Origin of the sequence: Nonomuraea sp. LP-02 (assembly GCF_036289125.1) — a bacterium.
Lineage (GTDB): Bacteria > Actinomycetota > Actinomycetes > Streptosporangiales > Streptosporangiaceae > Nonomuraea > Nonomuraea bangladeshensis.
In genome coordinates, this window is sequence record NZ_JAXCLK010000002.1 from 111,800 (window position 1) to 339,342 (window position 227,543).

Below are 227,543 nucleotides of genomic sequence, written 5' to 3' on the forward strand. Positions count from 1 at the left end.
TCATGACCAGCAGCGTGCGATCGTCGAGGAGCAGCTGCGGGTAGTACGCGCGGCCATCGGGCAGCCTGGCCGGGATCTTGTGTACGGCCTGCGGCCACACCTTCTCGACGGGCGGCGGAATCTTGTCCGGCGGCGGCTCGGCCTCGCCGGTCGCGCTGACCGCCGGCTGCGGCTCGGCCGACGCGCCCAAGCCGCTCACCGCCGTGCCCACCCCGCCTGCCACCAGGACCACGGCCACGGCCGCGCGTACGGCGGCAGTACGGGCCCGCCGCCGGCGATGGCGCGTCTTGACCGTCGCGAGCAGCCCGACCGGCGCCTGCGGCGCACGATGCGCCGCCCCGGAAAGGACATGGCTCAGCTTGTCTTCCAGATCGGTCATCGCATGCTCCTGTCGATCGCCGGTGAGGAGGAGAGGGAGGAACGCAGCTTGTCGAGGCCACGGAAGGCCTGGCTGCGCACGGTTCCTGAAGAGATGCCGAGCACCTTGGCGATCTCGGCGTCGCTGAGCTGTTCGTAGTAGCGCAGCACCAGCACGGCACGCTGTCTGCGGGGCAGCGCGGCCACCTCTTCCCAGAGCCCCTGGTCCTCCTCGGGAGGGAAGACCTCGTGGTGAACCCGGTCCGGCGGCTCTCCGGCGAGGTGTTCACGCCTGCGCCGCCGCCAGACGCTGATGTGTAACCGCGCCATCGTGGTTCGGACGTAGCTGTGCGGGCTGTCCTTGCGTCTCACCCGCGACCAGGCGCCGCACAGCCGTACCAGAGCTTCCTGGACCAGGTCGGCGGCGTCATGAGGGTTTCCCGTCAGGACGTATCCGTAGCGGAGCAGCGCGTCTGTCTGCTCTGCCACGAAGTTGTCGAAGCCGGCTTCGTCATCCACTTGTCGTTGTCCCTTCGGCAGTCACGTCCCAGACGGCCGAAGGGACGAAGATGTTGCATCGCTCGGCGAACGGAACCGAACCAGGTGCCGAGCCGGCCTGTCCGGCCTTGCCGTGAACCCTGACGAAAGTAGGGGCACGGGCCGGTCTTTCGAGCATGTCGGGCAGGGCGGCGTCATTCCTACAGTGCTGCGCATGATCAGAACTCGACGTACCCCCGCAGCCCTTCTCCTCGCTCTGGCGCTGGCCCTACCGGCGTCGCCCGCCGTCGCCTCCACCTCTTCCACGGGCCCCTCCGACGTGCGCTTCGCGATCCCACGCCCCACAGGCCAGTACGTGGTCGGGCGCGACACCCTGCACCTCGTCGACACCGGCCGCCGCGACCCTTGGGTGCCCACGGCCGCGCGTGAGCTGATGGTGTCGATGTACTATCCGGCTCGCGCCGGTGGGAGCGCCGCACCGTACATGACCGTCGACGAAGCTCGTGCCCTCCTCGAAGGACAGAGGCTCGACACCGTCTTCAAGGCCGAGCAACTCGCCGGTGTCAGCACGAACGCCCGCCTCGGCGCCCGCCCCGCCGGCGGCAGGCACCCCCTGGTGGTGCTCTCCCCGGGATTCACCCTGAACCGCGCCACCCTGACCACGCTCGCGGAAGAACTCGCCTCCAAGGGGTACGTCGTCGCCCTCGTGGACCACGCCTACGAGTCGTTCGGCACCACGTTCCCCGGCGGCCGGACCCTGACGTGCGTCGCCTGCGAGACGGTGGAGAGCGCCCCTTCCGACGAGGCGGAGAAGGAGCTGCTGGCCAAGGCCGCGCTGAACCGGGCTGCCGATCTGTCCTTCGTCATCGACCGGCTGACGCGCTCCGCGCGGTCCGTACCCGTCTGGAAGCACTCGCAGCTGATCGACCCGGGCCGCGTCGGCGCCGCCGGCCACTCGCTCGGCGGCAACGCCGCGGCGCGCGTCATGGCCACCGACCGTCGTGTCCGCGCCGGGGTGAACCTGGACGGCTCGTTCTTCGCCCCGGTCCCGGCCGCCGGCCTCGGCGGACGGCCGTTCCTCATGCTCGGCACCGAGGCCCAGCACGTGCCCGGCTCCGCCGACGCCACCTGGTCGCGGGACTGGCGGCGCCTCGACGGCTGGAAGCGCTGGCTGACCGTGGCCGGCTCCGGCCACTTCACCTTCATCGACCTGCCCATCCTGGGCGGGCAGGCCGGGATCACCGACCCTGCCGCGCCGCTGTCGGGCAAGCGGTCGGGCGAGATCACCACGGCGTACGTGGGCGCCTTCTTCGACCAGCACCTCCACGGCGAGCAGCAGCCCCTCCTGGACGGCCCGTCCGCCGCCAACCCGGAAGTGACCTTCCAGAACCCGTGAGGCCCCAGCGCGTCCGGGGGCCGTACGGCCGTGGCGGGCGGCGTGCAGCTCCGCCGGGCTTCAGGAAGGCTGAGTCAGGCGGCTCGGGGCCGGGTTGCTGACCTGCTGGAAGATCACTGATGAGCGGAAGCCGGTGACCTCGCGGCGTTTGCTCAGCCGGTCGAGGAGGAAGGCGTGCAGGGCGTCGAGGTCGGGCACGCCGACGTGCAGCAGGAAGTCGTCGCCGCCGGACAGGACGAAGACGCTGAGCACCTCGGGCATCTTCGCCGCCGACGCCTTGAACGTGTCGATGACGGCCCGGCTCAGCGGCCGGACCTGCACGGCGACCATCGCCTGCACACCGCGGTTCAGAGCGACGGGGTCGATCTCGGCGTGGTAGCCCTTGATCACGCCGCGGCGGGCGAGTGACCGCACCCGTTCCAGGCAGGTCGAGGGGGCGATGCCGAGCTGCCGGGCGAGTTCGCGGTTGGAGAGCCGGGCATCTGACTGCAGCAGGCGGATGATTCCCGCATCAAGTTCGTCCACGGGCCCATGATGGCACCGCATTTCGACCGTTCGTTCGGCCGGCCGACCACAGTGCCGAACGTTTGCCTAGCCTCCAGCCATGACAGAACACCGGCTGGGAGTCTGGCAAGGAACCGCGACCGTGCTCGGCGGCGTGCTGGGACCGGGCATGCTCGTGCTCCCGCACCTGGCCGCGGAGGCGGCCGGACCCGGATCGGTGCTCGCCTGGGCGGCGCTGATCATCGTCAGCGTCCCCATCGCCTTCACCTTCGCGCTGCTCGGCCTGCGCCACCCCAGCGGCGGCGGCGTCGCCCACTTCGCCGGGACGGCGATCGGGCGCTGGGCGTACGCGGTGGTCGGGTGGTGGTTCGTCGCCGCCGTGCCGATCGGCACGCTCGCCGGGGCGCTCGCGGGCGGCATCTACACGGCGGACGCGTTCGGCTGGGACAGCCGGACCGCCGCGGTGATCGCCTTCGCGCTGCTGGCGGTCGCGTTCGCCGCCAACGCGGCCGGGCTGCGTACCAGCGGCCGCATGCAGGTGGTCATGGTCGGACTGCTGCTCGCGGTCCTCACCACCGCGATCGTGGCGAGCCTGCCGGCGGTCAGCGCTGAGCGTTTCGAGCCGTTCCTGCCGCAGGGCCTCGGCGGGGTTGGCGGCGCGGTCGGTGTGCTGGTCTTCGCCTTCGTCGGCTGGGAGGCCGCCAGCCACCTGTCCGCCGACTTCGCGGGCCGGCGCCTGCTCACCGCGACCGGCCTCACGCTGGCGGCGATCACGGTCGTCTACCTGAGCGTGGCGGTGACGGTCGTCGGCTCCGGCGCGGCGTCCTCGCCGGTGCCGCTGACCGCGATGATGCGGACGAGCCTCGGCGCGGCCGCCGAGCCCGTCACCGGGATCGCGGCCCTCGTGCTCACCTTCGGCGCGATCAACACCTACCTCGCCGGAGCCTCTCGCCTCGGCGTCGCCCTCGCGCAGCAGCGGCTGCTGCCCCACCGGATGGCATCCCCGCACCGCAGCCTCGCCGTGCTCGCAGCGGCGATCGCGGTCGTCGGCGCTGTCGCGCTCCTGCGCCCGATCGGCCTGGACCCGCTGCTGCGGGCGACCTCCGCCTGTCTCGCCGCGGTCATGTTCATCGGCGCCCTGGCGGCGATCCGGCTGCTGCCCGCCGGCCGGATGCGCGCGACCGCCGTCGCCGCGAGCGCTCTGACGGCGCTGACACTTGTGCTCAGCGGCGGCTACCTCGCCGTGCCCGCCGCCGTCGCGGTCGTCGGGTTCGCCGCCAGGGCCGTCCACTCCCGCCGTACGGGCCGTACGCCGCCGGTCGAAGATCGGACCTTGACCATGACGTAGCGTCAACGTTTCTAATGGCCGCATGAGGATCAGCGAGCTCGCGACCATGGTCGGGGTCTCCACCCGGACCGTACGCCACTACCACCATCTGGGACTTCTCCCCGAGCCCGAACGGCTGGCCAACGGCTACCGCGAGTACCGGTTGCGCGACGCGGTGGCCCTCGCCCGCGTACGGCGGCTGGCCGAGCTGGGTCTGTCTCTCGACGAGGTCCGCGACGTCCTGGCCGACGACCAGGGCCGGGAACTGCGGGAGCTGCTTCTGGAGCTGGACGCCGACCTGGCCAGGCAGCAGGCGGCGATCGCCGCCAGAAGGGCCCGGCTGGCGGCTCTGCTGGCGGAGGCGGACCTGCATCCCGACTCGACGGTGTCGCCCGACATGGCGGAGGTGCTGCGCGGCCTTCCCACCGGGAGTTCGGCGTTCGCCGAGCTCGACCGCGAACTGCTGGCCCTGGTCGCCACCGTGGGCGACCCGGCGGGCCGGGCCGAGTTCGCCGATCTGCTGCGGCCCCTCACCGAGCCCGAGGCGTACGCGCGCGGGCACGCCCTCATCGCCCGGCTGGATGAGCTGGCCGACGCCGACCCCGCTGATCCGCTCGTCGCCGTGGTCGCGCGTGACCTCGCGGACCACCTGCCCGACGAGATGGTCTCGGTGATGCTCGCGAGCCTCGACGACGCCGGCAACGGCCAGTGGCTGGAGGAGCTGCTGCGGGAACTGCCCGCCGCCCAGGGCGAGGTCTTCCGGCTGCTCGTCGCACAACTGAAGGAGCGAGGGTGATGTTGAGGTTTTCGCGTGCCGCGTTGTACGCCGTGGTCCCCGCGGAGCTGGTGTTCGCGGTCCTGCTCGTGTCCGGGGTGTCGCTGCCGCTCCCCGTGGTCGCGGTGGCCGAGGTGGCCGTCGCCGCGGTGCTCGTCCTGGAGGCGGTGACCGCGTACCGGCTGTTCAGCGCGGCGCGCCGGGGCGGCGCGGACCGCCGGGCGGCGTTCCGCGCCGCCTATGAGCAGCTGGTTCCCGAGCAGGTGCGGCGGATCATGGGGTTCGACCTGAAGGGCATGATCAGCCTCGCCCTGTGGGTCGCCCGTCGCCGCCACGGCGTGCCCGACGGCGCCACCGCCGTCTCCTACTCCGGCGCGCAGACCCTCACGATGACGATCTTCCTGGGCGCGATGGTCGTGGAGCTGGTGGTCGCGGAAGTTCTGCTGCGGGCGTTCGACGCGCCGGTCGGCCTGCGCGCCGTGGTCCTGGTCGCCGACGCCTACACGGTCCTGATCGTGCTCGCGGTCATCGCGGCCTGCGTCACCCGTCCGCACGTCGTCTCGGACGACGAGATACGCATCCGCTACGGCGCGTTCTTCGACCTGCGTGTCCCGAGGGAGCGCATCGCCGCAGTGCGGCACGTCCGCAACTTCAACGAGAGCGCCACGGTCAAGGTGGACGGCGATCGGCTGGCCGTGGCGGTGGCGTCCCAGACCAACCTGGTCCTGGAGCTGACCGAGCCGGTCACGGCCGTCCGGCCGCTCGGCAGGCGCGCGGAGGTCCATACGATCCGCTTGTTCGCCGACGATCCCACAGCCGCCCTCGCCGCGCTGCGGCCCCGCGGGCAGCACGCGCCTGGCGCCGGCAGCCGGCCCGTTTCCTGAACGCCATCCGGCAGTGCTGATCACGGCGTCGGCAGGGGTGAGGCGGTCCGGCCGGCGACGGCTGCCAGGGCCGCACCTGCCACGGCTGCGGCTGCGGCGGCGGCGAAGGCTGCGCCGCCGGTGTCGCCGAGGCCGGTCAGCCGGCCGGCGACGGCGGTGCCCAGGCCGTAGCCGGCCCACATGAAGGTGTTGAGCCAGGCGAAGACCTCGGTGCGGTAGCGGGCGGGGGCGTGGTCGGCGAGCAGGGCCGGCACGACGGCGTCGCGCGGCCCGGTCACCAGCCCGGCAAGACCGATCAGTACGGCGAGGGTCACGAAGCCGGGCGCCCAGCCCCCGCCGAGCAGGACGGCCGCCTCGGCGAGCGAGAGCAGGACGAGCAGCCGCCCGCCGGTGGTGGGCCAGGTCCGCGCGCCGTACCCGAGGGTGCCGAGGAGGGCGCCGACCGAGAGCAGGCCCATCAGCACGCCGGCGGAGGCGGCGGAGCCGAAGGCGGTGGCCGAGGCGACCGTGGCGATGCGCAGGCAGCCGAAGGTGAAGGTGCCGAGGGCGGCGATGGTCAGCAGCAGGAGGGTACGCCGGTCGGTGAGCGGCCCGGCCAGGTGGAGCCTGCCGGGTGGGGTGGGTGCTGCTTGCCGTACCGCGGGGGAGGCCAGGAGGAGCGCGGTGCCGAGCAGGACGGCGGCGCCGGCGGCGGTCACCACGCCGTGGGCCGGAACGGCCAAGGTCAGGACCGGCACGAGCAGGGGGCCGGCGATGAACGTCAGCTCGTTGACGGCGTTGTCGATCGCGTAGGCGGCGGGCAGGGAGTCGGCGGGGACGAGGCGTGGCCAGGCGCTTCTGATGACCGATCCGGCAGGCGGCGTCGTGACGCCGAGCAGCACCGCGGCGCCGATCATCAGGCCGGGCGGGGCGAGGAGCAGGAGAGCGTAGGCGAGGGCGTGGGCGGCGAGGTAGCCGGTCAGGACGGGGCGCGGGCCGTACCGGTCGGCGAGGCGCCCGCCGAGCGGCGCGCACAGGGCCAGGGCCAGGGCGTGTCCGGTGAGTACGAGGCCGGCGGTGGCGTAGGAGCCGAGCCGGTCGACGGCGTCCAGCAGCAGGGCGAGGCTGAGCACGGGCGTGCCCAGCTTGACGATGAGCCCGCTGACGAGCAGGCGGGGGACTCCTGGTTGGGCGAGCAGGCGGCGATAGGACGCGAACATGGCGACTCCGTTACCATCTAACTGGATTACGCCTATGACACACAGAAAGGTGTTACCAGTCAAGTGGAAATAGCCTGTAACGTAACCCGGCAGGCTCCGCTGATCGCCGAGCTGGTCAACCTGGCCACGGCGCACTGGCGGGGCGGCGCCTCGGTGCAGCCACTGGCAGGCGAGGAACTGGCGGCGACGTTCGCCGCCCAGCTCGGCGACCGCACGGCAGCGGCCCTGCGCGCGGTCCCGGACGCGGGGCGGCACCTGGCCGAGCTGGCCACCGAGCTGCGGCAGGCCCTGCTGGCAGAGCGGCCGGCGGACCAGGCCGCCCGCGTCAACGCCATGATCCGCAGGTACGGGGCGCAGCCCTACCTGACCGAGGACGTCGGCCAGCCGTTCCACCTGCACTTCCATGGGTCCGGCGGCACCGAGGTGGAGGCCCTGGGCGGCGAGTTCGCCACGGCGCTGGCGCTCATCGTGGACGGCTACGGCCCCGACCGCTTCGGACAGTGCGCGGCACACCAGTGCGAGGCGGTCTACATCGACCTGACCCGCAACGCCTCACGCCTTTACTGCAGCGCGGCATGCACGGCTCGCGCCAAGACCGCTGCCTATCGCAGCCGCCGCCAGACCTGATCAAGCCTGGCCGGCCGGCACGGTCTCCCCGGTGGCGCAGAGCTGGGCGCGGAGGGTCTCGCCGACCCACCGCTCCCAGCGCTCGCGCGGCCAGCCCCGCTCCTTCGCGAACAGGAGGTAGAGCTCCGGGCTGAGCAGGCCGTACAGCAGGTCGGCGGCCTCCTCCACCGACACCTCGGCGCGCGCCCCGGGTTTGCCGACAAGCGCCTTGGCGGCCCCCCGATGGACGACATATCGGGGATCGACGTCCTGCGGCCACAGCGCGGCCACCTCGGGGTCGCTCGCGACCGCCGCCTCCAGAACCTTGCCGATCGGTGCGACGCGTTCCAGGACCGAGGTCGAGCCGGCGACGTAGGCGCGCAGCATGTCCTGGGCGGTTGCGGAGGCCAGCGCCCCTGTGTACCACGGCCGGTCCATCGTGGCCACCGGCTCGTCGTCGCCCGCGATCGTGACGTCGACCAGCTCCTTGAGCAGAGCGCGTTTGTTGCCGAAGACGAAGTAGATCGTCTGCACCGCGACGCCGGCCTTGTCGGCGACGTCCTGGAGATTCGTCGCCCCGTAGCCGTCCTGCGTGAACAGCTCCAGCGCCGCCGCGAGGATGCGCCGGCGCGTCTCCTTGGCCTTCTGGGCTCTTTTGTTCGTCCTCTTGACGTCGCTCATGGCTAGAGTCTATCTCTAGATTTGTTCACTAGAAGTCAACTCTAGAGAGTGGGTTGAGCCATGACGGTCATCAGCATCACCCGATTCCAAGCCGATCCCGCTGACGCCGAGCAGGTCCAGGTCCGGCACGCCGCTCTGGTCACCGCGGTCAGAGCTACGCAGCCCGGCCTCACCGAGGCGCGCCTCGGCCGGCTCGACGACGAGACATGGATCGGCGTCTGGCGTTGGGACTCGGCCGCCAGCCTGCAGGCGGCCCGCGAGGCCGCGCCCGGCACGCCCGCCGCAACCGCGGCGTTCGCCGTGGCCCGCGACGTCACGGCGCAGGACATCGAGGTCCTGGCCGAGCTCTGACTGCCCCGGCCCCGGCCCCGGCCCCGGACCGGGCGCCGGGGCTCCCCCCACGCGAGGAGATGACATGATCGAAATCGACGCGTTGACCAAGGTCTACGGATCGGCGCAGGTCCGGGCGGTCGACGAGGTGTCGCTGCACGTCCCCGCCGGATCGGTCTTCGGCTTCCTGGGACCCAACGGCGCCGGCAAGACCACCACCATCAAGATGCTGGCCGGCCTGCTGACCCCCACCTCCGGCCGGGTCCGGCTGGGCGGTTTCGACGTGACCCGGCAGCGCTCAGCGGCGATGGCGCAGTTCGGCGCCGTGCTGGAAGGCTCGCGCAACGTCTATTGGAGCCTGTCGGCCTGGCAGAACCTGATGTACTTCGGCCGGCTCAAGGGCATGCGCAAGGCCCAGGTCGCCGAGCGCGCCGAGGATCTGCTGACCGATCTGGGGTTGTGGGAGCGCCGCGACGAGAGGGTCGGCGGCTTCTCGCGTGGCATGCAGCAGAAGGTCGCGATCGCCGCCGCTCTCATCGCCGGCCCGCCGATCGTGCTGCTGGACGAGCCGACACTCGGCCTGGACGTGGAGGCCACCCGTACCGTCAAACACTGGATCACCGAGCAGGCCCGTGAGCTGGGCACCACCATCCTGCTCACCACGCACCAACTGGACGTGGCCCAGGAGCTGTGCGACCGGGTGGCCGTCATGCGCAAGGGGCGGCTGGTGGCCGACCTGCCCACGCGAGAGCTGCTGGCGAGTTTCCGCGAACGGGACAGGTACGAGATCCGCGTCGAAGGAACGGCGCCGCCCGGGTTCGACGCCGTCACCCGCGACGGCGTCGCCACGATCAGCGTGCGGGTGAGCCACCCGGGCGAGGTGTACGACGTGGTCGAGCGCCTGCGCTCCCAGGGAGCCGTCCTGGAGTCGCTGACCCAGGTGCGGCCCGGCCTGGAGGACGTGTTCCTCGCACTGGTGAACGAGGCGTCCCATGCTGCTTGACGTGCTGGGCGCGGAGATCGGCAAGGGCCTGCGCGTACAGCTGGCCCACCCGATCGGCCACGTCATCACGCTGCTGATCAGCACCACCATGTACCTCGGCCTGCAGTTCGTGCTCGGCCAGGGCGAGCTGCGCCACGATCTGCTGCCGCAGACACTGGTCGCGATCGGCGGCTACTGGTTCCTGCAGTACGCCGCACTGGTCATGGTGGCCGACCTCATCGAGGAGAAACGCGCCGGCACCTTCGCCCAGTCGCAGATGACCCCGGCGCCGCCGTGGCTGCCGATGCTCGGCCGGCTCATCACCGCCTCGATCTTCGGCCTGACGGTGGCCGCCGTCGCCGCGCTCGTCCCGATGCTGGTGGCCCAGATCGCGATCCCGCTGCGCTGGGCGGCGCTGCTGCCCGCCGTGTTGCTCGGGGCCAACGTGCTGGCCTTCACCTTCCTGCTGGCGGCCCTCGCGCTGGTCTCCCCGATGATCGGCGCCCTGCAGTCGCTGTTCACCGCACTGGTGCTGCTGCTCAACGGCTCCTTCCTGCCGCTCGCCTTCTATCCCGACTGGCTGGCCACGGTGGCCAGAGTCCTGCCCACCACGCTGGGCACCGAGGCGCTCACTCAGACCTTGTTCCAGGGCCGGACCCTGGCCGAGGTCTGGAACGGGGGCACCCTGCCCTGGCTGCTCGTCCACACCATCGCGCTCACCGCGGCCGGCGGCCTGCTGTTCATCCGCAACCATCGCCGAGCCCTGCAGGGAACCTCATGATCTTCGTACGCGGATTCACCGCGGAAGTCCGCAAGGGCCTGCTCGATCTCGCCGCCGGATGGCGTCAGGTCCTCATACAGGTGATCACTTTCCCGCTGTTCTACCTGCTCATCGTGCTGTTCATGGGACGCGGGCAGTTGCGCGCGGAACTCCTGCTGCCGGTGCTGCTCGGCATGGTGGCGCTGACTTTCATCCACGAACAGGTCAACCGCGTGTTCTGGAGCTACCTGGGCGACATCCAGGCCGGCGTGCTGGAACAGACCTACCTGACCCCGCTGCCCTCGGCCGCGCTCATCCTCGGCCGCCAGGTCGCCGCCGTGCTCTCCGCCCTGCCCACCGCGCTGGCCGTCCTGGCCACCGGCGCGGTCACCATCAGTCTCCAGGGCGGGCAGCTGCCCCTCGACGTGCAGGTGATCGTACCGCTGGCCGCCATCGCGCTGGGCACCTGCGGCCTGGCTCTCATCCTGTGCGGGCTGACCCTGGTGTTCAAACGCATCGAGATCATCACCCAGCTCTCCGTCGCCATCTACGCCATCGCCGGCGGCACCCTGGTCCCCCTGGCCGCCCTGCCCGATCCGATCGCCTTCCTCAGCCGGCTCATGGTCCCGATCGCGCCCGGCATCGAGGCGATGCGCGACATCCTGATCGGCGGGCATTCCCTGGCCGCCCTCCCGACCGGCTGGGGTCTCGGCTGGCTGCTGGCGCAGCCGCTGCTCATCACCGTCACCGGGGTGGCCCTGTTCAACCGGCTCGAACACCTTGCCCGACGCCGCGGCACCCTCGGCCGCTACTAGGCACTTCACCGATGTGCGAGGGCGTCCGAGCATCCGGGAAGCGTTCGGGCGAAAGATATGCAGAAAGAGGGACGCCGGGGCGGCCCGGCCCCGGCCATCCTTCCAGAGTGAACATCGCTGCCTCGCTCCTCCTCGGCGCTGTCGTCGCCGTCGCGCCGGTCACACCGCTGTCGTGGCAGGACTGCGGCGACGGCCTGCAGTGCGCGCAGCTCCAGGTGCCGGCCGACTGGACCCGCCGCTCGGGGCCGGAGGTCGCGATCGGCCTCGCCAAGCTGCCCGCCAGGGACCAGGCCCGCAAGAAGGGCGTGCTGCTGGTCAACACCGGTGGGCCCGGCGAGCAGATCGTGATTCTCCGGCAGGCGAAGCAGGCCTTCGCCGACCTGACCGAGTGGTTCGACGTGGTGATCTTCGACCCGCGGGGGTTCGGCAGATCGACGGCGATCAACTGCCCGATCCCCGCGCCCTTCGCCACCGAGTGGGTGTTTCCCACCAAGGCGGCCTATGACGCGTACGCCGCGAAGAACCGCACCTTCGGCGAAGCCTGCGCCGAGGAGGCCGGCGTCCTGTCGGGCAATCTCAACTCCTGGCAGATCGCGCACGACATGGAGGCGATCAGGAAGTCCCTCGGCCAGGCCCGGCTCACCTACTTCGGCAACTCGCACGGCACCGTGCTCGGGCAGGCCTACGCCGAGCTGTTCCCCCGCAAGGTCGGCCGCATGTACCTCGACAGCGTCTTCGACCACACCACCCCCGATCTGCGTGCCTGGCTCCAGCCGCGCGCCGAGGCCCTGGAGGGCAACTTCGTCCGTTTCGCCGACTGGTGCCGGAGCACCGTGACCTGCGCCCTGCACGGCAGGGATCCGGTGGCGGTCTGGGACGAGGTGATGGCCAGGGCCCGCCGCGAGCCCATCCCGGCCCCCGAGGCCGGTCCCGGGGCGCGGGTCAGCGACACCCAGATCGCCTCCCGCGCCACCTTCTCCTTCGCGGACACCTGGGAGCGCCTGGCCGCCGGGCTCGCCCGCGCGCGGGCCGGTGACGCCTCGTTCTTCGCCAAGGTGGAGGGGGCTCCGGACCCGGACCTGTCGCGCGTCGTCCTCTGCGCGGACCTGCCCTACCCCGGCTACGACCAGGTCAAGAAGCTGGAGACCGCCCTGCGCCGTGACACGCCCCACATCGGCTGGCGCGCGGTCTGGCCGATGGCCAACCACTGCGCGGGCCTGCCGGCGACCCGGACCTACCCGCCCCATCCTGTCGCGGCGCCGGGCCTGCCTCCCGTGCTCATCGCCAACGGCGAGCACGACGACACCACCCCGCCCGCCGACGGCCGCCGCCTGGCCGGCCAGTTGCCCGGCGCCCGCTACCTGAAGGCCGCCGGAGGACATGCCCTCTACCTGTCCGGCGACCCGTGCGTACGCGAGCACGTACACCGGTATCTGGCCGGCGGCCGGCTGCCACCTGCCGGGACGACCTGCGAGTGATCAGGGAAGCTTGGACTGACCGGAACGGGAGGAAAAATGGCGACATGGGCGCGGCGCAGGAGGTGGACGCTCCTGCTGGGCGGATTGTCCGCGCTGGTCGTGGCGGCGGTGGCCGGGGTCGTGCTGGCCTATCCCTCCGTGGCGGCCACCACCTGCCCCGGCTGTTACGGACTGGAACGGCTCCACCCCGGCGTGTACGCCGAACCGGGCCTGTCGGAGGCCCAGCGGCGGCACGTGATCGACGTCGTCGACCAGGCGCGGCAGCGCGTCGGAGCCTTCTACGGCGGCCGCGAGAGCTCACCGAGCGTCCTGGTGTGCCTGACGGACGCCTGCTACCGGCGGATCGGCGGCGGCGGGGAGCGGGGGATCGCGGTGCTGAACCGCGCGGTGATGCTGTCGCCGCGTGGGGCCGACCCGGTGATCGCGTCGCACGAGCTGTCGCATGTGGAGCTGCACGTCCGGCTCGGGGGCAGGGAGGAGGAGGTGCCGCAGTGGTTCGACGAAGGGTTGGCGGTGCTCGTCTCCGGTGATCCCCGCTATCTCGCGCCGGAGACGGCCGGCGACCGGTGCCTGGTCGACTCGCGCGGCGCGCTTCCTGAGTCCCTGAAGGACTGGCTCGGGACGGCCGGCAGGGACCCTCAGGCGTACGCCAAGGCCGCCTGCCAGGTGAGCCGCTGGGTCCAGGCGAACGGTGGACGTGACGCGGTGCTGAACCTGATCGAACGGCTCGCGGCCGGGGACGACTTCGCACAGCTCGTGACGGCGGCACCCTCGGGAGACGACGCTGCAGACGCTTCGTGACCGGGCACGCGCCGGAGGTCGGCGGCTGATCAGCAGGCTGCCGAAGGGAACCCGGCTGGACGTCCTGGTGGTCGTCATCGCCTCTCTGGTCCTCATCGCGGTCACCCTGCTGGAGAAGCGGTTTCCGGCTCCGGGGCTGCCGGTGGTGGCCGGGTTGAGCGTGGCCGGCTGCCTGCCGGTGCTGATCTGGCGCAGGCTGCCCCTCACCGCCGCCGTCCTGTCGGCCGGGGTGGCCCTGATCGGCATGGCCGTACCCGGCTGGCCGGGGCGGCTGGTCGCCACCTGCCTGTTCTGCGCGGCCGCCACCCATCGGACCCGGCGGCCGTGGCTGGTGCTGGCCGCCTCGGTCGTATGGGTGGTCATCTACGGGACGCTGCTCCCTCAGTCGATCGGGGCCGCCACGCTGACCGACCTGATCGTCCTGGGCGTCGCCCCTGTGGCGGTCGGCCGCATGCTGAGGCTGCACGCCGAGCGGGCCGCACAGGCGGCGCGGCTCGACCACGCCGAGGCCAGGCGCGCGCTGGCCGAGGAACGCGCCGGGCTCGCCCGGGACGTGCACGACAGCGTCGGCCACCACCTCACCGCGATCCGCGTCCAGGCCACGGCCACCCGCCGGGCCCTGCGCGGCCGGACGCCGGCCGCCGACAAGGCATTGGGCACCATCGCCGACCTGTCGTCCTCGGCGCTGGAAGAGGTACGCGCCCTCCTCGACACCCTGCGCGAGACGTCCGCCGAACCGGACCAGGACGACCTCGAAGAGCTGGCCGGCCGGCTCTCCACTCCGCATCTGCGGATCACGGTCCACCGGGCGGGCCTGAGCTCCCCGCTGCCGCCCGGCGTGGGCCGTACGGTCTACCGCATCGTGCAGGAGGCGCTCACCAACGCCGCCCGCCACTCGGGAGCCACCGAGGTGGACGTGCGGGTCCGGCGCAGCCGTACCGCGGTGGCGGTGTCGATCTCCGACAACGGCCACGCCCGCGCCGGAGCGGAGGGGCGCGGCATCAGAGGCATGCGCGAACGTGCGCGGCGGCACGGCGGCACGCTCACGGCGGGCCCGGGTCCGCGGCACGGCTGGCTGGTCGAGGCCACCGTCCCGATCGAGGCATCATCGCAGCTGTGAAGGAGGAAGTGGCGTGACCATTCGGGTGTTGATCGCCGACGACCAGCCGGCCGTACGCGAAGCCCTGCACCTGACGCTGGACGGCGAGCCCGACATCGAGGTGGTCGGTGAAGCGGCCGACGGGGCCGAGGCCGTGCACCTGGCGCTGTGGCGGCGGCCCGACGTGGTCGTGATGGACCTGCGCATGCCCTACGTCGACGGGATCGCCGCGATCCGGCAGCTCGCCGAGGTGGAGGCGCCGCCGAGGGTGCTGGCGCTGACGACGTTCGACACCGACGAGTACCTGTTCGGGGCGCTCCAGTCGGGGGCCTCGGGGTTCCTGCTCAAGGACAGCGACCCCGAGTTGCTGCTGGAGGCCGTACGGGCGCTGCACGGCGGGCACGGACTGGTGGACCCGAAGGTCACCACGCGGCTCATCCACCGCTTCGCGCGGCTGTCGCCCGCGTCCGCCGCCGACGCGCGGCAGCGGCTGACCGCCCGTGAGCTGGAGGTGCTCCGCCAACTGGCACGGGGACTCAGCAATGCGGAGATCGCCCGTGCCCTCATCATCGAGGAGGGCACGGTCAAGACCCACGTCGCCAGCATTCTGCGCAAACTCGGGCTGCCCTCCCGGGTGCGCGCCGTCATCTACGCCTACGAGCACGGCCTGGCCTCGCGCGACTAGACGCAGCGTTTCCGCTTCACGGACGTGGACCAGGCCGGGAGTACGTCGGTGAGCTGCGGACGGGTGAGGGACCAGACTTCGCGCCCGTGCCCCGGCACGAGTTCCTGGCCGCCCAGGAGGACGTAGGAGGTCTTGTCGAAGATGAGGGATTCGCGGGAGACGGCACCCCCGGGGCCCAGGTTGTCCACCCGGGTCACCGCGATGCCCGATCTGCCGGTGGCGTCCTTGAGCTCTTCCGTCTCGATGCCGGGCAGGGTCGCGGCGATCTTGAAGATGGCCGCCTGCTGCTCGGGCGGGACCGGGCTGCCGAGGATGTCGATGACGGCGTTCCAGGTCCGGGTCGCGGCGTCCTTGCCGGGGGTCATCCGGTATTCGGCCAGCTTGTGCCGGAGCTGCTCCTGGTCGGTCGGCCACTTCCGGAGGTCGGCGTAGGCGGGCCGCCCGGCGCCGCGTTCGGGGCAGCGGGTCAGGATTTCCTGGTACTCGGGGCTCTGCGGCCTGGATTTCGACGGTTTGTGCCAGAGGAGTCCCGGGCGGGAGCCGTCGGCGGACTCCCAGACCTCGCCCGTGATGTGGCGCGGGCCGACATTGGGGACCCCCTTCTCGCTGCGCGTCTCGGCGATGCGCTCGTAGTGGAGGTACTGGTCGTCGCGGGGCTCCGGCCACGGGGTGGCGGTCGCGGCCTCGGCCGCCAGTCGCAGGACCTCGGCGGCGCTCGCGGGCGCGGCGGAGCCGAACGTCTGCACGGCGACCACTCCCGCGGCCATCGCCGCGACCAGTCCGCCCGCCGGCGACACCCGCCGCAGCCGGACCGGCCGCCGCTTCGTACGGGCTTCGGCCAGCAGGGCGGTACGGGCGGGGGCGAGGCGCTCCGCCGTGGGGTGCGGCTGGCCGGCGAACAGGTCGCGCAGTTCGGCCAGGTCGGTCCGTTCGTTCATGAGGTGTGCTCCGTCGTGGGGTCGGTGCTGCCGAGGACGTCGCGGACGATGGCCCGCGCGCGGTTGAGGCGGGAACGCACTGTCCCGATGGGGATGGACAGGGCGTCGGCGACCTCCTCGTAAGTGAGGTCGGCCCAGGCCACGAGTAAGAGGACGTCGCGGTCGCGGCTCTTGAGCGAGGCGAGCGCCTGGGCGAGCGGGCGGCGTACGGCGTGCGCGCTCGCCCGCTCAAGGGCTTGTTCGGCGGCGTCGCCGGCGTCGGGGAGCGCGCCCACCTTCGCGTACGCCTTGTAGCGGTGTGTCTCGGCGCGCCGATGGCGGCGGATGAAGTTGGTCGCGAAGCCGTACAGCCAGGGAAGGGCCTCCGGCCGGGCGGTGTCGTAGTCGCGGCGCTGCCGGAACGCGGCGAGGAACGTCTCGGAGACGACGTCGTCGGCCGCGTCGTCGCCGAGCCGGCGGGCCACGTATCGGTGGATGTGTCCCGCGTGTCTGTCGAACAGCAAGGCGAAATCCTCGGGATCTCGCCATGACCGTTCGATCAGGTCGGCGTCGGACAGGGTCGTGCTGAGCGACATGTGGTCGGGCCTTTGCAAGGAAGTAGTGTCGCCCGTCTTTCACCTGAGCCGGGAATCGAGTTCACGCCGATGCTTTCCTGCTGTGGGTGACCATCGCCGCCGCGAGGGCGAAGGCGGCAAATCCGCACGTCACGGTCAAACCCGCCCACGGCGGGAGCGGGTAGTAGCCTTCGAGCAGTGACGGGCCGACATCCACGTGCGCGAACGTGGGGACGCTCTGCGTGATCGCGAACCCGGCGGCAGGGGTGACCACCAGCAGCCACGGCGCCAGGCCCGCGGTCGCCAGCACGTACGGCACCACGACCAGCGCGACGGACAGCCCGGCGGCGACGACCCCCCGCCTGACCAGCGCGGCCAGGCCCAGAGCCAGCACGGCGGCGGCCGCGGTCAGCGCCGCGTAGCCGGCGACCACCCGGAGCCCGGTGCCCAGAGTGATCGGCTGGATCGGGTTCTGATGGGCGCGCAACAGCGCCAGACCGGCGGGGACCACGACCCCCGAGGTCACCAGCCCCGCCACGAACGCGACCGCGCCGAGCACCGCGGCCTGGGCCACCAGTTGCCGCGCCGAGTGCGGCCCGGCAGGCAGGCCGCTCGGGCTCCGCCCGCGCCGGTGCGTGCAGAACGTCACCGCCGCCGCGAGCACCGGGATCAGCCCCACGGCCCCGCCGATCAGCAAGAGGTCGGCGCGGATGCCGCCCTCCACCGTGGCGGGCCCGATGTCGCCGCCGCCGGTCACGATGAGCTGGTCGCCGGACTCGGCGACCCCGCCCGGGTGATGCGGGGTCCTGCCGTCGGACTCCAGGCCGACGCCGACGTCGTCGTGCCGCCACGAACCGTTCGCGCCCCGCAGCGTGATCCGGTCGAAGGTGGCGGTGGCCTGGGCGAAGGCTTTCGCCATGCCCCACAGCGCGCCCGGTGAGGTGGCGAACAGCCCGATCTCGACCGTCTCCGGCAGCCCGGCCAGCTTGACCGTGCCGATCTCGGTCCACGTCCTGCCGTCGTCCGACTCGTAGCCGCTGACGGTGTCGCCCGACCTGGTCAGCCGCAGCCACTGCGGGCCGTTGTGAGGACCGCCGGGAATGTCGTGGATGTAGTTGTGCTGCATCCGCACGCCGTGATCTCCGGTGAGCATGACGGCGGCGTACGGTGTGCCCTGCTTGAGGCTCTGCCTGACGAGGAGCCCGGCCTTGGCCCAGGGCACCACTCCTTCCGTGACGTTGCGCACCCCGGGCACGGCGTCCGGCAGCCGCATCTGCCCGGTCAGGCCCGCCACGCGGGCGGTGATGGCGCCGTTCCCCTTGAGCGGCTGGTGCACGAAGTAGTACTTGTCCTTCACCGCCGTGCCGTCGGGTCCCAGCAGCGGCGCGGGGCAGGGGCCTTCGCCCTTCCCGGTCACGCAGGTGCTGCGGACGCCCCCGGCGATCAGCAGTCCGAGCGACACGGTGACCAGCACGGAGGCCGCCATGGCGAGCAGCAGGCCGCGCGAGGAGCGGAACCTGGCCCACTCCGCGCGCAGCGCCTGGGAGAAGCCGTCCTGTCCGGCCGTGGATGATCTCATGGCGACGGTTGTACGCGGCGTCCGGTTCCGGCCGGGTCGCAGCGGCTGCGACCCGGCCGGAACCCGGCATCTGGCATCGTTGGCGCATGGCTCCTCCACCCACCGGACGGTCCGCCCGCACGAGGTTCGGCGGCGGGCGGTGAGGGTCCTCGTCGTGGAGGACTTCGAGGTCCTCGCCCGCTCCATCGGCACCGGGCTGCGCCGCGAGGGCATGGCCGTGGACGTCGTCCTGGACGGGAGCGCCGCCCTCGACCGGCTGGCCGTCACCCGCTACGACGTGGTGATCCTCGACCGCGACCTGCCCGGCGTCCACGGGGACGAGATCTGCCGGCGGCTCGCCCACGGTCGTTGCGAGAGCCGCGTGCTGATGCTCACCGCCTCCGGCACGATCGAGGACCGCGTCGCCGGGCTCGGCCTCGGCGCCGACGACTACCTGCCCAAGCCGTTCGCGTTCGCCGAGCTGGTCGCCCGCGTCCGCGCGCTGGCCCGCCGCGCCACCCCGCCGCTGCCGCCCACCCTGGCGTACGGGGACATCACTCTCGATCCGGCCCGCCGTACCGCGTTCCGGGACGGCCGGCGTCTTGAGCTGAGCCCCCGGGAGTTCGGCCTGCTCGCCTGCCTGCTGGCCGTGCCCGGCCTGGTCATCTCGGCCGAGGAACTGCTGGAGCGCGTCTGGGACGAGGCCGCCGACCCCTTCAGCAGCGCCGTCAAGCACACCGTGCACCGGCTGCGGGCCAAGCTCGGCGACCCGCCCGTGATCGAGACCGTCCGCGAGGGCGGCTACCGCATCGGGCCGTCATGACCCGGCTCGCCAGAAGGTCCCTGCGGAAGCGGCTCGCCCTCGCCTACGCGGCGGGCGTCTACGCCGCCGGAGTCCTCGTGCTCGTCGTCGTCGACCTCCCGCTCGCCACCGTCCAGGCGACCAGACCCGCGGGCCACTCCTCGGCGAGCGCGGCCGCCGCGACCGGGCCCGGCATCAGCCTTCCCCAGCTCCTCGTGGGGTCCGCCGTCGCCCTGGTCCTCCTGATCCCGGTCGCGCTGGCCCTCGGCTGGTACGTCGCCGGCCGGTTCCTGCAGCCGCTGCGCGCCATCACCGCCACCGCCGAAGTCATCTCCGCCGGAAACCTCCACCGGCGCCTGGACCTCGGCGAGCCTGTGGACGAGCTGACCGCGCTCGGCCGCACCCTCGACGACCTGTTCGCCCGCCTGGAGGCGTCCTTCGACGCCCAGCGTCACTTCGTCGCCAACGCCTCCCACGAGCTGCGCACGCCACTCGCCGGTCTGCGTACCCTCCTCGAAGTCGCCCTCGCCGACCCCGACGCCGACGCCGCCGACCTGCGCGCGGCCTGCCAGGAGGCCCTGGCTCTCGGCGGGCACCAGGAGCGGCTGGTCGAAGCGCTGCTCGCCCTGGCCGTCAGCGAGCGCGGCGTCACCCGCCGGGACACCCTCGACCTCGCCCACGTCGTCGAAGGAGCGCTCGCCACCCGCCGCGACCATGCCACCGAGAAGGGCATCGACCTCGCCGAACACCTGACGCCCGCCGTGACCGCAGGAGACCCGGGACTGGTCGAAAGCCTCGTCGCCAACCTCATCGACAACGCCGTCCGTCACAACCACGCGGGCGGGCACGTGCAGGTCACCACGCGGACCGTCGGCACGCAGGTGGCCCTCACGGTCGCCAACAGCGGGCCGGTCATCCCCGAGGACCAGATCCAGCGCCTCTTCCACCCCTTCCAGAGGCTGTCGCCCGATCGGCACGGCCACCGCGACGGCTACGGCCTCGGCCTCGCCATCGTCAACGCCGTCGCGCGGGCTCACCGCGCCACCCTCGTCACCGAGGCACGCCCCGAGGGCGGCCTGTCCATCACCGTACGATTCCTCCGCGCCGCTCCCTGAAACCGACGACCGTCCGGCCGACGCCCTGCTGATCCGCCCGGACGCCCACGTCGCCTGGGTCGCGCCCGTCGACGAACCCGCCGGAGCGGCCACGTCCGCGCGGCGAGAAGCGCTCTCCACCTGGTTCGGCCCAGCCTGACCGTTCCCAACTAGTAGTATTTATTCCAAGAGTCATAGTACTGTGCAGCTTGTGCGACGACTCGACATCCCGAGCCAGATCCCCCCGCCGCTCCAAGGCCACCTGCGGCTGGGCGATCTCCTCGACCGACCCGACGCGATCACCGTGAACTCCCGGCACTTGAGCCGGAGCGGCAGACCGTGGTTCCCGATCATGGGAGAGTTCCACTACGGCCGCTACCCGGCGGCCGAATGGCGGGAAGAGCTGCTGAAGGTACGGGCGGGCGGGGTGACGGTCGTCGCCACGTACGTCTTCTGGAACCTGCACGAGGAGCGGCGCGGCGTCTTCGACTGGAGCGGCGACCGCGACCTGCGCCGTTTCGTGACCACCTGTGCCGAGCTGGGGCTCGACGTGGTGGTGCGGATCGGACCGTGGGGGCACGGGGAGTCGCGCAACGGCGGCTTTCCCGACTGGGTCCTGGAGGCCGACTGTGTGCCGCGCACCGACGACCCCCGTTACCTGGAGCTGGTCCGGCCGCTGTACGAGCAGATCGGCGCCCAGCTCGCCGGCCTGACCCGCGAGCACGGCGGCCCGGTGGTGGCGGTGCAGGTGGAGAACGAGCTGTACGACCAGCCGGACCATCTCGTCACGCTCAAGCGCACCGCGAAGGCGGCGGGCATCGACGCGCCGCTGTGGACGGCGACCGGCTGGGGGCACGCGCAGCTGCCGCCGGACGAATTGATCCCGCTGTTCGGCGGCTACTCGGAGGCCGCATGGGACACCGCCCATGACGGCTGGCCGCAGCAGAGCCGGGCCCACTACTTCTTCGGGCCCGGCCGGGACGACGACTCCATCGGCTCGGACCTGCGCACCACCGAGGTGACCGGCTCGGACGAGAGCCACCTGGCGCGCTACCCGTTCGCCACCTGCGAGCTGGGCGGCGGGATGTACACCTCCTACCACCGCCGGCCGATCGTCGAGGCCCCCGACATCGCCGCGCTGGGGCTGGTGAAGCTGGGCAGCGGGTCGGTGTGGCAGGGCTACTACATGTACCACGGGGCATCCCAGAAGATCGGCGCGCTGTCCACGCTGCAGGAGTCGCACGCCACCGGCTACCCCAACGACTGCCCGGTCATCAGCTACGACTTCCAGGCGCCGCTCGGCGAGTACGGCCAGTTCCGCGACTCCTTCCACCACTTGCGGCTGCAGCATCTGTGGCTGGCCGCCGACGGCCCGGACCTCGCCACCATGACGCTGGTGATGCCGCCGGACGCCCCCGACGACACCGCCGACCGGGAGACGCTGCGCTGGTGCGTACGCTCCGACGGCCGTTCGGGATTCCTGTTCGTCAACAATCACCAGCCGGTCGAGACCCTGCCCGCCCACGAGGAGGTGCGGTTCGCGGTCGAGCTGGACGGCCGCGAACTCGTCGTGCCGCGTGAGCCGGTGACGGTGCCGTCCGGGGCGTACTTCGTCTGGCCGCTCGCGCGTCCGGTCGGCGGCAGCCTGCTGCTGACCGGCACCGCGCAGCCCATGGGGGTGCTGGACGCCGACGAGCCCGTCCACGTCTTCTGTCAGACCGCCGGCATCCCGGTGGAACTCGTCTTCGACGCCGCCACGGTCGCCGAGGTCGAGGGTCCCGCGACGGTGCGGCACGAGGCCGACCGCCTCGTGGTCGCCGATCTCGTGCCGGGCACCGGCTGCCTGGTGCGGGTGCGCGACGCGTCCGGCGCCCGCGCGGCCGTCCTCGTCCTGGACGCCGCCACGGCCCTGACCGCGGCCCGGGGGCCGCTCTGGGGGGCCGACCGGCTGGTGCTGAGCGAGCGGCCGGTGGTGATCGAGGATGGCCGCCTGGTGGTGTACGGCCAGGGCTCCTCCGACGTGCGAATCTTCCCCGCTCCGGACTTCGCGACGCGGACCGACGGCGCGTTCGGCCTGCTGCCGGTGCCCGCCGCCGCCGGCCAGGTGCCCGAGGCGAAGGTGGAGGAGGTCAGGCAGGCGGGCCCGGCACGGCGACCGGTGATCGACGCCGCCTCCGGACGGGCCTCCGCGCCCACCGACGCGGACTTCGAGCAGGCCGCGGTGTACCGGATCACCGTCCCCGTGGAGGCTTTCACGGGCGAGGACGAGGTGCTGCTGCGGCTGGACTGGGTCGGTGACGTGGGCCGGGCCTACGTCGGCGGCCGGCTGGTGGCCGACCAGTTCTGGTACGGCCCCGCCTGGGAGATCGGGCTGCGCCGCTTCCGCGAGGAGATCCTGGAGCACGGGATCGAGGTGCGGCTGCTGCCGCTGAGCGAGGACGCCCCCGTGTTCATCTCGCCCAAGGCGCGGCCCACCGCTTACCCCGGCGGCTCCGTCCTGGAGCTGCGCTCGGTCACCCTCACCCCGGTGCCCCGCACCGTGATCACCTAGGACGGGCGATGACGACGCTGGACGAGGCGCTGGCCGCTCTGCCCGTCATCGCCATCATCAGAGCCGCCGCCTCCCGCCACCTCAACGCCGTGCTGGAGACCCTCGCCGGCGCCGGCGTCCGCGCCATGGAGGTCACCATGACGACTCCCGGCGCGGCCGAGGCCATCCGATGGGCGGCCGGGGGCGGGCTTCCTGGAGTGGCGATCGGGGCGGGCACCGTGCTCGACGCGGACTCGGCACGCCAGGCCGTGGACGCCGGCGCCGGTTACCTGATCACCCCGGCCGTGCTGCCCGAGGTGATCGGGGAAGGCCGGCGGCTCGGCGTCCCCGTCCTGCCGGGGGCGTTCACGCCGACGGAGATCGTACAGGCGTGGTCCCAAGGGGCGACCATGGTCAAGGTCTTCCCCGCGGGCGCGGCGGGCGGCCCCGGCTACATCAAGGACGTACGGGCCCCGTTGCCGCACATCCCGCTGGTGCCGACGGGAGGCATCGGCATCGGGGAAGTGCCGGCCTACCTGCGGGCCGGGGCGCGGGCCGTGGGGATGGGCTCGCCGCTGGTGGGCGACGCGTGCACGGACGGCGACACGGCGGCGCTGGCCGCCCGCGCCGGGCGACTGGTCGAGGTCGTCAGGGGCTCGGATGGGTGAGCTGGTCACCCTGGGCGAGGCGATGGCGGTGACGCGGGTGTCCGGCATCGGCCCGCCGTCACCCGGCGCCGCGGCCACGCTGTCGTACGCCGGCGCGGAGGCGACCGTCGCGATCGGGGTGGCCAGGCTGGGACATCGCGCCACCTGGCTGGGGCGGCTCGGCCAGGACGCGGCGGCGGACATGATCCTCACCTCGCTGCGGGGCGAGGGCGTCGACGTCTCCCGTACGGTGCGCGACGACGACCGGCCCACCGGGCAGATGACGCGCTACCGGCGGACCGCCGACCGGGTGGTGGTCTCCTACCACCGCAAGGACGGTGCCGGGGTGCGGCTCTCGCCCGGCGACATCTCCGCCGAGGCGATCAGTTCGGCGGACGTGCTGCACCTGACGGGCATCACGCCGGCGCTCGGCCCCGGACCCGCGGCCGCCGTGGAGCGGGCCCTGGCGGTCGCCGAACAGGTGGGCGTGCCGGTCAGCTTCGACGTCAACTACCGCGCCCTGCTGTGGCCGCCCGAACGGGCCGGTGAGGTGCTGCGGCGGCTCGTCGGCCGGGCGGAGGTGGTGTTCGCCGGCCTGGAGGAGGCGCGGCTCGTCGCGAACGGGCCACCGGCGGGGGACGACCCGGCCGTGCCGGCCCGGCTGCTGCTGGAGCTGGGGCCGCGCGAGGTCGTCATCAAGCTGGGGCGCGAGGGCGCGTACGTCACCGATGGGAACGAGGCACTGCGGGTGCCCGCCCGCCAGGTCAGCGAGGTGGACCCGGTCGGGGCGGGCGACGCTTTCGTCGCGGGCTACCTGTCCGGGCGGCTGGACGGGCTCGGCCTGGCCGGCCGCGCGGAGCTCGGCGTGACGTGCGGCGCGTTCGCCGTGGCGACGTGGGGCGACTGGGAGGGGCTGCCGCGGCGGCGCGAGCTGGACCTGCTGGCGGCGGGTGACGGTGTGGCCCGCTGACGGGCCCGGGGCCGGGCGATCAAGGTCCGGCCTGTGCTCCGTGCACCTTCTTGGCCAGCTCGACGTCCGCGATCGAGCGCTCGATGAGCGCCCGCATCGCGGCCTCGGCCGCCTTCGGCCGCTGCTTGCGCACGGCGAGCAGCACCTCGGCGTGCTTGTCGGCGGATTCGCTGGTGAGCGTCGCGTGCACGAACTGGTCACGCAGCCGCAGCCCCGCCTCGATCGCGGTGGCCATCTGCGCCATCAGTTCGTTGTGCGCGGCGCGCAGCAGGGCGTGGTGGAAGACCAGATCGGCCTCCACGTGATCGACGGCCGGTCTGCCCGCCGCGGTCCGCATGGCGGCCAGCGCGTCTTCGAGGTCGGCCAGGTCGCGGTCGGTGCGGCGCTGCGCCGCCATGCGCGCGACGGCGGGCTCGACGGTCAGGCGTACCTCGCCCAGTTCGTCGAGGAACGTCTCGTCCACCCGGTCGGCGAAGCGCCAGCGCAGCACGTCGGCGTCCAGGAGCGCCCAGTGCTCACGCGGCGCCACGAAGGTGCCTCGCCTGGGCCGGGCTCCGACCAGGCCCTTGGCGGCCAGCACGCGCAGCGCCTCGCGCACGGCGGTCCTGCTCACGGAGAAGCGCTCCTGCAGGGCCGCCATGTCGAGGTCGTCGTCAGGGGAGATGTCGCCGTTGACGATGGCCGCGCCCAGGCTGTTGACCACCCGGTCGTGCGCGCCGGCTCTCCCGATCTCCGTCATGGCGGAATCATGCCACGCCCGCACGCCCTGCCGCCGTTCCCATAGATCACTTACATCACCTCTGAGCATACTAGTGTAAAAAGTAATCGTATTTATTGTTGACTTCGGCGAGGTGGAACGGCATTCTGCTCGTCAAGTCCCGTATCCGGGCACATCACACCCCCAACGAAGGAGTCGACGATGAGCGACGTGACGCGGCGGGCCTTCCTGCGTCGGACCGGTCTGATCGGCGGTGGTCTGCTCGCCGCGCCGATGCTCGGCGCCTGCGGCGGCGGGAGCGGCGGTGGCCAGGCGGTCACGTCGGGGGCCGTGACGATCGGCTTCTGGACGCACGACCCCGGCTACGTGAAGACCTTCACGGCCTCGGCCAAGCGGCTCAGCGACGCGCCGGGCGGCGCCTTCGACTACACGCTGAAGACCACCCAGGCCGACAGCGAGGCCCTGGTCACCAAGATGGTCTCCCAGGGCGCGGCCGGCACCGGGACCCCTGACATGATCGGCATCGTCATCATCGTCTTCCCGCGGGTCATGACCGGCGGCATCGGCAAGCAGCTCCTGCTCGACCTGGACAGCCTCGTCGCCCCCGTCAAGGACGACCTGCTGCGCACCGCCCCGTACACCATCGACGGCAAGCTGTACGCGCTGGAGTCCGACACCTGTCTCAGCGTCCTGTACTACCGCGAGGACGAGTTCAGGAAGAACGGCATCCCGGAGGACGTTGGCACCTGGGAGGAGCTGGCGGAGATCGGCGCCCGGCTGCACCATAAGACCGGACAGTCGCTGGGCATGATCGGCACAGGCGACAACACCTCCATCACGGACATGTTCCTGCAGTTGCTGCTGCAGCGTGGCGGCGGCTACTTCGACCAGGGCGGCAACCTCGTCCTGGACTCCCCGGAGGCCGTCGAGGTGCTCGACTTCATGGCCAAGGGCGTCGCCAGCGGCTTCCTGCTGACCCTGCCCGACCCGTACGGCGCGCCGAACACCGCCGCGCTCAAGAACGACAAGCTCATCGCCACCGTGATGCCGAACTGGTACAACGTCTACGGCCTGCAGACCAACGTGCCCGAGCAGAAGGGCAAGTGGCGCATGCGCACCCTGCCCAAGTTCGCGGGTGGCGGCCACATCTCCTCCGCGCTCGGCGGCACCGGCTTCGCCGTGCTCAAGGACAAGCCCAACACCGCGGCCGCCACCGAGCTGCTCAAGCAGACCTACCTGACCAGGGAAGGGCAGCTGCTGCGCTTCCAGCAGGGCGGCTTCCTGCCCACGCTCAAGTCGCTGTACCAGGACAAGGACTTCCTCGGCTTCGAGGACGAATACCTGGGCGGGCAGCGCCTGTTCGACGTCTACATCCCCGCCTCCCAGGACAGCCCGGTCTTCTACCAGAACGCCCAGCTGAACGTGCTCATCGAAGCGCTCGGCGGCCCCATGCTGGAGACGCTGCAGGGCAAGAAGAAGCCCGCCGAGGCGATCAAGGAGGCGACGGCCGCCTACACCAGCAAGAAGGGCAACTGAGGTGCCGTCCGTCGCTTCCCGGCGAGCGCTCGCGCCCTACGCGTTCATCTCCCCGTTCTACCTGCTGTACGCGCTGTTCCTGGTCGTCCCGATCGGCATCGGCGGCTACCTGAGCCTGACCGAGTGGGCCGGGCTCGGCACTCCGCTGTGGGTGGGGCTGGACAACTACACCCGGCTGTTCGGCGACGGCAGCTTCCTGACCGCGGTCGTCAACACGGTGCTGTACGTGTTCTTCTCGGTGTGCGTCGTGGTGCCGGCCGCGCTGCTGATCGCCCAGGCGCTCAACGCGCGCGGCCTGCGCGGCCGTGACTTCTTCCGGCTGACGTTCTTCGTCCCCGTCGTGCTGTCGCCGATCATCATCGCGCTGGTCTTCACGCTGTTCTACGACCGCGAGTACGGCCTGTTCAACGCCGCGCTCCGGGGGTTCTTCGGCTGGGGCGGCATCGACTGGCTGGGCGAGCCCTCCTGGGCGAAGGTCAGCGTGATGCTGCTGGTGCTGTGGCGCTGGACCGGCTACCTGACGATCTTCTTCCTGGCCGGGCTGAAGAACATCCCGCGCGAGCTGTACGAGGCCGCCAGCATCGACGGCGCCGGCCGGGTGCACAGCTTCTTCAACGTCACCCTTCCCATGCTCAAGCCCGTCACCGCGTTCGTCGCCGTCACCGTCATGGTCGGCACCGCGCAGATCCTGGAGGAGCCGATGCTGCTGACCAAGGGCGGGCCGGGCGAGGCGACGCTGTCGGTGGCGATGTTCATCTACCGCGAGGCGTTCACCCGCCAGCAGCTCGGCTACGCGGCCGCGGCCGGCGTCGTGATGTTCGTCATCGTCTTCCTCATCGGGCGCGCCGCCAACGCGGTGCTCGGGGTGGGGAGGGAGAAATGAGCCGCAGCTCGGCGAGCCGCGGGCCCCGGCTGGTGTATGTCCTGCTGATCGCGCTCGTGGTGATGTTCGGGGTGCCGCTGCTGTGGGCGCTCAGCTCGTCGTTCAAGCATCGCGGCGACATCTTCACCTACCCGCCGCAGCCGCTGCCGTCGCCGTTCACGCTGGAGAACTACACCCGCCTGCTGGAGACGCAGCCGTTCTGGGGCTGGTTCGCGACCAGCACCGTCGTGGCCGTGGTCTCCACCGCGGTGTCGGTGTTCGTGTGCGCGCTGGCCGGGTTCGCCTTCGCCAAATACCGCTTCCGCGGCAAGCGGCTGCTGTTCGACGTGATGTTCAGCTCCATGGCCGTGCCGTTCGCGGTGATCGTCGTGCCGCTGTTCGTCATGCTCGTCAAGGCCGGCGTCACCAACGTCTACTTCAGCCTGATCGTGCCGTGGGTGGCGCCCGCGTTCGGGATCTTCATGATGCGCCAGTACGCCGAGCAGGCCGTGCCCGACTCGGTCCTGGAGGCGGCCCGCATCGACGGCGCCTCGGAGTTCGGGCTGTTCACCCGCGTGGTGCTGCCGCTGCTGCGTCCCGCGCTGGGCGCGCTGGCGGTGTGGGGCTTCCTCAACAGCTACAACAGCTTCCTCTGGCCGCTCATCGTGGTCTCCGACCCGGCTCAGTACACGCTGCCACTGGGCATCCAGTCGTTGTACGCCGCCGAGGCCCGCCAGGTCGACCTGGTGCTGGCCGGCAGCGTGCTCGCCGCCATCCCCAGCCTGATCATGTTCATCGTGCTGCGCAAGCAGCTGCTCGACGGCCTGACCGCGGGCGCCGTCAAATCCTGAGGGAGTGGACCTCTTGTCCAAGCTGACCATCACGCTCTGGGACTTCACCTGGTACACCAGGACCGGCCCCGGAGAGCCGTTCGAGGACCTGGACCGTGCCTTCACCGAGGCGGTGGCGCGCGGGTACAACACGGTGCGCGTCTGCGCCATGCCGTACCTGCTGTTCGGATCCGGGCTGGACACCTCCGCGCTGACCTTCGCCCCGTTCGGCCGCGGCTACGGCCTCGGCACCCGCTGGTACGACGTCCGCGAGAGCACCACGCTGGACGGCCGCGCCCACCTGCTGGCGCTGTTCCAGGCCGCCCGGCGGCACGGCTGCCAGGTGATCGTCTCCTCCTGGGAGTACCAGCAGAGCTCCAGCTTCCTGGCCGACCCCGCCTGGCACGAGGCGCTGCGCGCGGTGCCGGCCGAGCGGCGCGCGAACGCGCTGGCCGAGGCCCTCGCCGACCTGGTGGACTTCGTGGCCGGGCACGGCCTGGCCGAGCAGATCGCGTTCGTCGAGCTGCACAACGAGATCCAGGCGACCTGGCTCACCGAGGCGCTCGCGCCCGGCGAGTCCCCGGTGCTCGGCCTGCGGCCGTACCTGGAGAAGGCCGTCGACACGTTCAAGACCCGGCACCCGGACACTCCCGTGACGGTGAACTACGCCCGGGTGCCGCACGCCGAGATGCGCGGCATCCCCGCCAACATCGACGTCGCCGTCTTCCACCCCTACGTCCACGGCGTCCTGGACGAGCTCATCGACACCTTCGCGCTGCGCGACACCACCGTGCCGTTCCCGCAGGAGCGCGCCCGGCGGGAGCTGCTCCGCCCGGACGCCCCCGACCTCGCGGACTGGTATCCCGAGCAGCAGTGGCGCAGCGCGGCCACGGTGGTGCCGCCCCGCGAGGTGTACCTCCACGACTGGTGCGATCCGGCCCGGTTCGACCGCTGGCTGTACGACCGGCACGCCGGGTACCGATACGGCATGGCCGAGAGGCTGCGCATCTGGATCGAGGTGGCCGCCGACTGGGCCGCCGCCCGCGACCTGCCCCTGGTGTTCGGCGAGGGCTGGGTCGGCTACACCCCGCTGCACGGCACCTTCGAGGGAGGGCCCGTAGGAGCCGGGATCTGCCTGGACGCCGTCCAGCACGCCCGGGACGTCGGCGCGTGGGGCACCGTGGTCTGCTCGAACGCGGCCCCCCACCACCCGATGTGGGCCGACGTCGACCTGCAGGTCACCGCCAACGCGCTGTTCACGGGGGAGCGGTGAACGGCCGCTTCGAGGCCAGGACAGCCCTGGTCACCGGCGCCGCCTCGGGCATCGGCGCGGCCACCGCCCGCCGCCTGGCCGCCGAGGGGGCGCGGGTGCTGCTGGCCGACATCGCCGACGAGCAGGGCCGCGAGGTCGCCGCCGCGATCGGGGAGCGGGCCGCCTTCGTGCACCTGGACGTCTCCTCCGCCCGCGACTGGGCCGCCTGTTTCGACGAGGTACGTGACCGGTTCGGCCGCCTGGACGTGCTGCACGCCAACGGGCCCGGCCGGGTCGTGCCTGCCCGTCCCGCGCACGAGATGCCGGAGTCGGACTGGGACCTGCAGATCGACGTCTCGCTCAAGGCCGCCTACCTGGCGGCGCGTACGTTCTGCCCGCTTTTGGCCGAGACCTCGGGCGCCCTGGTCATCACCTCCTCGGTGCACGCCCAGACCGGCATCCCGGGCTGCGCGCCGTACGCCGCCGCCAAGGGCGGCCTGCAGTCGCTGACCCGGCAGCTCGCCGTCGAGTACGCCCCCCGCGTGCGCGTCAACGCGGTCGTCCCCGGACCGATCATGAGCCCCGCCTGGGACGGCATCGACGAGCAGGGCCGCGCCGCCACCATCGCGGAAACCCCGGCAGGCCGCTTCGGCACCCCCGACGAGGTGGCCGCGGCCGTCGCCTTCCTGGCCGCGCCGGAGGCCGGCTTCATCACCGGCGCCTGCCTCAACGTCGACGGCGGCTGGAGCATCTCCACCACCTCCTCCTAGAACGGACCCCCCATGAAAATCGTCTCCATGGACACCTTTCTCGTCCCGCCGCGCTGGCTGTTCCTGCGCATCCGCACCGACGAGGGCGTCACCGGCTGGGGCGAGCCGGTCGTCGAGGGCCGGGCCGAGACCGTCCGGGCCGCCGTCGCCGAGCTGGCCGACTACCTGATCGGCGAGGACCCGCTCCGGATCGAGGACCACTGGCAGGTCCTGACCAAGGGCGGCTTCTACCGGGGCGGGCCGGTGCTGTCCAGCGCGGTCGCCGGGATCGACCAGGCGTTGTGGGACATCGCCGGCAAAGCCGCCGGGCTGCCCGTCCACCAGCTGCTCGGCGGCCCGGTGCGGGAGAAGGTCCGCATGTACGCCTGGATCGGCGGCGACCGCCCCGCCGAGGTGGCCGAGCTCGCCGCGACCCAGATCGAGGCCGGGTTCACCGCCGTCAAGATGAACGGCTCCGCCGAGCTGACCGCCATCGACACCCCGGCCCGCACCATGGAGGTCGTCCAGCGCGTCGCCGCCGTGCGCGAGGCCATCGGCGAGCACCACGACCTGGTGGTGGACCTGCACGGACGGGCCTCCACCGCCATGGCCCGGCGGCTGCTGCCGCTGCTGGAGCCGTACCTGCCGTTGTTCGTGGAGGAGGCGGTGCTGCCCGAGCACTCGCGCAACCTGGCGGCGCTCGCCGCGAGCACGTCGATCCCGCTCGCGACCGGTGAGCGGCTGTTCTCGCGGTGGGACTTCCGCGAGGTCATCGGGCACGGCATCGCCGTGGCCCAGCCGGACGTCAGCCATGCCGGCGGAATTTCGGAGGTCCGCCGGATCGCCTCGATGGCCGAGACCTACGACGTGACCATGGCCCCGCACTGCCCGCTCGGTCCCATCTCGCTGGCCGCCAGCCTGCAACTGGCCTTCGCCATCCCCAACTTCCTCATCCAGGAGCAGAGCGTCGGCATCCACTACAACGAGAGCAACGACGTCCTGGACTATCTCGCCGACCCCGCCCCGCTGACCTTCCCCGGCGGGTACGCCACCCGCACCACCCGCCCCGGCCTCGGCATCGAGATCGACGAGGCGGAGGTGGAGCGGATGGCGCGGCAGGGCCACCGCTGGCGCAGCCCGCTGTGGCGGCACGCCGACGGCTCCTTCGCCGAGTGGTGACGGGTCACCGGCTGGGTTGCCCTGATCGGCCCGGGCCTGACCGAGGCGGCGCTTGTCGAGAGCCGCTGTCAGCCAGCCGCAGCGCCGGCAGGAGAGCGGCCGCGTGTATGAGTGACAGCGTGATCTTCGTCCCGGCGAGGGCTCCCCAGCGTCTCCGCCGTAATCACTCGTGAGCGGGCCATTCCTCGGCCAGGAGCGCGTATGAGAGACCGTCGAGCCAACCCTTGGTGCGGTGGAGTGAGTCTCTCACCGTGTGCTGTTCGCGGCGCATCCCGACCCGCTCCATCAGCCGCCACGAGGATTCGTTGTCGTAGAAGCAGTCCGCGTGCAGGCGGCGCAGGCCAAGACTCTTGAAGGAGATGTCGATGAGGGCGCGTACCGCTTCGGTGGCGTAGCCCTTGCCGCCGTAGGCGGGATCAAGCGTCCACCCGAGCTCTCCTTGGACGCTTTTCGCCTGGTCAGCGACCTCTTCCTGGGCCCAACCGTCCTGGACCTTCAGTGTCAGGTCGCCGATCACCCGGCCGTCCAGTTCGACGATGAGCAGGTCTACGAGCCGCTCCTCGCGGAGGAAACGCTCACGGTAGTCGTCGTAGGTCTCTGTGGCGGCCGCGATCCATTCGTGAGTCTCCGGCAGCTGCCGGAAGGCCCAGGTCGCGTCCAGGTCGTCGGGGGCAGCCCGGCGCAACAGCAGCCGCTCGGTGGAAATCGGCCAGTCCAGCGTGTCAAGGGGGTGACGCATGGGCCCTCATACTGACAGCGGGCTGTGATGACACACAAACGGATTAATGCGGACGACGTCTCCGACAACGACGGGGCGATCGCCCTACAGGAACCGACAGGACACCGAAGCGACCAGGGCTTCCGGAACCTGCGTCCTGAAAATCAAGTGGGCCCGGAGGCTGGCGGCGGGGCAGTTCCACCCCACGCGGTCCCGGGTTTGCGCAGCGCCGGGGCCGGCACGTTGAGCACCTTGGCCAGGGACGGCACGAGCCGGGAACCTGGCGGTGTGGTACTGGGCGGCCACCCTGCCCCGGCCGGTGAGAAACATGCCGGACAGATGAGCTCAGCGGCCTGGTGCGGGACGCACACGTGCCTCGCCTGGGCCCATGCCGGCGAAGAGGGCGTCGAGGATCTGGTCGACATACTCATGAGTCAGCGGTTCATGTGTGATGAGGAACTGGAAGTACAGCGGACCGGACAGGATCGCCATCGCGAGGTCCAGATTGAACCCGGGCGCCAGTTGACCCTGGTCCTGGGCTCTCTTCAGCCGGGCGACGGTCTTGTTGGCCTGGGGGGTGATGAAGCGCTCGTTGAGCGCGGCGGCGAGCTGGGGGTCGTACTGGGCCTCGCCGACCAGAGCCTGATACAGGGGGCCGAAGGGGGGCCTGCCCATGAGATCGATGGCCGCGTAGGTCTGCTGGCGCAGATCGGCGATGATGTCGCCGGTGTCGGGGTAGTCCAGGTCGGACTCGTGCAGTGACAGCAGCGAGTCGAGCAGCAGGGCTCCCTTGGACGGCCATCGGCGATAGATGGTGTGCTTGCCGGCCCCGGCGCGGGCCGCCACCGCTTCGATGCTGAGTTTGGCGTAGCCGATCTCCTGGCCCAGCTCCAGTGTGGTTCGCATGATGGCCTCGGTCCGGTCGGCACCGCGGCGGTGGGGCGTGTCAGTCATGCCGACACCTTATCGGTACGACACGTTCCGTGCCGAGTCGGAGGCCAAACTCTGGAGTGAGCACGGGCGGCCGTGCCCACCCTTCCCTCCGAATGGCTGACCAGGGATGATCTCTGCGCACGCGATTGCCCAGGGCCGGAGAACACGACCTGAAGGTCAGCGCGGATGACGGCGGCGCTGGAGGAGGGCAGGCATGTCTCAGCGCTGCCCGAGCCGGCCACCGCCGCCGACACGCCGCACGGACCCGGTGATGCGGGTCCGTTGGGCACGTCCGGCGCCGGGCAGTCGGTCAGGCGCCGGACAGTTGGTCAGGTGTGGGACGGGAGTGGGGACAGGACCAGGCGGATGGCGAAATTGCGGTAGCCGGCGCGTTCGAAGGCGCGGGCCATCGAGACGTTGCCCGCGTCCGTGTCGGCGACGATCCGCTGCACGCCGCGTTCTGCGTGGCTGCGGGTGATCTCGCCGAGCAGGTCGTCGACGTAGCCGCGGCCGCGGTGCTCGGGCACCACGCCGAGGTAGCCGACCACCGGGCCGCCGCTGTTCGCCGACGGCAGCGCGACCCCGGCCAGCTCGCCGTCCCCAAGGTAGGCCAGGCGCCACCAGGAGCGGTCGCCGGGCATGGAGCGGTAGCCGGCGACGTCCTCGCGAGCCTGCGCGACCGGGTCCATGGTGAGCAGGGCTTCGCGGGTGTGGTGGTCGAGCGTGCCGACGGCCACCCGGCGGAACGCCTCGACGAACACCTCGTCGTCGTCCTCGCCGCGGAACTCCAGCCGGCCCGACGGCTTGGGCACCTCGGTTTCTGCGGTCCACTCGTAGCGCAGCCGTTCCAGTTCCTCGGTCAGTCCCGCGCGGCCCGCGGCCGTCCGGCGCCAGGCGATCGCGGCCGCGGTCTTCGGGTCGTCGCGCCAGCCGTTGGAGACGAACACGTGGTAGGCGGGCTTGTCGTCGTAGGCGGCGTGGGCGTGAGCGAGCAGGTCGGCGGCCAGGCCGACGGGGTCGTCGACCGAGGGGTGAACGTAGAGGCAGTCCAGCGCGAGAGGCCTGCCTGCGTCGGGCGAGCCCCACCACACGGCGCGGGCCATGATCTCGCCGTTCTCCTCGGCGACCCAGATCCACGCGTGGCGGTAGTTGCCGGATTCGAGGAAGGACAGCAGCCGCTCAGGATGAGCCCAGCTGATGGACTCATCCACGACGCAGCCGAGCAAGCGGTCGAGTTCGGCCTCGACCGTGGGACGGAAAAGCACAGGTCCTCCGGAAAGTAGAAGTGGGGGCGGTGAGCGCTCTGTTCGGCGCGGTACATGTCAGTCGCCTCGGTCCGGTCGGCACCGCGACGGTGGGGCGTGTCGGACACGCAGCTTAACGGTACGGCACGTGCCGTACTTGACACCAGAGGCCCCTCTTGGACATCATCCTATCGGCACGGGTCGTTCCGTGCCGATGAGAACGGCCAGGTCACCACCATCCGCAAGGACTACAAGCGGGGTGTGCACTCCTCATGGAAGAAGACGATTGCGTGATGCCTGTTCCCCCCGAGCCGACCGTGGTGCATCCGATGCCCGGGCAGCCCCGCGTCGTGCTGCTCAAGCCGCTGGTCACCTCGCCGCTGATCGAAGTCGGCGAGTTCTCCTACTACGACGACCCCGATGATCCGACCGCCTTCGAGACCCGCAACGTGCTCTACCACTACGGGCCCGAGAAGCTAGTCATCGGCAAGTTCTGCGCTTTGGGGGAGGGCGTGCGGTTCATCATGAACGGCGCCAACCACCGCATGGACGGCCCCTCCACGTTCCCTTTCCCGATCATGGGTGGTTCCTGGGCCGAGCACTTCGACCTCATCACCGGCCTGCCCGGACGAGGTGACACCGTGGTGGGCCACGACGTGTGGTTCGGCTACCGGTCCATAGTGATGCCGGGCGTGCGCATCGGCCACGGCGCGATCATCGCCTCGGGCGCGGTGGTCGTGGATGACGTCCCCGACTACGGCATCGTCGGCGGCAACCCGGCCCGGCTCATCCGCCGCCGCCACAGCGACGCCGACATCGACCGCCTCCTCGCGCTGGCGTGGTGGGACTGGCCGCTGGAGCACCTCACCACCCACCTGCGCACGGTCATGTCCGGCAGCGTCGACGACCTGGAGCGAGCGGCCTCCGCGCTCCCGTAACCCTGATCAAGCACAACAGAATCGGTTCATCAGCATGCCTGCTCCGCCCCATTCCGACCAGTTCACCGACTGGCTCCGCGACCACGCCCTCCCGCTCACCCACCTCGACCCCGAGGCGCCGCTCGACGACCTGGGGCCGCTGCGCGAGCTCGTCGGCGACGCGCGGGTCGTGGCGATCGGTGAGAACTCCCACTTCATCACCGAGTTCTCCAACCTGCGCCAGCGCATCCTGCGCTTCCTGGCCGAACGCTGCGGCTTCACCGTCCTGGCCTTCGAGTACGGCTTCAGCGAGGGCTTCGGCCTGGACGCCTGGGCGCAGGGCCAGGGCATCGACGACGACCTGGCGGCCCAGCTCGCCACGGCCATCCCGGTGGGCGTCGAGGAGCCGCTGCGCTGGATGCGCCGGCACAACGCCACCGCCGCGACGCCGCTGCGTTTCGCCGGCATCGACATCCCGGCCGCCGGCGGCTCCCTGCTGCCCGCCCTGGCCCCCGTCGCCGACTACCTGCGCGACATCGACCCCGAGACCCTGCCGGCCATCGAGCAGGCGATGCGGATCGCCGGATCATTCGCGAGCGCCTCCGCCGCCTCGGCGGCGCCGGCCTGGACCCGTCTGCCCGCCGCCGAGCAGGACGCGCTCAGCGCGATCCTGATGCGGCTGCGTGTCCGCTTCCGCGCCGTCGAGGTCCTGTACGTCTCCCGCGGCGACCGGCCCAGCTACGACGTCGCCCTGCGCCGCCTGGAGGCCGCCTGCCACGCCGACTACGGTTTCCGCGCCATGGCCGGCCTGTACGCGGGCACCGGCTGGACCGCCGACACCTCAGCCCGAGACGTCTACATGGCCGAGTCCGTCCTGTGGCACCTGCAACGCTCCGACCCCGGCACCCGCATCGTGCTGCCCGCCCACAACGCCCACATCCAAAAGACGTCCGTCTCCTTCAACGGCCACCTCACCGGGCTCCCCATGGGCCAGCACCTGCACAACTGGCTCGGCGACGACTACCTCGCCCTCGCCCTGACCAGCATCACGGGGCACACCGCCGACATGCGCCCCGACGAGAACGCCCGTTTCGGCTTCGCCGTTGACGACGTCCCGCTGCAGCCGCCCGAGCCGGGCAGCATCGAAGCCGCCTTCGCCGACGCCGGCCTCGGGCTGAGCCTCGCCGACCTCCGCCGGGCGCCTCGCGACACTCCAAGCCCTGACCGCTACCGGATCCAGAGCGCCTACCTGCACACGCCCGTCCTGGACGCGTTCGACGCCGTCCTGACCACTCCGACCTCCACCGTCGCCGACATCACGCACTAGGGACCACGACATGCGGCTTCACCATCCCGGCCCGGCCACACCGAGGCCAGAACCTTTGAACATGTTGCTGACGATCAGATCGCGCCAGGACACGACGAGACCCACGAGGAGAGTGAACCATGCTGGACGCTGACATGATCATTGTGGGAGCCGGCCCGACCGGTCTCATGCTGGCGAATGAGCTGCGCCTGGCCGGGGTACGGCCGCTGGTGCTGGAGCGGCACCCGCACCGCCGTGACACTCCCAAGGCCGGTGGTCTGGGCGGGCAGATCTTGGAACTGCTGCGCTACCGCGGCCTGCTGGAACGTTTCGAAGCCGCCTGCCCTGGCCCGGCCCCGGCGCCCCGGTTCCCCTTCGGCGGCGTGCACCTGGACTTCACCCGAATGGCCGACCCGCCCCTGCACGCCCTGCCGCTGCCGCAGCAGCACCTGGAGCGCCTGCTCGACGAGCGCGCCGCCGAACTTGAGGTGGACGTCCTGCGCGGGCACGAGGTGACCGGCATCAGCCAGGACGACGCCGCGGTGATCGTGGACGTACGCGGCCCGGACGGGCCGTACCGGGTGCGCGCCCGCTACCTGGTGGGCTGCGACGGCGCCCGCAGCCGCGTCCGTGACTGGGCCGGCATCGGCTTCCCCGGCACCGTCTACCCCGAGGTCAACCGGCTGGCCCAGGTCACCCTGCCCGGCACGGTGACCGTACTCGGCAACGGCGATCTCGACGTCCCCGGCTACGGCACCATCCGCGCCGGTTTCACCCGCACCGACCACGGCCTGTTCGGCCTCGGCTCCTCACCCGGCGCCACGAGCGTCTCCCTCTACACGATCGAGGACGAGAGCACCGAGTACGACGACGACGTCCCGATGACGTTGACCGAACTCCAGGACAGCATCCACCGCGTGCTCGGCGCGCGCCTGCCCCTGGCCGGATCGACCCGGCTGTCCCGCTTCACCTTCAAAGCCCGCCAGGCCGAACGCTACCGGGCCGGGCGCATCATGGTGGCCGGGGATGCGGCGCATCTGTTCCCGGCCACCGGCGTGGCCATCAACGCCGGCATGCTGGACGCGGTCAACCTGGCCTGGAAGCTGGCCGCCGACCTGCACGGCTGGGCACCGGCCGGCCTGCTGGACACCTACCACGACGAACGCCACCTCGCCGGCGCCCGCACCATGTTGCACACCCGGGCTCAGGTGGCGTTGCGGCGCGGCCACGATGTGGCCGCCGAGGCGCTGCGGGAGGTATTCACCGAACTGCTCGCCGACGAACAACCGTTGCGCCGGATGGGAGCGCTGGTCGCCGGCACGGACATTCGCCACCCGATGCCCGGCACCGGCCATCACCCGCTGACCGGCACGTTCGCCCCGGATCTCACCCTGCACACCGATCGGGGCATCACCAGCGTCGCCGAACTCCTGCATCCCGCCCGGCCCGTCCTGCTCGACCTCGCCGACCGCGAGGATCTCCACGAGACCGCCCGAGACTGGCGGCGGCGCGTCGACATCCACACCGCCAAGACCGGCGAGCGGCCGGCCGACATGCTGCTGATCCGCCCGGACGCGCACATCGCCTGGGCCGCGACCATCGACGAACCCGCCGACAGCGCCGCGCCCGCGCTGCGCGAAGCGCTCTCCAGATGGTTCGGAACACCCTGACCACCCACTCTGACGATCAAAGGAAGCCATGCATGGATGCCGCTGATCCAGGTCGCAGAGCGGTCACGCGTCCGCGCCGGACCGGATCAGGCGAGCAACCGGTCGACCAGCCCGTCGAGGTAGTCAGGGGTGAGCGGCCCCGCGTTGAACAGGACGCGCATGTAGATCGGCGCCAGGAGATGGTCCAGCACCTCCAGTACGTCAGGCGGGTTCTCGCCGCGGTTGCGGGCGCGGTCGAGCAGGGCCTGCAGCTGGCTGGTGCGGTCGGCCAGAAGCTCGTCGCGCGCCTGCAGGCCCTGCTGGCCCTCGCCTGACAGCGCGAGGGTCAGCCGCACCAGCGCCAGGCCGTCGGGGCCGGTGACCTCGCGGGCCACGTTGGCGGCGTGGGTCCGCAGGTCGCCGGCCAGGCTGCCGGTGTCGGGCATCGGCGACTGCGCGTTGAGCCGGGTCAGCAGCACATCGCCGAGCAGGGCCTGAAGGTTGCCCCACCGGCGGTAGAGGCTGGTGTCGGCCACGCCCGCGCGGGCCGCGATGTCGCCGACCGTGAAATGTCCGTAGCCGCGCTCCCTGACCAGCTCGGTAACGGCTTGATGCACCGCCGCGCGGACCCGGGCGCTGCGCCCGCCGGGCCGCCTGGCCCGCCCCTGCTCATCCATACGTCCACACTAACGCAGTTGGGACTTGCGTTAGAGTCCGCGAGGGTCTACGTTAACGCAGTCACTAACTGCTTTTAGGAGAGATGTACGTGAGAGCGTTGCTCACCCTGACCTGTGCGGGTCAGTTCATGGTGCTGCTCGACAACACGATCGTCGGCGCCGCCCTGCCCGACATGCAGCAGCGGCTCCACACCGGGCTGACCGGCCTGCAGTGGATCGTCGACGCCTACGTGCTGCTGGTGGCCATGCTGCTGCTGCCGGGCGGCGTCTTCGCCGACCGGTTCGGCCGCAGGCGGGTGTTCCTGGCCGGGGTGGTGGTGTTCACGGTCGCGTCGGTGGTGTGTTCGCTCGCGCCCTCGATCGGCTGGCTGATCGCCGGGCGGGTGCTGCAGGGCGTCGGGGCCGCGGCGCTGAGCCCCGCCTCGCTGGCGCTGCTCGTCGCCGCGTATCCCGCACCGAAGGAGCGCGTCAGGGCGATCGGGTTGTGGGCCGGGTTCAGCGGCATCGGCCTGGCCGCCGGGCCGCTGGCGGGCGGGATCCTGGTGGAGTCCTTCGGCTGGCCCGCCATCTTCCTGGTCAACGTGCCCATCGGTGCGGTCCTGCTGGTGGCCGGGCTGCGCGTGCTGCGGGAGTCCCGCAACCCGAGCGCGCCGCCGATCGACGTCCCCGGCACGGTCCTGTCCGTCGCGGGCGTGGGCGCTGTGACCTACGGCCTGATCGAGGGCGGTTCCCGAGGGTGGACCTCGCCGCTGATCCTGGGCAGCTTCGCCGCCGGGCTGGCGCTCCTGGCCGCGTTCGTCGTGGTCGAGGGTCGGGTGCCGACGCCGATGCTGCCGCTGCGGCTGTTCCGTCAGCGGCTGTTCACGGCGTCCAACACGGCGATGGTCGTGGTCGGGTTCGCGCTGATGGGTTCGTCGTTCTTCTTCTCCCAGTTCTTCGTCTATGTCCAGGGCACGTCGATCCTGGTCGCCGGGCTGCGGACCCTGCCCGGCACGCTGGCCATGGTGATCGTCAGCCCGTACGCGGGCCGGTTCGCGGCCAGGTACGGCTTCCGCGTCATCGCCGGCGTCGGCCTGGCGCTGGCCGGGCTGGGGCTGCTGGCGCTGGGCTTCGTCCACGCCGACACCGGCTACGGGAACGTGTGGTGGCGGCTGGCGGTCGTCGGCGTCGGGTTCGCTCTCGCCATGTCGCCGCTGACCGGGGCCGCCATCCAGGCGGTCAGCCCGCAGGAGGGAGGCCTCGCCTCGGGCGTCAGCAGCACCACCCGGCAGATCGGCGCCGTGCTCGGCGTGGCGGTGCTCGGGGCGATCGTCCACACGCGGGAGACCGGCGGCGCCTCCTTCGAATCGGCCCTCAACAGCGCCTTCCTCACGGCGGGTGCCGTGACGCTGGCCTGCGCCCTGTTCACCGGCCTGTGGCTGACCGCGCCCGGACGCCGAGGGGCGTCCGGGCCGAACAGCCAGGAGGCCAGGCAACGGCGACCGGGGCCGCAACGTGGTCGACTGGGAGCTGATCGAACGGCGCTGGCGGGATCTGATGCAGGCGGCGATCTCCATCAGTGAGAACCAGCTGAGCTCGGCCACGCTCATGCGGCGGCTGCGCTACCTCGCCGATCCGGGCTTGCGCTCCCGGGTGACGGCGGCGACCAACAAGGTCGAGACCTACAACGGTTTCTCCCAGTGGCCCGGGTTCGGCAACAACTGCGTGTTCGCCCACAACGCCCTGGAGCTGATGGACGTGGTACGCGCCCTGGTCGCTGAGGTGTGGCCCATCACCGCCGGAGATCGACCAGGAATGCCTGGCCGCCTGATCAGCTGGCCGCGCGGGCTGTTGGTAAGTACTCCCGAAGACATCCCGCAGGGCTGAGCCGTCAAGCAGCAGCGTTGATACGGATGCCGTTGGAAGCACCGAGCCGTCGCAGTTTGCTCGAATGCCGGGCATCCTGGAGAGAGCGCGACTGGCGGCAAAGGGATGGAATCGACCATCGGGGAGCTCGTCGTGGAAGCCGACCGCCTGGGCGACCACTCCCGAGGAGACGCATGTCCAGCGCACGCATGCTGCCCGGCGGCCCGGTCGCCGAGAGCGTACTCAACGACGTGGCCGTCCGTGCCGCCGTACTCACCGAGAAGGGCGTCACTCCGTCGCTGGCCACGATCCTCGTCGGCGACGATGACGCCAGTGCCGGATATATCCGTATCAAGCAGCGTCAGGCCACCGAGCTCGGCTTCGATTCGCCGCACACGCACCTGCCCGCCGGTGCCACTCAGGCCGAGCTGCACGCCGCCATCGCGACCTACAACGATGACCCGGCAGTGCATGGACTGCTGGTGCAGTACCCGGTGCCCGAGCACCTCGACTATGACGCCGCGCTGCAGGCCATGGACCCGGACAAGGACGTCGACGGTATGCACCCGCTCAACATGGGCCGCTTGGCCCTCGGCATGCCCGGCCCGTTGCCGTGCACGCCGGCGGGCATCGAGGCGCTGCTCGCGTACTACGACATCCCTGTGTCCGGGCGGGAGGTCGTCATCCTGGGCCGTGGCGCCACCCTTGGACGGCCGCTTGCCATGTTGCTCAGCCAGAAGCGTCCGACTGCCAACGCCGCCGTCACCGTGGTCCATACCGGTGTGCCCGACTGGGCGTGCCATACCCGAAGGGCCGACATTCTCATAGCCGCGGCGGGCGTGCCCGGCATCATCCGGCCCGAGCACGTCAGGCCCGGCGCGGTCGTGGTCGGCGGCGGGGTCCGTTACGCGGGCCGCCGCCTGCTACCAGATGTCGACGAGTCGGTCGAGAGCGTAGCGGGCGCGATCACACCGCGCGTGGGCGGCGTGGGCCCCACCACGGTCGCGATGCTGTTCCGCAACGCCATCACGGTGGCGGAACGCGTGACGGGTATCTAGACAGATCTGCCGATCCGAGCAGTGACTCCAGGGGGCGACCGGGCCGCTGTTGGCCGGCCGCCACGGCCAGGCCGTAGGGGGAGGGCTCCGGCGGCCCGGCGAAGGCGGTGAGCAGCACGACTGCCTCGGCCACGGTGATGATTGTCTCTGAACGGCCGTGACTACCTCAAGGTGAGCGGGGTCTCGGAGGCGATGCGGGTCAGCTTGCGCGGGTTGCGTACGTAGTAGAGGCCGGTGATGCGGGCGTCCTCGACACGGGCCGCTATGACGCCGTCGATCTCGCCGTCCATGCGGAGGAGGAGTGCCGGGTTGCCGTTCACCACGGTCGGCTCGCTGGTGAGCGTGACCTGGGCCTTGCCGAGGCCGCTGACGATCATGCGGGCCACCTTGCCGGCGCCGATGACCGGCCGCGGCACGGCCTGCTTGACGCCGCCGCCGTCGCTCACCAGGACGACCTCAGGGGCGAGCACGTCGAGCAGGCCCTGCAGGTCCCTGGTTTCGAGCGCGCGCTGGAACGACGCCAGAGCCGCCCGGGCCTGACTGGGGGAGACCGCCTCGCGAGGCCGCCGGGCGTCGACGTGCCGGCGGGCCCGGTGGGCGATCTGGCGTACGGTCGCCGGGGCCTTGCCGACGGCGGCCGCGATCTCGTCGTAGCCGACGTCGAAGACCTCGCGCAGCACGAAGACGGCGCGCTCGGTCGGCGACAACGTCTCCAGGACGAGCATCAGCGCCATCGACACGCTCTCGGCGAGCTCGACGTCCTCGGCCACGTCCGGCGTGGTGAGCAGCGGCTCGGGCAGCCACGAGCCGACGTACTCCTCCTTGCGGCGCTTCATGCTGCGCAGCCGGTCCAGCGCGCGCCGGGTGACGATCCGCACCAGGTAGGCGCGCTGGTCGGACACCTGCTCAAGGTCGACCTTGACCCACCGCAGCCAGGTCTCCTGCAGGGCGTCCTCGGCGTCGGCGGCCGAGCCGAGCATCTCGTAGGCGACGGTGAACAGCAGGTTGCGGTGGGCGAGGAAGCCCTCGGTCGCCGGGTCCGTCCGGCTGTCGTGAGCGATCGGCTCGGTTGTTCCCTTGGGCTCGTTCATGCCTGGCTCCTGCCTGTTCACCGCAAATCCTGCTCCATGCACAAGGCGTCGGAGCGCGCCGCCGTGTGACACCCGTACGCGGTGACACACGTCACATGGCCGGAGCTGTCACAAAACTCGGGGCGCCGACGCCGCATGGTCGTCAGGACGCGTCGCGGAGCGGCCGTCATCCCAGAAAGAACGGAACACCATGATGAGCAAGGTCTGGTTCGTCACCGGTTCGTCCCGCGGCCTGGGCCGCGCCTTCGTCGAGGCCGCACTGTCGCGCGGCGACAAGGTGGCCGCGACCGCGCGGACCGCCGCGAGCCTTGACGACCTGGTCGCCGCCCACGGCGAGGCGGTGCTTCCGCTGGCGATGGACGTCACCGACAAGGCCGCCGTCATCGAGAGCGTGAAGCGGGCCAGGGAGCACTTCGGCCGCCTCGACGTCATCGTGAACAACGCCGGCTACGCCCAGGTCGGCGCGGTCGAGGAGACGACCGAGCAGCAGTTGCGCGACCAGCTGGAGACCAACCTGTTCGGCGCGCTGCGGGTGATCCAGGCCGCGCTGCCCTACCTGCGCGAGCAGGGCTCGGGACACATCATCCAGCTGTCCTCGGCCGCCGGGCTCGTGGCGATGCCGCTCAGCGGCGCGTACAGCGCCTCCAAATGGGCCCTGGAAGCCCTGAACGAATCCCTCGCCCAAGAGGTCGCCGGCTTCGGCATCAAGGTGACCGTGATCGAGCCCGGCGGCTTCGCCACCCGCTCCGGCAAGAACCCCGACCCCCTCAACAACGGTCACATGGCCGAGCCCGACCCGGCCTACGACGGCCTTCGCCGGCGCATCGCCGCGTTCGCGGGGAACCAGCCCGCCGGTGACCCGGCCGCCGCGGCCCAGGCGCTGCTCAAGCTCGTCGACTCCGACAACCCGCCCCTGCGGGTGCTGTTCGGTCTGGGCTTCTACCCCCTGCTCCAGCAGGTCTACGCCGACCGGCTCAAGACCTGGGCCGACTGGCAGGACCTCTCGGCGCAGGCTCACGGCACCCTCGGTCAGGAGAACGCATGAAGCACCGCATCGTCGTCCTCGGCGCCGGCTATGCCGGGGCGTTCACGGCCGGGAACCTGGCCCGCCGGCTGTCACCGGAGGACATCGAGATCACCGTGGTCAACGCCGTGCCGGAGTTCGTCCAGCGCATGCGGCTGCACCAGCTCGCGGCCGGCCGGGACATCGAGGCTCCGCGGCTGGCCGACGTCTTCGCGGGCACGGCGATACGGCTGCGCCTGGCCCGCGTCACCGCCGTCGACCCCGAGCGCCAGGTCGTCGCCGTCACTGACGGTGACGAACTCGGCTACGACACGCTCGTCTACGCGCTCGGCAGTCACGGCGCCGACCACGTCGTCCCCGGCGCGGCCGAGCACGCCTTCGACGTCGCCGCCAGGCCGTCGGCGCTGCGCCTGCGCGAGCGCCTGGACGGTCTGGGCGAAGGCGCGAGGGTGCTGGTCGTCGGTGACGGGTTGACCGGCATCGAGGCCGCCACGGAGATCGCCGAGTCCCGGCCCGGCCTGTCGGTGGCGCTCATCGCCCGCGGCGAGCTGGGCTCCCGGCTCTCCGCCGGAGCCCGCGGCCATCTGCGCCGGGCCTGCGACCGGCTGGGCCTCTCCGTCCTGGAGCACACCAGCGTGGAAGCCGTCGAGGCGACGCGGGTGCGGTGCGCCGACGGCACCGCCCTGGCGTCCGACGCGACCGTGTGGACGGCCGGGTTCGCGGTCAGCCCCATCGCCGCCGCCGGCGGGCTGGAGGTCACCGAGAACGGCCAGATCGTCGTCGATCGCACCATGCGGTCGGTCTCGCACCCGAACGTCTACGCCATCGGTGACAGCGCCCACGCCATCGGCGACAACGGCCGGCCGCTGCCGATGTCCTGCGCGTCGGCCGGCTACACCGGCCGGCAGGCCATCGAGGCGATCGTGGGACGGCTGACCGGGCGCACGATCGCGAACACCAAGCTGGTCTACAGCTACAACCACATCAGCCTCGGACGGAGGGACGCGATCCTGCAGCTGATCGACGACGAAGGGCGGGCGAAGCCGAAGCACCTGGGCGGCCGGCAGCCCGCGCGGATCAAGGCGGGCATTCTCGCGATGTCGCTGTGGGCCACCTCGCACCCCACGTACGGCATGCCCAAGCGCAGGCACCGCCTGGCCGCCGCGCCGGACACGATCGCCGAGAGGATGCTCGCGTAGCCCTGAACGCTCTTGACACGCCATGAAGACTACCTCTTAGCTTGCACATGTGAATAGCTATTCAGATATGCGCGCCAGGAGGATGACATGGCCCTCACCGCGCTGATCGTTTATCTCGTCTGGACGCTGCTGGCCTTCGGGCTGCGCAGCTGGGTCCAGTGGCGCCGCACCGGAGACGCCGGCTTCCGTGGCGCCGGGCTCGCCCGCGGCGGCCTGCAGTGGTGGGCGCGGATCCTGTTCGTCGCGGCCCTGGTCGCCGGCGTGGCCGGTCCGATCGCCGGGCTGGCCGGGGTTCCGGCACTGCCCGGCACCGACCGGCCGCTCGTGCAGGCCGCCGGTACGGTGCTGGCCCTGGCCGGGGTAGCGGCCACGCTGGCCGCGCAGACCTCGATGGGAGCGTCCTGGCGCATCGGGGTGGCGGAGAGCGAGACCACCGCCCTGGTCACCACCGGCGCCTTCGCCCTCGCGCGCAATCCCATCTTCACCGCGATGATCGTCACCGCCGCCGGATTGGCCGCCATGGTCCCCAACGCGATATCCCTGGTCGCGCTGCTGGTGGCCGTGGTGTCGATCGAACTGCAGGTCCGCGCCGTCGAGGAGCCGTACCTCCTGCGGGTTCACGGCCCCGCCTACCGGCAGTACGCCTCCCGTGTGGGGCGCTTCCTGCCCGGCATGGGCCGTCTGCCGTACGACGCTCGCTCATAGGCAGCCCTGCACTTTTGGGCTGACCCCCAAGCCATACTTATGGCATGGACGTGCAGCGGATGCTGATTTTTCGGGAGATCTCCCGTACCGGGTCGATCGCGGGCGCCGCCCGCGCCCTCGGCTGGACGCAGCCGGCCGTCAGCCAGCACCTGCGCCACCTGGAGCGTCAGGCGGGCACGCCCCTGGTGCTGCGGCGGCCGCGCGGCGTCCAGCTCACCGAGGCCGGGCGGGCCCTGCTGCGGCACGCCGACGCCATCGCCACCCGCATCCAGGCCGCGACCGCCGACCTGGAGGCGATGGTCCAGCTCCGCGCCGGAACCGTACGGCTGGCCGCCTTCCCCTCCGCGGGCGCCACCCTCATCCCCGCCGCGATGAGCCTGCTCGCCGAACGCCACCCCGGCCTCGACGTACGCCTGCGCGCGGCCGAGCCCCCGCAGGCCATCGCCCAGCTCGACGCCGGCGAGGTGGACCTGGCCATCACCTTCACCCACGCCGGCCAGACGCCGCCCGGCAGCGGCGAGCTGACCCGGATCCCGGCCGGGCAGGACCCGCTCCGGCTGGTCCTGCCCCTCACCCACCCCAGCGCCGGCCCGCCGGACACGCCGCTGGACCTGCGTGAGCTGGCGGGCGACAGCTGGATCGGCGGCTGCGAACGCTGCACGGCCCACCTGCTCCAGACCTGCGAGCTGGCCGGCTTCACCCCCGACATCCGCCACGGCACCGACGACTACGTCCTGACCCAGGCGCTCATCGCCCGCGGCCTGGCCGTCGGGCTGCTTCCCCAGCTGGCCCTGGACGCCGCCCGCGACCCGCGCGTCGCCGTGCGGCCGGCCCTGAACGTACGGCCCCGAGCCCTGTACGTCCTGCACCACCGCGAGGCCGAGCAGATCCCCGCCGTCCGCAGCGCCCTGCGAGCGATCCTCGACATCGTCGCCACCCACACCACCGGATGAGGGTCGCAGGCAGTCGGCCTACCCGGCCGGCGTGCCGCAGAACACTTCCTTGACCAGCCCGTCCAGCAGCTTCTGGAAGTCCTTCACCGGTCCCCGGGTGGCCGAGTCGACCCAGGTCACCGAGCCGGTCAGGGTCGTCCTGCCATCGGGCGAGCTGTACATCAGCGCGCCGTAGCCATGGGGCGGGCTGCCGTTGTGCTGGTAGACGGTGCCGCAGGCAGCAGCCTGCCACCGTTCAGCGCGGAGAAGAACGTGGTCAGATCCTGGGTGGTGGAGATCAGGTCACCGACGCCGACGAGCAGGGACAGGTTCTGACGGGAGATGTCGACCGTCTCGCCCTGGTAGCTGTAGTAGGCGTAGGCGTACGGCCCGGGCAGCTGCGTCCGGTCGCCCCTTCGTGGCCGTGCCGTCCCGCTCACGGGTGCTGCTCGCCAAGGCGTCCGTGCTGGCCGGGATCGCCGTCGCCGCCTCGCTGCTCATCGCGATCCCCGGCTACCTGTACGGACGCGCGGTGGCCGCCGGCTTCCGCCCCACACTTCCGCCCGCCGGAGCGTGAACGGTGATCGGCGGCGGCACGCTCATGCTCGTGGTGGTGATGGTGCTGGCTCCCTTCGCCGTCCTGGGCGCCTGGGCCGTCGTGCCGCTGCTGATCGCGGCCCTCGCCAACCGGCGGGTGCTCTAGGATCAGGCCGGTTTCGTCACCGGAAGTGGTGGACGTTCTCGCGGACCCAGTCGCGGAGGGTCAGCGGCGGCCTGCCGGTGAGCCTCTCGACGGTGTCGAAGATCTTCCAGTCCCAGGCGGCCGATTGGCGCTTGAGCTCCAGCAGCGCCTCCAGGCGAGGTCCGGACCAGCCGAGCCGGTCGAATTCCGCCCGGGTCTCGGCTCGGCTGCGTTCGATGAGCTTGATCGGCCGGCCGAGGATCTGGCCGACGACGCCGGCCTGGTCCCGGGGCGAGAGGGCTTGGCCGCCGGTGAGGGTGTAGGCCCGGCCGTCGTGGCCGGGGGTGGTGAGGACGTGTGCGGCGACGGCGGCGATGTCGCGGGGGTGGATCATCGCGGAGACGGGGTCGCCTTCGGTGACGTACATGGTGTGTTCGGCGGCGATGGTCGAGGCGTAGCCGTACAGATAGACCATGAAGGTGCCGGGGCGCAGCATCGTCCACGGCAGGCCGGAGCGCATGACGACCTGTTCGCCGAGCCGATGGCCGGTGCTGATGGGGTCGGTGGCGGCGAAGGTGACGCCGCTGGTGGACAGCTTGACCAGGTGAGAGACCCCGGCCCTGGCCGCCGCGGCGGCCAGGTTGCGTTCCTGGACGGGGCCGTCGGGGCCGTAGCCGGGCGGCAGGACGAAGACCTTGTCGACGCCGTCGAGGGCGGCGTCGAGGCTGTCGGGCCGGTCGAAGTCGCCGGTGGCGACCTCGACGCCGGCGGGGAACGCGGCCTTGGCGGGATCGCGGGTCATGGCGCGGACGGGGATGTTCCGGGCGGCGAGCAGGGGGAGGAGTTCGGAACCGACGGTGCCGGTGGCACCGGTGACGAGGATCATGCGAGGCCCTTCAGGAACGGGACAGCTGGGTGTCGGGGAGGAACAGGGACAGCGCCAGCCCGATCAGCGCGATCGGGATGACGGCGAGGAAGACCAGGTGCAGCGCGTCGGCGTAGGCGGCCGGGCCGGGCTGGGCCGGGAGCTCGCTGGTCACGAGGGCGGCGAAGAAGGAGGTGCCCAGCGCGGTGCCCGTCTGCCTGGCCATGGTGGCGGTGCCCTGGACGGCGCCGATGTCGTCACGGCCGGCGGCGTTGCGGGCGGCCAGGGTCAGGGCCTGGGAGTTGAGTCCGCCGGCGATGCCGTACAGCAGCAGGAACATGGTGGCGAGCACCGGGCCGGCGTCGATGACCACGCACAGCAGCCCGGTCAGCGCGAACAGGGCCATGCTCGCGACGGGATGGCGGCGGTAGGAGCCGGTGCGGGCGATCAGCTTGGTGGAGGCGTAGGAGGTGAGCACGACGCCGAGCATCATCGCGGTGAGCAGGTAGCCGGAGGTCCGGACGCCGAGGGACAGGACGGCCTGCAGCCAGAGCACCAGGTAGTTGACGATGCCCAGGCCGAGGAACCCGGCGAGGAAGCCGACCGCCACGACGATGGCGAACGTACGGTCGCGGAACAGCCGCAACGGGATGACCGGGTCCGCCGCGCGGCGCTGGGCGAGCACGAACAGCACCGGCAGCAGCACGCAGGCGGCGGCCAGGCCGAGGGTGACCGGGGAGGTCCAGGCATGAGCGGTGCCGGCCCAGGTGGTGAGCAGGTTCACCGCGACGATCGCGGCGGCCAGGAGGATGACGCCGAGGTGGTCGATCCGGGCGTGTCCGCGCCGGACGGGCAGGTGCAACCGGATCGCGACGGCGGCCACGACGAGCGCGCCGAGGGGCAGGTTGACCAGGAAGATCGAGCGCCAGCCGGCCAGGTCGGTGAGCAGGCCGCCGATGGTCGGGCCGGTCAGGGACGCGGCGCCGAAGGTCAGGGAGAACCAGCCGTAGTAGCGGGCGCCCTGCCGAGGAGTGAACATCTCGCCGAGGACGGACAGGACCGAGATGAACAGGCCGCCGCTGCCGACGCCCTGGACGACGCGGAAGGCGATCAGCTGCGTCATGGTCTGGGCCAGGCCGCAGGCGGCCGAGCCGGCCAGGAAGACCAGGATCGAGATGAGGAGGACGCGCTTGCGGCCGTACAGGTCACCGAGCTTGCCGTGGACGGGCACGGCGACGCTGCCGGCGATGAGGTAACCGGTGGTGACCCAGGCGAACCGGTCCAGTCCGCCGAGGTCGGCGACGATGCGGGGGAGCGCGGTGGCGACGATCTGCGCGTCGAGCAGGGACAGGAAGACCGCTGCCAGCAAGAGGACCACGATGCCGGTGGCACCGGCTGGCGCGGTCACGGGAGAACGGGAGGTCACGAACATCCTTGCGATCAGGGAAGCAAGCTCCGCAGCGGGAGCCTGCGAACGAACGGGAGAAGAACATCGGCCCTGAAGGGCGATGGAGATGGGATTGGTCAGGTGTGAACCTGACGCGAACCGGCCTGATCGGCCCTCTCAACCCTGATCCACCCCGGTTGCGGGGTCATCGATCAAGGTTCTCCGTGGTGTTCGTCTGTTCTCGAGGCTCCCGATGGATCGCTAGGATGCGGACGGTCCGGCGGTGATCAACCGGACGGCGGTGACGCTAACACTCGATGCCGGGGCAATGCAACTCCGGCCCAGCACGAACCGGTAGCGTGGCGCGTCCTTCGCGCAGCCGGCGCACCGCGAGGCCGGCCTGTTCCAGCGGCAGATCAGCCGCCGGAGACCGGCGGCGGGCAGCAGGCCGGTCGGGCAAGGTCGAAGGCCTGGTCGACGAGTTCGGCGCGATCTTTCTTGCCGCCCAGGCGGTGCCACTCCTGCGAGGCGGAGTCAAGGGCGGCGGCCGCGCAGGCCGTGACGAGTTCGGCGGTGAAGGCGTCGAGCCCGAATCTGCGCTGGACGATCTCGGCGAACTGCCGGCGAACGCCGTCGCGCGTCTCATGGAAGCGGGCGCGCAGGGCGGGAGTGGACGCGATCAAACGGTGGCGTTCGTCGGTGATCTCCTGGCTCCAGTCCCGCAGGACGACACGCAGTGCCTCCCACGGCCCTTCGCTCTCGGGCCGTTCCGCCAGTTCCTCGACGATGTCGTCGCCCAGTGCCTGGACGCCCTCGAAGACCACGTCCTCCTTGGTCGGGAAGTAGCGAAAGAAGCTCCGTTTGGAGATGCCCGCCGCCTTGGCGATGTCCTCGACCGTGGTCTCCTCGAACCCGCGCGAGCTGAACAGCTCCATGGCCACGTCGGCGAGCTGCATGGTGACCGCTCGCCTGGTGCGTTCTCTCAATCCCGTCACACGACTGAGTGTATCCATTGGCATTCAATGTATAGTCTGGCACTGAGTGACAGAAATGGATGGAGATGTCATGTACGCAACGACTGCCGTGATCACGGGGAGCACCGGCGGGATCGGCAAGGAGATCGCCCGTGGTCTCGCCGTACGAGGCGCTTCTGCCATGGCCAAGCCGGCCTCCCGGATCGCCGAGCGCACCGATCCGCAGGCGGAGAAGCGCTTCATGGGCTGGACGTTCAGCCAGCCGCGCAACCGCAACGCCGTCTGGAACCTGTGCACCTCGTTGAGGCTGCAGACCCTGGGAGGCAAGGCATGAGGACCGTCGTCATCACCGGAGGCACCGACGGGATCGGCAAGGGCCTCGCCCTGCACTACCTGCGCCAGGGCGCACGCGTCGTGGCCGTCGGCAGCACCCCCGCCAAGGGCGAGTCCTTCCTGGCCGAAGCCGCGAGCGAGAACGCCACCTTCCTGCGCGCCGATCTCACCTCGATCGCGGCGACCAAGGAACTCCTCGCCACCCTCCATCGCACGTGCACTTCGCTGGACACGCTCATCCTCTGCGCCCAGCGCTACCGGCTCTTCGGCCCCCGCACCACCACGGGCGAGGGCTTCGAGCACAGCTTCGCCCTCGCCTACCTCAGCAGGCACATCCTCAGCCACGGCCTGCGGGACCTGATGATGCCCGCGCCCCGGCCCGTCGTCATGAACGTCGGCACGCCGGGCGTCCCCCTGGGCCGCATTCACTGGGACGACCTGCAACTGACCCGTCGCTACAACGGCACCAAGGCCACCTTGCAGTCGTTCCGCGCCAACGACCTTCTCGGCGTGGCCTTCGGCGAGTTGTACGGCGGCGAGATCCGCTACATCGGCTACAACCCCGGCGTCGTCTCGACCGGAATGCCCGCCCACCTGCCGGCGCCGCTGCGTGCTGCGGTGCAGGCGACCTTCCCGCTGGTCGCCACCTCCGTCGCCAAAGCCGTCATTCCCATGACGACCTTGCTGGAAGATCCGCCGGCCGAGGCCTTCAGCGCCTACTTCACCAAGCGCCGTCTCTCCCTCGGCAGCGCCGCGTTCGACCGTGAGAAGGCAATGCGCCTGCATCACCTCACCCAGCACATGGTCGACGCCGGGGCGCCGGTCATGCCCAGCTGACCATCGCGTGGTCGCCGCCGGCCTCGTCCACGGCCGCCTCGACCCCGGGGTGCCGGTAGCCGAGGACGATGGGCCCGGCGCTCCTTACGCTCGTGCGGCGCGGACCTGCGAGTAGATGGCCGTCGCGGCCAGCGCCATGAGGCCGAGCATCCAGTACTGCCATGCCTGCGAGAGGCCGAGGAACACGGTGGTGTTCTGGATGACCTGCAGAAGCACGACTCCGAACAGGACGCCGATGAAGCTGCCCCGGCCGCCGAAGATCGAGGCTCCGCCGAGGACGACGGCGGTGATGCTGGCCATCGTGTAGCTGACGCCGGCGGTGGGGTCGCCCACGCCGATCTGCGCCATCAGCAGCAGCGCGCCGAGCATGGTGAGCAGCGCGCTGGCGACGTAGACGGCAAGGTGGACGCGGGCCACCGGGATTCCCCGGTTCCGTGCGGCATGCTCGGACGAGCCGGTGCCCCGGAGCCGGAGCCCCGTCATCGAACGCCGGGACATCACTTCCAGCGCGATGAGGACGGCCGCGCCGACGATGACCGCGTAGGGGATCGGGCCGATGCGCGCCCCGAGCACTTCGGTGACGGTGCTGGCGATCGATCCTCCGGGCGAGTCGCGCATGACCAGGGAGAGTCCCTGGAGCGCGGTGTAGGTGACCAAGGTGGCGACCACCGGTGTCACCCGGGCGTATCTGACCATCATCCCGTTGCCCAGCCCCACGGCGGCCGCCGCGAGGAACATCAGCACCAGTCCGACGATCCACCACCCGGCTCCGTACCCGTCGAGGACGTAGAACGAGGCGATGACCACGAGGGTCCCGCTCAGGGGGCCGACCGACAGGTCGATTCCTCCGGTGAGCATGACGATGAGCTGCCCGGCGGCGAGGAAGAGCACCGGCGCCGCCAGGCCGAGCATGCTGGCGATGTTGAACTCGGACAGGAAGCGGTCGCTCCTGGTGGCGCTCACCAGGGCCAGGAGCACGATCGCGGCCGCGAGGAACAGGCTGGGCGCCTGCTCGCTGGAGAGCAGGCGGCGGAACCTGCCGAGCGGGCCCGTACGCCGGTCCGGTCCGGCGGCCTCCGGGCTCTGGTCCGAGGTCGCCGCCGTGAGGGACGCCTCGGTGATGGCGTGCTCGGAGATCTCGTCGCCGGTCAGCTCGCGGACGACCCGCCCTCGGGAGAACACGAGCACGCGGTCGCACAGCCCGGCGAGTTCGACGTTGTCGGAGCTGAGCACGACCACCGGCGTCCCCGACTCGGCGGTGGAGCGGAGCCGGTGGTAGATGTCGGACCGTACGCCGACGTCGATCCCCTGGGTGGGTTCGTCGCACAGCAGCACTTTGGGGTCGGACAGCAGGGAGCGGCCGAGCACCACCTTCTGCTGGTTTCCGCCTGACAGGTGCTCCACGGCGGAGTCGGGCGAGGCCACCTTGATGCCGAGTTGCCGGATCTCCTCGGCCACCAGCGCGTTCTCGGCCGATCCCTTGACGACCCCGGCCGAGGCGGTCCGGTTCGTGGCGGCGACGCCGAGGTTCTCCTTGACCGAGAGCACGGTCGCGACGCCTTCGACGTGCCGCTCCTGGGGCATGAGGACCACGCCGGCCCGCCGGGCGCGGCGGGGGCTGCCGAGCTCCACGGGCCGGCCGGCGACGGTGACGCCGCCGCCGGTGACCGGGTCGGCTCCGCCGAGCGCGCGGATGAACTCGCGCTGCCCGTTGCCTTCCACGCCGGCCAGGCCGAGGACCTCGTTGCGGGCGAGGGTGGTGGTGATCCCCCGGAGCCGGTCCGAGCGCAGATCGCGTACTTCCATCACGACGTCGCCGACGGAGGAGGGCCGCGGCGGGAACAGCGCGTCGATCTCCCGGCCCGCGATGCGGGTGATGATCTCCTCCTCGGTCACCTCCGAGGCGAGGAAGGTGCCGCGGATCTGCCCGTCGCGGAGCACGGTGAGGCGGTCGGACAGGGCCATCACGTCGGGGAGCCGGTGGCTGATGTAGACCACGGCCATCCCGCCGGCGGCGGCCTTGCGCACCTGCTCGAACAGCCTGTCGATCTCGGCCACCATGAACGGCTCGGTGGGCTCGTCGAGGATCAGGACGCTGGGTTCGCAGGCGAGGGCCCCGCAGATCTCCAGCGCCTGCTTCTCGGCCAGGGTCAACCGGCCGGCCACGGCGGCCGGGTCGATGTCCATCCCCATGGGGAGCAGTCGTTCCCTGGCCCAGTCCTGGGCGTCGCCGAACGACGGCCGCAGCCGCTTCGGCACGCTCAGCAGGAGGTTCTCGGTGACGGTGAGGTCGGGGAGAAGCGCCGGGTGCTGGAAGGCGATGGCGAGGCCCTGCTCTCGGGCGGCGATCGGGGAGATGTGCCGCATCGGCTCGCCCGCGATCTCGATGGTGCCCGCGTCGGGGGCCAGCGCTCCGGACGCCACCGCCATGAGCGTGGACTTCCCGGCGCCGTTCCCTCCCACCAGGGCGTGTATCTCGCCGGGGCGCACCTCGAAGTCGACCGCGTCGAGCGCGACGACGCCGGGGAAACGTTTGGTCACCCCGCGGAGAACCAGTCCGGCTGTCGAATCGACCATGCGAAGGATCACTCCTCACTCGGCTCATCGCTTCCGCCGGGCGCGTGCCCGGCGGAAGGCGACAAGTGATCAGCTGTAGGCCTGCTTGAGCTGCTCCGGCGTGAGCTCGGAGGACAGGACAGCGCTGGCGGGAAGGTCGGGGTCACACTTCGGGAGCTTCGTCTTGTCGAGCGTGTTCTCGAAGATCGGGATGTTGATGATCTCCGGCTCGTCGTTCTTGATCCCCTGGTGCGCGGCGACGGCCTTGCGCAGCGCGAGACGGATGATCCAGGTACGCGCCGACACGGTCACGGTCTGGAAGGTCGGGTTCTTGTCCGCGTTCTCCTTCCAGGCGCACGCGAACCCGTTGTTGTCGTTGGCGGTCCACTTCGGCAGCGGCCGGCCGGCCTGGAGGAAGGCGCGGATGCCGCCGAGCGACGCGTCGCCCGAGTCGGTGATCACGCCGTCGATGGTCGGGTACTTGGTGAGCAGCCCGGCCACGACCTTCTGCATCTGGGCGGGGTTCCAGTTGGTGTCGATCGGCTTGCCCGGCTCGTTCAGCAGCTTGACGTTCGCGCAGGCGGAGTTCTCCTTGAGCTCCTTCTCGATGCCGACCATCTCGGTGATGCTCTGCGTGTTGCCCGGGGTGCCGCCGAGGAAGACGACGTTGCCGCCCTTGTCGCCGAGCGACTCGCACATCCAGCGGGTCCAGGTCACGCCGTCGTTGACCGTGTTGTGGCCGACGAACGCGGTGTAGTCCACGCCCGGCTTGCCGCCGGGGTTCGCCGTCCACGGCACCACCTGCACGCCGGCCTTGTACGCCTCACGCAGCGTCGGCAGCAGCGCCTCGCCGGCGTCGGGGAAGACCACGAGGGCTTCGACGCCCTGGGCGACCAGGGCCTTGATGTCGCTGATCGCCTTCTGCGGGTTGTTCTGGCCGTCGGCGTACGGCAGCACGGTGATGTTGGGGCACTTGGCGGCCTCGTCCTCGAACTCGGCGCGGGCCGTCTTGCGGAAGGCGTTGTCGCCGGTGCCGTCCGCGAGCGCGACCTTGACCGGCTTGGTGCCGCAGAAGTCGGACATGGGACGGAGCTGGGAAACGTCTCCGATCTTGGCCGCGTTGTCGTAGACGGCCTCGACACCGCCCTCGGTGGCGTTGTTCGCGGCGCCCGGCCCGCCGGCGCAGGCCGTCACGCCGAGGGCGAGGGCGAGGACGGCGGCCGAGCCGCGGGCCCGGAAGCGGGCTCTGGTGGAGGTCATGGGGCTCTCCTGTCTGGGGGACACTTGGGGGCCTGGTCGGCTAGCGCGACGGCAGCGTGGCGGCGGGGTCGGGGGCGCGGGTCGTCAGCCGCGCGCGGACGGCGCTCCACGGCACGCCGCGGGCCACCACGCTCAGCGCGAGTACGGCGGCCTGGACGAGGAGCTGGGTGGCGGTGGACGCGCCGGCGGCGAGGACCACCTGGTCGAGCTGGGTGAGGAAGAGCGCGGCGACGGCGGTGGCGGCCAGGTTGGTGATGCCGCCGGACAGCAGGCTTCCGCCGAGGACGACGGCCGCGATGGTGGGGAGCAGGTAGGTGTTGCCGAGCAGGATGTCCGGAGTCCGCAGGTAGCCGGCGAGCAGGACGCCGGCCAGCGAGTAGCAGATTCCCGCCGCCACGTACGCGCCCATCTCGTAGGAGCCGGTGGGCAGGCCGAGCAGCCGCGCCGCGGGCCGTCCGGCGCCGACGGCGATGAATCGCCGGCCGAGCACCGTGTGGCGGATGATCCAGTGCGCGAGCCCGACCACGACGACCGCGACCAGCAGCAGGTTGGGGATGCCCGCCACCGATCCGACGGCGAACGCGCTCAGCGCGGCGCTGGCCGAGGCGGGGAAGCCGCTGGAGACCTGCAGGACCACGCCGATGAGGATGGAGTTGACCGCCAGGGACGCCACGAACGCCGCGATGGACAACCGGACCACGGCGAAACCGATGATCAGCCCGCCCAGGGCGCCCACGACCAGCGCGAGCCCGACGGCCGCCCAGACCGGGACCCCCGATGCGGCGGGGAGTTTGGTGGCGAGCACGGCGGCCAGCGCCATCCCGCCGGGCACCGACAGGTCGATGCCGCCGTGGGCGACGACGAGGGTCTGCCCGAGCGCGGCGATCGCCATCACCGCCGCGAACGGGAGCATGGACAGCACTGCGGATCCGGACAGGCTGCCGGGTGAGATGAGCGGGCTGGCGGCGAAGAGCAGCAGCGTGATCAGCCAGATGGAGGAGAAGCGACCGGCCCTGAGGCGACGCAGATCGATCAGTCCACCAGGTCCGGCGCGCTTGGCCGGCGGCGAGGTCGTACGCCGAGACATTTACGAGTACCTCTCTGGAAATCTGCGGGGGTGCGCGGGTCCGTGCTCAGATGGCGGTGTAGCCGCCGTCCACGGCCACGTCCGCGCCGGTCATGAAGCCGGCGGCGGAGCTCAGCAGGAAGGTGACCACCTTGGCCACCTCGTGGGGGTCCGCCAGGCGGGCGATCGGGTGGCCGGCGATGAGCCGCTGCCGGGCGGAGTCGGGATCGGGCTGGGATCCGAGGTAGGTGGCCAGCTGTTCGGTGGCGACCGATCCGGGGCTGACCACGTTGCACCGGATCCCGGCGGCGGCGTAGTCGACGGCGATCTGGCGGGACAGCTGCAGCACCGCTCCCTTGGAGGCGCAGTAGGCGGCCTGGCCGGGCAGGCCGACCGTGCCGGAGATCGAGGAGAGGTTGACGATCGACCCGGGCGTCCCCTGGGCGAGCATCGCGGCCACCGCGTGCCTGCACAGCAGGAAGGTGCCGGTCGCGTTGACCGTCATGACCCGGTTCCAGTCGTCGAGGGTGGTGTCGACCAGGGGTTTCGCCACGATCGTGGCGGCGCAGTTGACCAGGCCGTCGAGGTGGCCCCACCGGTCGGTGGCGACCTTGACGGCGGCGGCGACCGCGTCCTCGTCGGTGACGTCCAGCCCGTGTGCCAGGGCGTCGTGTCCGCCGGCGCGGAGTTCGGCGGCGAGCCGTTCCACGTGTTCGACGCGTTGATCCGTCAGGAGAACGGACGTGCCGGCCGCCGCGCACTCGCGTGCTGTCGCGGCGCCGATACCGCCTCCGGCACCGCTGACGATCACTACTTCTGGCACAACTCAGCCTCTCTCCTGCGGAATGTCCGATTAGTCGGGTCACCATTGCATGCAGCGTGCAGCATGTCAACGACTTGACGTGCTGCATGCTGCATGCCACTCTGCCGGTTACTCACTCACCACCGGACCCGAGGGATGGCACGTTGACCGGCTCACCTACCGCAAGCGGCGTCCAGGTCGGGGTCGCTCAGATCAGCGTCGACCGGGCAGACGTGGCCGCCAACGTCGATCGGGTCATCGAGACCCTGCGGGCCGGCGCGGCGAGCGGGCATCAGCTCGTGGTCTTCCCCGAGTGCGTGCTCACCGGCTACCTGTTCGGCTCCCGCGCCGAGACGCGCGCCGCCGCGATCGGCACCGGCGACCCCAGGATCGCCCGCATCGTGCGGGCCTGCGCGGAGAACTCCGTACACGCGGTGGTGGGCCTGCTGGAGGAGGCGGACGGGCAGGTCCACAACTCGGCCCTGGTGCTCGGACCCTCGGGGATCATCGGCCGCTACCGCAAGCAGCACCTGCCCTACCTCGGCGCGGACCGGTTCGTCGACCCGGGCGCCGACGCGGCGCCCCGGGTGGCCGACACCCCCTTCGGCCGGGTCGGCGTGATGATCTGCTTCGACCTGCGCTTCCCCGAATCGGCCCGCGAGCTCGCGCTCCAGGGCGCCGACGTCATCGCGATGCCCACCAACTGGCCGATGGGGTCGGACATGCTCGCCGACCACATGACGCGGGTGCGCGCGCTGGAGAACCTCGTCTATCTCGCGGTCGCCGACCGCGCCGACGCCGAGGCCGGCACCCGCTTCATGGGCAGGAGCCAGATCATCGCCCCCTCAGGAGAGGTGCTGGCCGACGCGGGCCAGGAGGAGGGGCTGTTCGGGGCGTCGATCGACGTCCGGGCCGCCCGCACGAAGCGGCTGATCAAGAAGCCGGGCGAGTTCGAGCTGCCGGTTTTCTCCGGGCGCCGCCCCGAGATGTACGGCGAGCTCACCCGCCTGATGGCCACGGGCCAGTAACCGGATCCAAGAGGAAGGCCGACATCACCATGTGTGGACCAGCGCTCATCAGCGAAGCGACCAGGGACAGGATCGCGGCGTACTGCGCGAAGTTCCGCGAGGTCACCCGGAGCCCGTTCGGTCCCGACGACGAGATCGGCATGCTCAACCTGATCACCCCCGAGGCGTCGCGTGAGGTGCTGCGCCGGGCGGACGGCGGCAGCGTCATCGACCTGTCGGTCGACTACTTCGTCGGCATGCCCTCATGGACGAAGGCCGGCGACCCGAACTTCCAGCAGTGGATGACGCACACCCCCGCCGGCACGGTCCTCGACGACATCACCGGAGTGGGCCGCGAGCAGAACGAACTGGTCTCCTACTCGGGCGACGCGATCTCGATGTACACCCACTGCGGAACGCACATCGACACCCTCAACCACTTCGGGTACAACGGCAAGATCTGGAACGGGTTCTCCGCCGAGGAGCACATCAGCTCCCGGCACTGGACCAAGTGCGGCGCGGACAAGATCCCTCCGATCATCGCCCGCGGGGTGCTGTTCGACATCGCCGCCCTGTACGACACCGACATCCTGCCCGACAACCACGGGATCGGCGCCGACGATCTGCGCGAGGCCATGCGGCGGCAGAACGTCGAGTTCCGGCCGGGTGACGTGGCGCTGGTCCGTACCGGCCGGATGCGCGCCTGGCCCGCGATCGACGCCTACATCGACAACAGCCCCGGGCTGAACCTGGAAGGGGCCGAGTTCCTCGCCCGGATGGGCGCGTCCGTCATCGGCGGAGACACTCTCGCCCTGGAGCAGATGCCCGGCGCGGACGAGGAGAACTGGCAGGTCGTCCACACCTATCTCCTGGGGGAGGCGGGCGTCCCCATCATGGAGGTGGTCGACTGCGAGCAGATCTCGGCCGAACGGCTCTACGAGTTCGCCTTCGTCGCCGCCGCCATGAAGCTGCGCGGCGCGACCGGCGCCCCGATGCGCCCGCTCGCGATGCCACTGCGCTCATGACACTGCGCCCATGACATTGGGCCCATGACACTGCGCCCGTGACACTGCCGGCCTTCTTCTTCCTTACCAGCCATACCCCCGGAGGTCCCCATGCCCGCCCGACCGACTGAGTCGGCCATCGACCGGAGCCGTACGTCCTACGGCGACGACGGTTTCAGCACCTACCTGCGGCGTGCTTTCCTGGCCTCCAGCGGGTACGACGACGAGGCGCTGGACCGGCCGATCGTCGGCATCGCGGTGACCAAGTCCGACTACAACACCTGCCATCGTGACATGCCGGCCCTGCTCGATGCCGTCAGACGCGGCGTCCTGGAGGCCGGCGGCCTGCCCATGGACTTCCCGACCATCTCGCTCGGGGAGATCCTGACCTCCCCGACGACGATGTTGTTCCGCAACCTGCTCGCGATGGACACCGAGGAGATGATCCGCGCCCTGCCGATGGACGCCGCGGTCCTCCTCGGCGGCTGCGACAAGACGGTGCCGGCCCAGCTCATGGCCGCCGCCTCCTCCGACAAGCCGGTCCTGCTCGAAGTGGTCGGGCCGATGATGACCGGCAGCTGGCGGGGCGAGCGCCTCGGAGCCTGCACCGACTGCCGCCGCTTCTGGGGCAGGCACCGCGGCGGCGAGCTCGACGAGTCCGAGATCACCAGCGTCCGTAACGAACTCGTGTCGACCGCGGGCACGTGCGCGGTCATGGGCACCGCGTCCACCATGGCCTGCATCACCGAGACCCTCGGCATGATGCTGCCCGGCGGCGCCACCCCTCCGGCCGCCACCGGCGCCCGCCTGCGGCACGGCGCCGAGACCGGCCGCCGCGCCGTCGAACTGGCCCGATCGGGAGGCCCCGTCCCCCGCGAGATCCTCACCCCGGCCGCGTTCCGCAACGCCATCCGGGTGCTTTCCGCGATGAGCGGATCGACGAACGCGCTGGTCCACCTGATCGCCGTCGCGCGGCGGGCCGGAGTGGACCTCACGCTCAAGGACTTCGACGTGATCGGCGCCGACGTGCCGTTCCTGGTCGACTGCAAGCCCGCCGGATCGGGATATCTGGAGGACTTCCACCGATCGGGCGGTCTGCCGGCCCTGCTGAAGGTCCTCGAACCGCTGCTCGAACGGGAGACCGTCGGCGTCTCCGGGAAGTCACTCGGCTCGCTGATCGACGAGAGCCCCGCGCGCGAGGACTGGCAGACGACGATCCGCCCGCTGGAGGACCCGCTCGGCGCGGCGGGCAGCCTGGCGGTGCTCCAGGGCACGCTCGCTCCGAGGGGAGCGGTCATCAAGTCGGCGGCCGCGAGCCCGCACCTGATGAACCACACCGGACCGGCCCTGGTCATCGAGTCGGCCCAGGACGCCCAGCGGATCCTCGACGACCCGGATCTGGACGTCACCCCGGACCACGTCCTGGTGCTGCGCAACGCGGGGCCGATCGCGGCGGGCATGCCCGAGGCGGGCGCCCTGCCCATCCCCGCCAAGCTGGCCCAGGCCGGGATCAGGGACATGGTGCGGGTCTCCGACGCGCGGATGAGCGGCACCTCGTACGGCACCGTGGTGCTGCACTGCGACCCGGAGAGCGCCGCCGGAGGACCGATCGCGCTCGTCCGCGACGGCGACCTCATCAGGCTGGACGTCGCGGCGCGGCGGCTCGACCTCCTCGTGGACGAGGACGAGCTGGAGCGCCGTCGCGCGGACTTCGTCCCGCCCGAGCTGCCCGCGCGGGGGTGGCGGAGGTTGTACGCGCAGACGGTCCTGCCGGCGAGCGAGGGCGCGGACCTGTCGTTCCTCTGACCGGCGGCCCTCTGACCGGGGGCATTGCATGCCACATGCCACATCTTCGTTCTGAGTGATATCGTCTCGGCCGACCAAGGCGTTCTGGCGCTGCGCGGACCGACTGACCGGGAGCCACGTCCATATGGAGCAGATCTCGACGGACCAGACGTCGCTGGCGGCCCAGACCTTCGAGGCGGTCCGCCGGGCCATCGTCACGGGTGAGCTGGCACCTGGCTCACTGCACTCCGTCGTGGAGATCGCCGCCCAGCTGGGGGTCTCGCGGACGCCCGTCCGTGAGGCCCTGCTGCAGCTCGCCACGCACGGCGTAGTCAGGTTCGAGCGGAGCCGGGGGGTGCGGATCCTCAAGATAGACACGCGCGACATCGAGGAGATCTACACGCTGCGCTACCTGCTCGAGGTCCCCTCGGCGTACCGCGCCGCGACCATGATGACCGAAGCCCAGATGGCGCCTTTCTCCAAGGCGCTAGAGCGGATGCGGCAGGCCTGCGAGAGCGGGGACGAGCGGCTGTTCCAGGAAGAGGACGTGGCCTTCCACGAGATGATCCTGGAGGCCGCGGGCAACACGCGGGTGACCCAGTCCGTCGCGACGATGCGGGCGCAGATGGCCGCGCGCGGCCTGTCCACGACGCAGACGCGGACCCTGTGGGACATCTGGCGGGTGCACGAACGCATTCTCGAGCGCATCCAGGCCCGGGACGACCAGGGCGCGGCCCAGGCCATGCGTGATCACCTCCTGGAGACGACGCGGCTGCTGCTGACCCAGTCGACCGGCGACCCGGAGGCCGGCGCCCGCTTCGCCCCGCCCGTGCTCCCTGTCTTCACCGACGACTGAGCTCGCCGATCGGCCCGCTCCGGATGTCCGGCACTGACGACTACGTCGACCAGGAAGCCGGGACAGGCCTTCGAGGAGTCTGAGTGCCGAAATTGGCGCTAGGGACGTGATCTTCGTTTCGGTTCAGTGACTGCTCTCGTTTGTCCTGGTTGGCGGGCCTACGTTCCAGGGCCATGCCTTTCGGATTCCTCTCCGATGAGCAGGTCGCCCGCTACGGACGCTTCCCCGACACGCGGCCCGGGACGCCCTGGCGAACAAGCGCCGCCCGGCGACGCCGAGCAGCTCGGCCTCGATCCTGCCTGCCTGGCCGACTACGGCCGGCGCCCGGTGGCGGCGCGGGGCGCGGGGCGTGGGGCGTGGGCCTCGGTGGAAGGGCCGAGGGCACTGTTCGACCGGGCACGGGTGCACTTGCTGAAGGAGTGCATCCTGCTGCCGGGCATCAGCGTGCTGGTCGGCGCTCAGCCTAACGTGCAGGAGGCCCGGCATCGGCTCGCGCGGAAGATTGCTTTCGGAAACCGTGGCCAGCTGCGCCAGCGTTACCGCGAGGGCAGGGAAGACCAGCTCGATGCTCTGGGCCTTGCGCTGAACGCGGTGGTGTGGTGGAACAGCCTCTATCTTGACGCCGCCGTCACCCAGCCGCGTGAGCAGGGCTTTCCCGTCACCGACGAGATGTGCGCCCGGCTGTCGTCGATCGCCTACGACCACATCAACTTCCTGGGCCGTTACGCCTTCGCCGGTACAGAGGCTGGAGACGGGCTGCGGCCCTTCGATACCGGCGACCCGAGCTGACCGCCGCGATCCACGCCAGCACACGCAAGGTCTTGTAGATCGGCCGCCGATACGGCCAGGACTCCGTCCCCTGCTGTTCCTTCACGTCGAGCACTTATAGTGATGAGGTTTACACTTAAGGTAACTGTTGGCTACGCCTGGAGAAAGGGGATCGTCCGTGAGCCGTGCACTGATCGTCGTCGATGTGCAGAAGGACTTCTGCGAGGGCGGCAGCGTTCCGGTGAAGGGTGGTGCGGATCGGGCCGCTGCTATCGCTGACCTGCTCCGGCGCGCCGATGGGCAGTATGCCTTCGTCGTGGCCACTCGTGACCACCACATCGATCCGGGCGCCCACTTCTCCGACACTCCCGACTTCCAGGACTCCTTTCCCGTGCACTGCGTCGTCGGCAGCGAGGGAGGGGAGTTCCATCCGGGTTTCGCGCCCGCCGTCGACTCCGGGCACGTCGACGAGGTGTTCTACAAGGGCGCTCACTCCGCCTCAAAGAGCGGTTTCGAGGGCTTCACTCAGGAAGGCGAGAGGCTGTCGGCCTGGCTGAAGGCCCGTGACGTCACTGACCTCGATGTCGTCGGCATCGCGACTGATCACTGTGTGAAGGCCACCGCGCTGGACGGAGCGCGCGCGGGCTTCACCGTTCAGGTCCTGCTCGACTACACCGCCGGCGTCGCCGCCGACACCACGCGCACCGCGCTGGACGAGCTACGTCGGGCCGGTGTCGCACTGATCGGCGAACCCGTCGTCGCCTGAACAGGCCGGTCCCACCCCGCTCGCCGACGTGCGAGCGCACCGACGCTCAGCCTGCTGAAGATGGCGGCGTCGGCGCTCGGGCCGGATGCCTTGGGCCGCCGCGTCCGTCAGCTAGTCACACGATCCGCGTCGAGCGGCGCGGACGACGAAGCCGAAGTCGTCGGCGGCCTGGCCCGGGGCGAGCTCTCGGCTGGCACCGCCGTAGCCGAACCAGTTGTAGAAGCACCAGGAGTCGTCGCTGTAGTTGGCCGCCCGGACGATGGGCGGGATGATGTCGGCTTCGTCGTCATAGAGCACTCTGAGGTTTTCATCCACGTCGTAGGCGCAGATGCCCAGCACGGGCGGGCAGGCGAAGTCGGCTGCGGCATGTGCTGCGGCCGGTTGGGCGATGCTGGCGGCCAGGGCGAAGGTCAGGGCGCCGGCCAGGGGCGCGAAGGTGGCCGCAGTACGGCGGGCGATGTTCATCGCGGATGACCTCCTCGGGTCATGAGGGAAGGCGTTCCCCCCTGCAGGGGGGAACGGCCGGTAGGACCTCGGCTCGCAGGTGCGAGAGACAGCGGCGCGCCGGTAGTGAGACAGGGCGCGGCAGTGGGTGGGTCGGCGGGCCGGCGGTGTGGGCAGCGGCGCGTTCGCGCGCCAGAGATCGGGTGACCTCGGTTCGCGCGATCCAGCGCGTGGCGTCAGGCCGCGTCCCTTGGCCGGATGGCAGGTCACCGCCAAGCGGCGATGGGAGGATCGAGGAAGGGAATGTTCTCACCTGCCGGGATGAACCCGACAGGCTTGTTGGAGCAGCCGGGGTCGAGGTACAGCAGCCGTGAGAAGCGGGTGTTATTGATGGCCGATTCCGCATGAGCCTCGGGCGTGGGAATGCACGGACGCGAGCCGGAGACGGGGAGGACGACCTGCCGCTCGCCTTCGAATTCGGGCTCGGTCCAGAAGCAGACCGCATCGTCGGGGCAGCGCGGGTCAGCAGCGTGAAGGGCGCGGGCCGTGGCGGGCGCGGCGGGGGCGAGGATGGCGCCGGCGGTCAGGACCGCAAGCAGGGCGAGGGAACGCACGGGGGTCTCCTGTCGGTGGTGGGACTCTGCGATCTCTTTACCCTCACTCTATGCGTTCACTAACATACTCAGAGTGACTAACTTGGTGTCGCGACTCGATGGAACAGGAGGAGAGGGCCAGGTCGCTCGCTCTGGCGACACGGACAACGTGTCGATGGTCGTGCCAGGCCGGCCGACCTCCGCACCGACCAACAAGCAAGCTGTCCAACTCGGCCACCAGAGCGGAGGTCAGCAGGTGCGCGACCCGGCCGTGCGTCTCCCGGCCGGATCACCCGCGAGGAGATCAGATGCTCACGCGCCAGCTGGGACAACAAGCTGGGCGAGTCGTGCTCCATCGCCCGGGCCGGCAGGCGGAAGAACTGCTCCAACTCGCTCGGCGTCGGCTCGGCCGCGAACCGGCCGTAGCGGGAGACCTGGTCGTCAGACAGGACATCAACTGGCATGACCCGGAACGCAGGGGCCGCTGAGCAGCGCAGACAGCCCGAGTCACCGAACCGGGACCAACACCGACCCGATGTCGCTACTGGTCGTTCGGATCCTCCTCAGAGGCCGTGCTGGCCTGCGCGGCGGGCCGCCCATCTGGACTACCGGGGCCACACGTCCTGGAGGGAACTGACCGGCTGCGCCATGAAGATCCTCACCCGCCACGGCCTCGGCCGCCCACCCGCTGCCGAAGACCATCGCTTCGTCACCGCCCGGCTGACCGCGAGCCGGCGCGAGGTAGGGGAGGGCAACATCGGCGCCCACACTCTGGCCCTGCTCGCCCTGCACACCGTCGACCCCGTTGACCGGCTCATCGCCGACGGCGTCGACGCCTTGCTGAAGGTGCGCAACCTCGGCGGTTGCCTGCCCTTCATCGCCGACCACACCCTGTTCATGACCGGCGTGGCGGGTCTGGCTCTGGCCCGCTGCGCCTTACCAGGCCATCGTGAGCTGCTGGTGCGCATCGGCGACTACCTGGCCGCACTGGCAGGCGACGACGGCGGTTTCCCACCTACCTACGCGGCGAGCCATCCGAGGCCGGGCATCGCAGCGACAACGGCCGTAAGGCGTGGATGCCGAATGGCTGCTGTGAGAGCAACCCCGTGATCATCGCCACCGCCACTTCCTGCACTCAGACTCCTCGAAGGCCGACAAAGCCGCTCCCGGCGACCCGCCGGGGACCGCCGGGAACGAACGTGCCGCTACGGAGCGGTGATCCGGTAGGCGCGGATCACGGCCTGCTCCACCGTGTTGCCGTGAATGTCGGACAAACTTGCCCGAAGTGACACGAACCCGCTGCGCCCGGGATGGTCCACGACAACCTTGGACCCGGCGGCCTTCGCCCGGCTCCAGGTCACCCCGTCGTCGTAGGACACCTCCACGACCACCTCACGCGCCGGGCCCGCCGCGCTGCCGGCCAGCCGCTGCACGGTGAACGGCACCACGAAGCGCCGCCCGGCCGGAGCGGAGTTCCGCACGTCGAGGTCCGGGGTGAACCGCACCACGGACAGCGGCAGCCGGGTCGGCGAGCTCGTACTCTCCGACCGGAACGTCCACGTCGCCGAGCTGCGCGTGGACAACACCGCGGACTCTCCCCGCTCCGCGCCGGCGACCAGCCGGTACGTTCCCCGGCCCGCCGGTACGGTGAAACTCTCCATCAGCCCGTCGCTCTCGCCGACGAGTTCGCCGTCGCGGTAGAGGGAGACGTGCTCGGCGGCCGGCCAGGAATCCCCGATCGACCCGCGCCCGTCGCCGAACATCGGCAGATTCACCGCGATCACGTCGCCGGTGCGGCTCGCGGGCTCGCGCGGCTGGTCCCCCGACGGGAGCGAGGGGCCGAACACGCCACGGTTCCACAACTCCGTGCTGACGCTGCCCGGCCGCAACCGCACGGGCGCGGACGAGAACGTGGTGAGCTGGTCGTCGGTTCCGTACTCCGCCATGGTGGCGTACCAGCGGATGCCGTCGTCGGTGTTGACGTACTCGTTGAACGTCGACGGCGGGGTGAGTTCGTTCAGGCTGCCATGCGTCAGCATGACGCCCTGGCTCGGCGTGGCCTGACGGCTGATCAGCACGCTCGCGCCCGGCAGCTGCTCCGCGACGTCGACACGTACGCGCGCCAGATCCTTGGGGTCCACCGCCCGGTCATAGCCGGTGATCATGCGGTCCCGCTCGAACCAGGCGAGCCGGTAACTGTCCTGACCCGCCTGGTAGTGCGCGCTCACCCGGGTGATCATGCCCTGTTCCGTCTGCTCGGGGCCGAGCTGCGCGGTGAACGCCCTGGCGAAGCTCCTCGGGTACCAGCCCCTGACGTTCAACCGGCCGGGCGTCCTGAACGAGTACGCGACGCTGCCCTCCTTCAGCTCCGCGCCGGGCGTGGGCGGGCGGATCGACGTGGGCCGGCCCAGCCGGGCGTCCGCCTCGACGGTCCACGCCCTGTCCAGGCGCAGGCGTGGCTGCACCAGCAGCGCCACGCCGTCCTCGCTCAGGACGGTGGAGTCCAGCAGGTACTCGCCCCTGGGGAGGCGGAAGGTCATCGAGCTCTCGGTCGGCCAGAACACCTGGGGCGACGGTTCCGCGGCGTCCAGCCGCCAGATCACCATCTGATAGTCGACCGTCGGCCTGCCCGACCGGTCGGTCTGGTTGACGGTCAGGTCGTAGCTCTCGATCTCCTTCTCCACCGCGGCGGGCGTGCTCACCACGACGCCGCCCGGCCCCTTGGCCTCGACGAAAGCGCCGAGGAAGCCGTCGGGCTCGCCGGTGCGCGTGTCCGCCGTCACCGTCGCCTCCGCCTGTCCGCCCGCGGGCACCGTCAGCGTGGCCGGGCTCACCGAGAAGGTCGTGCCCGAGGTGACGCCGAGGTCGAGGGTGACCGGCGCATCACCGTGGTTGCGGTAGGTGAGCTTCCTGGTGAGCACCTCGTCGTCGGCATGCGGCCAGCGCTGCAGGCCGAACCCCAGGCCGGGCGGGTCCGCGGTCACCGTCTGGGTGGCCGCCCGCTCGGCGTCCACGCGTCCCGCTCCCTGGGCGAACACCCCCGTCTGCGGATGGGGCCTGGCCGAGCCCATGAGCGCGGCCTTCAGCTCCGCCGCCTTCCAGCTCGCGTGCGCGCCCGCCAGCAGCGCGGCCGTTCCCGCGACGTGCGGGGTCGCCATCGAGGTCCCCGACATGGCCACGTACGGCCCGCTGCCCGCGCTGTCCTTGCTCCGCGCGGCGGTGATCTGCACGCCCGGCGCGGTGATCTCCGGCTTCAGCCCGTGGTCGCCCGCGCGCGGGCCCTTGCTGGAGAAGTCCGCCAGCCGGTCCGTCCTGTCCACGGCCCCCACGGCCAGGGCGGCGTCCGCGCTTGCGGGGGAGCTGACCGAACGGTCAGCCCCGACGTTGCCCGCCGCGACCACGAACAGCGTGCCGTGGCTCTCGCTCAATCGCTGAACGGCCTCCTCCAACGGGTCGAGACCGGGCTCGTCCGGGCCGCCCAGGCTCAGGTTGACCACCCGGGCGCCCTGGTCGGCGGCCCACTGCATCCCGGCCAGGACGGCGGAGTAGGTGCAGAAACCCGGTTCGCACACCTTGCCGTCCAGCAGTTGGGCGTCCGGCGCCGCCCCGCGGTATCTGCCGCCGGAGGACGCTCCGGTGCCCGCGATGGTGGACGCCACGTGCGTGCCGTGCCCCTCCACATCGCGCTCGTCGGGCGTCTCGGTGAAGTCCGCCCGCGCGACCACCTTCCCGGCCAGGTCCGGATGGGCACTGTCGATGCCGGTGTCCAGCACCGCCACCTTGACTCCCGCGCCGGTGAGCCCCTTCGCCCAGGCCGCGGGAGCGCCGATCTGCTTGACGCTGGTGTCGAGGGACAGCTTGACGCGCGCGTCGAGCCAGATCTTGCCCCCGACGTTCCGCAGGTCCTGCCAGGACCGGACGGCCTGCGCCCTGTCCTGCCGCACGGCGAAGCCGCCGACGGCGGCCAGCGCCCGCAGCCCCGCCCCGCCGCGCAACGATCTGGGCGCGGGCGCACCGGCTACGACGAGCGCCAGGTGCCGGCTCCGGTCGTCGTAGCCGGACTCGGCCAGCGCGCTCACCTCGAACAGGCGCGGATCCAGGCGCCCCTGCCGCAGGAGCTCGATCGCGTCACCCGGCACGACCCGCAACCGCTCGCCGCTGCCGAAGGTGTGGAAGTCGATGCCTTCCCTTCCCTCGCCCGGCGTGATCAGGGGACTTCCGTCCGGTGCGAGGACCACCCGGTCGCCGGTGATCAGGGTGACACTGCGGGCGTTCCCCGCTGCCCCGGCGCTCGCGTGAGCGGCGGGTAACACGATGATGGATGCGGCGACCAGCAGGAACGCGCCCGCCGCTCTCGTCGTCGTCTTTCGCACTCCGTCTTCTCCCATTCCGAATCCGTCGGCGATGATCACTCGCTATTCCGAGACGATCGGGAGGTCGTCCCAGGTTGCACGGCGCCGATGAAGAGGAGGGTGAGATCACATTCGTGCAGGACTGCCGCCGGCTTCGAAGCGGGCGCTATCCGCCCGGCGTCACGGTCGCGCCGGGAAGCGACTCCTGCCGAGCCTGCCGGGAGCCGACGACGGCGTTGAGCCCGCCGCGAAAGAGCTGCGCCACCGCGTCACCGGAGACGAAGGGCTGCGCCGTCTCCCCGGTGACCCTGATCAGCATCCTGGTGGGGGTGCAGAACAGGCTGACCTTGCTCTCGCTCGACACCCCGGCCGCCGGCTCCATCGGCCCGGAGAACCCGTCGTCCCGGCTCGGGTGCCCGGAGGACTCGGTCAGGTCGACGTACATGCTCCAGTCGGAGCCGGACAGGCCGCACCGGCCCGCGGAGTTGATCCAGGCGAGCAGGTCGACGGAGCCGACCTTGATCTGCGCCAGCGCCCGCTCGCCTCCGTCGGGCAGCTCGTGGTGATCGATGAGCCCTCTCAGCCCGGTCAGCGGCCATCGCGCCGGGTCCTTGAGCAGCGGGTCGTCAGGCGGCGCGGAACACGCGCCCAGGGCTGGCAGGAACAGTAATGCGGCCAGAGCCGCCGCCACACGCCCGATCATCATGGCCCCCGTCGACGTGGCTGCCGTCCCCGTCCGCCGCGTGCTCACGGGGCGTTCTGGGACAGGAAGCGGTTGACGAGGTGATCGTAGCGGGCGCGGTCCACGTTCCAGGCCTCCGTGTGCTCGCCCTGCGCGAACGGCTCGAACTGGATCTCCCACCCCAGGCGCCTGCCCGTGGCGACGAGGTCGTGCGCCTCCTGGATCGGGTGGTCGGTGTCGGGGACGGTGTGGATCAGCAGGAGGGGCGGCCTGACCCGGGGCGGATGGCGGATCAGGCTGAGCCGGTCGGTGTCGATGCCGGTGCGCCACTCGGTGACCTGGCCGGCCAGCCCTGCCACGAAGGCGGGCAGGTGGAGGTTCCTGGCGCCCTGTTCCGCGGTCATCCGTACGTCGATCATGGGTGCGTCCATGACGACCCGGTCGACCAGGCCGGCGAGCGGCGAGCGGCCGAGGAACTGCCCGACGATCTGGCCGCCCATCGAGGTGCCGTACAGGATGAACCGGCGCGCTCCCATGGTCTGTGCCTGGCGCAGGGCGGCCTCCAGGTCGCGCCACTCCGCGTCGCCCAGGTGCAGCAGGCCGTCGGAGGAGGGCGGGGCGCCTTCGTCGTTGCGGTAGGTGATGTCCAGGAAGGGCAGCCCCAGGCGGTGCACGACGGGCAGGATCTTCAGCTCGGCCTTGCGCCGTCCGTTCTGCCCGTGCACGGCGACGACCCACGTGGTGCTGTCGCCCGGCACGTACCAGGCAGGGGCGGGTCCGAGCTCGGTGGGCACCATGATCTCGGTGTAGTCGATTCCCCAGGCGACCTTTGGGTCACCGGGGGGCACGTTGCCGAAGAAGCCGGGGGTGCCCACCGAAGGGGGCGGGCCGCGCAGCACCTTGCGGGTGATCCCGCCGGGCGCGTCGGACACGACGTCTCCGAGCATCGAGTACGTGCCGCTCCACTCCAGCCAGTACGTGCCCGACTTGGCCGATTGCGGCGTCCGCGTCAGCGTCACCGTGTCGCCGTGGACGGCGAGCACCTGGGTGTTGCTCGTGCCGTAATGCACGACCTTGATCGATTGGTCGCTGCCGTACCAGGCTCCGGCTCCCGCCGCCGCGGCCAGGATGACGACGACGGCCAGGCCCGCGTTCCACGCCCGTCGCTTCCCGCGCCGCTCACGTCCGGACGCCATCGAAGATCCTCCGCACCGTACGCCTGCACAGCTCGCGAAAGGCGTCCTCCTCCAGGCCGATGCGGCCGCCGAGGTAGAGCTGCACGAGCCCCTGGACGGACGAGGTCAGCGCCAGGGTCACCTCCAGCGGGTCGTCCTCGCGCATGAGCCCGTCGCGCATGCCTTCCTCGGCCAGCGCGACCAGCTTGTGGAACGGCGACCCGCCGCTCTCGAAGTCGTCGGGGAAGCGCCGGGCCCGCTCGCGCTGATCGGTCATCAGGAACGTGTACAGATGCGGCTGTCCCAGGGCGAAGTCCAGGAAGTCCGTCAGGAGGGCGAGCACCCGCGCCTCCCAAGGGCCGTCAGGAACCCGGATGCCCCAGGCCTCGCTCAGGGTGCGGAACGCCCGTTCGGCCACCTCGTCGAGCAGCGCCTGGCGGTTCGGGTAGTGCTTGTAGGCGGCCATGGGGGACACGCCGACCATGTCGGCCATCCGCCGCATGGTCACGGCCGCGGCGCCCTCGCTCACCAGGACGGCTTGCGCGGCGTCGGCACAGTCAGGACCGGGCCGGCAGGTCGTCCAGCGGCTCGTCACGGTGCAGGCGGCCGATGGCATCGGCCAGCAGTGGAGCCACCGAGCACACGCTGAGGGGCATCGCCGGCGCGGCCGGCTGTGCGAGGGTGTCGGTGACCAGAACCCGCCGGATCGGGGCGCGGCCGAGGCGTTCGGCCGCCGACTCCACGAACAACCCATGGGTCGCGACCACGACGATCTCCGGCGCCGCGCCATGGTCGGCCACGACCTTCGCGGCGGCCTCGATCGTGCCGCCGGTACTGATCATGTCGTCGACGATGACCACCTGACGATTACGGACGTTCCCCACCAGTTCCTCGGCGACCACCCTCGTCCCGCTCAGCCGGGTCTTGCGCACCACCGCCACGGTCCGTGACAGCAAGGCGCCGAAACGCTCGGCCAGCTTGACCGCGCCGAGATCAGGGGCGACCACCACGGCTCCGTCCGGCAGCTGCCCTTCGAGTGCCTGGGCGAGGGATGGCACGGCCGTGAGCATCTCCATCGGAACAGAGCAGATGGCCTCCAGCGCGACCGTGTGGGGATCCACGACGATCAGGCGCTGGGTCCCGGCCGAGGCGAGCGCGCCGGCGACGACGTGGACCCCGATCGCCTGCCCGGCCCGGCCACGACGGTCCTGACGGGCGTACCCGAAGTACGGCACGACCCCGGCACTTACCCCTCGGTTCTCCCCCCTACCAGGCCGACGAGCTCGGCCGCGCGGCGCAGGTCCTTGGGACGGCCGAGGGCGCGGCGCATGCTGATCAGGTCTTCCCTGGAGACGTAGCGCACCTCCAGGCCATCCGGACCGACCGCGGTGACCGCGCGGTCGAGGAACTCCCCGACCTGCAGACCGCCCCAGGGCAACGTCGGCGTGCAGCAGTCACCCGCAGCCCCGGGCGAGACGAACGGCACCTTGGGGCGGAGAAGGAGGTCAGGGCGAGCGGCCACCCGGTCGCCTCTCTCGTCGATCAGCCGGGCGTCGGCCGCGGCGAAGGCCTCCGCCAGGGCAGGGGCGTGCGCCGGTGCGCCGTCCCAGAGCAGGTCCAGATCGCCGGTCAGCTCGGTGGACCCATGCATGATTCCGGCGACCTGCCCGATCACCACGGCTCGGACGCCGTGCCGGTGGAGGGCTTCGAACAGCGGGAACGGATCGAATCCGAGGGCGTCGTCCGTGCCGATCGTGCCGGCCTCGTCGTCGGCGTCCTCTTGGCCGAGGCCGGTCCTCTCCCTGCTCAGAGCCAGCTCACGGGTACGTCGGGCGGCGGCGCGGAGCCGTTCCAGCGGTTCGTCGATCACCTGCAGCATGTAACACCGGCCGCGCCCACCGCGCACCCGAATATCCCGACGCGATGATCACGAGGCGAGCACCTGGGCAGCGTCATACGTCCAGGGTCGCCGTGCAGGTCCACCGGTCCGCGTGGTGTTCGAAGGTCAGCTGGTGCAGGGCGACGGCTTTGGGCACCGCTCCGGTCTGGGACACGGCCGTCACGTCCGCCATGGCCAGGTGGAGGCGCAGACCGTGCCGGCCGTGTTCGGCCTCCGCTCTGATCGGGATCTGTCCCGTGGTGTCCATCAGGTAGATGACCTCGTCGAGGACGGCCACCAACTGATCTTGAGGTTCGCCGGGTTCGACGTCGAGATCCCGCTCACCGATGACGGCGGCACCATCCAGGTCGAGGAAGCTCTCCGCCATGCCGAGCACGGCCTGGGCGATGCATTCCCCGACCGTCGGCGCCCAGGCCTGGATGCGGGTGTCGGCGGTGTGGGGGAGGGGGCGGTGCCCGGCCGCGGCGGTCATCGGCGATTCCTTCCGCTCGTTCAGCCTTTGACGACGCCGAGCGGCACCAGGCGGGCGACCTTCCGGCACAGCCCTGCTCCTTCGCTGGCTGTGACCACGGCGTCGATGTCCTTGTAGGCCGACGGCGTCTCCTCGGCCAGCCCTCGCCAGGTCGCACCGCGGACGACGACGCCCTGAGCCTCCAACTGCTCGTGCAGTCGCCGGCCGGTTGTGGACCGCGCCGCCTGGTGGCGGCTCTGGGTACGGCCGGCGCCGTGGCAGGTGGAGTGGAACGCCTCGCCGCCGGGAACTCCTGTGAGCACGTAGGAGGCGGTGCCCATGGTGCCCGGGATCAGCACGGGCTGGCCCGCCGGCGCCAGATCGGCCGGTAGATCGGGATGGTGCGGCGGCAGCGCCCGGGTGGCCCCTTTGCGATGGACGCACAATCGCACGCCGTCATGTGTCTCGATCTTGGCCAAGTTGTGCGAGACGTCGTACACCAGATCCAGGCCGCCATCGGCGAGGTCCGCGAAGGCCTGCCGTACGGCCTCGCCGAGCAGTTGCCGGTTGGCCCGGCCGTAGTTCGCCGCGGCGGCCATGGCCCCGAGGTACGCGCGGCCCTCAGGAGAATCGACCGGGGCACAGGCGAGCTGCCGGTCGGGCACCGTGATGCCGTGACGCGGCATCGCCTTCTCCATCACGCGTACGTGGTCGGTGCAGATCTGGTGGCCGAGCCCGCGCGATCCGCAGTGGATCATCACGCACACCTGGCCGCGGTGCAGGCCGAACACGGCCGCCACCGCCTCGTCGTACACCTCCTCCACCGACTGGATCTCCAGGAAGTGATTGCCGGAGCCGAGGCTGCCCACCTGGTTCAGCCCTCGCTCCATCGCGTGGGAACCGACCTGGGAGACATCGGCGTCGGCGACGGCGCCGAAGTCCTCGCAGCGTTCCAGGTCCCGCGCCACGCCGTGGCCCTGCTCGACCGCGTACCGGGCGCCGCCGCACAGGACCTGCTCCAGCTGTGTCGGCCCGGCCAGGTGCCAGACGGCGCCTCGCCGGGTGCCCCGCGGGACGACGTGATCGAGGCGATCCAGGAGCCGGTTCATCCGGGGCGCCAGGTGGTCACGGTCGAGGTCGGCCGCGAGCAGCCGTACTCCACAGGAGATGTCGAAGCCGACCCCGCCCGGGGAGACCACGCCCCCGGCCGCGATGTCGGTGGCGGCCACCCCGCCGATCGGGAATCCGTACCCCCAGTGCAGGTCGGGCATGGCGTAGGAGGCTCGGACGATGCCCGGCAGGGTGGCCACGTTGACGACCTGCTGCAGCGCCTGGTCCTCCGGAAGCAGCATGCGGGAGGCCAGGACGACGCCAGGCACGCGCATCGATCCCTGCCGCTCGATGCGGAAGCGGTAGGGCGTCTCCTCGACGAGCTGGATCGCGTGTTCCGTTTTCGCCCCCATCGCGCGGGCCTCTCAGCTCACGCCTGTTGGGAGATGGTCGGTGAACCAGTCGCGTGCCAGGTCGGCGACGGTTTCGAGGGCCCCAGGCTCTTCGAACAGGTGGGTGGCGTCAGGGATGATCTCCAGGTGGTTCTCGCAGCGCAACTGCTGTTGCGCCGTCTCGTTGAGGCCGAGCACCAGCTCGTCCCGGCTGCCCACGATCAACAGGGTCGCCGCTCGTACCGCGGACAGGCGCGGCCCGGCCAGATCCGGGCGCCCGCCGCGGGAGACGACGGCGGCCACCTGGCCGCCCAGGTCCGCGGCCGCCCACAGCGCGGCCGCCGCTCCGGTGCTGGCTCCGAAGTAGCCGACCGGCAGCCCCGCGGCCTGAGGCTGATCGCTCAGCCAGCGCGTCACCTGCGACAGCCTTCCGGCCAGCAGCTCGATGTCGAACACGTTGCCGCGGTCGTATTCCTCCTCGACCGTGAGCAGGTCGAACAGCAAGGTGGCCAGGCCGGCCCGGTTGAGCATCGAGGCCACGTACCGGTTGCGTGGACTGTGCCGGCTGCTGCCGCTGCCGTGCACGAAGACCACCACCCCCGCGGCCTCCTCGGGGACGACGAGTCGCCCCGGCAGGCGGACCTCACCGACATTCACCACCACCTCGTCGGCACGCTCCGGCTGATCGGACGTCACCACGCCGTCCTTCCCGCTGACCGCGCCTCCGGCGGCCCGTCGCAGCAGCTTGACCACCTGCTCGTCGGTGGTCTGCGTGAAATCGGCGTACCAGACGCCGATGGCCCACAGGGCGTCAGGCGTCTCCAGGCAGATCACCTCGTCGGCGTCCTGGCGGAGGCTCGCGACCGTGTCGGGCGCGCCGACCGGGACCGCCAGGATCACTCGTGCGGCGCCCCGCGCACGAACCACCTGGCAGGCGGCGCGAGCCGTGCCACCGGTCGCTATCCCGTCGTCCACGACGATGACCGTACGGCCGGAGAGGTCGACCGGCGCGCTGTCACCGCGGAAGCGCCGCGCCCGGCGCAGCACCTCGGCCCGCTCACCCCTCTCCACCGTTGCCATCTCCGCCGGGGTCACGGCCGCCGTCCGGACGACCTCGGGATTGATCACGCTTATGCCGCCCTCCCCGACCGCACCGAACCCGAGCTCGGGCTGGAACGGCACGCCCAGCTTGCGGACCACGATCACATCCAGCGGCGCGCCCAGGGCCTGGGCCACCTCGAACGCCACAGGCACCCCGCCTCTGGGCAGCCCGAGGACGACCACGTTCTCCTCGGTGACCATCCCGGTCAGACGCTCGGCCAGACGCACACCCGCATCATGACGATCAGCGAACATCGGCGTACCTGCCCCCCTGGCACCTCCCCGTACCTCACCCGCATCCCCACGCCGACGGCGAGGAAACCAAGAAGCCGAGCAGGAGGCAGGGAAGGCTCATTCGCGCGGCGGACGTCGCCGGGCCGATCGCAGGAGCCGGTCGGCGTGCTCTTCGATGAGGTCGCGCAGCGCGTCCGGCCGCTCGACGGCGAACGGCAGGTCCAGCGACGCGAGGACGCCGGGCAGCCAGTCGAGCCGTTCCGCCCGTAGCTCGACGCGGGACCAGCCGCCGGTGTCCGGCTCTCCCACGATCGCCAGGCCGGGCGGCAGCCAGGTGTGGATCTGCTCGGCCGTCCCCTGGACCAGCAGGGTCACCTCGTACCGGTAAGGGGCGGTGGCGAGTCCGGTGAGCACGCGTCCCGCCGGGTCGAGCCCGGCGGGTGGCTCGAACCCACCCGGCAGGGTCGTCACGCCGGTGATGCGATCCAGCCGGAACGTCCGGTCCTCGCCGATCGCGGGATCCGCGCCCGTCACGTACCACCTGCCCGCATGGGCCACGAGCCCGTACGGGTGCAGCGTACGTTCGCTGTGCCTGCCGTCGGCCGCGGCGTACCTGAGCGAGATCGGCCGGTGACGGCTGACCGCGTCGGCGATCGCGAGCAGGACCCCGCTCTCAGGGGCGGCCGGCTCGCCGGGCGGGGTCGTGAAGGCGAGGGAGCCGAGCACGGCGTCGAGTCTGTGGGCCAGCGGCGCCGGCAGCACCCGCCGGAGCTTGGCCGCCGCCGTCTCGCCCGCCGCGCCCATGGCCGTCATCAGGCCGGCCCGCCGGCCCGCGACCAGCCCGAGCAGCACGGCGAGCGCTTCGTCGTCGGTCAGCATGAGCGGCGGCATGCGGTAGCCGGGGGCCAGCCGGTAGCCGCCGTAGCGTCCGCGTACGGACTCGACGGGCACGTCGAGGTCGATGAGGTGGGCAGCGTAGCGCCGCACCGTGCGCTCGTCGACGCCGAGCCGGTCGGCGAGTTCGGCGACGGTCCGGACGCCTCCCGCCTGGAGGAGTTCCAGCAGGGCGAGCACACGGGCAGTGGGCCGGGACATGTTCCTCGATGGTGTGCGAAATACCGGGCGGTTTCTGCCCAGTATTACTCGTAGCGTGAGGTCAGAAGCACCGACCTTCCTGGAGAGGACCTCATGAACTTCGTCTCGATCCGCATCATCACCGCCGACGTGGCCCGGCTCGTCGACTTCTACGAGCGCGCCACCGGGGCGCGGGCGAGCTGGGCCAACGAGGACTTCGCCGAGCTCACGACCGCCTCGGCCACGCTCGCGATCGCCGGCACGCGCACTGTTCCGCTGTTCGCGCCCGGCTCCGCCCGCCCGGCCGACAACCACAGCGTGATCATCGAGTTCCTGGTCGACGACGTGGACGGCGTCCACCGGAACCTGACCGGCTTCGTGGCGGACTTCGTCAACGAGCCCACGACGATGCCCTGGGGCAACCGCTCGCTGCTGTTCCGCGACCCCGACGGGAACCTCGTCAACTTCTTCACCCCCGTCACAGGCAGGGGCTAGGTGGTCGAGCGCAGGCGGGCCTCGGCGGCCCAGTGGGGTGCGTTCCACCGGTCGGCGATGGTGGCGGCACGGGTGAAGTGGGCGGCGGCCTCGGCGCGGCCCAGGAGGAGGGCCAGCTCGCCGAGGGTGTGGGCGACCGGGCGCAGCGCCACCGCCAGGTTCGCGGCGCCCGCCGGGGGGCCGTCGCGGTGCGGGAGCAGCGCCGCGTAGACCTCCTCGGCGGCGTCGCGGTCGTTCAGTGCGACGGCGGCCATCGCGCGCAACGTCATGAGGAAGGTGAAGAAGAAGTCGGGGCGGATCGGGCCGGCCGACGCGCGGACCTCGCGGGCTTCGGCGTCCAGGCCGCCCGCGTGGAGGGCGAGGGCGAGCAGGTCGGAGGTCATGGCGCCGAGCGTGGCGTGCAGGGCGCGCACGTCGTCCAGGTGCGCGCCGAGCGTGCCGTCGTTCAGCCGGATCGTGGCCAGGGCGAGCGGGAGGAAGCCCGTGGCGTGCACCGAGCCGGCGCGCCGCATGCCCTCGTCGGCCTTGACGTAGAGGAGTTCGGCGTCGGTGAACCGGCCTTCGACGAGCGCCAGGGTCGCCAGCGTGATCTCGGCGACGGGGATCGCCCCGCGCATCCGGTAGGCGCGCGCGAGGTCCAGGGCCTCGGTGGCCGCCCGGCGCATCGTCACCGGATCGTTGGCCGCGGCCGCGACGGCGGCGAGGTTGATCAGCCCGGTGACGCGGTAGACGGGCAGGTCGTGCTCGGTGCCGATCGCCACGAGCTCGCGGCAGAGCTCGGCGTCGCCGTGGACCCGGGCCAGGCTCTGGAGTGCCGCGGCCCGCAGCCGGGGTCCGTTGGCGAGGTCGAGCGCCTCCCGCGCCGCGTCCAGAACGGCCGGGTCGTCCTCGCCGGCCAGTTCGTCCACGTACGCGATCAGGAGCCGGCACCGCACCGAAGGGGTCAGGTCGCGCTTCAGCAGGCGGCTCAGGCGGTCGACGACGGGCCGGTCCACCGTGCCGTACATGCGGGCCTGCCAGGGGGTCGGCTCCGTCCACGCGGTGAACGCGGCGATCATCAGGTCGTCGCGGCCCAGGGACTCGGCGTACTCCACCGCTTCACGGCGGGTCTCGCGGGCGGCGGCGACGGCTCCCGCGCGGACCTGCGCGCGCAGCAGCCTGCCGAGCAGTTCGACGCGTTCGTCCGGTCCGGTCGCGTTGGCGACGGCGTCGGTGAGGAGGGCGGCCGCCACGTCGTGGGCGTAGCGGGCCTCGGCGAGCTCGGCGGCCTGGACGCAGTAGCCGACGGCCTTCGGTGAGCCGGCGCGCGCGTAGTGGTGGGCCAGCGCCGCGATGTCGTCGCCGCCTTCGAGCGCGGCGGCGATCCTGGCGTGCATGCGGGCGGTGCGCAGGCGGCTGAGGTCGGCGATGAGCGTGTCCCTGACGAGGGCGTGGACGAAGCGGACGCGTCCGGGGGCGGGCTCGTTCAGCAGCCCGGCGATGACGCCCGCGTCCAGCGCGTCCATCACGCCGTCCTCGTCGGCGTCGGCGGCTTTCACGAGGACGTCCACCGAGCTCTCCCGGCCGGCGACCGCGGCCAGCCGGAGGATGGACACGCCTCCCTCGGGCAGGCGCGCGAACCGGCGGCGCAGGACGTCCCGTACGCCTTCGGGGACCTCGGAGAGCGCGACCAGCGCGCCTTCGCCGTTCAGCAGCCGGGCGCTCTCGCGCACGTAGAACGGGTTGCCGCCGGTGCGTTCTGCGATCCCCGCGATGGTCTGCTCGTCGGCCTCGCATTCGGTCCGTACGAGCTCCGCCACGGCCGCGTCGTCCAGCCCCGGCAGCGCCAGGCGCAGGGGAGTGGCGCGCGCGAGGGAGGCCAGCGTCTCGGTGAGGTGCCCGCTCTCGTCCGCGCGGTACGCGGCGACGACCAGGATCGGGGCCCGCAGGCCGAGGCCGCCGCCGAGCAGCTCCAGCGTGGCGGCGTCCGCCCAGTGCAGGTCGTCCAGCACGACGGCGACCGGGCGCCGCGCGGCGACCGTCGCGAGCCATTTCCACACGGCCTGGCGCAGGCGGAACTGTCCCGCGGTGGCGTCGGCGTCCACCGGCTCGGCGTCGGTGAGCAGCGGCGCGAGGTCGCCGGCGAACTCGCCCGGGGACGTGGCCGCGGCGACGGCGCTCAGCGCCTCGGTCCAGGCCCACGCGGGCGGCGCACCGTCCACTTCGGGGCAGTGGCCGACGGCGACCAGCCATCCGTCACGTTCGAGCCGCCTGCCCAGGTGTTCCAGCAGCGTCGACTTGCCGAGCCCGGCCTCGCCGGTCACCAGGGCGATGCGGGCGCCGTCGGCGGCGGCCTCGGTGGCGGCCGTGACCAGTGCCGACAGTTCCGCCTCGCGTCCGACGAACGGCGCCTCGGTGACCGGAGCCGGCGGTGGCGGTGGCGGGAGCGGTGGCGGGGGCGGGAACGGTGGCGGTGCCGGTGGCGGGGGCACGGTCTCGCGCAGGATGTCCGTGCGCCGGGTGAGGATCGCCTCCTCCAGCGCCGTCAGGTCCGGGCCGGGGTCGAGCCCGAGCTCCTCGGCGAAGATGCCGCGGGCGCGGCGGAGCGTCGCCAGCGCGTCGGCCTGGCGACCGCTGCTCCACAGGGCCAGGGCGTGCAGCCGCCAGCCCTCCTCGCGCAGCGGCTCGTCGCGGGTGAGCCGCTCGGCCTCGGGAACCACCGCGGCGGCGTCGCCCATCCGCAGGCCCGCCGCGACGTGCAGCTCGGTGGCGACCAGGCGCAGCTCGTTCAGCCGGGCCGTCTCGGCGGCGGCCCACGGCTCGTCGGCGACCTCGGCGAACGCCGGTCCTTGCCACAGCCCCAACGCCTCGGCGAACAGGGCCCGGGCGGCACGCGGGTCGGTGACCGCCCGGGCCTGGTCGAGCAGGTCTTCGAACCGCCACGCGTCCACCGACTCCGGCGGCAGCCGCAGCGCGTAGCCGGGCGACGCGCTCACCAGCAGCCGGGCCGACGTGCGCGGCGGGCGTCCGGGCTCCAGCAGCCGGCGCAGGTTGGACACGTACGCCTGCAAGGACATCAGCGCCCGCGCGGGCGGCTCACCGCGCCACAGATCCTCGATCATCCGGTCGACCGGGACGACCTGCCCGCGCGCCGCCACCAGCAACGCCAGCACGCCCCGCTGCCGCGGCCCGCCGAGGTGAACGGCCGCACCGTTCACCTCGCTCGCGAACGAGCCCAGCACCCGGATGAAAACCATGATCCGCACATCGTACGGGGACGGCTCCAAACCGGCTCCAAGTCCCCTCCAAACGCCCGGGAGCAGCCTGAACACCTGACCGCAAAGGAGAAGAACGATGTCACTGAAGAAGATCAACACCGTCCTGACCACCGCCTTCATCCTCTTCATCCTCTGGTTCGGGACGGATTTCATCCTGAGCCCGGAGACGGTGGCGCCGGGGTTCGGCCTGCCGAGCTGGCCGTCCGGCGACGGCGGCGGCTTCCTGATCGTCAAGGGGATCCGCGACGTCGTCCTGGCCCTGGTCCTGGCCGTCCTGCTGGTGACAGGACACCGCCGGGCGCTCGGCTGGGTGCTGCTGGTGGAGTCCCTCGCCGCGTACGGCGACATGACCACCGTGCTGGCCCACCACGGCTCCGTGGCCACCGCGCTCGGCGTCCACGCCCTGACCGCGACGCTGATGGCGGCCACCGGCCTGCTGATGATGATCGAGACCCGTAAGGCCGCGGCCGCCCTGCGGCCCGCCTGACCTCGAAGCCGCCGGATCCGAGTCCCCGGTCCGCACCCGCCGGAAGGGTCATCTCCGGCCGGGGCCGTCCACCACCTTGGCATCCAGCCGGGCCGTCAGCGTGAGGGGCGTGCCCGCCTTGATGACGGACGACGAGGGGTCGTCGTACTCCGTGGTCTGGACGCCGTACGTGCCGAGGAAGTGGAAGTCGACGGGGTCGAGGATGAGGTCGTAGCGGGCCCAGTGACCGGTGTGGCTGAACGCGACCCCCCGCCTGCCGTCGGCGTCCACGACGTCCTCGGTGAAGCTCACGCCGGGGATCGTGGCCAGGCCGCGGAACAGCGCCGCCCGCACCTCCGGCGGCAACGCCTGGGTTCCCATGAGCTGGTAAACGGCCTGGAAGAGCCGCTCGTCCATGCTGGGAGGCGGCTCCGATCCCCCCCAGACCATGTGCATGTCCTCCAGGCTCTGGCGGATCCTCGCGAGCACGCCCTCCGGGGTGATCGGCTGCCGGGCCAGATCGGCGGCGCCGAGCCCCGGGTGGTTGCCCTGCACGAGCAACTTCCCGTTGACCATGGCGGCCACCTGCTTGCCGTCGACGCTGGTCCACTGCTCCCAGACGACGCGCCGGGAGACGTCCACGCCGTAGCCGCCGTCCCCGGACTGCGGCGCCTGGCGCTCCCTGATGTACAGCCACTGGCCGGGGCCCGGCACCTGCCCGTGGTCGTCGTAGGCGGCCTGCGCGGCCCGTTCGCCCAGCTCCCGCACGTTCGCCACCTGGACGACGTGCGGCTGATCGCGTGCCACCACCACGCCGGTGCCGATCGCCACCGCCAGCGCGCCCGCGAGCGCGGCCTGCCGGCCGAGCCGCCTGACCGGTCGCGGTGCGCGGCGGGGCTCGGGACCGCGAGCCGCCGCCAGCAGCCGCGCCCGGGCGGCGTTCTCCGCCTGCGCCGTCATCGGCGGGGTGTCACGCCTGAAGTCCTTGATCGTGCTCATCACAGCTCCTCGTCTCCCAGCGCGGCCCGCGCCTTCTTCTTGGCCCGGTGGAGCCTCGACCGCACGGTCCCCAACGGAATGTCCAGCGCCTGGGCGACCTCTTCGTAGCTGAGGCCCTCCCACGCCACCAGCAGCAGCACGTCACGGTCGCCGCGCGACAGTGCCGCCAGCGCCCCCGCCAGCTCGCGTTCCTTGTCCCGCGCGGCGACCCTGCTGAGCACGATGTCGGCCATCGGCTCCGGCAACGGGTCCACGCCGGTACGGCTCAGCGCCCGCAGCATCCGCTCCTCCTGGCGCCTGTGCCGGGCGATGAGGGTGGTGGCGATGCCGTACAGCCAGGGACGCGCCAGCGGGAACGACAGGTCGTACGATCCACGCCGCCGGAACGCGGCCAGGAACGTCTCGGCCACGATGTCGTCGGCGGCCTGCGTGCCGATCCGCCGCGCGGCGTAGAGGTGGATCTGCCGCGCGTACCGGTCGAACAGCGTGGCGAACTGCTCCGGATCGCTCGCGGAGCGCCTGATCAGCTCGGCGTCGTCGATCTCGGCCGTCTCAACGGTCAACGGCCCTCCTTAAGGTCGGTCGGTCACCCTGCTGTCTCCCGCACCTCCCTGCAGGGTTCTCGATCCCGACGGAAAGTGGCGTACGTCACAGGCTCACCGCGTACGCCATCGTGATCACGGCCGCCGCGAGGATGAGCGAGTGCAGGATCATGTGCTCGAGGTTGGGCCGGGGCCGATCGCCGATCCGGGGCAGCACGATGATCGTCTTGGCGTACGTGCGGGCGTGCAGCTGGGCCCAGGTCTCGCCGGTGCCGGCGGTCGCCCACGGAACGGTGACGCCGGCCAGGTAGGGCAGCCACCACAGGGCCAGTCCGCCGAGAAGGATGAGCATTTCGAGGCCGGCGGCGGCGTACGCGGGGACGGAGGCGTGCAGCGCGGCCGCGACGAGCACGAGGACGGCGGGTAACGTCATGACGGGCGCGTTGACCGAGACCTCGATGGTCTTCTCGCGGCGGGTGGCCGCGGTGACGTTGTTGAGCGGGGCGAGGTCGACCAGCGTCGTCAGCACGAAGTAGCCGACGGCCAGCAGCAGAAGCGTGAGTGCGGCGGCGAACATCGCTGTCTCCTAAGGGGGGTCGATGCCGTCGAGGAAGGTGCCGACGGCGAGGTCGAACCACGCGTCGTAGAACGCGCGGGGGGCGACGGGCTCGTGGGGCACGTCGCCGAACTCGGCCAGTGCCAGCCCGGCGACGAGGACGAAGAGAGACTGGGCCAGCAGCAGCGCCCGGTCCGTCGTGGTGTTCAGGCTGGCGGCCAGGGGCGGTCCGAGGCGGTCGGCGATCTGCTGTGCGACCTCTGGCGAGACGTTCTTCGTGGCGACCACGGCGGCGGCGCCGGGATGCGTACGCAGGACGCCGCGCAGGCGCACGGCCATCGTGGTGAGCAACTCCCGCCATGGGGCGGTCAGGTCGGCGTCGCCGAGCAGCTCATGCGCGACGTGGTCGACGAGTGCCTGGAGCAGGGCGTCCTTGTTGCGTACGTGGTAGTAGAGCGAAGCCGCCTTGACATCGAGGCGGGCCGCGATGGCGCGCATCGACAGCCCGGCACCGCCTTCGTGGTCAAGGATGTCCAGCGCCGTCTCGAGGATCAGCGCAGGGCTCAGGGGTCGTGGGGCCATGTCCACCTTCACCTAACGCTGTTAGGTAACCTAACAGCGTTAGGGGCGAGGTGCAAGTGACGAACAGCTTGACCTTGCCCCAGGGGCAGGGTTCGACGATGCTCTGCATGAACAACAACGCACTGCGCACCGTCGAAGCCCAGATCCGCGAGCAGGCCGCCGCCTACTGCGAGTCCACCAACGTCCCCGGGTTCGTCGCCGGCGTCCACCACGCGGGCGAGCAGATCGTCGTCGCCCACGGCACCGCGAACGTCACCACCGGCGCACCGATGCGTGAAGACACCGGATTCCTCTTCGGCTCCGTCACCAAGGTCCTGACCACCGTGCTGGTCCTGCAGCAGGTCAACCGTGGACTGCTCGACCTCGACACGCCGGTGGTGAAGTACCTCCCCGAATTCGCCCTGACCGTGCCGGGTGCGGCGGACAAGATCCTGGTCCGGCATCTGCTCTCCCACACCAACGGAATCGACGCGGACCTGTTCTTCCCCGACGCCGAGGGCCGCGACGCCCTGAAGACCTACGTCCACGGCCTCGCCGGCAACTGCGGCACCCTGTTCGAACCCGGCGAGCAGCTCAGCTACTCCAACGGCGGCATGATCGTCGCGGGCCGCCTGCTGGAAGTGGTCACCGGCACGCCCTTCCCCGACCTGCTCGAGCGCGACGTCTACGCACCCGTCGGCATGAAGGACTCCAGCACCTCGGCCGAGCAGGCCATCCTGCGCGGCACGGCAGTCGGCCACTTCCTGGACCCCGAGACCATGGCGGCCGAGCCGACAGGCATGTTCAAGCTGCCCGACACCTGGGGGCCGGCCGGCGGCACGCCGATCGGCACCGTCGCCGACCTGCTCACCTTCGGACGCACCCACCTCGCCGGCGGCGTGTCCCCCTCCGGCACCCGCGTCCTGTCGGCCGAGTCGACCGCGCTGATGCAGGAGGTCTCGTACGACATGGCGACCCCGAACGTCCCGCCGATGGCCCTGGGCTGGGTGCGGTACCCGTTCGGCGACACGACCGTCCTGGCCATGTCGGGCGCGTCGCCCGGCGGCGTGTCCATCCTGTGCGTCGTACCCGAACACGACCTGGTCTTCGCCGCCTTCGGCAACACCTCAGGGGCGATCATGCTGCAGGACCAGATCCTCCAGTGGCTCCTGAGCGACCATCTGGGCGTCCAGATCCCCGCTGTGGTCACCGAGGTGGAGCGGGACGTCGACCTCACCCCATACGTGGGCACCTACCGCTCCGACCAGCTCCGCATCGACGTCAGCATCGTCGACGGCCAGCTTGAGGAGCGTACGACCTACGAACCGGCGGACGAGGCGCAGGAGCAGATCTTCACGGCGTTCGCCGGCGGCACGACCTCCGCCCCGCCGCAGCGTTATGTGCCGATCCGGCCCGGCCTGTTCGCGCCCGCCGGATATCCGCTGGAGACGTTCGACGGATACCTGCGCCTGCTGCTCGTCTCCTACCACGACGTCCGCGACGGCCGGGCGCGCTTCCGCAACGGCGGCGGCCGCCTGGCCCGACGGGCCTGACCGCCGCGTGGAAGGATGCCCAACATGATCACGATCGGGCAGCTCGCGGACTACGCCGGAGTGACCATTAAGGCCATCCGCCACTATCACGAGCGCGGTCTGCTCCCCGAGCCGGACCGCGACTCCTCCGGCTACCGGCGCTACACCGCCAAAGACGCCGTCGACCTCGTCAAGATCAGGACCCTCGCCCATGCGGGAGTGCCGCTGGCCCGCATCAAGGACCTCCTTGACGCCGACCCGGACACGCTCACGGCAGCCATCGCCGAGATCGACCACGACCTCCAGGACCGCATCGCGCAGCTGCGGCGAACCCGCGATCAACTCGCCCAGCTGCACGGCGGCGACCGGCTTTTCGTCTCCCCGGAAGTCGCCGACTATCTCGACGAACTGCGCGAACTCGGCGCCAGCGAGCGGCAGATCCACCTGGAACGCGACGGCTGGATTCTCATGCAAACAGCCTCACCCGAAGACGCCTGCCTGTGGATCGCCGAAAAACGCCAGCTCATGACCGATCCCGAGTTCCGGGCCCTCTACCTCGAACATGACACCGCCTACGACTGGTCGCCGGACGATCCCCGCCTCCCCGCCCTCGCGGACCGTACCCGGGACTGGTTCAGCCATCACGACAGCCTGACCGAGGTCCGCCCCGTCCACAACCCGGCCCTCGCGCGACTGGCCGCGCAATCCCAGCCCGGGGCCTCATCCCCGGCCTGGGACCGCCTGGCCCAGCTCATGAACGGCTAGTGTTCGGCGGCTGAGCCGCGCGGTCACTCCCAGCGGAAGAACAGCGCCGCGACCGTCGTGCCGAGCACCACGGCGGCCGACAGGCCGACCAGGGAGGAGGTCTCGACGGGTGCGCCCGTCCAGGCGGCCGAGAGCGCCTGAACCCCGGCGCCGAACGGCAGCCACTCGCCGATGGCGCCGATGAACGACGGCAGCCCGGCGAGCCCGCCGAACATGCCGCCGGTGGCCCCCAGCAGGAAGAACAGGCTCAGGCCGATCGCCACGGAGGAGTTCGGGGTGGGTGACAGCGCGGCGACGATCAGGCCCATGGCGTACATGGCGGCCACCGTCAGCGCCAGCGCGCCGAGCGCGGCGCCGACGTGCACCGGCGGCTGGGCCCCGAACATCAGCATGGCCACGATCCACGCCGCCGCGATGCCCACGGCGATCTGCAGCACCCCGACGGCCGCCTGGGCGATCAGCACCATGATGGGCGAGGCCGGCGTCACGCCGAGCCGGCGCAGGATGCCGCTGCGCCGGTAGTAGGCCAGGAAGCTGGGCATGTTCACGATCCCCGTGGTGGCGGCGACCATGGTGAACACCAGGGGCAGCACGAAGACGTCGAGCGCGGTGCGACCATGGGCGACGACCTCCTGCCCGGCACCCGAGGCGTTCGTCACCAGAATGATCATGGGCAGGCCGATCGGCACGATCAGCCCGGAGGTGTCGCGGGCGACCATCTTGAGCTCGCAGAGCAACATCTCGCCCCAGGCGCGCGGGCCGGGGCGGTGCGGCGGGACGTCCGTCATCGGATCTTCTCCTCCTCGGTGTCGAGCCGGTGCCCGGTCAGGGCCACGAACGCGTCGTCCAGGCCGGCCTGCCGGCCGCGGGTCTCTGTGGCCACGACGCCGGCCCGTACGAGCGCGACGCTGACCGCCGCCAGCAGGTCGCCGTGGCCTTCCACGAGAACCCGGTCGCCGTCGGCCCGCACCCGCTCGACCTCGGGGAGCCCTTCCAGCAGCCCGTCCGGTACGGGCGAGGCCGCGCGGAAGGTGACCTGTTGCGCGAAGCCGGCCCGCTCGACGAGTCCCGACGGCGTGTCGAGGGCGACGACCCGGCCCGCGTCGAGCAGCGCGACCCGGTCGCACAGCCGCTCGACCTCCTCCATGGCGTGGCTGACGAGCAGGATGGTCACGCCGGACTCGCGCAGCCGTTCGACGGTCGCCCACATGTGGCGGCGGGCCTCGGGGTCGAGCCCGGTGGTCAGCTCGTCGAGGATCACCACGCGGGGCCGTCCGACGAGGGCCAGCGCGATCGACAACCGCTGCTGCTGGCCGCCGGACAGGTTCACGAACCGGGTCCTGGCGGAGTCGGTCAGGCCCACCGACTCGATCAGTTCGCCGATCGGCAACGGGTGCGGATAGAAGGTGGCGTACAGGCGGATCAGTTCGGTGACGGTGAGCGAGCCGTGCAGGGTGGCTTCCTGCAGTTGGACGCCGAGGACCTGGCGCAGCCGGGCCCGGTCGTGCCGGACGTCGAGGCCGAGCACGTGGACGGTGCCGCGGTCGGGCCGCCTGAGCCCGGCGATCATCTCGATCGTGGTCGTCTTGCCTGCCCCGTTGCGTCCCAGGATGCCGAAGATCTCCCCGGCGGCGACCGACAGGCTGACGTCCTCGACGGCGACCTTGGCGCGGTAGCGCTTGTGCAGGCGTTCCGCCACGACGGCGGCAGCTGGTGACATGCCTACGACGTTAGGAAGCGGCGGGCGCCCGGCGCCTGTGCCGATGGTCAGCACCGGCATCCGTGACTTTCGGCACCCCGGCGCGGCCACGAAGCGCCGTTACAGTGGGGGCATGCGCCGACTTGGGCCGGACATCTGGGCGGGGCTGGCCATGCTGCTGGTCTGCGTCGCGGTGGGCACGCCGACCCTGCTCGGCGTCACCGGGACGCGGGTGCCCCTGCCCCTGTGGGGTCTGATCTTCGCGGCCCTGCTGACCACGTCGCTGGCCGCCGTCGTCTGGGACGAGCCGCGGCCGAGATGGGCGCGGACCTGCTACGGCGGGTCGGTCGTGCTGGGCTGGCTGACGGTGCTGACCGCGCCGGGGACCGGGTGGCTGGCCATCCTGCTGGTCATCACCTCGACGCTGAGCGCCTACGTCGCGCCGCGCTGGGTGGGTCCGGTGGTGATCGCGCTGAACACGCTCGTCATCGCCGCCGGCGCCGGCCTCTCCGGCGCCGGCTTCACGGGGGCGGGTCTCAACACGTTGCTCTACCTGCTGATCCAGACGGCGGCGCTGCTCAGCTCGCTGGCGATCATCCGCGAGCAGCGGATGCGCCGCGAGCTGGCCGAGGCGCACGTGGAGCTGCGGGCGGCGAGCGTCATCCTGGCCGACACCGCACGCGCGCACGAGCGCCTGCGCATCGCCCGCGAGCTGCACGACCTCATGGGCCACCAGCTCACGGCACTCACGCTGGAGCTGGAGGTGGCCAGGCACCGTGCCGAACCGGGCGCGCGCGAGCACGTCGAACGCGCCGACCAGGTGGCCCGCCACCTGTTGCGTGACGTACGTACGACCGTCGGCCAGCTTCGCGCCGACGCGCCCGACCTGCGCGAGGCCGTGAGCGCCGTGGTGCGTGACATCCCCGGCCTCGACGTCGACCTGTGGATCGGCGAGAACGTCCGCCCGCCGGAGGACGTGACCCTGGCGCTCGTCCGCGCCGTCCAGGAGATCGTCACCAACACCCTCCGCCACGCCGCGGCGGCCTCGCTGCGCATCCGCATCGAGAGCCTCCCTGACGGGTCCGTACGGCTCAGTGCCGCCGACGACGGGCGCGGCAGCGACGAGCTGCGACTGGGCAACGGGCTGAGCGGTCTGAGGGAGCGCGTCGCCGCGATCGGCGGCGACGTCCGGCTGGACGGCAGCGACGGGTTCCGCGTGACCGCCACGGTGCCCGCCCGATGATCCGGGTGATCGTCGTCGACGACCAGACCCTCGTACGGCAGGGCATCCGCAGCCTGCTCGGTCTGGCGGACGACATCGAGGTGGTGGCCGAGGCCGAGGACGGGATGGCGGCGCTGGCGGCGATCGAGGAGCACTCGCCCGACGTCGTCCTGCTCGACCTGCGCATGCCGCGTCACGACGGCATCTGGACGCTCGACGCGTTGCGGGGGCAGGCGGGCGACGCGCCGCCGGTGCTGGTCCTGACCACGTTCGACAACGACACGCTGGTGCTGGACGCGATGCTCGCGGGAGCCTCCGGCTACCTGCTGAAGGACGTGACGCTGGAGCGGCTGACCCGGGCCATCCGTGTCCTGGCCGGCGGCGGGACGCTGATCTCGCCGTCGATCACCGAGCGGCTGCTGCTCGCGGTGCACCGCCGCCGGCCGCCCGACGAGGCCGAGCTGCCGGAGATCCAGCCGCTCACAGGGCGCGAGCTGGAGGTTCTCCGGCTGGTCGCCGAGGGCTACAGCAACCGCGAGATCGCGCGGGCGCTGTTCCTGGCGGAGGGCACGGTCAAGAACCACGTCTCGACCGTGCTGCTCAAGCTCGGCGCCCGCGACCGTACCAACGCGGTGCTGCGCGCCCTGCACGCTCACGTCCTCGACTGACGGGGCTCGTACGTGCTGACGCGAACGCGACGTCTGAAATCCGCCAGCATGTCCGCGGCCGGTCGGGTGAGAATCGCTCGTGATCGCTGCAGCGCAGGGAATCCGCATCCGGCACCGCGGGTGTGAACCGCAGGTCCACCCCACCGCCTACGTCGCCCCGACGGCCACGCTCGTCGGTGATGTCCGCGTGGGGCCGAGAGCGCGGGTGATGTACGGTGCCGTGCTCGATGCCGAGGGGTCTCGGATCGAGGTCGGGGAAGCGGCGGTGATCTGCGAGAACGCGGTGTTGCGCGGATCCGCGGTCGCCGGCGATCAGCCGGTGCTCGTCGGCGACCACGTCTTCGTGGGACCGCAGGCCACGCTGCTGGGCTGCGAGGTCGGCAGGTGCGTCTATGTGGCGACCGCGGCGACGGTCCTGCAGCGCGCACGGTTGGGGGCCGGTTCGGTCGTCGCCGTCGGCGCGCTCGTCCACGCGCGCACCGTCCTGCCGGACGAGTACTTCGTGCCGCCGCACACCGTGGCGCTCGACGCGCCGGTGCGGCTGCTGGCACCTGGCGATCCGGGCCTGGCCGAGGCCGTCAGGGGGGTGGGCTTCGCGCAGGTGGCCTTCGGCGTCGACACGGAGTGGACCGACCGGATCAGCCGGTACGAGCACATCGCGGAGGTCCGCGTCGCCGAGTTCGGCGCGCACGCCGACGATGAGGTTCTGAATCCCGGCTAGGGCGGGGAAGGGGCCTCACGTCGCGCGGAGGATGACCTTGCCGGTGGTGCGGCGGCTGATCAGATCGGTGAGGGCGGTAGCGGCCTGGTCGAGAGGGTATTCGGCGCCTGCCATGGGCTGGATGCGTTCCGAGGCGGCCAGGGCGAGCAGGTCGTGGAGCGGTTCGGCGGCACGGCTGCCGGGGAGGCGGAGGTGGGCGCCCAGCCAGTAGCCGCCGACGGCGATGTTGCGCTCGCCGAGAACCACGGGGTCGAAGGGAGCGGGGTCGATCCCGCCGGAGGTGCCGTAGGTGATCAGGCGGCCGAAGGGGGCAGCGCATGAGGGGCTGCCTCGAAGACCGGGCCGCCGACGGCGTCGAGGATCGCCAGGTGGCCGACGCCTCCGGCTGCGGCATAGACGACGACGGTTTCACCGGGGACGATCCGCGCCGCCGTACGCAGCAGGTGCCAGGCGGTCAAGCCCTGGACCAGCAGGGCGAGCGCGGCGCCCGCGGGCAGGTCTTCGGGGATCTCGACCGGGTCCGTGACCAGCGCCTTGGTGGCGAAGCCACCGCTGGTGAGGGCGAGCACGCCCCGCTTGCCGTTCTTCTCGGCCGGTGCCATGCCCTCGCGGGCCGGCCGAACGGGTCGGCCGTGGCCCCTTCTGATGAGCGGGTCCTGCGTCAAACGGGCTCGCGCTGGAGAGGTCCCTGGCTAACCGAAGGCCCGGTGCGCTATTCCGACACCTCCGTTACCTCGTGACCTGCGATTTCTCAGCCACCAGATGCAATTCCTGAGCCTTCTCGGAAGTACCGGGCTGACGTGTCGATGCATGGCCGAGGAGGGCTTGGACCTGGGCGCCGCCTTCACAGCCTCGGGCTCCCTGCGGGCGTCCTGGCCCGAGCGAGCTCCCGTCGGCCGCCATCACAGCGTCGTGCACCAGTTTCCCGCCATCCTGGAGATGTTGAGCGACCGCGTACCCGCGACCTTCTCCCTTGAGGCGTGGAACTTCGACATCTACCCCGACACGGTGCGCGCCATCGCCGGAGCCGGCCACGGGTGGGAGCCAAAATCGGTCGAGCGAGGTGGGCGATTCCTTGTAGCATCCAGATCATGCGAGATAACTGCCGTTAGGTCCGCCTAGCGGTTGCGCCACGAGCCCCGCCGGGCGTGCCGTGTGCCCCCACGTCACCAACCTCCCCCCGGCCGTGAAGGCGAAGTTGCGCATGCCCGCAGTCATAACGATCCGTGATCTCACCAAGACCTACCGATTCCACCAGCAGGGCGCAGGAGTCCTCGGCGCCTTGAAGAGCGTCGTACGGCGCCGCTACGAAACCCGGCTCGCCGTCGACCGCATCAGCTTCACCGTCGAGCGCGGCGAGTTCCTCGGGCTGCTCGGCCCCAACGGAGCAGGCAAGACCACCACCCTGAAGATGTTGTGCGGGCTGCTCCACCCCACCTCGGGCGAGCTGAACGTGCTGGGCCGCATCCCCGCCAGGCGCGAGCGTGACCATCTGCGCCGGATCTCCATGGTGATGGGGCAGAAGAGCATGCTGTGGTGGGACGTGCCCGCCATGGACAGCCTGCTGCTGCACAAGGACATGTATGGAATGTCCGACAAGGACTTCCGGGACTCGGTGGCCGAACTTGCCGAGCTGCTCGGGGTGACGGACCTGCTGGCCGTACAGGTGCGCAAGACCTCCCTCGGCGAGCGCATGCGGCTGGAGCTGCTGGCCGCGTTGCTGCACCGGCCCCAGCTGTTGTTCCTGGACGAGCCCACGATCGGCCTCGACGTCGAGGCCAAGGCGCGTGTACGCGGCTTCCTGGCCACCCTCAATAAGGAACGCGGCACCACGATCGTGCTCACCAGCCACGACATGGGCGACATTGAGGCGCTCTGCCAGCGGATCGTCGTCATCGAGCAGGGCCGGATCGCCTACGACGGTGCCCAATGAGGGCCACACTGCGCGTGCTGCGCCGCCTGCTCGGGCTCAACCTTGGCCTGGCGATGGCGTACCGCGGCGAGTTCGCCTTCCACGTGCTCGGCGGGCTGGCCGCCCCGGTCGTCTCGCTGCTGATCTGGCGCGCCGCCCTGCGCTCGGGCGCCCGCCTGCCTGTGGACGAGACGTACCTGACCACGTACTTCGTGCTCATGGGCGTAGTGCAGATGCTCACCTCATCCTGGCTCGCCCCGTACCTGGCGGCCTCCATCCGGCGCGGCGAGCTGTCGGTCTGGCTGGTCAGGCCCGTGCCCAGCCCGCTGGACGGCATCGCCAACAACCTCGTGGAGAAGCTGCTCAAGCTCTGCTGGCAGGCTCCGGCTATCGCGCTGCTCTGGTGGTTGCTCGACGTAAGACTGCCCGACGCCCGCTGGGCTCTCGTCGCGGTGAGTGTGGCGCTGGCCGCGATCCTCGTCTACGCCGTCGACCACCTGATCGGCTCGCTCGCGTTCTGGTTCGACGACGTGGGCGGCCTCATCTCGGCCAACGCGCTGTTGGCCCGGGTGCTCTCGGGCGGGGTGGTGCCGCTGGCGCTGATGCCGGAGTGGACGTCGGCGCTGCCGTACCGCTTCATGCTCTCCTTCCCGCTGGAGATCGCCATGGGCGCGCCCGCCCTAGCCGCGGGCCTCGCCCTTCAGGTCGCCTACACCGCGATCGCGGTGCTGGTGGCGCGCGCGGTGTGGCGGGCCGGGCTGCGCGCGTATGCGGCGGTGGGCGCATGAGTGCCCACCTGCGGCTGATGCGCCGTTTCCTCATCCAGGCGCTGGTGCGCGAGACGCACTACCGCGCCCACTTCGTCGCCACGCTGACCGTCGGACTCGCCGAACTGCTCGTCGGGCTGCTGCCCGTCTGGTTCCTGTACGGCCACGCCGACGAGGTCAACGGCTGGACGGGCGCCGAGGTTGTCGCCCTCGTCGGCGCGTACCAGATCACGACGGGCATGCTGGCAACCTTCGTCGCGCCCAACCTCACCCGGATGACCGCCTACATCACCAAGGGCGAACTCGACCTGGTCCTGGTCCGGCCGGTCTCGGCGCAGTTCTACCTGACCTTCCGCTGGATCAGGCCCGCCGAGCTGGGCAAGTCCGCCACCGGCCTGGTCACGCTCTGCTCCGGGCTGGCGGCTGCGGGCGCGCGCCCGGGCCCGATCGAGGTCGTCCAGGCGATCGTGGTCGGCTGCTGCGGGCTGGTCCTGCTGACGTGCGCCTGGTCGGCGCTGGTCTATCTGGCGTTCTGGACGCAGGGCGCCGGGCCGATCACCGCGGTCTTCGACGCCTTCATGGAGGCGGGCCGCTACCCCCTGGCGTACTATCCGGCGGCCGCGCGCGCCTTCCTGACCTTCGCCTTTCCCGTGGGTTTCGCCACCAGCTTCCCCATCGAGGCGCTGACGGACGGGGTCGGCTGGCTGCCTGTACTCGGCGGTGTCGCGATGTGCGTGGCAGCCGTCGCGGCCCTGCACCTCTACTGGCGCCTGGGCGTACGCGGTTACTCCAGCGCAAGCAGCTGACCAAGTGGGCATGCCTGTGATTTAGCCTCGGGCTTGAACAGGTGACGGCCGTCCTGCGTCCGCAGCCGCGCGAACACGATCCCGATCTTGGACTGCCCGTAGTCCCAGCCCGGCTGCGCATATGCCTGAGCGTCCTGCCGGACGGGCGGCGACAGGGCTGCGCCACGGGCCGCGAGGGCGCTCACCAGCGCGCCCAGGTCGAACACCCGGTACTTGACCTCGATCTCCTGCGCTCCACCGGTCACCAGGGCCTCCTGAGGCTGCTGTGACTCCGGGAGCCATCGAGGAAGTTCCGAGGCGAGGGGAGATCACGGAAGGGAGTACGAGGCAAAGCGAGCAAGCGGCTCCCGTTCGGACTCGGTTGCCTCAGGATCGAGGTCATGATGCATGCCACTGCAAGGATGACGGTGGGGAGCGGCCGGAACAGGGAGCGTCCGACGCTGTACTCGGTCGCCAGGTCGGCGAGCGACACCTTGCCTTCGGCGTAGCGGCGGCGGATGGAACGCCGCGCGGGCTCGGGCAGTTTGGGCTGCTTGCCTTTGAGCTTGCCGTTCTTCTTGGCCAGTGCCATGCCCTCGCGGGTGCGCAGGTGGCCGAAATTGGCTTCGAACTCGGCGACCATCGCCAGGATCTGCAGGAACAGCCGGCCGAACGGGTCGTTCCTGTCGTAGATCGGCCCGCCCAGCCCGAACAGCACGCCGCGGTCGGACAGGTCGGTGAGGATCTGGTTGGCCTCGGCCATATTGCGGGTGAACCGGTCGAACTTGGTCACGGTGAACACGCTGGCCGGCCACACCGCCGCGAGGGCCTGGTCCAGGCCGCCGCGGTTGCGGCGGGTGGTCCCGGAGAGGCCTCGGTCGATGTAGATCCGATCGGCCGGGACGCCGAGACCGAGGAGCTGCTCGGTCTGGACGACGACGTCCTGCTCGTCGGTGGAGCAGCGGGCGTAGCCGACCCGGATCGCGGCCGCCGAGGCGTTGACGGCGTCATGCCCTTCAGCGTTCCGGATAGGGCTCCGTCACCGGAACGGTTCGCGGAACACTCTTACGGAACACCTCGACCTGGGCGGCCATCCTGGCCGGCGGGTGTTCCGGTGGGGGATCGCGGTTGGGAGGGCATTCCAGCGCTGTCTGCTCGAGGAGCGGCAGGTCCACGATCTGCAGCCTGTCGTCTCTCCGGGGGCGCGACGACCTCGATGCCAGCGTGGGTATCGACGAGTCCCATTCGTTGATATCGAGCGCCGTAGTGCCGGACAGTACCCGGTTCAGGCGGGATCAGGCTCGACGAAGAACCAGTGCTCGACGAGCCGGCCGTCGACGACTCGGACCATGTCCACGCCGCGGGTCTCGGCACCGCCCGAGCCCGGGGCTCCGCGCAGTCGGTAGAGGTTGGCAACCCACTCGCCGTCCTCCACGGTCCGCTCGGTGACGATCTCCAGGCCGGACGCCAGCAGACCTTCCCATTTCCGCCGCCAGTCCGCGTGGCTGACCACCCGTCCCTGGTCGCGGGACTCCGGAGCGATCAGCCCGATGGCGCCGTCAACGTCACCCTCGGCACGAGCCCTGATTATCGCCTGGACGACGTCGCCCGGTCCCTTCACTGTGTCCAATCGACTCACCTCCGATGAAACGGGGATCGGTCCCCGTTTTGCGTGTGGAACAATACGGGGACTGCCCCCCGGTTGACAAGGAGGCCCGGTATGCAGCCACCGCCGCGTCGCGCCGACGCCGCACGCAACCGCGAGCGGCTGCTCGCGGCCGCTGACATCGTGTTGAACAGCCACGGCGCGGCCGCGTCGCTGGACGAGATCGCCAAGCTCGCGGGGGTCGGCAATGCCACGCTCTACCGGCATTTCCCGACCCGGGGGCGGCTGATTGAGGCCGTGTACGAGCAGCGGATCCAGGACCTGTGTGACAGTGCACGTGGCTCCGCGGCGGCCCCGGACCCCGGTGCGGCGCTAACGGCGTGGCTGCGGTTTGTCGCCGCGCACGTCACCAACAGCCGACTACTCAGGGAGGCGTTCCTGGCCGACCACCCGGGCCCCGCTGACGTCGAGCCGCCGCAAGCGACCGCCTGGCACGATTCGCTCTTCGAGGCCGCCGCGCCGCTCTTGGCCCGCGCCCAGGACGCCGGTGCGGTGCGACCCGACATCGGCATCGCGGAGTTGCTCACGTTCCTGACCGCCGCCACCCGAGCCGCCCCGCTGTGCGCCGACCGCGCCCTCGAACTGCTTATGGAGGGCGTCCTCCCGCGACCCGCGCTCGCCCCAGCACGGCCCGATACCGCGGCGGGTAGCAACTAATCGGAGAAGCTGACCACCAACTCGACTGGCAGGGCTGCCTCGGCTCCGGCAGGCGACAGCGCAGCCGAGCGGTTTCAGGGAGCAGCTACGGCCCCTGGTGACGGCCGGCCGCGCGTGATCGGCCCCGCCGAGCTGGCCACGCTGCGCCGCCTGGTCGACGCTGGTGTCTCGGTCACCGAGGCTGCCCGCACCCTCAAAATCGGCCGCTCCACTGCCTACGCGGTGCTCGCGGGACGCTGACCAGCAGCTATCCCACCCGCATCCCGCTTCTGCCCTTCGTTGGCCCAGCAAGATCGTTCTCGTCGACAACGGCTGCCCACCGGTTCCTCAACTCGTAGGCGATGAACGCTTGGGCAGGCTTGTCGCCGTGCGCGCTCGTAAGGCGTAGGTGACTCCGGTCAGGCGTTCGGACAGTTGCCACAGGTGAGCGGCCGTATCGGTGTCGCGGATGGCGCGTTCGCGGGTGCGGCGAATGGGCTCGCCGCGCAGTTGCAGCGGCCCGTCGGGAACGATGTAGCTGCCGCCGGACAGGTCCGGTACCGTCGCGGCGTACAGCGAGGTCTTCGCCCCTTCCGGCGTCGGGCGGAAGGCTGCGTGCACCAGCAGGCGCGTAAGAGTCGCGTACAGTCGTCCTCTGCCGCTGTTGGCGCCGCCGGTGAGCACGTTGGTGCGGGTGAGCCCGGGGGCGACGGCCACGCTGCGCAGCCGCAGCCCGGCAGCGTCGGCCCGGCGCTGCAACTCCATGGCGAAGTAGAGGTTGGCCCGCTTGGACTGCACGTAGGCGAACGCCGTGCGATATCTGCGCTCGGCGTTGAGGTTGCGCAGGTCGAAGCGGGCGAAGCGCTGGCCTTCGCTGCTGACGGTTATCACCCGCGGGTCGGGCGCGGCGAGCAGGTGCGGCAGCAGCAGGCCGGTCAGGGCGAAGGTGCCCAGGTGGTTGATGCCGAACTGCGACTCAAACCCGTCGGCGGTCCGGGCGTACGGCACCATCGCTATACCGGCGTTATTCACTAGCAGATCGAGCCGGCCCCGGTCCCAGCCAGCGGCGAACTCGCGGACGGAGGCCAGGCTGCCCAGGTCCACCTGGCGAAGTTCCAGGCGGGCGCCAGGCACCTCGCCTTGCATGCGGGTCAGCGCGAGCCAGCCCCGTTCGGGGTCGCGACAGGCCAGGATGACCTGCGCGCCGCGGCGGGCCAGTTCGCGGGCGGTGATGTACCCGATGCCGCTGTTGGCCCCTGTCACCACCACGACACGGCCGCTCTGGTCGGGGATGGCGTCGAAGGTCCAGGCGGGAGGGCTGTGCATAATATGCCACCTCAGAGGAATGGGAACCAACGCATCGCAACTTTGAGTTGCGATAGATTGATCCTGTCATTCGCTCTTGAATATCGCAACTTGGAGTTGCAATGCGATCTGGTCAGCCCCCTGCCAGGCCGGTCGGCCGCGGCGCCAAAGTACGCGCCGCCGTCCACGCCGCCACCCTCGCCGAACTCGTCGACAAGGGCTACGCCGCGCTGACCGTCGAGAACGTCGCCCAGCGCGCCGGGGTCCACAAGACGACGGTGTACCGCCGGTGGAAAGATCGCGAGAGCCTGCTCACCGACGCCCTGGCCGAACACATGGCGACGGACATCCCCGTACCCGACACCGGCGCGATCGAGACTGACCTGCGGGCGCTGGCGCGCTCGATCGTCCAGGCGTTCACCAGCCCGGCCGGGCAGGCCATCCTGGTTGCCATGTTCACGGGGGCGGCCCATCTTCCGGAGATCGCCGCAGCCCGCCGGCAGGTGTTCGACGACCGGCTCGCCAGAGCCGAGCCGGTGCTGAGGCGTGCCATCGAGCGCGGCCAGCTCCCCGGGGACACCGATCCCGCCGAGGTGCTGAAGACCCTGGCCGCGCCGATCTACCTGCGCCTGCTCATCACCGCCGAACCCGTCGACGAGACGACCGCCGACCAGGCGGTGCGCGTCACGCTCGCTGCCGTGCGCGCGGGCGCCCTACGGCCGGGGCGCGACGATGAGCCGGTCGGCGAGTGAGGGCGCTGGGCTGGTGCAGTTGCGGCCATTGCCCGTCGCCCCTCAGCGCCAGCAGACTCCGGCAGCGCTCTTCCGCAAGGTCTTGATGACCTGCCGCCGCCCGTAGCCGAGCTCGGCCTGATCGCCGTCGTAGACCATCAGCGCCCGGCCCTTGCGTACCACGAGGCCCGACAGCAGGGGTCATTCCTTGTTGAGCTTGTCGTACATCGTAGCCGCCGTCGAGAAAACGTCCGCTAACCAGCAACTTCCTCAGCACGCGGCCCGTTTCTGCCGTATTCCGGTGGCACCCGTCGACGATGTAGACCGCCTCCCACACCCCGCACGGGATGAAGTGGGAGAACAGCGCGATGTAGGTGTTGGAGACGTGCCGGTAGGCGATCCGCCTGCAACCGGTCGTGGATCGCCGCCTCCAGCGCCAGCGCCGAGGGCCGCCGCTCGGCGCCCTTGCGGCGGCGCAGCACCGGACGACCGCCCTCCCCGCAACCCCCAGGACCACCGCCAACCCGACGCCGATCACCCTAACGATCAACCATCAGACCGTGATCCCTTTCTGCCCTGGTCCGGCCGTCCCCCGTACGGCGGCGCGGGGTGATGTCATGGGGACGATCCGGGTGGCGGCCTTCAGCAGTGCCGCCTTCCACCTGCTGCCCAGGGTGCTGGTGCGGTTCGGGCAGCGGTATCCGAAGGGACGGTGACCGTACGAATCGTGCCTGACCTGGGGCGGGGGATCGCGGGGGAGGTGGCGGACGGGCGTGCCGACGTGAGGTTGGTCGCGCTGCCGGTGTACGTGGACGGGCTGGTGACGAAGGAGCTGTACGCGGAGCCGGGCGATCATGACCGTCCCGCGCTCCTGGAACACGGCCCTGACGGCCCCTCGCCCGCACGGCGAGGGGCCGTCAGTCCGCGACTCTGCCGAACAGGTGGTTGGCGGGGGCGTCCGGGTCGTTGCCGTAGAAATACTCCGCGAGCGCCTGGTGGAACTCGGCGCGATCCAGCGTGCCCGAGCCGTTCAGGTCCAGGGCGGTGAAAACCTCGGCGCAGTGCTCGAAGGAGATGTTGCCGGCCAGGCCGAAGATCTGCTGGAACTCCTCTTGGTCGATCCTGTCGTCGCCGTCGAGATCGATGAGGTCGAAATAGCAGTCGGCCACCAGCTGGATCTGCTGCGGGTACAGGCCGGGGTCGGTCAGGGCCCGCCGGAACCCTTCGGTCATCTCTCGCAGGTCGATCTTCCCGTCGCCGTCCTGATCCATCGGGGCGATCACTTGAGTCCAGAACGCGTCCAGCTCGTGGGTGAGGCGATGGGCGGTCGGGGACTGTGACGCGGCACGAGCGGTGATGTAGCGCTCGGCCATCAGCAGGACGTCCTGCCGGGTGATGACCCCGTCGCCGTCGACGTCGGCGCCCCTGAACCACTGGCGGTACTTACGATCTTGAAGAGTGGTCATGTCTGCGTGAGCTGCGAATGAGTCAGACATGGTGTGGTTCCTTCCTGCGAGGGCTCGCCTTCGCCGTTCCGCGGGCTCGAATGATCAACACCAAGACGCTAGCCGAAAGTAATTTACTGGATACACATTGTGAAATGGCGTGGTGGTGAGGCATGAGTACCCAGACAGAAGGCCGCCACCTGGAACCGCGCCATCCCCAGCGCGCTCCGACATCTCGCCCCGGGCGCACCGCGCCCCGGCTACGTTCGCCTGGCTGAGGAGACCTCCGTCCGTATCAATGCTCAAGGCTTGGGGGTGAAAAGGCGAGCACCTCGGGAAGGGAGCTGTCGTAGCGCTCGACGTCGACCAGCGCGCTGAGAGCACTCGGTCCTTGGGACAGGCGCGAGCACGGCCGATCCGCGGTGAGAACGTTCGGATTACCGTGGCGGTCCAACGTTCCGTTCAGGCCTGGCTGGACCGGATCCCACCACGCCCCCGTGGACAGTTGCACGACGCCCGGCATGACGTCGTCCGACAGGATCGCGCCCGCGAGACAGCTGCCTCGATCGTTGTAGACGCGCACGATCATGCCGCTCTCGATGCCGCGCGACGCGGCGTCCAACGGATTCATCGTCACGGGCTCACGACCGTCGATCTTCGAACTGAGACTGCGGCCACCGTTGTCGTACTGACTGTGCAAGCGTGAGGCCGGCTGATTCGAGATCAGGTGCAGCGGGAATCGGCCTGACAAATCGGCACGAAGCCACTCCACTGGTTCGAACCACTTCGGATGCCCGGCGCAGTCGTCATAGCCGAACGAGTCGATCTCCTCGGAGAAGATCTCGATCCGGCCCGACGGCGTCGGCAGGGGAAAACGCCGCGGATCTGAGCGGAGGTCCTCGAAACTGCCGGGGAACGGTCCGGTCACCGCCGGCAGCTCAGCGGTGGAGCTGCGCCAGAAGTCGTCGAAGCTCGGCAGGGCGGCATCGCCGCCGAGCTTGGCCCTCGTCTGCTCGTAAAGGTGTCGGACCCACTCGATCTCGGAGCGCGACTCCGTGAACTCCCGCTCGTACCCGAGCCGGGAGGCCAAGGCGGCGAAGATGTGGTGATCGGTACGCGACTCGCCCGCCGGCTCGCGGACCTTCGGCATCGCGACGATGTGGGGGTCCGAGAATCCGGCGGCGAAGTCGTCGCGCTCCAGGCTGGTGGCGACGGGCAGCACGATGTCCGCGAACTTGGCCGTGGTGTTCCACCAGGCTTCGTGCACCACCACCGTGTCAGGGCTCTGCCAGGCGCGCGCCAACCGATGGAGGTCTTGGTGGTGGTGGAACGGGTTCCCTCCACACCAGTAGATCAGGCGAAGCTCAGGCAACGTGAGGCGCCGGCCGTCGTAGTCGATGGTCTTGCCCGGATGCAGCAGGGCATCGGCGATCCTCGCCACTGGGATGAAATCCGGAACAGGGTTGGATGCCTCGGGTATCGTCCCCACGAAGGGGCGATCTGGGGCGACGCCTGTGGCGTCCATCGTCGCGTACCCTGCGCCCCAGCCACAGCCAGGCCGACCCATCGAGCCCGCCATGGCGGCCAGTACGACAGACATCCAGATCGGTTGTTCACCATGGTCTGCCCGTTGCACCGCGTAGTTGACCATGATGAGAGAACGCCGGGTGGTGAGACGGCCGGCGAGGTCGATGATCGCGTCGCGGCTGATGCCCGTGATCTTCGCTGCCCAGGCAGCGTCCTTCGGGATGCCGTCGAGCTCGCCGGCCAGGTAGGCGGCGAAGCGATCGAACCCGACGCAGCATCGGCGAAGGAAGTCCTCATCGTGCCACCCGTTGACCAGCATCGTGTGTGCGATGCCGAGCATCGCGGCGGTGTCGGTGTTGGGGATGACGGGCAACCATTCGGCGTCGAGGAAGCCGGCGGTGTCGCTCCGGATGGGGCTGATGTTCACGAACCGCACCCCGGCCTCACGGCACTGGCGTTGCAGGTTCTGCGTCTGGTGCCTGGCCAGGCCACCGGGGTTGATCTGGCTGTTCTTGAGGGCAAGCCCTCCGAACGCCACCACAAGCTCACAGTTCTCGGCTATCTCACCCCACATCGGCATCCGGTACTGGTAGCTCCACGGATGGCCGCCGATCACGTGAGGGAGGATGACCTCCAACGCCGCGGTGCTGTAGGTGTTGCGAGAGTCGGTGTATCCCCCTCCCAGCGCCAGGAACCGGTGGAGCTGACCCTGCGCGTGGTGAAACCTACCCGCGCTCGCCCAGCCGTAGGACCCGCCGAACACCGCGCTGTCCCCGTGCTGTGAACGGACCCGACGGAGCTCATCGCTCACCAGCGTGATCGCATCGTCCCAGCTCACCTCCACGAAGGCGTCCGTACCTCTGGCCGTGTCACCGGCGCGCCGCTCGCCGTTCAGCCAGCCCTTGCGCACCGCGGGGCGCAACACGCGAGCGCTGTCGTCTGCGGCTGTCACCATTCCGGGGCCGATCGGCGATGGCACGGGGTCGTCGTCCCTCGGCTCGATTCGCACCAGGCGGCCGGAATCGACTACGGCGACATAACTGCCCCAGTGCGTCGCAACCGACATACGTCGTTCCACCATGCATCAACTCCGACTCTGAAGTTTCCGCCTGAGAATGGACAGCAGTTGTCAACGTCATACCCCGGGCACTACAGATCGACCGTTTGCCGGCCATCCCGCAGGCGCCCGATCGTCCGCAGGATCTCGGCCCGGTTCTTGGCGGTCTTGAGCCACGTGGGCAGGCGCTCGACCAGGCTGGCCGGAGCCCCGGCCACGACATCGCCACGTTCGCGCAGCTTCGCGGCCACGTACGACTCCAAGAGGTCGAGATGCCGGACGTTGTAGGCCCACAGCACATGTCCGCAGCAACTCGCCCGCAACCAGAGCGGTCGCCGGAAGAAGGGATCGACAGGGCCGCCGACGACGGCGGAGGCGACCGTCTCGTCCTTGACGTAGCCACATGCCCCGCAGCGCAGGCGCCGGCGGAGATCTGTGATCCCGGCGTCCTCAAGGGCCTCCGGATGTGCCAGGACGACCGCGCACCCGTCGCATCGGGGACAGCGCACCAGCACCTCGTCGACGAAGTCGTACGCGTACTTCCGTTCGCGCCGATCCCGGAACCGTTCGCCGGGATCCGGTGCACTCCCTGTCACCTGATCAGCCTGCCAGAGGACCTAACCGGAGGGCAGGGGGTCCTGGCCGAGAAAGCGGGCGCCGTTGGCGGCGGAGACGCGGACCGCGGCGAACCCGGAGTCGATCATCTCCTGCTCGTAGGAGCGCAGCGCCGGGATGAGCGGGCCCCCGTGGGCGAGTGCCGCGCTGAGCGCCGCCGCGTCGCGCAGGGCGAGGTTGGCCCCGGCCCCGGCCGCCGGGCTCATGGCATGGACGGCGTCGCCGAGCAACGTGACGCGGGTGGTCGGCCAGGGCGGGATCGGGACGCTGGTGCGCAGCTCCAGCGGGAAGACGTCGTGCCACTGAGCGATCATCCGCCGGATGAGGGGGTGCCAGCCGTCCGTCATGTCCAGGACGAGCGACCTGAGCTGGTCCTGCGTCATCGCGTGCAGGCCGGATGGGAGGTCCTCGGCGCGGGCGCCGAAGGAGCAGGTGGCGTAGTCGCGGGTGTACGCGACGCCCACGGTGCGATGGCCCGGACCGGTGATCGCGGTGAACACGTTGTCCATGCTCGCGGCCGGCTCGGCCGGGATCTTGCCGTAGAGCTGGACGAGGCCGGTGCTGACGACGCGGGCGTGCGGCAGGTACTGGCGGCGGACCGCTGAGTTGATGCCGTCGGCGCCGACCAGGACGTCGCCCGTGACGGTGGTGCCGTCGTCGAAGCGCGCCGTCACGTGGCCGACCGCGGCCTGGAAGCCGGCCAGCCGCGTGCCGTACACGATCGTCTCCGCCACGCCGGCCAGCAGGGCGTCGCGGAGCGTCTGCCGGTCGACCGACAGGTGAAGCCCGTCGTGTTCGAGGACGTCCAACTCCTTGAGCGTGGGGTCGAAGCGGACGAAGCGGGGCGCGGGTGTGTGGGCGGTGGCGAGGAGGGCCGCTCGCCGTTCCGGTGCCATCACGCTGGTCAGCGCGTCGATGCCCACGTCGCTGAGGTGCAGGCGGTAGCCCTGGCGGCGGACGAGCGGCGACCGGTCGCGCTCGTGGACGGCCACGTCGATCCCGGCCCCGCGCAGTCCGTTGGCCAGGGCCAGCCCGCCGAGGCCGGCTCCGGCCACGATCACCTTCATCGCTGGTCACCCCCGAAGTCGGCGGCGTGCTCGGCCGCCCACGCCGACAGCGTCGTCAGTGAGCCGAAGACCCCGCGGACGCAGTCCCGCTCGACGGTGGCTTGCCAGCGGGCCACCGGGTTGGGCTGCTCCTCGGGCGCGGCTCCGGGCGGTGCGCCGCCACCGGTCATGAAGACGATGTGGCGGACGCGGCGCTTGAGCGAGGCCAGCCGCTCGGCCATCCTTCTGCCCACGGTGCCGGTCGCGCCGAAAACCAGGTAAGTGCTCATAGGGGAAGAATCGCGTCGCCGCGGCGGCCACGCACTTCACGCGCCACCTTGTGGCGATAAATAGCGTCTACTACTGAAGCATGGCGAGAACTAGCGCATTGGACGCGATGGACCTTGCTCTCGTGCACGCGCTCCAGCTCGACGGCCGGGCCTCCTTCCGTACGATCGCCGACGCGCTCGACGTCTCCGAGCACACCGTCGCCCGTCGCTACCGGAGGCTGCGCGCGCACGGCATCCTCCGCGTGGCCGGCTGGCTCAACGGCGAGCGCTTCGGCCGCACCTCCTGGTCGGTACGCCTGGTGTGCACGCCCGACGCGGCGGGCCGGGTGGCCGAGGCCATCGCCCGGCGCGACGACACCGTCTGGGTCCGCCTGCTGTCCGGCGGCACCGAGATCGCCTGCGGCGTCCAGGCGGGCGACGACCAGGACGGCGACGCCCTGCTGCTGAAGAAGCTGCCGCGGACCCCGCGCATCGTGGCCATGTCCGCGCACGCGACCCTGCACATGTTCGCCGGATGGCGCAGCCGGGTCGCGGTGCTCACCGGCGAGCAGGCCGAGCGGATCCGGCCCGCGCTGCCGTACGAGAAGGAGGTGTCGCTGAGCGCGCAGGACCACGCCCTGGTGCGCGTGCTGGCCCAGGACGGGCGGGCCGGGATCGGCGAGCTGGCGGCGGCCAGCGGATGGTCGCCGACGACGGTGCGACGTCGCCTCGGCGAACTGCGTTCCGGTGACGCGCTCAGGTTCGACGTGGAGATCCCCTCGCAGGTCCTGGGCTACCATGCCGAGGCCTGGTTGTGGATGAAGGTCGAGCCGTCGGCCCTGGTCTCGGTCGGCGAAGCCATGGCCGCCCACCCCGAGGCCGACGTGGTGGCCGCCACGACCGGCCCCACCAACCTGATGGCCGGGGTGACCTGCCGTGACACGCGCGACCTCTACCGCTATCTCACCGAGCGGGTGGCGCCGCTGCACGGGGTGCGCGAGCTGGAGACCGCGCCCGTGATCCGCACGGTCAAGCGGGTGGGCACCGTGCTGTCCTGAACTCGGCTCTTCGCACGGTGGCGTCCAGCTCGGCGACGCGTAGCCCGGAGCGCCGTCGTCATGGCGGTAGCGCCTCACAACCACGTACGCAGGTCGTCGATGTCGACCAGCGGCAGCCCCCAGCGCAGAGCGGACGCCTCCAGATCGGCCGCACCGGCCATGGTGCCGTCGCGTTTCATTACCTCGCAGCACACACCCACCCCTGGCAGGCCCGCGGCCAGGCACAGCGCGACCGTCGATTCGGTATGACCGGCCCGCTCCCGCAGCAGACCGGGCCGGGCCGCGATCGGGATGACGTGGCCGGGCGAGGTGAAGTCGGCGGGCCTGGACTCGGGGCGGGCGAGCTGCCGGACGGTCGCGGCGCGCTCGGCGGCGCTGACCCCGGTGCCCGTGGCAGCGGCCAGATCGACAGGGGTGTGGAAGGCCGTGCCCTGGCGGTCTCCCGCACCCGCCAGGGCCGGGATCTCCAGCCGCTCCAGGATCTCCGGGGCGCACGGGACGCACGGGTAGCCGTACACCTCGGTCAGCAGGAACGTGAAGGCGGCCGGGCGCAGGCCCGCGCCGGCGAAGACGACGTCGCCCTCGGCCTCGCGATCGGGATCCCACACCATGACCGCGCCCCCGGCGGCGAGCTGCCGCACGGCCTTCTCCACCCCGACCCGCCCCGACAGGTGCCCGGCCCAGCCCAGCGCGGCGACCGCGCGCGCGACGTGCGCGCCCGCGGAGGCGGGGCCGGCCGCCGCCAGACGGCTCACCACGTCGGACTCGATGTTGACGCGGTCGCCCACGGACAGCCCGGCCAGGGTCGTGCCGGCGAGCGTGGAGGGGATCAGCGCCACCGAGAACCGGTCTTTGACGATCTCGGCCACGGTCAGGCTCACGCCGTCGACCGCGACGGAACCCTTGGCGGCGATCTTGCCCATGAACCGTTCCTGCGGACGGATCCACAACCGCCGCCCCAGCCCGGGATCGTCGTCGACCCGGACGACCTTGCCGACACCGTCCACGTGGCCCTGCACCAGATGCCCGTCGAGAGGGTCTCCGACGATCAGGGGTGTCTCCAGGTTCACCCGCCGTCCGGGAGCCCCCAGCTGGTCGAACGTCGTCCGGCGCCGGGTCTCGGTGCTGACCGACATGCGGACCAGGCCGTGCTCCACGTGCTCGGCGGTCATGCGGACCCCCGCCACGTTCAGCGAGCCGCCGGGCACCAGCCGTCCCGCGCACTTGGCCGCCCGTATGCTGATGTCGTTCGCGCCCACGGACTCGATCATGCCGATCTCGTGAATTCTGCCGGTGAACATGGCCGTCCCCTTCGTCTTGGCGCCGGCCGCGTCCGCCGCGGCCGGTGGCGTCAGGGACCGTCATCGGGGTCCGAGAAGGGGCGGGGTCTCACCGCATGGCTCCGGGGTCGCACCGGATCGTTCCTCCGCCGGGAGGAACCGGCGGGCTGTCACCGCCGCACCTGGAATCGCACCACCTCTACGATAACTGTCGATCCAAGGCTTCAGCGGCCTCACCGCTCAGAAATCCTCCGCCACGTCGTCAGTTCTGGTAGCCCCTCGCCACCTGCGGAAGGATTGACGACCATGACCGACGCCAGACGGCCCGACGACGACGAGGCCGCGTTCATCGCGGCGGCCCGCTCACATGACGCGGCACGGTTCGCGCTCATCACGGAGCGCTACCGGCGTGAGCTGCAGGTGCACTGCTACCGGATGCTCGCGAACTACGAGGACGCCCAGGACATGACGCAGGAGACGTTCCTGCGGGTGTGGAACAAGCGGGAGTCGTTCAAGGGCAACGCCGCGCTGCGGACCTGGTTGTACCGGATCGCGACGAACGCCTGCCTCGACTTCCTGGAGAAGCGCAACGACCGCACACCCGTGCCCGCCGAGCTGCCGACCGAGGGCTCGGAAGTGGGCTACCTGCAGCCCTACCCGGACCGGATGCTCCCGGAGGACCCGCAGGAATCGGTGGTGGCGCGGGAGACGATCGAGCTGGCGTTCATCGTCGCCGTCCAGCACCTGCCGCCCCGGCAGCGGGCGGTGTTCATCTTGCGCGACGTCCTCGGCTGGCCGGCGTCGAAGGCCGCGGACGCCCTGGAGCTGACCGTCGCATCGGTGACCAGCGCGCTGCAGCGGGCGCGCGTGACGATGCGCGAGCAGCTGCCTGGCCGCCGCCTCGACTGGCGGAGCCCTGCCACGCACGAGCTGTCGGATGACGAGCGCGGCGTGGTGAAGTCGTACATGGACGCCCATGAGCGCAACGACCTCGACGGGCTGACGGCCCTGCTGCGCGACGACCTGCGCTTCGCGATGCTGCCCGATCCGGGCACCTTGATCGTCACGGCCAAGGACGCGGTGGACGGCTGGGTCACCCATGGGCTCTTCCAGCGCGGCTACGACGACTGGCGCTGCATCGCCACGACGGTCAACCGCATGCCGGCCGCCGCGCTGTACCTCCGCGCCCCCGGCGACCCGGAATACCGGCTGTTCAACATCGCGGTCCTGCACATCGTCGACGGGAAGATCGCCGAGCTCACCGGATTCGACGCCACCGACAAACCCTGGCTGGACCTGCCCCCGACACTGTCATCAGCCAAAGACCCCATCGTCGACGAGTAGCTGAACCCCGACGCGGCACCGCGACCACGACCGCCCCGCCGGCGTTGCCGGCGGGGGCCTTACGAGCCGAGCAGGCTGCTGGTCGGCGGTCGGCCAGTGGGGGCTCATCGCCTCCCACAGCTTGCGCCCGTACAGCGCCAGGCCCGTCGCGGCCACCCGGTCGGACCACCACTGGAAAAGCTCGGCGCCCGGCGTCCAGGGTCACGTTCATGCCGAAGGTCAGTTTCCGCATCGTGCCAGCTCTCGTGAGTCGATCTCACACGTACAGACGGGCGCGGCGCGGAACCCTAATCGGTGCGCGACTCGCTCACGTACGTGGGGCAGGACGATCCGGGCCCGGTTCTGAGTCGGTGGGTGGCTGTTCGACCGGGAAGAAGATCGGGCTGAGCAGGTGCTGGGTGCGGTCCGGCGTTGGCTGGTTGGTCAGCAGGGGCAGGATCACGCGGCGGAGTTCGATGATCATCTCTTCCAGCTCACCTCGCGTGAGCCAGACGGCGTGCTGCCGGTAGCCGATGAGGTCCGCCACCGGATCGGCCCCCTCGCGGTCGAGGTAGGCGTTGAATTCTGCGACCAGGACGGCCATCGAGGTGGCGAAGGCGCGCCGGTGGTCGTCGGGGGTCATGGCGGTGAGTGCGTCGGCGTCGAGGACGGCGCGGTCGTGGCGTAGCCGGTAGCGGCGCTCCACCGCGCCGCGCACTCGCCTCTCGCCCGCTACTTCCAGGATCCCGCCGGCCGCGAGCAGGTCGACATGCCTGTACACCATGGCCTTCGAGGTGTCGGGGATCCGTGCGCACAGTTGGCCGGTGGTGAGTTCCCGCTCTCCGCGCATCGCGTGCACGATCCGCAGCCGCACCGGATGCGCCAGTAGCTCCAAAGTGTCCACGATGCAACAGTCTCATGATGTGCTACCGTTCGCAAAACCATAGACAGGATGGTGCCGGAATGACCAGGGAAACGAATCCGGCGGCGATCGCCGCGGCCGTCGTCGAGATGGCACGGAAGGGAAGCTTTGCGGAGATTGCGACATTGTTCGCCCCTCCGCTGCGGGCGGTGGTCTCCGCTGAGACACTGCAGGTCGGCTGGGAGAGTCAGCTTGCCAGGATCGGGGCGATCTCCGCGGTCGGGACGCCGATCAGCGAGCCGGCCCCCGAGAGCTGGGTGACCGCAACGGGCAAGGCGGACCTGGTCAAGGTGAGCGTCCCGGTGACGTACGAGCGCGGCGGGCTGACGGTCGTCATGTCCGTCGACGAGGACGGTTTGCTGCAGGGCTTTCAGCTCGCACCTCCGCTGACCGAGCCGTGGACGCCGCCGTCGTACGCCCGCCGCGAGAGGTTCGACGAGCATGAGGTCACCGTGGGCTCCGGCGCGCTGGCCGTACCCGGCACGTTGAGCCTGCCGCGCGGGCGCGGCCCGTGGCCCGCGGTGGTGCTGCTCAGCGGTGGCGGGCCGTTCGACCGGGACGCCACCAGCGGCCCCAACAAGCCCCTCAAGGACCTGGCCTGGGGGCTGGCCGGCCGCGGCGTGGCGGTGCTGCGCTTCGACAAGGTGACCCACACCCACGCCGCCCAGGTGGCGGCGATCCCGGACTTCACGATGAGCGATGAGTACGTCCCGCACGCCGTCGCGGCCATCCGTCTGCTCCAGCGCCACCCGGCCGTCGACGCCGCGCGGGTACATGTCGCGGGCCACAGCATGGGCGGCAAGGTGGCACCAAGGGTCGCCGCCGCCGAGCCGTCGGTGGCCGGACTGGTGCTCCTGGCCGGTGACACCCAGCCCATGCACCAGGCCGCCGTCCGCGTCGTCCGCCACCTCGCCTCGCTCGATCCCGGCGCGCAGGCCGCAGTCGAGACGATCACGCGGCAGGCCGCACGTGTCGACAGCCCGCAGCTGTCGGCCGAGACGCCCGCCGCGGAGCTGCCGTTCGGCTACTCCGGGGCCTACTGGCTCGACCTGCGCGGCTACGACCCGGTCGCGACCGCGGCCGCGCTGGACAGGCCGATGCTCATCCTCCAGGGCGGCCGCGACTACCAGGTGACCGTCGCCGACGACCTCGCGGCCTGGCAGGCAGGCCTCGCCCACCGTACGGACGTCACTGTCCGCGTCTACGACGCCGACGACCACCTGTTCTTTCCCGGCTCGGGCCCGTCGACGCCCGCGGACTACGACAAACCCCAGCACGTGGATGTCGCCGTGGTCACCGACATCGCCGACTGGCTGTCACAACGGTGACCGCGCCTGACGACCGAGATCGCTGATCAATGCCCTGGTCAGGGCCTGCACGTCTGTTATCGGGCGTCAATCGAACGTTGAACGGGTGCGCGGAGCCTCTAACCTGACGCGCACTGGACCGGCATCCGAAGCCTCGATCTTCACGACGTGCGCGCGCTCCCCGCGGATCCACCATGGAGGATCTCTTGCGCGACGACACCGTCCTGCCCAGCTACGAGCGGCTCTTCGGCGAGCTGGACTTCCGCCGAGAAGACGAGTCACGTTCGGTGAGCTCGCCGGCCGCGTACCTGGCTGACCTGCTCCGCCTCCTCGAGGACAACTTCGAGTCCCCCTCGCTCCTGCGGCGCCGCCCGGACTTGGCGGACGTCGTCCTCGACGCCGAGAACACCTACGCGGAGTCGCCGTACCTCGACATCGTGGTGGAGGTGCTGGAGCGCCTGATGGGCGCGGACCCGTACGAGTCGCTCAGGACGCTGGCCTTCCCCTTCGACAAGCCGTTCTCCCTCCAGGACGAGCGGCTGCGGCGGCTGCTGGCGCAGGCGGGGATCGCGCCCGAGGAGTTCTACCGCCTGTTCGCCGCGACGGTGGACGCCGACACCGTGGCCAGGGAAGTGCTGGGCCTGACCGCCGAGGAGGCTGCCGCCCTGACCACCCCGCTGACGAGCGAGGCCGCGCTGCGGGAGCGCTACGGCCTGGGCGGCGAGGCCCTGACGGTGCTGCGGGACGTCGGCCGCTTCCGCCGGGCGACCATGCTCACCGTGGCCGAGCTGCGCGAGCTGCTGTCCCTCGGGGACGGCGCGGTGGGCGTCGACGCGGAGGAGGACGAGCTCGTCCGGGGCGAGCAGCGAGGGGAGGTGCCGTTCGCGTGGTTCGAGGAGGTCAACCGGTTCCTGCGGCTGGCGCGCGGCACCGGGCTGGCCCTGACGGACCTGCACCGGATCCTGCGGGACTGCGCGGCCGACCGGCTGGACCGCCCGGCGCTGCGGGCCGTGGCCGCCGTCGTCCACCTGCACCGCACGCATGACCTGCCGATCGACGTCATCTGCAGCCTGGTCGCGGACATGGAGACCGGCGGCGCCGAGCCGGCCCAGGATCTGTTCAGCCGCACCTTCGACGACGGGCAGAGCACGGTGATCTGGCCGTGGCCGGGCTCCCCGCCGGACGGGCGGCAGCCGCTGCGCTGCCCGGGCGACATCCTGGCCGCCCACAACCGCGAGTACCGCCGCCGGGTGGCGGTCGCGCTCTCCCTGGCGGAGGACGACCTGGCCGGGATCGTCACGCGGTACCGCGCCAGGTACGCCGCCACGCCGCTGCAGCCGAGCCCGTTCGACCAGGCCGAGATCGGGCTGCCCGCGCTGTCGCTGCTGCACCGCGTGGCCCGGCTCGCCACGGCGCTCGGCATGCCGGTGAGCGAGCTGTTCGACGTGCTGCTGACGCTGGAGAGCGATCCCGCGCCGAACCGGTACGCCGGGTTCCGCATCCCGGTGGACACCCGGGCGGACGCGGATCCGCCCGCGCGGGACTGCTTGCGGATGCTGGAGGCCGGTGACCCCCGGGCGAGCCTGTGGCTGGTGCAGACGCTGTTCGCGGTCGGCGGGTGGCTGGCGGAGAGCGGGCTCAGCGGCCCTGACCTGCTCGGCGTGCTCGGCCCCGGTGGCCCGGAGGACGCCGCGGAGCAGGTGACCGTCATGACGGACCTGTACCGGGAGTTCGAGGCGGTGGAGTTCGGGCCCGGCCTGTTCGCCTCGGGACGGTTCGGCGAGCGCGCCGCGGAGGTCCTGCACAACATGCTGGCGAGGTACGACGAGGGTGTCGTCTCGCCCCGCGACAGCCGGGTGCTGCGGCTGGACCCCGAGGAGGTGGCCGGGGCGGCGCACGACGCGCTGAGCGACCTGTCGGTGCTGGCGCCGGAGGACTTCCTGGGGCTCGGGCTGGACGAGCGGCTGACGAGGAAGATCTTCACGGGGCTGTCGCTCACCGGGCAGCTCGGCCCCGACGGCCTGCTCGACGAGGCCCGCCTGCCGGGGCCGGGAGCGGAGTTGCGGCTGTCGCACGACCTCCGCGCGCATCGCGAGGCGGTCTTCGCGCTGCTCGGCGCGCGGACCACGCTCTACCCCTCCACCTTGGAGGCGCTGCCCGGCCTCGGCGAGAGCGAGCGGGCCGAACTGTACGACAACCTGATCTACCAGGGCTACCTGAGCCAGGACGGCGAGATCCTGCGTGCGCCGGACGAGCTCGACGGCTTCGAGGTCGACGCCGACCTCGGCGACCTGGCCCCCGCCGTGCTGGACCGCCTGCGCGAACGGGTGAGCCGGTTCCGCGGCGAGCCGCTCGCCCTGGACCCCGAGATCTTCGCCGGCCTCCCGCTGGACGCGCCGCGCCGCGCCGCCCTGCTGGACAACCTGCGCTTCACCGGCTGCCTCGACCGCGACGGCCGCTACGCCGATAAGGCGGCACTGACGACGCTGACCCCCGACGCCTTCGGCCTGGCGCCGGAGTTCCGCCCCTACCGGCACGGCGTGCTGGCCGCGATGCGGCGCCAGGTCGAGGAGTTCCGGACGGAGCTGTACACCTTCCTGCCCGAGGACTTCCAGGACATCGCCGACGACGCGGTCGCGCGGCGGGTGCTCGACGAGCTGGGGACCACCCGCTCCGAGGCCGCCGACGCCGGCCTGCTCGGCCCCTGGTTCACCGACGACGAGCGCGCCGTCGTGGCCGGCCGGCTGACCGCTGTGGAGATGGAGGCGCTGCCGTACCGGCTGGATGTGGCCACGCTGGGCGAGCTGGGCTTCCGGGACGGCGAGATCATGCAGCTCGCCGGGCAGCTCGTCGCGGCCGGGCACCTCGATGCGCGGCTGACCGTGCCCGTGGACCGGCTGGCGTTTTTCGCCAACCCGGCCAACGCGCTCGGCTTCGCCCTGCCCGGGCTGGCCGACTACAGCGCCGACCTCTTCTACCTGCTGCACGCGGCGGCGGTGCGGATGTCGGAGGGCGTCGAGGAAGTCGCCGCCGCGCTGGCCGCCCTGGCGGAGCAGCAGTCCCGGACGCTGTACGCGGTCCTCCAGGACGCCTTCGGCGTGCCCGCCGAGACGGCCGAGGCGATCTGCACCGCGATCACCGGCGGCCCGGCCGAGACGATGGACGTCCTGCTGGCGCCGGTGCTCGCGGCCGGCGACGCCGCCGAGCACGACCGGCCCGTCGAGGTGCCCGCCGACCCGCGCTTCCGCCACGCCTACCGGCGGATCCGCCGCTTCGCCCGGCTGGCCGCCAAGCTCGGCCTGGACGCCACCGAGGTCGGCGTGGCCTTCCACGACCAGGACCTGACCGGCAGGTTCGCCGAGCCGCTGGCGCTGCCGCCCGGCGTGGACCGTTTCGACGCCCTGCTGTCCGGCTCCGACGGCAAGCTGTACCTGTTCCGCGGGGAGCACTACTGGGTCTACTCGGCCCTGACGTACGCGCTCGCGGACCCCGCAGCCAAGCCGCTGACGGACCTGTCGCCCCGGCTGGCCGGGCTGAGGGTGGACGCCGCCTTCACCGACGCGCGCGGCGCGGAATGGATCGTCGGCCACGACGCCGGCGGCCGCTCGCGGGCCTTCGTCAAGGAGCCCGGCAGCCTCCGCTGGGCGGCCAGGGAGCAGGTCTGGGGCAAGGTCAGGAACAACTTCGCCGACCCGGCGAGGATCGACGGCGCGTTCGTGGACGACGCGGGCCGCACGTACCTGTTCTGCGGCGACCAGTACGTCCGCTACTCCGGCGCCGGCTACGACGTCGTGGACGAGGGCTACCCGCGCCGGATCGGCGAGTGGTGGGAGGGCGAGGCCGGTGTCCCGCTGCCGCCGGCCTTCCGCAGGACGATCGACGCGGGCTTCCAGGACCGCGACGGGCGCACCCATCTGTTCTCCGGCGACCGTTTCGTGACCGTCGGCGACCCCGCCGGCGACCGGCCGATCGCCGGCACCTGGGGCGTGGTGCGCAACTCCGTGGCGGGCGCCGAGCGGCTCGACGCCGCCTACGCCGACGGGGCGGGCGTCTACCTCTTCCGCGGCGACCAGGTCGTCGCCTACACCGACAACGTCGAGACGGACGGCGTCCACGTCGCCGACGGCTACCCGAGGCGCGTCGCGACGCACTTCCCGGGCGTCCCGGCGGAGTTCGAGGGCTCGCTGGAGGCCGCGTTCGCCGGCCGTCCCGGCGAGATCCACCTGTTCAAGGACGGCAGGACCGTCACGCTCGGCCCGCAGGGGCCGGGGCCCGTGGTGCCCACGGCCGAGCGCTGGGGGCTGCTGGGCGACGTGCTCGGCGGCCGCGTGGACGCCGCGTTCACCGGCATGGACGGCCGGACGTACCTGTTCAGCGGCGAGCGCTACCTGCGGTACTCGAGCGCGGACTACTCCGTGGCCGACGCCGGGTACCCGCGCGCGATCGACGGCGACTGGGGCGGGCTGCGGCGCGTCGACGCCGCGTTCGTCCTGGACGGCGAGACGCACCTGTTCGGCGCCGCCGGGCGGCTGTTCGAGGTGCCGATCGTGCACGCGGCCGACCTGGACGCCGGCCGGCTGGGGCCCGAGCTGCGCCGCCGTTTCCTGGAGCACGGCGTCTCCTTCGGCGCCGGCGTCCGGGTGGAGGCCCGCGACCAGCGCTGGCACGTCACGGCCGAGCAGGACGTCCGCCTCGTCCTCACCCCCAGGCGGGAGCCGGACCGCATCGTCGTGGAGGTCGCCGCGGACGCCCCGGCCACCTTCCACGTCAGGTACGCGACCAGGGACTACACCACGCCCGACGCCGGCCATCCGCGCCCGCTGGCGGGCAACTGGTGGAACCTGCCGGTGGAGGCCGGCTTCACCACCGTCGACGCCATGTTCACCGGCGCCGACGGGCGCACCTACCTGTTCCGCGGCGGCTCCTTCATCGTCTTCGACGCCCGGCACCGCTGGTGGTCGGAGCCCAGGACGCTGGCCGGGCACTGGGACAGCCTGCCCTTCAAGCAGGTCGACGCCGCCTTCGTCGGCCTGGACGGGCGGACGTACCTGTTCTCCGGCGCCGAGTACGCGCGCTACTCGACCGCCGACTACACCCGCCTGGACGACCGGTACCCGGCCCCCGTCGGCTCCCTGTGGGGCAAGGTGGCCAACTCCATCGCCCGTACCGGGCGGGTGGACGCGGCGCTGGTGGCCGGCTTCACCGAGAAGGTGGACGGCACGGAGGTCGTCCGGACGCACACGTACCTGTTCTCCGGCGACCAGTACGTCCGCTACGAGAACCACGACTACACCCGCGTCCAGGACGGCTACCCGCGCCCGCTGTCGGAGCTGGCCGGGGAGCCGCGGCTGCGCAACCTGCCCGTCACCCTCGACGGCGTGGACGCCGCCTACGCCGACCGGCGCACCGTCTACCTGTTCCGGGGCACGAGCTGCCACGCCGTGTCCGACACCCTGTACCGGCGCTACGACGACCTCGGCCTGCCGCCGATCAGCTGCGCGTTCACCGAGGACGGGGCGGTGCTGGCGCAGACCCCGGGCGGATGGGCGCGGCTGAGCGCGCTGGAGGGCCCGCGGGTGAGCACGACCGCCGCCGTGCCGCGGGTGCTGCGGGGCGTGCCGGCCGAGTTCCGCGACGGGCTGGACGCCGTGCTGCGGGGCGCGGACGACAACACCTACCTCTTCAAGGGCGACCGCTGCTTCAACGTCCGGCTGAACCGCGCCTACCCGCTGCTGGAGGAGTGGGGCCGGCCGCGCGACAACGTCTACCACCACAACGCCGTGGACGCCGCGCTCGTGGGCGTGGACGGCCGGACGTACCTGTTCAGCGGCGACCAGTTCGTCACCTACGGCGGCGTCTCCTACGCCGAGGCCGACGGGGAGCCGCGCCGGATCGCCGAGCACTGGGGCGGGCTGGCGAGCGTGGCGCTGGCCTACGTCAGGGAGGGCAGGACGTACGTGTTCGAGCACGCCGGGGCGGACGGCTCGATCCGCTACCTGGTGTACTCGGGCACCGACTACCTCAGCCCCGATCCCGGCTACCCGCGCAGCACCGACGCCGGGTTCTGGGGCGTGCCGGAGGAGTACCGGGCCGAGGGGTTCGGGATGCCGGACGCCGTGCTGTTCGAGGGCGGCAGCATGCTGCTGCTGCGGGGCGAGCTGTGCCTGCCGCGCGACGAGGTGACCGGCCGCTGGTCCTATCCGCGGCCCATCGAGCGGGTGTGGCCCGGCTTCGAGGACGGCCTGGAGGCGGGCGACGCGCTCCGGACGGCCTTCACCGGCCGGGACGGCGGCACGTACTTCTTCTTCACCGAGGAGTACGCGGTCTGCCGCGACGGGGCCTTCTCGGCGCGGGCCCCGGTCGGCGAGGGCTGGGGGCGGTCCAGGACCGGCTTCTCCGGGCTGAGCGCGCGCGGCCGGGTGGACGCCGCCTTCGTGCACCGGGGCAAGACGACGTACCTGTTCTCCGGTGACCGTTACGTCCGCTACACGGGCACCGAGTACCGCTACGCCGACGATGGCTATCCCCGGCCGATCGCCGGGAACCTGCGCCGGGAGGAGCCCTTCGCCAACCTGGCGGAGTCGTTCGAGGACGCGCTGGCCGACCGGGTCGCGGCCGGCTCCGCCCGGCTGATCGACGCGGTCGTGGCCACCGACCGCACGGTGCATCTGCTGGTCGGCGGGGAGGTGCACGCCGTCTCCCAGGAGGCGGCGGCCACGTACGACCTGGGCCTCGTGGGCCGGGTGCGCAACGCCGTCGCCGAGCGCGGCAGGGTGGACGCGGCGCTGGTGGACGGCACGACGGCCTACCTGTTCTCGGGCGACCAGTACGTGCGCTACTCCGGCCGCGACCACCTGTACGTCGACGAGGGCTACCCGCGCACGATCGCCGGCTCGCTGGCCGACGACCTCGGGCTGCGGCAGCCGCTTCCCCCGGAGTTCCACGACGGCATCGACGCGGCCTTCCGCGGGCGGGACGGCGTCCACCTGTTCCGGGGCAGGAGTCACCACCACGCCGGCCGGACCCTGCCGGTCGCCGGGTCCTGGGGGCGGGTGGACAACACGTTCGAGGACGGCCGCGCGCTCGACGCCGCCTTCGCCGCGCCGACCGGCGAGCTGTACGCCTTCAAGGGCGGCCAGTACGTCCGCTACCGGCCGGGCGAGCTGGAATACGCCGAGGAGGGATATCCCCGTACGATCAAGGACGACTGGGGTGACCTGCCGGCGGACTTCGAACCGGGCATCGACGGCGCGTTCGTCTTCGAGGGCCGGACGTACCTGCTCAAAGGCGACCGGTACGTGCGCTACTCCGGCCGCTACGACACCGTGGACCGCACCTTCCCGCAGCCGCTGCGCGACCGGTGGGCCGAGGCCGCCGACTACCGGCTCGACGACGTGCACCTGATCTCCCGCTTCGCCGCGCTGGCCCGCGCCCACCGGCCGGGCGCCGGCGGTCTGGCGGCGTTCCTGGCCGCCGGGCCGGGCGTCGTCGAGGACCCCTACCGGCACCTGTCGGACCTGTTCGGCTGGGACGCCGAGGAGGTCAGGTGGGTCAGGCGCACCGGCGTCCTGGCGCCCCCGGGGGAGGCCGGCGACCGGTTCGAGATCGAGCTGATCCTGCGGCTCGTGGAGCTGTTCGCGGCGGCCGGGAAGCTCGGCGCCGGACCGTCGGCCCTGCACCGGCAGGTGTGGTCGCGTGTGCACGGCCCCGCCGCGGGCGCCGCCCGCGCCGCCGAGCTGGCCAGGGCCGCCGACGTGCTGCACGACCTGGTCGTCGGCCGGCACGATCCGCAGGACCGGCCCGGCGTGGCCCGGCGGTTGCACGACGAGCTCAATGTGCGGAAGCGCGACGCCCTCGTCACGGCGGTGCTCAGCCGGCCCGCCGCCGACGGCGAGCCGGACCTGCGCACCTCCCGAGACCTGTTCGGCCACCTGCTGGTGGACGTGGACATGGGCGCCCAGGGCAGCACCTCCCGGGTCCGCGAGGCCATCGCCGCCACCCAGCTCTACCTGCACCGCTACTTCCTCGACCTGGAACCGGCGGCGCCGCGCCGGGCCGAGCCGGCCGGGGAGCTCCGGCGGCGGTTGAAGGGCCGGTGGGGCTGGATGCGGACGTACCGGGTGTGGGAGGCCAACCGCAAGGTGTTCCTGTACCCGGAGAACTACCTGCGGCCCGAGCTGCGCGACACCAAGACGCCCGCGTTCGCGGAGCTGGAGGACGACCTGCTGCAGGGCGAGATCACCCCCGAGGCGGCGCAGCGCGCCTACAAGCGTTACCTGGACGAGTACACCGAGGTCTCGCGGCTGGCCATCGCGGGTGGCTACGTATACCCGCCCGCAGGGGCCGACACCGGCGCCAGGAACCTGGTGCTGTTCGGCCGGACCAGGACGACGCCGCGCCGGTTCTACTTCCGGCGGGCCGAGTTCGGCGCGGGGGAGCGGCTGTCGGGCTCCTGGGGACCGTGGCTGAAGGTGCAGGTGCAGATCGACGCGGACAAGGTGTATCCGATCCACGCCTTCGGCCGGGTGTTCGTCTTCTGGGTGGTGGCCGAGGCGGTCCCTGAGTCGGAGTCGGAGATCCGCCGCAAGGCCAGGATCTGCTACTCGTTCCAGAACCTCAACCAGGAGTGGACGGCCGCCCAGGTGCTCGGGACGGGCGAGCTCGGGGACGGCGGGGCCGAGGCCGTCGTGCTGTCGGTCAGGTCCGCGCCGCGGCCCGGCGGGCCCGCCGACGCTGAGGACGGCGGCGAGGACGACGTCATCGTGGTGTCGTACGCGCTGCCCGCGGCCGACCCGGCCGCCCCGCCGGTGACCACCGCCTTCGCGCTCACCCCCGAGCTGTACGCCCTCCCCGTGACCGGGGAGCCGCCGCGGGCCGCCGGGCTCGACGGCGTGGCCGGCACGCTGGCCGCCGACGAGGCCGCCACGGTGGAGGCGAGCGGCGTGGTGCACGTCAACCGGCCCGGCGGCTCGCCCGACGGGCAGTGGCTCAGCATCGACCACAAGGGCGGCAGCTTCCTGTCCCGCCCGCTCATCCCCGCGCCCGACCCGGACGCCGGGCCGGTGCCGCTGGACACCGAGGAGGCGGTGCAGATTCCCGCGTGGCCGCGGATCGACGCGGCCTTCGAGCTGCCCAGCACCGGCACCCGGTACTTCTTCGACAACGAGGGCGGGCGCTGGGCCGCCATGCAGCGCAGCATGAGCAGGACGGCCGTCCCCGCGCAGCGGCCCATCCAGCGGTGGGGCCGGCCACGGAACAACCTGACCCAGCGCGGCCTCGTCACCGGGGTGCTGCGGCGCGCGGGACACACCTTCGTCCTGTCCGGCGACCAGTACTTCCGCTTCTCGGGCGAGCCGTTCGGCCCGGTGGACCCCGGCTACCCCAAGGCGATCCTCGGCAACCAGGACGACCTGCCGCAATGGAAGTACGTGGACGCCGCGTTCGCCACCCCGGGCGGCGTGGAGTACTTCTTCTCCGCCGAGCGGAACAGGTTCGTCCGGTCGGGGGCGCTGACGGCCGAGCGCACGCTGCGCGACGGCTGGGCGCTGCCGCGCAGGTCCGGCGGCGACGACTACACCGTGGCCGACCTGCGCGCGGCCTACGTCCGGGGCGGCGACACCTACCTGGTCTTCCGCAATCAATTCCTGCGCTACACCGGCGACCGCTACGACACCCTCGGCGAGGGCAACCCGTTCGACCACGAGGGGGAGACGCGCGACGTACGGGCGGCCCTGGACGTCGGGGAGGACACCTACCTCTTCACCGGCACCGTCCACGTGCGCGTCTCGCCGCAGGGCCGGCAGGAGTCCGGCCTGCTCACGGACCTCGGCACCCACTGGCGCACGATCGACGCGGCCTTCCTGCGCGAGGCCGACGACACGGTGTACCTGTACCTCACCAGCGGCAAGGAGTTCGTCCGCTACACCGTCGGCCGCAGCCGGTCGGTGCCGGAGGTGGTCGACGAGGGCTATCCCAAGCCGATGGAGCGGCCCGTCAAGGCCGTGTTCCAGCGCGGTGGCCGGCAGTACGTGTTCGCCGAGGGCCTGTACACCGTCCTCGACGCCGGCCAGGAGCTGGACGCGGCGACGGGCTACACGCCGACCGCCGGGAACTGGGGCGAGCTGCCCGGTGACTTCACCGGCATGCTCGACACCGGATCCGACCTGTACGTGTTCCGGCCCGGCGCCTTCTACCGGCACCCCCATGACGCCGAGTCGCCCCGGCCCTACACGTACGAGTCGCTTCAGCACGAGATCGTCCGGCTGACCACGAGCACCGCGTACAAGCTGAACCAGCGGCTGCTGACCGGCGGGGTGGCGGCGCTGCTCGACCCGGCCACGCAGGAGACCGACGAGCTGCCCGCCTTCGCCACCGACCGGTCCGACGCCACGACCGTGCGGGTGAACGCGGAGAAGGTGGAGCGCATGCCCACCAGCTCCTACCTGGACTTCCAGAGCGCCAACAGCGTCTACTACTGGGAGATCTTCTGCCACGCGCCGCTGCTCATCGCCCAGGCGCTGAACAACGCCCAGCGCTTCGACGACGCGCGGCAGTGGTACGAGCACGTCTTCGACCCGGGCGACCCGGTGTCGTACTGGCGGTTCCTGCCGTTCCTGGCGGTCGACACGGCGGCGCTGGCCGAGGCGTGCGCGGCGCACGTGGCCGAGCTGGCCGCCCTGGAGATCGACACCGGGGGCCTGACCGCGCCGCTCGGCCCGATCCTGACGCGGCTGACCGGCCTGGCGCCGGCCTTCCGCGCCCGGCGGCTGATCGGCGACGACATCGCCTACCTCAAGGGCCTGGCCGGTTCGGAGCCGGTCGGGCAGATCGGGGCCGCACTGGACGCGATCACCTCCGCCGCGGCCCGGCCGGCGGTCGACGGCCTGCGCGAGCGGCTGCTCATGATCGAGGGGCTCGGGCGGCAGTACGACCTTTCCGGCGACTCCGACGGGCTGCTGCGCGCCTACCTGGACGATCCGTTCGACCCGCACGCCATCGCCCGGCTCCGGCCGGTCGCCTACCGGCGCGCGGTGGTGATGGCGTACGTCGACAACCTGCTGGACTGGGGCGACCTGCTGTTCCGCCAGTACACGGCGGAGAGCGTGGACGAGGCGCGGATGTTGTACATCCTCGCCCACGACCTGCTCGGCGAGCGCGCCGAGAGCCTCGGCATCCTGCCGAGGCCGGCCGGGCACAGTTACGCCGGGCTGGTCTGGCCGGGCGAGGGCGGGGACACGGGCGAGCAGGTACGCGAGATCACCGTCGACGGCGCGCTGCTGACTGGCGCCGGGGTCGTGCACGAGGGCGTGACCGTGCCCTACTTCCACATCCCGGTCAACGAGCTGTTCGCCGGCTACTGGGACCGGGTGGCCGACCGGCTGCGGAAGATCAGGCAGTCCCTGGACATCATGGGCGTCAGCCGGCCGGTGCCGCTGTTCGAGCCGCCGATCGACCCGGCGCTGCTGGTCCAAGGGGTCGCCGCCGGTCTGGAGCCGGGCAGGGTGGCCGCCGAGCGGCCGCTGCCGGTGCCCCATCACCGCTTCGCCGCCGTCCACCGCCGGGCCCAGGAGCTGGCCGAGAAGGTGCGCTCGTTCGGCGCCGCGCTGCTCGACACGCTCGACCGGCGCGACGCCGAGGAGCTCGCCCTGCTGCACGCCACGCACGAGGAGGCCGTCCTCGGCATGACGCGGGCCGTCAGGGAGGCGCAGGTCCGCATCGCCGCCCAGCACCTCAAGGAGGCCGAGGCCGGCCGCGACGCGGTCAACGACCGGATCGACCACTTCCAGCAGCTGATCGCCGACGGGCTCTCACCGTTGCAGGAAGCCCAGATCTCCATGATGTCCCTGGCCTCGGCCACGCACCTGACGGGCGGCGGCCTCAAGGTCGGCGCCGCTATCGCGTACGGCGCGCCCGGGGTGCTGCTCGGCCCGTTCATCACCGGCGTCAAGTACGGCGGCGACCAGGTCGGCGACGCCCTGGACCAGACCGCGGGGGCCGCCGAGGCACTCGGCGAGGGCCTGAGCGTGCTCGGCGAGCTGCTGGGCGTACGCGCCGAGCACGAGCGCGCGCAGGAGGACTGGCAACTGCAGCTCAGGACGGCCCAGAACGACCTGGTCCAGGCCGGGCACCAGCTGGCCGCCGCGGCCGACGAGCTGGCCGTGGCGCAGCGGGAGCTGGAGATCCTCGACAAGGAGAGCGCGCACCAGGAGGCGGTCACCCGGTTCATGAAGGAGAAGTTCGGCGGGGCCGAGCTCTACCGGTGGCTGGCCGGGCGGCTGGCGGGGCTGTACTACCAGGCTTACGACCTGGCGTACGAGACGGCCCGGTCGGCCGAGCGGGCCTTCCAGTTCGAACGCGGCGTGCCCGAGGGCGAGGTCGCCTACATCCGGCCGGTGTACTGGGAGAGCCGGCGCAACGGGCTGCTCGCGGGAGAGAGCCTGGGGCTGGACCTCGACCGGCTGGGCAAGGCGTACCAGGACGGCGACGAGCGCGGGCTGGAGATCACCAAGCGGGTGTCGCTGCGCGAGCTCGACCCGGTCGCGCTGCTCGCGCTCAAGAGCGCCAGGACGTGCGAGTTCGCCCTGACCGAGACGCTGTTCGACCATGACTTCCCCGGCCACTACCGGCGGCAGATCAAGACGGTCAGTGTCGCCTTCGAGGGCCCGGACGGCCGGCTGCCGCTCAACGCGACGCTGCGGCAGACGGGGCACCGGACCGTGCTGGCCGCCGACGCCAAGGCCGTCAAGCACCTGCTCGACCCCAAGGGCCCGGCCCCGGCCTCGCTCCGCCACGACTGGCGGCCGAGCCAGCGCATCGCCCTGTCCCACGTCGAGCAGGGCCAGGACGGCAACGGCCTGTTCGAGCTGCGCTACGACGACGAGCGTTATCTGCCGTTCGAGGGGACCGGCGCGGTCTCCACCTGGCGGCTGGAGCTCACCGGCCGGCGGCGGTCGGAGCACGCGGACGAGCTGCAGGACGTGGTGATCACCGTCAGGTACACGGCACGGGAGGGGGACGAGGTCTTCGCCAACACGGTCAAGGGCCTGCTCAAGCCCTACCCGGCGGCCCGATACTTCGACGTCGCCGCCGAGTTCCCCGAGCAGTGGGCGGCGTTCGCCGGCAACGGGGACAGCCGGCTCGTGCTGCCCTTCACGCCGGACATGTTCCCGGACATGGCCGGGCCCCAGATCAGCGGCGTGACGGCGGCGTACGCACTGGACGGGCGCGGCACGGCACGGGCGACGATCGGCGGGGACGGCCGCCTCGTGCTGAACGACGGCGTGTACCTGGCGACGCCCGGTCTCAGCGCCGACGGCGACTGGACGCTCGTCGTGGACGGAGACAAGGCCGCGCTGAAGAACATCGGCCTGGTGCTGACCTACAAAGCCGGGGTCCGCTGACCGGCACCTCCCCGAGAACAGGAGATCGCGTCGATGGCACGGACCAAGGTCACCTCGAAGGCGAACAACCGCAAGAAGACGGAGAAGCAGCAGGAGAAGAAGCAGGAAACCCCTCCGCAGGACGCAGGGTCCGGCCAGAGCACGGACGGCGCCGGTCCGGGGCGAGAGCCCGGTGAACCGGGCGCGCCGTCCACCTCGCCGGAGAACATGGAGATCATCCCGTTGGTCAGGACGATGGATGATCAGGCGCGGCCCGTCGCCGAGGGGCCGTTCGTCCGCGACGGAGCGTTCCTGCACAGCCTGCCGGTCGATGTGCGGCGGGCGATCCTGCAGTTCCTGTCGTTCGACGAGTTCACGAGCCTGTTCGCCCTGAACAAGGCGACCCCCCAGTGGCTCAACTGGATGGTGAAGACGACCACTGGCGCCAACAGGCAGGGGGTCGTCGACTTCGGCGCGCTGGCATACTTCTGGATCAGGACCAGCAAGCGCATCGTCCCGGGCGCGTCGCCGTTCGAGGTCCTCTCCGCGGCGATCGAGATCGCCCCGAGCAGATTGAACCCCACGGTCTGGAAAGTGCTGGGCTCGGTCCTGCAGAGCGGGTACGACGAGATGCCCGACATCCTCGCCGACCTCGCCCTGGCCCGCGGGGAGTACGGGGATCCCGACCTCGTACGGGAGATCTACTACAGCCTTCCTGACGACGCCTCCCGCAGGGAAGTGATCACCCGCTACGCCGAGTTCGGCGGGAACCTGAACCCGCTGCGGCTGATCGAGTACAGCGGCCAGCAGGACGTCCTGCTGCCGGACGAGGCCTCGGACCTGACGCCGACCGATGAAGCCGAGATCAAGCGGCTGGTCAAGAAGAACCTCGACGCCAAGCAGAAGGGTTTCCGCGCCCAGGTGGGCTCCCAGCCGGGCGCGACGAAGGACTACCGCGCCGCGGAGCTCAAGAAGACGAGCAAGGAGCAGCGGGCCAGAGACAGACTGGCCTGGGTGCTCACGTTTCTCAAGGACGCCCGGGAGTGCGTGGCCGTCGCCGAGTCCGAGGGGATCCTGGCGGCGTGGGCCAACCATCCGGACCCCGAGATGCAACAACACCTGGCCACGCTGCTCCAGGCCGCCCGGCTCGCGACCGGCAAGGCGGCGGGCGACGTCGCCGCCGTCTTCGACCTGCTGTGGCAGCCGCTGAGCGGGTCCAAGCTCGACAAGCGGAAGTCGCTTCCCACCGACCGCGACTACAACGTCGCCAAGCGGCGCCTCGTCAAGACCATCCAGTACCTCGGCGAGCTTCAGGAGCAATGGGAGGCGGTGCGCGCGACCGCCTACACGGCGAGGTACCACGGCAGGAAAGAACCCAAGGTGCATGCCGAGGCCAAGGGGGCCTCGACCCTCACGGACGCCCGGGCCAGGCTGCTCAAGGACATGGAGAGCATCCAGGCCACGCTGGCGGAGGAGGGGGAGGAGGTGACCGAGGTGGCCCAAGGCATCCTCGTCCAGCTGGAGGCCGTCTCCATCGCCCTCGGCATCTCCAAGCTGTGCTGCTTCAAATGCTGGCACCTGATGGACGCGGCGGGGGCGGAGGACGTGGAACTGAACGTCACGGGCACCCACAACACCGTCTACAAGTGGGACATGCCGACCTCCCTCGCCGTCTCCCCCAAGGTGCTCAAAGCGTTCCTGGACATCGACGACACTGACGAGCTCGCCGCGTACATCGACGACGAGAAGAAGCGGGCGGCGGTGGTCAAGGCGATCAACACCTTCTCGAAGGACACCGGATCGATCGCGCGGGGCTACTACTCCAGCGAGGAGGAGCCCGAGGACATGTACGCGACCTACCCGGACATGGCGCCGAAGCCGCTGTCACCCGACCCGGTCAAGCCCAAGCGGAGTGCCGCCGGCACGCAGAAGAAGAAGACCACGACGTCGACGCCCGCGGCGGATCTCGACTACATCTTCGGGGACCTGGACTCCTCCCAGGATTCGAGCGGCGACGAGTTCAAGGAGACCTCCCGCAAACGACGGCACGAGAGCGACGAGGAGGGCGGCCCTCCCAGCAAGGTGCACATCACATTTCCCCGGCGCAACCCCAGACGCAAGAGCACGTCGAAACGCGGCAACAAATGACAACGCCGGGACTGGTCCCGGTCCGTACGGCGTGCCGTCGCGAGAACGCGACCGCACCCGCGACGTTGCCGGGCCCGCCTGGAAGCGAGAGTCTGGAATCGCGTCCCAGCCCGTACCGAGGACGATGTGACCCGGCCGTGGTGCGTGCGCACCACGGCCCCGATGACCGCGGAGATGACGTGAACCTCGATCCCATTCCCCCGGACCAGCTGACGTTCCGCCTGCCGCCCGCGTTCGACGACGTCGAGGCCGAGCGGCGGCACCGCCAGGAGCGGCTGGTCGCCGCGCTACGGCTGTTCGGCAGGTTCGGCTTCGAGGAGGGCGTGGCCGGGCACATCACGGCCCGCGACCCTGAGCACCCCGACCACTTCTGGGTCAACCCGTTCGGCATGAGCTTCAAGCACATCAAGGTCAGCGACCTGATCCTGGTCAACCACGAGGGTCAGGTCGTCCACGGCAGGTACCACGTCAACCAGGCCGCCTTCGCCATCCACTCGATGATCCACCAGGCGCGCCCCGACGCGGTCGCCGCCGCCCACTCCCACTCCGTGTACGGCAAGGCGCTGTCCTCCCTCGGCACCCCGCTGGAGCCACTGACCCAGGACGCCTGCGCCTTCTACGAGGACCACGGCCTGTTCGACGACTACACGGGTGTGGTGCTGGAGACCGAGGAAGGGCGCCGTATCGCCGCCGCGCTGGGCTCCCACAAGGCCGTCATCCTGCGTAACCACGGCCTGCTCACCGTGGGCGACTCCGTCGACGCCGCCGCCTGGTGGTTCATCACGATGGAGCGCTCCTGCCAGGCCCAGCTGCTGGCCAAGGCGGCAGGCCCGACCGTGTCCATCGATCACGACCAGGCCAAGCTCACCCACGGCCAGATCGGCAACGACCTGGTCGGCTGGGTCAACTTCCAGCCGCTGTACGACCAGATCGTCCGCTCCGACACCGACATGTTCGACTGACATCCGCCCCTGGCGGCCGTCGAACGGCGGGCCGATGCGCCGGCGGCGCTGCGGGCGGGCCGAGCCGGTGGACGGCCCGTCCGTCGCCGCGGTCCGCGAACTCGCACTCGCGCGGGGGGTCGCCGCAGGCGTGGGCTTCCTGGAGGCCGGCGACGAGGGCCGGCAGCGGCGATGCCTACACCGTCTTCGACACGCCCCGGGGCGACCTCACCGACGACGAGTGGTCCTTGGCCGAGCTCGAAGCCCGCGATCTGGACGCGACCCGCCGGCGCCCTTAGATGTGGCGAAAAGTCCGCCGGTAGGCGCCGGGTGTGGTGCCGAGATGTGCCCGGAACCGGCGGCGCAGGTTGGCCGCCGAGGCGAGTCCGACCCGGGTGGCGATGGCTTCCACCGGAAGGTCGGTCTGTTCCAGCAGTATCCGTGCCGCATCGAGGCGCCGGCCGAGCAGCCACTGTCCCGGGCTGGTGCCGAGCTGTTCGGTGAACCGCCGGGCGAGGGTTCGGCTGGACAGGCCGGCGCGCTCGGCGAGGTGGTCGAGGGTCAGCCTGGCGTCGAGGTGGGAGGTGGCCCACTCCAGCAGTGGCGCCAGCGACTCGTCCGTCCTGGCCGGTGCGGGCTGTGCGGCGTACTGGAGCTGGCTTCCCTCGCGGTGCGGCGGCAGGACCATGCGCCGGGCGATCTGCGCGGCGTACGCCGCGCCGTGGTCGCAGCGCACCAGATGCAGGCACAGATCGATGCCCGCGCCGGTCCCGGCACTGGTTGCCACGTCGCCGTGGTCCACGAAGAGCACGTCCGGATCCACGTGCACCTCGGGGAAGGCGGCGGCGAGCCGGGCGGCGCTGCGCCAGTGGGTGGTGGCGCGGCGGCCGTCGAGCAGCCCGGCCTGAGCCAGGACGAACGCCCCCGTGCAGATCGCGACGATCCTCGCCCCGCGCCGGTGGGCGCCGCGCAGGGCCTCGATGACGTCCGGCGACACAGGCGCGTCGGGAGGCTGGCGGCCGGGGACGACCACGGTGTCCGCCTCCGCCAGCGCGGACAGCCCCGCCTCGACGAGCATCGCATAGCCGGCGCCGGTCGGCAGAAGTCCAGGGTGCTCGGCGCAGACCCGGAAGCTGTAGCGGGGCGGCGCGTCGGGCGGGGCGGTCCCGAAGACCTCGGAGGCGCAGGCCAGCTCGAAGGGCGACTGCGGCGGGGTGAGCAGGGCCACCACGCGATGAAGCGACATGGCAAGAATGTAGCCAAGGGTGTCATTCCAGACTCTCGGCCGGGAGGCCGGCCTCGGCCACAGTGGGGGCCATGAACGAAATCATCGAATCGACGGTGCTGCGGACCGAGATCCAGGTCGACGGCGAGCCGGCCAGCTACTTGACCGTGGAGCAGGACGGCCCGGCCGTGCTCCTGCTCCACGGGACCTACTGGAGCCGGGTCTGGCTTCCGGTGATGGACCGTCTGGGCGCGGCGGGGCTACGGCCCATCGCGGTCGACCTTCCCGGACTTGGGCGCTCGGGAGGTGAACTCACCCTGGAAACGGGCACGGTCCCGGCCCTCGCGGCCTGGGTGGCGCGCTTCGCCGCCGCGCTGAAGCTCTCCGGGCCGATCGCCGTTGCGGGTCATGACATCGGCGGTGCCGTCGCTCAGCACCTCCTGGTCCAGGATCGGCTTGAGGTGCCGCGGCTGGCATTGGTCAACTCGGTGACCTACGACTCCTGGCCGGTCTCCAGCGTGGCCCGGTTCCGGGACCCGGTGGTCGTCGCTGCGATCACCGCCGACGAGATTCTCGCCGCCCGTCGGAAAGCCGTGACAGAGGCGCTGGCCGGTGCCGCCACGGAGCAGCGGATCAGGGACTATCTGACCCCGTGGACCGATGCCCGGGTCCGCCGCTCCTGGATGGCCATGGTGGGCGCGGCCGACAACCGCTACACCCGGGACATCGTCCCCGCCCTGCGGCAGAACGCCACGCCCAAGCTGCTGATCTGGGGCGAGGACGACGGCTTTCAGAAGGTGGAGTACGCCGAGCGGTTCGCCTCGGAGATCCCGCACACCACACTCGTACGGGTCCCGGACGCAGGACACATCCCCACGGAGAACGCGCCCGGCCAGGTCGCACGCGCACTCGTTGACTTCTTCACGGCATAGAGCCTGAGCGGGCGGTGGACGAACTGCGGGTCAGGCCTGATCCTGGAGCCGGACGACGGCCTTGCCGATCGTGGGCGCTCCGCTGTGCAGCAGACCCAGCAGGGCTTCGGGCACCCGCTCGATGCCGTCCAGCACCGTCTGCCGGTGGACGATCTCGCCCGAGCGCACCCAGGCACCCACCTCGGCGCGGAAGGCGGGCATCTGGTCCTGGTGATCGGTGACCAGGAACCCGCGCGCGGTCGCCCGCTTGGTGACCAGTTCGTACAGGTTCCGCACGCCGTGCGGCTCCCGGCCGTCGTACTGGCTGGCCATTCCGCACAGGGCCAGCCGGGCGCCGACCCGGAGGTGGCCGATCGCGGCCTCCAGCTGGGCGCCGCCGACGTTGTCGAACACCACGTCGATGCCGTCCGGCGCGGCCTGTGCGAGGTGCTCACCGGCCGCGCCGTCGTGATGGTCGAAGGCGGCGTCGAAACCGAGGTCGTCCACCAGATGGCGTACCTTGGCGGACGATCCCGCGCTGCCGATCACCCGTTTGGCGCCCCGCAGCCTGGCGAGCTGGCCGGCGATGCTCCCGACCGCGCCGGCCGCTCCCGTGACGAACACCGTGTCGCCGGGTCGCACCGCCGCCACCTGCATGATGCCCAGCCATGCCGTCAGGCCCGTCACACCGAGCACGCCGAGAAAGATCTCGGCGGGCAGATCGCCGGTGTCGAGCGGGACGATCCCGGACGCGTCGATCACGGCGGCCTCGCGCAGGCCCAGGAAGTGCTCGACCACCTGGCCCGGCTTGACGCCGTCGGCGCGGGACTCGGCGACCACGCCGACCGCTCCGCCCTCCAGCGGAGCGTTGAGCGGGAACGGGGGGATGTAGGACGGGCGGTCGTCCATCCGGCCACGCATGTACGGGTCCACCGACAGGTGTGTGTTGCGAATCAGGACCTGGCCGGGCCGCAATTCGGGAATCGGGGCTTCGACCAGCGCGAAGTCGTCGGTTGACGCCTTCGCCCGCGGCCGTCGTGTCAGGTGCCACTCGCGGGCCCGTCCCTTGCTGGTGACCGTCATCGGGACATCCCTTCCTCAGATACTTGATCCAATCAAGCATGCATCCTGGCACACATACTTGAGTGCATCAAGTTCTTGGTAGAGTGGCTCCATGGCCGTACCGACGGGGCCCGTCACCGCCTCGACCGATGCCGAACGGGCGATGTTCGACTTCGTTGACGCCTACGACCGCGCCTACGAGACCGCCGCCCTGGAGCAGGGCCTGAGCGTGGCGCAGGCCTGCGTGCTGGGGCGGCTCACCCGGGAGATCGGGATGCGGGAACTGGCCGACGAGCTCGGCTGCGACGCCTCCAACATCACCCAGATCATCAGCAGGCTTGAGGCGCGCGATCTCGTCCGCCGCCGCCCGCACCCCAACGACCGCCGCTCCCGGCAGATCGTCCGGACCGACGAGGGAATCGCCCTCTACGCCGCCTTCGAGAAGTCCTTCGCGTTCGCCCGGTCCGCCGTCGCCAACCTGACCGCCCACGAACAGGACCAACTGGTCACCCTGCTCCGCAAGGCCCTCGACGGAACACGAGAACCGAACCGCTGACTCCTGTGCGCTCCTCCTCTTTGATCTCCCTCACCCCGGTCCTGCCCGTCGCGCTGGTGGCTCTCGCCGCCCTGGGGGCGCTGGTGGCCTGGCTGGGCCGCCTCGGCCACGGGCGGGCGGTGCTGACCGCCTGCCTGCGGGCGGTCGTGCAGCTCGGCGCGGTCTCCCTCCTGATCACCTGGGTGATCGCCTCCTTCGCCGCGACGACGGGCTTCATCCTGCTCATGTACGCCGTCGCCGCCTTCACCGCGGGCCGGCGCATCACGCCCGGCAGGGCCGGCTGGTGGGCGGCGGTGCCGATCGCCGCGGGCACCGCGCCGGTCCTCGCCCTGCTGGCCGCCACGGGCGTGATCGACATGGAGTCGATCGTGGTGATCCCCATCGCGGGCATCCTGCTGGGCGGCTGCATGACCGCCACCGCGCTCGCGGGACGGCGGGCCCTGGACGAGCTGGAGCAGCGCAGGGGAGAGGTGGAGGCGGCGCTCGCGCTCGGCCTCCTGCCGAGGGACGCGGCGCTGGAGATCTGCCGGTCGGCGGCGAGCCAGGCCCTGGTGCCCGCCCTGGACCAGACGAGGACCGTGGGCCTGGTCACGCTGCCCGGCTCCTTCGTCGGGATGCTGCTGGGCGGGGCGAGCCCGATCGAGGCGGGGGTCGTACAGCTCGTGGTGCTGGTGGCGCTGCTGGCCGCCGAGGCGCTGGCCGTGCTGGTCACGACCGACCTGGTCGCCCGCGGGTTCATCACGCCCGCCGCCCGCTGACCCGCGCGGCGGGCCGGACCCGCGCAGAGGCCGCTGACCGCTCCTTCCGTGACGGGCAGCGGCTCTCTGGCGGTTTCCCCGGCGGTCCTATTCGAAGCGGATCTCGTCGATGGTGACGGTGGAGGCGCCGCCGTACCAGAAGCCCATGGCGAGCTGGCCGGGGGAGCCGCGGTTGATGCCGTTGGCGGCCATCGGGATCCTGATGGTCTGGTAGGCGGTGGTGATGGCGGGGTGCGCCCCGCCGTCCAGGACGTAGTCGGCGAGGACCTTGGTGGTGCCGCCCAGGCCGAGGTTGAAGTGGGTCTGCTCGCCGCCCGCGGCGCCCTTGACGCGGAGCACCAGGTGGGTCTTCGAGCCGAGGTCGACGCCGACGTCGCTGCCGAACCAGCCGCAGTTGTCGTAGCGCAGGGACAGCGCGCCGCCCGTGACGACGCCGGAGCCGCCGCCGTCGAGGAAGCAGTTGCCGCCCGTCCACTTGCCGAGGTCGTTCTTGGCGCCCGACGGGTAGGGCGGGCTGCCGTCGAAGTCGTCCAGCACCAGGCCGGTGCCGCCGGAGGCCGGCTCCGTGACGACGGTCAGCGGGGCGCTCGACGGCGACAGGTTGCCCGCGGCGTCCCTGGCCTTGACCGTGTAGGTGTAGGTGGTCGCCGGGCTCAGGCCCTCGTCGGTGTGGGCGGTGCCGGTGGGCGAGGCGATCTTCGTTCCACCCCGGTACACCTCGTAGCCGGTGACCCCGACGTTGTCGGTGGCCCCGCTCCACGACAGCGACACCGACGTGGCGGTCTTGCCCGTCGAGGTCAGCGTGGGTGCGGTGGGCGCGGCGCAGTCCCCGGCGCATCCGGTCGTGGTGGCGCTCACGGCGGCCGAGCGGCCTGAGACGTTGCCGGCGTTGTCGACCGCCTCGACGGTGTACTGGTAAGTGCGGCCGGCGGTCAGCCCTGTGTCGGTGAACGCGGTGCCGGTGACCGGGGTCGCGGTGACCTTGGTGCCCGACCGGTAGACGTCGTAGCCGCGCAGGCCGCTGCCGCCGGTGTCGGTCGAGGCGGACCAGGACAGCGAGACGCTGGTGTCGGTGCGCGCGGTGACGGCCAGACCGGACGGGGTGGACGGCGCGGCGCAGTCACCGCCGCAGGTGCCGGTGGTGCTGACCGTGCCCAGGTCCACCCAGCCGTCGGCGCCCTGGTTGGCGTTGGCGAACGACAGCGGATAGGCGGGCCGCCATCTGTCGATGATCCAGTCGGTGAGCCGTACGGACGCCGGGCGGCTGCGCAGTACGTCCTTCGTGATGGTTTCGAGGGGGTTGCGCACCCGCAGCACGAGCTGGTAGCCGCCGGCGGGCACGCCCGCGGCGTTGAGGTTGGCCGAGAAGTTCACCGGGCGGCCGTAGTCGAGGTAGGTGGGGTCGGCGCCGGCGTTCCAGTCGGGGAAGGCGCGGATCTTGAGCGGCTGGACGGTGCGGATGTCCCAGTCGGTGTCCCAGGTCTTGACCACGTTGCCGCCGGAGTCGCGCAGCCCGAGGACGAACTTCCACGGATAGTAGAAGGGCGCCACCCCGTCGTTCTGGACGGTGACGCCGACCTTGAAGGTGCCGCCGGCGGCGGCGTTGAAGTTGGCCTGCGGGATGTGCAGGTTGTAGCCCATCTTGCGGACGCCGGCGGCGACCTTCGGATCGGTGACGCTGTACCCTCCCGCGCCCGTCTGGTTGATCATCCAGCTGATGTGGGTGAGCTCGGTGGCGGCGAGCACGTCGTCGACCTGGCCGCCGCCGGCGGGGTAGTTCGCGTACAGGGTGCCCTGGATCTCCGGCCTGGCCTCGCCGCCGATCGACTGCCTCGTCCAGCGGTTCTCGGTGCCGTTGTCCAGCATGATCTGGGTGAACGCGTCGTCCCAGCCGTTCATGGAGCGGGGCAGGGTCATGCTCTTGAGCTGGCCGCCGCGCGACTCCTTGTAGGGCCAGGAGTCGTCGTGGAAGCCGATGTCGGCCGTCTGCGTGCCGGCCAGGCCCGGGTAGCGGACCTCGAGCTGGATGTTGTCGAACGCGGCGTCGTAGGCCGCGATGAGGGTGCGGATGGTGGCGTCGGTCGGCATCAGGTCGGGGTAGCCGTCGGCGGTGTCCCGGTCGTAGGGCCAGGTGTGCCATTCGCCCCACAGCCCGACCAGTCCGAGGGACATGAACCCGATACGGGGATCGGCCGTGCCCGCCGGCCCCGCCTTGTCGTAGCGGGCGGCGAAGGCGTTGATGAAGGTGACGAAGGCGGCGATGACGTCGGGGTCGTCGTAGTCGGGGCTGACGGTGCCCCAGAAGCCGTTGGTGCGCAGCGCCGTCTTCCCGTTGAGACACGGCGGGATCCCGTTGCCCGGGTGGGAGCCGGAGCCGCCCGGATACTCCACGTAGAACCGGAAGGCGACCTGGCGGCCCCACACGGCGGCCTCGTCCAGCGCCCTCTCGAAGAGGGTCCAGTCGAAGGCGTTGCAGTCCGAGGGGTTCGTCATGATCTCGTTGAGGGCGAAGTAGGTCCACATGACGCCGCCGGGGTACTTGGCGTCGTAGTTGTCGCCCGGGAACAGGTAGGGGGCGAATCCTTTCAGCGGCTGCCCCACCGGCGTGGGGGCGTACGCGTAGGTGTGGGTGGTCAGCGTCGTGTCCGGGGGCGGCCCGGCGGGCGGCCGGGCGGGTGGGCCGGCGGGGGCGGCCGACGCGGGGAGCGCCGTGCCGGACAGCAGGGTCGTGACGGCGAAGAGGGAGGCGAGGAGGGAGGCGAGCCGACGTCTGATCTTCATGAGACCTCGCGAAGGGGGGTTGGTTGCCACAGCGAAACCTGGGCGTAACGAATGAAAGCACGGAGCCTTCGCTTACGCCAGGTCCAACTTTTGCTATCGCAAGCCAGTCGGCGCTTCCGCCAATATGATGAGCCCTTGACAAAATATCGATGGGACGCATCATTATTACCCATACCGGCCGCGCGGAACGCCGGCCAGCGGCAGTCGACAGGGAGCGTCCATGCAAGCGGTGGGGACACGACTCGATGCCGGGACCGACCAGCGGCAAGGGCTGCTCGGCCGGCCTGGCCGCGCGCCGCGCCGACGACGGGACGACCGCCGTGTCGCGTGGTTGTTCCTGCTGCCGGTGCTCGTCGGTTTCGCGGTCTTCTACGCCTACCCGACGGCCCGGGGCGTCTGGTACTCGTTCACGGACTACAGCCTGCTCGCCGATCCGGAGTACGTCGGCGCCGACAACTACCGCCGGCTGGTCAGCGACGGCCAGTTCTGGAACGCCCTCAAGGTCACGGGCTACTACGTCGTCGTGAACATCGCCTCACAGACGCTGCTCGCGCTCGGGCTGGCCGCGCTGATGCACCGGCTGACCCGGTCGGTCGTCCTGCGCGCGACGCTGCTGGTGCCCTGGCTGGTGCCGAACGTGACGATCGGCCTGCTGTGGGCCTGGCTGCTGGACCCCGATCTCGGGTTCGTCAACCATCTCATCGGCCTGACCGGCCTCGACACGACCCTGTCCTTCAACTCGCCGGACTGGGCGATGCCCCTGGTGGCCCTGGTCAACACCTGGACCTTCACGGGCTACACGGCACTGCTGCTCTACGCGGGGATGTTGCAGATCCCGCCGCACCTGTACGAGGGCGCGGCGATGGACGGCGCGGGCGAATGGCGCATGTTCCGCTCGATCACGCTGCCGCTCCTGCGGCCGATCCTGGCCCTGGTGCTGGTGGTGTCGCTGATCGGCTCGTTCCAGATCTTCGACACGGTCGCGGTCGTCTACGGCGGCAAGGCTCCGATCCCGGAGACCCGGGTCATCTACTACTACATCTACCAGCGGGCCTTCACCTACTTCGACATGGGATACGCCTCCGCCCTGGCGATGGTCCTCGTGGTCATCCTCGGCGTGCTGACGACCCTGCAGTTGCGGATGCTGCGCGCGTCGCGTTCGGACCTGGGCTAAGGAGCTTCGGATGTTCTCCGGCATGAAGATCGGCAGGAGGGCCGCCTGGCTCGCCCTCCTCGTCGCGGTCGTGCTCACCGTCTTCCCCTTCTACTGGATGGTCCGCACCGCCCTGACCCCGGCGGGCGACCTCTACACCGACTCGATCGGGCTGTGGCCCGGCAACCCCACCCTGATCAACTTCGCGCGGGTGCTGGGGCTGGTCGACGCCGAGACGGCCAGAGCCGCGGGCGGGTCGGGCGCGCAGCTGAACTTCCTGCTGTACACGATGAACTCGCTCATCTACAGCGGCCTGATCGCCGTCGTGCAGACCTTCTGCTGCGCCATGGCCGGCTACGCCTTCGCGCGGCTGCGCTTCCCCGGCAGGGACCTGGCCTTCGCCGTCATCATCGCCGCGCTGATGGTGCCGCCGATCTTCACGATTCTGCCCAACTTCGTGCTGGTCAAGCAGCTGGACCTGCTCAACACCATCCCGGGGCTGGTCCTGCCCAGCCTGCTGATGACGCCGTTCGCGGTGTTCTTCCTGCGCCAGTTCTTCCTGTCCATTCCCCGGGACGTGGAGGAGGCCGCGACGCTGGAGGGCATCGGCCGGTGGGGGATGTTCTGGAAGATCGTGCTGCCCATGAGCCGCGGCCCGCTGATCACCATCGGGCTCACCACGGTCGTGTGGAGCTGGAAGGACTACCTGTGGCCGCTGCTGGTGGGCAAGGGCGAGGCCACCCGCGTGCTCACCGTCGGGCTGGGCGTGTTCCTCCAGCAGTCGCCGAACCGGGGGCCGGACTGGACCGGCATCATGGCCGGGTCGGTGCTGTCCGTCATCCCGGTGCTCATCCTGCTCGTCTTCCTGGGCAAGCGGCTGGTGCAGTCGATGAACTTCTCCGGCATCAAGTGACGGGGGGTGCGGCCGGAGCCGCGCCCCTCGCGTCAGGAGACCCGGATCCGCCCGAGGGTCAGCCAGCCGGGAACGGTCGTGTCCTGGCCCGCGTTGGCGAAGCGCAGCGGCACGCCGTTCCTCAGCGGGTTGGCGGCCCGCAGGACCAGCGTGTAGTCGCCCTTCGGCAGCCCGAGCGGCAGGGACGCGCTGAGCTCGGCGGGCTCGCCGGGCATGACCCGGGTCAGCTTCCATGAGGTCGTCCAGGTCCGGGCGATCCGCCCGTCCCGGCCGGTCGCGGCCACCTGGACGGGCCAGTCGTAGGGGAACGGGGCGACGCCGTCGTTGCCGATCCGTACGGCGAGGTCGAGGCCGCGGCCCCGCTGCTCGGTCCGCACCGCCGTGACCCTCAGCTCGTAACCCAGCGACTTCGCGCTCTTCAGCGCCTGCTCGTAGGCGGCGCCGGTGTATCCGGGGCTGAAGGCGTGGTGGTTGAGCAGCCAGGTGGCGTGCGTCTGGGCGACGCTCGTCGCGAAGTCCTTGTCCCCGTCGCCGGGGCAGTCCATCGGCGTGTTGAACAGGCAGCCCTGCAGCTCGGGCCGCAGCTCGCCGCCGTTGGGGTTGGTACGCCACTTGTCGGTGGCGCCGGCCTGCCGCATCAGGTCCATGAAGTGCCAGCCGGGGCCCGGCAGGGTGGAGTACGCGAAGGAGTCGTCGTGGTAGCCCAGGTCGTGCGCCTTGTTGTCGGCGCCGGGGTAGCGGACCATGAGCCTGGTCCGGTCGAAGGCGTCGTCGTAGGCGTTCAGCACCCTGAGCTGCCCGGCCTGGGAGGCGAACCAGTTCTCGGTGCCGGGGTCGCCGTTGTGCGGCCAGGTGTGCCATTCGCCCCAGAAGCCCAGCAGGCCGAGCTGGACGAACCCGATCCGCGGGTCGCCGTCGTAGCGGCGGCCGAGCGCGGCGATGAACCGGTCGAGCGCGGCGGCCAGGTTCGGGTCGTCGTAGTCGGGCGACACGCTCTGCCCGTCGTTGCCGAAGTCGTCGTACGGCCGGGTCAGCAGGCCCTGGTCGAGCAGGAACCGCGGGATGCCGCTGGGCTTGCCCGGATAGTCCAGGTAGAAGCGGAACGCCGCCTGGTGGCCCCGGCCGGCGATCGCGTCCAGTTGCTCGTCGAGCGCCCGCCAGTCGAAGCGGTGCGCGCCGGTCATCACCGCGTTGAGCGGCAGGTAGAACCACTCCATCGAGTGCGGGAACGTCGTGTAGGCGCCGGCGTACGGGATGAAGCCCTTCAGCGGGTTGGCGTCCGGGGCCTGCCCTGCCTCCAGGGTGCGCCAGCCCGGTGCGGCGGCCGAGGCCGGGGTCGGGGCGGGCAGCGCCGTGACGGTCGCGGCCAGGAGGGCGACGAGCGCCATCCGGGCGGGCCGGCCGGTGGGGGAGTGGACCATCGAAGCCTCCACAGGACGATCGCCAAGGCATTTATGAGGCGGCCTTGACAAATATTTGATGAGCCACATCATTATTCGAGAGAGCTACCAAGGCAAGAGGCAACTTCTGGGCCCTCGGCCCCACCCCCAGGAAGAGGCACCTCCCATGATCAACAAGAAGCTGGCAGGAGCGGCGCTGTGCGCGCTGCTGGCGGGTACCACGCTCACCGCCTGCGGCGGTTCGGAGACGGGCGAGCAGGCGGGCGGCGACGGGGGCGGCCAGGTCACACTCGACTACTGGCTGTGGGACGACAACCAGCTGGCCTCCTACCAGGCCTGCGCCGACGCCTTCCAGAAGGCGAACCCGAACATCACCATCAAGATCACCCAGACGGCCTGGGCGCAGTACTGGCAGAACCTGACCACGCAGCTGGCCGCCGGCGAGGCCCCCGACGTGTGGACCAACCAGGTGTCGTACTACCCGCAGTTCGTCTCCAGCCGGCAGATCCTCGACATCCAGCCGTACGTCGAGTCCGACAAGATCGACCTGACGCAGTACCAGGACGGCCTCGCCGACCTGTGGACCAAGGACGGGCAGCGCTACGGCCTGCCCAAGGACTGGGACACCGAGGCGATTGTCTACAACGCCGACCTGCTCGCCAAGGCCGGCGTCAAGCCCGAGGAACTGGCCGACCTGACCTGGAACCCCACCGACGGCGGCACCTTCGAGCAGGTCATCGCCAAGCTCACCGTCGACGACAAGGGCCGCAACGGCCTGGACCCGGACTTCGACAAGAACAACGTCGCCGTCCACGGATACCAGCCGGAATGGAACGACGGCTCCCAGGGCCAGAACGGCTGGGGCGAGCTGGCCGCCGCCAACGGCTTCACCTACCTCGACAAGAACCCGTGGGGCACCCAGTACAAGTACGACGACCCCAAGCTGATCGAGACCATCAGCTGGTACAAGGCGATGACCGACAAGGGGTACGCGCCCCGCTTCGACAAGCAGTCGACGCTCGGCATCGACGCCGTGATGAACTCCGGCAAGGCCGCGCTCACGATCGCCGGCTCCTGGACCATCAACACGTACATGGGTGACGGCGCCCAGCACAAGTTCGCGCTCGCGCCGCTGCCCGTCGGCCCGGTCGGGACCCGCAAGAGCGCCATCAACGGGCTCTCGGACGCCATCTGGGCGGGCACCGAGCACAAGGACGCCGCGTGGAAGTGGGTGAAGTACCTCGGCTCGGCCGCCTGCCAGGACGTCGTGGCCGCCAACGCCGTCGTGTTCCCCGCCATCAAGACCTCGGCCGAGAAGGCGCTGGCCGCCCACCAGGCCAAGGGCCGTGACGTGCAGGTGTACGTGGGCTACACCAAGACGCCTGGCGGCACGTTCCTCCTGCCGATCACCGACCACGGCACCGAGATCAGCCAGATCGTCCAGGACGCCCTGCAGGCGGTCATCCTCGGCCAGATCGAGCCCGCCGAGGCGCTGAAGAAGGCCAACCAGCAGGTCAACGCCCTGTTCGCCTGACCGTTCCGCAACCTGCCCCGCCGCTCGAACACCGCTGCTCGAAGGAGAACCATGCCCCTGCTCGTCGACCTGGCCGGTCGTGCATTCGCGATCGAGCTCACCGGTTCCGAGCCCCCGACGCCCGTCGCCGGCGGTCTCGTCCTGCCGTCCGGACGGGTCGCGATCCTGCACGGTCTCGCCGACGCCCTGTTCTACCGGCATGGCCAGAACTCCTGGAGCCCATGCGGGTGGCGCCGGCTCAGCGAACCCCCTTTGCGGATCGCCAACCCGCAGCGGCGCCTGACCGCGGACGACACGATCTGGGACGACCCCGCCCGCCACCACTCCTCGGCCGTGGCCGCGCTGCAGGGCGACGACGGGCAGGTGCTCCTGCTGGGCTCGCTCGGGCTGGGCACCCCCCGCCTGTCCGCCGACCACGACACGCTGGCCGGCTGGTACGAGGACGACGGCGCCCCCTGGTTCCTGGCCTACGGCCCCGAACAGGAGGTCTTCGCCCGCTACACCGACCAGCTCGCGGCCCGCCTCGGCAGCAGCGACCGGCAGGCCGGCAACGTCTGGTGCACCTGGTACGCCTACTACGAGGGCGTCAGCGAGCAGGTGCTGAACAAGGATCTCGCCGCGCTGGCGGGCCTGCCGTACGACGTCGCCCAGATCGACGACGGCTGGGAGGTGGCCGTCGGGGACTGGGAGCCCAACCACAAGTTCCCCTCCGGCATGCGCGCCCTGACCGAGCGCATCGCCGCCGCCGGCATGAGGGCGGGCCTGTGGCTGGCCCCGTTCATCGTGCTGCCCACGTCGCGGACCGCCCGCGAGCACCCCGAGTTCCTGCTGCGTGACGCCGATGGGCAGCCGGTCGTCGCCGGGCACAACTGGGGGACCTCCTACTGGGCCCTGGACCTCACCCATCCCGGCGTCCAGGACCACCTCACCGAGCTGATCCACAAGGTCGTGCACGAGTGGGGCTTCACCTACCTCAAGCTCGACTTCATCAACGCCGGAGCGGTCCCCGGCGTCCGGCACTCCGGCGCGCCCCGCGAGCAGGCCTACCGGGACGCGCTCGCCCTGATCCGGCGCGTCGCGGGTCCGGAGGTCTACCTGCTCGGCAGCGGCGCCCTGCTGCTGCCCTCGCTCGGCCTGGCCGACGGGCTGCGCAGCGGCCCCGACGTCGCCCCGCTGTGGACCAACTACGCCACCGACGACCCGTCGGACGCCATGGCCTACAACGCCGTGGTCAACACCTTGCACCGGCTGTGGCAGTCACGCCTGCTCCAGGTCGACCCGGACATCGTGTACTTCCGCAGCCGGCTCAACCTGCTCACCGAGACGCAGATGGGCTGGCTGCAGGACCTGGCCGCGATCTGCGGCTTCAAGGCGGTCTCCGACCCGCCGTCGTGGCTCAGCGCGGACGAGCTCGCGCACCTGACGGCCTACCTGGCCGAGCAGCCGGAGATCGTCCGGACGGGCCGCTACAGTTTCGTCATCGGCGGCCGTACCGTGGACTTCGCCGCCGCCCTGGGACCGGGGCAGCAGTATCCGATCTCCTGACGGAGCGCTAGAATTACGCTGAATCGAAGCATAATCGGGGGTGCAGGGGTGCCGGAGACGGCCGGAGCGGACGTCAGCAAGCTGCGCGAGATCAACTCGCTCAGCATCCTGCGGGCGATGCGCGGCCAGCCACCCGTCACCGTCACCGAGCTCGCCCACCGCACCGGCCTGTCCCGGCCCGGCACCGACGTCGTGGTCCGCGGACTGGTCACCGACGGATGGGTGCAGGTCGTCGAACCCGACGGCAGCAGCGTCGGCCGCCCCGCCCGCCGCTACCGCTTCAACGCCGGCGCCGGGCACGTGCTCGGCGTCGACGTCGGCGTCCACAAGATCCTCGTCCTGCTCGCCGACCTCGAAGGGCAGGTGCTGCACAGCCACCGGCTCCCGGTCGAGCCGGACGCCGACCCCGCCGCGCGGCTCCAGGCCCTCGACACCGCCATCACCCAGTGCCTGGCGGACGCCGGGATGCCGCCCGGCCAGATCTGGGCGGTGACGGTCGGCGTGACCGGCCCGGTCGACGCCACGGGCCGCACCACGCTGTTCACCCCGCTGCCCGGCTGGGCGAGCGTCTCGCCCGCCGAGCATCTGTCGGCCCGCTTCACCTGCCCGATCCTGGTCGAGAACGACTGCAAGCTCGCCGCCGTCGCCGAACGCTGGAAGGGCGCCGCGCAGGACGCCGACGACATCGTCTACGTGCTGGCGGGCATGCGCACCGGCGCCGGCCTCATCCTCGACGGCACACTGCGGCGCGGCTACGCGGGAGCGGCCGGCGAGATCGGCGCGCTCAAGGCGGTCCGCTGGCTCTCGGCGCCCTCCCACATCGAAAATTGCCCGGGGGTGCCCGAGGGCATCCACCCCAACGACAAGGCCGCCTGGGTCTTCGAACGCGCCCGTGAGGGCGACCGCCACGCCCGCCAGGCGCTGCGCCGCTACGTCAAGGACCTGGCCGTGGGCGCCGCGGCTCTCGTGCTCGCGCTCGACCCGCAGGTCGTCATCCTCGGCGGCGGCTACTCCCGCTCCGCCGACCTGCTCATCGAGCCCTTCGAACGGGAGCTCGGCCGCCTCTGCCTGCGCGTCCCCGAGATCCGGGCCTCCGACCTCGGCGCCGACAGCGTCGCACTCGGCGCGCTGCGCGTCGCCCTGGACCAGGTCGACGCCCGGCTGTTCACCGACGGGATGCCCGCCCTCCCCGCCCTCCCCGCCTGAGCGACTCGGGCGTCATGTCGCCAGCTCGACGCCGACGCCCCGCTCCCGTACGGCGCTGACGAAGCTGGGCGCCGCGCCCGCGTCGCTGACGAGGAGGTTCACCTCCGACAGCGCGCAGATCGGCGCCAGCCCGATCCGGCCCAGCTTCGTGGAGTCGGCCAGCACGACCCGGCGCCGGGAGGCATGGATCATGCGCTGTCTCAGCTCGGCCTCCAGCAGGTTCGCGCCGGTGACACCGGACTCCAGATGGACACCGTGGCACCCGAGGAACACCGTATCGGCGTGGATGCGCTCCAGCATGGCCGCGCCGAGCGGATCGACGAGCGCGTGCGTGGCCGGTCGAAGCGTTCCACCGGTGACGAGGACGGAGAACCGCGGAATGGCGGGCTCCAGCTCCGCCGCGACCCGCAGGCTGTTGGTGAAGATCACGACGTCGGTCAGGTCGCCGCGGGCCACCAGCTCGCGGGCCAGAGACGTGGCCGTGGTGCCGGAATCGATGATGATGTTCTCGCCGTCGGCCACCAGCGCGGCGGCGTGCCGGGCGAGCTGCAGCTTCTCCAGCGCCAGCCGGTCCACCGCCGTGCCGTACGGCGCCTCGCCGGGCGACGGCGCGGCCTTGACGTGCATCGCCCCGCCGCGCACCCGGCGCAGCGCGCCCTGACGGCCGAGCACCTCCAGATCGCCGCGGATCGTCACACTGGACACGCCGAACGTCTCCGCCAGGTCGGTGACCCGGACGAACCCGTGCTCCAGCACCAGCGCCACGATGCGTTCGCGCCGCAACGGCGCCCCGGAGTCGCCGGCGGGAGGCGCCGAGGGCGCCGGGTCCTTCATCGGCCCGCCCCGCCGCGCGTGATCCCGGCGGGCAGATATGCCGCCTGAGCCGCGATGATGTCGTCGCACACCGCCTGGATGTCGGCCGGTGGGAGGGTCGCCGAGGTGTTGGGGTCGAGCATGGCCGCCTGGTACACCGCCGATCGTCGCTCTTCCAGGACCGCTGTCGTGGTCAATTCCACCACATTCAGGAACGACCGGTTGAGCGCCATGAGCTGGACGGGCAGGGCGCCGACCGGCCTGGGATGGATCCCCGCGCCGTCCACCAGGGCGGGCACCTCCACGCAGGCGCCGGCCGGCAGGTTGTCGATCAGCCCGTCGTTGGGCAGAGTGAGCTGCACCTCGCGCGGCGTGCCGGTGAGCATCGAGTGGATCACTTCGGAGGCCATCTCGAAGTGCTTCCACCGGGCCAGCACCGGCTCGCCCGCCGCCAGCGCCGCGCGCAGCCGCTCGTCGGCGTCGTGTTTGCGCAGCCGGCGCCGCAGGCCCTCGTTCAGCGGCGGGTTGAGTCGGCGCACTTCCTTGTCGTGGGGCAGGAACCAGGGCACGTACTCGGCCGCGTGCTCACTGGACTCGGTCGGGAAGTAGCCGAGACGCCGGTACATCTCGGCGCGCACGTGCCCGCGCAGCTCCGCGTCGGCGGCCATCACGAGGTCGAGCTCCTTGTAGAGCGACAGTCCGCCGCTTTCGAAACGGAGCACGAACGCCTGGTGGTTCAGCCCGGCGGTGAGGAAGTCGATGTCGTCGAGCTCGCGGCCGATCAGGTCGGCGAGCAGCGCGTGGGTGTCACGGACCGAATGGCACAGCCCGGCCACCCGGCGCAGCGGCGTGCCCGCGAGCACGGCTCCGCACAACATGGCCAGGGGGTCGGTGTAGGTGAGCAGCCAGGCGTGGGAGCACAGCCGTACCATGTCGCGCGCCAGATCGAGCAGGACGGGGATGGCGCGCAGGCCGCGGAAGATGCCGCCGAGACCGAGCGTGTCGCCGACGGTCTGGCGCACGCCGTACCGGTGGGGGATCTCGAAGTCCGCCCGCGCCGCCTCGTAGCCGCCCACGTCGATCTGGCAGACGACGAAATCGGCGCCGGTCAGCGCCACTTCACGGTCGGCGCCGGCCTCGATCGTCGCGCCCGCGCCCGTCTCGGCGTTCAGGCGGCGGGACAACAGCTCGGCGGTCGCCAGGCGGCCGGGGTCGATGTCGTGCAGCGCCACCCGCAGGCTGCCGGCCAGTTCGGGGCTGGACATCAGGTCGGAGAGGATCTTGCGGGTCAGTTCGACGTTGCCCGCGCCGACCAGGGCCACTTTCGCCATGCGAACCTCCTCGAAGCAGGAGCTTACCTCTCGGAAAGCGTGCGAGCTGGACAGCGTCACCTCGGCTGAGTATCTTCTCCGGGTCCCGCCCGACCTGCCCGGAACCGAAACGGCGTGCCCTTTCGCCACCGAAAGCGGCGCCCCAGGCCAGGTGACCGCCCCCCGCAGCGAAGGAAGCCGCCTCGTGACCGACCTCGTCCCGCTGCGCAAGAACGCGCGCTTCCAACTGCTGTGGGTCGGCAGCGCGGTCTCCGAGCTGGGGTCGGAGCTCACCAGGCTCGCCATGCCGCTGCTGGTGCTGGCGCTCACCGGCTCGCCCGGCCTGGCGGGCGTCGTCGCCGGAGCCCGCACCGTCGCCTCCCTCGCGGTCCAGATCCCGGCCGGCGTCTGGGTGGACCGGTGGGACCGCCGCCGCACGCTCATCACCGCCCAGGGCCTCCAGGCCGTCGTGTCCGCGCTGCTCACGGCGCTCGTCATCACCGGTGACGTACAGGTCTGGCAGTTCGTCACGCTGGCGGTGCTGGACGGGCTGTGCGCCGCGTTCGTCGGTCCCGTCCAGGACACGGCGATCCGCGGCATCGTCCCCCCGGGCCAGCTGCACACCGCCTACGCGCAGGAGGAGGCCCGCACCCACGCGGCCGGCCTCATCGGCCCGCCGCTCGGTGGATTGTTGTACGGCCTGGGGCGGGCGGTGCCGTTCGTCGTCGACACCCTCACCTTCCTCGCCGCCACGCTCTTCTACGCTCTCGCGAAGGTGCCACGCCGCCCGGCGGACGAGCCACGGACCTCGGCACGGGACCACGGCGAGGAGCGGCGGGGCATGCGCCGGGAAGCGGCCGAGGCCGTCGCGTGGCTGTGGCGCCGGCACGGCCTGCGGGAGGCCACCGCAGCGGTGATGGTCCTCAACCTGCTGGGCGGAGCGTTCCTCATCCCGCTGATCGTGCTCGTCGGCGAACGCGGCGGCGACGCGCGCGTCACCGGCACGGTCCTGGCCGGTCTCGGCATCGGCGGCCTGGCCGGCGCGCTGCTGTCGGGCCGTATCAGCAGGCTCCTGCCTCCTGGCAGGCTGCTGATAGCCGTCGTGACGGTCTTCGGCGCCGCACTGGCGGCCACGGCGCTGCCGTGGGGGGCGTGGTGGCCGATGGTTCCGCTGGTGTTCATCACCTTGTCGACGCCCTCGCTGAACGTGGTGCTGAACGTGGTGATCGCACGCATGGTGCCGGAGGCGATGCTCGGCCGGACGGGCGCGGTCCTGAGCATGAGCGGAATGGCGCTCAAGCCCCTCGGGCCGGTCCTCGGCGGGACGATGGCCGCTGCGCTGGGCGGCGCGGCGACGCTCGTCGTCCTGGGCGGCCTGCTCGGCCTGACCGCCGCCGTGGCCGCACTCAGCCCGCACCTGCGCCACTTCACCGGAGAAGCCCCCGCCGCCGGAGTCCCGTAGTGGGGGACTGCGCCGGGGTGCTGAGCCACCTGGGCCCGGAGTGGCAGCACACCCCCTCCTTCCACGCGGCCCGCTGATTAGATGTAACTCTAATTTGACAAGCCTCTAAGTCGTCGGGCATCCTGCCGCTGAAGCTACTTAGACAGCCTTCAAAACAGAGCGGACCGGCGCGGCCCGCGCAACGACGAGGAGAAGCACCATGAGCGGATGCTGCGGCCCCACCGCCGTCGAACTCGAGCCCAGCCGCCAGGCCCCACAGCCTGGCGACCTGCCCATCGTGGTCATCGGCGCCGGCCCGGTCGGCCTGGCCGCGGCGGCCCACCTCACGGAACGAGGTCTCGACTTCGTGGTGCTGGAAGCGGGGGAGCAGGCAGGCGCATCGGTGGCCCAGTGGGGACACGTCCGGGTGTTCAGCCCGTGGAAGTACAACATCGACGCCGCCGCCCGCCGCCTGCTGGAAGCCGACGGCTGGAGCGCGCCGGACGCCGGGTGGCTGCCCACCGGCGCCGAGCTCATCGGCGACTACCTCGCCCCACTGGCCAAACTGTTCGGCGACCGGGTCCGCACCGGCGCGAAGGTGACAGCGATCAGCAGGCTCGGCTACGACCGGGTCCGCACCGCGGGGCGCGAGCAGGCGCCGTTCCTGATCCGGCTGGCCGACGGCAGTGAGCTGCACGCCCGCGCCGTCATCGACGCCTCCGGCACCTACGCCACCCCCAACGTGCTCGGCGCCTCCGGTCTGCCCGCCCACGGCGAGAGCGACGCGGCGGAGCTGGTCGACCACGCGCTGCCCGACGTGCTCGGCGCCGACCGCGACCGCTACGCCGGCAAGCACGTCCTGGTCGTCGGCGCCGGCCACTCGGCCGCCACCACGCTGCTCGCCCTGGCCCAGCTGGAGGACACCCCGATCACCTGGGCGATCCGCGCGGGCAACGCTGCCCGTACGTACGGCGGCGGCGAGGCCGACGCGCTGCCCGCCCGTGGCGCGCTCGGCACCCGCCTGCACGCCCACGTCGAAAGCGGCCGCATCCGCCTGGTGACCGGGTTCTTCACCCACGCCATCGAACGCGACGGCGAGCAGGTACGGGTCATCAGCCGCGACCCGTCCGGCCACGAGCAGAGCGTGACCGTGGACCAGATCGTCAGCGCGACCGGTTACCGCCCCGACCACGCCATCGCCGGCGAGCTGCGCCTCGACCTCGACCCGATCCTCGGCTCCACCCGCGCCCTCGCACCGTTGATCGACCCGAACGCGCACTCCTGCGGCACGGTGCCGCCGCACGGGGCCGAGGAGCTCGCGCACCCCGAGGACGGCTACTACGCCGTCGGGGTCAAGAGTTACGGCCGCGCCCCCACCTTCCTGCTCGCCACGGGCTACGAGCAGGCCCGCTCCGTCGTCGCCGCGCTGGCCGGCGACTGGGAGGCCGCCCGGGACGTGCAGCTGGACCTGCCCGAGACCGGCGTGTGCTCCTCCAGCCTGGCCGAGGCCCAGGAGCAGCGGGTCGGCCTGGCCACCGGGATCAGCGGCGGACTGCTCGGCACCCCGCTGCCGCTGGCCACCGCGGGGGCGCCCCAGGGCGGCGGCTGCTGCGGCTGACCCGCGCAACGCTGAAGGAGAACCTCGTACCCGCCGTCGATCCTCTCGCCGCCTCGACCGGCGGCGAGAGCGGCCCCTTACCCAGCCGGACCGCCCTGTCGGCGACCTTCGCCCTGCGGGCCGTGGCCACCGTCGCGCTGACCTGCCTGATGCCCACCGCCTCGCTGATCGGCTACCACCGCCTATCATTTGGACGAACGTCGAACCACCCGCCAGTTCCGGAGGCTCCCGCATGACGGCCACCGCCCTGCCCCTCGTCCCGAGAAGCAAGGACGCGCAGGACGCGGTGTGCTGCGCGCCGATCGCCCGCCGGCCGCTCAGCGAAGGCGAGGCGGCCGAACTGGCCGTGCTGCTGAAGGCGGTGGCCGACCCGGTCCGGCTGCGGCTGCTGTCCATGATCGGCTCCCACGCCGGTGGCGAGGCGTGCGTGTGCGACCTCACCGAGGCCTTCGAACTGACCGCCCCCACCATCAGCCACCACCTGAAAGTGCTGCGCACCGCCGGTCGCATCGGCAGCGAGCGGCGCGGCACCTGGGTCTACTACTGGATCATCCCCGACCACGTCGCCCGGCTCGGGACGCTGTTCACCCCGTTGGCCGACCCCGCCCACGCCTGAGCCCGCCCATCAGCCGTTCGGCAGCGCGCCTTCCTGCGCGGTAAGGGCAGCAGACGAAGGCTGTCACCGCTCTGGGCCGCCGCCGCAGATCCTGCTGTTTGTCGGCGTCAGGCCGGCAGCAGCTCGGCGATCAGTTCGCCGACGCGCGCCTTGATCTCGTCCCGGATCACCCGCACGGCGCCGATACCCTGCCCGGCAGGGTCGGCGAGCTTCCAGTCCTCGTAGCGTTTGCCGAGAAAGATCGGGCAGGCGTCGCCGCAGCCCATGGTGATGACGGCGTCGGAGACCTCGACCGCGTCGATGGTGAGCAACTTGGGCTGCTCGCCGGTGATGTCGATGCCCACCTCGCGCATGGCCTCGACCGCGACCGGATTGACCTGATCGGCGGGCGCGGACCCGGCGGAGCGGACCTCGATCCGATCGCCGGCCAGATGGGTGAGCCATCCGGCGGCCATCTGGGAGCGTCCGGCGTTGTGCACGCAGACGAACAGGACGGACGGCTTACTGGTGGCGCTCTCAGGCACGGGTGGACTCCTTGGCGGCGAACAGGCGGCGGCCGGCCAGGCTGACGTAGACCAGGGCGACCAGGACGGGGACCTCGATGAGCGGGCCGACCACTCCGGCCAGGGCCTGGCCGGAGGTGACGCCGAAGACGCCGACCGCGACGGCGATCGCGAGTTCGAAGTTGTTGCCGGCGGCGGTGAAGGCGAGCGTGGTCGTCTTGTCGTAGGGCAGGCCGATCGCCTTGCCGACCAGGAAGCCGCCGCCCCACATGAGCGCGAAGTAGGCCAGCAGCGGCAGCGCGATGCGGGCGACCTCGGCCGGCTGGGAGGTGATGGTGCCGCCTTGCAGAGCGAACAGGATGACGATGGTGAACAGCAGCCCGTACAGGGCGATCGGGCCGACGCGCGGCAGGAAGCGCTGCTCGTACCAGGCCCTGTCTTTGGCGCGCTCTCCGAGCCGTCGCGAGGCGTAGCCCGCGAGCAGGGGGATGCCGAGGAAGACGAGCACGTAGAAGGCGATGTCCCAGGCTGACACGGCGAGCGCCGACTGGGGCAGGCCTAGCCAGCCGGGCAGCACCTCCAGGTAGAACCAGCCCAGGGCGCCGAAGGCGATCACCTGGAAGAGGGAGTTGAGCGCGACCAGCACGGCGGCGGCCTCGCGGTCGCCGCAGGCCAGGTCGTTCCAGATGAGCACCATGGCGATGCACCGGGCCAGCCCCACGATGATCAGGCCGGTGCGGTACTCGGGCAGGTCCGGCAGGAAGACCCAGGCCAGGGCGAACATCAGCGCCGGGCCGAGCACCCAGTTGAGCAGCAGTGAGGAGATCAGCAGCCGGCGGTCGCCGGTCACGGTGCCGAGGCGGTCGTAGCGGACCTTGGCCAGCACCGGGTACATCATCAGCAGCAGGCCGAGCGCGATCGGCAGCGAGATCTCGCCGACCTTGACGGCGTCCAGCACGGTGTTCAGGCCGGGCACCAGACGGCCCAGGAGCAGCCCGGCGGCCATGGCCGCAATGATCCACAAGGGCAGGAACCGGTCCAGCCTCGACAGGGCGCCGATCACGCCGACGGACGGCGCGGTGGCCTGTGCCGGTCGCGTGGCCGTCACCGCGCGGCCGCCGGCGCCTGGGTGGCGGGCAGAGTGAGCAGGGCCGACAGCTCGCCCAGCGTCTCGGGCACCAGCCGGTAGTACACCCAGGAGGCCCGCCGCTCCGAGGTCAGGAGGCCGACCTCCTTGAGCACCTTCAGGTGGTGGCTGATGGTCGGCTGGGAGAGCTCGAACGCGCCGGTGATGTCGCACACGCACACCTCACCACCGGCGCGGCTGGCCACGATCGACAGGATGCGCAGCCGCACCGGATCGCCCAACGCCTTGAACACCCGCGCCACCCCGGCCGCCTGCTCGGCGTCCAGCGGCTCGCGCGTCAGCGGCGGGCTGCACTCCAAGATCCCCAAGGGTTCCACACGTGCTCCGTATAGATGATTATCGATATCGGCTCCTGTCTATATTGACACATGTCGAAGTTCTGGGCACAGCCGATGTCCCCGGCGGCGAGTCCGAGAGGCGGCTCAGATGCCGGCCACGGTGCTGCGGCGTTCGATCATCAGCACGTCCCGCCAGACGCCGTGGTGGCACCCGATACGTCGGCGGGTGCCGACCACGCGGAAGCCGAGCGCCTGGTGCAGGGCCAGGCTGGCGACGTTCTCGGGGAAGACGCCGGACTGGATCGTCCAGACTCCGGCGTCCTCGCCGGCCGCGATGAACGCGCTCAGCAGCGCGCGGCCGATGCCGTGCGCCTGGCAGCCGGGATGGACGTAGATGCTGTGCTCCACCACCCCGGCGTAGACGGGCCGGGACGACACCGCCGACGCGGCCACCCAGCCGACCACCTGGCCGGTGCCGGTGTCGGCGGCCACGTAACGCAGGTGCGGCAGCCGGGCGGCGGTGAAACCCTCCCAGCTCGGCGCGACGGTCTCGAAGCTGGCCTGTCCGGTGTCAAGGCCGGCCTGGTAGATGGCCAGCACCTGGTCCGCGTCGGATGCGCGCATCGGCCGGATCTCCAGGCCCTCCCCAGCAGCGGGTTTGACCGCTTGTACGATCGCCGAGCGCACCCCGTCGCCGTGATCGGCGGTCAGCGCGATCCGCACGCCGACGAACCCGGCCGCCGCCAACAGCTCGCGGTAGACGGCCACCGGCAGCGCCCCGGCCACGCAGCCGACGCGCTGCTCGGCAGCCTGACGGCGCTCCGGATCGGGCTCGCCGTCCACCACCACGTCACTGACCCCGAAGCGGCCGCCCGGCCGCAGCACCCGGAACGCCTCGGCCAGCACCGCCGCCTTGTCGTCGGACAGATTGATCACGCAGTTGGAGATGACCACGTCCACCCAGCGATCCGGCAGCGGCACCCGCTCGATCGTGCCGTGCAGGAACTCCACGTTGGCCGCGCCGGCCTGCTCGGCGTTGCGCCGGGCCAGTTCCAGCATGTCGGCGCTGGCGTCCAGCCCGTACACCCTGCCCTGCGGGCCGACCCGGCGGGCCGAGAGCAGCACGTCGAGGCCGCCGCCCGAGCCCAGATCGAGCACCGTCTCCTCGTCGCGCAGCTCGGCCACGGCCACCGGATTGCCGCAGCCCAGGCTGGCCCGTACCGCCGCCACGGGCAGCGTGCCGGTGTCGCCGTAGCCGGTGGCGCCGAAACAGCCCCGTTCGAACTCGGCCGCCGAGCAGTCGGCGACGTCCTGCCCGTCCAGTGCGGCCCGCGCCAGACTCGAATAGCGCGCCACAACCTCGTCCTGCGCCATGGAATGCTCCTTCACTCACAGGTGGGCGCGGCCGGGACCGGCTTGCCCATCACCACGTCGGCGGCCGTCGGGAAGCAGCTCACGCAGTTCTCGTTGATCCGGTACAGGCCAGAGGTCCCCTGCCTTTCGACCAGCACGAACCGCACCTCAGCCAGGATCTTCAAGTGGTGCGACACCGTGGACTGGCCCACCCCGGACGCGGCCACGATCTCTCCCACGCTCATCGGCGCGCCCCTCCGGGCCAGCAGCGACACGATCTGCAGCCGCGTGGCGTCGGCCAGGGCCTTGAACCAGCTCGCGTATTCCTCGGCCTCCGCGCGCGGCAGTGGCCCTCTGTTCTCGTCCATCGTTAATCGACGATACTCGATAGATGCACAGCGTGCGATGCACCCAGCGTGAGATAGGGGTCAGCCCACATACGCCAAACCCACACCATGGGCGTGGAGAGCCTGGTGAAGGCGGTGTCCCGGGCGGCGCAGGTTCTCCGGTGGCCGCTACGCCGACTTCTGGAACACCTCCATGGCTCCCGCTGCGCGGAAATGAGCCGGAGTATCGGGCGATCCGCCAGGCCCGTTTTCCGGCCTTGGGGGACATCGGTACAACCGTTGATGGTGACAGGCCGTCGGTCTTCAACTCTGCGGGAACATTTGTCCAAGATTGATAGCCGACCGCCCGTGCATAGTCTCCGCATGAGTGAGTACGACATTGAGCACTCCCATGGGATGCACGTGGTCCATGACGGCCCGCGGCAGGCGCAGCCGTTGTTGCTCATCCACGGATCGGGGGCCTCGGGCGGCTTCTGGAGCCCGATGGTCCCGGCACTGGCCGCCCACCATCACCTCATCCGGGTCGACCTTCCGGGCTGCGGCCAGTCCCCGCCCGCGCCGTCGTACGACGTGCCTGCGCAGGCGGGCCAGGTGGCGGCGCTGCTGGACGACCTCGGCCTTCGTCACGTCGCCGTGGTCGGGCACTCCAGCGGCGGCTACGTCGCCACCGCGCTCGCCGAACAACGTCCCGACCTCGTGGGTTCGCTTGCACTGATCAGTAGCGGCCCGAGCCCGGATGCGCTCCTTCGGCAGCCGTTCATCCTTCGGCTCCTGTTGGCCCCGCCTTTGGGCCCGCTCCTGTGGCCGAGGCGTTCGGGTGCGATGATCCGCAAGGGGATCAGCGCGATGGCCGCTCGCCCGGTGGACCTCCCGGACGACGTGGTCGCCGACGTACGGAGCATCACCTACCGCGTGATGAGAACGGTGCTGCGCCGGAACACCGCCTACATCGCCGAACGGAGCTTGCCCGAGCGTCTGGCCGCCCTCCAGGTCCCCGTTCAGGTGATCTTCGGCTCTGCCGACCCCCGTTGGGAGCCGTCGTCGGCGCACCAGTACGACGCGGTGCCGAACGCACGGGTCGAGCTGCTGCCCGGCGTCGGGCACCTCCCCATGATGGAAGCGCCCGAGACGACCAGCAAACTGCTGCTGGGCTTCACGGCAACGGGCCCTTGACAGCCCACCCATGGAGGGCAGGCCACTCGTCGTGATCCCGTGACCGGCCGGCCCGCGTACGCCAAGCAGCTGCCGTCAGCGTGCGGCGGTCTCGGGGACCCGTACCGGCGGGGCCTGGTGGTGGCGTTCCAGCTTGGCGCCCTCGACGTCCACGTCGGGCAGGACCCGGTCGAGCCAGCGCGGCAGCCACCACGCCTTGTCGCCCGCCAGATGCATGACCGCCGGAATGATCAGCATGCGCACCACGAAGGCGTCGACGAGCACGCCGAAGGCCAGCGCGAAGCCGACCGGCCGGATCATCGTCATGTGGGAGAACATGAACCCGCCGAAGACCGAGATCATGATGATCGCGGCGGCGGTGACGACGGCCCTGCCCGCCCGTACGCCCTCGGTGACGGCCTGCCGGGCGGGGGAGCCGTGCGCGTACGCCTCGCGCATCCCCGAGGTGAGGAAGAGCTGGTAGTCCATGGCGAGCCCGAACAGGATGCCCACCAGCAGGGTCGGCAGGAAGTTGAGGATCGGCGCGGGGTCGGTGACGCCGAAGAGGCCGCCGAGCCAGCCCCACTGGTAGACGGCCGTGACGCCGCCGAGCGCCGCGAACAGCGACAGGACGAAGCCGCCGGTGGCGATGAGGGGCACCAGGATCGAGCGGAACACGACGATCAGGATCAGCAGCGACAGGCCGACGACGAGGGCGAGGTAGGTCGGCAGGGCGTCGGCGAGCTTCTCGGAGATGTCGAGGTTGGCGCTGGCGCTGCCCGCGACGGACAGGGACACCTCGTCGGAGCCGAGTTCAAGGGTACGGCCGCGCAGGTCGTGGACGAGGTCCTCGGTGGACTCCGACGTCGGCCCGCCCGTCGGTACGACCTGGAAGACCAGCACGGTGCCCCGGTCGTTGGCGCCGATGGGAGCGACCGCGGTCACGCCGCCGACATCCATGAGCTGCTTGCCGAGGCCGGCCTGGGCCGCCGTGAGGTCGTCCCCGGTCACGCCGTGGCCGAGGTCGGCGACGACGACCAGCGGCCCGTTGGCGCCGGCGCCGAACTTCTCGGTGATGGCGGTGTAGGCGCGGTACTGCGTGGAGTCGGCGGCCTCGGAGGCGCCCGTGGGCAGGCCGAGGCGCATCGAGGCGGCGGGCACCGCGATGAGGGCCAGCGCGCCGACGCCGATCACGATCCGCAGGACGGCGCTGCCGATGGTCATCGGCTGCACGTGCCCGGGCTCCGCCATGGGCGCGGCCTGCCCGGTCACCCGCACGGCCGCCTTCCTGTCACGCCGGGGGAGGAGCCGGTGCCCGAGCAGGCCGAGCAGCGCCGGGGTCATGGTCACGGTGAGGAGCACCGCGACGGCGATGGCGACGGCGCCGACGGTTCCCATCAGGGCGAGGAACGGGATGCCCGTGACGTTGAGCGCCAGCAGCGCGATGAGCACGGTGCTGCCCGCGAAGACCACGGCGTTGCCGCTGGTGCCGTTGGCCAGCCCGATGGACTCTTCCACGGTCATGCCCGCCTTCAGCTGGCGGCGGTGACGGTGGAGGATGAACAGCGCGTAGTCGATGCCGACGGCCAGGCCGAGCATGGCGCCCAGGATGGGGGTCACCGACGTCATCTCGATGCTGCCCGACAGGGCCATGGCGCCCGCGACGGCCACCCCCACGCCGAAGAGCGCGTTGAGGATCGGCAGCCCGGCGGCCACGAGGGTGCCCGTCATGATGATGAGCACGATGGCCGCGACGACGAGGCCGACCGCCTCGCCGACGCCGCCCAGCTGGATCTCGCCCTGCGCGATCTCGGCGGAGTAGTCGGCGGTGACGCCGTCGGGGAGCGCGGCGTCGAGGGTCTCGGTGACGGCTTCCTTGGTCTCCGGGGTGATCTCCTGCTGCGGCAGGTCGAAGACGATGGTCGCGGTCGCGGTCGAGCCGTCGGAGGAGACCATGCGGATGTCCTGCGCGATGGCCAGCAGGTCGCGTCCGGTGAGCAGCTGCCGCTCGGACTTCTCCAGGGTCGTACGCTGCTCGTCGAGCTCGGCCTGCTGCTTGCCGAGCTGGGCGAGGGTCGCCTTGAGCTGGGTGAGTGTCGCTTCGAGCCGCGGGTTCGAGCCGGCCTGCCGGAGGGCCGTCTCGGCTTGCTCGATGCCCGCCTCGGTCTGTGAGCGGGCCTGGTCGAGCTGCTTCTGGCCCTTGTCGAGCCGGTCGCGGCCGTCCTCGACCTGCGCCAGACCATCCGTGACCTTCTTCGCCTGCTCCGCGCGCGTGTCGGTGGAGGTGAACGGGTCGGCCACCTGGTCCACGCCGTCGAGGTCGGCGACCTTGCGCAGCGCCGCGCTGACGCCCTCGCGCTGGGCGGCCGTGAGCTCCTCACCGCTGCCGGAGTGGATGACGACCTGCCCGGTGCCCCCGCTGGCCACGGGCAGCTCGGTCTTGAGGCGGTCGGTCACCTGCGCCGTGGGCGTGCCGGGGATGGTCATCGTCGAGCTCATGGTCCCGCCGAAGGCCAGGAAGGCTCCGACGGCCAGGGCGAGCACGACGACCCAGGCGGCGATCACCCACCAGGCCCGCCGGGCGGTGAACCGGCCCAGCCGGTAGAGCAGTTCGGCCATCGAGCACTCACTTTCCGCTTCTCACGTGGGGTTCGAGTAACCGGATAAGACCTATCCGATTCCGCAAGTCTAGTGAGAAGCGGATAGCCCTCATCCGGTTCGTCGGAGATGCGGGCTGTGACGTTGATCCCATCGATCCGCCCGGGGGTACGCTTCGACACGTGAAACCGCGACCCGCTGCCGCCGATGAGCCCACGCGGCGTGGCAGCCTGCGCCGGGACGCGGAACGCAACCGGGACCGCATCGTGCGCGCCGCCCGCGAACTCTTCGCCGAGCGCGGCCTCGCCGTCGGCTTCAACGAGGTCGCTCACCACGCCGGCGTCGGCGTCGGCACCGTCTACCGGCGCTTCGCCGACAAGGAGGAGCTCATTCGCGCGGCCCTGGAGGAGCCGCTGGGCGAGCTGGCGGAGGTCGCGCAGCGCGCGGGTGAGGCCGAGCGGGCCTGGGACGGCCTCGAACTCCTCCTGGGAAGCATCACCGAGCTCCTGGTGGACAACCTCGGACTGCGGGACGTCGCGCTCGGTGGCGGCGGATGGCGGCTCGGCAGGCCCACCGTCGAACGCGTCGCGGAGGTGCTGCAGCACCTGCTCGACCGGGCGCGGGCCGAGGGCGACCTGCGTGACGGCGTCGGCGACGACGACGTGGTGATGATCCTGTGGCTGGTGACCGACCTGGCGCAGCACTCCGTCCAGGTCCGCCCGGGGCTGTACCGGCGCTATCTGCAGGTCATGCTCGACGGGCTGCGCGCCGCACCGGGCAGGTCGCCGCTGGTGGAGAGGCCCACCGAGGAGCAGATGCTGACGATCTGCCGGCGCTGGGCGGGCGCGCCCCTCTGAAGACCGTCCCGATGGATCAGGGCGGTCCGAGCACGTCCGGGGTGATCAGGGCGCGGGCGGTGGCCGCGAAATAGTCCCCGGAGGCGGCGTCGGCGAGGCCGAGGGTGACACCTTGGCTGAGGCCGACCATGAGCGCGCGCAGCGCCGTGGCCAGGCGCTGCGCCTGCCGCGGCGTGACGGCGCTCCCGTCGTGGACCCTGCCGGACAGCAGCGCGGTCAGGCGTTCCTCGTGCGCCCGGACGGAGGCGGCGAGCCTGGGCGCCAGCTCGGGATCGCGCAGGGCCAGGTCCTGCAGGCTGATCTCGAACGACAGGTGGCGCAGCGCGTCGGGGTCGTCGCACAGGCTGCGGTAGTGGCGGGCGAAGACCTCCACCGCCTCCACGAGGCCCATGCCGTCGGGGACGGTCTGCTCGATGCCGCCGTAGTGCGGGGTGAGGTAGTCGGTGACCAGGGCGATCAGCAGTCCGTTCTTGCTGCCGAACAGCGAGTAGACCGCGCCCGTGGTCAGCCCGGCCTGCTCGGCGATCTCCTCCAGCTTGGCCCGGTGGCCGTCGCGGGCGACGATCAGGCGCGCGGCGGCCAGCAGGGCCCGCCGGTTGTGCTCCTTGGCCTCGGTCCTCGTCTTTCTCATAATCCAATTATTACCGTAATCTCGTTATGAACACTGCCGAGTACAGGAGCCGCACCATGGACGTAGCCACCGCGATCGCCGGCGAACGCCGGGAACTGGCGGCGATGCTGGAGAGCCTGACACCCGCCCAGTGGGACGCACCGACCTTGTGCGCGGGATGGCGCGTACGAGAGGTCGCGGCTCACATGTCGTTGGGGTTCCGCTTTCCGCTGCCCAGGATGGTGCTCGAACTCGTCAAGGCGCGGGGTGACATCAACCGGATGGCCGATCGGCGGGCCCGCCAGGACGCGGCCGCACTGTCCACGGCCGAGCTGGTCAGCGCCATCCGCGACAACGCGAGCCACCCCTGGAAGCCGCCGGTGGGTGGCATCACGGCCGCCCTGGGCCACGACGTGATCCACGGCCTGGACATCACCGTCGCCCTCGGCCTCGACCGCCGCGTCCCGGAGGACCGCGTGCGCCTCCTCCTGGAGCAGGTCACTCCCCGTACCCTCAAGTTCTTCGGAGCCGATCTCGACGGCATCGAGCTGCGCGCCGACGACCTCGACTGGTCCTTCGGCAGCGGCGCGGTCCTGACCGGCGCCGCCCAGGACCTCCTCCTGGTCACCTACGGCCGCAAGCTCCCGCCGGGGCGCCTCCACGGCACGGCGCGAGCCGCTCGTCTCTCAGGATTGTGATCGAGGGCCCACGCCGGCGAAGACCGCCTGGAGCACGCGTGGGCTGGTGTGTGATCAGCAGCCGGAAGTACAGCGGTCCCGAGAGGATCTCGAAGGCCAGGTCCAGGTCGAAGTCGGGCGCGACCTGCCCCTGCTCCTTGGCGGCCGTGAGTCGGGCCAGGGTGTCGGCCATCTGGGGCTGGATGAAACGCTCGTTCAGGGCGGCGGCGACCTCGGGGCCGAGGTGTGAGGTGGCAGGTCCAGCGCTGCCCTCTGCCGAGCAGGGCGCTCACCAGCGCATTTGACCTCAACTTAGGTTGAGCTGATGGGCTGTTCGCCGCCCGCCTCCGGACCAGAGAAAGCGAACAGCATGGACACCTCCACACCACCATCCGAACATTCCACCGCGGTGGATCGGCCCTCTCCGTTGACGCTTCCGGTGATCTTGGTCGGCATCCTGCTGGTGGCCATGTCCATCTCGGGCACCGCGGTGGCGCTGCCGAGCATCAGCCGCGACCTCGACGTGTCCGGATCCCTGCTGCACTGGGTCGTCGCGGGATACAACCTGGCCTTCGCGGCCATGACGCTCGTCGCGGGCTCGGCCGCCGACCGGATCGGCCGCCGCCGGGTGTTCATCGCCGCGGCGCTGATCTTCGTGACCGGATTCCTCGCAACCGCGCTGAGCCAGGCGATCATCATCACCGACGTCGCCCGTATCCTCTCCGGCGTCGGCGCAGCCGGGATCATGGCGGCCGGCGGCGCCATCCTCGCCTCGAGCTACGACGGCGCGGCCCGCAACCGCGCCTTCGCCCTGATGGGCACCATGGCCGGCGTCGGCATCGCCGTCGGCCCCACCCTGTCGGGCCTGCTGATCTCGGCCACTGGGTGGCGGGAGAGCTTCGCGGTCTTCGCGGTCATCGGCCTGCTGGTCGCCCTGGGCGCGACCCGCACCCGAGAATCCCGGTCGACCGGCACGGGCCCGATCGACCGCATGGGCAGTGCACTGTTCGTGGCTGCGCTGACCCTGTTGATGTTCGTGTTGCTGGAGGCGCCCACGTTCGGCTGGACCCATCCGCTCATCCTGGTCACCACCGTTGCCGGGCTGGTCGCGCTGGTGTGGTTCGGCCTGTCCCAGCGGCGCAGCGCCGCCCCCGTCCTGGCTCCCTTCCTGATCGCCAACCGCGCCTTTCTGGGCTGGAGCCTCGCGACGCTGACCACCTCGATCGGGTTCCTCGGCGTTCTGGTCTTCCTGCCGACCTACCTGCAGGCGGCCGCGGGACTCTTGCCCGCCGCCGCGGGAGCGGCCATGCTGCTGCTCACTGCTCCCGTGCTGATCACGCCCATGGCCGCCGTCACCCTGGTCAACAAGGGAGTTCCGGCCCGGCTGGTCATGATGATCGCGCTGGCCCTGGTGGTGGCAGGGAACCTGTGGCTGATGGGACTGAACGCCGACAATCCGGTCGCGGCAGCCGCTGCACCGCTGCTGATGATCGGCCTCGGCATGGGAGCATCCTTCGGCATCACCGACGGACAGGCCATGGCCCTGGTCCCGGCCGACGCGAGCGGTATGGCGGCCGGATTCCTCAACACGCTGCGCGGCGCGGCGGAGGCCATGGTGATCGCCGCCTTCAGCGCCTCCCTGACCGGCCTCCTCGCGGCCAGGCTCGGCGACCCGACCCGTGCCGCCGAGGTCGGCGCCGGGCGCCTCACCTCCGGTGCCGAGTCCGCGGAACTGGACGCCTTCACCTGGTCCTGGCAGCTCACCCAGCTCGGCACCGGGCTGCTCTGCCTCGTGCTGTCCATCGTCGTGGCCGTCCTCATCCACAGCCGCGCCAGGTCCCGACACACCGCCTGACACCGCCTCACCGCAAGGAGCCGCCGTGCGTGCCAGCCCAGAGGACCACCTCACGATCGGTGACATCGTCCGCCGGACCGGCGTGCCCGCCTCCGCCCTGCACTTCTACGAACGCAAGGGCCTGATCTTCAGCGAACGCGACGGCGGCAACCAACGCATCTTCTCCCGGCACATGCTCCGCCGGATCTCCCTCATCATCGTGGCCAAGCGCCTGCACATCCCGCTGTCGGACGTCGCAGAGATCCTTGCCACCCTCCCCACCGACCGCGCCCCCACCCACAAGGACTGGCAGCGGGTCTCCCGTACGTGGAAGAAACAACTCGAAGAACGCCGCCGAGCCATCGAGCAGCTCGAACACGAGCTCACGGGCTGCATCGGCTGCGGCTGCCTGTCGATGAAAGCCTGCCTGCTGCTCAATCCCGACGACGCCCTGCGCGACCACGGCCCCGGACCTGTACGGCTCCAGGAGCCGGGGCTCAGAGAGATTTGAAGCGGAATCCGGCGTTAACGGGGTTTCATCAGGCGGCACATCAACGTGCACGGCCGCTGTTCCTTCCAGCGTGCGCAGCTGGGTGGCGGGCGGCGGGCCTTGCGTGATCCTGACGCCGACGCTCCTTGCTTGGTCGGTGATTTCGTCCTAAAGACCTTGTTCAGCAGCGATCGTGGCGGTCAGGCCTTCGCTTTCACGACGCTGTGCGATGAGCGTTTCTATTCTGGCTGCCACCGCCGGCAGTCCGCCGTCGCCGAGCGTTTGGCCGTCCCGCAGCCGGGTGAGGTGGCGGATGACGGTGAGGTGCTCAGCGAGGGTGGCGGGCCCTCCCGGATAGGTGGCCTTCAGCAGTTCGGAGGCCGTGCCAGGCGCTCCGGTGACCACGTGTCCGAGTTGCTTGACTGCGGTGTCGGTGAACTCGGCGACGTCGATGCCTGCCGCCCGCACGGTGTCGAGGGCTCTCAGCAGGCCGAGTTGGGCGTCGTACCAGAGGCCGAAGAGGGTGAGATCCCAGATAGCGGCCGCTTGTGGTGCCTCTCCCACGAACTGCGGCGTGCTCAGCAGGCCCAGGAGCGCGCGGTGTCGCTGAAACGCCGACCGTGAGCCGCCGTACAGGATGGTCGCCGCGTCGGTGCCGATCATCTCCGGCGAGGTCTGGATCCCCGCATCGAGATAGGACGCCCCCAGGGCGGCCACCCGCTGGGCGGCACGTTCCGCGTCGTCAGGGGTTCCGGTGCACATCGCGACGATCGTTCGTCCGGACAGGTCTCCATCCAGTTCGGCGAGGCACTGCTGCACGGCGACGTAGTCGGTGAGGGTGAAAAGGGCCAGCGTGGCAGAGGACAACGCTTCTCTCACCGACCCGGCCGGCCGTGCCCCGGCGGCGGCCAACGGGTCGAGGCGACTCGGTGTACGGTTCCACACCACCACGTCGTGACCATAGGCGAGCAAGCGACGTGCGACCGCACTGCCGATGGCACCCGCGCCGATCACAGCAATCTGATGGTCAGAGGTCTTGCGTTCCGTCATAGCGATGATCTTGCACTATCAACCTTACTTGAGGTCAAGGCAGGATTTGTAATCGTTTGTCCGTCTTGACCAAGACCGATTTCGTTCCTGCAAGATCCAGCAGAAGGGGTTTAGACACCTTCTCAGCTGCGGCAACCCCCGGGTCGGGGTGTTCGTAGAGGTGTTACGAACCCGGGCCCAGCCGCAGGGTTGAGAAACCGGGTGCTGACGACGGTCGGGTGACTCGGCCGGCGGTGCTCACCTACATCCAGGTCGCACTGGCCGCGATCATTGACGCGACCCGGGACACCGACCCGGACCTGTACCGCCATCACCTCAAGCTGTTCATCGACGGCCGGCGAGGGCGAGGTCGTGGGGCAGGTCTCCGTACGCGAGGACTTCCTGCGCCGCTCACCGTCGCTGCGGGTGCCGCTCCGCCACCTTGGCGGAGCGGCGGGCCACCGAGGAGATCGAGTGGAACCGGCTCCGGGCCGCGAAGGCAGGCTTACGGAGTAAGGACCACCTTGTTGCACTCGTCCTGCTTGTTCTTGAACAGCTCGAAGCCGCGCGGCGCCTCGCTGAGCGGCATGCGGTGCGAGATGACGAAGCTCGGGTCGATCTCGCCCGCGCGGATCCGCTGCAGTAGCGGCTCGGTGTAGCGCTGCACGTGGCACTGGCCGGTCCGGATGGTCAGCGACCGGTTCATGACGGTGCCCATCGGGAACTTGTCGACGAACCCGCCGTAGACGCCGATCACCGACACCACGCCGCCGTTGCGGCAGGCCATGATGGCCTCGCGCAGCGCGTACGGGCGCTCGGTCTCCATCCGGGCGGCCTGCTTGGTGCGGTCGTAGGCGTACATGGCCGGAGTCGGGTGGTGCGCCTCCATGCCGACGGCGTCGATGCAGGCGTCGGGGCCGCGCCCGCCGGTCATGTCGCGCAGCGCGTCCAGCACGTTCACCTCCTCGTAGTTGAGCACCTCGGCGCCGGTCCGCTGGACCCGCTTGAGCCGGTACGGGAACCGGTCGATGACGATGACCCGGTCCGCGCCGAGCAGGAACGCGCTGGCCGCGGCGAACTGCCCGACCGGACCCGCGCCCCAGATCGCGATCGTCTGGCCCGGCTTGATCTCGCACATCTCCGCGCCCATGAAGCCGGTGGGGAAGATGTCGGACAGGAACAGCACCTTCTCGTCCGGCAGGTCGTCCTCGATCTTGATGGGGCCGACGTCGGCGAACGGGACGCGCACGTACTCGGCCTGCCCGCCGGGGAAGCCCCCCAGCATGTGCGAGTAGCCGAAGATCCCGGCGGGCGCGTGGCCCATCAGCTTCTCGGCCATGCCCGCGTTGGGGTTGGAGTTCTCGCACACCGAGTACAGCTCGGCCTCGCAGGCGAAGCAGGCCCCGCAGGCGATCGGGAACGGCACCACCACGCGGTCCCCGACGTGCAGATTGCGCACGCCGGGGCCGACCTCGACGACCTCGCCCATGAACTCGTGGCCGAGGATGTCGCCCCTCTTCACGGTCGGGATGTAACCGTCCACCAGATGCAGGTCGGAGCCGCAGATCGCGGTCGAGGACACGCGGACGATCGCGTCACGCGCGTTGAGGATCTGCGGGTCCGGGACGTTCTGGACCTCGACGCTGTTGCGGCCGGTCCACACGTTGGCCTTCATGCGCGTGCTCCGATCGGTTGTGCGGGACGCTGGCGGAGCTGGCGCCGGGCGCTGGGGCCCTCGGGACTGCCCTCCGAGCGGACGACCTCGCCGGTCTCCATGACCTGCTTGAAGCGGCGCAGGTCGTCGCGGACCTGCTGCTCGGGGTGCTCGCCGAACATGCGGGCGACGGCGGCGGCGAGCTTGCGGCCGGGCGCGCCGTACTCCAGGGAGACGTCCACGACCGTGCCGCGGCCCGCGGGCCCGTCGGTGAAGCTGACCAGGCCGGCGGTGGCGATGCCGGTGCCGGGCACCGAGCGCCAGGCGATGAGGTCGCCGACGCGCTCGTCGATGATCTCGGCCTCCCATTCCAGGGCACCGATCGGGCCCTTGGCCTTCCAGCGGGAGCGGCCCCCGCCGAGGGTGCGCACCGAGTCCAGGTGGATCATGAACGTGGGCAGGTTCTCCAGGTCGCGCCAGAAACGGTAGACGTCCTCGCGGGGCTTGTTGATGGTGATGGAGGCGCGCACCTTCAGCGGGCCCTTGGTCTTGGCGGTGCCGCCCCGGGCGCAGGCGGTGTCCAGGGCGGTGAGCCCGGCGACGGCGCCGAGCGCGGCCAGCGCGCGGGTGCGGCGGGCGCCGGTGCGGCCGGCGGCGGCCCTGCCCAGGACGCCGAGGTCCATCGTGTCGCCGGCGACCCTGGTCCACGCCCACTGGGCAGGGTTCTTGGCGCCGAGCAGCAGCGCGGCGTGCAGCAGCTCGCGCCCGCCGACGAGCCTGGCGACGGTCGTGGCCCCTGGCGCGTCGTCGACGCCGCACAGGCGGGTCACGGCCCGGGGTGCCGCCAGTTGCGCCGCGCCCAGCGCGAGGCTGGTCCACCCGAGCACACGGGCGAATTTGTCGGTCATCATGCGTCCTAACGCAGGTTCTGGTGGTATGTGCATACGCCGCGGGCGGCCCTCGGTCTGCTGACGCCCCCGCGTCTTCCGTCCCTTGCCCCTGGCAAAACGGGTGACATCATCGGATTAAGGCATCGGCATCGACCGGCAGGACTACTCCATCTGGTACCGGGCCGGCCTCGCAGCGCGCACGCGGGCGCCCACCCCCGAACGCGGTGCCGGCGCGGACAGCGATCGGTTGCACGTTCGTGAGCGACGAGGTCACGCCCGGCGTTCAGCGGCGGCGGCCTTCGGGGCTTTGGCGAACTCCTGCACGATGCGCTCGCAGAAGGCCGGCAGGTCGTCGGGCGACCGGCTCGTGGTGATGTTGCCGTCGGTGACGACCGGCTCGTCGACCACCTCGGCCCCGGCGTTGCGCAGGTCGGTGCGCACGCTCGGCCACGAGGTCAGCCGGCGGCCCCGCGCGACGTCGGCCTCGACGAAGTTCCACGGGCCGTGGCAGATCGACGCGACCGGCTTGCCCGACTGGACGAAGTCCCGGACGAACCGCACCGCAGCGGGTTCCATCCGCAACTTGTCCGGGTTCACCGTCCCGCCCGGCAGGAGCAGCGCCTCGTAGTCGTCGACCGACACCTCGCCGACCAGCCGGTCCACCGTGAAGGTGCCGGCGTCTTCGAGGTCATGGTCACGCGCCTGGATCTCGCCGCTGGTGATGGAGACCACGACGGTGCGGGCGCCGGCGTCGTCCAGCGCCTGCCGCGGCCGCTCCAGCTCGACTCGCTCCACCCCGTCGGCCGCGAGGATGGCGACCCGGCGTCCGTTCAGCTCGCCGGCCATGTCAGGCACCCGCCATCGCCGGGTGCAGGACGACCTTCGTCCAGCCCTCGTCTCGCTGGTCGAAGTGCTCATACGCCTCAGGCGCGCGGTCGAGGGGCAGATGGTGGCTGACGATGAAGGACGGTTCGGCCTTGCCCGCGACGATCAGGTCGCGCAGCTGCCGGTTGTACTTCTTGACCGGGGCCTGGCCGCTGCCGATGTACTGGCCCTTGAACCAGAACATGCCGTAGTCGAAGGCGAGTTTGCCCTGCTTGGCCAGCTCGTCGCTGGCCCCGGGGTCCTGCGGGATGAAGACGCCGACACAGCCGATCCTCCCGGTGAAGCGCACCGAGGCGACCAACCGGTTCATCGTCAGGTTGGGCTGCTCCCGGCCGTCGGGCTCGTGCGCCTGATAGCCGACGCACTCGCAGCCGTTGTCCGCGCCCAGCCCCTTCGTCTCGTCCAGCACGACCTGTACCGGGTCGACCTTGGAGTCGTCGATGGCGATCGCGCCGATCGATTCGGCCAGCCGCAGCCGGTCGGGGTGCCGGTCGACGACCATCACCTTGCTCGCCCCTCGGATGGTCGCCGAGAGGGCGGCCATCAGCCCGACCGGGCCCGCACCGTAGATGACCGTCTGGTCGCCGGGCTGCACGCCGGCCATCTCGGTGGCGTGGTAGCCGGTCGGGAAGATGTCGGCGAGCATCACGTAGTCGGCCTGGCGCTGCTCGGCGTCCTCGCCCAGCCGCAGGCAGTTGAAGTCGCCCCAGGGCACGCGCAACAGCTCGGCCTGTCCGCCGCCGTACGGGCCCATGTCGGCGAATCCGTAGGCGGCGCCGGCCATGTTCGGCTCGGGCTGAGCGGTCAGGCAGTAGTTCGTCAGCTGACGCTCGCAGTTCTTGCAGTGCCCGCACGCGATGTTGAACGGCACGACGACCCAGTCGCCCACCTGGACCTTGTCCACCCCGTCGCCGACCTCGACCACCTGACCCAGGTTCTCGTGCCCGAACCAGCGGCCGGGCTCGAAGTCGGTCCGGCCCTCGTACATGTGCAGGTCCGAGCCGCAGATGTTCGCCGACGTGATCCGGACCAGGACGTCGGTCGGCCGCTCGATCCGCGCGTCCGGCACGTCCTTCACGCTGATCTGCCGCGGCCCCTCGTACACCACTGCCTTCATGAAGATCCCCCCGTCGCAGGTGCCTCCCTCCCCATGGGCGGCCCCCCAGGCCGATACCCCCAGAAAACCCCCCCGAACCCACAGCCAGCCGCGTTTAGTGTCCAGACGAGCACTAACCGTCACATAAGCGAGAGTTCGGAACGGCGACGAGCCGTCGATCGCCATCAGCGGGCGAATCGCGCTCCTCATACGGGACGCATCGGTCGCGCCACTGCGGGTAGTCCATGCCGGGATTCCGCCCGGCTACCGGCGAGGAGCGCCCATGGCCAACAGTGAGCAGCATCGGCCGGAGATCGTCGTCGGGCTCGTGGCGACCCCGCCGGACTATCCGGCGCAGGTGGTCGCGCGGCTCGCCGTCGAACTGGCCGCCCTGCTCGCCGAGCGGGTGGACCCGGACGTGCGGTGGATCGTCCGGGCAGGCTGGGGTGAAGTGGCTCCGCGCCGCGACGGCGGCGTCGAGGCGCTGCTCGACGATCTCGCCCGCCGGCGCGCCGACGCCGGGTGGGACGTCGCGATCTGCCTGACCGACCTGCCGCTGCACACCGAGCGGGTGCCGCTGGTGGCGCAGACGTCCGTCCGGCGCCGGGTCGCGATGGTGTCCTTGCCCGCGCTGGGGCTGCGTCAGCTGCGAGCGCTCCGCGCCGCCGTCCCGGGTCTCGTGAGCCGGCTGCTCACTGACACGTCCGAGGAGCGGGTGCCGCCGGCCGGCCGGCCGCCGGCCGAGCTGACCGGCCAGGTCGCCGCCATTCACCGAGTGGTCGGCGAGGCCGCTGCCGGGGAACTGGGCTACGTCGCCTCGCGGCTGGCGGGCAGGGTGCGGCTCCTGATCGGAATGGTCCGGGCCAACCGCCCGGGGCGCGCCCTGCTGGGCCTGTCCAAACTGCTGGCCGGCGCCTTCGCCACGGCCGCGTTCGCGCTCACCACCAACACCATCTGGGAGATGGGTGTCGCGCTCGGCGGACTCCGCCTCACCGTGATCATGATTCTCGGACTGACCGCGCTGGTGACCTGGCTGATCATCGCGCACGACCTGTGGGAGAAACCAGACCGGGACACACCGGCCGAGCTGGCCCGGCTGTTCAACCTGGGCACGATCCTCACCCTCACCCTGGCCGCCGTGGCGTCCTATGTGGTGCTGTTCGCCGGAACGACACTCGCCGCGGCGCTGCTGATCGACACCTCCGTGCTGGAGCAGGACCTGCAGCGGCCGGTCGACCTCACCGACTACCTGACCCTGGCCTGGATCATCAGCTCGCTGGCCACCGTCGGCGGCACGATCGGCTCCGGGCTGGAGGACGAGGACACGGTGCGGGCCGCCGCTTACGGCTACCATCCCGAACCCGGCGGCTGGCGGGACGAGAAGGACACGTAGCTTCCACCCCGGCGCCGCCGGTGTGGCGCCGAATCTCGTCATAGCAGCAGGTCGAAGACGCGGATGGTGCGTGCCCACTCCTTGCTCGCCGGGTTCTTGCGATCAGGCTCCATGGCTCTCATCGCCCTGGCGAGCGCCACGGAGAGTCCACCCGCCACGGCCGGCAGCCGGGCCTCGGTTTCTTCGCCGAGCGACAGATCCAGCGGAGGCAGTGCCGCGAGGTCCGCCAGGATCGATGACAGGTCCAGTACCTCGTCCAGGTCCCGGAAGTCGTGCATGCTCTCCTGCAGTCCTTTGGTGATGGGCAGGTCCCAGGGCTGGATGATGTCGCGCCCGTTCGACTTCGCGGCGGCCTCGGCGACGACGAGCATGTCGTGCAGCTTTCGGTTGATGAAGTCGCTGTATTGCTTGAGGTCGGACTTGTCCACGTCCAGTCCCGCAGCGGCGCGGAAGAAGTGCTCGAACCTGGAAACCGCGATCACTGGCATCTGGATCACCGTCCTTGCTGTCGATGCCCTGTCATGGAGAATCTTTCGTGCAACAGGCGTACGGCCATGGCGCCCTCCCCGACCGCGGACGCGACCCGTTTGACCGACCCGCTGCGAACGTCTCCCACGGCGAACACGCCCGGCCGCCCGGTCTCCAGGGGAAGGGCCTCCCCGTGTGACGCGCCGTGATTCGTGATGACGAAGCCCCGGTCGTCCAGCGCGACGGCGCCCGCCAGCCAGCCGGTGTGCGGATCCGCGCCGATGAACACGAACATCGCGTTGGTCTCGATCTCGATGGGCTGCCCCGTCTGGTTGTTCTGGGCGCGGACGGCCCGCAGGGAGCCGTCCCCGACCAGTTCGCGTACCTCGGTGTGGAACATGATCTCGATGCTGGGCGTCCGGCTGATCGCGTCGATGAGGTAGCGGGACATGCTCTCGCTGAGATCTCCGCCGCGGACGAGCATGTGCACCGACGAGGCGTTCCCGGCCAGGTAAAGTGCCGCCTGGCCCGCGGAGTTGCCGCCGCCGACGAGGACCACCGGCGCCTGCCGGCACATGCGCAGCTCGAACGGCGTCGCCGCGTAGTAGACGCCGCAGCCTTCGTACTTCTCCAGGTCGGGAACGTTGAGTTTGCGGTAGCGAGCGCCGGTGGCGATGAGCACGGCGTGGCCCTGCGCAGCGGGCCCGCCCTCGACGAGCACGCTGTAGTGGCCGTTGTCGGACTCCAGCCCGGTCGCCTCGGCCGGTACGGTCAGCCGGGCGCCGAACTTGGCCGCCTGGACGACGGCGCGTTCGGCGAGCTCGGCGCCCGAGATGCCCGACGGGAAGCCCAGATAGTTCTCGATGCGGGAGGAGGTGCTCGCCTGGCCGCCCGCGGCGACCGCGTCGAGCACGACCGTGGTCAGGCCCTCCGAGGCCGCGTACACGCTCGCGGCCAGGCCCGCGGGGCCCGCACCCACGACGATCAGGTCGCTCACGCCGTCGCCGGGCCGTGGTACGGGCAGGCCGATGGTCTTGGCCAGCGTGGCGACGGTCGGGTTGCGCAGCACCTGGTCTCCGCGCCAGATCACGACCGGCGTCTCCTGCGGGGAGATGTTGAGCTGGCGCAGCAGCGCCTCCGCCTCCTTGTCCTTCTCCAGGTCGATCCACCGGTGCGGAAGCCTGTTACGGGCGGCGAACTCGCGCAGCCGGCGGGTGTCGGGCGAGTAGCGGGAGCCGATGATGCGGAACCCGGCGTCCATGCCGATCAGCAGGGTACGGCGGGTCAGGTAGGCGCGCAGGACGAGGTCCCCGAACGCGGGGTCACCGTCCACCAGCGTGCGCACCTGGTCGGCCCGGACGGCCAGGATTTCGCCGGTCTCCCGCACGACCGCGGTCAGGAACCCGACCTGGCGGGTGAGCAGGCCCAGCTCGCCGAGGAAACGCCCGGGGCCGTGAACGGCGATCGTCCGCTCCTCCGCGCTGCCGTATCCCTCGACGGTGGCCACCTTGCCGCGCAGGATCACGATGAACTCGCCGGCAGGCTCGCCCTCCCGGTAGAGGACCTCGCCGGGCGACACGGACCTGCGCTCGCCGTGCCGCGACAGGTCCTCGATGCGCCGCTCATCCAGCCGGGGATAGGCCCCGTACAGGTCCGGCGTCTCGGGCAGGGTGGCCGGCGACCGCGTCATGACGGCGTCCTCAGCGTGTCCTCGACCCATTCGCGCAACTGGGGTGCCGGGGCCGCGCCGACGCGTTGCGCCACGACGCGGCCCTCGTTGAGCATCATGAGCGCCGGGACGCCCGTGATCGTGAAGCGCTGCGAGAGGGCCGGCGAGCGGTCCACGTCGATCTTGACGAGCTTCACACGTCCCGCCATCTCTTGGGCGACTTGTTCGAGCGCGGGCGTGACCATCCGGCACGGCCCGCACCATTCCGCCCAGAAGTCGACGAGTACCGGCAGGTCGGCCCGTTCGACGACCTCCGCGAAGGTGTCGTCGCCGGCCTCGGCGATCCACGGCAGCGGCTGGTGGCAGTTGCCGCAGCGGGGCGTTCCCGAGGCGGCGTCCGGAACCCGGTTCGGCCTTCCGCAGTTGGCGCAGCGCACAGTGTGCATGTCAGCTCTCCGGGGCGTAGAAGGTGACGTTCAGTTCGCCCTTGTCGGCGCCGACCACGATGGTCGCGCCGTCGGGGATGTCTCCGGCGAGCAGGGCCCGGCCGATCCTGGTCTCGACCTCGCGCGCGATGAACCGGCGCAGCGGCCGGGCACCGTAGACCGGGTCGTACCCCTGGTTGGCGATGAGCTTGCGGGCCTCCTCGGTGACCTCCAGGGTGAGCCGCCGGTCGGCCAGCCGCTGCCTGATGTCGGTGAACATCAGCTCGACGATCCGCTCGATCTCCGCCTCGGTCAGCGGCTTGAACAGCACGATGTCGTCGATCCTGTTGAGGAACTCGGGCCGGAAGTGCCGGCGCAGCTCTGCCATCACGCCGTCGTGAGCCTCGGGCTTGATCTCGCCGTCGGAGGTGATCCCGTCGAGGAGGTGCTGGGAGCCGATGTTCGAGGTCATGATGATCACGGTGTTGCGGAAGTCGACCGTGCGGCCCTGCGCGTCGGTCAGCCGGCCGTCGTCCAGGACCTGCAGCAGCGCGTTGAAGACGTCCGCGTGGGCCTTCTCGATCTCGTCGAAGAGCACCACCGAGTACGGCTTGCGCCGCACCGCCTCCGTGAGCTGCCCGCCCTCCTCGTAGCCGACATAGCCGGGAGGTGCGCCGACGAGGCGGCTGACCGTGTGGCGTTCCTGGTACTCGCTCATGTCGATGCGGACCATGTTGTCCTCGGTGTCGAACAGGGCCTCCGCGAGGGACCTGGCCAGCTCGGTCTTGCCGACGCCGGTCGGCCCGAGGAAGAGGAACGACCCGATGGGACGCTTGGGGTCCTTGATGCCCGAGCGGGCGCGGATGATGGCGTCGGCCACCAGCCGCACGGCCTCCTCCTGTCCGACGACGCGCTCGTGCAGGATCTGGTCGAGCTTGAGCAGCTTGTCCCGTTCGGCCTCCTGCAGCCGGGCCACCGGGATGCCGGTCCAGCGGGAGACGATGTCCGCGATCTCCCTTTCGGTCACCACCTCGCGCAGCAGCCGGTGGCCGCTCTGCCGGGTGCCCAGCCGCTCCTCCTCGGCCTGCAGCCGGCGCTCCAGCTCGGGCAACCTGCCGTGGCGCAGTTCGGCGGCGCGGTTGAGGTCGTAGTCGCGTTCGGCCTGCTCAGCCTCCCTGCGCACGGCCTCGATCTCCTGCCGCAGGCTCTGGACCTTGCGCAGGGCGGAGCGCTCGGCCTCCCACTGTGCCCGCATCGCCTCGGCCTCGGCCCGCGTGGCCGCCAGTTCCTCGCGCAGCTCGGCGAGACGCTCCCTGCTGGCCGGGTCGTCCTCCTTGGCCAGCGCGGCCTCCTCGATCTCCAGCCGCATCACCCGCCTGGTGAGGGCGTCCAGCTCGGCCGGCATGGAGTCGATCTCCGTCCGGATCATCGCGCACGCCTCGTCCACCAGGTCGATCGCCTTGTCCGGCAGGAACCGGTCGGAGATGTAGCGGTGGCTCAGCGTCACGGCGGCGACGAGCGCGCTGTCCTGGATCTTCACGCCGTGGAAGACCTCCAGGCGTTCACGCAGGCCGCGCAGGATCGAGATGGCGTCCTCCACCGAGGGCTCGTCGATCAGCACCGGCTGGAACCTGCGCTCCAGGGCGGCGTCCTTCTCGATGTGCTTGCGGTATTCGTCCACCGTGGTCGCGCCGATCATGTGCAGCTCGCCACGTGCCAGCATCGGCTTGAGCATGTTGCCGGCGTCCATCGCGCCCTCGGTCGCCCCGGCTCCGACCACCGTGTGGAGCTCGTCCACGAACAGCAGGATTCGTCCCTCCGCCGCCTGCACCTCGTTCAGTACGGCCTTGAGGCGCTCCTCGAACTCCCCGCGGTACTTGGCACCGGCCACGAGCGAGCCCATGTCCAAGCTGAAGATGGTCTTGTCGCGCAGTCCCTCGGGGACATCGCCGCGGACGATGCGCTGGGCCAGTCCCTCGACGACCGCCGTCTTGCCGACTCCGGGATCGCCGATCAGGACCGGGTTGTTCTTGGTCTTGCGGGAGAGGATCTGGATCACCCGCCGGATCTCCTCGTCGCGGCCGATGACCGGATCGAGCTTGTCCGCCCTGGCGTCGGCGACCAGGTCGCGCCCGTACTTCTCCAACGCCTCGTAGGCCACTTCCGGCATGGCTGAGGTGACGCGCTGATTGCCCCGCACGGCGGTGAGCGCCTCCAGGAATCGATCCCTGCTCAGGCCCTGGCCGTGCATGAGACGTCCGGACGCGGTCGTGGATCCTTCTTCGATGAGGGCCAGCAGCAGGTGCTCGACGGAGACGTACTCGTCCTTGAGCCGGCGTGCCTCCCGGTCGGCGGCGTCGAGCAGCCTCGACAGGCGCTGGGTGACGAACACCTGGCCGGGCGCGGCGCCCGGGCCGCTGACCTTGGGCCGTCGCGACAGCTCGTCCTCCAGGTCGGCCCGCAAGCGCCGTGGATCGGCGCCGGCCTGCTCCAGCAGCCTGGGCGCCAGCCCCTCGGGCTGGTCGAGCAGGGCCAGCAGGAGGTGCTCGCCGTCGACCTCGGTGTGGCCGAAGCGCAAGGCCTTGGTCTGGGCGTCGTGCAGGGCTTCCTGCGACTTCTGCGTCATCCTGTTCGGGTCCACTTCAGTCCCCTTGCGTGGTCGTGGGACGGTCGCGCAGGGCGGCCTCCAGCTCCCCGATCCGGTCGAGGAGGTCGATCACCACGCCGATCGCGGCGTAGTTGATGGACAGTCCTTCGTGCAACCGCTGGATGCGGGCCGCCGCCGCCACCTGGGCGGGCATGAAGCACAGCTCCCCCCTGGCGTTCCTGACCGGCTCCAGCAGGCCGAGCGCCACCAGCCGGCCCACGACCTGCGGGTGCAGGCCCGTGGCCCGCGCGTAGGCGTCGGGGTCGAGCCGGACCTGGCGAACGAGCGCGTAGCTCATGAGCGCCTCCTGGGGTCGAAGTCCGAGACGGCGGCGAGCTGCTCGAACAGGCGCCGCTCCTCGTCGGTGAGCCCAGACGGCACCATGATCCGGGACTCGGCGTAGAAGTCGCCCGCGGCCCCGCGCGGATGGGGCATGCCGCGGCCTTTCAGGCGCAGGCGGCGGCCTGTGGATGTGCCCGGCGGCACTTTCACCTTCGCCTCGCCGCCCGGCGTGTCGACGGCGACCGTGGCGCCGAGGGCCGCCTCCCAAGGAGTCAGCGGCAGCGGGGCGTAGATGTCGCGGCCCTCCACGCGATAGCGGGGATGGCCGGCGATCCGCACGATGAGGTAGAGGTCACCTGGCCGGGCTCCCTCACTGCCCTGCCCGCCCTGGCCGGCGAGCCTGATCCGCTGCCCGTTCGTCACACCGGGCGGGATCGTGACATCCACTCGCCTGCCCCCGGGCAGCGTGATGCTGCGGCGTCCGCCGTGGTACGCCTCCTCCACGGTCAGCGTCAGCTCCGCCTCCTGGTCGGCGCCGGGCACCGGTCCCCACTGCCGCCTGCCCCGGCCACCGAACATGCCGCCCAGCAGGTCCTCCAGGTCGACGCCCTCGTCCGCGCCGAAGCCGAAGCCCTCGGCACCGCGCCACCGGCCACCCCCTGCGCCGGCCCCTGCGCCGGGCCGTGCACCCGCGCCCGCTCGGCTGCGCGCGCGGGCCCACTCCGCGGGATCGACGTCGGGCGGCACCTGGCGGAAATCGGGTCCGAACGCGTCGTAGCGGCGACGCGTCTCGGGGTCGGAGAGCACGCTGTAGGCCTCCGAGATCTCCTTGAACCTGTCCTCGGCGCCGGGATCCTTGTTGACGTCGGGGTGGTGGGCGCGCACGAGCTTGCGGTAGGCCCGCTGGATCTCGTCGGCGTCGGCGTTCCGGTCGACGCCGAGCACCTTGTAGAAGTCCCGGCGTTCGGCCATCACTCCACCTTCTTCGCGACGGCCACGATCGCCGGCCTGAGCTGCCGCTCGCCGTCGCCGTAGCCGGGCCTGAGCACCTCCACCACGGTGCCTGGATCGACGTCTTCGCGTTCGACTGTCGTCACCGCCTCGTGGCGGGCGGGGTCGAAGGGCACACCGGTCTCGTCGTGACGGGGGTAGCCGAGCTTGCCGAGCAGGGTGACCGCCTGGTCCCGTACCGCTCGTACCCCTTCAAGCACGGCGTCCCCGCCACCGTCACCACGGGCTGCGTGGCTCAGCGCGAGCTCCAGGTTGTCCAGGACGGGCAGCCACTCGGCCGCCACCTTGGACCTCTCTTCGGCCCTGATCCGCTCGGCGTCGCGTGCGATGCGCTTGCGCACGTTGTCCAGCTCCGCGACCGACCGCAGCCACCGATCCTCCAGCTCCGCCAGCTTCGCGTCAGTCTCCGCCGGCGCCGCTTCTTCCGCGAGTGCCTGTTCGCTCCGCGTGGTGGGCATGCCGGCCTGGTCCTGGGCGTCGGATCTGTGCTCGTTCATGTCACTTGGGCTCCGAGGTGGTGAATTCGGCGTCGATCACGTCCTCGTCACTGCCGGCGGGAGCGCTCTCCGTCCTGGCCTGCGGCGGCACGCTCGGCCCGCCGCCCGCGGCGGCCCCGAGTCCGTGATAGACCTGCTGCAGCTCTCCGCTGAGCTCGCGCAGCCGTTCCACCGGCACCTCTTCCTTGATGGCCTGCCTGGCCTCCTGAACGAGCTGCTCCGCCCGCGCCTTCTCGTGCACGGGTACGGCATCGCCGAGTTCCTCCAGACGGCGTTCCACCTGGTAGGCGACCGAGTCCAGCTCGTTGCGCGCGTCAACGGCCTCCCGGAGTCTGAGATCCTCCGTACGGTGCTGCTCGGCGTCGGCGACCATCCGCTCGATCTCCTGCTTGTCCAGGTTGGAGCTCTCGCTGATGGTGATCCGCTGCTCGGCACCGGTGTCCTTGTCCCGGGCGGAGACGTTGAGTATGCCGTTGGCGTCGATGTCGAAGGTGACCTCGATCTGCGGCACTCCTCGCGGCGCCGGCCGGATGTTCTCCAGCCGGAAGCGCCCGAGCACCCGGTTGTCGGCCGCGCGCTCCCGCTCCCCTTGCAGGATGACGATGTCGACGGCGGTCTGGTTGTCCTCGGCCGTGCTGAAGACCTCGGTGCGGCGCGCCGGGATCGTCGTGTTGCGCTCGATGACCTTGGTCATCAGGCCGCCGAGGGTCTCCACGCCCAGCGACAGAGGCGTGACGTCGAGCAGGACGACGTCCTGCACCTCACCCTTGATGATCCCGGCCTGGATCGCCGCGCCGATGGCGACCACCTCGTCCGGGTTCACCGTCATGTTGGGGTCCTTGCCGTCGGTCAGCCGGCGCACGAGATTCTGCACAGCGGGTATCCGGGTCGACCCCCCGACGAGAATCACCTCGTCGATGTCCGCGGGCCTGAGCTTGGCGTCCTCCATCGCCTGCTCGACGGGATGGACGCAGCGCTGGACCAGATCGGCGGTGATCTGCTCGAACGTGGAGCGCATGAGCGTGGTGTTGAGGTGCTTCGGCCCCGAGGCGTCCGCCGTGACGAACGGCAGGCTGATCGTGGTCTGGGTGACTTCGGAGAGCTCGACCTTGGCCTTCTCCGCCGCCTCGAACAGGCGCTGCAGGGCCTGCGGGTCGTTGCGCAGGTCGATGCCCTGGTCCCGCTGGAACTCGTCGGCCAGGTGGTCGACGATCCGGCGGTCGAAGTCGTCACCGCCGAGATGTCCGTCCCCGGAGGTGGCGCGGACCTCGACCACGCCTTCGCCGATGTCCAGGATGCTGACGTCGAAGGTGCCACCGCCCAGGTCGAAGACCAGCACGGTCTCGTTGGCCTTCTTGTCCAGCCCGTACGCGAGCGCCGCCGCCGTCGGCTCGTTGATGATCCGCAGGACCTCCAGCCCCGCGATGCGCCCCGCGTCCTTGGTCGCCTGGCGCTGGGCGTCGTTGAAGTACGCCGGGACGGTGATGACCGCCTCGGTCACCTTCTCGCCGAGGTACTTCGCCGCGTCCGCGGCCAGCTTGCGCAGCACCAGCGCGGAGACCTCCTCCGGCGCGTACTGCTTGTCACCGACCTGGAAGCGCACGGCTCCCTGGGGCCCCTCCACAACGTCGAAGGAGACGGCGTGCTGCTCGCTCTGGATCTCGTCGTAGCGGCGGCCGATGAAACGTTTGGCGGAATAGATCGTTCCTTTCGGGTTGAGGATGGCCTGGCGGCGGGCCAGCTGGCCGACCAGCCGTTCGCCCTGATCGGTGAACGCCACCACGGACGGCGTCGTCCGGGAGCCTTCAGCGTTGGGTATCACCGTGGGGTGACCGTCCACCGTGGCGGCGATCACCGAGTTGGTGGTACCGAGATCGATGCCGACTGCCTTCGCCATTTCTCGCTCCCCCTCGTACTCCTTTTCGGGCTCTATCTGGTCATTCCTCGGAGCAGTTCATGGGCTTTGGCCGCCTGCTCCGACTCGACGAGGACCTCGTACTTGTCAGCGACGAGGGTGCTTTCGGAGACGAAGTCCCGCTGACCGCGCAGCATCGCGTGTGAGATCAGGCCGAAGACCGCTCCTGCCACCGCGCCCCACAGCAGCCCCCACAACATCAGGGGCAACCCGGCTGCGACGGTGGTGGAGAAGATCGCCAGGAACAGGCCGATGAGGAACCCGAACCACGCTCCGCCCGCCGCACCCCAGCCGGCTGCCCGCAGATGGGTCATGCGCGCGATGACCCGCTCCAGCGAGTGCAGGCCGGTGCCGACGATGAGCGTGCCGCCTACGGGGAACCCGTGATCGGACAGGTAGTCGACGACCTTTTGCGCCTCCTCGTAGCTGCCGTAACTTCCGATCGGTTCGCGGTGGGTCATGATGGGGCCGGACGGCGCGACGGACACGGCGCTCCTCCTTACCTCCTCAGGCCGGGACCCCCTGAGACCACGATGGGCCGGGCTCGGCGGCCTGGGGCACGGTGATGACGCTCCATTCCTTCCAGGCTTTCGCACGCTCTTCGGGGCCACATCCCCCAGGTGGGTAGTCGTCGCCGCGGCCCCGTACCGGCGCGGTTCAGGCACGCCTCCCGCCGGGCGGTGGGTCGAGGCCATCCCGTGTCTGCTCCGCCGCGAGCCGCGCGAGCTCGACCCGGGACCTGATGCTCAGCTTGCGGAAGACCTGCCTCAGGTGGAACGCGACCGTGTGCACGCTGATGAACATCTGTTCGGCGATCTGCGGGTTGGTGCAGCCCTCCGCCGCGAGCGACGAGACAGCGTGCTCGGTCTCGGTCAGGCTGTCCCAACCGGAGACCGGCCGTTCGGCGTAGCTCCAGTGCCGGTGGCGCACCCCCATGCCGCGCAGCCTCCAGCGGACGCGCGCGGCGTCCCGCACTGAGCCGATGTCGTCGTACGTGCCCAGGGCGCGCTCCAACCTCTCCGTGGCCTCCACGCGCCGGCCTTCGGCGGCGAGCACCTTGCCGAGGTCCTCCTCGGCGGAGGCTCGCGCCCACACGTCCTCGGCCCGCCCGGCGGCCAGGGCGAGGGCGTCGCAATCCCGCTCGAGCAGGCCCCGGGCATGCGCGGCGGCGGCGCCCAACGCCGGAAACTCATGGTTGGCCCCGCCGAGCGCCTCTGCGGCGGCGACCACGAACTCGGCCGCCGCCCGGTCCTCCGCGTCCAGGGCGACCCGGGCCATCCACGGGCCGGCCGCGGGCTCGATGGTGAGCATCAGCGGGCGGGGCAACTCGGCGAGCAGGCTCATCGCACTGCGCGGCCCGTCGCGGGCCTCCGCGACCTGCGCGGCCAGCAGGGCGTGCCGCAAGCGTGCCTCGGGCGTTCCCCCCGGCTGTTCCCCGAGATGATGCGCCGCTCCCTGCAGGTCGCCGCGCCGCAGCGCGACGGCGGCAAGCACCGCGCAGGCCGCCGCGACCGACAGCGGCGTGTCGAGCGCGCCGGCCAGGTCCAGGGCCCGCCTCGCCTCGGTGACCGCGTCGTCGAAACGGCCCGCGAGCAGCTCCAGGCGGGCCTCCAGCGCCGAGGCGTCCGCGGCCCAGGCCAGATGACCGTAGCCGAACATGTCCTTACGCGCCTGGCGCAGCATCGCCCGCGCCTCGTCCAGCCGCTGGACGTCGACGAGCACACCGGCCGCGATCAGGCAGGCCTCGTAGCGGCGTTCCTTCGGAGAACCGGCCCCGGCCGGCCGGCCGGCGCTCTCCGCCATGGCCAGCGCGCTGGAAAGCCTGCCCTCGTGCCGCTCCGCGGTGGCCAGGGCGACCAGCGCGGCGCTCCTGACCGCGGGACCGTAGCGGCCCTTCCCGTCGATGACCTCCTGCGCGTACGCCCGCGCGGTGCCGTCGTCCCGCAGGCGCGCCGTGGCGTACAGCTGGACCAGGGTCGCCCGCTCGCGTAGGTGGCCGGGCAGACCCGGGACCACCAGCACCGTCTCGGCCTCGTGGATCGCTTCGTCTCCCCTGCCCGTCAGGTACATCGTGTCCGCCAGCAGGCAGCGCAGTTCGGCCGAACCGTGCACGGAGCCGTGCTCGGCGAGGCGGCTCCGTACCATCTGCTCGGCCTCGTGCAGCCGCCCGCTGGCGATCGCCGTGTCTATGCCGCCAGAGGCCGGGCCGGTGAGCAGACCCCGCCCTCTCGGAGCCCAGGGAAACACACCGGACTGGTCGAGCAGGGACTGCCGCACCGATGGAGGGATGCCCGCGGCCACGATGCCTGCGACCAGTTCGTGACGGAAGGCCAGACCGTTCTCGGTCACGATCAGGATGCCCGCCGCCGTGGCCTCCTCCGTGACCGCGAGCAGCGCGGCCGGCGTGGTGTCGAGCAGCGACGCGGCGTGCTCCAGCGACAACGAGCGGCCGAGCACCGCGATCGTCTCCACCAGGCTCCTGGCCTTCGCGCTCAGGGTGTCGATCCAGCCCCGCACCACGATCCGCAGCCGACCGGGCGCGCGGGCACGCACCGCGTCCCGCAGCGGTCCCTCATCGCGCAGCCCCACGATCAGCTCGGTGATCAGCAGCGGATTGCCGCCGGCTCCCGCCACCAGCGCCCGCGTCGCGGGGTCGGACGGCCTCCCGAGAATGTCCGCCGTCAGCGCGGCGACCGCGGCCGGCGACAACGGCGCGAGCGTCACCCTCTCGGCCCCCTCCCGCTCCAGGACGTCGAACAGCGACACGGCCTGGCACGCGACCGGCGCGGTCGAGCGGGACATCAGCCAGCTGATGGGCCGGTCGGCCAGCAGGACATGCAGGGTGTGCAACATCCTCAGCGTCGCCGGGTCCGCCCGCTGCAGGTCGTCGAGCACGACCAGCACAGGCCCCGTCGCCAGCCGCTCGAGGCCCACCCGCAACCGCTCCAGGACCAGCGGGCCGGAGCGGGTGGAGCCGTCGCCGCCCTCCGGCTCGGACCGCAGGCCGAGGGCCTTCAGCAACATGCTGAACGGAGCGAGCTCGCCCAGCTCCTCCACCCTGCCCTGCACGACCCCGATCCCGCGTTCGGACGCCTCGGCGACGGCTTCGGCCAGCAGCCGGCTCTTCCCCGACCCCGGCTCGCCGTCCACCAGCAGCGTCCCGCCCCCACCTCTCCGCAACTTCTGCAGCAGGCCATCGACGAGACGCCATTCCCGATCGCGTCCCCGCATGATTCCTCCTACGGAGCGCCTGCCACGACAGGAAACGGAGAATCCCATGCCCGACAAGATCTTTCGCTCCTGAGGCCCGAACTGCGGCATGGCTGCCGAGGTAGGGAAGGGGCGACGCCCACTGCACCGATCCGGCGAGTGAGGAGCAGGTGAGGCTGTTCTATCTGTTCCGAGGCACACACTTCACGCTGCTCGTCTTCGGCCGAAGGCCCGCACCCCGGGTGAGCAAGCTACTGGAACCCAGTGGGTCACCGGGCCGCTGCCACGATGCGGTCGAGTGTGGTGCGCCCCATCGCGCTCATCGGCGGATTGCTGTCGGCGTAGTACCAGACCAGCCCCATGGCCTGGACGAAGCCCCAGGCCATGCCGCGTTCCCACTCCAGGTCGTCGCAGTCCAGGCTCCGCCGCAGCACCTCGCGCGGACGTGGTCGCAGCAGGTGCCAGGCGGCGACCAGGTCCAGCGCGGGATCGGCCGGGCCGAAGCCGCCGCCGTCGAGGACGCCGCTCAGGCGGCCGGCCGAGACCAGCACGTTCCCCGAGATCAGGTCGCCGTGGCTCATCACGTCGTCGCCGTCGCGCGGCAGCTCCCGCAGCCGGCTCCAGAGGCGGCGCAGCCGCGGCACGTCCAGCAGCGCCTCGCTCTCCCGGAAGCACTCCTCCATCCAGGCGTCGTGGCGGGTGAGCTCACCGCCGCGCCCTGAGCCGCTGAAGCGCCGGCCTCTGGTCCCGGCCTTTCGCAGGGCGGCGATGAAGGCCGCCAGATCGCCGACGAAGTCCTCCGACCCGCTCGGGTCGGTGTCCGTGGCGGGCGTTCCCCGTAGCCACGTCTGCACCGACCACGGCATGGGGTAACCGTCGCCCGGCTCTCCCAAGGCCACCGGCTCGGGCGTGGGGAACGGCGAGATCCGCGCCAGCTCGGCGCTCGCGCGGGCTTCCCGCTCCAGAGCCGATCGAACGGCGCCGGCGTCGGCCAGGCGTAAGGGGAAGCGCGCCGCGAGGTCGTCCCCGATTCGGAAGATCGTGTTGACCGTTCCCGTCGATCGCACCGGCCGGATCTCCAGACCCCTCCACTGCGGGAACTGCTCCGCGACCAGACGGGCGACCACCTCGGCCGGCACGTCCACTTGGTCGTCATGCATGGTCACGTCGTACACCCTTCCTGCGGCGGTACGCCACAGCAACGCCCATCGCGCCGGAGGCGCGTCGTGGACAGGCACGTAGGCGATGTCGGGCCGGGAATGGTACCGGATGGCGTGGAAGTGCACGAGCGCGACTGGGCCAGCCGGTGTCCGGCTCGGACGGCGAGGACGACGGGCTCGACGCGGACGACCGGCCCCACGGTGAGGTCGGCCTCCTTGACCGGCAGCCAGGCGATCTGGACGTCGACCTCACCGTCGCTCGAGCCGGACGCCAACGTTGTCTGGGGTGCTCTCAAAGCGTCAGGCATGTGTGGCAGGGGAGCCTCGACCAAACATGCCTGACAAGTTGTCTGGGGTGGTTAGGCAAGTAGGGACGGCATTGGAGGGTGTCGGTCGCCAGAAGGTGCGCCGTCGGAGAGCAGGCGCCGTCAGAGGGGGTCGGCGCGTCTCTCCGAACTGCCACCACATGGCGCGGTGATGGTCATGACGGTGCTGGGGATGTCGAGCTGGATCCGGTGCCACCGTCCGCGCGGGACGATGGCGGCGGTGCCGGCCGTCAGCCTGATCTCTTCCTCACCTTCCCCTTGCCGTCCCGGCGGTTGTGGACGCAGGTAGAGGCGGATCTTGCCGATGATGCAGGACACGATCTCGTCGGCCTCGGTGTTCACGTGCCAGTGGTCGGCGTGGACGTCGGCACCGGTCCTGGCGTGGAATGCCTTCAGGTGCCAGCCATCGCGCCCGGCGTCCGCCGGCCGGGCGCCCACGCGGATCCTGCCGCCCCGGGACAGCTGGATGCCGGACGCGGAGAGCTCGATCGGAGTCACGGTCATGGGGTCTCGGCGGTGGCGGTCAGGACCGCGCGGCCGAGGAGGTGGCCGGCGATGGTGAAGCCGAGGTAGGCGGGGGTGGCAGTGGCCGGGACGCCGATGGTCTCGGTGTCGAGGGCGTGCACCACCACGAAGTAGCGGTGCGGGCCGTGCCCCGCCGGCGGGGCCGCGCCGAGGTAGCGCGGCACGCGAGCGTCGTTGGGCAGCTGGTAGGCGCCGTGGGGGAGGCCGGTTCCGGTGTCGTCGCCCGCGCCTTCGGGCAGTTCGGTGACGGTGGCGGGGATGTCGGCCACGGCCCAGTGCCAGAACCCGGAGCCGGTCGGCGCGTCCGGGTCGTACACCGTGACGGCGTAGCTCTTCGTCCCCTCGGGGGCGCCGCTCCACGACAGTTGTGGCGAGATGTCCTTGCCTCCCGGGAGGCTTGCGGACATCTGTTCGGCGGGCCAGGGGGCGCCGTCGGCCAGCGTGGTGCTGGTGAGGGTGAAGGAGGGCACCTGGGGCAGGCGGGCAAAGGGGTTGTTCATGTCTGGTCCTTCGAACAGGTGGTGAGGGTGTCGGCCGATGGGTCGGCAGACGCGGGCAGCGCCATCGGGGGCGCCGTTCACACATCATCGACTGTAACACGAATAATCGATTATTTGCCAGATGGTCTAGCCTGAGGGCATGACGGCCGACCCCTCGACGAAACAGATGCTCTCCGAGCGTGTTCACACCCGGCTTCAGGAAGCGATCATGAGGGGCGAGTACGCGCCGGGTGAGGCGCTCAAGCCGCAGCAACTGGCCCAGCAGCACCAGGTCAGCCTGGCCGTCGTCCGCGAGGCCCTGGTGCGGCTGGTGGGCGAGGGCATCGCGGTGCGGCTGCCCAACCGCGGCTTCGCCGTCCCCGACTTCTCCGACCGGCAGTGGCAACAGATCGCCGAGGCTCGCCGTACGATCGAGCCCGTCATGCTGCGCCTGGCGATCGAGCGCGGCGACCTCGACTGGGAGGCACGGGTGCGCGCGGCCCACCACCGCCTGACCCGTACGCCGCCGTACGAGCCGGAGGAAGGCGAGTACTACACCAGCGCCTGGTCGGAGGCACACCGCGTCTTCCACCGGACCCTGCTGGACGGGTGCGGCAACCCCGTGCTGCTGGACACCTTCGACCGGCTATGGACGGCCGGCGAGCTGGCCCGCCGCTGGTCGGCGCAGCGCACACCCGACCGCGACGGCGCCGCGGAACACCGCCGCCTGGAAGAAGCGGCGCTGGCCCGTGACGCCGACATCGCCACCGAGGTACTGACCCACCACCTGACGCTCACCGTCGCCGCCCTCACATCCGCACCTGATCAGGTCAGGCTGCAGTCGTGACCTGGGCTGATCACGCCGCCTTGTCCTTCGGGGCCCGTCCTCGGACAGGCCCCGAAGGCGCTACTTCTTCTCGCAGGTGCGGTGGCCGAGGAAGACGTCGTCGATTCCCCACCACCCGGACAGCTGGCCGAGGAAGGTGAAGCGGACACGCACCGCGGTCCGGCCGACCGCCTGAGGCAGCTCCACGACCTGCAGTTCGGGCCCGCGAGCCCCGGGGTAGCCGGCCTTCTTCCAGATGTTCGCCCACGTCTGCCCGCCGTCGAGGCTGACGTCCACGAGCGCGGTGCCGTTCACCCTCGGCTCCAGGTCGGAGGCGAACTGCAGGGCAGGGGCCGCGGCTTTCGACAGATCCACGGCCGCCGACGTCAGCGTGGTCTCCTGCACGTGGTGCAGGCCGTAGTGGTCGGAGTCCACGATCGCGAACCCGTCCTTCCCACCCGTCCTGTTGGTACGGCCACCCGGATCGTTCAGCACCCAGCCGGGCTCGTGGGCGTACCCGGGAAAGCCGGGATCGGTGTTGGTGACACTCCACCCACGCGGCAGCCCCGAGTCCAGCCGTTCCGTGACACCGTTCAGGACCGGCGCGTAGCCGGGAGCCTCGCAAGCGAGCGTGACCGTCAGCGCGAAGTCCTCGGTGAGCGGCGTCGTGCCGACCGTCACCTGCCTGGCGGCCGGGGTGTAGCCGCGCGGCACCGCCGCCGCCTCCAGCGTGTACGTCGTACCGGGCAGCAGCTCCAGCCGGTACGCACCGGTCTCGGCGTCGGACTTCGCCGTCCAGGTGTGTCCGGCGCCGTCGGAGGCCGTCACTGTGGCCGCCAAAGGCCAGCCCTGGCCGGAACCGTCCCGCACGGTGCCGCCGACCTGGACCCGCACGGTCGGGACGAGCCGGACGTCGAGTGCGACCGTGCCGTCCTTGGCGATCGTGGCGGTCTGCGTGGCGTCGGTGTAGCCGAACGCCGTGACCTTCACCTGGTAGTCGCCGCCGATCAGCCGCAGCGAGTAGTCGCCCGCCTCGCCGGTCACGGCGTCGCGGGAGCGCCGGCCGGTGACCGAGACGGTGGCGCCGGGAACCGGCTCGCCCGTCTCCGCGTCGGTGACGGTTCCGGACAGCGTGCCGAGCCCGACCTTTGCGACGGCCAGTAACGCCGAGGCGTCCAGCCGGCCCTCGCCGAACACGTTGTTGTCCTCGGCAGGGCCCCCGCACTGGGCGTCGGCCATGTCGATCGCGGACGCGTCCAGCAGCGCCCTGGTGCCGTCGAGGTCGCGTACCAGGTCGGGGAAGGCGGACCACAGCAGTGCGACAGCGCCGGCCGCGTGCGGCGCCGCCATGGAGGTGCCCGACATCAGGCCGTAGGAGCCGCCGGGCAGCGCCGAGCGCACGTCGACGCCCGGGGCCGCGATGTTCGGCTTGGTCTCGCCGTTCTGGCCGGGGCCGCGGCTGGAGAAGGAGGCGATCGCGTTGTGCACGTCGTACGCGCCGACGGAGTAGTTGAGCGTACGGCTGCCGGGCGAGCCGCTCGTCCTGCACGACGGGCCGCTGTTGCCGTTGGCCCAGACGCCCATGATGCCGGAGGCGGCCCACGCCTCCAGGATGTCCTCGATGATCGGCTCGTCGGTCGGCTCCGTCGAGCTCCACGAGTTGTTGATGATGTGCGGCCGCTTGCTGACGTCCGGGTTCTGGCCGTGGCTGTCGGTGGGGGCCAGCATCCACTGGGCGGCCGCGACGAGGTCCTCCTCGCTGCACGTCTGGCAGCCGTTCGCAGTGATCCACTTCACGCCGGGGGCGACGCCGATCTGGTTGCCCTGGCCGTCGTCGCCCACCATGGTGCCCATGGTGTGGGTGCCGTGCCCGTGCGTGTCACAGGGAGCACCGCCCGCGCAGTGGCCCGAGGTGTCCAGCCAGTTGTAGTCATGGGTGACGGTGCCGTCGGCGTTCGTGCCACGGTAGGAGGCGCGCAGGGCGGGGTGGTCGAACTGCACGCCGGTGTCGATGTTGGCGATCACGATGTCCTCGCCGCGCCTGCCGTACTCCTTCCAGACGTCGTCGGCGTTGATGTCGGCCACGCCCCACTCCAGGCCGGAGCCGGCCGCGGTGGTGGCGGCGCGCCGCACCGGCTCTGCCAGCGTGTACGTCTTCGGGGGCCGCACCTGCTGCACGCCGCCCATCGCGGTCAGCTTCTTGACCTGGGCCGGGGTCGCGTCCTTGACCAGGATCGCGTTGGTGACCCAGAACGACTCGCTGTCCAGCTTCTCGTCCTTGAGGTACTTCCTGACGTCCGACTGGGTGCGGACGGCAGTGTCCTTCAGCGCGTCCACGACGAGCTGGCCGCGCGCGGTCCTGGAGCGCGCCTTGGGGGCGGCCGACAGGTTGGCCTCCGGCTTGAGGATCACCCAGACGTCGCCCGGCGCCGCTTGGGCGGGCAGGGCCGCGGTCAGTCCCGCCAGGAGGGTGAGGACGGGGAGTAAGGCCCGGAATCGCATGTCAGCCCTTTCCGCAGGTGAGTCTGGCGGCCATCGGCCGCACCTCCTGGGCGACCTCGGAGACCGTCACGCCCACGGCCCACACGTTGTCCGGCCCGCTGCCGTGCACGTCCAGGAAGTTGTAGGTCAGGCCGTTCATGCGCGGGCCGGGGTGGGAGATCGTCGTCCAGGCCGAGCCGTCCCAGTGCAGGAACTCCTCCTCCTGGCCGGGGCCGACGTCACCGACGGCCCAGACGCTGCCGGGGGCGGCGGCGTAGACGCTGTCGAGGCGGCTGTTGCCCAGGTCGGGCAGGGTCGTCACGCTGTTCCACGCAGTGCCGTCCCAGTGCATGACCAGGGCGGTCGCCTGGTTGTCGGTTCCGTCGCGGCGCCGGCTGCCGACCGCCCACACGTCGTCGGGGCCGGTGCCGGAGACGGCGAAGAGTGCGCCCGTCGGGTGCGTGGCCGGCACTTCCGTCCACCGCGTGCCGTCGAAGTGCTGGACGAGCGGGCTGATGACGCCGTCGGCGTCGCGCTGGTTGCCCACGGCCCACACGTCGTCGGGCGAGACGGCGGTGACGGCGCGCAGGATCGACTCCGGGCGTCCGGAGGCCGGGTTCTCGACGATCGACCAGCGCCGGCCGTCCCAGTGCTCGATCAGCGCGGCGGTGGGCGGGTTCAGGTCGCCCTTCTTGGCCCCGTAGGTGTAGCCGACGGCCCAGGCGTCGTTCTTCGACACCGAGGCGACGTCGGCCAGGTAGAGGCCCGTCGTGGCCGCGGCGGGCGAGACGGCCGTGGGGTGGAGCGTCCACCGCCGGCCGTCCCAGCGGGCGGCCTGCGTGGTGTCGGCGCCGGTGCCCATGTGGTCGAGCAGTAGCCAGCCGCCGCTGGGGGAGTGGAAGGAACTGGCCTCGGCGCTCTGCCTGGTGTACGGCGGGACGGGCGGGCGGGTGTTGTCGCGTGGCCGCCCGCCGCGCAGGTCGCCGCTCCAGGCCGTCGGCGAGCCGTTGGAGGAGGAGCCGGTGAACAGGGCCTCCCGGTCGGAGAAGACGGTGACGTCCTGCGGGTAGGTGCCGGCCGGGCTGATCGCGGAGGTGTCGACGACGTTCCAGGACGGTACGCAGCCTCCCGGTGCGGCCGAGGGCGTGGTGAGGGTGCTCGCCAGCAGTGCGCCGGCAATGAGGGTCTTCATGGGCTCTCCTAGAAGGCGCCGATGCCGTTGGGGCTGCCGTAGCCGGTCGGGCCGTCGTAGCCGGGGCGGGCGTTGCAGAGTTCGGGCGCGGCGCAGGTGCCGGTCTTGCCTGCCGTGATGTCGAACAGGTGGCCCTTGCCCGCCTGCAGCTGCCTGCCCGGCGTGATCAGGTCGCCGTTGCCGGCCAGCGCGTACACACCGGCCACGAGCGCGGCGGCGATCGGGGTGCCGCCGACCGCGACCCAGCCTCCGTAGGAGTAGCTGTCGTAGACGGCGACGGGCGTGCGCAGGTCGGCCACGGCGGCCGTGTCGGCGACGGTGCGCTTGGCGCCGCATGCCCCCTTCGGCTGCCAGGCGGGCCGCGAGACGTAGACGGAGCAGCCCGAACCGGATCCGGACCAGGCGGTCTCGCCCCAGCCGCGCGTGCCTGCCTGACGGTACAGCGTGGTGCCGCCGACGGCCGTGACCGTCCCGTACGCCGCCGGCACGAGCTGCTTGCCCGTCCTGGCGGGGAACCCGCTGTCGCCGCTCGGCGCGGTGATGGGCACGCCGGGGTGCGCGTAGTGGGCGGCATGTGCCAGCTCGCCGGCGTACTCCGGCAGGCCGTACGGCGTGGTGACGACCGTGGCCCCCTGCTTGACGGCCTGGTCTACGGCCAGGCCGAGGTTCTCGGCGTCGGCGTCGTCGGCCTCGACCAGCAGCAGCCTGCAGTTGGGGCAGGCGGCCGCGGCGATGTCGAGCGCGGCGCTGCTGTTCAGCGACCAGTCCGGATTGGCGCCCGGCGGCTCGTCGCCGCCGCGCTGGTTGACCTGGCGGAAGCAGGCGAACTCGCCCTCGCAGGGGGGTAGCCCGTTCGCCTTGCGGTAGACGGCGAGATCGTTGCCCGCGTTCGGGTTGTGGTACGGCACGATGACCGCGATCGTCTGACCGCCGCCCAGCCGTGCCGACGGCAGCCGGTAGGCCTGCTGCAGGTCGGCGGCCGAGAACGGCTGAGGCAGCCCGGCCGCCTTGGCCTCCGCGGCCGGTCGGGCGGTCAGCAGGCAGCCGGCGGACCCGGCCCGCGCGGCCGGGCAGGGCCGCGCGGGATCGGCCTGGGCCGGAACGGCGGGCCCGGCGAGGAGCAGGGCGGCCGCGGCCGCCGCGATGAGTTTCACCATGATGAGCTCCTTCAGCTCGTCAGGCCGTAGGCGCGGACGACGGTCTGCTCGACGGCGTTGCCCTGCCGGTCGTGCGCGCTGACCCGCAGGGAGACGAACCCGCCGGAGTCCGGGTGCCGGATCGTGGCGGCGAACAGGCCGTCGGCCCGCCTGCCCGCCGTCAGCGGCTCGCTCCAGGTGGCGCCGTCGTCGTAGGAGACCGCGACCGTGGCCTCGACGCCCTTCGGCGCGGCCATGTGCTCCTGGTTCTCCACCGCGAACGCCACCTCGAACGGCCCGGCCTTCGCCTTCGACCCGGCGTCGAGCGGCAGGTCGTAGCGGAGGAACAGCAGCGGCAGGAACGAGCACTCCCGCGTGGCGTCGGGCACGCACGACGCGCTCTCCGGCAGCTTGGCCCGCTGGTCGGAGGGGGCCGAGCGGAACGTCCAGTCGGTCGTGACCGGCGTGCCGGCCAGCTCGCCGCGCTGGTCCTGCTTCCACACCAGCCGGTAGTCGGCCTGCTCGGGCAGCATCGGCAGGTCGGCCGCCTGGGCGCCGAGGTTGCCGGTGATGCGGTTGTCGGAGGTGAAGGCCAGCTCGCCGTTGCGGTAGAAGTCCAGGCCGGAGTGGTCGTCCCAGCTCGTGCCCGTCGTGTAGTGGCCCGGCGTCGAGTCCGCGAACCGCTGTGGATAGATCATGCCCAGATCTCCCTGACGGCAGGCCACACAGAGGGTCGCGAACGGATCGTCGACGAGGGGCGAGTCGCCGCCGAAGCCGATCGTGGACTCCTGCCGGTACGGCGCGGTGCGCGACGGCACGCCTGGCGCCTTGTTCCACAGCTCGCGCACCACCGAACCCGGTTTGAGGGTGCGGCGCTGGTTGTAGTGCCGCGCGCCGTCGTCGGAGTTGAACGCGGTGTGCCAGACGGTGATGTCGGGGGAGCTGCTGAACAGGTAGTCGGTGCGCTCGCCCGGCAGTACGGAGGAGCCGACGCCGAGCGCGCTCTGCGTCCAGGGCAGGAAGACTTCGGGGAACAGGTCGAAGCGGTCCTGCTGCCCGTACGGGCTGCGCAGGATCGTGGAGCGGACGGTGGTCAGCTCCGAGTTCCGCACCGTGCGGGTCAGGCTCGCGGGCACGCCCTTGGCGTACGGGAGGACGAGCCGGTAGGTGGGCTTGCCGGGCGAGCCGGACGCGGTCTCGGTGAGCTGGGTGTAGGCGGCGAAGCTGAAGCTGCCCTTGCGCACCGGCCTGGTCGGCGTCGCGTACAGCGGCTGGCTGCCGAATTCCGGGTTGGACACGATCCGGAACGCGACTAGCTGGAACGCCCCGAGCCCCCACGCGTCCACCGCGGCCGAGTTGCCCGCCTCGCTCTTCCTGACGAAGGCGAACATGTCCTGCCGGTACATGCCCTCGGTGGGCTGTTGCACCTCGACGTCGTACGGCACGGCGGTGCGCGCGTCCAGCGTGATCTTCAGATCGCCGGCGACCCTGAACTCCGGCTGGACGACGAACGCCGCGCGGCTGGTCAGGTCGTCGGCCGGTCCGGTGAACACGCTCGCCTCGACGGCGTAGGTGCCCTCCGGCACGCTGTAGGCGACCTCGCCGGTCTCACCGGGGTAATCGATCGTGTAGAAGCCGAGGTCGGTGTCGTCGACGCTGTGCACGTAGGCGACGACCGCGCCCGGCTTGCCGTCCAGGTCGATGCTGTCGATGGAGAGCGTGTGGTAGGCGCCGGCCGCCGCCTTCGCGGTCGCGGGCCGGTGGAACGGCGAGACCGGCGCGTCATCCGGCACGGTGATGCGCTCGACGCCTTCCAGCGTCCCGCCGCGGCCCGCGCGCCACTCCTCGGCGAGCGCGCGGCCGAGGGCCGGAGCCTCGTCCGGGGTGATCGTGGCGCCGAGCGCGGCGAGCCTGCCCGACGTGGCCTTGACCGGGACGGGACGGTTGCCCGTCCTGGCCAGGTAGCTGACGTTGAACAGGCGCGGGTCCAGGAGCCGGTCCAGGAACGGCACGGCTGCGCTCGGGATGACGTACTGGTCGCCCTGCCAGCCGAACCTCAGGTACGTGCCGCCGGCCTCCGCGCCGCCGGGGGAGACGACAGTGGTGCTCTGCCGGCCCTGCTCGTCCACGTCCAGGCGTACTCGCTCGCCGGTGACGAGGGTGACGGTGGTCTGCCGTGGAGGATTCGCGGGTCGCGCCTGAGTGAGGGGCAGGGGGGCTTCGTACGGGATGACGGGTTCGGGGGCCGGCTCGCCGGTCACCGCGCCGGCCATCGAGCCGGTCAGGCCCAGTCCGGCGACCAGCGCTGCGGTCACGCTGATCACCGTCGCCCGAAGGCGCGGCCTGAAGGTGCTCATGCGGGCTCCTGTGCTCGTCGTGAGGTCACGCCTCGACCCAGCCGTCGTCGTCAGGGGGATTTCCGTGGTCGTCCGGGGCCGGGATCGGCTCTCCGGCGTCCTCGCCCTCAGCGGGACCGGTCTCAAGGGATTCGTCCGGGTTGTCCATGAGGCAAGCGTGATTAAAGGGGTACACCGCCAGCTATGGGGAAAAGTCCCCATTCGTTGGGGTGGGTCAGCCGGATCCGCCCATGCGCTGCCCGAGCCCGGCACGCGAGCGCAACCCCAGCTTGCGCAGTACCGCGCTCAGATGCTTGTCCACCGTCTTCGGCGACAGGAACAGCTTCTTGGCGATCTCCCTGTTGCTCAGCCCGGTGGCGGCAAGCTGGGCCACTTCGGCCTCGCGTGGAGACAAAGCGTCACCGTAACCGCGCGTGCCGCCTCTGTACCGGACGGGCCCCGCCACGCCGTGCCGCCGAGCCGTGCTCGCGGCCCGGTCGAGATCCCACCGGGCCTCCAGCTCCTCGAAGACCGCGATGGCGGCCCGCAGCAGCGTTCCGGCCCGCTCTGGATCGTCGCCGCCGCCGAGGAGAGCGGTCGCGGCAAGCTCGCGGCACTGGGCCGCCTCGTACCTGCTCCCCAGCGCGTCGTAGGCGTGAGCGGCCGCCAGGAAGCGTGCCGGATCCCCCGTGACGAATCCCTGCGCGTGGGCCAGCGCCGCTGGTGCCAGCGGCGCGTCCAGCCCGGCCAGCTCCCGCTCGAGCTCCTCGCACAACCGTCCGGCTGCGGCCGCTCGTCCGTCCGCGGCCAGGACACCGGCCAGGGCCGGCAGCATGCGTACGGCCAGCGGTTGCAGCCCTTTGGCCCGCCAACCTGCCAGCATGCCGGTCAGGTCTTCAGCCGGTGGCTCCCCGCGGACCCTGCACAGCCGCAGCAGCATCTCGGCCGCCAGCGGCAGCGCGTCCACCGCGCCGACCTCGACCGCCCTTCCCACGGCGGCGCGGAGCTTGCGTGCCCCCTCCTCGGCCTCACCGCGCGCCACGGCCAGGCAATGGGCGACCAGCTCGGCCGTGACGCGCTGGTGCGGTTGTTCGTCCAGCGCGTCCAGCAGCAGGGCGATCTCCTCGCCCAGTCCAGTCCACTGTCCGCGGAAATAGCGCAGCACCGCCAGGGAGGAACGGATGAGGTACTCCAGCCGCCGGCTGCTGTCGATCTTCAGCCCTCCGCGCAGCGCGGCGTCCAGCAGCCGCTCGCTCACCTCGTAGTGGCCCGCGTAAGACGTCTCTTCGCCGACCGACCAGAAGGCGACAACCTCTTGCCGGGATTCGGGACGGCCGCCGGCCAGGCGGGTCATCCGCTCGGTCAGCGAGGTCCAGCGGGGGTCGCCCATGGTGGTGAGCACCATCGCCACCTTGCCGAGCACCGACAGCTGCAGCGACGGAGTGTCGCCGAGCCGTTCGGCGGCATCCAGGGCGCGGTCGAGCCAGTACACGTGCTCGGCCGGCGGTACCCCGGCCGAGGTCGGCACGCCGAGTCCCACCATCGCCCAGGCCGCCAGCTCCGGGCGGTCGCCGAGGTGGCGCACCGCTGTGGCGAACTGCTCTCGCCGGAGTTCAGGGGCGGCGCCCGCTCGTTCCAGCAGCAGGCCGTACAGGAAGTGCAGTTCGCCGCGCACGCCTGGAGCCAGATCGCGGCTCAGCAGTTCGTCCATCTGGCCGAAGCCGGGCTGCGCGTGCAGACCCTGGACGCAGGCCCAGCCGAACCGCACCGCCATGCGCTCCAGCAGCTCCCCTTCGGGCGGGGCGTCGCGCAGGACGTCGCCGAGCAGGCGGGCCGCCTCGCTGTCGTCGCCGTGCCTGCCCGCCTCGGCCGCGGCCCGGTCGGCCGCCAGGGCCCACTCCTCCATCATCCCGGCGTGCTGCAGGTGGTGCGCGACCTGCCCCATCGGCACCGGCCGCAACCGCTCGACCGCCTCGGCCGCCCGCCCGTGCAGCACCTGGCGCCGCGGCAGCGCGATGCTCTCGTACACCGCCTGCAGGGCCAGCATGTGCCTGAACCCCACACCTGCCGGGCGCCCCGAGCTGTTGAGGGCACCGGGCAGGCGCGCAGAACCCTCGGGGGCGCCGCGCGAGAGCGCGGTGTGCTCGCTCAACAGCCCAGAGCGCAGTGCCTCCTCCAGCCCGGCCAGCGCGGGCTCGCGCTCCAGGCCGCAGATCGCCACCAGCACTTGCACGGGCACGGGCACCTGCAGCACCGCCGCCGCCTCCACCATGGCTCGCGCTTCAGCGGGCAGCCGCGCCACTCGCTCCAGCACCGAGTCGCGTAACGCCCTTGGGACGTTGAGCTCGTCGATGGCCTTACGCGCCCATCCTCGCCCACGCCGGATCAGCGTCCCGCGCTCCCGCAGCAGCGCCACCATCTCCTGGATCGCGAAGGGCAGCCCCGACGTCCGCTCGCACAGATACGCGGCGAACTCCTCCGACACCCCTTCTGACCCGAGGATCTCGGTCATCAGCTCCCGGGTCTCGGCCACGTCGAGCGGCTCAAGTCTCACCTGGGCCCGCGACACCGAAGGAGCCGCCCGCGCCGCGATCGTCCTGGCGTCCAGCGCAACCTCTTCGCCCCGGAACGTGAGCACCACCGACAGCCTGGGCGGCGGGTCGCCCATGAGGTATCCGAGGAAGGCCAGGGTCTGCTCATCGGCCCAGTGCAAGTCCTCCAGTACGAGTACGGCCTCACCCAGAGAGCCCAGCAGCTCCGACAGCGCGCGGAAGACCCGGTGCCGCTCAGCCGCCCGCTCCTCCAGCGGTTCGGGAGCGGGCGGCAACTGCCCGGCCAGCTCCGGCAGCAAGGGCCGTAACGCACCGGTGACAGGCGACAGCGGCCCGCCCGCACTGATGCCGGTGCCGATGTCGCGCAGCGCGTCGAGGAGCGGGCCGAGAGGAAAGGGCTCTCGGATGTGCGCGCACCGTCCCCAGAACATCGCCCGGCCGACACGAGAGGCCAGCTCAGAGACCAGGCGGGTTTTGCCGATGCCCGCCTCACCTTCGACGACGGCCAGAGCGGGCGGATGGACGACGACCGCCAGCAGCCGCTCCAGCTCCGCGCTCCGGCCGACCAGCCCCGGCATGTCCCCGATATAACTCTTCATGTTCGAGCGCCATTCAAGCGCCTGTCAGCCCCTTTTGTCACGGGTTCGATTGCGGGAATCAGTCGGGCCTCAATTCATCGGCAAGGACGACAGCATCGGCGGGGCCTGATCACGACCGCCTCAGCGTGATCTCCTTGCCGCTGGTCAGGTGGCGGCCGCCTCCTGACCGGGGCCGCGCAGCCGCTCGCGCCGGTACAGGCGGCTGACGGCCGCGGCGGAGGCCAGCCCGGCCGCGGTCAGCAGCAGCCACGGCAGCGCGGCCAGGCCGTCGGCGCGGGCGACGTCCACCAGGGCGCCGGCCAGCAGGTTCCCGGCCAGGATGCCGGCGCCGCACGCCAGGTTGTACAGCCCGTAGTAGGTGCCGACCAGCCCCTTTCCGGCCATGTCGGCGATGGTGGCCATCTCGAACGGGAAGGCCACCAGGGTGCCGAGAGTGAGCAGCAGCGTGCACACCACCACCGGGGCCAGCCCCCAGCCCGCAGGCAGCGGCAGGTGCGCCGTGGCCGCGAGCGGCACGAAGGCCAGGCCCATCAGGGCCAGGCCGCGGCTGATCGCCTGGCCGCGGCTCCACCGGGCCGTGCACCAGGCGGTCAACCGCACCTGGGCGGTGATGCCCAGCAGCGCCGACAGCGCGTACAGCGCCGTCACCGCCGCCGGGCCGCCGCCCAGGTGCTGCACCTGCAGCGGCAGCGCCAGATACATCTGGAACGACAGCGCGTAGGAGGCGATCATCGCCGCCGAGAAGGCGACGAAGGCACGGTCCGTGAACGCCCGGCACCACTCGCGCAGCACCGGCGGCCGCGGTCCGGCGGCCACGCGCCGGGCCGGCAGGCACAGGCCCTGCAGCACGGTCAGTACCGCGAAGATGGCCGCGGCCGCCAGGCACACCACGGTGAAGCCGCCGCGCAGCAGCGCGAGCCCGGCGAGCGGGCCGGCCAGGATGCCGCCCTGGTAGAACACGTTGAACACGGCGAACGCCGCGGCCTTGCGCTCCCCGGCCTCGGCCGCCAGGTAGGCGCGGGCGGCCGGGTTGAACAGCGCCCCGGCCAGTCCGGTCACCACCGCCGCCGCGATGAGCAGCGGCACCGTGGTGGACAGGCCGAACAGGGCGAAGCCGATCGTCCGCAACGCGCACCCGGTCATGATCAGCGGCTTGCAGCCGAGCCGGTCGGCCAGGCTGCCGCCGATCAGGAACATGCCCTGCTGGCCGGCGTTGCGCAGGCCCAGGACGAGCCCGATCGTCCACGCGGCCAGCCCGGCACCCGACAGGTGCTGGGCCAGGTACGGCATCAGCATGTAGAAGCCGAGGTTGATGCCCGCCTGGTTGAGCTGCAGCAGCTGGACGGGCCGGCCGAAGGAGCGGAACTCGCGCAGCGTGGCCCTCATCGGGTGCCCGCCAGAGGATCGGTCACGGTGGCGCAGCGGGTCCAGCGGTGCACCTCCCGTTCGTGTGGCGCCGCCAGCACGTCCGGCTCCTGCGCAGGTACGGTGCCGAGCAGGCCGTGGGCGTGGCAGTAGTCGTCGTCGAAGATGGTGCTGGAGTACCGCCACGGCCCGTCGGGGAAGATCGCGACGGTGGTCCGGCCGGGAGCGGTGCGGGCCAGCCAGCCCGCCACCAGCGCGACCGCGCCGGTGCTCCAGCCGCCCGAGACGTAGTGCCGCTCGGCCAGCGTGCGGCAGGCCCAGACCGCCTCGGCGGGGCTGACCCAGTGCACCTCGCTGAAGGCGTCGTAGGCGACGTTGCGCGGGTGGATGCTGGAGCCGAGCCCGCGCATCAGCCGGGTGCGGGCGGGCTGGCCGAAGATGGTCGAGCCCACCGTGTCGACGCCGACCAGCCGCAGGCCGGGGAAGTGCCGGCGCAGCACGGCGTGGATGCCGGCGCTGTGCCCGCCGGTGCCGACCGAGCACACCAGCGTGTCGATGTGGGGGAGTTGCCTCATGAGTTCGTGCGCGAGCCCGGCGTAGGCCTCGACGTTGTCGGGGTTGTGGTACTGGTCCGGGCAGTAGGCGCCGGGGATGTCGGCCAGCAGGTGCTGGACGCGTTCCCGGCGGGCCTGCTGCCAGCCGCCGGCCGGATGGGGTTCGGTCACGGTCTCCACGTGGACGCCGTGACCCGTGAGAAGCCGGCACATCAGCGGCTCCATGCCGGGATCGCTCACCAGGACGACCGGATGGCCGAAGACGATTCCGGCCAGGGCCAGGCCGAGCCCCAGGGTTCCGCTGGTCGATTCGACGATGGTGGCTCCGGGCCGGAGCTCGCCCCGGGCTCGGGCCTGGCGCACCATGTGCAGGGCGGGCCGGTCCTTGATGCCGCCGGGATTGAAGCCTTCGAGCTTCGCCCAGAAACCGCCGATGCCGGATACGGGAGACACAGGCAGCTGGACCAGCGGCGTATTGCCGACCGTGAGGGAGAGCGCGGGATATCCCGGCGAAGCCCCCTCATGCAGGCGCGCGAAAGTCGCGTGTGGTGACATGGAAATTGTTCCCTAGTGATACGTACAATTCGCGGCATGCTGGGATGACCGCGCACTGAAGTGGGCAATGGCCGACGATTGACAATCGTCGGCCTATACGCGCATCACACAGAGACTTTCCGAATGAGGTCCGGGCGAAGGGTGGCTCCTTGCCTTGACGGGCAACGGCCCGGCGCAGGTCTGGGCGAAGGGCAGGACGGCGCTCGCCTGCAGGGTCGAGGGAACCGGCGCGGCGGCCGGACCGGTCGCCGAACAGTCCAGTTCGGTCCCGTGCTGGTGGCGCGGCGGCAGGCCCCGATGCAGGCAGACGGCGTTGTGTACGGCATGGCGCGCGGTGTCGGGCGGCTCTGCCGCGCGCACCCCGGCGCTGTGATCGGCCGACTCCGCCATCTCCAGGGCGGCACAGGCGCCACCATGCGCGAACACCGCGCCGATCACCATCGCGACGGCGAACACCACGCGCGCCAGCAGCCGACAGGCGCCGGAATCGGCCTGACGGCGGGAACGGGTCGTTCGTGTCGCGAGCATCACCGGTGATATTGCCCGCAGAACGACGATGAGCGCCAGGCAATGGCAAATGTTCCCGTAAAGCTCGCCCCTGCCGTCGGTTGTTCATGTGCCGCGTCGATTCGATCCCGGGGGAATTCGCGCGCCGCTGCCGGCTGCGTGACGCCGGCGCTCGATGCCGGCGGGGCGTCGGCGATACTGTGGCCGTGAAGTACGTGTCCAGAGTGCCGCGACCGCCGCTGGACGGGCTGATCGACGACCTTTACTACCTGGAGGGCGCGCCGCCGTACGCCCGGCTGACGCTGCCGCCGATGCCGGCGGCGTTGCTCATCGTCAACCTCGGGCCGCCGTTCCGCATCCGCGCCGGCACCGACATCGAGACGGCCGAGTACGCCGACGGCTGCGTGGTCACCATGCCCACCCGCGCGTCTGAGTTCGGCTACCCACTCCGGACCCGGTCCGTCGGCGTGCACTTCAAGCCGTGGGGGCTGGCGCCGTTCCTGCCGATGCCCGCGGCCGAGCTGTGCGACCGGCCGGTGACGGTGGAGCAGGTCTGGGGCCGGCCCGCCGTCGCCGAGCTGCGGGACCGGCTGGCCGCGGCGGACGGACCGCACGAGATGCTGACGCTGCTCGAGCAGGAGCTGATGCGGCGGCTGCGCGAGACCGCCGGCCTGGGGCTGGTCCGCCATACGAGCAGCGTCATCGCGGCGGCCGGCGGTGCGGTGGCGATCGGCGACCTGAGCGTGGCGGCCGATGTCAGCAGCACTCATCTGGCACAGCGGTTCAAGGAGCTCATCGGCGTCACGCCGAAGCGGCTGGCCCGCACCTACCGCTTCACCGCCACCGTGTTCGCGATCGACCCCGCCGGACCGATCGACTGGGGCGAGCTCGCCGGTGGCGCAGGCTACTTCGACCAGGCCCACTTCGGCCACGAGTTCCGGGCGTTCACCGGGCTCACGCCGACCCGGTACGTCGAAGTCCGGCGGCGGTTCCTGCGCGAACATCCCGGCCACGTGATGGACGGCTGGCCGCTGCCGGCCGATTGATTTCTTACAAGAGCGCCGGCTCACGAGACGCTAATTTGGGGCACCCCAATGCAGAGGAGAGCCCGTGGGCAAGGTGGTCATGTACAGCTCGGTGTCGGTGGACGGCTTCGTCGCGGACGAGAACGACCAGCCCGGACCGCTGTTCGACTGGTTGTCCAGCGGTGACGTCCCGTTGGACGAGAGCGGCGAGCTGAAGGTGTCGCAGACGTCCTACGACTACACCCGGGCGTACTGGGACCAGATCGGCGTCACGATCGTCGGCCGCCACGTCTTCGACCTGACGGACGGCTGGGGCGGCAAGCCGCCGAGCGGCATCGACCACGTGGTCGTCGTGACGCACCGGCCGCAGCCCGAGGGCTGGGACCACGAGGCGCCGTTTCACTTCGTCGGCGGCGTCGAGGCAGCCGTGGCCAAGGCGCGGGAGCTTGCGGGTGACCGCTTGATCGAAGTCGCCGCCGGCGACGTCGGTGGCCAGGTGCTTGCCGCGGGTCTGGTCGACGAGGTGCGGATGGACGTCGTACCCGTCGTGTTCGGGTCCGGCAAGCGCTACTTCGGGTCGGTCCAGGCGCAGCACCTGCTGGAGGATCCCGACGTGGTGATTCAGGGCAACCGGGTGCTTCACCTGCGCTATCGGGTGCGCCGTTGACCGATCTGATCGGGTAAGCGAAAAAGTCCACTCCGAACGCCCGGATGCCGGTCCACGGGCCGGCCCCGGGCGCTGGATCACGTCGATTCGCCCTGGATGAGCCGGCATTCGCCCATGTCAGCGAATTCGGTGTCAGCGGGATCGTGGTGGAGCAGGAGCTGGGCCAGGCGATCATAGGACACGGGCAGGTCGAAGCCGATGGTGGTGAGCCGTGGGCTGGTCTGGGCCGCCACCGGGGTGTCGTCCACGCCCACCACGCCCAGATCCTCCGGCACCGCGCGGCCGATGACCCGGGCGGCCGCCAGCGCCGCCGCTGCGGTGTCGTCGTTGTAGCAGGCCAGGCCCGTGCCGAGAGGCAGTGATCCGATGGCGTCCAGGTCGGCGTCCGCGCGCAGCGCGACGGTGATCACTTGGGGCTCGCCCATGCCGGCGGCCTGACACGCCTCGCGTACGCCCTGCTCGCGAGCACCCAGCAGCACGTCGTCGCGAGCTTCGGTGAGGCGGCCGTAGGCGATGCGGCGGTATCCGCGCCGCATGAGGTGCTCGGCCTGCATCCGTCCCACGCTCCAGTTGGGCCCGCCGGGCTGCGAGATCGCGTGGGCGATGTCGATGGCGCGCACGCCCGCCGAACGCAGGACGGTTCGCTTGCTCTCGCTCAGCTGCGACAGGGCGATGACCGCGCGGGGCCGGGCGGTGGTCAGGACGGCGGCGAAGGAGCGCGCGGAGGCGGTGGACGAGCACATGAGCAAGGACAGGCCGTGCTCGGCCAGCGCCTCGGTCAACCGGTCGGCCATCTGGCTGAACTGGCTGTTCGGGGAGATCGGCAACACGAGGAGGACCAAGTCACTCTGCCCGCGCGCGAGCGCGCGCCCGGCCGAGTGCGGACGGTAACCGAGTTCGGCCACGGCGCGTTCGACGGCCTCGCGGGTTGCCTGGCTGAAGCGGTCGCCGTGCCCGTTGAGGATGTAGCTCACCGTCGAGCGAGACACGCCCGCGCGCTGGGCGACGTCTTCGCTGCTGACCCTCATCGGCACCCCTGTCCGCCTTGGGGCCCGTTCGCCCCGGATAGATGCTAGACGAAACCCCTGCCCAGCCCCTACGCTCTCGATTCACGCGCGTGAATCACGCGCGTGAATATATTGCTGGCGTCCGCCGACTGCCACGAGGAGCACCTCCATGATCCGTGAACCCTTCAACGACGGCTGGCGTGTCGGCGGCCGTACGTCCATCTTCGAGCAGTTCATGCCGGGCGCCGGCGCCGAGCCGGTCGCCGTGACGCTGCCGCACGACGCCATGCTCGCCGGCGGCAGGTCGGCCGAGGGGTCGGACGGCTCGCACACCGGCTACCACCGGCCGGGCGCCTGGCGCTACGACAAGGACTTCGAGGCGCCCGCCTGGTGGGCGGCCAAGCGGGTGAGCATCGAGTTCGAGGGCGTGTACCGCGACGCCATGGTCTACATCAACGACGTCTTCGCCGGCCAGTGGGCCAACGGATACTCCACCTTCCACATCGCCGCCGACCCGTACCTGCGCTACGGCCGGACCAACACCATCCGGGTGGAGGCGCAGGCGTACAAGGACTCGCGCTGGTACAGCGGCGGCGGCATCCACCGCCCGGTGCACCTGCTCATCGGCGACCTGCTGCACATCACCCCGACCGGCCTGCGGGTGAGCACCCCGCAGATCGACGACGAGCTGGCCGTCGCCGCGGTCGCCACCGAGGTGGTCAACGAGGGCACCGGCACCCGTACCGTCGAGGTGCTGCTGGAGGTGTGTGACGGCGACGGCGAGGTGGTGGCCACCGACCGCGTCCCGCTGACCGTGCTGGCGGGGGAGCGGGCGACCGTGCGCCAGCGCGCCTACCTGCGCCGTCCCGCCCTGTGGAGCGTGGAGGAGCCGAACCTGTACACCGCGACCGTCCGGCTTTCCGACGCGGGCGGGCAGGTCGACGAGGCCCGCACGACGTTCGGTGTCCGCAGCGTGTCGGTGGACCCGATCCGGGGCCTGCGCATCAACGGCGTCCCCGTCAAGCTGCGCGGCGCGTGCGTGCACCACGACAACGGGCCGCTCGGCTCCGCCGCCATCGCCCGCGCGGAGGAACGGCGCGTACGGCTGCTCAAGGAGGCCGGCTTCAACGCCATCCGCTCCGCGCACAACCCGCTCAGCACCGCCATGCTGGAGGCCTGCGACCGGCTCGGCATGCTGGTCATGGACGAGACGTTCGACATGTGGACGGTCTCGAAGACCGACGACGACTACGCGCGGCGGTTCCCGCAGTGGTGGGAGCGAGACGTGGACGCCCTGGTGGCCAAGGACTTCAACCATCCCAGCGTGATCTTCTACTCGATCGGCAACGAGATCCTCGAGGTGGGCAACCCGCACGGCGCCCGCTGGGGACGGCTGCTCGCCGAGCGCATCCGGGCCCAGGACCCGACGCGGCTCGTCACGAACGCGCTCAACGGGATGATGGCGATCATGGACCAGATCCCCGCGCTCATGGCCCAGGCCGCCCGAGCGGACGGCGCGCCGGCCGAGGCGAACGACGCGCCGGCTCAGGGGAGTGGCGCGCCGGGCTTCAACGACCTGCTGGAGGGCATGGGCGCGCTCGCCGCCCTGCCCGAGGTCGGCGAGCGCATCGCCGAGTCGGCCGCGGTGCTGGACGTCGTCGGGCTCAACTACGGCGACTCCCGCTACCTCACCGACCACCAGACCCATCCCAACCGGGTCATGGTCGGCTCGGAGACCTTCCCCACCCAGATCGACCACTACTGGAAGCTCGTCACCGAGCACGGCCACATCATCGGCGACTTCACCTGGACCGGCTGGGACTACCTGGGCGAAAGCGGCATCGGCCGCCCCACCTATCCCGGCGAGGGCCCCGCGTTCGCCGCTCCGTACCCGTGGCTCACCGCCTCCACCGGCGACCTGGACATCACCGGCCGGCGTCGTCCCGTCTCCTACTACCGCGAGACCGTCTACGGCCTGCGCCGCACCCCGTACCTGGCCGTGCAACGCCCCGAGCACCGCGAGTTCCCCTTCCAGCCCAAGGGCTGGGCCTGGAGCGACTCCATCGCCGGCTGGACCTGGGACATCCCGGCCGGCACCCCGGTCATCGTGGAGGCCTACGCCGACGCCGACGAGATCGAGTTCGTGCTCAACGGCGCCACCATGGCCAAAGTGCCCGTCGGGGCCGGGAAGGCGTACCTGGCCACGGCCGAGGTGCCGTACCGGCCCGGCACGCTGGAGGCGGTGGCCTACCGGGACGGCGCCGAGACCGGCCGCTGCCTCCTGCGCACCGCGGACGCGCCCGCGCGGCTGCTGCTCTCCCCTGACCGGCCGCACCTCGGCACCGACCCGCAGGACCTGGCCTACCTCGACATCCGCGTCGTCGACGAGCACGAAACGATCAATCCGATCAGCGACCGCACCGTGACCGTGGACCTCGACGGCCCGGCGATCCTGCAGGCTCTGGGAACGGCGAGGCCGTCCACGGAGGAGTCCTTCCAGGCGACCTCGTGCACGACGTACGAAGGTCACGCCCTGGCCGTGCTGCGTCCCACCGGCGCGGAAGGACTCCTCACGGTCACCGTCCGCGCCGACGATCTCCCACCGGCCACCGTCACCATCGAGGTACGCCGACCGTAGGGAACGGAATCCGGCGTCCAAGCTACGGCTTGACGGCGTGGACCCGGCGGGACCGCGGCCCAGCCGCTTCATCTTGTGCGCTGTGAAGATCACTTACTGATGCGGAACGGCCTGCTTGATGGTGCGGGCGGTTCACGGCCAACCGCCCTCGGGGCGTCGAGTCGGCTGTCCAACTCCTGCCGCGCGGTGCGGCAGCGGGCGTAGCCGACCCGGGTCGGCTTGACAGCGGCCACCGTCGCCTCGCCTTCCCCCGGACCAGCCCGCCAGGCGCGTCCGGGCCCCCGGCCGATGGGAGTACGCACCTCCAGCTCGGTGCTCAGCGCACGACCTTCCCGCCGCCGAACACGGCCGCCTGACCGCAGCCCGGCTCATGACCGACGGCTACTGGACCGCCGCGGCCACCGGCGTTTTTCCGATCTCTTACCGCGACCGCGCGCAACTCCTCGCCGTGGCCCGCGAAGTGCTGAGAGAGAACTCATGAACAAGTGGCTGCCGCTGGTGGCGGCGATCGCCCTGGAGGCGACCGCCACCTTGTCGCTGCGCGCCGCCCTGGACCACCCCGCCTGGTTCGCGCTGGCCGCCGTCGGCTACCTGGGCGCTTTCATAGCGCAAAGCATGGGCCTTCGGGCGGGCCTGGGCATCGGCGTCCTAGTCTCGGGATGAGTGCATCTGGCTACGGGTTGGTCTCGGACGGGCGTCGGCGGGCGAGAGCGAGGCTTGTCAGTGTCGTGATCGCCATGGCGCCGATGCCGATCAGCGCCGCGGTGGTGTAGGCGCTGTCCTCGGGGAAGAGGTGGCCGGGGCCGGTGCCCGCGGCGAGGATCAGGCCGCCGACGGCGCTGCCCAGGGAGTATCCGACGCTGCGGACGACGTAGTTGAAGCTCATGGCGCTCGACGTCTCGCTCTTGGGGGTGACGGCCAGGATGACCCCGGGCATCGCGGCCGAGAAGCCGCCGACGCCGAAGCCGAGCACGCCCATCGCCACGAACAGTTCGGCCAGGTCCGACCGGGCCGCCGCGAACAGGGCGAACCCGCCCCCGACCACGACGGCGCTGCCGGCCAGGAGCAGGGGGTCGGCGATCCGCGTCCGGACCCGCGGCGTGAGCTTGCCGGCGACGAACCCCAGCACCGAGAACGGGATGAGGACCAGCCCGGCGACGAAGGTCGTCAGCCCGAAGCCGTAGCCGGCGCCGTGCGGCGTCTGCGCGTACCGGGTGATGAGCGTGAGCAGGAGGTACATGCCGATCCCGCCGACGAACATGGCGAGGTTCGCCCCGGCGACCGCCGGGTGCCGCACCGCCCGCACATCGACCAGGGGCGTCGTGCTGCGCAGCTCGATGACGGCCCAGACGCAGAGCAGCACCACCGCGACCACGGCGAGGCCCGCCGCCACGGCGAGGTGCCGGCTCCACAGACTCCGTTCGCCGGCGAGGAACAGCACCAGGAGCAGCGCGGCGGCCAGGACGACCGCGCCTGCCACGTCCACGTGGGCGGAGCGGCCTTCGGGGGCTTCGGGCATGGAGCGCCACGCGGTCAGGAGGGCGGCGGCGGTGACGACCAGGCCGAAGCCGTAGGCGGCCCGTACCCCGCCGAGCTCGGCGAGCAGTGCGGCCAGCGGGTAGCCGACGCCGGCCCCGATGATCGACACCACCGAGATCAGGGCGATCACGGACGCGCTGCGCTCCTCGGGCAGGTGGTCCCGGGCCACGCCCATCATCAGCGCCGTCAGCCCGAGCCCGACGCCCTGAGCCGCCCTGCCGGCCAGCAGCCACGCGAACGGCAGCGGCAGCACGGTGAGCGCGCTGCCGGCGACGACGACCGTCAGCGTGGCGAGGATCGCGGCCCGCCGGTGCGGGCCGGCCCCGAGCCGGCCCAGGACCGGCGTGGCGACGGCGCCGCTGAGCAGCGCGACGGTCAGCGTCCACTGCGCGCTGCCGAGCGAGACGCGGAACGAGGTCGCCACGCTGGTGATGAGCGGCGTCCCGAGGCTGGCGACCGCCGCCACGACCAGAGCGATGAACATCAGGGCGGGGACGAGCAGCCGCGCCTCGGTACGCGCCACCGGGAATGCCTTCACCGCGACCCCGCGGCCGGCTGCCCAGTCATCACTGCTTCGGCCCTTCGCGGTCCTGGCTTTCGAGCTCTGCCAGATGCTTCAGCGCCGGAAGGGCCGCCACCAGCGCCTCGACCTCGTCGCCGGTGAGCTCGCCGATCAACCGCTCGAACGCGTGGACGCCCGCCTGGCGCCGCTTCCGGACATAGGAGGCGCCGGCCTCGGTCAGGCACACCAGCGTGACCCGCTTGTCGGACGCGTCGCCCCGCCGCTCGACCAGGCCGGACTCCTCCATCACCCGCACCAGGGCGGTCATCGCGGGCTGGGTGACGCCCTCGACCGCGGCCAGGTCGGTGATGCGCCGCGGGCCGGTCCGGTCCAGGGTGGCCAGGGTGGCGGCGGACGTCAGGCTCATGTCACGGGGCAGGCGTCTCACGGCCCTGGTGGCCAGGCCGTAGAGGGCTGCCCCGATGGCGGCGGCCGCGCCAGGAGCGGTGTCTTGACGACTCACGCTCGAAGCATAACATTTTTATATTCACAGTTTATGTAAATGCTGTGGTTCGCCTGGCAACACGCGCCCCACGCGGTCAGATGACGCGGACCTGGAACTGGTCCCCGTCCAGCACGCGGGACTTGTAGTAGAAGGCGCCCAGGTCGGCGCCGCCGAGAGTGTTCTCCGCCAAGGGGATCATGCAGGCGCTGTAGCCGCCGGAGTCGTTGGGGGCGCGAACGGGCAGCCAGTTCGCGTTGCAGCTGAACCCGGCCCCGGTGTTCCAGTTGATGATGAGGATGGTGCGGCCGTAGGGCTGGGAGTACGCGCCGTTGTAGGTGGACTTGAACGGGTACTCGTCACACGACCAGGTCCCCGGAGCCGTGGGTTTGGGGTGCCCCGGCGGGCAGGCCGTGTTGTAGTTGTTGTCCATCAGGGTCTGGTTCTGGGTCCTGGTCAGGATGCTCGGCATCCTGAAATGGTTGATGGCGAGCTGGAGGTGGCGGGCGTACGACGGATAGCGCGACGACAGCACGTCGTGCACCGGACGGACGGAGTCGTAGACGCAGCCCATCGGATACCCGGGCAGCGCGTCGTCGCAGCGATGCACCGCCGGCGCCGTGATCGAGGGGATCGTCGTCGGGTTGACCCACGCCGCGTTGGCGAACCAGCGAATGGGTGCGGCCAGGAAGCGCGGACCCGCCGACCAGCCCGCTGCTGGACACCGTGCAGCTGGCCAGGCATTCCGGCTCTGCGTAGACGAAGCACACGCAGTTCGCCGTCCGGCTCAGGGTGGGGCTCCCGCCGCAGATGTCGGCGGCGATCCCGGCCTCGGCCTTGGAGGTCTTCGACGCGCCGGCTTTCACTTGCCGTCCCCGCTTTCCATCTGACCACGGGTTACTCCCCTCGTAAAAAGAGACGTCAGGCGAAGGAGAACCCCGGCCTCTGGACAGGCTCTGGGTGTTTGCTGAACACTGTGGCGGTGCTGGTCGTCCAAGTGCTCGGCCGCCTTCGGGTGTGGCACGATGATCGCGAGGTCGACGCCGGGCCGCCCGCCCGCCGCCTGATGCTGGGGGTCCTGGCGCTCAACGCCGGACGGCTGACCACCCGCCGGGAGCTGATCGAGTCGCTGTGGGGCGAACGGCCGCCCTCAAGCGCGGTCAACGTGCTCCACACCCACACCAAACACCTGCGCCGCCTGCTCGACCCCCGCCACAGCCCGCGCGGCCAGGACGGCGTCCTCTCCACCGTCGGCGACGGCTACCTGCTGCGCCTGCCGGAGGACGCCCTCGACCTGCTGCGCTTCCGGCGTACGGTGGCAGCCGCCCAGCAGGCAGAGAACTGCGGCGACCCGGCACGAGCCGCCGCGCTCTTCCGCGAGGCCCTGCGGCTGTGGGAGGACGACGACCCCCTGTGCGACCTGCCGGCCCTCGAAGGCCACCCCAAAGTGTGGGGCCTCAAGACCGAGCGCCGCCGCGCCCAACTGTCCTACTGGGACCTGATGCTGCGCGCCGGCAACGCCGCTGAGATCATCGCCGCGCTGGCCGTACAGGGCGCGGCGAACCCGCTCGACGAAGCCGTACAGGCCACCCTGATCCGCGCCTACCAGGCGACGGGCCAGCGAGCGATCGCCTTCGAACACTACGAAGCCACCTGCCGCGCCCTCGCCGACGAACTGGGCGTCGAACCGAGCGGCGAACTCCGCCAGGCACACCGGCAACTGCTCGAGGAGCAGGAAAGCCGCGACGCGCCGGCGATCCCGCGCCAACTCCCGGCGCCGGTGCCGGACTTCACCGGACGCACCGACGAACTCGCCCGGCTCGACACCGCCCACACCCGCCGCCCACCAGCGATCGCCCTCATCTGCGGCACCGCGGGCGTCGGCAAGACCGCGCTCGCCGTCCACTGGGCCCACCGCAACCGCGAACTGTTCCCCGACGGACGCATCCACCTCGACCTGCGCGGCGACGACGCCCAACACGCGCTGTCCCCGCACGAAGCCCTCGGCCGCCTCCTGACCGCCGTCGGCGTGCCCGACCACGACATCCCAGCCGACGCCCACTCACGAGCCGCGCGCTGGCGCACCGAGACCGACGGCCGCAGGCTGCTCGTCCTGCTGGACAACGCGGCCACGGCCGACCAGGTACGACCGCTGCTGCCCGGCACCCACGACCCCCTCATCCTGATCACCAGCCGCGACAGACTGGCCACCCTGGCCGCCCTGCACGGCGCACACCGCATCGAACTGGACCTGCTGCCCCACACCGACGCCGCCCACCTGCTCCGCCGCCTGCTCGGCGAACGGGCGGGCACCGACCCCGGCAGCGTCGACTCGCTCGCCACCATCTGCGCCCGTCTGCCGCTGGCACTGCGCCTGGCCGCCGAGTACGCCGCAGCACAGGCCCACCTGCCGCTCGCCGGCGTGGTCACCCGCCTGCACCGCGCCGGACCACTCGACCTGCTCGACTGGGGCGGCGCGGCGGCCATCCGGCACGTCTTCGGCTGCTCCTACCGGCTGCTCGACGCCGAGACGCAACGCCTGTTCCGGCTGCTGAGCCTGAACCCCGCACCCCACTCCACACCGGCCTGCGTCGCGGCGCTCGCCGACCTCGACGAGTTCGTCGCGGCCCGGCTCCTGCACCGCCTCACCTCGGCACACCTGCTGCGATGCGACGCCCTCGGACGCTACGGATTCCACGACCTGCTGCGCGCGTACGCCGCCGAGCTGAGCCTAGCCACCGACGGCGAGGCCGAACGGCAGGCCGCCACCGACAGACTGCTGGACCACTACTGCGAGACCGCCGTCGAAGCCGGCGACGCCCTCTACCCCGGCTGGAGCGGAAGCAGACGGCACGCCGGGCTCACACTCAAGCCCAGCGGCGTCACCCTCTCACCGGACGCCGCACTGTCCTGGCTGGACAGCGAACTGGCCTCGTTCGGCACGATCTGCCAGTTCGCGGTCCGAAACGGACGGCCGGAACGGGCCGTCACCCTCGCCGCCGCCCTGCACCGCTACCTGGAAGCGGGCCACGGCACCGAAGCCCTGTCCATCTACGCCTGCGCCATCGACGCCGCCCGGCAGATGGCAGACCCGCAGGGCGAGGCGCACCTGCGCACCAACGCCGGAGTCGTCCTGCGGCTGCTCGGCCGGTACGCCCCGGCCGTCGAAGAACTCAGCCAGGCACTGGAGCTGTGCCGGCGCACCGGCAACCGCCACGGCCAGGCCCGCGCCCTGTCCAACCTGGGCATCATCGAAGAACGCCTCGGCGAGTTCGCCTCCTCCGCCGCCCGGCACAGCGAGGCCGTCACGCTCTACCGCGACATCGACGACCCCTTCGGCCAGGCGGCGGCGCTCACCAACCTCGGCAACCTCGAAGAGTCGATCGGCGAGCTCACCGGGGCGGCACAGCACCTCCTGGCCGCGCACGACATCTTCGCCACGCTCGGCGAACGTTCCGGACAGGCCATCGCCCTGTGCAACCTCGGCCAGATCTACACCTCGCTGGGCGAGGACACGTTCGCCGTCGCGAAACTGCGCGAGGCCCTGAGCCTGTTCCGCGAGCTCGAACACCGTGACGGGGAAGCGACCGCCCTGAGCAACCTCGGCACCGCCCTGTGCCGCCAGACCAAATTCGACGAGTCCCTGTGCCACCTGGAGCAGGCCCTGGAGATCTTCCGCTCGACCAGGCACCGGTACGGCGAGGCCAGTGTCCTCAACGCCATCGGTGAGACGCTGCACACCATGGGCCGTGACGCCGAGGCGGCGCAGCGGCACCGGCTGGCGCTGGAGATCGCCACCGAGACCGGCGACGAGGACGAACGCGGCCGCGCCGCCGCCGCGCTCGAAAGCCTCGCCTGAGCCGCCTTTACCTTGGCGATTTCTAGTCGGACGCGTGCAGGATGAAGGCCAGCACATCGGCGAGCAGTGCCTGCTCCTGGTCTCTGGTCGAGCCGGCGCCGTGGCCGCCGTGCTCCTCGACGCGCAGCAGCACCGGCCGGCCGGAGGCCGTGCTCGCCCGCAGGCGGGCGGCCAGTTTCGCCGGCTGCCACGGCGGCACCCGCGAGTCGCGCAGGCCGGTGGTCAGCAGCACCGCCGGGTACGGCACGCCGTCCCGAACCCGCAGGTAGGCGTCGATGATCAGCAGGGCACGCAGGCCCTCCTCAGTCGTGACGCTGCCGAACTCCGGCACGTTGATCGGCCCGCTCTCGCCGAACTCGTTGCGCGTGGCGTTCACCGTCGGCACCTGGATCGCCATGGCCGCCCACAGATCGGGGCGGCGCACCAGCGCGCCGCCGGTGGGGATGCCGCCGGCGCTGACGCCCTTGCCGGCCAGCCGCCCCGGGCGGGTGTAGCCGAGGGCGATGAGATGCTCGGCGCAGTCGATGAAGTCCGTGATGGTGGCCTCCTTGCGCTCGCCGCGCCCGGCCTCGTGCCATGCGCGGCCGTAGGCGCCGCCGCCGCGCAGGTGCGCGACGGCGTAGACGCCGCCGAGCTCGTACCAGGCGAGCATCTCGGGCTGGAACTCCGGCAGGTCGGTCATCCCGGAGGAGCCGTAGCCGGTGAGCACGGCCGGGTTGTCGCCGTCCAGCTCCAGGTCCTTGTGATGGATGACCGTGAGCGGGATCGGCGTCCCGTCCCTCGCGGGCACGTGCAGGGTACGGGCGTGCACGTCGCCGAAGTCCACCGGCGATCGGGGCGCCAGCCCGGTGTCCTGGAGGGACTGGCCGTCGTAGCGGTAGAGCCGTGGCGCGTCGGTCCAGCCGGCCATCAGCAGCAGGGCTTCGGGCCGCTCGGGGTGGGTGGTCCACTCCAGGACGGCGCCGTCCGCCGGCATCGGGAGGTCGGCGGGCTCGCCACCGGACAGGGGCGCATGCCGTACCCGGCTGACGCCACCGTCGAGATCGCGCACCAGCAGCCGGTCGCCCACCACCCGCACCGTCTCCACCACCCGCTCACCCGCGGGCACGACCACCTGGGCTCGGGACAGATCTGGTGCGGCAAGCGGAACGGCCAGCACGCGGGAGCGCGGCGCGTCCCGGTGGGAGACCAGGTAGAGGGTGTCGTGGCTGGTGGCGAAGGCGGTCACGCCGTCCGCTGCGCCCGCGACCTTCCGCCACGGGCAGGCGGCCGGGTCGGACAGCCCGGTCCGCGGCGCCACGTACAGCGTGCAGTCGCTCAGCTGGTCGCCGGTCCAGGGCCAGGGGCTGAGCGCGCCGTGGGAGATGATCGCCAGCATCCACACGCCGTGCGGCGGCACCACCAGGAAGGGCCGGTCCTGCGGGGTCAGCTCGACGTGGGGGTTGAGGCCGCGGGCCAGCACCACCGTGTCCTGCGCCGGGTCGGCGCCCAGGTGGTGCAGGAAGGAGCGGCTGTCCAGGCGGTGCCGCTCCGCGTAGCGGTGATAGACGAACGAGCGGCTGTCCTCCAGCCAGCTCAGGAAGGCGAAACGCGTCGTGGGCGGGATCGTCTCCCGCAGGGCTCCGGAGTCGGCGTCGATCACGTGGAGGGAGCTGTCCTCGGACCCGGAGGCGGAGACGGCGCAGGCGACGTGACGGCCGTCGGGGGAGGGCACGTACCAGTCGATGGCGTGGTGGCCGTCGCCGGGCAGCGTGCCGGGGTCGAACAGGAGCCTGCTCGCTCCGCCGGCCTCGGTCACCGTCAGCACCGGCACGCGCGCGTCCGGCTCGCGTACCAGGGCGAAGACCCGGTCGGCTGCCATCGCGAGGCCGAAGTACCGCGTGAGCGCGCTGCCCAGTTCGCGGATCCGGGTCAGCAGGCCGGCGCGGTGCGGCAGGGCGTCCAGGTGCTCGCGGGCGTGCCTGGCCTGGCCGTCCAGCCAGTGGTGGAACTCCTCGCCTCGGGTTTCCATCCACCGGTAGGGATCCTCGAGCGTGATGCCGTGGAGGGTCTCGCGCACGACGTCCACCCGGGCGATCGGGGGTTCGGTGATGTCGCTCATATGCGCATGATCATAAGTCGGAGATCCAGAGGATCCTCCTCCTCAGCCCCGGCCGCGAGCCCGCTGTCCCCCGAGTGCCGGCTGGGTGGCTGCCAGGCTGGCCAGGAGCTTGAGCCGCTCTTCGGAGGTGCTGCCCGGTTCGGCGGTGTAGATGGTGAGGCCGTACACCGTCCGGCCGGACACGGGCAGGTCGAGGGACCGGTAGGTCAGCTTCAGGTCGCCGACCTGCGGATGCCACAGCTGCTTGCTGCCCTCATGGCGGATCCGCACGCCGTGGACGGCCCACTGGCCGCGGAACTCGGTGCTGAGCGTGGACAGCTCACCGACGAGGTCGCGCAGGGCCCGGTCGTGGGGCTCGCGTCCGGCCTCGGCGCGCAGCAGCGCGGCGCTGACGACGGCGGCCTCGTCCCAGTCGACGAAGAACTGCTGCGAGCCCGGGTCGAGGAAGACGTAGCGGGCGATGTTGGCGCGGCCGTACCGCGTGGTGACAGGGCTGTCGAAGACCGGCGCGAGCAGGGCGCGGGCCAGCGCATTGCAGGTGACGATGTCCTGGCGGCCGTTGCGTACGAACGCCGCCGACATCGTCATGGAGTCCAGCATCCACTGGACCGGCGGCGGGACCTGGACGTCCTTGCGGCGCGAAGGCGCGCGGCGGGCGGCGTGGGCCAGATCGAACAGATAGGTGCGTTCGTCCTGGTCCAGGCGCAGGGCCTGGGCCACCGCGTCGAGCACCTCTTCCGACACGCCGCTGATGTGGCCCTTCTCCAGCCGGGTGTACCACTCGGTGCTCACACCGGCCAGCACCGCGACTTCCTCGCGGCGCAGCCCGGGGACCCGGCGCCGGCCGCTGGTGGGCAGCCCGACCTGCTCTGGGGTCAGCTTCGCGCGCCGGGTGGCGAGGAAATCCCGGATCTGGGCGCGGTTGTCGGGCCGGTCGTCCATGCCGTCCACGGTAACGGCAGGGTTCGCGCAAGTGGCGGTGGCAGAGGGGTTGAGCTTGTCCCCCCTATGAACGCGCTCTGCCTCGTACGCGGCCAGGCGGGTTTCCTGGGATCAACAGGACCGCCAACACCCGGGAGCATGACCATGACCGGCAAGACCGTACTGATCACCGGCGCGACCAGCGGCATCGGCGCCCACACCGCACGGTTGCTCCTCGACCGCGGCCACCGCGTGGCCGTCACCGGCCGCGACGAGACCAAACTCAAGTCCTTCCTCGACGAGGCCGGCCACCCCGACCGGCTGCTCGGCATCATCGCCGACGCCGCCGACTGGCCTGCCACCCAAGCCGCCGTGACCCGCACCGTGGCACACTTCGGCGCCCTGCACGCCGCGGTGGCCAACGCCGGCTTCATCCCCGCCGACCACCCGCGCACCATCGCCGACGGCGACCCGGAGCTGTGGGCGCCCATGGTCCTCACCAACGTCCTCGGCCCCGCCCTGCTGGCCAACGCCGCCCTGCCCCATCTCGAGACCACGGGCGGGCGGCTGGTGCTCATCGGCAGCGTCGCCGGACTGAAGAACAGCCCCGCCAACCTCTACTCCGCCACCAAGTGGGCCGTCACCGGCATGGCCGAGAACCTGCGGATGTACGCCACCAGCCGCGGCATCGGGGTCACCCTCATCAACCCCGGCATGACCGACACGGCCTTCTGGCAGGGCGGCGTCCCGCCGTTCGCCCTGTCCCCCGAGCCCGTCGCCGAGGCCATCTGCTTCGCCCTCGGCCAGCCGGCCGGCGTCGACCTCAACACCCTGACCATCCGGCCGGTCGGCCAGCCCGTCTGAGCCGCGCTCGGCTGGGAAGGCCTGCGGCAACGGCCGCTGCTTTGCGGCGTGCATGCGCATCCGGACGACGAGGCGGTCTGGACCGGTGGAACCCTGGCCAAGTACGCCGCTGAGGGCGATCAGAGGCTGCCACCCGGGAGGCCGGTCGTGCGATTCGTACCGCCGAGCGTCGATCTGACGGCACTGCGCAGTCCTGCCTTCCGGCTGATCGCGCTGGCGCAGCTCGGGTTCGTGCTGGGCGAGCAGGTCCTGGTGGTGGCCGTCACCGTTTCGGTGCTCGGTGCCGGAGGCGATGCGGCCACGGTCGGCGTCGTGCTCGCCGCCAAGGGCGTCGCGTCGTTGTGCCTGCTCCTGCTCGGGGGAGTCTGGTCGGATCGGCTGCCCCGGCGGCGGATCCTGACCGTCATGCTCGTGGTCGACGCGATCACGGCGGGTGTCCCCCTGCTGGTGACCGGGAGCCTCTCGCTGGCCGCCGTCATGTTCGTGCTCGGCGCGGCGGAGGCGTTCATCCGGCCCGCGCTCAACGCCGTCCTGGCGGGTGTGCTGGGGGAGGACCAGCGGGTCTCCGGCCGGGCCCTGGTCAACATCTGCACCCGGCTCGGGGTCGTCGCCGGTCCGGTGGCCGGCACGCTGCTCGCCGGTGGGAGCATGGCCTTTCCCTTCGTGCTGGCGGCGCTGGTGTTCGCGGCGAGCGCGTTCGCCTTCCGGCGGCTCGCCGAGCCGTCGTGGACGCCGGCGGCCCGCCGTTCCCTGCTCAGGGAGGCGATGGCGGGGTTCGCCGACGCCGGGCGGCGGCCGTGGCTGACGGCGCTCCTGCTGTTCTCCCCGATCAGCCTCATGTTCGTGATCGCGCCCAGCCAGGTGCTGCTGCCCGTGCTGAGCCGGGACACGTTCGGCTCCTACACGGCGTACGGCACGGCCCTGGCCTGCTACGGCGCCGACGGGCTGATCAGCAGCGTCACGATGATGGCCTGGCGGCCACGACGCCCGGGAGTCGTGGCCATGTGCGCGATGGCGTTGTATGCCCTCGTCCCGCTCGGCCTGTTGTACGCCCCTTCGATGTGGATCCTGTTCTGCTGCTACCTCGTGGCCGGGTTCGGCGTCGAGACCTACGCGTTGTGCTGGGATGTGGCGATGTACCGCGAGGTGCCCGACCACCTGATCGGCCGGATCACCTCGCTGGCCTGGCTCAGCACGTTCGGCCTCATGCCGTTCGGCCAGGCCCTGACGGGGCCGCTGACGGACCTGGCCGGCAGCGGTGCCGTCCTCCTGGCCGCGGCGGGGCTCGTGCTGGTGATCCCGCCGGGTCTGCTCCTCGTCGCCGGCATGCCTCACCTGCGCGGCACCCGTACGTCAGGACCTTCGGCGCCGGTTTGATCGCCGCCGGCACAGACGGTGTTCGTGGGCGGGACGCGGAGGTCGATGAAGTACCGGTTGGCGTGCGCGATCGTGCACGGGTCGCCCGTGTGGTAGAGCCCGTGCCCGTGCCCCTCGAAGCGGATCGTGCCCGATCCCGGCACCCGGAGGGCGAGGTCGGCGGTGTCCGCGTAGTCGGTCCACGTTCCCGCGCCGACGAACGGCGGCAACTGGTTCACGGGAAGGGGAGCGGTGGGAGTGCGTACCGGTTCGGGCCAGCCCACGCAGCCCAGCGGGTGCCACAGCTCGGTGCCGGACAGGTGCGGTGCGATCCGGTCGCCCAGGGCTCGCAGACGGCGGTACTCCGCGTAGTCGCGATAGCCGATCCCGTCCGGGCAATGGGTCATGTTCATCCCGACGGACGAGGGTGGCTTCAGGCTGCCCAGCGTTCCCGCCTTGACGTAGTCGGAGAATCCGGTGGCGTCCCCCTTCTCTGCCCGCCTGATCGCCTGGGCCAGCTCCTTCCACCGTGCGTGGTCCGTGCCGGGCGTGACGAGGTCGGGCATGGCGGCCACGGCGATGTCGAAGCCGCTGTAGGCGACTCCCTTCTCGGCCGGTACGGGGGAGCGGTCGGCCGCCGAGCGGAGGTCGTTCCACACCGTGCCGACGTCACGTCCGTGCAGGGCGCAGGCGGAGTCGGTCGCGCACCATTGGCTGAAGCGGGTGAACTGCGCTTCCATGAGGGCGTATCGCGCTCGGTCCTCCTCGCTCTTGTCCCGGAGCGTGTTGACGGTCCCATCCAGGTACATCGCTCGTACCCGGCTCGGGAAGAGCCCGGCGTAGGCGAGCCCGGGAACGCCGCCGTAGGAGGTCGCCATGAAGGTGAACTGCCGCTCGCCCATCGCCGAACGGATCGCCTCGATGTCGCGCGCGAAGGAGACGGAGTCGAGGTGACCGAACAGCTCAGGGTCGGCGGCGCGGCAGCGCTCGGCGGCGGCCCGGTTCGAGCGGGCCAGCGCGGCCCACTCGCGCTCGTCGCCCGGCGGAGTGATCCACGGGCCGGTGGTGAGGCAGTCCTGGTCGAGGACGCCCAGCTCGATGCCGTTGCGCGGCAGGAGGCTGACGACGTCGAAGCGGTCCCGGATCTGGGCGAAGCTGCCCGCGCGCCGCTCCAGGTCCTCCACTCCGGAGCCGCCCGGCCCGCCGGGGATGGAGAACAGCACGCCGATGCGGTGGCGCCTGCCGGTGTGGGGCAGCATCGCGAGGGGGAGCGTGATCGTACGGCCCCGGGGTTCGGCCCAGTCGACGGGGACGCGGATCTCGCTGCAGAGCAGCTTGTCGCAGGGCTTCCACGTCAGGGTGGACGCGGGAGCAGCGGCGGCGGACACGGGCGCGGCGCCCACCAGGAGGATCGTGGCGGCCGAACCGGCGAGCAGCGGCCGGAGGCGGTGCCCGCGCAGCGCGATGGCGACCGCCGCGGCGGCCATGGCGGCCACGGTGTACGCGGCCAGCAACGCGCCCGCGGCGAGCGGGGTGAGCAGGCCGTCGGCCGCGATCTGGCCGGGCAGCGCCCCGATGAGGTGCGCGCCGATCTGGTCGCCGAGCGGACGCGGCAGGGTCTGCGCGGCGACCGGCAGGATCAGCAGCAGGACCATCAGCGTGACCAGCGTGCCCGCCGTGGAACGGATCGCCGTGCCGAGTCCCAGCCCCATGAGCGCGACCAGCGGCATCGAGGCGCCGGTGATCAGCAGCCCCGCGAGGACGCCCGGCTCGGACAGGGAGGCGCCGAGCGTCTCGCCGTCCAGCAGCACCGTGCCGGCTCTGGCGCCGAGGACCGCCATGGTGGCGGCGTACATGCCGAAGACCAGCACCTGCCCCGCGACCAGGCTCACGGCCACCAGGACCGGGATCTTCGCGAGGAGGAAGGTGCGGCGGGCCGGGACGGCCGTCAGGCTCGTGCTGATGTGGCCCGTGCCGTACTCGGTGGTGATGGACAGCGCGCCGAGCGCGCCCATCACGAGGTGGGCGAAGGGCAAGCCGGTGCCCAGCCCGTCGCCCAGGCTGCCGAAGCGGCGCTGCTCCGCGCCCCGCTGGGCGTCGAAACCGCGCGTGACCAGGAAGGCCACGCCCGCGCTGAGGCCCACCGCGATCAGCGCGGAGAGCAGCAGGCAGAGGTTGGAGCGGAGCGTTCTGAACTTCAGCCACTCCGCCGCGATCGCGTCCTTCATCGCGCCACGTACTCCCTGCTGTCGCCGGTCAGCTCCATGAACGCCTCCTCCAGGGAGGCCTCGCGCGGCGTGAGCTCGTACAGCGCGATGCCGTGGGCGAAGGCCAGCTCGCCGATGCGCCTGGCTTCGAGCCCGGTCACCGCCAGCCCGTCCTCCGCCCGGACGACGCCCCCGTTGGCCCGCAGAACCGTCGCCAGCGCCGCCGGGTCGGCGGCGTGGACGAGCACGTCGCGCCGGTGCCGCTCGGCGAGGGCCGCCATGGGCGTGTCGGCGATCAGGCGGCCGCGCCCCACCACCACGACGTGGTCGGCGGTCACGGCCATCTCGGCCATCAGGTGGCTGGAGACGAGCACCGTCCGGCCCTCCGCGGCCAGCGCGCGCATCAGCTCGCGGATCCACCGCACGCCCTCCGGGTCCAGTCCGTTGACCGGTTCGTCGAACATCAGCGCCTCCGGGTCGCCCAGCAGCGCCACCGCGATCCCGAGCCGCTGCTTCATGCCCAGGGAGAACCGCGCGATCCGCCTGCCAGCCGCGGACGTCAGCCCCACCCGGTCGATCACCTCGTCCACCCGGCCCAGGCCGATGCCGTTGCTGCGCGCCACGCACGCCACGTGCGCCCGTGCGGTACGGCCACCGTGGACGGCTCCGGCGTCCAGCAGCGCCCCGAGCGTCAGCAGCGGGCGCTTGAGCAAGGCGTAGGGCCGCCCCGCGACCAGGGCGGTGCCGGCCTGCGGGGCTTCCAGGCCGAGGACGGCTCGCATCGTGGTGGACTTCCCGGCGCCGTTGGGTCCGAGGAAACCGGTCACCTGGCCCGGTTTCGCGGCGAAGGTGAGCGCGTCCACCGCGGTGGTCTCGCCGTACCTGACGGTGAGGTCGTTGACTTCGATCATGGGCTCCAGCCTCGCCGCGGGTGCGGGCGCCCTCCATCCGCCTGCACCCCGCACCCGAGGTGGGATTTCCCGCCCGCGAAGGTAGGGCTGGGCCTACCGTGTGACCGATGATCGGCAGGCAGACTGGCGGGGTGAGCAGAGTCAGGAGGGGGTTGATCGCCGCGGCCGGGGTGCCGCTGAACGCGATCACGGGTGTGGCTGTGGTCCTCGTCTGGGTGCCGGCCGTCCGCGCGGCTCTCGTCTCGCTGGAGCGAGCGTGGGCGGGAGCGGCGCTGGGCCGGGCCGTCCCCGCGCGTGAGCCCGGCGGCCTGCGGGTGCCGGCCTGGCTGGTGATCAACGCCGTCGTCGGCCCGGCCCTCCTGATGGCGGTGGCCGCCCTGGTGAACACCCTGGGTGTCATCCTCTCCCTGCGGCCCGCCGTCAACGGGCCGAGCGTGGCCTTCACGCTCAGCCTGGCGCTGCTCACCCTCTCGGCACTCGCCCTGGTCGTTGCCGCGCTCATGGGACTGGCCGAGGCCAGGCTCGCCGAACTGCTCCTCGGCAGGGATGGCTCGCTGGCCCAGCGGGTACGGGAGCTGACCGCCTCCAGGGCCGCCGCCGTCGACGCGCGGGCCGCCGAACTGCGCCGGATCGAGCGCGACCTGCACGACGGCGCCCAGGCCAGGCTCATCGCCGTACGGATGAGCCTCGGCCTGGCCAGGAGCGCCGACGACCCTGCGCAGGCCCGCGAGCTGATCGAGGAGGCCTGGGAGTCGGCCGGACAGGCCCTCGCCGACCTGCGCGATCTGGTGCGCGGCATCCACCCGCCCGTGCTCGCCGACCGCGGCCTGACGGGCGCGATCGAAGCGGCCGCCCTCCTCTGCCCCGTCCCGGTCGCCACGGACCTCGTCCTGACCGGCCGCCCCGAGCCGCCGGTCGAGTCCGCGCTCTACTTCGCCGCGGCCGAGGCCATGTCCAACGTCACCAAGCACAGCCAGGCCACCCGTGCATGGGTACGCCTGCGCCACACCGGCCACGGCCTCCGCCTGGTCGTCGGCGACGACGGGCACGGCGGCGCGGACCCGGCGGCGGGCACCGGGCTGCGCGGGATCGCGGAACGCCTGTCCGCCTTCGACGGCACGCTGACCGTGCAGAGCCCGCCGGGCGGACCGACCATTCTCACCATGGAGCTGCCGTGCGCGTTGTGATCGCCGAGGATCTCGCCCTGCTCCGCGACGGCCTGATCCGGCTCCTGTCGGCGCACGGCTTCGAGGTCGTCGAGGCGGTGGACAACGGCCCCATGCTCCTGACGGCTCTCGTGGAGCGGACCCCCGACGTGGCCGTCATCGACGTACGGCTCCCGCCCACCTTCACCGACGAGGGCCTGCGCACCGCCCTGGAGGCCCGGCGCCGCCGGCCGGGGCTCCCGGTGCTGATCCTGTCGCAGTACGTCGAGCAGCTCTACGCCCGCGAACTCCTCTCGGACCGGTCGGGCGGCATCGGATACCTCCTGAAGGACCGCATCGGCGATGTGGCGGAGTTCGTCGAGTCGGTACGCAGGGTCGCCGGCGGCGGCACCGCCATGGACGCGGAGGTGATCTCACAGCTCCTGACCCGCCGGTCGAGGGACGAACCCCTGGCCGAGCTCACCGCCAGGGAGCGCGAGGTCCTCGCCCTGATGGCGGAGGGCCTGTCCAACCTGGCGATCGCGGCCCGCTTCGGCGTCACGGACAAGGCGATCGGCAAGCACACCAACAACATCTTCGCCAAACTCGGCCTGCCGCCCTCCGACGACCACAACCGCCGCGTCATGGCCGTCCTCGCCTACCTCCAGGCGGGCCAGGGGTCTTCGGTTGATCAGCTGTAGGCTGCGCGCGTGGGGAGCGACCCCGGACCGCTCTCGACCGCACGAGCGGGCGCGGTCAGCGGGCGACGTAGCCGCCGTCGACGGGCAGGGCGACGCCGACCACGAACCCGGCTCCGGGGCTGCACAGCCACAGGACGGCCTGGGCGATCTCCTCGGCGGTGCCGAGCCGGTTGATGGGCTGGTTCGCTTCGGCTTCCGCACGGTCGAGCTCACCCTTGGCGATCATGTCGCTGACCATGGGGGTGTCGATGGTGCCGGGGCAGACGGCGTTGATGCGGATGCCGCGCGGCGCGTACTCGATGGCGGCGCTCTTGGTGAGTCCGATGACGCCGTGCTTGGTGGCGTGGTACGAGGCCCGGCCGGGGAGGCCGACGAGCCCGCCGAGCGAGGAGCAGTTGACGATGGCGCCGCTGCCTCGGGCGCGCATGTGCCGCAGCTCGTGCTTCATGCTCGCCCAGACGCCGCGCAGGTTGACGGCGTTGACCCGGTCGAACACCTCGACCGGCTCGTCGGCGGCGTCACAGGGCGGGATCTGGATGCCGGCGTTGTTGTACGCCATGTCGAGACGGCCGAAAGTCTCGACGGTCCGGTCGACGGCGGCGGCGACCTGCTCCTCGTCGCCGACGTCGCAGTGGAGGGCCAGAACCCGGTGACCGGCGCCGGCGAGGTCCTTCGCCGCGGCGTCCAGCGCCCGCGCGTCGACGTCGGTGAGGGCGACGGCGGCCCCGGACTCGGCGAAGGCGCGGGCCGTGGCCAGCCCCATCCCGGAGCCGGCTCCGGTGACGAAGGCGACCTGCCCCGTGAAGTCGTAGACGGGATTCATGGCGTGGTTTCTCCTCGGCGGGCGGTCAGGGGCGGAGCAGGGTCTTGATGGCGCGACGTTCGTCCATCGCCCGGTAGCCCTCGGCCGCCTGCTCCAGCGGCAGGGTCAGGTCGAAGACCTTGCCGGGGTCGATGGTGCCGTCGCAGATCAGCTCGATCAGCTGTGGCAGGTACTGGCGTACCGGTGCGGGGCCTCCGTGCAGGTGCACCAGGGAGAAGAACAGCTCGTCGCCCGGCAGCGCGACATCATGCGAGACGCCGACGAAGCCGACGTGGCCGCCAGGGCGGGTGGAGCGGATGGCCTGCAGCATCGACTCCTGGGTGCCGACCGCCTCGATGACGCTGTGCGCGCCGAGCCCGTTCGTCAGCTCCTTGATCTTCTCCACGCCCTCGTCGCCGCGTTCGGTGACGATGTCGGTGGCGCCGAAGGAGCGGGCCAGCTCCTGCCGCGGGGCGTGGCGGCTCATCGCGATGATGCGTTCGGCGCCGAGCTGCCCGGCGGCCAGTACGCCGCACAGGCCGACGGCGCCGTCACCGACGACGGCGACGGTCTTGCCGGGCCCGGCCGCGGCGGCGACGGCGGCGAACCAGCCCGTGCCCAGCACGTCGGAGGCGGCCAGCAGGCTGGGCACCAGGCCGGGGTCCGGCATGCCGGGCGTCGCCACCAGCGTGCCGTCGGCCAGCGGGATCCGCGCCAGTTCCGACTGGGTGCCGATGGTGCCCATCAGCACCCGCTGCACGCATGCGCACTGGTAGCCGGATCGGCAGATCTCGCAGGTGTTGTCGGAGGCCCAGAACGAGCCGACCACGAACTGGCCCGGCCTGAGGGTCCGGACCTCGCTGCCGACCTCCTCCACGACGCCGACGTACTCGTGGCCCATCGGCGTCGGCCCGTCGGTCTTTTCCACGCCGCGGTAGGGCCACAGGTCCGAGCCGCAGACGCAGGTCGCGCTCAGGCGGATGATCGCGTCAGTCGGCTCGATGATCCGCGGGTCCGGGCGGTCCTCGACGCGGACGTCGCCCGGGGCGTAAAGAACTGCTCCACGCATGGTGGTCTCTCCTTCACTATTTGTCTCAGCGGCGGGTGCTGGAGCGCGCGGTGGAAGGGCAGCTCGTTGAACATGGCCTGAGCTCCGTTCGGCATCCGCGTCTCCCTCCTCGAATCCCCTCGGCTTCCCGGGAACGGCCCGGACGGTCCCCGCATCAGCGGAGAATGGCCGCTGCCCGGGCATTGCTTTGCTGACAACGCCCAGGAAACCGGCTCCGTCTCGCGTCTGGGAGGTCGGGTTTATCGGGGGGACAAGCTCCACCCCCTTCCGCCCGTGCACGCCGGCCCCGGAGCGCGGCCGCGGCGGTGGATCTCGGCGCCCGCTCCGCCCTGGCGACCAAGCTGATGGCGGGCGGGCGCCGAAGTCATGAGGTCAGGCGCCCTTGGCCGCGTGGTAGCGGGCGATGACGTCGTTCCAGTTGATCAGGCCCCACAGCTTTTCCACGTAGTCCGGGCGCACGTTGCGGTACTGCAGGTAATAGGCGTGCTCCCAGGCGTCGAAGACCAGCAGCGGGGTGGTGTTCATGCCGACGTTGCCGTGATGGTCGTAGACCTGCTCGACGACCAGGCGGCGGCCGAGCGGTTCCCAGGCCAGCACGCCCCACCCGGAGCCCTGCACGGTCGTGGTCGCCGTGGTGAGCTGCTTCTGGAAGGCCTCGAAGGAGCCGAAGTGCTCGACGATGGCATCGCCGAGCTCGCCGTCAGGGCGGTCGCCGCCGTCGGGCGACAGGTTCTGCCAGAAGATCGTATGCAGCACGTGGCCGGAGAGATTGAAGGCGTAGGTCTTCTCCAGGCCCACGAGGCCGCCGAACTCGCCCTTGTCGCGGGCCTCGGCGAGCCTCTCCAGGGTGTCGTTGGCGCCCTTGACGTAGGCGGCGTGGTGCTTGGCGTGGTGCAGTTCCAGGATCTCGCCGGTGATGGCGGGTTCCAGGGCTGCGTAGTCGTAGGGCATGTCAGGCAGTGAGTAATGACCCATCGGTCTGTCCCCTCGTGCGCCGTAGTTGCAAGTTATATGCAACAACACTAATACCGCAATAAGGGGAAGATGGTCTTGACCCTGCATCGGACCGGGCGGGTGGGGGAGGGACCCTCGTCCCGGGTACTCGCCTTACCTCCTTCACCGCTGCCGCGCTGCCTACCCTGGGGTCATGAGCCAGATCGACCATCGTGCCGAGGTCCGCGAGTTCCTCAGCTCGCGGCGGGCGCGCATCACTCCCGAGCAGGCGGGACTGCCCGCCTATGGCGGCAACCGCCGGGTGAAGGGACTGCGGCGTGAAGAGGTCGCGATGCTCGCCGGCGTCTCCATCGACTACTACGTCCGGCTGGAACGCGGGAACCTGTCCGGCGCCTCCGACAGCGTGCTGGACGCGTTGGCGCGCGCGCTGCAGCTGGACGAGGCCGAGCGTGAGCACCTGTTCGCTCTGGCCAGGGCGGCCGGGCCGGGTCGGCGCCGCCGCGCGACCCCGACCAGGGTGCGGCCGGTGGTCCAGCAGGTGCTGGACGCCATCACCGAAGCCCCGGCCTGGGTACGCAACGGCCGCCACGACATCGTCGCGATGAACCGGCTGGCCCGCGCCCTGTACGCGCCCGTCCTGGCCGACCCGCGCCGCCCGGCCAACACCACCCGGTTCCTCTACCTCGACGAGGCCGCGCGCGAGTTCTTCGTCGACTGGGACCGGATCGCCAACGACGCCGCCGCGATGCTCCGCCTGGAGGCCGGCCGCAACCCGCAGGACCGGGCGCTGATCGAGCTGGTCGGCGAGCTGTCGACGCGCAGCGAGCTGTTCCGGCGGCGCTGGGCCTCCCACGACGTGCAGTACCACCGCAGCGGCATGAAGCGGCTGCGCCACCCGGTGGTCGGCCGGCTCGATCTGGACTTCGAGTCGATGGAGCTGCCGTCCGATCCCGGCCTGAATCTGAACGTCTACACCGCGGCCCGCGGCACCCCCACCGCCGACGGCCTGAAGCTGCTCGCCAGCTGGGCGGCCACCCAGGACCTCGCCGAGGTCCAGCCGGCGGCCCCGGACCCGAGCTGACCCGCCCCGCCTCGCTGTTCCTCGACCACCGAGACCCGGCCGTGGCCGGCCGGCTCGGCAACATCCGCCTCACCGACTGAGAGGTGACCATGCACACCAGGACACTCGGACAGGACCTGCAGGTGTCGGCCGTCGGGCTCGGCTGCATGGGCATGTCCCAGAGCTACGGCCCGAATCCGGGCACCCGCGACGACATGATCGGCGTGATCCGCTCCGCCCTGGACGCCGGGGTGACCTTCCTCGACACCGCGGAGGTCTACGGCCCGTACCACAACGAGGAACTCGTGGGCGAGGCCATCGCCCCGATCCGGGACCGGGTGCAGGTCGCCACCAAGTTCGGCTGGGACATCCAGGGCGGCAGGTCAGTCGGCCTGAACTCCCGGCCCGAGCAGATCCGCAAGGTCGCCGACGCCTCGCTGCGGCGCCTCGGCACCGACCGTATCGACCTGTTCTACCAGCACCGCGTCGACCCGGCCGTGCCGATCGAGGACGTCGCCGGCGCCGTGGGCGAGCTGGTACGGGCGGGCAAGGTCCGGCATTTCGGCCTGTCCGAGGCCTCGGCCGCCACCATCCGCAAGGCTCACGCCGTGCACCCGGTCACCGCGGTGCAGTCCGAGTACTCGTTGTGGACCCGCGACCCCGAACCCGAGGTGCTGCCCGCCTGCGCCGAGCTGGGGATCGGCTTCGTACCGTTCAGCCCGCTGGGCAAGGGGTTCCTGACCGGCACGGTCGACGCGCACGCCTCCTTCAGCGAGGGGGACATCCGGGCGACGATCCCGCGCTTCGACGCCGAGCACCTGCCCGCCAACCAGGCCCTGGTGGATCACGTGCGCGCGCTGGCCGAGGCCAAGGGCGTCACGCCGGGGCAGCTCGCGCTGGCCTGGCTGCTGGCCCAGCAGCCCTGGATCGTGCCCATCCCCGGCACCCGCCGCCTGTCCCGCCTGCGGGAGAACGCCGCCGCCACCGAGGTGGCGCTGTCCGCCGACGAGCGGGCCGACCTGGACGTTCTGGCCGCGCGCGTCGGCGTTTCCGGGGATCGGTACGGCGAGGCGCACCTGAAGATGGTCGGCCGCTGAAGCCGGACGATCGGTCCCGGCCCTGGCCCCGGAGCGGTCCCAGCCGCGCTCATCGTTGTCCGCGGCGCGCCGGCTTGCCACAATGGCGATGACCCGAGGGAGGCGACCCGCAGGGAGGCGCCATGGCCGGGGACAGTGCGAGTCAGGCCATCTCGCGCGGCGACGCCCTGCTGGAGCAGGGCGATCTCGATGGGGCCGAAGCCGCATACCACCAGGCACTGACCGCCGACCCGGGCTCGGCCGAGGCGCTCTACAGCCTGGGCTGTGTCGCCTCACATCGCGCCGACCATGCTGCCGGCCTCGACTGGGCCCGGCGAGCCATCGCGCTGGACCCGGCCCACCGCGGCGCCCGGGCTCTGGCCGGCAACTCGCTGCTGGGTCTCGAACGCTACGCCGAGGCGCTGGAGCACCTGCACGCGGTCCACGAGGACCCGCCGGGCGGCATCCACGCCCAGATCGCTCTCTGTCACGAGGGCATGGGGGATCTGGAACGTGCCGAGCTGGAGTTACGCGCCGTCCTGGAGCGGGACGTCACCTACCAGACTCGCCACCACCCCATCGCCGTGTACGACCAGTCGCCCTTCTGGGCCGACCTGCACGCTCACCTGGCCCGCGTGCTGCGGCGGCGCGGCGCTGACGAGGAGGCCCGGCTTCACTACCACCTGGCCAAACGTATCGACCCGACCGTCGAGCTCGATCCCGGCTATCTGGAGGTCATGCGGCGGGAGGACCTGGAGGACCATCCGATCGACCGGCACAGAGAACGGCACTGGCTGGACGAGCTCGACCTGAGCGGCCTGGGTGAGCTGGCGGAGCCGGTCCGCAGGCTCCTGGGCCTGGCGCACTCGGCTGACGCCGGCGAGCTGACCGCCGCGACGGCCGCTCTCGGCGATTCCGTACGCACCGACCTGGTGGATCCGGTCGTCGCGCTGATCAGGGCCAGGCAGGAGGCCGGCGACTTCTCGCTCTCGGCCAGGCTCCGTGCGGTGGGTGACCTGCTGGTGGGAGAGGACGGGAGCGAGCTGTTCACGGCGGTGACCTCCAGCGGGTGGCGAAGGCTCCTGGAGGCGGCCGAGCGGCTGCACGCCCAGGAGTGGGACGAGGAGCAGGCACTGGCCGCCGCGGCGGCGGAAGCTCCGGTAGGCGTACCGGATCTGCTGCTCGCCCTGGTGCGCCGGTTCGTCGGCGTCGATCCCGTGACTGGGCTCCCGCTCGCCCGGGTGGTGGCCGCGGCGCTCGGCGCGTACGAGCTGACCCCCGACGCGCTGGCCGCCCTGCTGATCACCGCCGAGGCCTGGCGGGACAGCGGCGACCTGATCGCCGCGGAGCGGACGGCCGTCATCGTCGCCGAGGAGGCCGAGCCGGGCGAGACCTTGCTGTCCGCCCTGGACCTGCTCAGCCGCGTCCAGCACGAACGCGGGCACGAGCACCGCGCCGTGGCCACCCTGCAGCGCTATGTCGAGGAGGCCGACCGCTCCGGCGACCTGGACAGGCGCCTGCGCAGCCGCTACAACCTCGCGGTGAGCCTCGGCGCGAGCGGGCAGCCCGAGCTCGCGCGTGAGGTCGCCGCCGAAGGGGCCGCGATGGCCGCACCCGGCTGGGCGGCGGCCGACTTCGACCAGCTCCTGGCCTGGATCGCCGGCACGCCGGCCGAGCCCGGCGAGGCGTCCGAGGCACTGTGGGACAGCGCCTTGTCCCTCGTCGACCAGGGCAGGAACGACGAGGCTCGCGAGATTCTGACGGAGCTGCTCTCATCGCTGCCCGCTCACCGGGGGCGGGAACGCGCCACCATCCACCTCCAGCTCGCCCGCCTGCACGACCGGCACGAGCCGGCCGAAGCGGACCTGCGGCGCGCGCTGGCCGAGGCGATCCGCGTCGATGATCCGCAGCTTGAGCTCGCCGTCCGGCAGTCCTTGAGCGAGCTGCTCCTCGACGTCGATCCCGACGCGGCCGTGCACCATTACGGCCGTGTCGTACGCCTGCAGGCCCATCTGGCGGGGGAGCCGAGCCCTGCCGAGAGCGCTCTGCGGGAGGCGGCGGACCCGGAGGCGGCCCTGGCCCGCATGACCGCCGAGCTGGAGACGATGAGCTCCCCGGGCGTGCGGCGGCGGGCCGCGGTGACCGTCGGCATGGCCGCCATCGACCTGAACCGGCCGGAGCTCGCCGAGGAACCTCTCCGCCTGGCGATCGAGCTGGCCTCGAGCGGCGACTGGGCGGACGCCGACGACGAGATGGCCGCCAGGATCGCGCTGGGCACGGCCTACCGTTGGACGGGCCGCTATGACGAGGCGATCGAGCACTACGAGGCGGCCCTGCGGGTGGCCGAGCGCTTCGGGGAAGAACTACAGATCGCCGATATATCCGGCAGGCTCGGGATCGTCCTGCGCTACGCGGACCGGCTGGACGAGGCGGTAGCGGCCTACGAGCGCGCCTGCGACCTGCTGCGACGTTACGACCGTGCGCTGGGCCTCGCGACGAACCAGATGAACCTGGCCTCGGCGCTCTTCCTGCTCGGCCGCCGCGCTCAGGCGATGGCGACGGCGGCCGACGCGCTGGGGGAGTTCGAGCTGCTGGGTGAGCGGGAGTGGGCACTGCGCACGCTGACCCTGCTCGCCACGTACCTGAGCTCAGCGGACGAGCTGCCGCCCAGGATCGTCCAGGCCCTGCGGGAGGGCGCCGCCCAGTCGTCGGATCCGCTGCTGCTCGGCTGGAGCTGGAGTGACCGGGCGCTCCGGCTGCTGGACGAGGGAGACATCGCCGGCGTCGAGCACGCCATGGGACAGGCGATCGAGGTCCACCGTGGCCGCGACCGCTACAACGAGGCGAGGGCCCTGCTCAACCGCGCAGGCCTGCTCGGCCCGTACCGGCCGGAGGTGGCGCTCGCCGACGCCCGTGCCGCGCTGGAGATCGCCCGATCCATCGGCCAGGAGACGCTCGCCGCCGACGCCGAGAGCGAGCTGCTCCGTCTGGCCCTGGCCCGTCGCGACGCCTCCTCCGTCGAGAAGCACCTCGGCTCGCTGACCGCCCGCTGGACCCGCCTGCGGCGGAGCCTGCGCACCGACCGCGACCGGGTGTCCCTGGCCGCCGAGGCGGCCGGCCTGACCAAGGCAGCCGCCGCGTACTACCTCGACGAAGAGGAGTTCGGCCGCGCCGCGCAGGCTCTTGACCAGTCGCGGGCGCTCGCTCTGGCCGATCTGCTGGCCACCCGCCTTACGGACGACGTCCCACCGATTCAGGCGAAGGCGTTGCTCGGGGAGCTGCCTGTCCCCACTCTCGCCGTCTCCCTCGACCACCTCGGCGACCGGCTCGTCCTCGGTCTCCTTCGCGCCGGCGACCCGGCTCCCCGTTTCGTGGACAGCCCGCTCGGCCTGGCCGAGGTGACCCGGCTCCTCGCCGACTTCGACCAGGAACTGGTCGGGTACGGCGGGCACGGCGCGCAGACCTGGCCGCGAACGTTGCGGCACCTGCTGCGTCCCGCGCTGGAGGAGCTCGCATCCGGCGAGCAGGTGCTCTTCATGGCCGAGGGCGATCTCCAGCGGCTCCCGCTGCACGCCGTGCTCGAAGGGGCTCCCGCCTTCTACGCGCCCAGCTTCGCCACCCTCGCCCTGGCCAGGGCCCGCCCGCCCCGCACCTCCGCCGTCCCGCTGGTGACGGTGGGCGTCGCCTTCCCGGACGAGGCCAGGGCGGTGGCACTGACCTTCGAAGGCGGCAGGTGCATGTCCGGCCGGCACTTGAGCAAGGAGGACGTACGCGAGGCCGTGGCGGAGGCGGCCGTCGTGCATTTCGCCTGTCACGGTTACTTCGACACCCAGAACTTCACCGACTCCGGCCTGTTGTTACGGGTCACGCAGGATCCGGTACGCGAGGAGATCCTCTCCCTGCGCGACCTGGCCGACTGGCGGCTGCACGCCGACCTGGTCGTGCTCAGCGCCTGCGAGACAGGGCTGGGCCAGGTGGTGCCCAGTGACTTCCTCGGGCTCAGCCGGGGGATGCTGGCGGCGGGGGCCAGGGCCGTGCTGGCCACGTTGTGGCCGGTCGACGACACCCGCACCCAGGCGCTCATCCTCGACCTCTACCGCCAGATGGCGCGGCAGCGCCGCGAGCGCGGCCGCGTCGACGTGGCCGCGGCGCTCGCGGCGGCTCAGGCGCGGGCGCGCGAGAGTCTCCCGCTCTACGACTGGGCGGGCTTCAAACTGATCGGCTGGCCTTTGCTCGACCTTGCCAAGGAAGGCGCCCCATGACCGCAGAGGAACCGCTGTTCGCCACCTTCGACCTGGCCCCGCTCGACACCCGGGGCCGCCGCTCGTGGGCCGCCGAGCAGGTATGGCAGACCGCGCGCCGCAAGCGCAACCGCATCGCTCTCGGCGTGCCGCGCTGGACCGCGAAGGGCGCCGGCGAGTGGTCGCTTGAGCTCGACCTGACCCTGCTGCCCGATGAGGGCTGCCGCTTCCGCTCCGCGGAGCTCTCGCTGAGCCTGCCCGGTGCCGTGCTGCGTGAGCTGGAGCCGATGGAGATCCAGGAGCAGGAGACAGTCGTCACCGAACGGTCCGGCGCGCTGCGCGCGACGCTGGAGCTGCCCGTGGGCCCGCTCTCTCCCGGCGTGGAGGCCGAACGGGCCAGCTCGCGCCGCACGGAGCTGACCAGGACGCTGGTGAGCCTTTCCGCCTTCGGCATGGGCACGAGCACCGCGGGGTGGCGCTTGCGGCTGACCGACGCGCGCGAGATCCCGATGAGCACCACCGGGATGCGGGCGCTGGTCTCGGCGGGGGAGACGGTCAGCGGCGAGATCGCCTACTCGGTGGTGGCGCAGATCGAGGTGCTCACCGCTGTGGACCGGTGGCTCACCGCGGTGTTCACGCCATCGCCTGGCGGGCTGCGCTGCTGCCAGACTTTCCCGCCCGAGACGGGGCGGGACCTGCATCGGGACCAGACCGCCCGCTAGACCCCCGGAACGTGGCCGCTCACAGGACGGTCAGATGGCCGTACCTGGACAGGGCCGCGGCCAGGTCGCCGGATGCGCCGCGGAGTGCGGCGTCGAGGAAGGCGGCGGTGGCCTCCGCGGTGATGCGTGGCCCGGCGGTCCGGCCGAGGGAGCCGACGAGCGTGGGCAGCGGCGGCAGGAAGAGCGGAGCGTCGGTGAAGGTGAGGTGTGCCGAACCGGGGACGGTGAGCCGGTAACCCGTCGCGGTGCTGAGCTGGAGCACCCGCGTGAGGCGAGGGATGTAGTCCGGCTCCTCGCCCGGCTTCACGTCGTGGGTGAGCGCGAGCACGGGCTGGTCGAACGGTTGCGGTGCGGGGTCTCGCGGGAAGCCGTCGATGTCGATGACGGCTGCGAACCGGGGGTCCTGGCGGGCCGCCTGCAGGGCGGCGGCGCCCCCGAGGGAGTGGCCGGTCGCCGCGGCCCGGTGGATGTCGAGCCGCCCGGTCAGCAGGCCCGGGATCTCACCCCGGTCCAGGCGGCCGAGCTGGGTGAGGACGAAGCTGAGGTCGGCGGCCCTGACCGCTGTCCAGCCGGCCGCGCGCCTGTCGTCCTCCGCCTGGTCGCCGGTGGACGCGACACGGGTGCGGATCG

The 227,543-nt window shown here is 71.3% G+C and carries 202 protein-coding genes, 3 pseudogenes and 1 riboswitch (2 of these 206 running past the window's edge); of the genes and pseudogenes, 96 read left to right on the forward strand and 109 right to left on the reverse strand.

Features of this window, described 5'->3' with window-relative positions; genetic code table 11:
- Both SMD20_RS43805 and SMD20_RS43810 read right to left on the reverse strand, forming a co-directional pair.
- A protein-coding gene (locus tag SMD20_RS43805; protein ID WP_329593104.1) for a TolB family protein crosses the window boundary here: on the reverse strand, positions 1–379 show its 5' portion. The gene continues 932 nt to the left of window position 1, outside the view; 379 of the gene's 1,311 nt are visible here — the first part of the coding sequence; its start codon is at positions 377–379; its stop codon lies off the left edge, out of view.
- Positions 376–876 (reverse strand): SigE family RNA polymerase sigma factor, encoded by a 501-nt coding sequence (locus SMD20_RS43810; protein ID WP_329593106.1) that lies wholly within the window; start codon positions 874–876, stop codon positions 376–378. Before SMD20_RS43810 ends, SMD20_RS43805 begins: the two co-directional genes overlap by 4 nt.
- Before the next feature lie 193 nt (positions 877–1,069).
- Here SMD20_RS43810 and SMD20_RS43815 point away from each other — a divergent pair, with 193 nt between their 5' ends.
- A complete protein-coding gene (locus SMD20_RS43815) occupies positions 1,070–2,251 on the forward strand; it encodes an alpha/beta hydrolase family protein (protein ID WP_329593108.1) in 1,182 nt (393 codons plus the stop codon).
- A 60-nt stretch (positions 2,252–2,311) separates the two neighbouring features.
- Here the strand turns inward: SMD20_RS43815 and SMD20_RS43820 are convergent, their stop codons facing one another.
- Positions 2,312–2,776 carry an Lrp/AsnC family transcriptional regulator gene (locus SMD20_RS43820; protein ID WP_329593110.1) on the reverse strand — a complete coding sequence of 155 codons (465 nt, stop codon included), beginning with the start codon at positions 2,774–2,776 and terminating at the stop codon, positions 2,312–2,314.
- Between the two features lie 79 nt (positions 2,777–2,855).
- Here SMD20_RS43820 and SMD20_RS43825 point away from each other — a divergent pair, with 79 nt between their 5' ends.
- The 3 genes from SMD20_RS43825 to SMD20_RS43835 are packed head-to-tail and all read left to right on the forward strand — an operon-like array spanning position 2,856 to position 5,741.
- Positions 2,856–4,103 carry an APC family permease gene (locus SMD20_RS43825; protein ID WP_329593112.1) on the forward strand — a complete coding sequence of 416 codons (1,248 nt, stop codon included), beginning with the start codon at positions 2,856–2,858 and terminating at the stop codon, positions 4,101–4,103.
- 22 nt (positions 4,104–4,125) lie between these two features.
- A complete protein-coding gene (locus SMD20_RS43830) occupies positions 4,126–4,878 on the forward strand; it encodes a MerR family transcriptional regulator (protein WP_329593114.1) in 753 nt (250 codons plus the stop codon).
- Entirely contained in the window at positions 4,878–5,741 is an 864-nt protein-coding gene (locus tag SMD20_RS43835; RefSeq protein WP_329593116.1) for a hypothetical protein, read from the forward strand. The genes SMD20_RS43830 and SMD20_RS43835 overlap by 1 nt, the downstream gene beginning before the upstream one ends.
- Before the next feature lie 20 nt (positions 5,742–5,761).
- Here the strand turns inward: SMD20_RS43835 and SMD20_RS43840 are convergent, their stop codons facing one another.
- Positions 5,762–6,940 (reverse strand): MFS transporter, encoded by a 1,179-nt coding sequence (locus SMD20_RS43840; protein WP_329593118.1) that lies wholly within the window; start codon positions 6,938–6,940, stop codon positions 5,762–5,764.
- Between the two features lie 63 nt (positions 6,941–7,003).
- Here SMD20_RS43840 and SMD20_RS43845 point away from each other — a divergent pair, with 63 nt between their 5' ends.
- Positions 7,004–7,567, forward strand: coding sequence for a CGNR zinc finger domain-containing protein (locus SMD20_RS43845; RefSeq protein ID WP_329593120.1), 564 nt, complete (start codon positions 7,004–7,006; stop codon positions 7,565–7,567).
- On the opposite strand, the gene SMD20_RS43850 is transcribed toward SMD20_RS43845, so the two are convergent.
- Positions 7,568–8,227 carry a TetR/AcrR family transcriptional regulator gene (locus SMD20_RS43850; protein WP_329593122.1) on the reverse strand — a complete coding sequence of 220 codons (660 nt, stop codon included), beginning with the start codon at positions 8,225–8,227 and terminating at the stop codon, positions 7,568–7,570. It lies immediately after the preceding gene.
- 60 nt (positions 8,228–8,287) lie between these two features.
- Between SMD20_RS43850 and SMD20_RS43855 the strand changes: the two genes are divergently transcribed.
- The 8 genes from SMD20_RS43855 (at position 8,288) to SMD20_RS43890 (ending at position 15,177) form a co-directional block, all read left to right on the forward strand.
- Positions 8,288–8,578 (forward strand): antibiotic biosynthesis monooxygenase, encoded by a 291-nt coding sequence (locus tag SMD20_RS43855; RefSeq protein ID WP_329593124.1) that lies wholly within the window; start codon positions 8,288–8,290, stop codon positions 8,576–8,578.
- A 64-nt stretch (positions 8,579–8,642) separates the two neighbouring features.
- Positions 8,643–9,560 carry an ABC transporter ATP-binding protein gene (locus tag SMD20_RS43860; RefSeq protein ID WP_329593126.1) on the forward strand — a complete coding sequence of 306 codons (918 nt, stop codon included), beginning with the start codon at positions 8,643–8,645 and terminating at the stop codon, positions 9,558–9,560.
- A complete protein-coding gene (locus tag SMD20_RS43865) occupies positions 9,550–10,320 on the forward strand; it encodes an ABC transporter permease (protein WP_329593128.1) in 771 nt (256 codons plus the stop codon). Before SMD20_RS43860 ends, SMD20_RS43865 begins: the two co-directional genes overlap by 11 nt.
- On the forward strand, positions 10,317–11,114 hold the full coding sequence (locus SMD20_RS43870; RefSeq protein ID WP_329593130.1) for an ABC transporter permease: 798 nt from the start codon (positions 10,317–10,319) through the stop codon (positions 11,112–11,114). The genes SMD20_RS43865 and SMD20_RS43870 overlap by 4 nt, the downstream gene beginning before the upstream one ends.
- A 107-nt stretch (positions 11,115–11,221) precedes the next feature.
- A complete protein-coding gene (locus SMD20_RS43875; RefSeq protein ID WP_329593132.1) occupies positions 11,222–12,592 on the forward strand; it encodes an alpha/beta hydrolase in 1,371 nt (456 codons plus the stop codon).
- 36 nt (positions 12,593–12,628) lie between these two features.
- Positions 12,629–13,393: a hypothetical protein gene (locus SMD20_RS43880; RefSeq protein ID WP_329593134.1), complete on the forward strand. Its 765-nt coding sequence runs from the start codon at positions 12,629–12,631 to the stop codon at positions 13,391–13,393.
- Positions 13,394–13,460: 67 nt separating this feature from the next.
- Positions 13,461–14,513 carry a sensor histidine kinase gene (locus SMD20_RS43885; protein WP_329593136.1) on the forward strand — a complete coding sequence of 351 codons (1,053 nt, stop codon included), beginning with the start codon at positions 13,461–13,463 and terminating at the stop codon, positions 14,511–14,513.
- Between the two features lie 13 nt (positions 14,514–14,526).
- The gene (locus tag SMD20_RS43890; RefSeq protein ID WP_329593138.1) at positions 14,527–15,177 is read left to right on the forward strand and encodes a response regulator transcription factor; all 651 of its coding nucleotides are present in this window, start codon (positions 14,527–14,529) and stop codon (positions 15,175–15,177) included.
- Here the strand turns inward: SMD20_RS43890 and SMD20_RS43895 are convergent.
- From SMD20_RS43895 to SMD20_RS43905, 3 genes are all read right to left on the reverse strand, one after another.
- Entirely contained in the window at positions 15,174–16,115 is a 942-nt protein-coding gene (locus tag SMD20_RS43895; RefSeq protein WP_329593140.1) for a CU044_5270 family protein, read from the reverse strand. The genes SMD20_RS43890 and SMD20_RS43895 overlap by 4 nt on opposite strands.
- Positions 16,112–16,690 carry an RNA polymerase sigma factor gene (locus SMD20_RS43900; protein ID WP_329593141.1) on the reverse strand — a complete coding sequence of 193 codons (579 nt, stop codon included), beginning with the start codon at positions 16,688–16,690 and terminating at the stop codon, positions 16,112–16,114. The genes SMD20_RS43895 and SMD20_RS43900 overlap by 4 nt, the downstream gene beginning before the upstream one ends.
- A gap of 61 nt (positions 16,691–16,751) precedes the next feature.
- On the reverse strand, positions 16,752–18,248 hold the full coding sequence (locus tag SMD20_RS43905) for a hypothetical protein (RefSeq protein ID WP_329593143.1): 1,497 nt from the start codon (positions 18,246–18,248) through the stop codon (positions 16,752–16,754).
- Between the two features lie 139 nt (positions 18,249–18,387).
- On the opposite strand from SMD20_RS43905, the gene SMD20_RS43910 reads away from it, so the two are divergent.
- The 6 genes and pseudogenes from SMD20_RS43910 (at position 18,388) to SMD20_RS43935 (ending at position 24,270) form a co-directional block, all read left to right on the forward strand.
- Entirely contained in the window at positions 18,388–19,050 is a 663-nt protein-coding gene (locus SMD20_RS43910; protein ID WP_329593145.1) for a response regulator transcription factor, read from the forward strand.
- The gene (locus SMD20_RS43915) at positions 19,047–20,144 is read left to right on the forward strand and encodes a sensor histidine kinase (RefSeq protein WP_329593146.1); all 1,098 of its coding nucleotides are present in this window, start codon (positions 19,047–19,049) and stop codon (positions 20,142–20,144) included. The genes SMD20_RS43910 and SMD20_RS43915 overlap by 4 nt, the downstream gene beginning before the upstream one ends.
- 13 nt (positions 20,145–20,157) lie before the next feature.
- Positions 20,158–20,283: pseudogene (locus tag SMD20_RS43920) on the forward strand (aromatic-ring hydroxylase C-terminal domain-containing protein); the annotation flags it as partial.
- 51 nt (positions 20,284–20,334) lie between these two features.
- Positions 20,335–22,674, forward strand: coding sequence for a beta-galactosidase (locus tag SMD20_RS43925; RefSeq protein WP_329593147.1), 2,340 nt, complete (start codon positions 20,335–20,337; stop codon positions 22,672–22,674).
- Between the two features lie 8 nt (positions 22,675–22,682).
- Positions 22,683–23,321 (forward strand): bifunctional 4-hydroxy-2-oxoglutarate aldolase/2-dehydro-3-deoxy-phosphogluconate aldolase, encoded by a 639-nt coding sequence (locus SMD20_RS43930; RefSeq protein ID WP_329593149.1) that lies wholly within the window; start codon positions 22,683–22,685, stop codon positions 23,319–23,321.
- Positions 23,314–24,270 (forward strand): sugar kinase, encoded by a 957-nt coding sequence (locus SMD20_RS43935; RefSeq protein ID WP_329593150.1) that lies wholly within the window; start codon positions 23,314–23,316, stop codon positions 24,268–24,270. Before SMD20_RS43930 ends, SMD20_RS43935 begins: the two co-directional genes overlap by 8 nt.
- Before the next feature lie 19 nt (positions 24,271–24,289).
- Here SMD20_RS43935 and SMD20_RS43940 read toward each other — a convergent pair whose 3' ends face one another.
- Positions 24,290–25,009: a FadR/GntR family transcriptional regulator gene (locus tag SMD20_RS43940; protein ID WP_329593151.1), complete on the reverse strand. Its 720-nt coding sequence runs from the start codon at positions 25,007–25,009 to the stop codon at positions 24,290–24,292.
- Positions 25,010–25,189: 180 nt separating this feature from the next.
- Between SMD20_RS43940 and SMD20_RS43945 the strand changes: the two genes are divergently transcribed.
- The 6 genes from SMD20_RS43945 to dgoD are packed head-to-tail and all read left to right on the forward strand — an operon-like array spanning position 25,190 to position 31,396.
- Positions 25,190–26,524, forward strand: a complete 1,335-nt coding sequence (locus SMD20_RS43945) for an ABC transporter substrate-binding protein (protein ID WP_329593153.1) — start codon at positions 25,190–25,192, stop codon at positions 26,522–26,524.
- Position 26,525: 1 nt separating this feature from the next.
- Positions 26,526–27,407: a carbohydrate ABC transporter permease gene (locus SMD20_RS43950; protein ID WP_329593156.1), complete on the forward strand. Its 882-nt coding sequence runs from the start codon at positions 26,526–26,528 to the stop codon at positions 27,405–27,407.
- Positions 27,404–28,237: a carbohydrate ABC transporter permease gene (locus SMD20_RS43955; protein ID WP_329593157.1), complete on the forward strand. Its 834-nt coding sequence runs from the start codon at positions 27,404–27,406 to the stop codon at positions 28,235–28,237. Before SMD20_RS43950 ends, SMD20_RS43955 begins: the two co-directional genes overlap by 4 nt.
- Before the next feature lie 13 nt (positions 28,238–28,250).
- A complete protein-coding gene (locus tag SMD20_RS43960; protein ID WP_329593158.1) occupies positions 28,251–29,489 on the forward strand; it encodes a cellulase-like family protein in 1,239 nt (412 codons plus the stop codon).
- The gene (locus tag SMD20_RS43965) at positions 29,486–30,238 is read left to right on the forward strand and encodes an SDR family NAD(P)-dependent oxidoreductase (RefSeq protein ID WP_329593160.1); all 753 of its coding nucleotides are present in this window, start codon (positions 29,486–29,488) and stop codon (positions 30,236–30,238) included. Before SMD20_RS43960 ends, SMD20_RS43965 begins: the two co-directional genes overlap by 4 nt.
- A gap of 12 nt (positions 30,239–30,250) precedes the next feature.
- Positions 30,251–31,396, forward strand: a complete 1,146-nt coding sequence (dgoD, locus tag SMD20_RS43970) for a galactonate dehydratase (RefSeq protein WP_329593162.1) — start codon at positions 30,251–30,253, stop codon at positions 31,394–31,396.
- Positions 31,397–31,559: 163 nt separating this feature from the next.
- Here dgoD and SMD20_RS43975 read toward each other — a convergent pair whose 3' ends face one another.
- The 3 genes from SMD20_RS43975 to SMD20_RS43985 form a co-directional block, all read right to left on the reverse strand.
- Complete coding sequence (locus SMD20_RS43975) at positions 31,560–32,135, reverse strand: GNAT family N-acetyltransferase (protein WP_329593164.1); 576 nt, start codon at positions 32,133–32,135, stop codon at positions 31,560–31,562.
- Positions 32,136–32,459: 324 nt separating this feature from the next.
- Positions 32,460–33,068, reverse strand: coding sequence for a TetR/AcrR family transcriptional regulator (locus SMD20_RS43980; RefSeq protein ID WP_329593166.1), 609 nt, complete (start codon positions 33,066–33,068; stop codon positions 32,460–32,462).
- A 308-nt stretch (positions 33,069–33,376) separates the two neighbouring features.
- Complete coding sequence (locus tag SMD20_RS43985; RefSeq protein WP_329593168.1) at positions 33,377–34,312, reverse strand: GNAT family N-acetyltransferase; 936 nt, start codon at positions 34,310–34,312, stop codon at positions 33,377–33,379.
- A 272-nt stretch (positions 34,313–34,584) separates the two neighbouring features.
- Between SMD20_RS43985 and SMD20_RS43990 the strand changes: the two genes are divergently transcribed.
- The 3 genes from SMD20_RS43990 to SMD20_RS44000 all read left to right on the forward strand — a co-directional run bounded on the left by SMD20_RS43990 (position 34,585) and on the right by SMD20_RS44000 (position 38,184).
- On the forward strand, positions 34,585–35,229 hold the full coding sequence (locus tag SMD20_RS43990) for a CatB-related O-acetyltransferase (RefSeq protein WP_329593170.1): 645 nt from the start codon (positions 34,585–34,587) through the stop codon (positions 35,227–35,229).
- Positions 35,230–35,263: 34 nt separating this feature from the next.
- Positions 35,264–36,535 (forward strand): erythromycin esterase family protein, encoded by a 1,272-nt coding sequence (locus SMD20_RS43995; protein WP_329593172.1) that lies wholly within the window; start codon positions 35,264–35,266, stop codon positions 36,533–36,535.
- Between the two features lie 119 nt (positions 36,536–36,654).
- Positions 36,655–38,184, forward strand: coding sequence for an FAD-dependent monooxygenase (locus tag SMD20_RS44000; protein WP_329593174.1), 1,530 nt, complete (start codon positions 36,655–36,657; stop codon positions 38,182–38,184).
- 86 nt (positions 38,185–38,270) lie between these two features.
- Here SMD20_RS44000 and SMD20_RS44005 read toward each other — a convergent pair whose 3' ends face one another.
- A complete protein-coding gene (locus tag SMD20_RS44005) occupies positions 38,271–38,840 on the reverse strand; it encodes a TetR/AcrR family transcriptional regulator (RefSeq protein WP_329593176.1) in 570 nt (189 codons plus the stop codon).
- Between the two features lie 83 nt (positions 38,841–38,923).
- Here SMD20_RS44005 and SMD20_RS44010 point away from each other — a divergent pair, with 83 nt between their 5' ends.
- The 3 genes and pseudogenes from SMD20_RS44010 (at position 38,924) to SMD20_RS44020 (ending at position 41,743) form a co-directional block, all read left to right on the forward strand.
- Positions 38,924–40,402 carry an MFS transporter gene (locus SMD20_RS44010; RefSeq protein ID WP_442942640.1) on the forward strand — a complete coding sequence of 493 codons (1,479 nt, stop codon included), beginning with the start codon at positions 38,924–38,926 and terminating at the stop codon, positions 40,400–40,402.
- Positions 40,317–40,625 (forward strand): annotated as a pseudogene (locus SMD20_RS44015) (Tn3 family transposase); the annotation flags it as partial. The gene SMD20_RS44010 and the pseudogene SMD20_RS44015, both read left to right, overlap by 86 nt.
- A 158-nt stretch (positions 40,626–40,783) precedes the next feature.
- A riboswitch (ZMP/ZTP riboswitch) is annotated at positions 40,784–40,866 on the forward strand.
- Between the two features lie 13 nt (positions 40,867–40,879).
- Positions 40,880–41,743 carry a bifunctional 5,10-methylenetetrahydrofolate dehydrogenase/5,10-methenyltetrahydrofolate cyclohydrolase gene (locus SMD20_RS44020; RefSeq protein WP_329593182.1) on the forward strand — a complete coding sequence of 288 codons (864 nt, stop codon included), beginning with the start codon at positions 40,880–40,882 and terminating at the stop codon, positions 41,741–41,743.
- Positions 41,744–41,904: 161 nt separating this feature from the next.
- On the opposite strand, the gene SMD20_RS44025 is transcribed toward SMD20_RS44020, so the two are convergent.
- On the reverse strand, positions 41,905–42,834 hold the full coding sequence (locus tag SMD20_RS44025; protein WP_329593184.1) for an RNA polymerase sigma-70 factor: 930 nt from the start codon (positions 42,832–42,834) through the stop codon (positions 41,905–41,907).
- 190 nt (positions 42,835–43,024) lie between these two features.
- Here SMD20_RS44025 and SMD20_RS44030 point away from each other — a divergent pair, with 190 nt between their 5' ends.
- The 4 genes from SMD20_RS44030 to SMD20_RS44045 all read left to right on the forward strand — a co-directional run bounded on the left by SMD20_RS44030 (position 43,025) and on the right by SMD20_RS44045 (position 46,715).
- Complete coding sequence (locus tag SMD20_RS44030; protein WP_329593186.1) at positions 43,025–43,879, forward strand: SDR family NAD(P)-dependent oxidoreductase; 855 nt, start codon at positions 43,025–43,027, stop codon at positions 43,877–43,879.
- The gene (locus tag SMD20_RS44035; protein ID WP_329593188.1) at positions 43,876–45,057 is read left to right on the forward strand and encodes an NAD(P)/FAD-dependent oxidoreductase; all 1,182 of its coding nucleotides are present in this window, start codon (positions 43,876–43,878) and stop codon (positions 45,055–45,057) included. The genes SMD20_RS44030 and SMD20_RS44035 overlap by 4 nt, the downstream gene beginning before the upstream one ends.
- Before the next feature lie 87 nt (positions 45,058–45,144).
- A complete protein-coding gene (locus tag SMD20_RS44040) occupies positions 45,145–45,762 on the forward strand; it encodes a methyltransferase family protein (protein ID WP_329593190.1) in 618 nt (205 codons plus the stop codon).
- 44 nt (positions 45,763–45,806) lie between these two features.
- On the forward strand, positions 45,807–46,715 hold the full coding sequence (locus SMD20_RS44045; protein ID WP_329593192.1) for a LysR family transcriptional regulator: 909 nt from the start codon (positions 45,807–45,809) through the stop codon (positions 46,713–46,715).
- Positions 46,716–46,733: 18 nt separating this feature from the next.
- Here the strand turns inward: SMD20_RS44045 and SMD20_RS44050 are convergent, their stop codons facing one another.
- Both SMD20_RS44050 and SMD20_RS44055 read right to left on the reverse strand, forming a co-directional pair.
- Positions 46,734–46,877 carry a hypothetical protein gene (locus SMD20_RS44050; protein ID WP_329593194.1) on the reverse strand — a complete coding sequence of 48 codons (144 nt, stop codon included), beginning with the start codon at positions 46,875–46,877 and terminating at the stop codon, positions 46,734–46,736.
- Positions 46,877–47,134, reverse strand: coding sequence for a hypothetical protein (locus SMD20_RS44055; protein ID WP_329593195.1), 258 nt, complete (start codon positions 47,132–47,134; stop codon positions 46,877–46,879). The genes SMD20_RS44050 and SMD20_RS44055 overlap by 1 nt, the downstream gene beginning before the upstream one ends.
- Between SMD20_RS44055 and SMD20_RS44060 the strand changes: the two genes are divergently transcribed.
- Together SMD20_RS44060 and SMD20_RS44065 are read left to right on the forward strand one after the other, a co-directional pair.
- Positions 47,119–47,271, forward strand: a complete 153-nt coding sequence (locus tag SMD20_RS44060; RefSeq protein WP_329593197.1) for a hypothetical protein — start codon at positions 47,119–47,121, stop codon at positions 47,269–47,271. The genes SMD20_RS44055 and SMD20_RS44060 overlap by 16 nt on opposite strands.
- Positions 47,272–47,274: 3 nt before the next feature.
- Complete coding sequence (locus tag SMD20_RS44065; RefSeq protein WP_329593199.1) at positions 47,275–47,397, forward strand: hypothetical protein; 123 nt, start codon at positions 47,275–47,277, stop codon at positions 47,395–47,397.
- 16 nt (positions 47,398–47,413) lie between these two features.
- Here SMD20_RS44065 and SMD20_RS44070 read toward each other — a convergent pair whose 3' ends face one another.
- The 3 genes from SMD20_RS44070 to SMD20_RS44080 all read right to left on the reverse strand — a co-directional run bounded on the left by SMD20_RS44070 (position 47,414) and on the right by SMD20_RS44080 (position 50,623).
- On the reverse strand, positions 47,414–48,262 hold the full coding sequence (locus SMD20_RS44070; RefSeq protein WP_329593201.1) for an NAD(P)H-binding protein: 849 nt from the start codon (positions 48,260–48,262) through the stop codon (positions 47,414–47,416).
- Between the two features lie 10 nt (positions 48,263–48,272).
- Complete coding sequence (locus SMD20_RS44075; RefSeq protein WP_329593203.1) at positions 48,273–49,649, reverse strand: MFS transporter; 1,377 nt, start codon at positions 49,647–49,649, stop codon at positions 48,273–48,275.
- Positions 49,650–50,044: 395 nt separating this feature from the next.
- The gene (locus tag SMD20_RS44080) at positions 50,045–50,623 is read right to left on the reverse strand and encodes a TetR family transcriptional regulator (RefSeq protein ID WP_329593205.1); all 579 of its coding nucleotides are present in this window, start codon (positions 50,621–50,623) and stop codon (positions 50,045–50,047) included.
- A 70-nt stretch (positions 50,624–50,693) separates the two neighbouring features.
- Between SMD20_RS44080 and SMD20_RS44085 the strand changes: the two genes are divergently transcribed.
- Both SMD20_RS44085 and SMD20_RS44090 read left to right on the forward strand, forming a co-directional pair.
- Positions 50,694–50,936, forward strand: a complete 243-nt coding sequence (locus SMD20_RS44085) for a hypothetical protein (RefSeq protein ID WP_329593207.1) — start codon at positions 50,694–50,696, stop codon at positions 50,934–50,936.
- A complete protein-coding gene (locus tag SMD20_RS44090) occupies positions 50,933–51,772 on the forward strand; it encodes an SDR family NAD(P)-dependent oxidoreductase (protein WP_329593209.1) in 840 nt (279 codons plus the stop codon). Before SMD20_RS44085 ends, SMD20_RS44090 begins: the two co-directional genes overlap by 4 nt.
- Before the next feature lie 84 nt (positions 51,773–51,856).
- Here SMD20_RS44090 and SMD20_RS44095 read toward each other — a convergent pair whose 3' ends face one another.
- The 4 genes from SMD20_RS44095 to SMD20_RS44110 all read right to left on the reverse strand — a co-directional run bounded on the left by SMD20_RS44095 (position 51,857) and on the right by SMD20_RS44110 (position 57,477).
- Positions 51,857–54,349, reverse strand: coding sequence for an ATP-binding cassette domain-containing protein (locus SMD20_RS44095; protein WP_329593211.1), 2,493 nt, complete (start codon positions 54,347–54,349; stop codon positions 51,857–51,859).
- A gap of 69 nt (positions 54,350–54,418) precedes the next feature.
- Positions 54,419–55,588 carry a substrate-binding domain-containing protein gene (locus SMD20_RS44100; RefSeq protein WP_329593212.1) on the reverse strand — a complete coding sequence of 390 codons (1,170 nt, stop codon included), beginning with the start codon at positions 55,586–55,588 and terminating at the stop codon, positions 54,419–54,421.
- Between the two features lie 40 nt (positions 55,589–55,628).
- Positions 55,629–56,675, reverse strand: a complete 1,047-nt coding sequence (locus SMD20_RS44105) for an ABC transporter permease (RefSeq protein ID WP_329593213.1) — start codon at positions 56,673–56,675, stop codon at positions 55,629–55,631.
- Between the two features lie 46 nt (positions 56,676–56,721).
- Positions 56,722–57,477: an SDR family NAD(P)-dependent oxidoreductase gene (locus SMD20_RS44110; protein ID WP_329593215.1), complete on the reverse strand. Its 756-nt coding sequence runs from the start codon at positions 57,475–57,477 to the stop codon at positions 56,722–56,724.
- 143 nt (positions 57,478–57,620) lie between these two features.
- Between SMD20_RS44110 and SMD20_RS44115 the strand changes: the two genes are divergently transcribed.
- The 6 genes from SMD20_RS44115 (at position 57,621) to SMD20_RS44140 (ending at position 63,642) form a co-directional block, all read left to right on the forward strand.
- Positions 57,621–58,484: a carbon-nitrogen hydrolase family protein gene (locus SMD20_RS44115; RefSeq protein ID WP_329593217.1), complete on the forward strand. Its 864-nt coding sequence runs from the start codon at positions 57,621–57,623 to the stop codon at positions 58,482–58,484.
- A 29-nt stretch (positions 58,485–58,513) separates the two neighbouring features.
- Positions 58,514–59,488: a cyclase family protein gene (locus SMD20_RS44120; protein ID WP_329593219.1), complete on the forward strand. Its 975-nt coding sequence runs from the start codon at positions 58,514–58,516 to the stop codon at positions 59,486–59,488.
- A gap of 90 nt (positions 59,489–59,578) precedes the next feature.
- Positions 59,579–61,273 (forward strand): dihydroxy-acid dehydratase, encoded by a 1,695-nt coding sequence (locus tag SMD20_RS44125; protein ID WP_329593221.1) that lies wholly within the window; start codon positions 59,579–59,581, stop codon positions 61,271–61,273.
- Positions 61,274–61,397: 124 nt separating this feature from the next.
- Positions 61,398–62,108: a GntR family transcriptional regulator gene (locus tag SMD20_RS44130; RefSeq protein WP_329593223.1), complete on the forward strand. Its 711-nt coding sequence runs from the start codon at positions 61,398–61,400 to the stop codon at positions 62,106–62,108.
- A gap of 402 nt (positions 62,109–62,510) precedes the next feature.
- Positions 62,511–62,897, forward strand: a complete 387-nt coding sequence (locus tag SMD20_RS44135) for a Tn3 family transposase (RefSeq protein ID WP_442942641.1) — start codon at positions 62,511–62,513, stop codon at positions 62,895–62,897.
- A 157-nt stretch (positions 62,898–63,054) separates the two neighbouring features.
- The gene (locus SMD20_RS44140; protein WP_329593225.1) at positions 63,055–63,642 is read left to right on the forward strand and encodes an isochorismatase family protein; all 588 of its coding nucleotides are present in this window, start codon (positions 63,055–63,057) and stop codon (positions 63,640–63,642) included.
- 111 nt (positions 63,643–63,753) lie between these two features.
- Here SMD20_RS44140 and SMD20_RS44145 read toward each other — a convergent pair whose 3' ends face one another.
- Positions 63,754–64,107, reverse strand: coding sequence for a hypothetical protein (locus SMD20_RS44145; RefSeq protein WP_329593228.1), 354 nt, complete (start codon positions 64,105–64,107; stop codon positions 63,754–63,756).
- Positions 64,108–64,352: 245 nt separating this feature from the next.
- Entirely contained in the window at positions 64,353–64,700 is a 348-nt protein-coding gene (locus SMD20_RS44150; protein ID WP_329593230.1) for a peptidase inhibitor family I36 protein, read from the reverse strand.
- A gap of 627 nt (positions 64,701–65,327) precedes the next feature.
- Here SMD20_RS44150 and SMD20_RS44155 point away from each other — a divergent pair.
- Complete coding sequence (locus SMD20_RS44155; protein WP_329593232.1) at positions 65,328–65,789, forward strand: hypothetical protein; 462 nt, start codon at positions 65,328–65,330, stop codon at positions 65,787–65,789.
- A gap of 95 nt (positions 65,790–65,884) precedes the next feature.
- Here the strand turns inward: SMD20_RS44155 and SMD20_RS44160 are convergent, their stop codons facing one another.
- From SMD20_RS44160 to SMD20_RS44205, 10 genes are all read right to left on the reverse strand, one after another.
- Complete coding sequence (locus tag SMD20_RS44160) at positions 65,885–69,052, reverse strand: S8 family peptidase (protein WP_329593233.1); 3,168 nt, start codon at positions 69,050–69,052, stop codon at positions 65,885–65,887.
- A gap of 145 nt (positions 69,053–69,197) precedes the next feature.
- Positions 69,198–69,722: a hypothetical protein gene (locus SMD20_RS44165; protein WP_329593234.1), complete on the reverse strand. Its 525-nt coding sequence runs from the start codon at positions 69,720–69,722 to the stop codon at positions 69,198–69,200.
- 56 nt (positions 69,723–69,778) lie between these two features.
- Positions 69,779–70,909, reverse strand: coding sequence for an alpha/beta hydrolase family protein (locus SMD20_RS44170; RefSeq protein ID WP_329593236.1), 1,131 nt, complete (start codon positions 70,907–70,909; stop codon positions 69,779–69,781).
- Positions 70,893–71,504: a TetR/AcrR family transcriptional regulator gene (locus tag SMD20_RS44175; protein WP_329593237.1), complete on the reverse strand. Its 612-nt coding sequence runs from the start codon at positions 71,502–71,504 to the stop codon at positions 70,893–70,895. Before SMD20_RS44175 ends, SMD20_RS44170 begins: the two co-directional genes overlap by 17 nt.
- Positions 71,446–72,123, reverse strand: coding sequence for a ribose-phosphate diphosphokinase (locus SMD20_RS44180; RefSeq protein ID WP_329593238.1), 678 nt, complete (start codon positions 72,121–72,123; stop codon positions 71,446–71,448). Before SMD20_RS44180 ends, SMD20_RS44175 begins: the two co-directional genes overlap by 59 nt.
- 11 nt (positions 72,124–72,134) lie before the next feature.
- Positions 72,135–72,767 (reverse strand): hypothetical protein, encoded by a 633-nt coding sequence (locus tag SMD20_RS44185; RefSeq protein ID WP_329593240.1) that lies wholly within the window; start codon positions 72,765–72,767, stop codon positions 72,135–72,137.
- Positions 72,768–72,840: 73 nt separating this feature from the next.
- A complete protein-coding gene (locus SMD20_RS44190) occupies positions 72,841–73,260 on the reverse strand; it encodes an archease (RefSeq protein ID WP_329593241.1) in 420 nt (139 codons plus the stop codon).
- Between the two features lie 20 nt (positions 73,261–73,280).
- Positions 73,281–74,702 (reverse strand): RtcB family protein, encoded by a 1,422-nt coding sequence (locus tag SMD20_RS44195; RefSeq protein WP_329593243.1) that lies wholly within the window; start codon positions 74,700–74,702, stop codon positions 73,281–73,283.
- Between the two features lie 12 nt (positions 74,703–74,714).
- A complete protein-coding gene (locus SMD20_RS44200; protein WP_329593245.1) occupies positions 74,715–76,010 on the reverse strand; it encodes a phosphoribosyltransferase family protein in 1,296 nt (431 codons plus the stop codon).
- A gap of 123 nt (positions 76,011–76,133) precedes the next feature.
- Complete coding sequence (locus SMD20_RS44205) at positions 76,134–77,111, reverse strand: helix-turn-helix transcriptional regulator (protein WP_329593247.1); 978 nt, start codon at positions 77,109–77,111, stop codon at positions 76,134–76,136.
- 93 nt (positions 77,112–77,204) lie between these two features.
- Between SMD20_RS44205 and SMD20_RS44210 the strand changes: the two genes are divergently transcribed.
- Positions 77,205–77,585 carry a VOC family protein gene (locus SMD20_RS44210; protein WP_329593249.1) on the forward strand — a complete coding sequence of 127 codons (381 nt, stop codon included), beginning with the start codon at positions 77,205–77,207 and terminating at the stop codon, positions 77,583–77,585.
- Here the strand turns inward: SMD20_RS44210 and SMD20_RS44215 are convergent.
- A complete protein-coding gene (locus tag SMD20_RS44215; protein ID WP_329593251.1) occupies positions 77,582–80,821 on the reverse strand; it encodes a BTAD domain-containing putative transcriptional regulator in 3,240 nt (1,079 codons plus the stop codon). The two genes, SMD20_RS44210 and SMD20_RS44215, sit on opposite strands and share 4 nt — an antisense overlap.
- A 97-nt stretch (positions 80,822–80,918) precedes the next feature.
- Here SMD20_RS44215 and SMD20_RS44220 point away from each other — a divergent pair, with 97 nt between their 5' ends.
- On the forward strand, positions 80,919–81,329 hold the full coding sequence (locus tag SMD20_RS44220; protein ID WP_329593253.1) for a DUF4267 domain-containing protein: 411 nt from the start codon (positions 80,919–80,921) through the stop codon (positions 81,327–81,329).
- A 48-nt stretch (positions 81,330–81,377) separates the two neighbouring features.
- On the opposite strand, the gene SMD20_RS44225 is transcribed toward SMD20_RS44220, so the two are convergent.
- The 4 genes from SMD20_RS44225 to SMD20_RS44240 form a co-directional block, all read right to left on the reverse strand.
- Positions 81,378–82,307, reverse strand: coding sequence for a CU044_5270 family protein (locus SMD20_RS44225; protein ID WP_329593255.1), 930 nt, complete (start codon positions 82,305–82,307; stop codon positions 81,378–81,380).
- Positions 82,307–82,870, reverse strand: a complete 564-nt coding sequence (locus tag SMD20_RS44230) for an RNA polymerase sigma factor (protein WP_329593256.1) — start codon at positions 82,868–82,870, stop codon at positions 82,307–82,309. The genes SMD20_RS44225 and SMD20_RS44230 overlap by 1 nt, the downstream gene beginning before the upstream one ends.
- 85 nt (positions 82,871–82,955) lie before the next feature.
- Positions 82,956–83,426 (reverse strand): hypothetical protein, encoded by a 471-nt coding sequence (locus SMD20_RS44235; protein ID WP_329593258.1) that lies wholly within the window; start codon positions 83,424–83,426, stop codon positions 82,956–82,958.
- Between the two features lie 9 nt (positions 83,427–83,435).
- Positions 83,436–83,987 carry a TetR/AcrR family transcriptional regulator gene (locus SMD20_RS44240; protein ID WP_329593260.1) on the reverse strand — a complete coding sequence of 184 codons (552 nt, stop codon included), beginning with the start codon at positions 83,985–83,987 and terminating at the stop codon, positions 83,436–83,438.
- 107 nt (positions 83,988–84,094) lie between these two features.
- Between SMD20_RS44240 and SMD20_RS44245 the strand changes: the two genes are divergently transcribed.
- Positions 84,095–85,519, forward strand: coding sequence for a serine hydrolase domain-containing protein (locus SMD20_RS44245; protein WP_329593262.1), 1,425 nt, complete (start codon positions 84,095–84,097; stop codon positions 85,517–85,519).
- Between the two features lie 24 nt (positions 85,520–85,543).
- Entirely contained in the window at positions 85,544–86,263 is a 720-nt protein-coding gene (locus SMD20_RS44250; protein ID WP_329593264.1) for a MerR family transcriptional regulator, read from the forward strand.
- A 23-nt stretch (positions 86,264–86,286) separates the two neighbouring features.
- Here the strand turns inward: SMD20_RS44250 and SMD20_RS44255 are convergent, their stop codons facing one another.
- Together SMD20_RS44255 and SMD20_RS44260 are read right to left on the reverse strand one after the other, a co-directional pair.
- A complete protein-coding gene (locus SMD20_RS44255) occupies positions 86,287–87,051 on the reverse strand; it encodes an ABC transporter permease (RefSeq protein ID WP_329593265.1) in 765 nt (254 codons plus the stop codon).
- Positions 87,048–87,983 (reverse strand): ABC transporter ATP-binding protein, encoded by a 936-nt coding sequence (locus tag SMD20_RS44260; protein WP_329593267.1) that lies wholly within the window; start codon positions 87,981–87,983, stop codon positions 87,048–87,050. Before SMD20_RS44260 ends, SMD20_RS44255 begins: the two co-directional genes overlap by 4 nt.
- Positions 87,984–88,095: 112 nt before the next feature.
- On the opposite strand from SMD20_RS44260, the gene SMD20_RS44265 reads away from it, so the two are divergent.
- From SMD20_RS44265 to SMD20_RS44275, 3 genes are all read left to right on the forward strand, one after another.
- A complete protein-coding gene (locus SMD20_RS44265; protein ID WP_329593268.1) occupies positions 88,096–89,205 on the forward strand; it encodes a sensor histidine kinase in 1,110 nt (369 codons plus the stop codon).
- A complete protein-coding gene (locus SMD20_RS44270) occupies positions 89,202–89,852 on the forward strand; it encodes a response regulator transcription factor (protein WP_329593270.1) in 651 nt (216 codons plus the stop codon). Before SMD20_RS44265 ends, SMD20_RS44270 begins: the two co-directional genes overlap by 4 nt.
- Before the next feature lie 79 nt (positions 89,853–89,931).
- Positions 89,932–90,573 carry a gamma carbonic anhydrase family protein gene (locus SMD20_RS44275; RefSeq protein ID WP_329593272.1) on the forward strand — a complete coding sequence of 214 codons (642 nt, stop codon included), beginning with the start codon at positions 89,932–89,934 and terminating at the stop codon, positions 90,571–90,573.
- 15 nt (positions 90,574–90,588) lie between these two features.
- Here SMD20_RS44275 and SMD20_RS44280 read toward each other — a convergent pair whose 3' ends face one another.
- Complete coding sequence (locus SMD20_RS44280) at positions 90,589–90,870, reverse strand: zinc-binding dehydrogenase (RefSeq protein ID WP_329594743.1); 282 nt, start codon at positions 90,868–90,870, stop codon at positions 90,589–90,591.
- Positions 90,867–91,175, reverse strand: a complete 309-nt coding sequence (locus tag SMD20_RS44285) for a hypothetical protein (RefSeq protein ID WP_329593274.1) — start codon at positions 91,173–91,175, stop codon at positions 90,867–90,869. Before SMD20_RS44285 ends, SMD20_RS44280 begins: the two co-directional genes overlap by 4 nt.
- Before the next feature lie 602 nt (positions 91,176–91,777).
- On the opposite strand from SMD20_RS44285, the gene SMD20_RS44290 reads away from it, so the two are divergent.
- Genes SMD20_RS44290 through SMD20_RS44300 form a run of 3 tightly spaced genes read left to right on the forward strand, consistent with a single transcriptional unit; the run spans position 91,778 to position 94,058 of the window.
- Entirely contained in the window at positions 91,778–92,506 is a 729-nt protein-coding gene (locus SMD20_RS44290; RefSeq protein WP_329593276.1) for an ABC transporter ATP-binding protein, read from the forward strand.
- A complete protein-coding gene (locus SMD20_RS44295; RefSeq protein ID WP_329593278.1) occupies positions 92,503–93,273 on the forward strand; it encodes an ABC transporter permease in 771 nt (256 codons plus the stop codon). Before SMD20_RS44290 ends, SMD20_RS44295 begins: the two co-directional genes overlap by 4 nt.
- Positions 93,270–94,058 carry an ABC transporter permease gene (locus tag SMD20_RS44300; RefSeq protein ID WP_329593280.1) on the forward strand — a complete coding sequence of 263 codons (789 nt, stop codon included), beginning with the start codon at positions 93,270–93,272 and terminating at the stop codon, positions 94,056–94,058. The genes SMD20_RS44295 and SMD20_RS44300 overlap by 4 nt, the downstream gene beginning before the upstream one ends.
- Here SMD20_RS44300 and SMD20_RS44305 read toward each other — a convergent pair.
- The 3 genes from SMD20_RS44305 to SMD20_RS44315 all read right to left on the reverse strand — a co-directional run bounded on the left by SMD20_RS44305 (position 94,037) and on the right by SMD20_RS44315 (position 95,658).
- A complete protein-coding gene (locus tag SMD20_RS44305) occupies positions 94,037–94,303 on the reverse strand; it encodes a hypothetical protein (RefSeq protein ID WP_329593282.1) in 267 nt (88 codons plus the stop codon). The two genes, SMD20_RS44300 and SMD20_RS44305, sit on opposite strands and share 22 nt — an antisense overlap.
- Entirely contained in the window at positions 94,300–95,067 is a 768-nt protein-coding gene (locus SMD20_RS44310; protein WP_329594745.1) for a recombinase family protein, read from the reverse strand. Before SMD20_RS44310 ends, SMD20_RS44305 begins: the two co-directional genes overlap by 4 nt.
- A 255-nt stretch (positions 95,068–95,322) precedes the next feature.
- Entirely contained in the window at positions 95,323–95,658 is a 336-nt protein-coding gene (locus SMD20_RS44315) for a nuclear transport factor 2 family protein (protein ID WP_329594747.1), read from the reverse strand.
- A 99-nt stretch (positions 95,659–95,757) separates the two neighbouring features.
- Here SMD20_RS44315 and SMD20_RS44320 point away from each other — a divergent pair, with 99 nt between their 5' ends.
- A complete protein-coding gene (locus SMD20_RS44320) occupies positions 95,758–96,360 on the forward strand; it encodes a TetR/AcrR family transcriptional regulator (RefSeq protein WP_329593283.1) in 603 nt (200 codons plus the stop codon).
- A 114-nt stretch (positions 96,361–96,474) separates the two neighbouring features.
- Entirely contained in the window at positions 96,475–96,600 is a 126-nt protein-coding gene (locus SMD20_RS44325) for a helix-turn-helix domain-containing protein (protein WP_329593285.1), read from the forward strand.
- 87 nt (positions 96,601–96,687) lie between these two features.
- Here the strand turns inward: SMD20_RS44325 and SMD20_RS44330 are convergent, their stop codons facing one another.
- Positions 96,688–97,665, reverse strand: coding sequence for an oxidoreductase (locus SMD20_RS44330; RefSeq protein WP_329593287.1), 978 nt, complete (start codon positions 97,663–97,665; stop codon positions 96,688–96,690).
- 101 nt (positions 97,666–97,766) lie between these two features.
- Between SMD20_RS44330 and SMD20_RS44335 the strand changes: the two genes are divergently transcribed.
- The gene (locus SMD20_RS44335; protein ID WP_329593289.1) at positions 97,767–98,396 is read left to right on the forward strand and encodes a TetR/AcrR family transcriptional regulator; all 630 of its coding nucleotides are present in this window, start codon (positions 97,767–97,769) and stop codon (positions 98,394–98,396) included.
- A gap of 265 nt (positions 98,397–98,661) precedes the next feature.
- On the opposite strand, the pseudogene SMD20_RS48550 reads toward SMD20_RS44335, so the two are convergent.
- The 6 genes and pseudogenes from SMD20_RS48550 to SMD20_RS44360 all read right to left on the reverse strand — a co-directional run.
- Positions 98,662–98,775: pseudogene (locus SMD20_RS48550) on the reverse strand (Tn3 family transposase); the annotation flags it as partial.
- Positions 98,776–99,292: 517 nt separating this feature from the next.
- A complete protein-coding gene (locus tag SMD20_RS44340) occupies positions 99,293–99,841 on the reverse strand; it encodes an EF-hand domain-containing protein (RefSeq protein ID WP_329593291.1) in 549 nt (182 codons plus the stop codon).
- Between the two features lie 274 nt (positions 99,842–100,115).
- Positions 100,116–102,428, reverse strand: a complete 2,313-nt coding sequence (locus SMD20_RS44345; RefSeq protein ID WP_329593293.1) for a molybdopterin-dependent oxidoreductase — start codon at positions 102,426–102,428, stop codon at positions 100,116–100,118.
- A gap of 68 nt (positions 102,429–102,496) precedes the next feature.
- Positions 102,497–103,000, reverse strand: a complete 504-nt coding sequence (locus tag SMD20_RS44350) for a hypothetical protein (RefSeq protein ID WP_329593295.1) — start codon at positions 102,998–103,000, stop codon at positions 102,497–102,499.
- 21 nt (positions 103,001–103,021) lie between these two features.
- A complete protein-coding gene (locus SMD20_RS44355) occupies positions 103,022–104,086 on the reverse strand; it encodes an FAD-dependent oxidoreductase (protein ID WP_329593297.1) in 1,065 nt (354 codons plus the stop codon).
- Positions 104,083–104,355: a hypothetical protein gene (locus SMD20_RS44360; RefSeq protein WP_329593299.1), complete on the reverse strand. Its 273-nt coding sequence runs from the start codon at positions 104,353–104,355 to the stop codon at positions 104,083–104,085. The genes SMD20_RS44355 and SMD20_RS44360 overlap by 4 nt, the downstream gene beginning before the upstream one ends.
- Positions 104,356–104,462: 107 nt before the next feature.
- Here SMD20_RS44360 and SMD20_RS44365 point away from each other — a divergent pair, with 107 nt between their 5' ends.
- Positions 104,463–105,392: an Lrp/AsnC family transcriptional regulator gene (locus SMD20_RS44365; protein WP_329593301.1), complete on the forward strand. Its 930-nt coding sequence runs from the start codon at positions 104,463–104,465 to the stop codon at positions 105,390–105,392.
- A 74-nt stretch (positions 105,393–105,466) separates the two neighbouring features.
- Here SMD20_RS44365 and SMD20_RS44370 read toward each other — a convergent pair whose 3' ends face one another.
- On the reverse strand, positions 105,467–106,693 hold the full coding sequence (locus SMD20_RS44370) for a riboflavin synthase (protein ID WP_329593302.1): 1,227 nt from the start codon (positions 106,691–106,693) through the stop codon (positions 105,467–105,469).
- A 285-nt stretch (positions 106,694–106,978) separates the two neighbouring features.
- Between SMD20_RS44370 and SMD20_RS44375 the strand changes: the two genes are divergently transcribed.
- Entirely contained in the window at positions 106,979–108,016 is a 1,038-nt protein-coding gene (locus SMD20_RS44375; protein ID WP_329593304.1) for an RNA polymerase subunit sigma-70, read from the forward strand.
- Positions 108,017–108,323: 307 nt separating this feature from the next.
- On the opposite strand, the gene SMD20_RS44385 is transcribed toward SMD20_RS44375, so the two are convergent.
- Complete coding sequence (locus tag SMD20_RS44385; RefSeq protein WP_329593306.1) at positions 108,324–108,899, reverse strand: helix-turn-helix domain-containing protein; 576 nt, start codon at positions 108,897–108,899, stop codon at positions 108,324–108,326.
- Positions 108,900–108,958: 59 nt separating this feature from the next.
- Here SMD20_RS44385 and SMD20_RS44390 point away from each other — a divergent pair, with 59 nt between their 5' ends.
- The 4 genes from SMD20_RS44390 (at position 108,959) to SMD20_RS44405 (ending at position 126,713) form a co-directional block, all read left to right on the forward strand.
- Complete coding sequence (locus SMD20_RS44390) at positions 108,959–110,245, forward strand: alpha/beta hydrolase (protein WP_329593308.1); 1,287 nt, start codon at positions 108,959–108,961, stop codon at positions 110,243–110,245.
- 173 nt (positions 110,246–110,418) lie between these two features.
- Positions 110,419–123,624: a hemopexin repeat-containing protein gene (locus SMD20_RS44395; RefSeq protein ID WP_329593310.1), complete on the forward strand. Its 13,206-nt coding sequence runs from the start codon at positions 110,419–110,421 to the stop codon at positions 123,622–123,624.
- A 33-nt stretch (positions 123,625–123,657) separates the two neighbouring features.
- Positions 123,658–125,751 carry a hypothetical protein gene (locus SMD20_RS44400; protein WP_329593312.1) on the forward strand — a complete coding sequence of 698 codons (2,094 nt, stop codon included), beginning with the start codon at positions 123,658–123,660 and terminating at the stop codon, positions 125,749–125,751.
- A gap of 179 nt (positions 125,752–125,930) precedes the next feature.
- Entirely contained in the window at positions 125,931–126,713 is a 783-nt protein-coding gene (locus SMD20_RS44405; RefSeq protein ID WP_329593313.1) for a class II aldolase/adducin family protein, read from the forward strand.
- Positions 126,714–126,987: 274 nt separating this feature from the next.
- Here the strand turns inward: SMD20_RS44405 and SMD20_RS44410 are convergent, their stop codons facing one another.
- Positions 126,988–127,938, reverse strand: coding sequence for a GlxA family transcriptional regulator (locus SMD20_RS44410; protein ID WP_329593315.1), 951 nt, complete (start codon positions 127,936–127,938; stop codon positions 126,988–126,990).
- 71 nt (positions 127,939–128,009) lie between these two features.
- Here SMD20_RS44410 and SMD20_RS44415 point away from each other — a divergent pair, with 71 nt between their 5' ends.
- Positions 128,010–128,849, forward strand: coding sequence for an alpha/beta fold hydrolase (locus SMD20_RS44415; protein ID WP_329593316.1), 840 nt, complete (start codon positions 128,010–128,012; stop codon positions 128,847–128,849).
- Between the two features lie 30 nt (positions 128,850–128,879).
- Here SMD20_RS44415 and SMD20_RS44420 read toward each other — a convergent pair whose 3' ends face one another.
- Positions 128,880–129,911 carry an NADP-dependent oxidoreductase gene (locus SMD20_RS44420; RefSeq protein WP_329593318.1) on the reverse strand — a complete coding sequence of 344 codons (1,032 nt, stop codon included), beginning with the start codon at positions 129,909–129,911 and terminating at the stop codon, positions 128,880–128,882.
- A gap of 91 nt (positions 129,912–130,002) precedes the next feature.
- Here SMD20_RS44420 and SMD20_RS44425 point away from each other — a divergent pair, with 91 nt between their 5' ends.
- Both SMD20_RS44425 and SMD20_RS44430 read left to right on the forward strand, forming a co-directional pair.
- On the forward strand, positions 130,003–130,446 hold the full coding sequence (locus SMD20_RS44425; protein ID WP_329593319.1) for a MarR family winged helix-turn-helix transcriptional regulator: 444 nt from the start codon (positions 130,003–130,005) through the stop codon (positions 130,444–130,446).
- A 20-nt stretch (positions 130,447–130,466) separates the two neighbouring features.
- Positions 130,467–131,204 (forward strand): ABC transporter permease, encoded by a 738-nt coding sequence (locus SMD20_RS44430; protein WP_329593320.1) that lies wholly within the window; start codon positions 130,467–130,469, stop codon positions 131,202–131,204.
- An 87-nt stretch (positions 131,205–131,291) separates the two neighbouring features.
- Here the strand turns inward: SMD20_RS44430 and SMD20_RS44435 are convergent, their stop codons facing one another.
- Positions 131,292–133,985 (reverse strand): fibronectin type III domain-containing protein, encoded by a 2,694-nt coding sequence (locus SMD20_RS44435; protein ID WP_329593322.1) that lies wholly within the window; start codon positions 133,983–133,985, stop codon positions 131,292–131,294.
- A 220-nt stretch (positions 133,986–134,205) separates the two neighbouring features.
- Here SMD20_RS44435 and SMD20_RS44440 point away from each other — a divergent pair, with 220 nt between their 5' ends.
- Together SMD20_RS44440 and SMD20_RS44445 are read left to right on the forward strand one after the other, a co-directional pair.
- Positions 134,206–135,159 carry a carbohydrate ABC transporter permease gene (locus SMD20_RS44440; RefSeq protein WP_329593325.1) on the forward strand — a complete coding sequence of 318 codons (954 nt, stop codon included), beginning with the start codon at positions 134,206–134,208 and terminating at the stop codon, positions 135,157–135,159.
- A gap of 10 nt (positions 135,160–135,169) precedes the next feature.
- Positions 135,170–136,051 carry a carbohydrate ABC transporter permease gene (locus SMD20_RS44445; protein WP_329593327.1) on the forward strand — a complete coding sequence of 294 codons (882 nt, stop codon included), beginning with the start codon at positions 135,170–135,172 and terminating at the stop codon, positions 136,049–136,051.
- A 32-nt stretch (positions 136,052–136,083) separates the two neighbouring features.
- On the opposite strand, the gene SMD20_RS44450 is transcribed toward SMD20_RS44445, so the two are convergent.
- Complete coding sequence (locus tag SMD20_RS44450) at positions 136,084–137,472, reverse strand: DUF4832 domain-containing protein (protein WP_329593328.1); 1,389 nt, start codon at positions 137,470–137,472, stop codon at positions 136,084–136,086.
- A 145-nt stretch (positions 137,473–137,617) separates the two neighbouring features.
- Here SMD20_RS44450 and SMD20_RS44455 point away from each other — a divergent pair, with 145 nt between their 5' ends.
- The 3 genes from SMD20_RS44455 to SMD20_RS44465 are packed head-to-tail and all read left to right on the forward strand — an operon-like array spanning position 137,618 to position 141,736.
- A complete protein-coding gene (locus SMD20_RS44455; RefSeq protein WP_329593330.1) occupies positions 137,618–138,985 on the forward strand; it encodes an ABC transporter substrate-binding protein in 1,368 nt (455 codons plus the stop codon).
- Between the two features lie 51 nt (positions 138,986–139,036).
- The gene (locus SMD20_RS44460; protein WP_329593332.1) at positions 139,037–140,530 is read left to right on the forward strand and encodes a glycoside hydrolase family 36 protein; all 1,494 of its coding nucleotides are present in this window, start codon (positions 139,037–139,039) and stop codon (positions 140,528–140,530) included.
- A gap of 48 nt (positions 140,531–140,578) precedes the next feature.
- Complete coding sequence (locus SMD20_RS44465) at positions 140,579–141,736, forward strand: ROK family transcriptional regulator (RefSeq protein ID WP_329593334.1); 1,158 nt, start codon at positions 140,579–140,581, stop codon at positions 141,734–141,736.
- Between the two features lie 12 nt (positions 141,737–141,748).
- Here the strand turns inward: SMD20_RS44465 and SMD20_RS44470 are convergent, their stop codons facing one another.
- Both SMD20_RS44470 and SMD20_RS44475 read right to left on the reverse strand, forming a co-directional pair.
- Positions 141,749–142,570: a DeoR/GlpR family DNA-binding transcription regulator gene (locus SMD20_RS44470; RefSeq protein WP_329593335.1), complete on the reverse strand. Its 822-nt coding sequence runs from the start codon at positions 142,568–142,570 to the stop codon at positions 141,749–141,751.
- Entirely contained in the window at positions 142,567–143,880 is a 1,314-nt protein-coding gene (locus SMD20_RS44475; protein WP_329593337.1) for a family 4 glycosyl hydrolase, read from the reverse strand. The genes SMD20_RS44470 and SMD20_RS44475 overlap by 4 nt, the downstream gene beginning before the upstream one ends.
- A 184-nt stretch (positions 143,881–144,064) precedes the next feature.
- Between SMD20_RS44475 and SMD20_RS44480 the strand changes: the two genes are divergently transcribed.
- The 3 genes from SMD20_RS44480 (at position 144,065) to SMD20_RS44490 (ending at position 147,534) form a co-directional block, all read left to right on the forward strand.
- Positions 144,065–145,321 (forward strand): MFS transporter, encoded by a 1,257-nt coding sequence (locus SMD20_RS44480; protein WP_329593339.1) that lies wholly within the window; start codon positions 144,065–144,067, stop codon positions 145,319–145,321.
- Between the two features lie 199 nt (positions 145,322–145,520).
- Positions 145,521–146,918 (forward strand): FAD-dependent oxidoreductase, encoded by a 1,398-nt coding sequence (locus tag SMD20_RS44485; RefSeq protein WP_329593341.1) that lies wholly within the window; start codon positions 145,521–145,523, stop codon positions 146,916–146,918.
- 232 nt (positions 146,919–147,150) lie between these two features.
- Positions 147,151–147,534: a metalloregulator ArsR/SmtB family transcription factor gene (locus SMD20_RS44490; RefSeq protein ID WP_329593343.1), complete on the forward strand. Its 384-nt coding sequence runs from the start codon at positions 147,151–147,153 to the stop codon at positions 147,532–147,534.
- A 107-nt stretch (positions 147,535–147,641) separates the two neighbouring features.
- On the opposite strand, the gene SMD20_RS44495 is transcribed toward SMD20_RS44490, so the two are convergent.
- The 5 genes from SMD20_RS44495 to SMD20_RS44515 all read right to left on the reverse strand — a co-directional run bounded on the left by SMD20_RS44495 (position 147,642) and on the right by SMD20_RS44515 (position 151,183).
- Positions 147,642–148,058: an arsenate reductase ArsC gene (locus tag SMD20_RS44495; protein WP_329593345.1), complete on the reverse strand. Its 417-nt coding sequence runs from the start codon at positions 148,056–148,058 to the stop codon at positions 147,642–147,644.
- The gene (gene arsB / locus SMD20_RS44500) at positions 148,051–149,145 is read right to left on the reverse strand and encodes an ACR3 family arsenite efflux transporter (RefSeq protein ID WP_329593347.1); all 1,095 of its coding nucleotides are present in this window, start codon (positions 149,143–149,145) and stop codon (positions 148,051–148,053) included. The genes SMD20_RS44495 and arsB overlap by 8 nt, the downstream gene beginning before the upstream one ends.
- Positions 149,142–149,501 (reverse strand): ArsR/SmtB family transcription factor, encoded by a 360-nt coding sequence (locus SMD20_RS44505; RefSeq protein ID WP_329593349.1) that lies wholly within the window; start codon positions 149,499–149,501, stop codon positions 149,142–149,144. Before SMD20_RS44505 ends, arsB begins: the two co-directional genes overlap by 4 nt.
- Positions 149,502–149,606: 105 nt before the next feature.
- Positions 149,607–150,836 (reverse strand): GNAT family N-acetyltransferase, encoded by a 1,230-nt coding sequence (locus tag SMD20_RS44510; protein WP_329593351.1) that lies wholly within the window; start codon positions 150,834–150,836, stop codon positions 149,607–149,609.
- A gap of 11 nt (positions 150,837–150,847) precedes the next feature.
- A complete protein-coding gene (locus SMD20_RS44515; RefSeq protein ID WP_329593353.1) occupies positions 150,848–151,183 on the reverse strand; it encodes an ArsR/SmtB family transcription factor in 336 nt (111 codons plus the stop codon).
- 342 nt (positions 151,184–151,525) lie between these two features.
- Between SMD20_RS44515 and SMD20_RS44520 the strand changes: the two genes are divergently transcribed.
- Positions 151,526–152,335: an alpha/beta fold hydrolase gene (locus tag SMD20_RS44520; RefSeq protein ID WP_329593355.1), complete on the forward strand. Its 810-nt coding sequence runs from the start codon at positions 151,526–151,528 to the stop codon at positions 152,333–152,335.
- 75 nt (positions 152,336–152,410) lie between these two features.
- Here the strand turns inward: SMD20_RS44520 and SMD20_RS44525 are convergent, their stop codons facing one another.
- Positions 152,411–154,933 (reverse strand): MMPL family transporter, encoded by a 2,523-nt coding sequence (locus SMD20_RS44525; RefSeq protein ID WP_329593356.1) that lies wholly within the window; start codon positions 154,931–154,933, stop codon positions 152,411–152,413.
- Positions 154,934–155,094: 161 nt separating this feature from the next.
- Here SMD20_RS44525 and SMD20_RS44530 point away from each other — a divergent pair, with 161 nt between their 5' ends.
- Positions 155,095–155,769, forward strand: a complete 675-nt coding sequence (locus SMD20_RS44530; protein ID WP_329593358.1) for a TetR/AcrR family transcriptional regulator — start codon at positions 155,095–155,097, stop codon at positions 155,767–155,769.
- A 16-nt stretch (positions 155,770–155,785) separates the two neighbouring features.
- Here the strand turns inward: SMD20_RS44530 and SMD20_RS44535 are convergent, their stop codons facing one another.
- Positions 155,786–156,400: a TetR/AcrR family transcriptional regulator gene (locus SMD20_RS44535; RefSeq protein ID WP_329593360.1), complete on the reverse strand. Its 615-nt coding sequence runs from the start codon at positions 156,398–156,400 to the stop codon at positions 155,786–155,788.
- A gap of 56 nt (positions 156,401–156,456) precedes the next feature.
- Here SMD20_RS44535 and SMD20_RS44540 point away from each other — a divergent pair, with 56 nt between their 5' ends.
- Positions 156,457–157,077 carry a maleylpyruvate isomerase family mycothiol-dependent enzyme gene (locus tag SMD20_RS44540; protein WP_329593362.1) on the forward strand — a complete coding sequence of 207 codons (621 nt, stop codon included), beginning with the start codon at positions 156,457–156,459 and terminating at the stop codon, positions 157,075–157,077.
- Here the strand turns inward: SMD20_RS44540 and SMD20_RS44545 are convergent.
- Positions 157,004–157,249 (reverse strand): TetR/AcrR family transcriptional regulator C-terminal ligand-binding domain-containing protein, encoded by a 246-nt coding sequence (locus SMD20_RS44545; RefSeq protein ID WP_329593364.1) that lies wholly within the window; start codon positions 157,247–157,249, stop codon positions 157,004–157,006. The two genes, SMD20_RS44540 and SMD20_RS44545, sit on opposite strands and share 74 nt — an antisense overlap.
- A 246-nt stretch (positions 157,250–157,495) precedes the next feature.
- Between SMD20_RS44545 and SMD20_RS44550 the strand changes: the two genes are divergently transcribed.
- Together SMD20_RS44550 and soxR are read left to right on the forward strand one after the other, a co-directional pair.
- On the forward strand, positions 157,496–158,911 hold the full coding sequence (locus SMD20_RS44550; RefSeq protein ID WP_329593366.1) for an MFS transporter: 1,416 nt from the start codon (positions 157,496–157,498) through the stop codon (positions 158,909–158,911).
- 25 nt (positions 158,912–158,936) lie between these two features.
- Positions 158,937–159,401 carry a redox-sensitive transcriptional activator SoxR gene (soxR, locus tag SMD20_RS44555; protein ID WP_329593367.1) on the forward strand — a complete coding sequence of 155 codons (465 nt, stop codon included), beginning with the start codon at positions 158,937–158,939 and terminating at the stop codon, positions 159,399–159,401.
- Positions 159,402–159,548: 147 nt separating this feature from the next.
- Here soxR and SMD20_RS44560 read toward each other — a convergent pair whose 3' ends face one another.
- The 5 genes from SMD20_RS44560 to SMD20_RS44580 all read right to left on the reverse strand — a co-directional run bounded on the left by SMD20_RS44560 (position 159,549) and on the right by SMD20_RS44580 (position 164,955).
- A complete protein-coding gene (locus tag SMD20_RS44560) occupies positions 159,549–160,430 on the reverse strand; it encodes an NAD(P)-dependent oxidoreductase (RefSeq protein ID WP_329593368.1) in 882 nt (293 codons plus the stop codon).
- A 484-nt stretch (positions 160,431–160,914) separates the two neighbouring features.
- Positions 160,915–162,084, reverse strand: coding sequence for a zinc-dependent alcohol dehydrogenase (locus SMD20_RS44565; protein ID WP_329593370.1), 1,170 nt, complete (start codon positions 162,082–162,084; stop codon positions 160,915–160,917).
- Entirely contained in the window at positions 162,081–162,974 is an 894-nt protein-coding gene (locus SMD20_RS44570) for an SRPBCC family protein (protein WP_329593372.1), read from the reverse strand. The genes SMD20_RS44565 and SMD20_RS44570 overlap by 4 nt, the downstream gene beginning before the upstream one ends.
- Before the next feature lie 249 nt (positions 162,975–163,223).
- Positions 163,224–163,799: a type 1 glutamine amidotransferase domain-containing protein gene (locus SMD20_RS44575; RefSeq protein ID WP_329593374.1), complete on the reverse strand. Its 576-nt coding sequence runs from the start codon at positions 163,797–163,799 to the stop codon at positions 163,224–163,226.
- A 1-nt stretch (position 163,800) separates the two neighbouring features.
- The gene (locus SMD20_RS44580) at positions 163,801–164,955 is read right to left on the reverse strand and encodes a glutathione-independent formaldehyde dehydrogenase (protein ID WP_329593376.1); all 1,155 of its coding nucleotides are present in this window, start codon (positions 164,953–164,955) and stop codon (positions 163,801–163,803) included.
- Between the two features lie 262 nt (positions 164,956–165,217).
- On the opposite strand from SMD20_RS44580, the gene SMD20_RS44585 reads away from it, so the two are divergent.
- Positions 165,218–166,327: a hypothetical protein gene (locus SMD20_RS44585; RefSeq protein WP_329593378.1), complete on the forward strand. Its 1,110-nt coding sequence runs from the start codon at positions 165,218–165,220 to the stop codon at positions 166,325–166,327.
- A 38-nt stretch (positions 166,328–166,365) separates the two neighbouring features.
- On the opposite strand, the gene SMD20_RS44590 is transcribed toward SMD20_RS44585, so the two are convergent.
- The 13 genes from SMD20_RS44590 to SMD20_RS44650 form a co-directional block, all read right to left on the reverse strand.
- Positions 166,366–166,815, reverse strand: a complete 450-nt coding sequence (locus SMD20_RS44590) for a DUF1931 family protein (protein WP_329593380.1) — start codon at positions 166,813–166,815, stop codon at positions 166,366–166,368.
- A 5-nt stretch (positions 166,816–166,820) separates the two neighbouring features.
- Positions 166,821–168,485, reverse strand: coding sequence for an FAD-dependent oxidoreductase (locus SMD20_RS44595; RefSeq protein ID WP_329593382.1), 1,665 nt, complete (start codon positions 168,483–168,485; stop codon positions 166,821–166,823).
- Positions 168,482–168,910, reverse strand: coding sequence for a thioredoxin (gene trxA / locus SMD20_RS44600; RefSeq protein ID WP_329593383.1), 429 nt, complete (start codon positions 168,908–168,910; stop codon positions 168,482–168,484). The genes SMD20_RS44595 and trxA overlap by 4 nt, the downstream gene beginning before the upstream one ends.
- A 1-nt stretch (position 168,911) precedes the next feature.
- The gene (gene clpB / locus SMD20_RS44605) at positions 168,912–171,515 is read right to left on the reverse strand and encodes an ATP-dependent chaperone ClpB (RefSeq protein WP_442942659.1); all 2,604 of its coding nucleotides are present in this window, start codon (positions 171,513–171,515) and stop codon (positions 168,912–168,914) included.
- 16 nt (positions 171,516–171,531) lie between these two features.
- The gene (locus tag SMD20_RS44610) at positions 171,532–171,834 is read right to left on the reverse strand and encodes a chaperone modulator CbpM (RefSeq protein WP_329593387.1); all 303 of its coding nucleotides are present in this window, start codon (positions 171,832–171,834) and stop codon (positions 171,532–171,534) included.
- Positions 171,831–172,790 (reverse strand): J domain-containing protein, encoded by a 960-nt coding sequence (locus SMD20_RS44615; RefSeq protein ID WP_329593389.1) that lies wholly within the window; start codon positions 172,788–172,790, stop codon positions 171,831–171,833. The genes SMD20_RS44610 and SMD20_RS44615 overlap by 4 nt, the downstream gene beginning before the upstream one ends.
- Complete coding sequence (locus SMD20_RS44620) at positions 172,790–173,326, reverse strand: nucleotide exchange factor GrpE (protein ID WP_329593391.1); 537 nt, start codon at positions 173,324–173,326, stop codon at positions 172,790–172,792. Before SMD20_RS44620 ends, SMD20_RS44615 begins: the two co-directional genes overlap by 1 nt.
- 1 nt (position 173,327) lies before the next feature.
- Positions 173,328–175,223, reverse strand: coding sequence for a molecular chaperone DnaK (dnaK, locus tag SMD20_RS44625; protein WP_329593393.1), 1,896 nt, complete (start codon positions 175,221–175,223; stop codon positions 173,328–173,330).
- A 32-nt stretch (positions 175,224–175,255) separates the two neighbouring features.
- Positions 175,256–175,729: a general stress protein gene (locus tag SMD20_RS44630; RefSeq protein WP_329593396.1), complete on the reverse strand. Its 474-nt coding sequence runs from the start codon at positions 175,727–175,729 to the stop codon at positions 175,256–175,258.
- A gap of 169 nt (positions 175,730–175,898) precedes the next feature.
- On the reverse strand, positions 175,899–178,472 hold the full coding sequence (locus SMD20_RS44635) for an AAA family ATPase (RefSeq protein WP_329593398.1): 2,574 nt from the start codon (positions 178,470–178,472) through the stop codon (positions 175,899–175,901).
- 248 nt (positions 178,473–178,720) lie between these two features.
- On the reverse strand, positions 178,721–179,611 hold the full coding sequence (locus SMD20_RS44640) for an aminoglycoside phosphotransferase family protein (RefSeq protein ID WP_329593400.1): 891 nt from the start codon (positions 179,609–179,611) through the stop codon (positions 178,721–178,723).
- 428 nt (positions 179,612–180,039) lie between these two features.
- Positions 180,040–180,441: a cupin gene (locus SMD20_RS44645; protein ID WP_329593402.1), complete on the reverse strand. Its 402-nt coding sequence runs from the start codon at positions 180,439–180,441 to the stop codon at positions 180,040–180,042.
- Positions 180,438–180,962: a YbhB/YbcL family Raf kinase inhibitor-like protein gene (locus SMD20_RS44650; RefSeq protein ID WP_329593403.1), complete on the reverse strand. Its 525-nt coding sequence runs from the start codon at positions 180,960–180,962 to the stop codon at positions 180,438–180,440. The genes SMD20_RS44645 and SMD20_RS44650 overlap by 4 nt, the downstream gene beginning before the upstream one ends.
- Positions 180,963–181,128: 166 nt before the next feature.
- On the opposite strand from SMD20_RS44650, the gene SMD20_RS44655 reads away from it, so the two are divergent.
- Positions 181,129–181,788, forward strand: a complete 660-nt coding sequence (locus tag SMD20_RS44655) for a GntR family transcriptional regulator (RefSeq protein WP_329594749.1) — start codon at positions 181,129–181,131, stop codon at positions 181,786–181,788.
- 60 nt (positions 181,789–181,848) lie between these two features.
- Here the strand turns inward: SMD20_RS44655 and SMD20_RS44660 are convergent, their stop codons facing one another.
- The 9 genes from SMD20_RS44660 to SMD20_RS44700 form a co-directional block, all read right to left on the reverse strand.
- Positions 181,849–184,269, reverse strand: a complete 2,421-nt coding sequence (locus SMD20_RS44660; protein WP_329593405.1) for a S8 family serine peptidase — start codon at positions 184,267–184,269, stop codon at positions 181,849–181,851.
- Position 184,270: 1 nt separating this feature from the next.
- Positions 184,271–185,440, reverse strand: a complete 1,170-nt coding sequence (locus tag SMD20_RS44665) for a hypothetical protein (protein WP_329593406.1) — start codon at positions 185,438–185,440, stop codon at positions 184,271–184,273.
- 8 nt (positions 185,441–185,448) lie between these two features.
- Positions 185,449–186,597, reverse strand: coding sequence for a S53 family peptidase (locus SMD20_RS44670; protein WP_329593408.1), 1,149 nt, complete (start codon positions 186,595–186,597; stop codon positions 185,449–185,451).
- Between the two features lie 11 nt (positions 186,598–186,608).
- Positions 186,609–188,933, reverse strand: a complete 2,325-nt coding sequence (locus SMD20_RS44675; protein ID WP_329593410.1) for a hypothetical protein — start codon at positions 188,931–188,933, stop codon at positions 186,609–186,611.
- Between the two features lie 25 nt (positions 188,934–188,958).
- A complete protein-coding gene (locus SMD20_RS44680) occupies positions 188,959–189,081 on the reverse strand; it encodes a hypothetical protein (protein ID WP_329593412.1) in 123 nt (40 codons plus the stop codon).
- 66 nt (positions 189,082–189,147) lie between these two features.
- Entirely contained in the window at positions 189,148–192,063 is a 2,916-nt protein-coding gene (locus SMD20_RS44685; protein ID WP_329593414.1) for a helix-turn-helix transcriptional regulator, read from the reverse strand.
- Between the two features lie 144 nt (positions 192,064–192,207).
- On the reverse strand, positions 192,208–193,449 hold the full coding sequence (locus SMD20_RS44690) for an MFS transporter (RefSeq protein WP_329593416.1): 1,242 nt from the start codon (positions 193,447–193,449) through the stop codon (positions 192,208–192,210).
- Complete coding sequence (locus SMD20_RS44695; RefSeq protein WP_329593418.1) at positions 193,446–194,537, reverse strand: PLP-dependent cysteine synthase family protein; 1,092 nt, start codon at positions 194,535–194,537, stop codon at positions 193,446–193,448. The genes SMD20_RS44690 and SMD20_RS44695 overlap by 4 nt, the downstream gene beginning before the upstream one ends.
- Positions 194,538–194,630: 93 nt before the next feature.
- Positions 194,631–195,065 (reverse strand): hypothetical protein, encoded by a 435-nt coding sequence (locus SMD20_RS44700; RefSeq protein WP_329593420.1) that lies wholly within the window; start codon positions 195,063–195,065, stop codon positions 194,631–194,633.
- Positions 195,066–195,250: 185 nt separating this feature from the next.
- On the opposite strand from SMD20_RS44700, the gene SMD20_RS44705 reads away from it, so the two are divergent.
- Complete coding sequence (locus tag SMD20_RS44705; RefSeq protein ID WP_329593422.1) at positions 195,251–196,090, forward strand: helix-turn-helix domain-containing protein; 840 nt, start codon at positions 195,251–195,253, stop codon at positions 196,088–196,090.
- Positions 196,091–196,154: 64 nt separating this feature from the next.
- Positions 196,155–196,736, forward strand: coding sequence for a dihydrofolate reductase family protein (locus tag SMD20_RS44710; protein WP_329593423.1), 582 nt, complete (start codon positions 196,155–196,157; stop codon positions 196,734–196,736).
- A 77-nt stretch (positions 196,737–196,813) separates the two neighbouring features.
- Here SMD20_RS44710 and SMD20_RS44715 read toward each other — a convergent pair whose 3' ends face one another.
- Entirely contained in the window at positions 196,814–197,764 is a 951-nt protein-coding gene (locus SMD20_RS44715; RefSeq protein ID WP_329593425.1) for a LacI family DNA-binding transcriptional regulator, read from the reverse strand.
- 148 nt (positions 197,765–197,912) lie between these two features.
- Here SMD20_RS44715 and SMD20_RS44720 point away from each other — a divergent pair, with 148 nt between their 5' ends.
- Both SMD20_RS44720 and SMD20_RS44725 read left to right on the forward strand, forming a co-directional pair.
- Positions 197,913–200,381 (forward strand): glycoside hydrolase family 2 TIM barrel-domain containing protein, encoded by a 2,469-nt coding sequence (locus SMD20_RS44720; protein ID WP_329593427.1) that lies wholly within the window; start codon positions 197,913–197,915, stop codon positions 200,379–200,381.
- Between the two features lie 477 nt (positions 200,382–200,858).
- Entirely contained in the window at positions 200,859–201,044 is a 186-nt protein-coding gene (locus SMD20_RS44725; RefSeq protein ID WP_329593429.1) for a hypothetical protein, read from the forward strand.
- 10 nt (positions 201,045–201,054) lie between these two features.
- Here the strand turns inward: SMD20_RS44725 and SMD20_RS44730 are convergent, their stop codons facing one another.
- The 3 genes from SMD20_RS44730 to SMD20_RS44740 form a co-directional block, all read right to left on the reverse strand.
- Positions 201,055–202,458 (reverse strand): MFS transporter, encoded by a 1,404-nt coding sequence (locus SMD20_RS44730; RefSeq protein WP_329593431.1) that lies wholly within the window; start codon positions 202,456–202,458, stop codon positions 201,055–201,057.
- Positions 202,459–202,486: 28 nt separating this feature from the next.
- Positions 202,487–202,945, reverse strand: coding sequence for a MarR family winged helix-turn-helix transcriptional regulator (locus SMD20_RS44735; RefSeq protein WP_329593432.1), 459 nt, complete (start codon positions 202,943–202,945; stop codon positions 202,487–202,489).
- A 76-nt stretch (positions 202,946–203,021) separates the two neighbouring features.
- Positions 203,022–203,534 (reverse strand): hypothetical protein, encoded by a 513-nt coding sequence (locus tag SMD20_RS44740; protein WP_329593434.1) that lies wholly within the window; start codon positions 203,532–203,534, stop codon positions 203,022–203,024.
- A gap of 354 nt (positions 203,535–203,888) precedes the next feature.
- Between SMD20_RS44740 and SMD20_RS44745 the strand changes: the two genes are divergently transcribed.
- On the forward strand, positions 203,889–206,783 hold the full coding sequence (locus SMD20_RS44745; RefSeq protein WP_329593436.1) for an AfsR/SARP family transcriptional regulator: 2,895 nt from the start codon (positions 203,889–203,891) through the stop codon (positions 206,781–206,783).
- A gap of 22 nt (positions 206,784–206,805) precedes the next feature.
- Here the strand turns inward: SMD20_RS44745 and SMD20_RS44750 are convergent, their stop codons facing one another.
- The gene (locus SMD20_RS44750) at positions 206,806–208,884 is read right to left on the reverse strand and encodes a prolyl oligopeptidase family serine peptidase (RefSeq protein ID WP_329593438.1); all 2,079 of its coding nucleotides are present in this window, start codon (positions 208,882–208,884) and stop codon (positions 206,806–206,808) included.
- Between the two features lie 42 nt (positions 208,885–208,926).
- Positions 208,927–209,826 (reverse strand): helix-turn-helix transcriptional regulator, encoded by a 900-nt coding sequence (locus tag SMD20_RS44755; RefSeq protein WP_329593440.1) that lies wholly within the window; start codon positions 209,824–209,826, stop codon positions 208,927–208,929.
- Positions 209,827–209,970: 144 nt separating this feature from the next.
- Here SMD20_RS44755 and SMD20_RS44760 point away from each other — a divergent pair, with 144 nt between their 5' ends.
- Together SMD20_RS44760 and SMD20_RS44765 are read left to right on the forward strand one after the other, a co-directional pair.
- Positions 209,971–210,669, forward strand: coding sequence for an SDR family oxidoreductase (locus tag SMD20_RS44760; RefSeq protein ID WP_329593442.1), 699 nt, complete (start codon positions 209,971–209,973; stop codon positions 210,667–210,669).
- Between the two features lie 147 nt (positions 210,670–210,816).
- Entirely contained in the window at positions 210,817–212,046 is a 1,230-nt protein-coding gene (locus SMD20_RS44765; protein ID WP_329593444.1) for an MFS transporter, read from the forward strand.
- On the opposite strand, the gene SMD20_RS44770 is transcribed toward SMD20_RS44765, so the two are convergent.
- Both SMD20_RS44770 and SMD20_RS44775 read right to left on the reverse strand, forming a co-directional pair.
- On the reverse strand, positions 212,001–214,253 hold the full coding sequence (locus SMD20_RS44770; RefSeq protein WP_329593446.1) for an alpha/beta fold hydrolase: 2,253 nt from the start codon (positions 214,251–214,253) through the stop codon (positions 212,001–212,003). The genes SMD20_RS44765 and SMD20_RS44770 overlap by 46 nt on opposite strands.
- Positions 214,250–215,143, reverse strand: coding sequence for an ABC transporter ATP-binding protein (locus SMD20_RS44775; protein ID WP_329593448.1), 894 nt, complete (start codon positions 215,141–215,143; stop codon positions 214,250–214,252). The genes SMD20_RS44770 and SMD20_RS44775 overlap by 4 nt, the downstream gene beginning before the upstream one ends.
- A 131-nt stretch (positions 215,144–215,274) precedes the next feature.
- On the opposite strand from SMD20_RS44775, the gene SMD20_RS44780 reads away from it, so the two are divergent.
- Entirely contained in the window at positions 215,275–216,330 is a 1,056-nt protein-coding gene (locus SMD20_RS44780) for a sensor histidine kinase (RefSeq protein ID WP_329593450.1), read from the forward strand.
- The gene (locus SMD20_RS44785; RefSeq protein ID WP_329593452.1) at positions 216,318–216,989 is read left to right on the forward strand and encodes a response regulator transcription factor; all 672 of its coding nucleotides are present in this window, start codon (positions 216,318–216,320) and stop codon (positions 216,987–216,989) included. The genes SMD20_RS44780 and SMD20_RS44785 overlap by 13 nt, the downstream gene beginning before the upstream one ends.
- A gap of 55 nt (positions 216,990–217,044) precedes the next feature.
- Here the strand turns inward: SMD20_RS44785 and SMD20_RS44790 are convergent, their stop codons facing one another.
- The 3 genes from SMD20_RS44790 to SMD20_RS44800 all read right to left on the reverse strand — a co-directional run bounded on the left by SMD20_RS44790 (position 217,045) and on the right by SMD20_RS44800 (position 219,835).
- Positions 217,045–217,812 (reverse strand): SDR family NAD(P)-dependent oxidoreductase, encoded by a 768-nt coding sequence (locus SMD20_RS44790; protein WP_329593455.1) that lies wholly within the window; start codon positions 217,810–217,812, stop codon positions 217,045–217,047.
- 25 nt (positions 217,813–217,837) lie between these two features.
- A complete protein-coding gene (locus SMD20_RS44795) occupies positions 217,838–218,860 on the reverse strand; it encodes a zinc-dependent alcohol dehydrogenase family protein (protein WP_329593458.1) in 1,023 nt (340 codons plus the stop codon).
- 372 nt (positions 218,861–219,232) lie between these two features.
- Positions 219,233–219,835: a superoxide dismutase gene (locus SMD20_RS44800; protein ID WP_329593460.1), complete on the reverse strand. Its 603-nt coding sequence runs from the start codon at positions 219,833–219,835 to the stop codon at positions 219,233–219,235.
- Between the two features lie 181 nt (positions 219,836–220,016).
- On the opposite strand from SMD20_RS44800, the gene SMD20_RS44805 reads away from it, so the two are divergent.
- The 4 genes from SMD20_RS44805 to SMD20_RS44820 all read left to right on the forward strand — a co-directional run bounded on the left by SMD20_RS44805 (position 220,017) and on the right by SMD20_RS44820 (position 226,913).
- The gene (locus tag SMD20_RS44805; RefSeq protein ID WP_329594751.1) at positions 220,017–220,895 is read left to right on the forward strand and encodes a helix-turn-helix transcriptional regulator; all 879 of its coding nucleotides are present in this window, start codon (positions 220,017–220,019) and stop codon (positions 220,893–220,895) included.
- 89 nt (positions 220,896–220,984) lie between these two features.
- On the forward strand, positions 220,985–221,971 hold the full coding sequence (locus SMD20_RS44810; protein ID WP_329593462.1) for an aldo/keto reductase: 987 nt from the start codon (positions 220,985–220,987) through the stop codon (positions 221,969–221,971).
- 122 nt (positions 221,972–222,093) lie between these two features.
- Positions 222,094–226,212, forward strand: coding sequence for a CHAT domain-containing protein (locus SMD20_RS44815; RefSeq protein ID WP_329593464.1), 4,119 nt, complete (start codon positions 222,094–222,096; stop codon positions 226,210–226,212).
- A complete protein-coding gene (locus SMD20_RS44820) occupies positions 226,209–226,913 on the forward strand; it encodes a hypothetical protein (RefSeq protein ID WP_329593466.1) in 705 nt (234 codons plus the stop codon). The genes SMD20_RS44815 and SMD20_RS44820 overlap by 4 nt, the downstream gene beginning before the upstream one ends.
- A gap of 19 nt (positions 226,914–226,932) precedes the next feature.
- Here the strand turns inward: SMD20_RS44820 and SMD20_RS44825 are convergent, their stop codons facing one another.
- A protein-coding gene (locus SMD20_RS44825; protein WP_329593468.1) for an alpha/beta hydrolase family protein crosses the window boundary here: on the reverse strand, positions 226,933–227,543 show its 3' end. The gene runs 820 nt beyond the window's last position; the window shows 611 of its 1,431 coding nt (coding positions 821–1,431); the start codon falls outside the window, past its right edge; the stop codon is at positions 226,933–226,935.

Bases quoted from the DNA above. Each gene is read 5' to 3' on its own strand.
- SMD20_RS44040 (WP_329593190.1), top strand. From the start codon at position 45,145: ATGGCCCTCACCGCGCTGATCGTTTATCTCGTCTGGACGCTGCTGGCC.
- SMD20_RS43870 (WP_329593130.1), top strand. From the start codon at position 10,317: ATGATCTTCGTACGCGGATTCACCGCGGAAGTCCGCAAGGGCCTGCTC.
- SMD20_RS44210 (WP_329593249.1), top strand. From the start codon at position 77,205: ATGAACTTCGTCTCGATCCGCATCATCACCGCCGACGTGGCCCGGCTC.
- SMD20_RS44700 (WP_329593420.1), bottom strand. From the start codon at position 195,065: ATGCTCGCGACACGAACGACCCGTTCCCGCCGTCAGGCCGATTCCGGC.
- SMD20_RS44260 (WP_329593267.1), bottom strand. From the start codon at position 87,983: ATGTCACCAGCTGCCGCCGTCGTGGCGGAACGCCTGCACAAGCGCTAC.
- SMD20_RS44050 (WP_329593194.1), bottom strand. From the start codon at position 46,877: ATGTACAGCTCGCCCGATGGCAGGACGACCCTGACCGGCTCGGTGACC.
- SMD20_RS44640 (WP_329593400.1), bottom strand. From the start codon at position 179,611: ATGCATGACGACCAAGTGGACGTGCCGGCCGAGGTGGTCGCCCGTCTG.
- SMD20_RS44330 (WP_329593287.1), bottom strand. From the start codon at position 97,665: ATGCACAGCCCTCCCGCCTGGACCTTCGACGCCATCCCCGACCAGAGC.
- SMD20_RS43935 (WP_329593150.1), top strand. From the start codon at position 23,314: ATGGGTGAGCTGGTCACCCTGGGCGAGGCGATGGCGGTGACGCGGGTG.
- SMD20_RS44125 (WP_329593221.1), top strand. From the start codon at position 59,579: ATGCCCGCCCGACCGACTGAGTCGGCCATCGACCGGAGCCGTACGTCC.
- SMD20_RS44775 (WP_329593448.1), bottom strand. From the start codon at position 215,143: ATGATCGAAGTCAACGACCTCACCGTCAGGTACGGCGAGACCACCGCG.
- SMD20_RS44425 (WP_329593319.1), top strand. From the start codon at position 130,003: ATGGCCGTACCGACGGGGCCCGTCACCGCCTCGACCGATGCCGAACGG.
- SMD20_RS44525 (WP_329593356.1), bottom strand. From the start codon at position 154,933: ATGGCCGAACTGCTCTACCGGCTGGGCCGGTTCACCGCCCGGCGGGCC.
- SMD20_RS43995 (WP_329593172.1), top strand. From the start codon at position 35,264: ATGCCTGCTCCGCCCCATTCCGACCAGTTCACCGACTGGCTCCGCGAC.
- SMD20_RS44815 (WP_329593464.1), top strand. From the start codon at position 222,094: ATGGCCGGGGACAGTGCGAGTCAGGCCATCTCGCGCGGCGACGCCCTG.
- SMD20_RS44390 (WP_329593308.1), top strand. From the start codon at position 108,959: ATGACCAGGGAAACGAATCCGGCGGCGATCGCCGCGGCCGTCGTCGAG.
- SMD20_RS44185 (WP_329593240.1), bottom strand. From the start codon at position 72,767: ATGCTGCAGGTGATCGACGAACCGCTGGAACGGCTCCGCGCCGCCGCC.
- SMD20_RS44410 (WP_329593315.1), bottom strand. From the start codon at position 127,938: ATGTCGCTTCATCGCGTGGTGGCCCTGCTCACCCCGCCGCAGTCGCCC.
- trxA (WP_329593383.1), bottom strand. From the start codon at position 168,910: ATGCACACTGTGCGCTGCGCCAACTGCGGAAGGCCGAACCGGGTTCCG.
- SMD20_RS43980 (WP_329593166.1), bottom strand. From the start codon at position 33,068: ATGACTGACACGCCCCACCGCCGCGGTGCCGACCGGACCGAGGCCATC.
- SMD20_RS44195 (WP_329593243.1), bottom strand. From the start codon at position 74,702: ATGGGGGCGAAAACGGAACACGCGATCCAGCTCGTCGAGGAGACGCCC.
- SMD20_RS44820 (WP_329593466.1), top strand. From the start codon at position 226,209: ATGACCGCAGAGGAACCGCTGTTCGCCACCTTCGACCTGGCCCCGCTC.
- SMD20_RS44005 (WP_329593176.1), bottom strand. From the start codon at position 38,840: ATGGATGAGCAGGGGCGGGCCAGGCGGCCCGGCGGGCGCAGCGCCCGG.
- SMD20_RS44025 (WP_329593184.1), bottom strand. From the start codon at position 42,834: ATGAACGAGCCCAAGGGAACAACCGAGCCGATCGCTCACGACAGCCGG.
- SMD20_RS44655 (WP_329594749.1), top strand. From the start codon at position 181,129: ATGCTCTCCGAGCGTGTTCACACCCGGCTTCAGGAAGCGATCATGAGG.
- SMD20_RS44670 (WP_329593408.1), bottom strand. From the start codon at position 186,597: ATGGTGAAACTCATCGCGGCGGCCGCGGCCGCCCTGCTCCTCGCCGGG.
- SMD20_RS44255 (WP_329593265.1), bottom strand. From the start codon at position 87,051: ATGACGGACGTCCCGCCGCACCGCCCCGGCCCGCGCGCCTGGGGCGAG.
- SMD20_RS44595 (WP_329593382.1), bottom strand. From the start codon at position 168,485: ATGACGCGGTCGCCGGCCACCCTGCCCGAGACGCCGGACCTGTACGGG.
- SMD20_RS44620 (WP_329593391.1), bottom strand. From the start codon at position 173,326: ATGAACGAGCACAGATCCGACGCCCAGGACCAGGCCGGCATGCCCACC.
- SMD20_RS43940 (WP_329593151.1), bottom strand. From the start codon at position 25,009: ATGACGGAGATCGGGAGAGCCGGCGCGCACGACCGGGTGGTCAACAGC.
- SMD20_RS44585 (WP_329593378.1), top strand. From the start codon at position 165,218: ATGGCCAACAGTGAGCAGCATCGGCCGGAGATCGTCGTCGGGCTCGTG.
- SMD20_RS43930 (WP_329593149.1), top strand. From the start codon at position 22,683: ATGACGACGCTGGACGAGGCGCTGGCCGCTCTGCCCGTCATCGCCATC.
- SMD20_RS43990 (WP_329593170.1), top strand. From the start codon at position 34,585: ATGCCTGTTCCCCCCGAGCCGACCGTGGTGCATCCGATGCCCGGGCAG.
- SMD20_RS44020 (WP_329593182.1), top strand. From the start codon at position 40,880: ATGTCCAGCGCACGCATGCTGCCCGGCGGCCCGGTCGCCGAGAGCGTA.
- SMD20_RS44155 (WP_329593232.1), top strand. From the start codon at position 65,328: ATGAAGATCCTCACCCGCCACGGCCTCGGCCGCCCACCCGCTGCCGAA.
- SMD20_RS44100 (WP_329593212.1), bottom strand. From the start codon at position 55,588: ATGACCTCCACCAGAGCCCGCTTCCGGGCCCGCGGCTCGGCCGCCGTC.
- SMD20_RS44215 (WP_329593251.1), bottom strand. From the start codon at position 80,821: ATGGTTTTCATCCGGGTGCTGGGCTCGTTCGCGAGCGAGGTGAACGGT.
- SMD20_RS44295 (WP_329593278.1), top strand. From the start codon at position 92,503: ATGAGGGCCACACTGCGCGTGCTGCGCCGCCTGCTCGGGCTCAACCTT.
- SMD20_RS44695 (WP_329593418.1), bottom strand. From the start codon at position 194,537: ATGTCACCACACGCGACTTTCGCGCGCCTGCATGAGGGGGCTTCGCCG.
- SMD20_RS44345 (WP_329593293.1), bottom strand. From the start codon at position 102,428: ATGGTGGAACGACGTATGTCGGTTGCGACGCACTGGGGCAGTTATGTC.
- SMD20_RS44540 (WP_329593362.1), top strand. From the start codon at position 156,457: ATGGACGTAGCCACCGCGATCGCCGGCGAACGCCGGGAACTGGCGGCG.
- SMD20_RS44340 (WP_329593291.1), bottom strand. From the start codon at position 99,841: ATGACCACTCTTCAAGATCGTAAGTACCGCCAGTGGTTCAGGGGCGCC.
- SMD20_RS44045 (WP_329593192.1), top strand. From the start codon at position 45,807: ATGGACGTGCAGCGGATGCTGATTTTTCGGGAGATCTCCCGTACCGGG.
- SMD20_RS44560 (WP_329593368.1), bottom strand. From the start codon at position 160,430: ATGACGGAACGCAAGACCTCTGACCATCAGATTGCTGTGATCGGCGCG.
- SMD20_RS44445 (WP_329593327.1), top strand. From the start codon at position 135,170: ATGTTCTCCGGCATGAAGATCGGCAGGAGGGCCGCCTGGCTCGCCCTC.
- SMD20_RS44245 (WP_329593262.1), top strand. From the start codon at position 84,095: ATGAACAACAACGCACTGCGCACCGTCGAAGCCCAGATCCGCGAGCAG.
- SMD20_RS44800 (WP_329593460.1), bottom strand. From the start codon at position 219,835: ATGGGTCATTACTCACTGCCTGACATGCCCTACGACTACGCAGCCCTG.
- SMD20_RS43915 (WP_329593146.1), top strand. From the start codon at position 19,047: ATGACCCGGCTCGCCAGAAGGTCCCTGCGGAAGCGGCTCGCCCTCGCC.
- SMD20_RS44285 (WP_329593274.1), bottom strand. From the start codon at position 91,175: ATGGCACCGGCCGAGAAGAACGGCAAGCGGGGCGTGCTCGCCCTCACC.
- SMD20_RS44000 (WP_329593174.1), top strand. From the start codon at position 36,655: ATGCTGGACGCTGACATGATCATTGTGGGAGCCGGCCCGACCGGTCTC.
- SMD20_RS44715 (WP_329593425.1), bottom strand. From the start codon at position 197,764: ATGAGGGTCAGCAGCGAAGACGTCGCCCAGCGCGCGGGCGTGTCTCGC.
- SMD20_RS44190 (WP_329593241.1), bottom strand. From the start codon at position 73,260: ATGACCGCCGCGGCCGGGCACCGCCCCCTCCCCCACACCGCCGACACC.
- SMD20_RS44370 (WP_329593302.1), bottom strand. From the start codon at position 106,693: ATGTTCACCGGCAGAATTCACGAGATCGGCATGATCGAGTCCGTGGGC.
- clpB (WP_442942659.1), bottom strand. From the start codon at position 171,515: ATGACGCAGAAGTCGCAGGAAGCCCTGCACGACGCCCAGACCAAGGCC.
- SMD20_RS44685 (WP_329593414.1), bottom strand. From the start codon at position 192,063: ATGAAGAGTTATATCGGGGACATGCCGGGGCTGGTCGGCCGGAGCGCG.
- SMD20_RS44335 (WP_329593289.1), top strand. From the start codon at position 97,767: ATGCGATCTGGTCAGCCCCCTGCCAGGCCGGTCGGCCGCGGCGCCAAA.
- SMD20_RS44475 (WP_329593337.1), bottom strand. From the start codon at position 143,880: ATGGCGAAAGTGGCCCTGGTCGGCGCGGGCAACGTCGAACTGACCCGC.
- SMD20_RS43840 (WP_329593118.1), bottom strand. From the start codon at position 6,940: ATGTTCGCGTCCTATCGCCGCCTGCTCGCCCAACCAGGAGTCCCCCGC.
- SMD20_RS44470 (WP_329593335.1), bottom strand. From the start codon at position 142,570: ATGAAGGACCCGGCGCCCTCGGCGCCTCCCGCCGGCGACTCCGGGGCG.
- SMD20_RS43895 (WP_329593140.1), bottom strand. From the start codon at position 16,115: ATGAACGAACGGACCGACCTGGCCGAACTGCGCGACCTGTTCGCCGGC.
- SMD20_RS44575 (WP_329593374.1), bottom strand. From the start codon at position 163,799: ATGGCCGGCGAGCTGAACGGACGCCGGGTCGCCATCCTCGCGGCCGAC.
- SMD20_RS44105 (WP_329593213.1), bottom strand. From the start codon at position 56,675: ATGTCTCGGCGTACGACCTCGCCGCCGGCCAAGCGCGCCGGACCTGGT.
- dgoD (WP_329593162.1), top strand. From the start codon at position 30,251: ATGAAAATCGTCTCCATGGACACCTTTCTCGTCCCGCCGCGCTGGCTG.
- SMD20_RS44235 (WP_329593258.1), bottom strand. From the start codon at position 83,426: ATGTTCGCCGCCGCACTCACGCTTCTGCTGCTGGCCGTCGGCTACTTC.
- SMD20_RS44520 (WP_329593355.1), top strand. From the start codon at position 151,526: ATGAGTGAGTACGACATTGAGCACTCCCATGGGATGCACGTGGTCCAT.
- SMD20_RS44580 (WP_329593376.1), bottom strand. From the start codon at position 164,955: ATGAAGGCAGTGGTGTACGAGGGGCCGCGGCAGATCAGCGTGAAGGAC.
- SMD20_RS44220 (WP_329593253.1), top strand. From the start codon at position 80,919: ATGTCACTGAAGAAGATCAACACCGTCCTGACCACCGCCTTCATCCTC.
- SMD20_RS44435 (WP_329593322.1), bottom strand. From the start codon at position 133,985: ATGAAGATCAGACGTCGGCTCGCCTCCCTCCTCGCCTCCCTCTTCGCC.
- SMD20_RS44615 (WP_329593389.1), bottom strand. From the start codon at position 172,790: ATGGCCGAACGCCGGGACTTCTACAAGGTGCTCGGCGTCGACCGGAAC.
- SMD20_RS44440 (WP_329593325.1), top strand. From the start codon at position 134,206: ATGCAAGCGGTGGGGACACGACTCGATGCCGGGACCGACCAGCGGCAA.
- SMD20_RS44170 (WP_329593236.1), bottom strand. From the start codon at position 70,909: ATGGCGTCCGGACGTGAGCGGCGCGGGAAGCGACGGGCGTGGAACGCG.
- SMD20_RS44240 (WP_329593260.1), bottom strand. From the start codon at position 83,987: ATGGCCCCACGACCCCTGAGCCCTGCGCTGATCCTCGAGACGGCGCTG.
- SMD20_RS44095 (WP_329593211.1), bottom strand. From the start codon at position 54,349: ATGGTCGATTCGACAGCCGGACTGGTTCTCCGCGGGGTGACCAAACGT.
- SMD20_RS44460 (WP_329593332.1), top strand. From the start codon at position 139,037: ATGCCCCTGCTCGTCGACCTGGCCGGTCGTGCATTCGCGATCGAGCTC.
- SMD20_RS44515 (WP_329593353.1), bottom strand. From the start codon at position 151,183: ATGGACGAGAACAGAGGGCCACTGCCGCGCGCGGAGGCCGAGGAATAC.
- SMD20_RS44270 (WP_329593270.1), top strand. From the start codon at position 89,202: ATGATCCGGGTGATCGTCGTCGACGACCAGACCCTCGTACGGCAGGGC.
- SMD20_RS43945 (WP_329593153.1), top strand. From the start codon at position 25,190: ATGAGCGACGTGACGCGGCGGGCCTTCCTGCGTCGGACCGGTCTGATC.
- SMD20_RS43855 (WP_329593124.1), top strand. From the start codon at position 8,288: ATGACGGTCATCAGCATCACCCGATTCCAAGCCGATCCCGCTGACGCC.
- SMD20_RS44010 (WP_442942640.1), top strand. From the start codon at position 38,924: ATGTACGTGAGAGCGTTGCTCACCCTGACCTGTGCGGGTCAGTTCATG.
- SMD20_RS44755 (WP_329593440.1), bottom strand. From the start codon at position 209,826: ATGGACGACCGGCCCGACAACCGCGCCCAGATCCGGGATTTCCTCGCC.
- SMD20_RS44090 (WP_329593209.1), top strand. From the start codon at position 50,933: ATGAGGACCGTCGTCATCACCGGAGGCACCGACGGGATCGGCAAGGGC.
- SMD20_RS44360 (WP_329593299.1), bottom strand. From the start codon at position 104,355: ATGAGCACTTACCTGGTTTTCGGCGCGACCGGCACCGTGGGCAGAAGG.
- SMD20_RS44535 (WP_329593360.1), bottom strand. From the start codon at position 156,400: ATGAGAAAGACGAGGACCGAGGCCAAGGAGCACAACCGGCGGGCCCTG.
- SMD20_RS44485 (WP_329593341.1), top strand. From the start codon at position 145,521: ATGAGCGGATGCTGCGGCCCCACCGCCGTCGAACTCGAGCCCAGCCGC.
- SMD20_RS44770 (WP_329593446.1), bottom strand. From the start codon at position 214,253: ATGAAGGACGCGATCGCGGCGGAGTGGCTGAAGTTCAGAACGCTCCGC.
- SMD20_RS44250 (WP_329593264.1), top strand. From the start codon at position 85,544: ATGATCACGATCGGGCAGCTCGCGGACTACGCCGGAGTGACCATTAAG.
- SMD20_RS44590 (WP_329593380.1), bottom strand. From the start codon at position 166,815: ATGCCAGTGATCGCGGTTTCCAGGTTCGAGCACTTCTTCCGCGCCGCT.
- SMD20_RS44455 (WP_329593330.1), top strand. From the start codon at position 137,618: ATGATCAACAAGAAGCTGGCAGGAGCGGCGCTGTGCGCGCTGCTGGCG.
- SMD20_RS43900 (WP_329593141.1), bottom strand. From the start codon at position 16,690: ATGTCGCTCAGCACGACCCTGTCCGACGCCGACCTGATCGAACGGTCA.
- SMD20_RS44680 (WP_329593412.1), bottom strand. From the start codon at position 189,081: ATGGACAACCCGGACGAATCCCTTGAGACCGGTCCCGCTGAGGGCGAG.
- SMD20_RS44395 (WP_329593310.1), top strand. From the start codon at position 110,419: ATGGAGGATCTCTTGCGCGACGACACCGTCCTGCCCAGCTACGAGCGG.
- SMD20_RS44030 (WP_329593186.1), top strand. From the start codon at position 43,025: ATGATGAGCAAGGTCTGGTTCGTCACCGGTTCGTCCCGCGGCCTGGGC.
- SMD20_RS44355 (WP_329593297.1), bottom strand. From the start codon at position 104,086: ATGAAGGTGATCGTGGCCGGAGCCGGCCTCGGCGGGCTGGCCCTGGCC.
- SMD20_RS44490 (WP_329593343.1), top strand. From the start codon at position 147,151: ATGACGGCCACCGCCCTGCCCCTCGTCCCGAGAAGCAAGGACGCGCAG.
- SMD20_RS44760 (WP_329593442.1), top strand. From the start codon at position 209,971: ATGACCGGCAAGACCGTACTGATCACCGGCGCGACCAGCGGCATCGGC.
- SMD20_RS44665 (WP_329593406.1), bottom strand. From the start codon at position 185,440: ATGAAGACCCTCATTGCCGGCGCACTGCTGGCGAGCACCCTCACCACG.
- SMD20_RS44565 (WP_329593370.1), bottom strand. From the start codon at position 162,084: ATGAAGGCCAACGTGTGGACCGGCCGCAACAGCGTCGAGGTCCAGAAC.
- SMD20_RS44320 (WP_329593283.1), top strand. From the start codon at position 95,758: ATGCAGCCACCGCCGCGTCGCGCCGACGCCGCACGCAACCGCGAGCGG.
- SMD20_RS43955 (WP_329593157.1), top strand. From the start codon at position 27,404: ATGAGCCGCAGCTCGGCGAGCCGCGGGCCCCGGCTGGTGTATGTCCTG.
- SMD20_RS43830 (WP_329593114.1), top strand. From the start codon at position 4,126: ATGAGGATCAGCGAGCTCGCGACCATGGTCGGGGTCTCCACCCGGACC.
- SMD20_RS44645 (WP_329593402.1), bottom strand. From the start codon at position 180,441: ATGACCGTGACTCCGATCGAGCTCTCCGCGTCCGGCATCCAGCTGTCC.
- SMD20_RS43825 (WP_329593112.1), top strand. From the start codon at position 2,856: ATGACAGAACACCGGCTGGGAGTCTGGCAAGGAACCGCGACCGTGCTC.
- SMD20_RS44290 (WP_329593276.1), top strand. From the start codon at position 91,778: ATGCCCGCAGTCATAACGATCCGTGATCTCACCAAGACCTACCGATTC.
- SMD20_RS44675 (WP_329593410.1), bottom strand. From the start codon at position 188,933: ATGAGCACCTTCAGGCCGCGCCTTCGGGCGACGGTGATCAGCGTGACC.
- SMD20_RS44085 (WP_329593207.1), top strand. From the start codon at position 50,694: ATGTACGCAACGACTGCCGTGATCACGGGGAGCACCGGCGGGATCGGC.
- SMD20_RS44635 (WP_329593398.1), bottom strand. From the start codon at position 178,472: ATGCGGGGACGCGATCGGGAATGGCGTCTCGTCGATGGCCTGCTGCAG.
- SMD20_RS44795 (WP_329593458.1), bottom strand. From the start codon at position 218,860: ATGCGTGGAGCAGTTCTTTACGCCCCGGGCGACGTCCGCGTCGAGGAC.
- SMD20_RS44300 (WP_329593280.1), top strand. From the start codon at position 93,270: ATGAGTGCCCACCTGCGGCTGATGCGCCGTTTCCTCATCCAGGCGCTG.
- SMD20_RS44660 (WP_329593405.1), bottom strand. From the start codon at position 184,269: ATGCGATTCCGGGCCTTACTCCCCGTCCTCACCCTCCTGGCGGGACTG.
- SMD20_RS44690 (WP_329593416.1), bottom strand. From the start codon at position 193,449: ATGAGGGCCACGCTGCGCGAGTTCCGCTCCTTCGGCCGGCCCGTCCAG.
- SMD20_RS43975 (WP_329593164.1), bottom strand. From the start codon at position 32,135: ATGCGTCACCCCCTTGACACGCTGGACTGGCCGATTTCCACCGAGCGG.
- SMD20_RS44725 (WP_329593429.1), top strand. From the start codon at position 200,859: ATGAACAAGTGGCTGCCGCTGGTGGCGGCGATCGCCCTGGAGGCGACC.
- SMD20_RS43850 (WP_329593122.1), bottom strand. From the start codon at position 8,227: ATGAGCGACGTCAAGAGGACGAACAAAAGAGCCCAGAAGGCCAAGGAG.
- SMD20_RS43835 (WP_329593116.1), top strand. From the start codon at position 4,878: ATGTTGAGGTTTTCGCGTGCCGCGTTGTACGCCGTGGTCCCCGCGGAG.
- SMD20_RS44545 (WP_329593364.1), bottom strand. From the start codon at position 157,249: ATGGCCGACACCCTGGCCCGACTCACGGCCGCCAAGGAGCAGGGGCAG.
- SMD20_RS44790 (WP_329593455.1), bottom strand. From the start codon at position 217,812: ATGAATCCCGTCTACGACTTCACGGGGCAGGTCGCCTTCGTCACCGGA.
- SMD20_RS44720 (WP_329593427.1), top strand. From the start codon at position 197,913: ATGATCCGTGAACCCTTCAACGACGGCTGGCGTGTCGGCGGCCGTACG.
- SMD20_RS44205 (WP_329593247.1), bottom strand. From the start codon at position 77,111: ATGTCCCGGCCCACTGCCCGTGTGCTCGCCCTGCTGGAACTCCTCCAG.
- SMD20_RS44070 (WP_329593201.1), bottom strand. From the start codon at position 48,262: ATGATCCTCGTCACCGGTGCCACCGGCACCGTCGGTTCCGAACTCCTC.
- SMD20_RS44415 (WP_329593316.1), top strand. From the start codon at position 128,010: ATGAACGAAATCATCGAATCGACGGTGCTGCGGACCGAGATCCAGGTC.
- SMD20_RS43880 (WP_329593134.1), top strand. From the start codon at position 12,629: ATGGCGACATGGGCGCGGCGCAGGAGGTGGACGCTCCTGCTGGGCGGA.
- SMD20_RS44120 (WP_329593219.1), top strand. From the start codon at position 58,514: ATGTGTGGACCAGCGCTCATCAGCGAAGCGACCAGGGACAGGATCGCG.
- SMD20_RS43905 (WP_329593143.1), bottom strand. From the start codon at position 18,248: ATGAGATCATCCACGGCCGGACAGGACGGCTTCTCCCAGGCGCTGCGC.
- SMD20_RS44130 (WP_329593223.1), top strand. From the start codon at position 61,398: ATGGAGCAGATCTCGACGGACCAGACGTCGCTGGCGGCCCAGACCTTC.
- SMD20_RS43860 (WP_329593126.1), top strand. From the start codon at position 8,643: ATGATCGAAATCGACGCGTTGACCAAGGTCTACGGATCGGCGCAGGTC.
- SMD20_RS43815 (WP_329593108.1), top strand. From the start codon at position 1,070: ATGATCAGAACTCGACGTACCCCCGCAGCCCTTCTCCTCGCTCTGGCG.
- SMD20_RS43865 (WP_329593128.1), top strand. From the start codon at position 9,550: ATGCTGCTTGACGTGCTGGGCGCGGAGATCGGCAAGGGCCTGCGCGTA.
- SMD20_RS44420 (WP_329593318.1), bottom strand. From the start codon at position 129,911: ATGACGGTCACCAGCAAGGGACGGGCCCGCGAGTGGCACCTGACACGA.
- SMD20_RS44450 (WP_329593328.1), bottom strand. From the start codon at position 137,472: ATGGTCCACTCCCCCACCGGCCGGCCCGCCCGGATGGCGCTCGTCGCC.
- SMD20_RS44650 (WP_329593403.1), bottom strand. From the start codon at position 180,962: ATGAACAACCCCTTTGCCCGCCTGCCCCAGGTGCCCTCCTTCACCCTC.
- SMD20_RS44810 (WP_329593462.1), top strand. From the start codon at position 220,985: ATGCACACCAGGACACTCGGACAGGACCTGCAGGTGTCGGCCGTCGGG.
- SMD20_RS44750 (WP_329593438.1), bottom strand. From the start codon at position 208,884: ATGAGCGACATCACCGAACCCCCGATCGCCCGGGTGGACGTCGTGCGC.
- SMD20_RS44035 (WP_329593188.1), top strand. From the start codon at position 43,876: ATGAAGCACCGCATCGTCGTCCTCGGCGCCGGCTATGCCGGGGCGTTC.
- SMD20_RS44400 (WP_329593312.1), top strand. From the start codon at position 123,658: ATGGCACGGACCAAGGTCACCTCGAAGGCGAACAACCGCAAGAAGACG.
- SMD20_RS44145 (WP_329593228.1), bottom strand. From the start codon at position 64,107: ATGAACATCGCCCGCCGTACTGCGGCCACCTTCGCGCCCCTGGCCGGC.
- SMD20_RS44265 (WP_329593268.1), top strand. From the start codon at position 88,096: ATGCGCCGACTTGGGCCGGACATCTGGGCGGGGCTGGCCATGCTGCTG.
- SMD20_RS44510 (WP_329593351.1), bottom strand. From the start codon at position 150,836: ATGGCGCAGGACGAGGTTGTGGCGCGCTATTCGAGTCTGGCGCGGGCC.
- SMD20_RS44375 (WP_329593304.1), top strand. From the start codon at position 106,979: ATGACCGACGCCAGACGGCCCGACGACGACGAGGCCGCGTTCATCGCG.
- SMD20_RS44225 (WP_329593255.1), bottom strand. From the start codon at position 82,307: ATGAGCACGATCAAGGACTTCAGGCGTGACACCCCGCCGATGACGGCG.
- SMD20_RS44570 (WP_329593372.1), bottom strand. From the start codon at position 162,974: ATGATGACCGACAAATTCGCCCGTGTGCTCGGGTGGACCAGCCTCGCG.
- SMD20_RS44365 (WP_329593301.1), top strand. From the start codon at position 104,463: ATGGACCTTGCTCTCGTGCACGCGCTCCAGCTCGACGGCCGGGCCTCC.
- SMD20_RS44610 (WP_329593387.1), bottom strand. From the start codon at position 171,834: ATGAGCTACGCGCTCGTTCGCCAGGTCCGGCTCGACCCCGACGCCTAC.
- SMD20_RS44175 (WP_329593237.1), bottom strand. From the start codon at position 71,504: ATGCCATCGGCCGCCTGCACCGTGACGAGCCGCTGGACGACCTGCCGG.
- dnaK (WP_329593393.1), bottom strand. From the start codon at position 175,223: ATGGCGAAGGCAGTCGGCATCGATCTCGGTACCACCAACTCGGTGATC.